This is a genomic window from Virgibacillus sp. NKC19-3, assembly GCF_019837165.1.
GTDB lineage: Bacteria > Bacillota > Bacilli > Bacillales > Amphibacillaceae > Virgibacillus_L > Virgibacillus_L saliphilus.
In genome coordinates, this window is sequence record NZ_JAGYHC010000001.1 from 57,672 (window position 1) to 288,357 (window position 230,686).

At 39.8% G+C, this 230,686-nt stretch carries 225 protein-coding genes, 10 tRNA genes, 6 rRNA genes, 3 pseudogenes and 2 other annotated features (2 of these 246 only partly in view); of the genes and pseudogenes, 182 read left to right on the forward strand and 62 right to left on the reverse strand.

Annotated elements, in window-relative coordinates; translation table 11 throughout:
* A protein-coding gene (locus KFZ56_RS00265) for a MucBP domain-containing protein (RefSeq protein ID WP_222639267.1) crosses the window boundary here: on the forward strand, nt 1-460 show its final stretch. Its footprint begins 4,346 nt before the window's first position; 460 of the gene's 4,806 nt are visible here — the last part of the coding sequence; its start codon lies off the left edge, out of view; the stop codon is at nt 458-460.
* A 156-nt stretch (nt 461-616) separates the two neighbouring features.
* On the opposite strand, the gene srtD is transcribed toward KFZ56_RS00265, so the two are convergent.
* The gene (gene srtD / locus KFZ56_RS00270; RefSeq protein WP_222639269.1) at nt 617-1,222 is read right to left on the reverse strand and encodes a class D sortase, LPxTATN-specific; all 606 of its coding nucleotides are present in this window, start codon (nt 1,220-1,222) and stop codon (nt 617-619) included.
* Nucleotides 1,223-1,745: 523 nt separating this feature from the next.
* On the opposite strand from srtD, the gene KFZ56_RS00275 reads away from it, so the two are divergent.
* The 8 genes from KFZ56_RS00275 (at nt 1,746) to KFZ56_RS00310 (ending at nt 7,620) form a co-directional block, all read left to right on the forward strand.
* On the forward strand, nt 1,746-2,114 hold the full coding sequence (locus KFZ56_RS00275) for a GntR family transcriptional regulator (RefSeq protein ID WP_222639271.1): 369 nt from the start codon (nt 1,746-1,748) through the stop codon (nt 2,112-2,114).
* Nucleotides 2,107-2,988 carry an ATP-binding cassette domain-containing protein gene (locus tag KFZ56_RS00280; RefSeq protein ID WP_222639273.1) on the forward strand — a complete coding sequence of 294 codons (882 nt, stop codon included), beginning with the start codon at nt 2,107-2,109 and terminating at the stop codon, nt 2,986-2,988. Before KFZ56_RS00275 ends, KFZ56_RS00280 begins: the two co-directional genes overlap by 8 nt.
* Nucleotides 2,975-3,679, forward strand: a complete 705-nt coding sequence (locus tag KFZ56_RS00285) for a hypothetical protein (RefSeq protein ID WP_222639275.1) — start codon at nt 2,975-2,977, stop codon at nt 3,677-3,679. The genes KFZ56_RS00280 and KFZ56_RS00285 overlap by 14 nt, the downstream gene beginning before the upstream one ends.
* A 224-nt stretch (nt 3,680-3,903) precedes the next feature.
* Nucleotides 3,904-4,146, forward strand: coding sequence for a YobA family protein (locus tag KFZ56_RS00290; protein ID WP_222639277.1), 243 nt, complete (start codon nt 3,904-3,906; stop codon nt 4,144-4,146).
* A gap of 589 nt (nt 4,147-4,735) precedes the next feature.
* Nucleotides 4,736-6,427 (forward strand): DNA polymerase III subunit gamma/tau, encoded by a 1,692-nt coding sequence (gene dnaX / locus KFZ56_RS00295; RefSeq protein WP_222639278.1) that lies wholly within the window; start codon nt 4,736-4,738, stop codon nt 6,425-6,427.
* A gap of 37 nt (nt 6,428-6,464) precedes the next feature.
* A complete protein-coding gene (locus KFZ56_RS00300; RefSeq protein ID WP_222639280.1) occupies nt 6,465-6,776 on the forward strand; it encodes a YbaB/EbfC family nucleoid-associated protein in 312 nt (103 codons plus the stop codon).
* 19 nt (nt 6,777-6,795) lie between these two features.
* A complete protein-coding gene (recR, locus tag KFZ56_RS00305) occupies nt 6,796-7,392 on the forward strand; it encodes a recombination mediator RecR (RefSeq protein WP_222639282.1) in 597 nt (198 codons plus the stop codon).
* Nucleotides 7,393-7,407: 15 nt separating this feature from the next.
* Nucleotides 7,408-7,620: a YaaL family protein gene (locus tag KFZ56_RS00310; protein ID WP_222639284.1), complete on the forward strand. Its 213-nt coding sequence runs from the start codon at nt 7,408-7,410 to the stop codon at nt 7,618-7,620.
* Nucleotides 7,621-7,736: 116 nt separating this feature from the next.
* Here the strand turns inward: KFZ56_RS00310 and KFZ56_RS00315 are convergent, their stop codons facing one another.
* On the reverse strand, nt 7,737-8,081 hold the full coding sequence (locus KFZ56_RS00315; protein ID WP_222639286.1) for a hypothetical protein: 345 nt from the start codon (nt 8,079-8,081) through the stop codon (nt 7,737-7,739).
* 68 nt (nt 8,082-8,149) lie between these two features.
* Nucleotides 8,150-8,383, reverse strand: a complete 234-nt coding sequence (locus tag KFZ56_RS00320) for a hypothetical protein (RefSeq protein ID WP_222639288.1) — start codon at nt 8,381-8,383, stop codon at nt 8,150-8,152.
* Between the two features lie 543 nt (nt 8,384-8,926).
* Here KFZ56_RS00320 and KFZ56_RS00325 point away from each other — a divergent pair.
* Nucleotides 8,927-9,394 carry a hypothetical protein gene (locus KFZ56_RS00325; protein ID WP_222639290.1) on the forward strand — a complete coding sequence of 156 codons (468 nt, stop codon included), beginning with the start codon at nt 8,927-8,929 and terminating at the stop codon, nt 9,392-9,394.
* A gap of 653 nt (nt 9,395-10,047) precedes the next feature.
* On the opposite strand, the gene KFZ56_RS00330 is transcribed toward KFZ56_RS00325, so the two are convergent.
* Nucleotides 10,048-10,278, reverse strand: coding sequence for a helix-turn-helix domain-containing protein (locus tag KFZ56_RS00330; protein ID WP_222639291.1), 231 nt, complete (start codon nt 10,276-10,278; stop codon nt 10,048-10,050).
* A 41-nt stretch (nt 10,279-10,319) separates the two neighbouring features.
* Nucleotides 10,320-10,964, reverse strand: coding sequence for a sigma-70 family RNA polymerase sigma factor (locus KFZ56_RS00335; RefSeq protein ID WP_222639293.1), 645 nt, complete (start codon nt 10,962-10,964; stop codon nt 10,320-10,322).
* Nucleotides 10,965-11,239: 275 nt separating this feature from the next.
* Between KFZ56_RS00335 and KFZ56_RS00340 the strand changes: the two genes are divergently transcribed.
* The 6 genes from KFZ56_RS00340 to KFZ56_RS00365 all read left to right on the forward strand — a co-directional run bounded on the left by KFZ56_RS00340 (nt 11,240) and on the right by KFZ56_RS00365 (nt 15,768).
* Nucleotides 11,240-11,449, forward strand: a complete 210-nt coding sequence (locus tag KFZ56_RS00340; protein WP_222639295.1) for a hypothetical protein — start codon at nt 11,240-11,242, stop codon at nt 11,447-11,449.
* A gap of 240 nt (nt 11,450-11,689) precedes the next feature.
* The gene (locus KFZ56_RS00345) at nt 11,690-12,379 is read left to right on the forward strand and encodes a phospholipase A2 family protein (protein WP_222639297.1); all 690 of its coding nucleotides are present in this window, start codon (nt 11,690-11,692) and stop codon (nt 12,377-12,379) included.
* Between the two features lie 853 nt (nt 12,380-13,232).
* The gene (locus KFZ56_RS00350) at nt 13,233-14,039 is read left to right on the forward strand and encodes an MFS transporter (RefSeq protein WP_309228333.1); all 807 of its coding nucleotides are present in this window, start codon (nt 13,233-13,235) and stop codon (nt 14,037-14,039) included.
* A gap of 318 nt (nt 14,040-14,357) precedes the next feature.
* Nucleotides 14,358-14,621: a pro-sigmaK processing inhibitor BofA family protein gene (locus KFZ56_RS00355; protein ID WP_222639299.1), complete on the forward strand. Its 264-nt coding sequence runs from the start codon at nt 14,358-14,360 to the stop codon at nt 14,619-14,621.
* A gap of 97 nt (nt 14,622-14,718) precedes the next feature.
* A complete protein-coding gene (locus KFZ56_RS00360; RefSeq protein WP_222639301.1) occupies nt 14,719-14,913 on the forward strand; it encodes a sigma factor G inhibitor Gin in 195 nt (64 codons plus the stop codon).
* A 156-nt stretch (nt 14,914-15,069) separates the two neighbouring features.
* Nucleotides 15,070-15,768 carry a copper homeostasis protein CutC gene (locus KFZ56_RS00365; RefSeq protein WP_255584739.1) on the forward strand — a complete coding sequence of 233 codons (699 nt, stop codon included), beginning with the start codon at nt 15,070-15,072 and terminating at the stop codon, nt 15,766-15,768.
* Nucleotides 15,769-16,020: 252 nt separating this feature from the next.
* Here the strand turns inward: KFZ56_RS00365 and KFZ56_RS00370 are convergent, their stop codons facing one another.
* Nucleotides 16,021-17,379, reverse strand: coding sequence for a sodium-dependent transporter (locus tag KFZ56_RS00370; protein ID WP_222639303.1), 1,359 nt, complete (start codon nt 17,377-17,379; stop codon nt 16,021-16,023).
* Between the two features lie 340 nt (nt 17,380-17,719).
* Here KFZ56_RS00370 and KFZ56_RS00375 point away from each other — a divergent pair, with 340 nt between their 5' ends.
* From KFZ56_RS00375 to rsmI, 9 genes and pseudogenes are all read left to right on the forward strand, one after another.
* Nucleotides 17,720-19,126, forward strand: a complete 1,407-nt coding sequence (locus KFZ56_RS00375; RefSeq protein WP_222639305.1) for an aminotransferase class I/II-fold pyridoxal phosphate-dependent enzyme — start codon at nt 17,720-17,722, stop codon at nt 19,124-19,126.
* 20 nt (nt 19,127-19,146) lie between these two features.
* Nucleotides 19,147-19,828, forward strand: a pseudogene (tmk, locus tag KFZ56_RS00380) (dTMP kinase).
* Nucleotides 19,797-20,126, forward strand: coding sequence for a cyclic di-AMP receptor DarA (gene darA, locus KFZ56_RS00385; protein ID WP_222639309.1), 330 nt, complete (start codon nt 19,797-19,799; stop codon nt 20,124-20,126). The pseudogene tmk and the gene darA overlap by 32 nt, the downstream one beginning before the upstream one ends.
* A gap of 156 nt (nt 20,127-20,282) precedes the next feature.
* Entirely contained in the window at nt 20,283-21,272 is a 990-nt protein-coding gene (gene holB, locus KFZ56_RS00390; RefSeq protein WP_222639311.1) for a DNA polymerase III subunit delta', read from the forward strand.
* 9 nt (nt 21,273-21,281) lie between these two features.
* On the forward strand, nt 21,282-22,094 hold the full coding sequence (locus KFZ56_RS00395) for a PSP1 domain-containing protein (RefSeq protein WP_222639313.1): 813 nt from the start codon (nt 21,282-21,284) through the stop codon (nt 22,092-22,094).
* Nucleotides 22,095-22,121: 27 nt separating this feature from the next.
* The gene (gene yabA, locus KFZ56_RS00400) at nt 22,122-22,472 is read left to right on the forward strand and encodes a DNA replication initiation control protein YabA (RefSeq protein ID WP_222639315.1); all 351 of its coding nucleotides are present in this window, start codon (nt 22,122-22,124) and stop codon (nt 22,470-22,472) included.
* Between the two features lie 63 nt (nt 22,473-22,535).
* On the forward strand, nt 22,536-23,279 hold the full coding sequence (locus tag KFZ56_RS00405) for a tRNA1(Val) (adenine(37)-N6)-methyltransferase (protein ID WP_222639317.1): 744 nt from the start codon (nt 22,536-22,538) through the stop codon (nt 23,277-23,279).
* A complete protein-coding gene (locus KFZ56_RS00410; protein ID WP_222639319.1) occupies nt 23,269-23,559 on the forward strand; it encodes a GIY-YIG nuclease family protein in 291 nt (96 codons plus the stop codon). The genes KFZ56_RS00405 and KFZ56_RS00410 overlap by 11 nt, the downstream gene beginning before the upstream one ends.
* Nucleotides 23,537-24,418 (forward strand): 16S rRNA (cytidine(1402)-2'-O)-methyltransferase, encoded by an 882-nt coding sequence (gene rsmI, locus KFZ56_RS00415; protein ID WP_222639321.1) that lies wholly within the window; start codon nt 23,537-23,539, stop codon nt 24,416-24,418. Before KFZ56_RS00410 ends, rsmI begins: the two co-directional genes overlap by 23 nt.
* Nucleotides 24,419-24,645: 227 nt before the next feature.
* Here rsmI and KFZ56_RS00420 read toward each other — a convergent pair whose 3' ends face one another.
* Complete coding sequence (locus KFZ56_RS00420) at nt 24,646-24,840, reverse strand: hypothetical protein (RefSeq protein ID WP_222639323.1); 195 nt, start codon at nt 24,838-24,840, stop codon at nt 24,646-24,648.
* Between the two features lie 63 nt (nt 24,841-24,903).
* Nucleotides 24,904-25,182, reverse strand: coding sequence for a transition state genes transcriptional regulator AbrB (abrB, locus tag KFZ56_RS00425; protein WP_222639325.1), 279 nt, complete (start codon nt 25,180-25,182; stop codon nt 24,904-24,906).
* A 248-nt stretch (nt 25,183-25,430) separates the two neighbouring features.
* Between abrB and metG the strand changes: the two genes are divergently transcribed.
* The 19 genes from metG (at nt 25,431) to cypC (ending at nt 46,717) form a co-directional block, all read left to right on the forward strand.
* Entirely contained in the window at nt 25,431-27,383 is a 1,953-nt protein-coding gene (metG, locus tag KFZ56_RS00430; RefSeq protein WP_222639327.1) for a methionine--tRNA ligase, read from the forward strand.
* A gap of 183 nt (nt 27,384-27,566) precedes the next feature.
* The gene (locus KFZ56_RS00435; RefSeq protein ID WP_222639329.1) at nt 27,567-28,340 is read left to right on the forward strand and encodes a TatD family hydrolase; all 774 of its coding nucleotides are present in this window, start codon (nt 27,567-27,569) and stop codon (nt 28,338-28,340) included.
* A gap of 231 nt (nt 28,341-28,571) precedes the next feature.
* Nucleotides 28,572-29,141 carry a ribonuclease M5 gene (rnmV, locus tag KFZ56_RS00440; RefSeq protein WP_222639330.1) on the forward strand — a complete coding sequence of 190 codons (570 nt, stop codon included), beginning with the start codon at nt 28,572-28,574 and terminating at the stop codon, nt 29,139-29,141.
* Nucleotides 29,134-30,018 (forward strand): 16S rRNA (adenine(1518)-N(6)/adenine(1519)-N(6))-dimethyltransferase RsmA, encoded by an 885-nt coding sequence (rsmA, locus tag KFZ56_RS00445; protein ID WP_222639332.1) that lies wholly within the window; start codon nt 29,134-29,136, stop codon nt 30,016-30,018. The genes rnmV and rsmA overlap by 8 nt, the downstream gene beginning before the upstream one ends.
* Before the next feature lie 332 nt (nt 30,019-30,350).
* Complete coding sequence (locus KFZ56_RS00450) at nt 30,351-31,847, forward strand: glycine betaine uptake BCCT transporter (RefSeq protein WP_222639334.1); 1,497 nt, start codon at nt 30,351-30,353, stop codon at nt 31,845-31,847.
* Between the two features lie 63 nt (nt 31,848-31,910).
* Entirely contained in the window at nt 31,911-32,789 is an 879-nt protein-coding gene (gene yabG / locus KFZ56_RS00455; protein ID WP_222639336.1) for a sporulation peptidase YabG, read from the forward strand.
* 213 nt (nt 32,790-33,002) lie between these two features.
* A complete protein-coding gene (gene veg, locus KFZ56_RS00460) occupies nt 33,003-33,257 on the forward strand; it encodes a biofilm formation stimulator Veg (protein WP_222639338.1) in 255 nt (84 codons plus the stop codon).
* A gap of 238 nt (nt 33,258-33,495) precedes the next feature.
* Complete coding sequence (locus KFZ56_RS00465; protein ID WP_222639340.1) at nt 33,496-33,678, forward strand: small, acid-soluble spore protein, alpha/beta type; 183 nt, start codon at nt 33,496-33,498, stop codon at nt 33,676-33,678.
* A gap of 179 nt (nt 33,679-33,857) precedes the next feature.
* A complete protein-coding gene (gene ispE / locus KFZ56_RS00470) occupies nt 33,858-34,709 on the forward strand; it encodes a 4-(cytidine 5'-diphospho)-2-C-methyl-D-erythritol kinase (RefSeq protein ID WP_222639342.1) in 852 nt (283 codons plus the stop codon).
* A 64-nt stretch (nt 34,710-34,773) separates the two neighbouring features.
* Nucleotides 34,774-35,589: a pur operon repressor gene (gene purR, locus KFZ56_RS00475; protein ID WP_222639344.1), complete on the forward strand. Its 816-nt coding sequence runs from the start codon at nt 34,774-34,776 to the stop codon at nt 35,587-35,589.
* Between the two features lie 129 nt (nt 35,590-35,718).
* The gene (gene spoVG / locus KFZ56_RS00480) at nt 35,719-36,009 is read left to right on the forward strand and encodes a septation regulator SpoVG (protein ID WP_222639346.1); all 291 of its coding nucleotides are present in this window, start codon (nt 35,719-35,721) and stop codon (nt 36,007-36,009) included.
* A 613-nt stretch (nt 36,010-36,622) separates the two neighbouring features.
* A complete protein-coding gene (glmU, locus tag KFZ56_RS00485; protein WP_222639348.1) occupies nt 36,623-38,002 on the forward strand; it encodes a bifunctional UDP-N-acetylglucosamine diphosphorylase/glucosamine-1-phosphate N-acetyltransferase GlmU in 1,380 nt (459 codons plus the stop codon).
* Between the two features lie 15 nt (nt 38,003-38,017).
* A complete protein-coding gene (locus KFZ56_RS00490; RefSeq protein ID WP_222639350.1) occupies nt 38,018-38,971 on the forward strand; it encodes a ribose-phosphate diphosphokinase in 954 nt (317 codons plus the stop codon).
* 95 nt (nt 38,972-39,066) lie between these two features.
* A complete protein-coding gene (locus KFZ56_RS00495) occupies nt 39,067-39,699 on the forward strand; it encodes a 50S ribosomal protein L25/general stress protein Ctc (RefSeq protein ID WP_222639352.1) in 633 nt (210 codons plus the stop codon).
* A gap of 165 nt (nt 39,700-39,864) precedes the next feature.
* Nucleotides 39,865-40,428, forward strand: a complete 564-nt coding sequence (pth, locus tag KFZ56_RS00500; protein ID WP_222639354.1) for an aminoacyl-tRNA hydrolase — start codon at nt 39,865-39,867, stop codon at nt 40,426-40,428.
* 154 nt (nt 40,429-40,582) lie between these two features.
* Nucleotides 40,583-40,813: an anti-sigma-F factor Fin gene (fin, locus tag KFZ56_RS00505; RefSeq protein WP_222639356.1), complete on the forward strand. Its 231-nt coding sequence runs from the start codon at nt 40,583-40,585 to the stop codon at nt 40,811-40,813.
* 75 nt (nt 40,814-40,888) lie between these two features.
* Nucleotides 40,889-44,410 (forward strand): transcription-repair coupling factor, encoded by a 3,522-nt coding sequence (mfd, locus tag KFZ56_RS00510; protein ID WP_222639358.1) that lies wholly within the window; start codon nt 40,889-40,891, stop codon nt 44,408-44,410.
* Nucleotides 44,411-44,696: 286 nt separating this feature from the next.
* On the forward strand, nt 44,697-45,230 hold the full coding sequence (spoVT, locus tag KFZ56_RS00515; RefSeq protein WP_222639359.1) for a stage V sporulation protein T: 534 nt from the start codon (nt 44,697-44,699) through the stop codon (nt 45,228-45,230).
* A 191-nt stretch (nt 45,231-45,421) separates the two neighbouring features.
* Nucleotides 45,422-46,717: a CYP152 family fatty-acid peroxygenase CypC gene (cypC, locus tag KFZ56_RS00520; RefSeq protein WP_222639361.1), complete on the forward strand. Its 1,296-nt coding sequence runs from the start codon at nt 45,422-45,424 to the stop codon at nt 46,715-46,717.
* 49 nt (nt 46,718-46,766) lie between these two features.
* Here the strand turns inward: cypC and KFZ56_RS00525 are convergent, their stop codons facing one another.
* Nucleotides 46,767-46,946: a DUF4368 domain-containing protein gene (locus KFZ56_RS00525; RefSeq protein WP_222639363.1), complete on the reverse strand. Its 180-nt coding sequence runs from the start codon at nt 46,944-46,946 to the stop codon at nt 46,767-46,769.
* 442 nt (nt 46,947-47,388) lie between these two features.
* Between KFZ56_RS00525 and KFZ56_RS00530 the strand changes: the two genes are divergently transcribed.
* Nucleotides 47,389-48,180 (forward strand): MerR family transcriptional regulator, encoded by a 792-nt coding sequence (locus KFZ56_RS00530; protein WP_222639364.1) that lies wholly within the window; start codon nt 47,389-47,391, stop codon nt 48,178-48,180.
* 599 nt (nt 48,181-48,779) lie between these two features.
* The gene (locus tag KFZ56_RS19395) at nt 48,780-49,208 is read left to right on the forward strand and encodes a hypothetical protein (RefSeq protein WP_255584742.1); all 429 of its coding nucleotides are present in this window, start codon (nt 48,780-48,782) and stop codon (nt 49,206-49,208) included.
* A 113-nt stretch (nt 49,209-49,321) separates the two neighbouring features.
* Here KFZ56_RS19395 and KFZ56_RS00540 read toward each other — a convergent pair whose 3' ends face one another.
* Nucleotides 49,322-49,405: a hypothetical protein gene (locus tag KFZ56_RS00540; RefSeq protein WP_222643845.1), complete on the reverse strand. Its 84-nt coding sequence runs from the start codon at nt 49,403-49,405 to the stop codon at nt 49,322-49,324.
* Between the two features lie 479 nt (nt 49,406-49,884).
* Nucleotides 49,885-51,531 carry a motility-associated ABC transporter substrate-binding family protein gene (locus KFZ56_RS00545; protein ID WP_222639365.1) on the reverse strand — a complete coding sequence of 549 codons (1,647 nt, stop codon included), beginning with the start codon at nt 51,529-51,531 and terminating at the stop codon, nt 49,885-49,887.
* Nucleotides 51,532-51,760: 229 nt separating this feature from the next.
* Between KFZ56_RS00545 and KFZ56_RS00550 the strand changes: the two genes are divergently transcribed.
* The 6 genes from KFZ56_RS00550 to glpT all read left to right on the forward strand — a co-directional run bounded on the left by KFZ56_RS00550 (nt 51,761) and on the right by glpT (nt 58,954).
* Nucleotides 51,761-52,699: a phosphate/phosphite/phosphonate ABC transporter substrate-binding protein gene (locus tag KFZ56_RS00550; RefSeq protein ID WP_222639368.1), complete on the forward strand. Its 939-nt coding sequence runs from the start codon at nt 51,761-51,763 to the stop codon at nt 52,697-52,699.
* A 350-nt stretch (nt 52,700-53,049) separates the two neighbouring features.
* Nucleotides 53,050-53,823, forward strand: a complete 774-nt coding sequence (gene phnC / locus KFZ56_RS00555) for a phosphonate ABC transporter ATP-binding protein (protein WP_222639370.1) — start codon at nt 53,050-53,052, stop codon at nt 53,821-53,823.
* The gene (gene phnE, locus KFZ56_RS00560; RefSeq protein WP_222643846.1) at nt 53,823-54,614 is read left to right on the forward strand and encodes a phosphonate ABC transporter, permease protein PhnE; all 792 of its coding nucleotides are present in this window, start codon (nt 53,823-53,825) and stop codon (nt 54,612-54,614) included. Before phnC ends, phnE (KFZ56_RS00560) begins: the two co-directional genes overlap by 1 nt.
* On the forward strand, nt 54,611-55,414 hold the full coding sequence (phnE, locus tag KFZ56_RS00565) for a phosphonate ABC transporter, permease protein PhnE (RefSeq protein WP_222639371.1): 804 nt from the start codon (nt 54,611-54,613) through the stop codon (nt 55,412-55,414). The genes phnE (KFZ56_RS00560) and phnE (KFZ56_RS00565) overlap by 4 nt, the downstream gene beginning before the upstream one ends.
* Before the next feature lie 66 nt (nt 55,415-55,480).
* Nucleotides 55,481-57,073, forward strand: coding sequence for a bifunctional metallophosphatase/5'-nucleotidase (locus tag KFZ56_RS00570; protein WP_222639372.1), 1,593 nt, complete (start codon nt 55,481-55,483; stop codon nt 57,071-57,073).
* Nucleotides 57,074-57,592: 519 nt separating this feature from the next.
* Nucleotides 57,593-58,954 carry a glycerol-3-phosphate transporter gene (glpT, locus tag KFZ56_RS00575; RefSeq protein ID WP_222639373.1) on the forward strand — a complete coding sequence of 454 codons (1,362 nt, stop codon included), beginning with the start codon at nt 57,593-57,595 and terminating at the stop codon, nt 58,952-58,954.
* Nucleotides 58,955-59,527: 573 nt separating this feature from the next.
* Here glpT and KFZ56_RS00580 read toward each other — a convergent pair.
* Nucleotides 59,528-59,833, reverse strand: coding sequence for a hypothetical protein (locus tag KFZ56_RS00580; protein ID WP_222639374.1), 306 nt, complete (start codon nt 59,831-59,833; stop codon nt 59,528-59,530).
* 57 nt (nt 59,834-59,890) lie between these two features.
* Nucleotides 59,891-60,136 carry a hypothetical protein gene (locus KFZ56_RS00585; RefSeq protein WP_222639375.1) on the reverse strand — a complete coding sequence of 82 codons (246 nt, stop codon included), beginning with the start codon at nt 60,134-60,136 and terminating at the stop codon, nt 59,891-59,893.
* Between the two features lie 485 nt (nt 60,137-60,621).
* Between KFZ56_RS00585 and KFZ56_RS00590 the strand changes: the two genes are divergently transcribed.
* From KFZ56_RS00590 to KFZ56_RS00600, 3 genes are all read left to right on the forward strand, one after another.
* Nucleotides 60,622-61,227, forward strand: coding sequence for an NDxxF motif lipoprotein (locus tag KFZ56_RS00590; protein ID WP_222639376.1), 606 nt, complete (start codon nt 60,622-60,624; stop codon nt 61,225-61,227).
* 423 nt (nt 61,228-61,650) lie between these two features.
* Entirely contained in the window at nt 61,651-64,116 is a 2,466-nt protein-coding gene (locus tag KFZ56_RS00595) for a transglycosylase domain-containing protein (protein ID WP_222639377.1), read from the forward strand.
* 83 nt (nt 64,117-64,199) lie between these two features.
* A complete protein-coding gene (locus tag KFZ56_RS00600; protein WP_222639379.1) occupies nt 64,200-64,598 on the forward strand; it encodes a type II toxin-antitoxin system HicB family antitoxin in 399 nt (132 codons plus the stop codon).
* Between the two features lie 56 nt (nt 64,599-64,654).
* On the opposite strand, the gene KFZ56_RS00605 is transcribed toward KFZ56_RS00600, so the two are convergent.
* The gene (locus KFZ56_RS00605) at nt 64,655-65,080 is read right to left on the reverse strand and encodes a hypothetical protein (RefSeq protein ID WP_222639380.1); all 426 of its coding nucleotides are present in this window, start codon (nt 65,078-65,080) and stop codon (nt 64,655-64,657) included.
* Between the two features lie 40 nt (nt 65,081-65,120).
* Nucleotides 65,121-66,437, reverse strand: coding sequence for a fibronectin type III domain-containing protein (locus KFZ56_RS00610; RefSeq protein ID WP_222639381.1), 1,317 nt, complete (start codon nt 66,435-66,437; stop codon nt 65,121-65,123).
* A 487-nt stretch (nt 66,438-66,924) separates the two neighbouring features.
* Between KFZ56_RS00610 and KFZ56_RS00615 the strand changes: the two genes are divergently transcribed.
* From KFZ56_RS00615 to KFZ56_RS00650, 8 genes are all read left to right on the forward strand, one after another.
* On the forward strand, nt 66,925-67,209 hold the full coding sequence (locus KFZ56_RS00615; RefSeq protein ID WP_222639382.1) for a hypothetical protein: 285 nt from the start codon (nt 66,925-66,927) through the stop codon (nt 67,207-67,209).
* Between the two features lie 578 nt (nt 67,210-67,787).
* The gene (locus tag KFZ56_RS00620; RefSeq protein WP_222639383.1) at nt 67,788-69,380 is read left to right on the forward strand and encodes a putative polysaccharide biosynthesis protein; all 1,593 of its coding nucleotides are present in this window, start codon (nt 67,788-67,790) and stop codon (nt 69,378-69,380) included.
* The gene (yabN, locus tag KFZ56_RS00625) at nt 69,373-70,818 is read left to right on the forward strand and encodes a bifunctional methyltransferase/pyrophosphohydrolase YabN (protein WP_222639384.1); all 1,446 of its coding nucleotides are present in this window, start codon (nt 69,373-69,375) and stop codon (nt 70,816-70,818) included. The genes KFZ56_RS00620 and yabN overlap by 8 nt, the downstream gene beginning before the upstream one ends.
* A gap of 4 nt (nt 70,819-70,822) precedes the next feature.
* Nucleotides 70,823-71,080 (forward strand): RNA-binding S4 domain-containing protein, encoded by a 258-nt coding sequence (locus KFZ56_RS00630; protein ID WP_222639385.1) that lies wholly within the window; start codon nt 70,823-70,825, stop codon nt 71,078-71,080.
* Between the two features lie 54 nt (nt 71,081-71,134).
* A complete protein-coding gene (gene yabP, locus KFZ56_RS00635; protein ID WP_222639386.1) occupies nt 71,135-71,440 on the forward strand; it encodes a sporulation protein YabP in 306 nt (101 codons plus the stop codon).
* Between the two features lie 8 nt (nt 71,441-71,448).
* Nucleotides 71,449-72,036: a spore cortex biosynthesis protein YabQ gene (gene yabQ / locus KFZ56_RS00640; protein WP_309228234.1), complete on the forward strand. Its 588-nt coding sequence runs from the start codon at nt 71,449-71,451 to the stop codon at nt 72,034-72,036.
* A 6-nt stretch (nt 72,037-72,042) separates the two neighbouring features.
* On the forward strand, nt 72,043-72,423 hold the full coding sequence (locus KFZ56_RS00645; RefSeq protein ID WP_222639388.1) for an FtsB family cell division protein: 381 nt from the start codon (nt 72,043-72,045) through the stop codon (nt 72,421-72,423).
* A gap of 72 nt (nt 72,424-72,495) precedes the next feature.
* Nucleotides 72,496-72,879 (forward strand): S1 domain-containing RNA-binding protein, encoded by a 384-nt coding sequence (locus tag KFZ56_RS00650; RefSeq protein ID WP_222639389.1) that lies wholly within the window; start codon nt 72,496-72,498, stop codon nt 72,877-72,879.
* A gap of 493 nt (nt 72,880-73,372) precedes the next feature.
* On the opposite strand, the gene KFZ56_RS00655 is transcribed toward KFZ56_RS00650, so the two are convergent.
* Both KFZ56_RS00655 and KFZ56_RS00660 read right to left on the reverse strand, forming a co-directional pair.
* Nucleotides 73,373-73,765 (reverse strand): cbb3-type cytochrome c oxidase subunit I, encoded by a 393-nt coding sequence (locus tag KFZ56_RS00655; RefSeq protein WP_222639390.1) that lies wholly within the window; start codon nt 73,763-73,765, stop codon nt 73,373-73,375.
* Between the two features lie 270 nt (nt 73,766-74,035).
* Nucleotides 74,036-74,109, reverse strand: a tRNA-Met gene (locus KFZ56_RS00660).
* 903 nt (nt 74,110-75,012) lie between these two features.
* Here KFZ56_RS00660 and spoIIE point away from each other — a divergent pair.
* The 94 genes and pseudogenes from spoIIE to rpsI all read left to right on the forward strand — a co-directional run bounded on the left by spoIIE (nt 75,013) and on the right by rpsI (nt 156,748).
* Nucleotides 75,013-77,472, forward strand: a complete 2,460-nt coding sequence (gene spoIIE, locus KFZ56_RS00665; protein ID WP_222639391.1) for a stage II sporulation protein E — start codon at nt 75,013-75,015, stop codon at nt 77,470-77,472.
* A gap of 364 nt (nt 77,473-77,836) precedes the next feature.
* Entirely contained in the window at nt 77,837-78,577 is a 741-nt protein-coding gene (locus KFZ56_RS00670) for a VWA domain-containing protein (protein WP_222639392.1), read from the forward strand.
* Nucleotides 78,540-79,463, forward strand: a complete 924-nt coding sequence (gene prkT / locus KFZ56_RS00675) for a serine/threonine protein kinase PrkT (RefSeq protein WP_222639393.1) — start codon at nt 78,540-78,542, stop codon at nt 79,461-79,463. Before KFZ56_RS00670 ends, prkT begins: the two co-directional genes overlap by 38 nt.
* Before the next feature lie 51 nt (nt 79,464-79,514).
* Nucleotides 79,515-80,912, forward strand: a complete 1,398-nt coding sequence (gene tilS / locus KFZ56_RS00680) for a tRNA lysidine(34) synthetase TilS (RefSeq protein WP_222639394.1) — start codon at nt 79,515-79,517, stop codon at nt 80,910-80,912.
* An 11-nt stretch (nt 80,913-80,923) separates the two neighbouring features.
* Nucleotides 80,924-81,481: a hypoxanthine phosphoribosyltransferase gene (hpt, locus tag KFZ56_RS00685; protein WP_222639396.1), complete on the forward strand. Its 558-nt coding sequence runs from the start codon at nt 80,924-80,926 to the stop codon at nt 81,479-81,481.
* Nucleotides 81,482-81,659: 178 nt separating this feature from the next.
* Nucleotides 81,660-83,690, forward strand: a complete 2,031-nt coding sequence (gene ftsH, locus KFZ56_RS00690) for an ATP-dependent zinc metalloprotease FtsH (RefSeq protein WP_222639398.1) — start codon at nt 81,660-81,662, stop codon at nt 83,688-83,690.
* Between the two features lie 216 nt (nt 83,691-83,906).
* Nucleotides 83,907-84,680: a type III pantothenate kinase gene (locus tag KFZ56_RS00695; RefSeq protein ID WP_222639400.1), complete on the forward strand. Its 774-nt coding sequence runs from the start codon at nt 83,907-83,909 to the stop codon at nt 84,678-84,680.
* 14 nt (nt 84,681-84,694) lie between these two features.
* Nucleotides 84,695-85,564 (forward strand): Hsp33 family molecular chaperone HslO, encoded by an 870-nt coding sequence (hslO, locus tag KFZ56_RS00700; RefSeq protein WP_309228235.1) that lies wholly within the window; start codon nt 84,695-84,697, stop codon nt 85,562-85,564.
* Between the two features lie 25 nt (nt 85,565-85,589).
* Nucleotides 85,590-86,468 carry a peptidylprolyl isomerase gene (locus KFZ56_RS00705; RefSeq protein ID WP_222639405.1) on the forward strand — a complete coding sequence of 293 codons (879 nt, stop codon included), beginning with the start codon at nt 85,590-85,592 and terminating at the stop codon, nt 86,466-86,468.
* 101 nt (nt 86,469-86,569) lie between these two features.
* The gene (gene cysK, locus KFZ56_RS00710; protein WP_222639407.1) at nt 86,570-87,496 is read left to right on the forward strand and encodes a cysteine synthase A; all 927 of its coding nucleotides are present in this window, start codon (nt 86,570-86,572) and stop codon (nt 87,494-87,496) included.
* 246 nt (nt 87,497-87,742) lie between these two features.
* Nucleotides 87,743-88,579, forward strand: a complete 837-nt coding sequence (gene folP, locus KFZ56_RS00715) for a dihydropteroate synthase (RefSeq protein ID WP_222639409.1) — start codon at nt 87,743-87,745, stop codon at nt 88,577-88,579.
* The gene (folB, locus tag KFZ56_RS00720; protein WP_222639411.1) at nt 88,572-88,937 is read left to right on the forward strand and encodes a dihydroneopterin aldolase; all 366 of its coding nucleotides are present in this window, start codon (nt 88,572-88,574) and stop codon (nt 88,935-88,937) included. The genes folP and folB overlap by 8 nt, the downstream gene beginning before the upstream one ends.
* The gene (gene folK / locus KFZ56_RS00725) at nt 88,934-89,431 is read left to right on the forward strand and encodes a 2-amino-4-hydroxy-6-hydroxymethyldihydropteridine diphosphokinase (protein ID WP_222639413.1); all 498 of its coding nucleotides are present in this window, start codon (nt 88,934-88,936) and stop codon (nt 89,429-89,431) included. The genes folB and folK overlap by 4 nt, the downstream gene beginning before the upstream one ends.
* 123 nt (nt 89,432-89,554) lie before the next feature.
* Nucleotides 89,555-91,012 carry a lysine--tRNA ligase gene (lysS, locus tag KFZ56_RS00730; RefSeq protein ID WP_222643847.1) on the forward strand — a complete coding sequence of 486 codons (1,458 nt, stop codon included), beginning with the start codon at nt 89,555-89,557 and terminating at the stop codon, nt 91,010-91,012.
* 907 nt (nt 91,013-91,919) lie between these two features.
* Nucleotides 91,920-93,491 (forward strand): 16S ribosomal RNA (locus KFZ56_RS00735).
* Between the two features lie 288 nt (nt 93,492-93,779).
* A 23S ribosomal RNA gene (locus KFZ56_RS00740) occupies nt 93,780-96,698 on the forward strand.
* A 158-nt stretch (nt 96,699-96,856) separates the two neighbouring features.
* A 5S ribosomal RNA gene (gene rrf, locus KFZ56_RS00745) occupies nt 96,857-96,972 on the forward strand.
* Between the two features lie 135 nt (nt 96,973-97,107).
* Nucleotides 97,108-97,183, forward strand: a tRNA-Val gene (locus tag KFZ56_RS00750).
* Nucleotides 97,184-97,186: 3 nt separating this feature from the next.
* Nucleotides 97,187-97,259, forward strand: a tRNA-Thr gene (locus tag KFZ56_RS00755).
* Between the two features lie 15 nt (nt 97,260-97,274).
* Nucleotides 97,275-97,347 (forward strand) — tRNA-Lys (locus KFZ56_RS00760).
* A 9-nt stretch (nt 97,348-97,356) separates the two neighbouring features.
* Nucleotides 97,357-97,441: transfer RNA gene (locus tag KFZ56_RS00765), tRNA-Leu, on the forward strand.
* 15 nt (nt 97,442-97,456) lie between these two features.
* Nucleotides 97,457-97,531: transfer RNA gene (locus KFZ56_RS00770), tRNA-Gly, on the forward strand.
* 6 nt (nt 97,532-97,537) lie between these two features.
* Nucleotides 97,538-97,626 (forward strand) — tRNA-Leu (locus tag KFZ56_RS00775).
* Between the two features lie 3 nt (nt 97,627-97,629).
* A tRNA-Arg gene (locus KFZ56_RS00780) sits at nt 97,630-97,706 on the forward strand.
* 5 nt (nt 97,707-97,711) lie between these two features.
* A tRNA-Pro gene (locus KFZ56_RS00785) sits at nt 97,712-97,788 on the forward strand.
* An 8-nt stretch (nt 97,789-97,796) separates the two neighbouring features.
* Nucleotides 97,797-97,872 (forward strand) — tRNA-Ala (locus KFZ56_RS00790).
* Nucleotides 97,873-98,223: 351 nt separating this feature from the next.
* A 16S ribosomal RNA gene (locus KFZ56_RS00795) occupies nt 98,224-99,795 on the forward strand.
* Nucleotides 99,796-100,083: 288 nt separating this feature from the next.
* Nucleotides 100,084-103,002: ribosomal RNA gene (locus KFZ56_RS00800) — 23S ribosomal RNA — on the forward strand.
* A 158-nt stretch (nt 103,003-103,160) separates the two neighbouring features.
* A 5S ribosomal RNA gene (gene rrf, locus KFZ56_RS00805) occupies nt 103,161-103,276 on the forward strand.
* Together the 16S, 23S and 5S rRNA genes with 9 tRNA genes alongside form the textbook arrangement of a ribosomal RNA operon.
* Nucleotides 103,277-103,507: 231 nt before the next feature.
* Nucleotides 103,508-104,206, forward strand: coding sequence for an MgtC/SapB family protein (locus KFZ56_RS00810; protein ID WP_375540660.1), 699 nt, complete (start codon nt 103,508-103,510; stop codon nt 104,204-104,206).
* 186 nt (nt 104,207-104,392) lie between these two features.
* Nucleotides 104,393-104,860 (forward strand): CtsR family transcriptional regulator, encoded by a 468-nt coding sequence (locus tag KFZ56_RS00815; protein WP_222639416.1) that lies wholly within the window; start codon nt 104,393-104,395, stop codon nt 104,858-104,860.
* 12 nt (nt 104,861-104,872) lie between these two features.
* Nucleotides 104,873-105,421, forward strand: coding sequence for a protein-arginine kinase activator protein McsA (gene mcsA, locus KFZ56_RS00820; protein ID WP_222639418.1), 549 nt, complete (start codon nt 104,873-104,875; stop codon nt 105,419-105,421).
* The gene (mcsB, locus tag KFZ56_RS00825; RefSeq protein ID WP_222639420.1) at nt 105,418-106,482 is read left to right on the forward strand and encodes a protein-arginine kinase McsB; all 1,065 of its coding nucleotides are present in this window, start codon (nt 105,418-105,420) and stop codon (nt 106,480-106,482) included. Before mcsA ends, mcsB begins: the two co-directional genes overlap by 4 nt.
* A gap of 17 nt (nt 106,483-106,499) precedes the next feature.
* A complete protein-coding gene (clpC, locus tag KFZ56_RS00830; RefSeq protein WP_222639422.1) occupies nt 106,500-108,932 on the forward strand; it encodes an ATP-dependent protease ATP-binding subunit ClpC in 2,433 nt (810 codons plus the stop codon).
* Nucleotides 108,933-109,619: 687 nt separating this feature from the next.
* Nucleotides 109,620-110,993 carry a DNA repair protein RadA gene (radA, locus tag KFZ56_RS00835; RefSeq protein WP_222639425.1) on the forward strand — a complete coding sequence of 458 codons (1,374 nt, stop codon included), beginning with the start codon at nt 109,620-109,622 and terminating at the stop codon, nt 110,991-110,993.
* A 173-nt stretch (nt 110,994-111,166) separates the two neighbouring features.
* Nucleotides 111,167-112,267 carry a PIN/TRAM domain-containing protein gene (locus KFZ56_RS00840; RefSeq protein ID WP_222643849.1) on the forward strand — a complete coding sequence of 367 codons (1,101 nt, stop codon included), beginning with the start codon at nt 111,167-111,169 and terminating at the stop codon, nt 112,265-112,267.
* Nucleotides 112,268-112,409: 142 nt separating this feature from the next.
* Nucleotides 112,410-113,879: a glutamate--tRNA ligase gene (gltX, locus tag KFZ56_RS00845; protein ID WP_222639427.1), complete on the forward strand. Its 1,470-nt coding sequence runs from the start codon at nt 112,410-112,412 to the stop codon at nt 113,877-113,879.
* Between the two features lie 47 nt (nt 113,880-113,926).
* Nucleotides 113,927-114,146: a binding site (T-box leader), on the forward strand.
* Nucleotides 114,147-114,202: 56 nt separating this feature from the next.
* Nucleotides 114,203-114,870 (forward strand): annotated as a pseudogene (epsC, locus tag KFZ56_RS00850) (serine O-acetyltransferase EpsC).
* Nucleotides 114,851-116,254 carry a cysteine--tRNA ligase gene (gene cysS, locus KFZ56_RS00855; RefSeq protein ID WP_222639429.1) on the forward strand — a complete coding sequence of 468 codons (1,404 nt, stop codon included), beginning with the start codon at nt 114,851-114,853 and terminating at the stop codon, nt 116,252-116,254. Before epsC ends, cysS begins: the two are co-directional and overlap by 20 nt.
* Nucleotides 116,254-116,655, forward strand: a complete 402-nt coding sequence (locus tag KFZ56_RS00860; protein WP_222643850.1) for a Mini-ribonuclease 3 — start codon at nt 116,254-116,256, stop codon at nt 116,653-116,655. The genes cysS and KFZ56_RS00860 overlap by 1 nt, the downstream gene beginning before the upstream one ends.
* Nucleotide 116,656: 1 nt before the next feature.
* Nucleotides 116,657-117,400 (forward strand): 23S rRNA (guanosine(2251)-2'-O)-methyltransferase RlmB, encoded by a 744-nt coding sequence (gene rlmB / locus KFZ56_RS00865; RefSeq protein ID WP_222639431.1) that lies wholly within the window; start codon nt 116,657-116,659, stop codon nt 117,398-117,400.
* A gap of 2 nt (nt 117,401-117,402) precedes the next feature.
* Nucleotides 117,403-117,912 (forward strand): NYN domain-containing protein, encoded by a 510-nt coding sequence (locus KFZ56_RS00870; protein ID WP_222639432.1) that lies wholly within the window; start codon nt 117,403-117,405, stop codon nt 117,910-117,912.
* Nucleotides 117,913-118,028: 116 nt separating this feature from the next.
* Nucleotides 118,029-118,697 (forward strand): RNA polymerase sporulation sigma factor SigH, encoded by a 669-nt coding sequence (sigH, locus tag KFZ56_RS00875; RefSeq protein WP_222639435.1) that lies wholly within the window; start codon nt 118,029-118,031, stop codon nt 118,695-118,697.
* 51 nt (nt 118,698-118,748) lie between these two features.
* Nucleotides 118,749-118,892 carry a 50S ribosomal protein L33 gene (gene rpmG / locus KFZ56_RS00880; RefSeq protein ID WP_255584743.1) on the forward strand — a complete coding sequence of 48 codons (144 nt, stop codon included), beginning with the start codon at nt 118,749-118,751 and terminating at the stop codon, nt 118,890-118,892.
* Between the two features lie 43 nt (nt 118,893-118,935).
* Nucleotides 118,936-119,109 (forward strand): preprotein translocase subunit SecE, encoded by a 174-nt coding sequence (gene secE, locus KFZ56_RS00885; RefSeq protein WP_222639437.1) that lies wholly within the window; start codon nt 118,936-118,938, stop codon nt 119,107-119,109.
* A gap of 151 nt (nt 119,110-119,260) precedes the next feature.
* Nucleotides 119,261-119,797: a transcription termination/antitermination protein NusG gene (gene nusG, locus KFZ56_RS00890; RefSeq protein ID WP_222639439.1), complete on the forward strand. Its 537-nt coding sequence runs from the start codon at nt 119,261-119,263 to the stop codon at nt 119,795-119,797.
* 622 nt (nt 119,798-120,419) lie between these two features.
* Nucleotides 120,420-120,845, forward strand: coding sequence for a 50S ribosomal protein L11 (rplK, locus tag KFZ56_RS00895; RefSeq protein ID WP_222639441.1), 426 nt, complete (start codon nt 120,420-120,422; stop codon nt 120,843-120,845).
* A gap of 174 nt (nt 120,846-121,019) precedes the next feature.
* A complete protein-coding gene (rplA, locus tag KFZ56_RS00900; protein WP_222639443.1) occupies nt 121,020-121,712 on the forward strand; it encodes a 50S ribosomal protein L1 in 693 nt (230 codons plus the stop codon).
* A gap of 48 nt (nt 121,713-121,760) precedes the next feature.
* Nucleotides 121,761-121,908 (forward strand) — a sequence feature (ribosomal protein L10 leader region).
* 40 nt (nt 121,909-121,948) lie between these two features.
* A complete protein-coding gene (rplJ, locus tag KFZ56_RS00905) occupies nt 121,949-122,449 on the forward strand; it encodes a 50S ribosomal protein L10 (protein ID WP_222639445.1) in 501 nt (166 codons plus the stop codon).
* A 50-nt stretch (nt 122,450-122,499) separates the two neighbouring features.
* On the forward strand, nt 122,500-122,865 hold the full coding sequence (gene rplL, locus KFZ56_RS00910) for a 50S ribosomal protein L7/L12 (protein ID WP_222639447.1): 366 nt from the start codon (nt 122,500-122,502) through the stop codon (nt 122,863-122,865).
* Nucleotides 122,866-123,439: 574 nt separating this feature from the next.
* The gene (locus tag KFZ56_RS00915; protein ID WP_222639449.1) at nt 123,440-124,042 is read left to right on the forward strand and encodes a class I SAM-dependent methyltransferase; all 603 of its coding nucleotides are present in this window, start codon (nt 123,440-123,442) and stop codon (nt 124,040-124,042) included.
* 330 nt (nt 124,043-124,372) lie between these two features.
* The gene (gene rpoB / locus KFZ56_RS00920) at nt 124,373-127,909 is read left to right on the forward strand and encodes a DNA-directed RNA polymerase subunit beta (protein WP_222639452.1); all 3,537 of its coding nucleotides are present in this window, start codon (nt 124,373-124,375) and stop codon (nt 127,907-127,909) included.
* Nucleotides 127,910-128,132: 223 nt separating this feature from the next.
* The gene (gene rpoC, locus KFZ56_RS00925) at nt 128,133-131,741 is read left to right on the forward strand and encodes a DNA-directed RNA polymerase subunit beta' (RefSeq protein ID WP_222639454.1); all 3,609 of its coding nucleotides are present in this window, start codon (nt 128,133-128,135) and stop codon (nt 131,739-131,741) included.
* Nucleotides 131,742-131,932: 191 nt separating this feature from the next.
* A complete protein-coding gene (locus tag KFZ56_RS00930) occupies nt 131,933-132,184 on the forward strand; it encodes a ribosomal L7Ae/L30e/S12e/Gadd45 family protein (RefSeq protein WP_222639456.1) in 252 nt (83 codons plus the stop codon).
* A 135-nt stretch (nt 132,185-132,319) separates the two neighbouring features.
* Nucleotides 132,320-132,739: a 30S ribosomal protein S12 gene (gene rpsL / locus KFZ56_RS00935; protein ID WP_222639458.1), complete on the forward strand. Its 420-nt coding sequence runs from the start codon at nt 132,320-132,322 to the stop codon at nt 132,737-132,739.
* 39 nt (nt 132,740-132,778) lie between these two features.
* Entirely contained in the window at nt 132,779-133,249 is a 471-nt protein-coding gene (gene rpsG, locus KFZ56_RS00940; protein WP_222639460.1) for a 30S ribosomal protein S7, read from the forward strand.
* 40 nt (nt 133,250-133,289) lie between these two features.
* The gene (gene fusA, locus KFZ56_RS00945; RefSeq protein ID WP_222639462.1) at nt 133,290-135,368 is read left to right on the forward strand and encodes an elongation factor G; all 2,079 of its coding nucleotides are present in this window, start codon (nt 133,290-133,292) and stop codon (nt 135,366-135,368) included.
* A gap of 123 nt (nt 135,369-135,491) precedes the next feature.
* Nucleotides 135,492-136,682, forward strand: coding sequence for an elongation factor Tu (gene tuf / locus KFZ56_RS00950; protein ID WP_222639465.1), 1,191 nt, complete (start codon nt 135,492-135,494; stop codon nt 136,680-136,682).
* Between the two features lie 804 nt (nt 136,683-137,486).
* Nucleotides 137,487-137,795, forward strand: coding sequence for a 30S ribosomal protein S10 (rpsJ, locus tag KFZ56_RS00955; protein ID WP_222639468.1), 309 nt, complete (start codon nt 137,487-137,489; stop codon nt 137,793-137,795).
* A gap of 30 nt (nt 137,796-137,825) precedes the next feature.
* A complete protein-coding gene (gene rplC, locus KFZ56_RS00960) occupies nt 137,826-138,455 on the forward strand; it encodes a 50S ribosomal protein L3 (RefSeq protein ID WP_222639471.1) in 630 nt (209 codons plus the stop codon).
* A gap of 26 nt (nt 138,456-138,481) precedes the next feature.
* Nucleotides 138,482-139,105: a 50S ribosomal protein L4 gene (gene rplD / locus KFZ56_RS00965; protein WP_222639473.1), complete on the forward strand. Its 624-nt coding sequence runs from the start codon at nt 138,482-138,484 to the stop codon at nt 139,103-139,105.
* Nucleotides 139,105-139,416: a 50S ribosomal protein L23 gene (rplW, locus tag KFZ56_RS00970; protein ID WP_222639475.1), complete on the forward strand. Its 312-nt coding sequence runs from the start codon at nt 139,105-139,107 to the stop codon at nt 139,414-139,416. Before rplD ends, rplW begins: the two co-directional genes overlap by 1 nt.
* Nucleotides 139,417-139,447: 31 nt before the next feature.
* Nucleotides 139,448-140,284, forward strand: coding sequence for a 50S ribosomal protein L2 (gene rplB / locus KFZ56_RS00975; protein ID WP_222639477.1), 837 nt, complete (start codon nt 139,448-139,450; stop codon nt 140,282-140,284).
* 58 nt (nt 140,285-140,342) lie between these two features.
* Nucleotides 140,343-140,621 carry a 30S ribosomal protein S19 gene (rpsS, locus tag KFZ56_RS00980; RefSeq protein ID WP_222639480.1) on the forward strand — a complete coding sequence of 93 codons (279 nt, stop codon included), beginning with the start codon at nt 140,343-140,345 and terminating at the stop codon, nt 140,619-140,621.
* An 18-nt stretch (nt 140,622-140,639) separates the two neighbouring features.
* Entirely contained in the window at nt 140,640-140,981 is a 342-nt protein-coding gene (gene rplV / locus KFZ56_RS00985) for a 50S ribosomal protein L22 (RefSeq protein WP_222639482.1), read from the forward strand.
* Nucleotides 140,982-140,984: 3 nt separating this feature from the next.
* On the forward strand, nt 140,985-141,629 hold the full coding sequence (gene rpsC, locus KFZ56_RS00990) for a 30S ribosomal protein S3 (RefSeq protein WP_222639485.1): 645 nt from the start codon (nt 140,985-140,987) through the stop codon (nt 141,627-141,629).
* 18 nt (nt 141,630-141,647) lie between these two features.
* Complete coding sequence (rplP, locus tag KFZ56_RS00995) at nt 141,648-142,082, forward strand: 50S ribosomal protein L16 (RefSeq protein ID WP_222639488.1); 435 nt, start codon at nt 141,648-141,650, stop codon at nt 142,080-142,082.
* Nucleotides 142,072-142,272, forward strand: a complete 201-nt coding sequence (gene rpmC, locus KFZ56_RS01000) for a 50S ribosomal protein L29 (RefSeq protein ID WP_222639491.1) — start codon at nt 142,072-142,074, stop codon at nt 142,270-142,272. Before rplP ends, rpmC begins: the two co-directional genes overlap by 11 nt.
* Nucleotides 142,273-142,298: 26 nt before the next feature.
* Complete coding sequence (gene rpsQ, locus KFZ56_RS01005; RefSeq protein ID WP_222639493.1) at nt 142,299-142,562, forward strand: 30S ribosomal protein S17; 264 nt, start codon at nt 142,299-142,301, stop codon at nt 142,560-142,562.
* A 41-nt stretch (nt 142,563-142,603) separates the two neighbouring features.
* Nucleotides 142,604-142,972 (forward strand): 50S ribosomal protein L14, encoded by a 369-nt coding sequence (gene rplN / locus KFZ56_RS01010; protein ID WP_222639496.1) that lies wholly within the window; start codon nt 142,604-142,606, stop codon nt 142,970-142,972.
* A gap of 33 nt (nt 142,973-143,005) precedes the next feature.
* Nucleotides 143,006-143,317, forward strand: a complete 312-nt coding sequence (rplX, locus tag KFZ56_RS01015) for a 50S ribosomal protein L24 (protein WP_222639499.1) — start codon at nt 143,006-143,008, stop codon at nt 143,315-143,317.
* Nucleotides 143,318-143,343: 26 nt separating this feature from the next.
* Complete coding sequence (gene rplE, locus KFZ56_RS01020) at nt 143,344-143,883, forward strand: 50S ribosomal protein L5 (protein WP_222643852.1); 540 nt, start codon at nt 143,344-143,346, stop codon at nt 143,881-143,883.
* Nucleotides 143,884-143,911: 28 nt separating this feature from the next.
* Complete coding sequence (locus KFZ56_RS01025; protein WP_019375521.1) at nt 143,912-144,097, forward strand: type Z 30S ribosomal protein S14; 186 nt, start codon at nt 143,912-143,914, stop codon at nt 144,095-144,097.
* A 29-nt stretch (nt 144,098-144,126) separates the two neighbouring features.
* A complete protein-coding gene (gene rpsH, locus KFZ56_RS01030) occupies nt 144,127-144,525 on the forward strand; it encodes a 30S ribosomal protein S8 (RefSeq protein ID WP_222639503.1) in 399 nt (132 codons plus the stop codon).
* Between the two features lie 33 nt (nt 144,526-144,558).
* Nucleotides 144,559-145,095: a 50S ribosomal protein L6 gene (gene rplF / locus KFZ56_RS01035; protein ID WP_222639505.1), complete on the forward strand. Its 537-nt coding sequence runs from the start codon at nt 144,559-144,561 to the stop codon at nt 145,093-145,095.
* A gap of 36 nt (nt 145,096-145,131) precedes the next feature.
* Nucleotides 145,132-145,494, forward strand: a complete 363-nt coding sequence (rplR, locus tag KFZ56_RS01040) for a 50S ribosomal protein L18 (RefSeq protein ID WP_222639508.1) — start codon at nt 145,132-145,134, stop codon at nt 145,492-145,494.
* A 23-nt stretch (nt 145,495-145,517) separates the two neighbouring features.
* Nucleotides 145,518-146,021, forward strand: coding sequence for a 30S ribosomal protein S5 (gene rpsE / locus KFZ56_RS01045; RefSeq protein ID WP_222639511.1), 504 nt, complete (start codon nt 145,518-145,520; stop codon nt 146,019-146,021).
* A 13-nt stretch (nt 146,022-146,034) separates the two neighbouring features.
* The gene (rpmD, locus tag KFZ56_RS01050; RefSeq protein WP_222639514.1) at nt 146,035-146,220 is read left to right on the forward strand and encodes a 50S ribosomal protein L30; all 186 of its coding nucleotides are present in this window, start codon (nt 146,035-146,037) and stop codon (nt 146,218-146,220) included.
* 24 nt (nt 146,221-146,244) lie between these two features.
* Nucleotides 146,245-146,685: a 50S ribosomal protein L15 gene (gene rplO / locus KFZ56_RS01055; RefSeq protein ID WP_222639517.1), complete on the forward strand. Its 441-nt coding sequence runs from the start codon at nt 146,245-146,247 to the stop codon at nt 146,683-146,685.
* Nucleotides 146,685-147,977 (forward strand): preprotein translocase subunit SecY, encoded by a 1,293-nt coding sequence (gene secY / locus KFZ56_RS01060; protein WP_222639520.1) that lies wholly within the window; start codon nt 146,685-146,687, stop codon nt 147,975-147,977. The genes rplO and secY overlap by 1 nt, the downstream gene beginning before the upstream one ends.
* A gap of 32 nt (nt 147,978-148,009) precedes the next feature.
* Nucleotides 148,010-148,654: an adenylate kinase gene (locus KFZ56_RS01065; RefSeq protein WP_222639523.1), complete on the forward strand. Its 645-nt coding sequence runs from the start codon at nt 148,010-148,012 to the stop codon at nt 148,652-148,654.
* Nucleotides 148,655-148,820: 166 nt separating this feature from the next.
* Nucleotides 148,821-149,156, forward strand: coding sequence for a KOW domain-containing RNA-binding protein (locus KFZ56_RS01070; protein WP_222639525.1), 336 nt, complete (start codon nt 148,821-148,823; stop codon nt 149,154-149,156).
* Nucleotides 149,134-149,352, forward strand: coding sequence for a translation initiation factor IF-1 (gene infA, locus KFZ56_RS01075; RefSeq protein ID WP_010095735.1), 219 nt, complete (start codon nt 149,134-149,136; stop codon nt 149,350-149,352). The genes KFZ56_RS01070 and infA overlap by 23 nt, the downstream gene beginning before the upstream one ends.
* Before the next feature lie 27 nt (nt 149,353-149,379).
* Nucleotides 149,380-149,493 carry a 50S ribosomal protein L36 gene (rpmJ, locus tag KFZ56_RS01080; RefSeq protein ID WP_222639528.1) on the forward strand — a complete coding sequence of 38 codons (114 nt, stop codon included), beginning with the start codon at nt 149,380-149,382 and terminating at the stop codon, nt 149,491-149,493.
* Nucleotides 149,494-149,541: 48 nt separating this feature from the next.
* On the forward strand, nt 149,542-149,907 hold the full coding sequence (rpsM, locus tag KFZ56_RS01085; RefSeq protein WP_222643853.1) for a 30S ribosomal protein S13: 366 nt from the start codon (nt 149,542-149,544) through the stop codon (nt 149,905-149,907).
* 17 nt (nt 149,908-149,924) lie between these two features.
* Nucleotides 149,925-150,314: a 30S ribosomal protein S11 gene (gene rpsK, locus KFZ56_RS01090; protein ID WP_222639531.1), complete on the forward strand. Its 390-nt coding sequence runs from the start codon at nt 149,925-149,927 to the stop codon at nt 150,312-150,314.
* A gap of 209 nt (nt 150,315-150,523) precedes the next feature.
* Nucleotides 150,524-151,468 (forward strand): DNA-directed RNA polymerase subunit alpha, encoded by a 945-nt coding sequence (locus tag KFZ56_RS01095; protein ID WP_222639534.1) that lies wholly within the window; start codon nt 150,524-150,526, stop codon nt 151,466-151,468.
* Between the two features lie 123 nt (nt 151,469-151,591).
* Entirely contained in the window at nt 151,592-151,945 is a 354-nt protein-coding gene (rplQ, locus tag KFZ56_RS01100) for a 50S ribosomal protein L17 (protein ID WP_222639537.1), read from the forward strand.
* 538 nt (nt 151,946-152,483) lie between these two features.
* Entirely contained in the window at nt 152,484-153,323 is an 840-nt protein-coding gene (locus KFZ56_RS01105; protein ID WP_222639540.1) for an energy-coupling factor ABC transporter ATP-binding protein, read from the forward strand.
* Nucleotides 153,299-154,168, forward strand: a complete 870-nt coding sequence (locus KFZ56_RS01110; RefSeq protein ID WP_222639543.1) for an energy-coupling factor ABC transporter ATP-binding protein — start codon at nt 153,299-153,301, stop codon at nt 154,166-154,168. The genes KFZ56_RS01105 and KFZ56_RS01110 overlap by 25 nt, the downstream gene beginning before the upstream one ends.
* Nucleotides 154,165-154,968, forward strand: coding sequence for an energy-coupling factor transporter transmembrane component T family protein (locus KFZ56_RS01115; RefSeq protein ID WP_222639545.1), 804 nt, complete (start codon nt 154,165-154,167; stop codon nt 154,966-154,968). The genes KFZ56_RS01110 and KFZ56_RS01115 overlap by 4 nt, the downstream gene beginning before the upstream one ends.
* A 15-nt stretch (nt 154,969-154,983) precedes the next feature.
* Nucleotides 154,984-155,730, forward strand: a complete 747-nt coding sequence (gene truA / locus KFZ56_RS01120; protein ID WP_222639548.1) for a tRNA pseudouridine(38-40) synthase TruA — start codon at nt 154,984-154,986, stop codon at nt 155,728-155,730.
* A 169-nt stretch (nt 155,731-155,899) separates the two neighbouring features.
* Complete coding sequence (rplM, locus tag KFZ56_RS01125; protein ID WP_222639551.1) at nt 155,900-156,337, forward strand: 50S ribosomal protein L13; 438 nt, start codon at nt 155,900-155,902, stop codon at nt 156,335-156,337.
* A gap of 18 nt (nt 156,338-156,355) precedes the next feature.
* On the forward strand, nt 156,356-156,748 hold the full coding sequence (rpsI, locus tag KFZ56_RS01130; protein ID WP_222639554.1) for a 30S ribosomal protein S9: 393 nt from the start codon (nt 156,356-156,358) through the stop codon (nt 156,746-156,748).
* Nucleotides 156,749-156,816: 68 nt separating this feature from the next.
* Here the strand turns inward: rpsI and KFZ56_RS01135 are convergent, their stop codons facing one another.
* From KFZ56_RS01135 to KFZ56_RS01150, 4 genes are all read right to left on the reverse strand, one after another.
* Entirely contained in the window at nt 156,817-157,857 is a 1,041-nt protein-coding gene (locus KFZ56_RS01135; RefSeq protein ID WP_222639557.1) for a tyrosine-type recombinase/integrase, read from the reverse strand.
* Between the two features lie 89 nt (nt 157,858-157,946).
* Nucleotides 157,947-158,138: a helix-turn-helix domain-containing protein gene (locus tag KFZ56_RS01140; RefSeq protein WP_222639560.1), complete on the reverse strand. Its 192-nt coding sequence runs from the start codon at nt 158,136-158,138 to the stop codon at nt 157,947-157,949.
* 463 nt (nt 158,139-158,601) lie between these two features.
* Nucleotides 158,602-158,832, reverse strand: coding sequence for a helix-turn-helix domain-containing protein (locus KFZ56_RS01145; protein ID WP_222639563.1), 231 nt, complete (start codon nt 158,830-158,832; stop codon nt 158,602-158,604).
* On the reverse strand, nt 158,829-159,251 hold the full coding sequence (locus tag KFZ56_RS01150) for an RNA polymerase sigma factor (protein WP_222639566.1): 423 nt from the start codon (nt 159,249-159,251) through the stop codon (nt 158,829-158,831). The genes KFZ56_RS01145 and KFZ56_RS01150 overlap by 4 nt, the downstream gene beginning before the upstream one ends.
* Before the next feature lie 592 nt (nt 159,252-159,843).
* Between KFZ56_RS01150 and KFZ56_RS01155 the strand changes: the two genes are divergently transcribed.
* The gene (locus tag KFZ56_RS01155) at nt 159,844-160,197 is read left to right on the forward strand and encodes a helix-turn-helix domain-containing protein (RefSeq protein ID WP_222639569.1); all 354 of its coding nucleotides are present in this window, start codon (nt 159,844-159,846) and stop codon (nt 160,195-160,197) included.
* Between the two features lie 65 nt (nt 160,198-160,262).
* Here the strand turns inward: KFZ56_RS01155 and sigJ are convergent, their stop codons facing one another.
* From sigJ to KFZ56_RS01175, 5 genes are all read right to left on the reverse strand, one after another.
* Nucleotides 160,263-161,126, reverse strand: a complete 864-nt coding sequence (sigJ, locus tag KFZ56_RS01160; protein WP_222639571.1) for an RNA polymerase sigma factor SigJ — start codon at nt 161,124-161,126, stop codon at nt 160,263-160,265.
* A gap of 30 nt (nt 161,127-161,156) precedes the next feature.
* Nucleotides 161,157-161,555 carry an NAD(P)/FAD-dependent oxidoreductase gene (locus KFZ56_RS19400; RefSeq protein WP_255584748.1) on the reverse strand — a complete coding sequence of 133 codons (399 nt, stop codon included), beginning with the start codon at nt 161,553-161,555 and terminating at the stop codon, nt 161,157-161,159.
* A 47-nt stretch (nt 161,556-161,602) separates the two neighbouring features.
* Nucleotides 161,603-162,334 carry an NAD(P)/FAD-dependent oxidoreductase gene (locus KFZ56_RS19405; protein WP_255584750.1) on the reverse strand — a complete coding sequence of 244 codons (732 nt, stop codon included), beginning with the start codon at nt 162,332-162,334 and terminating at the stop codon, nt 161,603-161,605.
* A 121-nt stretch (nt 162,335-162,455) separates the two neighbouring features.
* A complete protein-coding gene (locus KFZ56_RS01170; RefSeq protein ID WP_222639573.1) occupies nt 162,456-163,595 on the reverse strand; it encodes an MFS transporter in 1,140 nt (379 codons plus the stop codon).
* Between the two features lie 89 nt (nt 163,596-163,684).
* Nucleotides 163,685-164,113 (reverse strand): MarR family winged helix-turn-helix transcriptional regulator, encoded by a 429-nt coding sequence (locus KFZ56_RS01175; protein WP_222639576.1) that lies wholly within the window; start codon nt 164,111-164,113, stop codon nt 163,685-163,687.
* A gap of 302 nt (nt 164,114-164,415) precedes the next feature.
* Between KFZ56_RS01175 and KFZ56_RS01180 the strand changes: the two genes are divergently transcribed.
* Nucleotides 164,416-167,001, forward strand: a complete 2,586-nt coding sequence (locus KFZ56_RS01180; RefSeq protein WP_222639579.1) for a TrlF family AAA-like ATPase — start codon at nt 164,416-164,418, stop codon at nt 166,999-167,001.
* Between the two features lie 179 nt (nt 167,002-167,180).
* Here KFZ56_RS01180 and KFZ56_RS01185 read toward each other — a convergent pair whose 3' ends face one another.
* The 18 genes and pseudogenes from KFZ56_RS01185 to KFZ56_RS01265 all read right to left on the reverse strand — a co-directional run bounded on the left by KFZ56_RS01185 (nt 167,181) and on the right by KFZ56_RS01265 (nt 186,730).
* Nucleotides 167,181-168,092: a conjugal transfer protein gene (locus KFZ56_RS01185; protein ID WP_222639582.1), complete on the reverse strand. Its 912-nt coding sequence runs from the start codon at nt 168,090-168,092 to the stop codon at nt 167,181-167,183.
* A gap of 15 nt (nt 168,093-168,107) precedes the next feature.
* A complete protein-coding gene (locus tag KFZ56_RS01190; protein WP_222639585.1) occupies nt 168,108-169,148 on the reverse strand; it encodes a bifunctional lytic transglycosylase/C40 family peptidase in 1,041 nt (346 codons plus the stop codon).
* Nucleotides 169,148-171,319 carry a CD3337/EF1877 family mobilome membrane protein gene (locus KFZ56_RS01195; RefSeq protein WP_222639588.1) on the reverse strand — a complete coding sequence of 724 codons (2,172 nt, stop codon included), beginning with the start codon at nt 171,317-171,319 and terminating at the stop codon, nt 169,148-169,150. Before KFZ56_RS01195 ends, KFZ56_RS01190 begins: the two co-directional genes overlap by 1 nt.
* Before the next feature lie 4 nt (nt 171,320-171,323).
* Nucleotides 171,324-173,696, reverse strand: a pseudogene (gene tcpF / locus KFZ56_RS01200) (conjugal transfer ATPase TcpF); the annotation flags it as partial.
* A 102-nt stretch (nt 173,697-173,798) separates the two neighbouring features.
* The gene (gene ltrA / locus KFZ56_RS01205) at nt 173,799-175,583 is read right to left on the reverse strand and encodes a group II intron reverse transcriptase/maturase (RefSeq protein WP_255584751.1); all 1,785 of its coding nucleotides are present in this window, start codon (nt 175,581-175,583) and stop codon (nt 173,799-173,801) included.
* Nucleotides 175,584-176,417: 834 nt separating this feature from the next.
* Entirely contained in the window at nt 176,418-176,810 is a 393-nt protein-coding gene (locus tag KFZ56_RS01210; protein WP_222639593.1) for a conjugal transfer protein, read from the reverse strand.
* A 59-nt stretch (nt 176,811-176,869) separates the two neighbouring features.
* On the reverse strand, nt 176,870-177,370 hold the full coding sequence (locus tag KFZ56_RS01215) for an antirestriction protein ArdA (protein ID WP_222639596.1): 501 nt from the start codon (nt 177,368-177,370) through the stop codon (nt 176,870-176,872).
* Between the two features lie 68 nt (nt 177,371-177,438).
* Nucleotides 177,439-178,539: an AAA family ATPase gene (locus KFZ56_RS01220; protein WP_222639598.1), complete on the reverse strand. Its 1,101-nt coding sequence runs from the start codon at nt 178,537-178,539 to the stop codon at nt 177,439-177,441.
* The gene (locus KFZ56_RS01225; RefSeq protein WP_222639601.1) at nt 178,532-179,305 is read right to left on the reverse strand and encodes a DUF6414 family protein; all 774 of its coding nucleotides are present in this window, start codon (nt 179,303-179,305) and stop codon (nt 178,532-178,534) included. Before KFZ56_RS01225 ends, KFZ56_RS01220 begins: the two co-directional genes overlap by 8 nt.
* Nucleotides 179,306-179,386: 81 nt before the next feature.
* Nucleotides 179,387-179,590 carry a hypothetical protein gene (locus KFZ56_RS01230; protein WP_309228336.1) on the reverse strand — a complete coding sequence of 68 codons (204 nt, stop codon included), beginning with the start codon at nt 179,588-179,590 and terminating at the stop codon, nt 179,387-179,389.
* A 143-nt stretch (nt 179,591-179,733) separates the two neighbouring features.
* Nucleotides 179,734-180,954, reverse strand: coding sequence for a group II intron reverse transcriptase (locus KFZ56_RS20150; protein ID WP_255584753.1), 1,221 nt, complete (start codon nt 180,952-180,954; stop codon nt 179,734-179,736).
* A 16-nt stretch (nt 180,955-180,970) separates the two neighbouring features.
* The gene (locus tag KFZ56_RS20155) at nt 180,971-181,639 is read right to left on the reverse strand and encodes a reverse transcriptase domain-containing protein (protein WP_255584755.1); all 669 of its coding nucleotides are present in this window, start codon (nt 181,637-181,639) and stop codon (nt 180,971-180,973) included.
* Between the two features lie 747 nt (nt 181,640-182,386).
* Entirely contained in the window at nt 182,387-183,604 is a 1,218-nt protein-coding gene (gene mobT, locus KFZ56_RS01240; protein ID WP_375540661.1) for a MobT family relaxase, read from the reverse strand.
* A gap of 215 nt (nt 183,605-183,819) precedes the next feature.
* On the reverse strand, nt 183,820-185,157 hold the full coding sequence (locus tag KFZ56_RS01245) for an FtsK/SpoIIIE domain-containing protein (RefSeq protein ID WP_222639606.1): 1,338 nt from the start codon (nt 185,155-185,157) through the stop codon (nt 183,820-183,822).
* 2 nt (nt 185,158-185,159) lie between these two features.
* Entirely contained in the window at nt 185,160-185,540 is a 381-nt protein-coding gene (locus KFZ56_RS01250) for a YdcP family protein (RefSeq protein ID WP_222639608.1), read from the reverse strand.
* Between the two features lie 13 nt (nt 185,541-185,553).
* Nucleotides 185,554-185,868 (reverse strand): YdcP family protein, encoded by a 315-nt coding sequence (locus KFZ56_RS01255; protein WP_222639610.1) that lies wholly within the window; start codon nt 185,866-185,868, stop codon nt 185,554-185,556.
* Between the two features lie 96 nt (nt 185,869-185,964).
* Nucleotides 185,965-186,516: an MT-A70 family methyltransferase gene (locus KFZ56_RS01260; protein WP_222639612.1), complete on the reverse strand. Its 552-nt coding sequence runs from the start codon at nt 186,514-186,516 to the stop codon at nt 185,965-185,967.
* A 19-nt stretch (nt 186,517-186,535) separates the two neighbouring features.
* The gene (locus KFZ56_RS01265; RefSeq protein WP_222644066.1) at nt 186,536-186,730 is read right to left on the reverse strand and encodes a hypothetical protein; all 195 of its coding nucleotides are present in this window, start codon (nt 186,728-186,730) and stop codon (nt 186,536-186,538) included.
* 1,062 nt (nt 186,731-187,792) lie between these two features.
* On the opposite strand from KFZ56_RS01265, the gene KFZ56_RS01270 reads away from it, so the two are divergent.
* The 5 genes from KFZ56_RS01270 to KFZ56_RS01290 all read left to right on the forward strand — a co-directional run bounded on the left by KFZ56_RS01270 (nt 187,793) and on the right by KFZ56_RS01290 (nt 193,085).
* Complete coding sequence (locus tag KFZ56_RS01270; protein ID WP_222639614.1) at nt 187,793-189,709, forward strand: BglG family transcription antiterminator; 1,917 nt, start codon at nt 187,793-187,795, stop codon at nt 189,707-189,709.
* Nucleotides 189,710-189,711: 2 nt separating this feature from the next.
* Nucleotides 189,712-190,161: a PTS sugar transporter subunit IIA gene (locus KFZ56_RS01275; protein ID WP_222639618.1), complete on the forward strand. Its 450-nt coding sequence runs from the start codon at nt 189,712-189,714 to the stop codon at nt 190,159-190,161.
* A 31-nt stretch (nt 190,162-190,192) separates the two neighbouring features.
* Entirely contained in the window at nt 190,193-190,507 is a 315-nt protein-coding gene (locus KFZ56_RS01280) for a PTS fructose transporter subunit IIB (RefSeq protein WP_222639619.1), read from the forward strand.
* A 5-nt stretch (nt 190,508-190,512) separates the two neighbouring features.
* On the forward strand, nt 190,513-191,574 hold the full coding sequence (locus KFZ56_RS01285) for a PTS fructose transporter subunit IIC (protein WP_222639622.1): 1,062 nt from the start codon (nt 190,513-190,515) through the stop codon (nt 191,572-191,574).
* A gap of 77 nt (nt 191,575-191,651) precedes the next feature.
* On the forward strand, nt 191,652-193,085 hold the full coding sequence (locus tag KFZ56_RS01290; protein ID WP_255584757.1) for a glycoside hydrolase family 1 protein: 1,434 nt from the start codon (nt 191,652-191,654) through the stop codon (nt 193,083-193,085).
* Between the two features lie 245 nt (nt 193,086-193,330).
* On the opposite strand, the gene KFZ56_RS01295 is transcribed toward KFZ56_RS01290, so the two are convergent.
* From KFZ56_RS01295 to KFZ56_RS01310, 4 genes are all read right to left on the reverse strand, one after another.
* On the reverse strand, nt 193,331-194,083 hold the full coding sequence (locus tag KFZ56_RS01295) for a hypothetical protein (protein ID WP_222639625.1): 753 nt from the start codon (nt 194,081-194,083) through the stop codon (nt 193,331-193,333).
* Nucleotides 194,084-194,116: 33 nt separating this feature from the next.
* Nucleotides 194,117-194,704 (reverse strand): TetR/AcrR family transcriptional regulator, encoded by a 588-nt coding sequence (locus tag KFZ56_RS01300; RefSeq protein WP_222639627.1) that lies wholly within the window; start codon nt 194,702-194,704, stop codon nt 194,117-194,119.
* A gap of 927 nt (nt 194,705-195,631) precedes the next feature.
* Nucleotides 195,632-196,453: a methylenetetrahydrofolate reductase gene (locus KFZ56_RS01305; protein ID WP_222639629.1), complete on the reverse strand. Its 822-nt coding sequence runs from the start codon at nt 196,451-196,453 to the stop codon at nt 195,632-195,634.
* A 186-nt stretch (nt 196,454-196,639) separates the two neighbouring features.
* Nucleotides 196,640-197,941 (reverse strand): glycine cleavage T C-terminal barrel domain-containing protein, encoded by a 1,302-nt coding sequence (locus KFZ56_RS01310; RefSeq protein ID WP_222639632.1) that lies wholly within the window; start codon nt 197,939-197,941, stop codon nt 196,640-196,642.
* Between the two features lie 1,306 nt (nt 197,942-199,247).
* On the opposite strand from KFZ56_RS01310, the gene KFZ56_RS01315 reads away from it, so the two are divergent.
* Complete coding sequence (locus tag KFZ56_RS01315) at nt 199,248-201,785, forward strand: GcvT family protein (protein ID WP_255584758.1); 2,538 nt, start codon at nt 199,248-199,250, stop codon at nt 201,783-201,785.
* A gap of 114 nt (nt 201,786-201,899) precedes the next feature.
* On the forward strand, nt 201,900-202,988 hold the full coding sequence (locus KFZ56_RS01320; protein WP_222639634.1) for a YkvI family membrane protein: 1,089 nt from the start codon (nt 201,900-201,902) through the stop codon (nt 202,986-202,988).
* A gap of 152 nt (nt 202,989-203,140) precedes the next feature.
* On the opposite strand, the gene KFZ56_RS01325 is transcribed toward KFZ56_RS01320, so the two are convergent.
* Entirely contained in the window at nt 203,141-204,493 is a 1,353-nt protein-coding gene (locus tag KFZ56_RS01325) for an MFS transporter (protein WP_222639637.1), read from the reverse strand.
* A gap of 535 nt (nt 204,494-205,028) precedes the next feature.
* Between KFZ56_RS01325 and KFZ56_RS01330 the strand changes: the two genes are divergently transcribed.
* From KFZ56_RS01330 to KFZ56_RS01405, 16 genes are all read left to right on the forward strand, one after another.
* Nucleotides 205,029-206,501 (forward strand): MDR family MFS transporter, encoded by a 1,473-nt coding sequence (locus KFZ56_RS01330; RefSeq protein WP_222639638.1) that lies wholly within the window; start codon nt 205,029-205,031, stop codon nt 206,499-206,501.
* A 192-nt stretch (nt 206,502-206,693) separates the two neighbouring features.
* Nucleotides 206,694-207,065 (forward strand): GntR family transcriptional regulator, encoded by a 372-nt coding sequence (locus KFZ56_RS01335; RefSeq protein ID WP_222639641.1) that lies wholly within the window; start codon nt 206,694-206,696, stop codon nt 207,063-207,065.
* A 4-nt stretch (nt 207,066-207,069) separates the two neighbouring features.
* Nucleotides 207,070-207,954 carry an ABC transporter ATP-binding protein gene (locus KFZ56_RS01340; RefSeq protein ID WP_222639643.1) on the forward strand — a complete coding sequence of 295 codons (885 nt, stop codon included), beginning with the start codon at nt 207,070-207,072 and terminating at the stop codon, nt 207,952-207,954.
* Nucleotides 207,929-208,573, forward strand: a complete 645-nt coding sequence (locus tag KFZ56_RS01345) for an ABC-2 transporter permease (protein ID WP_222639646.1) — start codon at nt 207,929-207,931, stop codon at nt 208,571-208,573. The genes KFZ56_RS01340 and KFZ56_RS01345 overlap by 26 nt, the downstream gene beginning before the upstream one ends.
* A gap of 53 nt (nt 208,574-208,626) precedes the next feature.
* A complete protein-coding gene (locus tag KFZ56_RS01350; protein ID WP_222639648.1) occupies nt 208,627-208,797 on the forward strand; it encodes a hypothetical protein in 171 nt (56 codons plus the stop codon).
* 20 nt (nt 208,798-208,817) lie between these two features.
* On the forward strand, nt 208,818-208,979 hold the full coding sequence (locus tag KFZ56_RS01355) for an ATP-binding cassette domain-containing protein (protein WP_222639651.1): 162 nt from the start codon (nt 208,818-208,820) through the stop codon (nt 208,977-208,979).
* 1,227 nt (nt 208,980-210,206) lie between these two features.
* A complete protein-coding gene (locus KFZ56_RS01360) occupies nt 210,207-210,872 on the forward strand; it encodes a helix-turn-helix transcriptional regulator (RefSeq protein ID WP_222639654.1) in 666 nt (221 codons plus the stop codon).
* A 17-nt stretch (nt 210,873-210,889) separates the two neighbouring features.
* Entirely contained in the window at nt 210,890-211,351 is a 462-nt protein-coding gene (locus KFZ56_RS01365) for a RidA family protein (RefSeq protein ID WP_222639656.1), read from the forward strand.
* A 39-nt stretch (nt 211,352-211,390) separates the two neighbouring features.
* A complete protein-coding gene (locus KFZ56_RS01370) occupies nt 211,391-212,881 on the forward strand; it encodes a sodium:solute symporter family protein (RefSeq protein WP_222639659.1) in 1,491 nt (496 codons plus the stop codon).
* 161 nt (nt 212,882-213,042) lie between these two features.
* Nucleotides 213,043-213,996: a sugar kinase gene (locus KFZ56_RS01375; protein WP_222639661.1), complete on the forward strand. Its 954-nt coding sequence runs from the start codon at nt 213,043-213,045 to the stop codon at nt 213,994-213,996.
* A gap of 10 nt (nt 213,997-214,006) precedes the next feature.
* Nucleotides 214,007-214,633 (forward strand): bifunctional 4-hydroxy-2-oxoglutarate aldolase/2-dehydro-3-deoxy-phosphogluconate aldolase, encoded by a 627-nt coding sequence (locus KFZ56_RS01380; protein WP_222639664.1) that lies wholly within the window; start codon nt 214,007-214,009, stop codon nt 214,631-214,633.
* Nucleotides 214,633-214,806 (forward strand): hypothetical protein, encoded by a 174-nt coding sequence (locus KFZ56_RS01385; protein ID WP_222639666.1) that lies wholly within the window; start codon nt 214,633-214,635, stop codon nt 214,804-214,806. Before KFZ56_RS01380 ends, KFZ56_RS01385 begins: the two co-directional genes overlap by 1 nt.
* Before the next feature lie 17 nt (nt 214,807-214,823).
* Entirely contained in the window at nt 214,824-216,053 is a 1,230-nt protein-coding gene (locus KFZ56_RS01390; RefSeq protein ID WP_222639669.1) for an amidohydrolase/deacetylase family metallohydrolase, read from the forward strand.
* 527 nt (nt 216,054-216,580) lie between these two features.
* Nucleotides 216,581-217,702 carry an aminotransferase class V-fold PLP-dependent enzyme gene (locus tag KFZ56_RS01395; RefSeq protein ID WP_222639671.1) on the forward strand — a complete coding sequence of 374 codons (1,122 nt, stop codon included), beginning with the start codon at nt 216,581-216,583 and terminating at the stop codon, nt 217,700-217,702.
* 819 nt (nt 217,703-218,521) lie between these two features.
* Nucleotides 218,522-219,187, forward strand: coding sequence for a hypothetical protein (locus KFZ56_RS01400; RefSeq protein WP_222639674.1), 666 nt, complete (start codon nt 218,522-218,524; stop codon nt 219,185-219,187).
* 1,138 nt (nt 219,188-220,325) lie between these two features.
* Nucleotides 220,326-220,703 (forward strand): GntR family transcriptional regulator, encoded by a 378-nt coding sequence (locus tag KFZ56_RS01405; RefSeq protein WP_222639677.1) that lies wholly within the window; start codon nt 220,326-220,328, stop codon nt 220,701-220,703.
* 163 nt (nt 220,704-220,866) lie between these two features.
* On the opposite strand, the gene KFZ56_RS01410 is transcribed toward KFZ56_RS01405, so the two are convergent.
* The 13 genes from KFZ56_RS01410 to KFZ56_RS01470 form a co-directional block, all read right to left on the reverse strand.
* Nucleotides 220,867-222,576, reverse strand: a complete 1,710-nt coding sequence (locus KFZ56_RS01410) for a recombinase family protein (protein ID WP_222639680.1) — start codon at nt 222,574-222,576, stop codon at nt 220,867-220,869.
* A 56-nt stretch (nt 222,577-222,632) separates the two neighbouring features.
* Nucleotides 222,633-222,884 (reverse strand): DUF6870 family protein, encoded by a 252-nt coding sequence (locus KFZ56_RS01415; protein WP_222639683.1) that lies wholly within the window; start codon nt 222,882-222,884, stop codon nt 222,633-222,635.
* A gap of 377 nt (nt 222,885-223,261) precedes the next feature.
* Entirely contained in the window at nt 223,262-223,486 is a 225-nt protein-coding gene (locus tag KFZ56_RS01420) for a helix-turn-helix domain-containing protein (protein WP_309228237.1), read from the reverse strand.
* Nucleotides 223,479-223,910 carry an RNA polymerase sigma factor gene (locus KFZ56_RS01425; protein WP_222639688.1) on the reverse strand — a complete coding sequence of 144 codons (432 nt, stop codon included), beginning with the start codon at nt 223,908-223,910 and terminating at the stop codon, nt 223,479-223,481. Before KFZ56_RS01425 ends, KFZ56_RS01420 begins: the two co-directional genes overlap by 8 nt.
* Before the next feature lie 379 nt (nt 223,911-224,289).
* The gene (locus KFZ56_RS01430) at nt 224,290-224,439 is read right to left on the reverse strand and encodes a hypothetical protein (RefSeq protein WP_222639692.1); all 150 of its coding nucleotides are present in this window, start codon (nt 224,437-224,439) and stop codon (nt 224,290-224,292) included.
* A gap of 22 nt (nt 224,440-224,461) precedes the next feature.
* Nucleotides 224,462-225,520, reverse strand: a complete 1,059-nt coding sequence (locus tag KFZ56_RS01435) for a methyltransferase domain-containing protein (protein ID WP_222639695.1) — start codon at nt 225,518-225,520, stop codon at nt 224,462-224,464.
* 18 nt (nt 225,521-225,538) lie between these two features.
* On the reverse strand, nt 225,539-226,423 hold the full coding sequence (locus tag KFZ56_RS01440) for a permease (RefSeq protein WP_222639698.1): 885 nt from the start codon (nt 226,421-226,423) through the stop codon (nt 225,539-225,541).
* Nucleotides 226,424-226,514: 91 nt separating this feature from the next.
* Nucleotides 226,515-226,835 carry an ArsR/SmtB family transcription factor gene (locus tag KFZ56_RS01445; RefSeq protein ID WP_222639700.1) on the reverse strand — a complete coding sequence of 107 codons (321 nt, stop codon included), beginning with the start codon at nt 226,833-226,835 and terminating at the stop codon, nt 226,515-226,517.
* Nucleotides 226,836-227,090: 255 nt separating this feature from the next.
* Nucleotides 227,091-227,366, reverse strand: coding sequence for an adhesin (locus KFZ56_RS01450; protein WP_222639703.1), 276 nt, complete (start codon nt 227,364-227,366; stop codon nt 227,091-227,093).
* Between the two features lie 46 nt (nt 227,367-227,412).
* Entirely contained in the window at nt 227,413-229,197 is a 1,785-nt protein-coding gene (gene arsA / locus KFZ56_RS01455; protein WP_222639707.1) for an arsenical pump-driving ATPase, read from the reverse strand.
* A gap of 16 nt (nt 229,198-229,213) precedes the next feature.
* Nucleotides 229,214-229,570: an arsenite efflux transporter metallochaperone ArsD gene (gene arsD / locus KFZ56_RS01460; protein WP_222639709.1), complete on the reverse strand. Its 357-nt coding sequence runs from the start codon at nt 229,568-229,570 to the stop codon at nt 229,214-229,216.
* Between the two features lie 78 nt (nt 229,571-229,648).
* A complete protein-coding gene (arsC, locus tag KFZ56_RS01465) occupies nt 229,649-230,068 on the reverse strand; it encodes an arsenate reductase (thioredoxin) (RefSeq protein WP_222639712.1) in 420 nt (139 codons plus the stop codon).
* Between the two features lie 50 nt (nt 230,069-230,118).
* Nucleotides 230,119-230,686, reverse strand: the 3' end of a protein-coding gene (locus KFZ56_RS01470; protein WP_222639715.1) for an arsenic transporter. 731 nt of this gene lie beyond the right edge of the window; only the last 568 of its 1,299 coding nucleotides appear in the window; its start codon lies off the right edge, out of view; it ends in the stop codon at nt 230,119-230,121.

Sequence of the window (230,686 nt, forward strand, 5' to 3'; positions counted from 1 at the left end):
AGTTGAAACACCAGCAAACGCAACAGGCGAATTTACAGAGGAGCCACAAACGGTAACGTATGTATATGCGCCAGTAGATGAAGACGAGTCAGCACCAGTTACAGTGGAATATGTCGATGAGGAAGGAAATCCAATCGCAGATTCAGCAGAGTTGACTGGAGACGTTGGCGACCTCTATGGATCAATACCAAAAGATGTAGATGGTTATAAATTAGTTGAAACACCGGAAAATGCAGGCGGTGTGTTTGGAGAGGATGCACAGACGGTAACGTATGTGTATGAAAAAACGGAATCACTAGAAAGTCCTGTGACTAATCCAGATAGTGGTAATACTGATTCAGGGCAAACACTTCCGGACACTTCAACGAATATATATAATTTACTATTCATTGGTTTGTCATTATTGGCTCTTGGTACAATGTTAATGATGATTTATCAAAGAAAACAGAAACAATCTTAGTTTGATCCTCTTAAGAGAGGAGTGTTCCCTCCTTTTTATAAATATAAAAGAGTATTAACCAAATAAGGTTAATACTCTTCTTTCATCACAGTACAACTGGCTGTAAGACCTCCACTTCAAGAATAGAGGAAATGTTTACGCTCTCAGTTATATAATTTAGTTTGCACTCTCTTCGTTTATCGGATATGCATAGGTAACAAAGCGCTCAGGGGCGCTGCCAACATAATGAAAAGGATAACAAGTGGTCACTACAAGAACTTCCTCTCCCATTTCTCTAATGACCGAAGTATCATCTTCAGGTACAATTTCTGTTTCCCTAATCTCGTAAGTATAGGTGCCATAAGGCATATTGACAGTAAATTCATCCCCAATTTCAAGATTACCAAATTCACGAAAAACGGTGTCGCGATGTCCGGATAATACTATTTGTTCCCCTTGTCCAGGAAAAACGGAATTATTTAAATGACCAACGCCTTTATCGAGGGAATCAGGGTCTGTTCCAGAAACGACCGGTAACGTTTTGTCTAATTTAGGTATTTCAAGTGTTGCGAATGATTCACCTTTATTCGTTTTAAAATTATCGGAAGCCTCTTCTTCGCTACTATTTTCTATATGGTTTTCCTTTTCATCATCCATATTAATTCTTTGGTTTGCTTCCGTTAGCGCGTGTTTTTCATTATTTTCCATTTTATAAAATTGATAGCTAAATATACCAATGAGTATTATTCCTACAAGTATTAAAATCTTGCCAATTGATTTCATTTATTATCTCCTTTTCAAGTAGGATGAGTAAACAAGCATATATAAGTTACTACTAAATAATAGCAAAATTATGGAAAGTTTATATTAAGATTACCATATTTGAAATCATATTCATATATTATATCCCATTTTCGCAGATTTAAAATATTGTCTATATATAAACTGTAGCATTGCATCACCGTGTAGATCGTATATCAGATGAAATTGAACAAGCAATCAAATCGTATATATGGTATGCGTTGAGGATGAAAGTCTTCTTTAAAAATGAAGGAAATCTGTACCGGTAGTATACCAGTTACTGGTCTTTAGTACTACGCCTTTCTGCCATGAACCTTGAGTTTGTCATACCTGCTGGTGTATTCATTTCTATGGGTAAAGATGTATTACGATTAAACCAGCCTTTGTTCATGAATGTAATATCGAAGTAAAAGCTGAGAAAAAATAACTGTTTACATTAAAGCATTATTATAGTATAGTTGATTACACGACTAATCAACTAATCAACCTTAGGGAGGGTCATTATGTGAGGGCTGTTTTAGATGACTCAAGGCCCATCTTCCAACAAATATCTGAAATGATAGCCGATGATATTGTTGAAGGGGAGTTACAAGAAGGGGACCAAATTCCATCTACTACGGAAATTTCGAAATTTTACCAAGTCAATCGTGCGACAGTGCAAAAAGGATTATCGATGCTCATTGATGCAGGTTATGCTTATAAACAGCGCGGTGTTGGGGTTTTTGTAGCCAGAGGGGCAAAAAGCCAGTTGTTGGAGAAACGTAAAGAAGACTTCCAGATTCAATATATACAACCAATGCTGGAAGAAGCAAAACGACTTCAAATGACAAAGGATGAAGTTATTCAATTCATTAGGAGGGACAATGATGTTTAATATACAAGATATCTGGTTTTCCTACGAGAACAAAAACGTTCTAAAAAACGTTAGCTTGCGGGAAGACGAACCGATCATCACTGGATTATGGGGACGCAACGGATCCGGAAAAACAACAATCATGAAGTTGATTTCAGGGTTGGAAAAACCAAATCAAGGAAATATCAGCGTAAACGGAATTACACCGTATAACAATAGTCAAGCAATGAATCACGTCACTTTCATGCAGGAAGATCATCCCTTTTCCGATTTATGGGATGTCGAGGATGCACTCCGCTTTGGTGCTTATTTCAATGAAAATTGGGATCAAGCATTAGCTGAAAATTTGATAGACCTTTTTGAGCTGCCAAGGCAAAAGAAAATCAGGCATTTTTCAAAAGGAATGAAAACCATGATTAAGATTACGCTGGGGCTTGCTTGTAAGGCGCCTGTAACCATCATGGATGAACCTTCAAATGGTCTTGATGCCTATATGCGCAAACAATTTTATGATGTACTGTTGGATACGTACGAAGAAGATCCGCGATTAATTATGTTATCGACACATCATATCGAAGAACTGGAACCACTTTGTGAAAAAATCGCAGTAATCGATCAACAAACCGTCGTACGGTATGAAGAAACAGAGGACTTAAAAAAACAAGGAGTGCACTTAAGTGGCACCGTTGAAGCAGTAAAATCAGTGATTGGAACTAGCCGGGTCATTGACGAACGAAAACTGGGGAAACAATTAAATGTTATGATTGACGATTTTCTCGGTGCAGGCTTGGAAGCAAAGGCAAAAGAAGCAGGCGTTACTATTGAAAAAGCACCACTTCAAGATTACCTTGTGAATCTTACAAAAAAGGGGGCAAACAAACATGAACACGCTTAAAGGGCCATTTCGGCTTATCATGAAAGAAATGAATCTAACCTTTTATATTAATATTGGTGTAACGCTCGCTTTAATGGCATTGTTTACCTTTTTGAGTTACTTTAATGTTGCAAATGAAACGTTAGGTATAACTTTTGGACCTATTTATGCCATTTTCCTTGCCTATCCATTTATCCTTTTTAAAGGGTATAAATATATTCTTTCTTTAGGAGGGACGAGAAAACAATTTATGCTTGTGACTTTTCTATCTGCCGCTATTTATATTGTGCTAAGCGCGATTATTTTGAATGGATTGTATTTCTTAAGTCCACTTCTCTTCAATGAAGGAGAGCTCTTCCACATGGCTGACCTCGTTAACGGTTCTCAACCGCTCCTGTATTTCTGGGTAGATGTATTATGGATGTTCATTCTCTTCGGTTTTGCAATGATGATACAAGCCATTTATTTTAACCTTGGGGGAGCAAGGACTTTAATTGGCGCTGCGGCATTGTTAATGATGGTACTTGTTGCAGTCTTTTTTGCTGATCTGACGCCACTCATAGAGTTTATATTTACGGACCATCTTTTGTTTGTTCACATCCTTGCTGGTATATCGCTAATATTCATGTCTCTCTCCTACCTCATTATGCGAAATGCACCTTTGGAACGCGGAGATAGAAAGATTATCAGACTGCAGCCAGCAGCAGATTAAATGAACGGGGTAGAGTCCCCGTTTACATAGGTATAGTGTTCATATTCAGCTCTCTAAGAGGGGGGATTTTGATAAACACCCAAATTTCATATACAAGAGTTACGTTGGTTATTATAATTACTTTTATTATATCCTTTGCGTCGTACCAGTATACAATACAAAGAATACATCACAACGCTTCGGATAATATACCAGATAATTATACAATAATAGAAGGATATATAGTGGCCAAAGAGTTCGGACAATTAAGAGTAGGCAATGAACCAATTAGTATGTGGGCAAGACTAACTGGAATTATTACTTCTAACTATAATCCGGAAATTATTATAGTTAGCAGCCATAGTAATTCTAACAACTATATATTAAAAGGGTTTAATTACAACCAAAAAGTTCGCATATATGGTGATAATCTTAAAGAATCATTTCCTCCAAGAGTTTCAGCGTATTACATTGAAAAATTAGAGTGAAAAAATGAATCGGTGCCCGATGGTACATTTTCTTATACGATGGTGGGGGTTTAAATGGATGACCATATTTGCCTACTGGTCTAAGATGATTATATATGAACGCACCTAAGTCATAGGCTAAAACACCCTGTCATTGCATGTATAAATAGCCGGTTCATTACCACAGTGTTTTTAACTGTGGTATCTTTGTGCGATGGATAGTCGCACCTAGCTAGGGTAAACACGACTCAGAACATCCTGGAAGGTATGTCATCTCGGCGGTGAAAGACCTCCCGCTAGAGTGCTGATACAACTGGTGAAGGCTAATTTAGTTGCCAATAAAGTGACCATTTCTTCCATTGTCGCTCTGAAGGGTGTGGATTTCCATTTTCCACAATGGTCGGTTATTCCAATTTGGTAGTATTGGGCTGTGCCCTTTGTCAATCAGGTTCGATTCACCTTTTTATCACCCTCCACCTGATTGATCCACATAAATGACTCCAAAAAAGGCCACCACCAAACTTTCGTAAATGTTTTACCCTTAAGGTTCACATTTACACCCGATATCGGGTATAATTACGGGGAGAGATCCTAAAGGGGAAAATATATTATGAGCTATCAAGCATTATACCGCGTCTGGCGGCCGAGAAACTTTGCTGACGTTGTGGGGCAAACACATATAACACGAACATTGCAGAATGCGATATTGCAGGAGAAGTTTTCTCATGCTTACCTTTTTTCCGGTCCGCGGGGAACGGGGAAAACAAGTGCGGCGAAGATTTTTGCGAAAACCATTAATTGTGAGCGCGCGCCGGTGAAAGAGCCCTGTAATGAATGCGATGCGTGTCTCGGCATTCAGGATGGTTCGATTTCGGATATCATTGAAATTGATGCCGCATCCAATACAAGTGTTGAGGATGTTCGAGATATACGTGATAATGTAAAATATGCTACGAGCTCTGTTCCGTACAAAGTGTATATTATTGATGAAGTGCACATGATCTCGACGAATGCATTTAATGCGTTGTTAAAAACGCTTGAGGAACCACCGAAGCATGTTGTGTTTATTTTAGCAACAACGGAACCGCATAAAATTCCACTAACAATTCTTTCCAGATGCCAGCGTTTTGATTTTAAGCCGGTTTCCAATCAATCCATGGTTGAACGCATGCACACCATTTTGGACGCTGAGGGTATTTCTGTTTCCTCGGATGCTATGGAAACCGTTGCGTTAACGGCAGAGGGCGGGATGCGCGATGCGTTAAGCATCTTGGATCAAGCTATTTCATATAGTGAGGATAAGGTTGAATTAGATGATGTACTGGCGGTTACAGGTGGCGTTTCGCAAGGCATTTTAACAGATATTGTAAGAGCAATGCATGAGAAAGATGTTAAGCAAGCGTTAGAGCTTTTGGACAAATTAATTCAAAGCGGAAAAGACCCGGGACGTTTTGTATATGATCTGATATACTTTATGCGTGATTTATTACTATACAAAAACACGCGATCCCTGGAAGGATTGCTAGAGCGCGCAAGAGCAGACGAACGTTTTAATGCGCTCACGGAATCTGTATCGATTGACTGGATACAAGATGCGATTACGCAATTAAACCAGTGTCAGCAGGAAATTAAATCGACGAATAGTCCGAAAGTATTTATTGAAATTGCTATTATCACCATTACTAATCGTTATTATGAACAGGAACAACAGGCTAGTAGCGCTGACTTTGAAGCAGTTACCGATCTTTCGAAAAGACTGGCTCAATTAGAGAAAGAACTAAATAAATTGAAGGAAAACCCTGTTGAAAGTCCACAGCCTACGTTGCGTCCTGAACAACGAAGACCACAATCCAGGGGTACAAAAAATGGCTATAAAATACCGTATGAACGGATTCGTGATGTGCTCAGGCAAGCCGAAAAGCCTAAGTTAAAAAATGTGCAGTCCCAATGGGCAAATTTTTTAAGCAAGTTAAAAACGACAAATGCCCCCGCACATGCGACCATTCAGGATAGTAAGCCGGCAGCTGCGTCCGAGCAGGCGCTTGTTGTGGCATTTAAATATGAAATCCATTGTTCGCTGTTTTTAGATAACCGAGAAACAATTGAATCCGTATTAGCAAGTGTCATGGATAAAAATGTTACTATTATTCCAATTCCGGAGAAGGATTGGACAACATTGCGTACGGAATATATAAATAATCAAGAGAAGAACGAACCCCAGGAAGAGGAAGAACAGGCTGATCCAATCGTGGAAGAAGCAAGGAAGCTTGTTGGGGATGATTTATTGGAGATACATGATTAAATAAAAAAGTTCATTAATTTATAAGGAGGTATTTTCCATGAAGGGAAATATGAATAACATGATGAAGCAAATGCAAAAAATGCAAAAGCAAATGACAAAAGCGCAGGAAGAGCTGCATGAATTGAGCTTTGAGGCAACTGCAGGCGGTGGAATGGTTACTGTTACCGCAAATGGGAAAAAGGAAATCACCGATGTTCAAATTAAAGAGGAAGTTGTCGATCCTGATGATGTGGAAATGCTTCAAGACCTGATTCTTGCAGCAACGAATGATGTACTTAAACAAATTGAGGACAAAACAAATGATACAATGGGACAATTCACGAAAGGGCTAAACATACCTGGAATGTAATGTCCTGGGAGGCAATTTGATGTATTATCCAGAACCGATTTCTAAACTGATTGACAGTTTTACAAAATTGCCGGGGATCGGACCAAAGACGGCAGTCCGTCTGGCTTTTTTTGTTTTAAATATGAAAGATGATGACGTGATGGATTTTGCGAAAAACCTGGTAAATGCAAAACGGGAGCTAACGCATTGCTCCACCTGCGGACATATTACGGATCAGGATCCATGTGCCATTTGCCAGGATACGTCACGCGATTCATCCATTATTTGTGTCGTACAGGATCCCAAAGATGTCATCGCTATGGAGAAAATGAAAGAATTCCATGGAAAATATCATGTTCTTCATGGTGCCATCTCCCCAATGGATGGGATTGGCCCGGAAGACATCAATGTACCTGATTTGATTAATCGCTTAAAGGATGAAGAAGTGGAAGAACTGATCTTAGCTACAAACCCGAATATCGAAGGGGAAGCAACAGCGATGTATATTTCACGTCTTGTTAAACCATCCGGGATTAAGACGACACGAATTGCACATGGTCTCCCGGTTGGCGGCGATTTGGAATATGCAGATGAAGTGACATTATCGAAGGCGTTAGAGGGCAGAAGAGATGTATAGGAGTTAGGTGAGCACATGGCGAATATAAATAAAACAGATGTGGACGGGGAATTGTTAGATGCCATTTTCGCATTAGAACGTGAGTGGAAGCAAATTGAATCGATTGTAGATAAAAGCATTGAATCCCCATACACTAGCCATCGTTTAGAAGCATTGGCACAGGCGAAATATATGTTTTTACTGCGTGAAGCGAGACATCGGAAGATTAGTGCACTGCACCGGGTGTGATTGGTAGATTAATAGAATAAGTGACAGCTAAGGCAAGGGGGGGATATTTGGCCCCTTGTCCTTTCACTTTACCCCGTATGGTGGTGAGAAGGATAAGGACTTTAATTATCTCTTTTTTATTTAACCATTGGTTCACTGTATGGATGGTTTGATCGTTGAGCTACATCTTTTAGATAGTTCAGGTCTAAACGTTCAAAATGAAGTAAAGATAACCTTCTGCCCCATTTACAATCTGATGATGAATTCCAATGAACACAGGCGCGTAATCGATTTAACATAATATCTTCTAATCCTATTACATAGACATGAAGACCATTCTGTAATACTAAAACAACAACTCTTTCATTATCTGCATCTTCAAGCATGTCGTTTGGGATTTCAACGCTGATCATTAGCTTATCGTGATACCAATGGCGTCCTTCACGAACAAAGCCAAGCGACTTCAAATACTTATCTGCCATGTCTCGTGGCTAAATATGATATGAATTTTTGTTTCCCTTGTAATCGTTCAATTTTGATTTTAGCTTCTTCAATCGAAATCATAAAACCATTTCCGTTTTGAAAAATATTTTATTTCGCCTTCTTGTTTGGCTTTTTTCCAGCGCTCTATACAGAGTTTATCAAGAATCTCTTGTTCATCTTTGTTTCGTAAGCGAGTTCGAATTAGCCTTTCTGAATCGCGATTTCTAATAATTGATCGCTCCACTTCAGATTTTTGCTCACCTATCCATTGGTTGAGGTCGTTAATATTCACTTTTTTCATTGTATAATCACCTCAGATTAGCCTTTTTACAGTATAACTGTATACTGTTGAATTAATCATTAATGTAGGTTATCTTCTATTACTTTAGAAGCGATCATTTGTGTATTGTAATATATTTCATAATTGGAGAGTAGGAGATCTATATGCCAAAAAGTTTAGCTAGTGGTATTTTAACACGTTCCTTGTGCTCTATGGGGACTTACTGCGGCGCATGTCTATGAAAATATACTAAAAAATTCTCCTGTTTTTGTTTGCCTCTAAATCTTTTTCTATTTGTTGGATTATTTTTTCTAAGTAATTGGACCTTTTAAAAGATAGCATATATAAAAACTTAAATAACCAAAGCTCGAATCTTGAAGCACCTACATTATCTTGATTTGGTAAAATATTCATATTTTCTCTCCTTATTTTAATTGATTTAATCTTATTTTATCATATGTTATTCAAAGAATAAATTTTTTTAAATACGATTGTTTTTTCTCTGATTCCTTCCACTTTATATAGTGTAAAACGTTTTACAAAAATTATGAGGAGTGGTTGAACATGTCTGAAAAAATAATCGAACAAACAAAATCTCAGCACCCAGAAATTTTGGAAATTGTGGGTGTTGAAGAAAGCGAAAATTTGGTTTTTGGTTTAACAGAAAAAGATGAAGGAAAGAAATCTACTGTGGTTGCCTACAAGGTTAAAAATGGAAAAGCAGAGTTTTTAAATTCTGTCACTGCTTACTGGAAAGATGATTATGCTACCTTAAATATTACAGAATACGGTTCTACTAAAACTGTTAAAACGGATTTTCATAAATCATTATCTAATGAAGCTTCACCTCAGGCATCTGCTTGTGAAAATGCAATTAATATTCTTTGTGGTTTTGGTGGAGTTGCTGCTTGTCAAACTGCTTGTAGAGCTATACCAGTTATTGGTATTATTCTTGGCTTTACTATATGTCGTAATTTATGCGCTTCCATTGTTGGTGATGGATGTGATGCAGCTAAAAACCGTTTTTGCTAATAAATATAAACCAGAGTTGTACTGTTAGTACGACTCTGGTCCTTTCTCCTTATTGATGAAAAATAAATTACGGTAATAATTAAATATATTACTAATGAATATGTAAAATGTTCGAAACCATGAAAAACAAAGTAAAAGTCGCAAACATACACATATATTATTTCGCTATCTTTCGTGATGTATCGAACATCTTCAATCCAGTTGTGCTTGTCCACCTGGAGAAGTTTTAAAGTGAATCACCTCGTTGTTGGCGTTCCTTTGTTTACCTGAATCAAAATAATGTTGAAATTCCTTTTACTTTGTTATGTAGATCCTAAAAGTAGATGAAGTACAACTTAATGCGTGATTTCCCTTTAGGTACCGTCATAACACTCTTTTGTAGTAAAATACTTATTGGATTCCTTGGATTATAGTAATAATATGACTTCATAATAATCGTCTACTTTTCAATTTCTTTTCCTGGAGTTGTTTTTGTAACGTACAAGATATTTATCTATCTTCCTCCGATCCAGCCTATATCCCATGCTAATTTAATTTTGGCAGATTAAAAACAGTGTGAAGAACGGTTTATACCTCACACTGCTTTTATACATCATTTGTTTTTTGAATATAAATAGTCGTGGTTAGGAACTCTTTCATCTTCTCCTACTTTCTTATTGTTTGGACTGCACAAAGTCCCAAAATCCCGGGCTGTCCCTACATTCAAACATCTGAATTTTTTCAATGATTTTGATGGCTAATTCCTGTTCTAAATCCTCACGTTCCTGATATGCCGTGTTTGTGATACTGTTCTTTATTCTTGGGCTTAACTCCTTAATTATTTTCTCTACCTCCTCATTTTCCAATTGTTCCTTGCAACATTGAATTTTGCACTCGGAAGGCATTTCTTAACACCCCTTCTAATATTTTCTATCTAATCTAATTTTTATTTCCCTTCATTTCTGGAATTTAAACCCAAAATAGCTCGAAGTTTTTTCAGTGCTTGTCGGTGAATATTTGAGATGTTCTGCGGAGACTCTTCAAAAATCTCGGATATTTCTACATTAGATAGATTGTCTACGTAAAAAAGCTTCATCAGCGACTTTTGCTTTTCTGTTAATTCATCTATCGCTTGGTATAGAGGCATAGATGATATAAATTCTTTTAAATCTTGCCCATTACGTTTTACATATAGTTCTACAAAATCGGGATCTTCAGTCGCTAACAGACTCCCGATCGTCTCGTCCTCTCCCTCATCTCCTAGCGGTTTGTCAACTATTAAAGGGAAACGATCATTTAGTTTTCGTTGTTTCTTATCAAAATCAATGGAGTAGATGCGAATTAAATTAATTAAATACTTCATCATTCTTGCCTTTTGAAGGTGTTGCCCAAATACTTCATCGAGCTTATTGAAATTAAATTCTGTTGGATGTTCCATAGCATTTATAAGAAGCTCCACATTCTCGTCATCTTCTAAAAATGTCTTCATTATGGGCTGGTCTAAAGTTTTTTTGATTTGTTCAATAACTTCACTCAATATTTCATTATATGGGTCTTTTACTATTCTGCTAGAATCCTTATCAATTTTCATAAATTTCACCCCCTACTTATTAAAGTGAAATAAATCAGGTTTCTATCAATTATATCAACGTTTATCTGAAATTTTTGTCAAAATATCCTTGGAAAATGTAATTAACACAATTAGTTACATCTTTTCATTTAAGGCTACCAATTAAGTTGGATGGGCATAGATTAATGCCAATTGCTATTTAGAAAAATGGGGTCTCAAAAATTTAATAGGGTTAGTTGATAAGCAGCAGAATTAATTCACTTTACTATATAAGAAATCAAAGAAAGGAGGAAAAGATGAAAACACCTGAAACAATATATCGCTGCTTTACTGAAGCTCGTTGCTGTCAATTATTCTATGCAAGTTGTATTGAAGAAGCATATACAGAGGAAGAACGGGAATTTTTTCAGGATTTAGCTTTAGCATCAACGAAACAGGTTTATATGGTTCATGAGTTTGCGCATAGGTACTACGATATAAATTTGATGCCAAGTCATGTGCCCTAAGTGAAGGAATAAACTATAAAAATCCAAATAGGTGGTGAGCTGAAGTGGCCAAAGATAAAAAGAAGGTTAGTAATGAGGAAATTACTCCACAGTATGAGATCATATGCGATAACAGTGATAGGGAATGTTGTAATGCTAATCCAGATTGTAGTAAGGAAATCCAGGTTTTTCCTGACGGAACTATAATAGAAACTGGAGTTTGTTGTTACTACTAAAAAATTATAGAAAGTGGGAATGATGATGAGAGCAGAAATAGAAGAACTATCCATTTCAAGAACTGAAAAATTGCTTAATGAGGCCTTGGGCGAAAATGACACAAAACTTCTTGTAAAAGAACTAAATATAAATTTAGATCAAATCAAGGAAAAGGGATATACTTTACAGTTCATCTACGAAAATCAAGAAGATAAGATATTGGAGACTCTACTAATTTATCAAAATGATGAGAAAGTTATCGAAGCCACTAAAGATTATAATAACAATGCATTCAAAAAAATTGTGGCTCATTATGTTGACACTAATTTGGATAGTAAAAAGATTAAGCGTGCATCAGTTAAAAATAACCAAATCCATGTACTGAAAGAGCTACCATATGATCATAATTATTTTGATTTCTTTGCAGAGAATCAAAAAAGCAATATAGAAGCTCAACAAGATTGGTATGAAGGTTGTCTGACATTCAGTGACCCAGCAACTGGTCGACATTATTATCGCCATTGTGGTGCGGATTGTGGCGATGACGGGTCAACTGGAGGGGGGACGCCAATAAATAGTTTAGATAGCTGTTGTCGTTCTCATGATCGCTGTTATGGTAATTTTGGGTATAATGACTGTGAATGTGATCAAATTCTTGGGGATTGTGCAAATGGTACAACTGATCCCGGATGGTGGTATGTTGCTACTTGGGCTTATGAAAAAGATTGTGTATAATGATTAACAATTAGTGCCTTTATAAGTGGTAAATTTCTTTAAAGTTAAGAAATTTACCACTTTATTATACTAGATTTTTTCAATAAATCATGAAATAATTGCAACTACTAATATTATAGAAAACCCCAAAGGAGTGAAAAAATGGATAAGAAAATTGTATATATACTTATTTTCTTTCTTGTTTTGGGCTTAGTTGGTTATTTCGCATTTATGGAATTTATAAGAAATTTTCCATTTAATGGTTGACAAATACTTCTTTTAAGGTGTGTTTTAATATCTCTGATATCTCCTCATTAGTCAAAATAGTTGAACTGGTATTTACAGCCTTATTTTATATCGAGAAGGTAGACCTTTTGGAGGAGGTATAACATTATGTAAATAATTTTTGCCGTGCTCATGACCACTGTTAGGAGAATTATGGCAATTGGGAGTGTGAATACATAGTAATGACTGCTATCGCTTTAATCCTAGATATTATATTTTTCTTTTGATCAAATGATCAGGAATACAGTTATACCTCATTCTCAATTTTTATTGTAATGATTTTAGCATCCATGACAGGCATGATTTTTGGGATAATTGGTTTATTCAAAGATTCGGGAAAGCTATCTATATCGATTGGTATAGTAAGTATTGTTGTAGGTATAGGTTTTTTGTTACTTTTAGTACTTATCATACTGGTAGGTAGTAATTTTGAAACTTAAGAGTTATAAAATTAGTTGGCTGCCCTTTATAGAAAATGAAAACATCTATATGATTTCTTCCATTGTATACGCTTACTCCTTTCTGATGTGAGGTGTCCCTAACATGATGTCCAATTCACCAAATCTCATAAGCGCACTATTGAATTTGGATTGGCCTATATCTTCCTTATTCTCCCTCAGATTATTTTTCTGTTGATCGATGGTCGAAGCGAACTGTTCCTATTGTATGCGATATCATTCGTGGAGGAGCAGTACTTGTGGTTTCATTGCTCATCATCACGGATATGTTGGAACTATCACATATTTATATGTTAACGGTCTTAATGGGTTTTATTTCTACTTTTTATCGCCCGGCTGTTCGCGGAATTCTTCCTCAGATTGTTAGAAAAGATCAGCTCATCTCGGCTAATTCGCTGCGATCTATTTCACAACAATTAAGTGAGATGATTGGTCCTGTAGTTAGCGGCGCACTCGTTGCTGTTATTGGACTATACATTGCATATAATAATACGGTAACATTTTTATTATCTGCTTTATTTTTCGTATCTGTAAAATCAAAACATAAAATTAAGACGGATGAACCGAAATCAGCAAACGCCTGTTGGGCAGATTTCAAAGAAGGCTGGAATACGATTCGAGAGCAAGCATGGCTGGGAGCGAGTATTTTAATTGCATCCTTATCAAATATTGGAATTGCTTCTTTTGATGTTATTATTTTACCTGTTTATGCAGAGACCACGTATAGCGGGGTGGAAACATATGGCTGGTTTTTAGCTGCGATGGCGATAGGAGCACTATTATGTGCATCGATTATTGGACGTTTAGAACGGTTATCCCATCGTGGTATTCTTTATTATGCTTTTTTGGTATTATCTGATGTATGTGCCTTACTTTTATCATTACAACCTACTTTTCTTTTATCCTTTATTCTATTAGCGCAATTGGCATTAGTTTAACAGCTTTCATTATCATTCGGGATAGTGCTGTTCAGGGGTTAGTGGATTAACAGGTGGCTGGGACGCGTCACAAGCTTTCATATGTTTGGCGGCCTAATCCTCTTTCCGGTGCTTATAGTTTATTCAGCTATTTGATTGAAAATCTGAGAACTGTGACGTCATTGGCTTTAGCTGGGGGGAGTATTATCGCTGTTTCTCTGCTTGGGTTAGGTAATAAAAGGGTGCGGGAGTTGGATTAGAGAAACTATTTTCAGTTCTTTTTCCTGCCCTTCCATCATATATACTAATAAGGGGACAAGGAAAAGGGGTTGATTGGCTATGAGTTCTACAGTTGTTATTTCCATTATGATTGCATTAATTGTTTTACTATTGATTGTTGGTGCCCCAATTAAGCCGATGCGTCTCATCGGACAAGGCGCCGTGAAACTGGGTATTGGCATTTTGTTTTTATTTTTCTTAAATGTATTTGGTGGAGCTATTGGATTGCATATCCCTATTAATCTGTTTACCGTGATGGTCTCCGGATTCCTAGGGATATTTGGACTTGTCTCACTGACGGCGATTCATTTGTTTCTAATTTGAAGCAAGCTAAATCAAAATAAAAAAATAAAAGTTTCAAAGTTTCCTTGTATAAAATCCGTTAGATTGGGAGAGACTAATTTCTAACGGAGGTGGAAACATGATAAAACAAACGAATTTCTTGGAGCGCTGTGGTATTTGTGAGGAAGAAAAAGTGAAGGGGATTCATTTATACACCATGTTCATTTGCAGTGAATGTGAGTATAATATGATTCATACTGAACCTAGGGAAGAGAAGTATAACTACTATTTAAGAAAATTAAAAAATGTAAACAAACCGAAATTATATTCATAGATTGGAAAGTCTTTGCGCGTCAAAGGCTTTTTTTTATGGGAAGACTTCATCATTGACAGATCATGCTTTCGTAAAATTTGTTTGTTGATCTGCCGCAAAGAGAAATTAGTGCGAAACTTTGATATACTAAGATAAATGGAAGCTATAAGGAAGGGAATGATTCTGATCATCGTAGAGGTGATTGTACAAAATCAAACAGAAGCCATTCAAGCGGAAAAATTGGGCGCGGATCGGCTTGAATTGGTATCCGCTATTAGTGAGGGAGGTTTGACACCAAGTTATGGCACGATAAAACAAGTCCTTCCCAGTGTTTCTATACCTGTACAAGTTATGATTCGCCCACACAGCAAGCATTTTTCGTATGATAAAAATGATTTTGCTATGATGCAAGACGATATCAAGGCTGTCCTCGAGCTAGGTGGGACAGGGATTGTTTTTGGGGCGCTTAGTGAAGATGGCACAGTCGATGAATATAAGTTAAAAGAGGTGATTGCCCTTGCACCGGAAATGGATATGACGTTCCACCGGGCATTTGATGAAATTACGGATCAAAAAGCTGCCTACAGAACGCTGATGCGTTATTCTGATCATGTGAAACGCATATTGACTTCTGGCGGTGCACCAAATGCACAAGCTGGCATGAAGGCCCTTCATGAACTGGTAAAACTTGCGAGAAATACCGAGGGACCTGAGATATTACCGGGAGGGGGACTCTCATTGGATAACATAAAATCGGTTCATCAAATCGTCGGTGCCAAGCAATATCATTTTGGGAAGGCTGTACGAATGCATCATTCATTTGCCAATATGTTTGACCCGGAAAAAATGAATGCCATTAGCAAGATATTGATTTAGGTTAACCGAGCGCTTGTTAAAAAAGACGGGGCTGGGACAAAACAAACGTGTTTCATTAAAAAGACGAACATTATCAAACTTAGCGTAGGAAATATGTGGAGACTCCAGCGGGAGGGAAGGCATAGGTGAGACACCGAAGTGCGATAGCACAAGGGGGCTCACCAGCCGCCCGCGGAAAGCGAAGTATATTTCCGAAGCGATGTATGTTCGGAATTTATTTGTTAAAAACACTTTTGTCCCAGCCCCATGTCCCTATACGCCAATTCCTAAATAGTTGGCGAGTAAAATAATAATGATCATGATTGGTGCTACGAAGCGGAGTAGAATCAGCCATAGATTTCCAATCCACTGATTTTTAAAATCTGCGGTTTCAAACACTTCTCTACGGTTCCAGCCCCAACCGACAAAGAGAACAACAATTAAACCGCCAATCGGTAGGAGGTAGCTGTCCGTTAATATGTCGACAAAATCAAGAATCGTTTCACCAAAAATCAAAACATCACCGAGTGGGCCACCCTGGCTTAATGCCGATGGAACACCAACTAATGTAATAAGTGCTCCTACAATAAGCGCTGCTTTCTTCCGACTCATGTTAAATTGACGAATCGCAAAGGAAACACTGACTTCCGACAGGGATATTGCAGAAGATAGACCGGCGATAAAGACAAGGAAGAAAAATAGGATTGCGAAGAAGCTTCCTCCTCCAGCCATTTGATTAAATACTTCAGGTAACACCGCGAAGATCAAAGTTGGTCCTTGATCCGGTTCAATTCCACCGATTGTGAACATAGCAATAAAGATGATAACGCCTACAACAATTGCAAAGAGTGTATCAAGAAGAACAACACTCGCTGCGGTACCCGGCAGACGATTCCCTGTTTGATTCGACAAGTAACCGCCATAGGTGACCATAATGCCCATACCAAGAGATAAGGTAAAGAAGGCCTGCCCAATAGCTGCCAGGTATAAATTTGGGTCCGTCAGTGCACTCCAATCCGGAATAAACAAAAACGATAATCCTTCGGCAGCACCATCCAGAGATAAACTGTACCCCGCTAATATGATAAGAATCAGAGCGAGTAAAGGCATAAAGATTTTATTAGAAAGCTCGATCCCTTTCTTTACGCCAAAATATAGGATACTGACAATGATAGCCATGATGACGATTTGCCAAATGACCGGAAGGAAATCATGGCCGATAAACCCTTCGAAGAACTCCCCGATTCCCCCAGGTTCTACCTGTTGAACTGCGCCGGTTATGTAACCAAACATATAATATAAGACCCAACCGGTAATGACGGCATAAAAAGACACAATTAAAAATGAAGTAATAACACCAAGCCAGCCACCAATGACCCATGGTTTAGACTTTGCTGTTTTTTGAAACGATCCAACTGCATCAAGCTGTCCGCGTTTACCAATGGAGAATTCCGCAATCATTGTCGGTAAACCAATGATGAGCACGCAAATAAGATATACTAATAAAAACGATCCGCCGCCTAGTTCTCCTGTAATATAGGGAAAGCGCCAGATATTACCCAGTCCAACTGCTGAACCAACGGCTGCAAGCATAAATCCAAACCGTGTTGCCCATTGTTCTCTACCCTGCATAAAAAAAGACCTCCCTTTATAATATTTCTTAAAATTATAAATAATATTTTTAGTAATGTCAAAAGATAGATAAAATTTTATAAGGTATTTTTAACGCGGGTATAATGGACTAGCTTGCTTAAGTGTTCTAGGAAAATTGAAAGTATGGCATAAAACGATGTTGCGCCTTTTGCTTTGATAGATAGTGATGATATAATATGTATTTAAAGAAATACATACGTTTAAATAAAAGCATATATATTCTATAACGATGCTATTAATTTATCTTCTATAACTAGCATTAACCTCCATTCATTCACTGCTACATTCAAATAAAACTTAAAAATGGAGAGATACACAAATGAACCATCGCCACACCCCTCTATTTCAAACCTTAGCACATTTTCATAATTCTGGGCCTATCTCTTTCCATGTTCCCGGACATAAAAATGGCCTTTTATTTCCTGCCAATGCACGAGAATTTTTCGATTCCATTTTAAAGCTGGATATGACGGAACTTCCTGGCCTGGATGATCTACATGCCCCTACAGAGGCAATTGCCGAAGCGGAGAGCATGGCAGCGGATTTTTTCCAGGCTGATCATACATTCTTTCTTGTTGGTGGAAGTACTGCCGGCAATTTGGCGATGATTTTGGCGACATGTTCTGCTGGCGATAAGGTAATTGTGCAGCGAAACAGTCATAAATCGGTGATGAATGGGCTGGAGTTAAGTGGCGTGAGACCCGTATTTATAGCACCGGAATATGACCATGCAGTAGACCGTTATACCAATCCGAGTCTGAATACCTTAAGAAAAGCGCTTCACCAGCATCTGGATGCAAAAGCGGTGGTGCTCACTTATCCAGACTATTTCGGGAAAACATATGCCATAAAACAGATGATAGACGAAGTACATACATACGATATGCCTGTACTTATGGACGAGGCGCATGGGGTTCATTTTTCCCTCGGTAGCCCCTTCCCGCCTTCAGCGTTGAATCTAGGGGCAGATGTGGTCGTCCAATCCGCACACAAGATGGCACCTGCGATGACAATGGCTTCATTTTTACATATGAAATCCGAGCTCGTTTCAAAGGAGCGGATGGCGCGATTTCTGCAGATGATCCAGTCGAGTAGTCCTTCTTATCCATTACTGGCATCATTGGATATTGCACGCATGTTTCTGGCAACCATGGAAGCAGAGGATGTATATAACATTACGCATAGTGCTTCTACGGTAAGGGAGATCTTGCACGCACCTGACAACTGGGAAATACTCCCAACAGATGATCCACTAAAAATAACATTACACATGAAAAGCGGCATTGCTGCAAAAGATATAGCATATCTTTTTGAAAGACGAAACATCTATCCCGAGCTTGTTACCCATAATCAGATTTTATTTATCCATGGTCTTACCCCATTTGCAAACGTCTATCCATTAAAAAATGCGGTAAAAAGCGTGGGCGATCAATTAAAAAATCTGGATAATCATGCTACAATAGAGATAACAAAGCTTATCACGCAAGACATTCAGGAATTGGCTTTGTCTTATCAGGAAATGAATCAATCACCGTATAAACAGGTTTCTTTGCATGAGGGAATCGGACATATAGCAGCAGAGGCAGTAATCCCATATCCGCCGGGAATACCTGTTATTTTAAAAGGGGAACAAATTACGAGACCGCATATTAAAATAATTGAAAACCTGATTGAACGGGGGGTCAATATTCAACAAAAGGATTTAAGCATCAGGGTCTATACGTAAATGAGAAGGAGATAAGAGGCGTGAGTGGATATTTTATAACATTTGAAGGTGGTGAAGGTGCTGGTAAGACATCGGTCCTCCACTCTTTAAATCATAAATTACAGAACCTGGGATATGATGTGCTTGCAACACGTGAGCCAGGTGGTATCGAAATCGCAGAACAAATACGAAACATTGTGCTGGATACAACGGATACAAAGATAGAAGCACGAACGGAAGCCTTGCTATATGCGGCAGCTCGAAGGCAACATCTTGTTGAGAAGGTGTTGCCGGCACTAGGCCAGGGGAAAATTGTCTTATGTGATCGTTTTGTTGATAGTAGCCTCGCTTATCAGGGCTATGCGCGTGGTTTAGGAATGGATGAAGTCTTTGCCATCAATCAATTTGCCATCCAGGATGCGATGCCGGATGTAACATTATTTTTTGATATTGATCCAAAAAAGGGATTAGCACGCATCGAAGCGAATAAGAATAGAGAAAGAAATCGTTTGGACTTGGAAAACCTGCATTTTCATGAAAAGGTATATGAAGCCTATCATATCCTTCTGGAGCGATTTGCAGACCGTATGCAAATGATCAATGCTGAGAAAACAATGGAAGTTGTTGAAAAAGAGGCTACAGATCGTGTTCTTGCTTATCTACAACAATGAAAGTAAAGGAGGTGTTTCGCGTGAAGCTGATTATTGCAGTTATTCAAGATAAGGATTCCAACCGTCTGACCGATGCTTTAGGAGAAGAGAAATTCCAAATAACGAAGCTTGCAACAACGGGCGGATTTCTAAAGGAAGGTAACACAACGCTTATGATCGGGTGTAGTGATGACTATGTCGATGAAGCATTAGATGTTATTCGAGATAATTGCTCACACCGTGAACAAATGGTTGCACCAATTTCACCAATGGGCGGTAATGCGGATTCCTATATCCCAAGACCGGTTAAAGTAGAGGTTGGCGGAGCAACTGTATTCATTCTGCCAATTGAATCATTTTATCAATTTTAGAAATAAGTCAACGGTCGCTAAGGAAATAGACGCGAAACTTCTGGAGTTAACTAAGGAAATGATGAATGAGGAAAAAAGACGGTAGATGTCCTTGGTCTCATAGGCGAGACCAAGGGACTATTGATTAATATATACATGAGAAATGGAAGGTTACTTATGAAAACATGGTCTGAAGTTACTCAGGTACAGCCTCTGGCAGGCAAAATCATTACAAACAGTATAAGAAAAGGCCGTATTTCTCATGCGTATTTACTCCAAGGAGCACGTGGCACAGGGAAAGTAGATATTGCTTTACTGCTCGCAAAGGATTTATTTTGTGAGAATAAAACGGGAATTGAACCCTGCCACGAATGTCATGCATGTAAGCGTATTGCTTCCGGTAACCATCCCGATGTACATTGGTTGGAGCCGGACGGGCAGTCGATTAAAATAGAACAGATTAGAGACTTGCAGCATGAGTTTACGTATTCAGGCCTTGAATCCAATAAGAAGGTGTATGTGATCAAAGGTGCTGATACGTTAACAGATAATGCCGCAAACCGTATTCTGAAGTTTTTAGAAGAACCCAGTAGGCAGACCACGGCGATTATGTTGACGGAAAGTAGTCAATGGATTATCCCAACGATCAAATCCCGTTGTCAGGTAATCGACCTTAAGCCGCTGGATCCGGCCTCCTTCCAAGATCGTTTAATGGAAGAAGGAATGACGAGGGAAAATGCCGTTTTAATGAGTGCATTAACCAATAATTTGGATGATGCATTTGCCTGGGATGATAATGCATGGTTTGCCACAGCAAGAAAGTTAGTGGTACAATTAATAGGAGTCTATTTAAATAATCCTGAAGATGTATTTCTGTTTATTCATAAATCTTGGGTGAACCACTTCGTAGAAAGAAATGAACTAGAGCAAGGATTGGATTTATTACTTCTGGCATTTAAAGATATTCTTTATTATCATATTGGCAATGAAGATTCCATGGTTTTTTTTACGCCGCAAAACGAAACACTTGAAAACGCAGCAATGACTTTCCCACAGGAGAAATTGGTAACAGTTTTAAATGCGATTTTGCAGGCGAAACGAAACGTGAAGCAGAATGTTCATCCGACATTAGTGATTGAACAGCTTACACTTCATATACAGAGGTGATATATCGCAATGATTGATGTGATTGGCGTCCGTTTCAAAAAAGCGGGTAAAATATATTATTTTGATCCAGGTACAGAAGAGCTTTCCGCAGATGACTATGTTGTTGTGGAGACGGTTCGCGGTATCGAATTTGGAAAAGTTGTTATTAGCGACAGGCAAGTCGATGAGGAAGATGTTGTTCTTCCTTTAAAGAAAGTGATTCGCAAGGCGAATGAGAAAGATAAACATATGGTTGCGGAAAATCAGGAATACGCGGCTAAAGCCTTCCAAACCGGTTCAGAAAAAATTAAAGAACATAGTCTGGATATGAATCTAGTAGAAGCAGAATATACATTTGATCGTAATAAAATTATTTTCTATTTCACATCGGATGGAAGAGTGGACTTCCGTAACCTGGTAAAAGACCTAGCTGCCATGTTTAAAACACGCATCGAGCTTAGACAAATCGGAGTTCGTGATGAGGCGAAAATGCTTGGCGGGATTGGCCCATGTGGTAGGATGCTATGCTGTTCCACGTTCCTGGGAGATTTTGAGCCTGTATCTATTAAAATGGCAAAAGATCAAAACCTTTCCCTAAACCCGGCAAAAATCTCTGGGTTATGTGGTCGCTTGATGTGTTGCTTGAAATACGAAAATGATGAATATGAAACAGCGAAGCGCGAATTACCGGATATTGGGCAGGCTATTCAAACGCCGTTCGGTAATGGGAAAGTAGCGGGGTTAAACATTCTTGAACGGCTTGTACAAATCGATATCCCGGAAAAAGAACGCCAAGTTGAGTATACATTAGATGAGCTAATCGAGGAAGGCATTTTAGCTTAGGGTCACAGAATAACGGAGTGATGAGGCGTGAATAATAGACAAATATTTGACCAAGTATCGGATATGGAACAGCGAATTGGGGAATTATATGAGCAACTTGGTGATTTGAAGGGAAAATTAAGTAATTTATTGGAAGAAAATCATCGACTTGCTATGGAAAACCATAATTTGCGAAGACATTTGGATCATCCCGGGGAAGACGCCGAAGAGGGAGACTCTAGTGAACAGAGTTCGTCTAAGACAATTCCTGGCGAAGGTTATGATAATTTGGCCAGGTTGTATGAAGAAGGCTTTCATATCTGCAATCTGGAATTTGGTAGTCCAAGGCAAAATGCGGATTGCATATTCTGTCTTGATTTATTTAACAGAACCAAATAATATATATGACAGCTGTCCTCAAATTCAGGGCAGCTTTTCTACATAGATAGAAAGGATTAGACAATGGTACAGCTATATGATGATGAACGACTTGATTATGCATTGGCAGATGAAAGCATGAAGATCATTCAGAGTCCGACTGCCTTTTCCTTCTCGCTTGATGCCGTGTTGCTTGCCTATTTTGCTAAAGTTCCGATGAAACGTGGGAAGATTTTAGATCTGTGTACGGGCAACGGTATTATACCGCTGTTACTGACGAAACGGACCAACGCGCACATAACAGGTGTTGAAATTCAAGAACGAATATTTAGCATGGCGGAAAGAAATGTACGCATGAATGAGTTAACCGAGCAATTAACAATGATTCAAGGGAATTTAAAGGAGTTGCAGCCAGTCTTAGGACAAAGTAGTTTCGATGTGGTCACATGCAACCCACCCTATTTCCGTACCCCAAATGATACGGAGCTTAATCATAACTCGTATCTGACAGTTGCCAGACATGAAGTTTTTGCTACCTTGGAAGATGTCGTGAAAGCTTGTAAATTGCATGTTCGGCCTGGCGGAAAGGTTGCTATGGTGCACCGGCCGGGAAGGTTGGTTGATATTATTGCGCTTTTTCGGAAATATAAACTAGAGCCCAAACGCCTGCGATTTATTTACCCCAAGGAAGGTAAAGATGCTAATATGTTATTGGTAGAAGGCATTCGTGACGGAAAAGCAGATTTGAAAATATTATCTCCGCTAATCATTTACAAGGCGGATGGAACTTACACAGAAGAAGCGGAGGATATTATTTATGACAGATGAACATACGGTATATATACTTAAATGTAGCGATGGTTCGCTGTACACGGGGTATACGAATGATTTAGAAAGTCGATTGAACAAGCACACAGAAGGAAAAGGTGCCAAATATACGCGGGGGCGTGGTCCTTTTCAAGTTGTCTTTGTGGAGAAGTTTTCAAGCAAGGAAGAAGCGTTGCAAAGGGAATATCAGATCAAACAACTTTCTCGAAAAGAAAAATTCGAATTGATTCGGGACAAGCTGAAAGAAGTGATGCAGAGTGAACATACAGAAGAGCTTTGATCCAGAGGCCAAGGGAGTTGTTTATGTTGTTCCGACACCAATTGGGAATTTGGAGGATATTACATATCGTGCCCTAAAAATATTGGAAACTGTATCAATCATTGCTGCAGAGGATACAAGAAATACGAAAAACCTACTTCATCATTTTGACATCGCTACATCCTTGATTAGCTACCATGAGCATAATAAGCAAGCGCGTGAGGAGCAGTTATTGCAAGTAATCGAAAATGGGGAATCGATCGCTATTGTCAGTGATGCGGGCATGCCGGCTATCTCTGATCCGGGATATGAACTAGTGCAAGCTGCAATAAGCAGGGGGGAGGCTGTCGTTGTCTTGCCAGGGGCAAATGCGGCGCTATGTGCGTTAGTTGGATCCGGACTGCCACCTGAGGAGTTTTACTTTTACGGATTTTTGCCACGAAAAAAGAAAGATAAAGCAGACGTATTACAACGTTTGAAACCAATCTCGGCAACGCTGTTGTTTTATGAATCTCCTTATCGTCTGAAGGATACATTACATGTGATGTATGAGCAGCTGGGTAATCGTCAAGTTACGATCGCGCGTGAACTAACGAAACGGTTTGAAGAATATGTACGTGGATCCATGGAAGAACTTGTTTCCTGGATGGCAGAAAATGAATGGAAGGGAGAATGCTGTATCGTTGTTGAAGGCGAATCTTCAACGGAGCTACACGAGCATGATAATGCACTGTGGTGGAGCCATTTGTCGGTGATGGAGCACGTGAATTACTACATAGAAGAGCAACACTTGTCCAGTAAAGAAGCAATAAAGCAAACTTCGGTAGATAGGAAAATGCCCAAGCGAGACGTTTATCGGATCTTCCATGTTGGGACATAGGGACAGGTTCCTTGTCCCAGTTATCCATTTAAATTAAACATGAGATCTCCTGTTAAGATGCTTCTTTTCATATACAGTGACCATACCACTGCTATAATTATTAAGTCGCTATTGTTAGTATTTCTTCAGCAATATCGTCTATAGATTTTCCTTTCGGATAAATAATATGTTTTGCTAAAATACGTATACATCGCCTTATAGCCATCGGTTTGGTATATTTCATCTTGCTAAACTAATTTCCCTATAATAATCAATCCAAAAAACATCCGTCGGCCGCTGAGGCCCTCCCCTATCTTATCGGCAATTGCCTTTCCCACTGCACTTTTACCAACACAAATAGGTTCAATCAATATAATTGCATCGATCATTAACAGTCCCCGCATGACAGATTTATTATCCGGTAAGAGTACCTTATTATCCATTATGATGATGTTCCCACTGCGCGTCGACAAACAAGAGGGACAAGGTTCCTGTCCCCTTGTCCCTCATTTATCCAACCGTTCTCGAATCTCTTCAATTAATTCTTCTGCTCCTTCAGGGCTGAGTACAAGTTTTCCATTTGCAAATGATAGGTTTTCGTCAGATGTTTCCCCGGTAATTTGGCATGTCATACTTGGTTTGTATTTTTTTAACACAATATCATCATTATCGACATAAATCTCCATTGCGTCTTTCTCATGAATGTCAAGTGTGCGACGTAATTCAATTGGTATAACGACACGCCCAAGTTCATCGACCTTTCGTACAATTCCAGTAGATTTCATGCTTTTTCTCCCCTTTGAAGGTTGGAAAATGCTGCAGTAAGAATACTACACGCATTTGTTCCTATTAAATGGTAATTGTTAAAAAAATCCTCATATTTCGACATTGTCAATAGTTTACCAATAATTCCTTTTTGTGTCAATTCATTTTATAGGGAATTTTGCTCAGGATTTGGCAAATAGTGATTTAATCGCTACAATGGAAATAGTTTTAAATATAAATTGGTAGCTGAGTTTAGGAGGTAAGAAGAATGGCCGAAAATGAGAAAACGTTCTACATAACAACACCGATTTATTATCCGAGCGGAAATTTGCATATTGGACATGCTTATTCAACCGTCGCAGGTGATGTGATTGCGAGATATAAACGTATGCGTGGCTATGATGTCATGTATTTGACTGGAACCGATGAACATGGCCAGAAAATTCAACGAAAAGCTGAAGAAAACGACATGAAACCTCAAGCGTATGTAGACGGGATTGTTCGTGGTATTCAGGATCTGTGGAAAAAACTTAAAATATCCAATGATGATTTTATACGAACAACCGAGGAACGCCATAAAAAGGTGGTTCAAAAGATCTTTGATCAGCTCGTGAAACAAGGCGACATTTATCTTGATGAATACGAAGGTTGGTATTGTACATCAGATGAAGCCTTTTTCACAGAGCGTCAGTTAGATAATGGGCATTGTCCTGATTGTGGCAAACCTGTTGAAAAGGTTAAGGAGGAATCCTATTTCTTTCGAATGAGTAAATATGTGGACAGGCTTGTTCAGTTTTATGATGAGAATCCTGAATTTATTCAACCGGAAAGCCGTAAGAATGAAATGCTGAATAACTTTATTAAGCCAGGTCTGGAGGACTTGGCGGTGTCACGGACTACCTTTGACTGGGGGATTAAGGTACCCGGCGATCCGAAGCATGTTATTTACGTGTGGATTGATGCGCTCAGTAATTATATTACAGCCCTTGGATATGGCACTGATAATCCGGAGAAATTTGAAAAATACTGGCCGGCAGATGTGCATTTAATGAGTAAGGAAATTGTTCGTTTCCATACCATTTATTGGCCAATCATGCTCATGGCACTTGATCTGCCATTACCGAAAAAGGTATTCGCCCATGGCTGGATTCTAATGAAAGACGGAAAAATGTCCAAATCAAAAGGGAATGTTGTTGACCCGGTTAAACTCATAGATCGGTACGGGCTGGATGCACTGCGGTATTACTTACTCCGAGAAGTCCCATTTGGATCTGATGGTGTGTTTACCCCGGAAGGATTCGTCGAGCGTACCAATTATGACTTGGCAAATGACCTTGGGAATTTGTTAAATCGGACGGTGGCCATGATTGAAAAATATTTCGACGGTCAAATCCCTGCATATCATCCGTCTGAAACAGTAGTGGATAAGGAACTGGAACAATTCTCCAAAGAAACAATTGCAAAAGTGGAAGATGCACTGGAAAACATGCAGTTCTCTGTGGCGCTATCATCACTCTGGCAGTTCATCAGTCGTACAAATAAATACATTGATGAAACAGAGCCGTGGGTTCTAGCAAAGGATGAACGTCAACAGGAGCGTCTTGGAAATGTGATGGCCCATCTTGCGGAATCGCTTCGAAAAGTGTCCATTATGCTTCAGCCATTTTTAACAGAATCGCCAGCGGAGATATTCAGGCAATTGAATGTCACCGATGAATCACTCAAAGAATGGGATAGTGTATATGCAGATGGGCAAATGAAAGCAGGAACCCGTGTCCAAAAAGGAGATCCCATCTTCCCGCGACTGGATGTGGAAAAGGAAGTTGAAACCATTAAAGCAATGATGCAAAACACGTCAGAGGAATCGGCTCAGAAAGAAGTCCCTGAGCAAAAAGAGCAAATTGCTATTGATGATTTCATGAAATTGGATTTGCGTGTAGCGGAAGTCCTGCAAGCTGAAAAAATGAAAAAAGCCGACAAGTTACTACAATTACAGCTTGATATCGGAACCGAGAAGCGTCAAGTCATCTCTGGCATCGCAGAATATTACACACCTGAAGCGTTAGTTGGAAAGAAAGTAATTTGTGTAACCAATTTAAAACCGGTGAAATTACGGGGCAAACTGTCTGAAGGAATGGTTCTCAGTGGTGAAGATGCATCCGGCAATCTCGCACTAGCCTCTGTGGAACAATCGCTTGCCAACGGCTCTATTGTGAAATAGTATTTTAGTAAACCTGTTTTCGAAAAGATTGGGATTATACCAAAGGTTCGTCCCGCCGAAGTCATTTGTTGCTTTTGATAAAAGCTATACGTGGCGACGTGAAAGTAACAAATTTACGCAAGGAATCTCAAAGAAAAGGCCACCTTAAAGGACGGCCTTTTCCACTTATAAGGAAGTGATGAAATGCTTTTTGATACACATGTCCATTTAAATGCGAGGCAGTTTTTTGAAGATCGTGATGCAGTGATTCAGCGAGCATTTGACGCAGGTGTCAGCTATATGGTTGTCGTTGGTTTTGACAGGGAAACGATTCCCTTAGCCATTGAAATCGCAGAGCAAAATGAGACGATTTATGCAGCTGTCGGCTGGCATCCGGTTGATGCGGTGGATATGACGGCTGAAGATCTAGATTGGGTCGAGGAATTAGCCGCACATCCGAAAGTAGTGGCGATCGGTGAAATGGGATTGGATTATCATTGGGATAAATCGCCGAAAGCTATACAAAAGGAAGTGTTCCGTAAGCAAATCCGCCTTGCTAAAAAAGTGAACATGCCGATTACGATTCATAACCGCGAAGCAACCTCGGATATCATCGAAATCCTGCAACAAGAGGATGCGAAGGAAGTAGGTGGAATCATGCATTGCTACAACGATGCTGTCGATTACGTGCAGGCATGTCTGGATATGAATTTCTATATTTCACTTGGAGGTCCGGTAACGTTTAAAAACGCGACGATGCCTAAGGAAGTCGCTGCCAGTGTCCCATTGGATCGATTACTCGTGGAAACGGACGCACCATTCCTTGCACCACATCCAAATCGAGGTAAGCGAAACGAACCTGCGTATGTGAAACTGGTAGCAGAAAAAATTGCAGAATTAAGAGAAATGGCGTTCGAGGAGATCAGTGAAATCACGACAGAAAATGCATTTACCCTGTTTGGAATTAAACGATCTTGAACGTTGATCTTTATGTAAAAAAGTGAAATAAACTGGAGATGGATCTCCAATAGTCCATCTCCAGTTTATTTTTAAAAAAGAGACAACCACCATAGCCAAAAAACCTGTATCAATGGCAAGCTGAATCGTGGTATTGGGACGGGGACCTGTCCCCGAACTAAATGTAGGATAAATGCTCTTGCCATGCTATGATGGTAGGAGCATTATTTTGATGAGGAAAGAGGAAAAACATTGAAAATCAAAGAAGTGATTGTTGTTGAAGGAAAAGATGATACAGTAAAAATTCAGCAATCCGTTGATGCAGACACCATTGAAACGAATGGATCCGCGGTTAATCAAGAGATTCTGAGACAAATAAGACATGCAAAACAGAAAAGAGGTATTATCATTTTCACCGATCCGGATTACCCCGGCGAGCGAATCCGTCATATTATTGATCAGGCAGTGCCTGGATGTAAGCATGCTTTTTTAACACCGGACACTGCGAGGGCGAAGCGTTCGGGTAATAAAAGTCTCGGCATTGAACATGCATCGAAGGAATCTATTCAGCAAGCATTAGAAGATGTATACGAACTGGGTGATGTGGGTGTGAGTGACATTAAAAAGGAAGACCTGGTGAAACACGGGCTGATCGGTGGGCCTAAAGCAAGCAGGTATCGAAATAGACTTGGTGAACACTTACAAATCGGACATACTAACGGTAAACAGTTGTTAAAACGGTTAACCGTATTTCAAATCTCAAAGGCGCAATTTGAGCATGCAGTAAGACAGCTGCAACAGGAGGAAAATGACGATGCATAAAAAGCATATAGCCACGCCAACCCGAACGAAAGAGATTTTAAACCAGTATACATTTGCATTCAAAAAAAGCTTGGGACAAAACTTTTTGGTGGATGCGAATATTCTTGAAAATATGATTAAACATGCGGGGATTGACAAAGCAACTGGCGTCATTGAGGTAGGTCCTGGAATTGGAGCGTTAACCGAGCAACTGGCAATTTACGCGGATAAAGTTGTGGCATTTGAAATCGATCAGCGCTTGTTGGCTATTTTACAAAAGACACTTCAAGACTATGACAATGTTCAAATCATGCATCAGGATATCTTGGAAGCGAATGTAGGGGAAGTGATTCGTAGTTATTTTGAGCCGGACCAGCCTGTTCATATTGTCGCTAATCTCCCTTATTATATCACAACCCCCATTCTGATGAAATTACTGAGGGCTCAATTACCGATATTGACGCTTACGGTGATGATTCAAAAGGAAGTTGCTGAACGAATGGCTGCAAAACCGAATACGAAAAGCTATGGGTCCTTAACCGTTGCTATGCAGTATTATACCTATGCTGAAGTGATGATGACTGTGCCTAAAAGCGTATTCATGCCACAACCAAATGTGGACTCCAGTGTTCTTAGATTGACTATTCGGGATGAGCCACCTGTTCATGTTCAGAATGAAACATATTTTTTTAATCTCGTCCAAGCTTGTTTCGGTCAACGACGGAAAACATTGCGCAATAATTTAATACGTTCTTTTAAAGAAACCTATGATAAAGAAACGATTAATGAGCTGCTTGAGATAGCCAATATAGATGGTTCCAGACGCGGAGAATCTTTGGATATAGAAGAATTCGCCGCTTTGGCGAATGTGTTTTATGATGCTGGGGGTGTTAGGTGAATGCATATGGAAGTTCATGGTGAGCTTTTAACTCGTTTACCCTCCCTCTACATTCCCGCTTCAGCTACTTTTAGAGTTTTACGGTCATGTAGCCACCTTCCATATGACCGTATGATCTTCCGTAGATAGCGGTAACCATGAGCTTATGATGACCGTATAGCCATTTTTTCGCAGATGGCGGTCATCAAATCCTTCATCGTACGTTTTCCATCCCTGCAGCCCAGACGACCTCCATTCTGAATAGAATACCTAATTCTACAAATACTAACACTGGGTTTCCACGTATCCTACATATACATTATAGCCAAAGGAAATTCAGAAAGGGTATAAACATGAAAAAGGTAACTGTGGTTTTTTGGGTAACAATGGCAATGATAGTAGCCCTATCTATTGTGGGCTCCCTGATCCCTGATGCTTTTGAAGACATTTCAAGTACTATTATGGATTTTGTATCTGTTCACTTTGGTTGGTATTATTTATTAATTGTGTCGTTATTCCTCGTGTTTTGTTTATATTTGGTTTTCAGTCAATACGGGAAGATTAAGCTTGGAAAACAGGATGACAAACCGGAATTCAGTTATCCCTCATGGTTTGCGATGCTATTTAGTGCAGGTATGGGTATTGGTCTTGTCTTTTTCGGTGTAGCCTCGCCTGTCTCCCATTATATAAAAACACCACCTACCGCAGATCCAGGTACAAGCAAGGCCTTAGAGGATGCGTTGCGCGTTACATTTTTTCACTATGGCATACATGCATGGGCAATCTATGCGGTTATTGGTTTAGTGCTCGCCTATTTTATATTCCGTCAGGGGAAACGCGGTTTAATAAGCGCTACACTGGAACCTATTTTTGGAGATAAAATGGAAGGCATCTGGGGTAAGGTGATTGATGTCATTGCTGTGTTTGCGACTGTTGTTGGTGTAGCTACTACCCTTGGTTTTGGGGCTACACAGATCAATGGAGGCCTGACGTACCTGCTAGATATTGATAATGCGTTCTGGGTGCAGTTAGTTATTATTTTAATCGTAACTGTTTTATTCATGATTTCCTCTTATGTTGGTCTTAGTAAAGGAATGAAATACTTAAGTAATGCCAATATGGGTCTAGCCGGGATCTTATTCCTGGGAACGCTAATTCTGGGGCCAACACTGTACATCCTGAATTCACTTACAGATGCAGTCGGGTCGTATATTCAACAATTACCTGCTGAAAGTCTTCGTCTATCACCGAATGATCCGGATGAGCAGCAATGGGTTTTGGACTGGACGGTCTTTTTCTGGGCATGGTGGATTGCCTGGGCACCATTTGTCGGTATCTTCATTGCGCGTGTATCCAAAGGGCGTACAATTCGGGAATTTGTATTAGGCGTCCTTATTGTGCCTTCTGTCATCAGTTTCCTATGGTTTGCAATATTCGGGATATCCGGCATTCAAGCACAAAAAGATGGCTCAGATATTGCAGCACTTCCGGATGAGCAGGCATTATTTGGCACGTTTGATCAATTGCCGCTGGGCATGGTTCTATCCATTGTTGCCCTTTTGCTAATCGCAACCTTTTTTATAACATCAGCGGACTCCGCCACTTTTGTTCTGGGCATGCAAACGACAAATGGTTCCCTTTCTCCACCGCAAATAGTTAAGTTCACGTGGGGCATTGCTCAATCGGCGATTGCAGCTGTACTTCTTTATACTGGTGGACTGCAAGCACTTGAAAACGCATTAATATCAGCAGCACTTCCATTCTCACTTATCATGTTGCTTATGATTTTTTCGTTTTATAAAGCATTGGTGAAAGATAAGAAGCAAGAAAAACAAAGAAAACATTTCTAATGAAATAAAAGCACGGATAGGTATTTACCCTCATAGTCTATAAGAGAAGTGTGAGGTGAATATATGAGCGTTACAACCGGGGAATTAGTAACACGCAAATCATATAATAATGACCTGCTTTTTCGAGTTGCTTCAGTAAAAAAAGATAGTGTTAATTTATATGGGGAGGACATTCGCTTGCAGGCTGATGCCCCAATTAGCGACCTCCTGCAGGTGCAAGCCAGAGAACTGGAAAAACGGCGGCAAAAAGGAAAGGAACAAGAGGAATTTTCCTACCGTTTATTTCGACAAGATTACCAGTTAATGCGGGAAAAACGGGAATATCAATCAACGGATGGTTATCTCTACAATGCGAATTATTTCCAACTACCAGCGAAAGTGCTTCATTTGGATGGTGATCAACATTACTTACGAAAATGTATCGAATTATATCAACGGATGGGGTTGCAGGTACATGGTGTGCATTTGCATGAAAAAGACATGCCAGTTGAGATAGGTGCTTTGGTTGAGCGAATTCAACCGAACATCATTGTGATAACCGGACACGATTCCTTTTCCAAAAACAAAGGCATTAAAGGTGACCTTCGAGCGTACCGGAATTCCAAATATTTTGCTGAAACCGTAAGAGAGGCAAGACGCGCGAATCCGCATTTGGATCAGCTTGTGATATTCGCGGGGGCATGCCAATCTCATTTTGAATCCATGATACGTGCAGGTGCTAACTATGCAAGCTCTCCACTACGTATCAATATCCACGCACTTGATCCTGTTTTTATTGCCGCCAAAATTGCATACACACCATTTATGGAAAAAGTTAGTGTCTGGGATGCCCTAAGAAATACATTAACAGGTGATAAAGGGATGGGCGGTGTAGAAACAAGAGGCTTATTGAGAACGGGTTTACCATATGTAGAAGATAAATCGGAAGAATCAACGGAATAATATGTACATCTTGTCCTTGGTTTCCCGAGGGCAAGAGTGGATTTTCCAACAGAATGTACAAGTTGATACATAAATTGTTAACATTTACAAATAATAATACGAAATAGCGCATTTTAATGTTGACAGTAAAATTGCTATGCTGTTATAATATATAGTTTTATTTGACTGTTAAACAAGCCTATGGTATAATTATTTCCAGTGAGGTGGAGTGTAGTGGCTAAAACATTAATCGAAATTAAGCAAGGTCTTGAGTGTCAAGTCGGAAAACGTTTGAAATTAAAAGCTAACGGCGGAAGAAGGAAAACGATTGAACGGTCTGGCATATTAGCTGAAATGTATCCTTCTGTTTTTGTTGTCGAGCTAGACCAAGACGAAAATGCATTCGAACGTGTTTCATATAGCTATGCAGACGTACTAACAGAAACGGTAGAAATAAGCTTTCCTGATGATAGAACGGCGATATCATAATGGAGCAGTAGACAAGTAATTGTTTACTGTTCTTTTTTTCAAAGTTGGGAAAATATATAATTGTAACTATACCATAGATTGGATAATATCTGCTACGTACATAAAAATTTTCCTATTTTGTATACATATAACGGGTGTTTAAATGGGTCTGTTGCATAAACTATAGATGTCGTAATAAACTCATGCAGATAAGTTTTATGCTTTCTTATTTGCCAACAATGAAAGGGGTTGTTCTTTCATGGCTAGACGTCGAGGAATCATGTCAGACCAGATGAAAGAAGAAATTGCCAAAGAGTTAGGATTTTACGACACGGTAAAGCAAGAGGGCTGGGGAGGCATCAAGGCAAAAGATGCTGGCAACATGGTGAAACGAGCAATTGAAATGGCCGAGCAAAACATGCAGGAAAAGGACAGACCCTAAATGGGTTTGTCTTTTTCTGGTTATTGATCACGTAAAAGTACGCTACATTCTCCTAAGAATCATGCTTTTTTTGTTTGAAAGACTTATTATATCTCGTCAAATTCAGTCTTCATTCAAAAGTCGCCTCCATTTTTTTAATGTGTTACAATTTGATTATATTTTCAAAGTAGGTGACGGTGATGGTTCTTTTTGAAAAGGCGCCGGCAAAAATCAACTTATCGCTCGATGTGCTAAGTAAACGGGATGACGGTTATCATAATGTGGAAATGATCATGACCACCATCGACTTAGCAGATCGTATTACATTGCGCTCCATCAACCGGGATCGAATTGAGGTTTCGCTTGAGAGTAGATTTGTGCCAAGTGATGAGCGGAATTTGGCGTATAAAGCTGCAAATGCTTTTAAACAGAAGTACGGAATAAAAACAGGGGTGCATATTCATATCGAAAAAAGCATTCCCGTGTCAGCTGGACTTGGTGGTGGTAGTACGGATGCTGCGGCTGTGCTACGAGGAATGAATCGTTTGTGGAAGTTGGACATCCCTACAAGTGAGTTGGCAACGATTGGAGCAACGATTGGCTCTGACGTTCCTTTTTGTGTATACGGTAATACGGCAATCGCGAAAGGACGGGGAGAAATAATCGAGCCACTATCCTCTCCGCCTTCCTGTTGGGTTGTATTAGCCAAACCGGATATCGGCGTTTCAACCCGAACCATTTTTCAGCGGATTCAAGTAGAAGGACTCTCACACCCCAATACCAGTGCAATTATGGATGCACTTAGGCAAAAGCATTTTCATAAGATGTGCGCCCATATTGGGAATGTACTGGAGGATATTACATTAGCCGTCTATCCGGAAGTGCAGCGGATTAAATGTAGAATGGAGCAGGCAGGAGCCTCAGGCGTTCTTATGAGTGGCAGCGGGCCGACGGTATACAGTTTGGTTGAGCATCAAAGTAAAGCACAGCGTATTTATAATGGCATGCGGGGATTCTGTGAAGAGGTATACTTAGTGCGTCTGTTAGGATAAGCATTGCCTAAATACGTATAAAGGTGATATATTTAATGTAAATATTCGGTTTTGAGGTGTGGAAATGAAAAGAAGCAATCGGTTAGTTTCATTGACGAACTTTTTTCTGGAAAATCCGAGAGAACATAGGCAGCTTCCTTATTTTGCTGATGTATATGAATCATCCAAGTCATCACTAAGTGAAGATTTGGATATTATTAATGAGGTTTTCCAGCGTGAAGAGCTTGGATTTCTGGAAAGAACCTCCGGCGCATCCGGAGGGGTTCGGTATATTCCTGAGTTTTCACGTGAAAAAAGTATTCAATTTATTCAAGAACTTCGCCGCAAGTTGGAGGATCCATCACGAATACTCCCGGGCGGTTATCTATACATGAGTGATATCCTGGGGGACCCGGGGCAAACGAGAGAGATCGGTCGTGTATTTGCATCCGCATTTGCGCGCCAACCTATTGATGTCATAGTTACAGTTGCTACCAAAGGAATAGCCTTAGCATATGCTGTTGCATCTTTTCTCGATGTTCCTGTTGTGATTGTTCGCCGAGATCCCAAAGTTACAGAAGGATCGTCTGTAAGCATTAATTATGTTTCCGGGTCATCACGTAAAATACAAACAATGGTACTCCCGAAGAGAAGTCTGAAGGAAGGAGCGAATGTTTGTATTATTGATGATTTCATGAAAGCTGGTGGAACCATTACAGGAATGATCAATTTACTGGAAGAGTTCGATGCAAATGTAAAGGCAATTGGCGTACTGGCTGAAGCGGATGATGATGAAGAGGATCGTGTCGTTGAAGAGTATACTTCCCTAGTTAAAATAACCAATGTTGATATGAGAAGGAAATATATTGAAGTCCATCCAGGAAATTTCACTGATCGTTAGCAGTTTAGATATTGTCTCCATCTTTCCTATTTTAAAAAATATTTAATTTTTTTCTTGTTTAGGCAGGATTTTCTTTTCTTTTGTTGAACTAGTTAAATAAGTTTAAATGGGAAAAGGTGGTGAAGCATCATGGAAGTAACTGACGTAAGATTACGCCGCGTTAATACGGAAGGAAGGATGCGAGCAATTGCATCCATTACGTTGGATGGGGAATTTGTTGTACATGATATCCGCGTTATTGATGGAAATAATGGACTATTTGTTGCAATGCCTTCCAAGCGCACCCCTGATGGTGAATTCAGGGATATTGCACATCCGATCAATTCAGGGACTCGCGCAAAAATTCAAGATGCTGTATTAGAAGAATATCGCCATTCAGGAAAGGTTAAAGAGGAATATGAAGAAGCCGGCGCCTCCTGATAGGTATGAATAATAAGAGGTCTAATCTTTCTTCAGGTTAGGCTTCTTTTTTCCCGTGTACGTTTCTTCATTCGTGATTTTGGCAGTTGATAGAAACTGCGACGTAAGTGTGCTTGTTAATCCACCGCTACGGAAACACATTTCGCTTTCCGCGGGCGGCTGATGAGCCCCCTTCGTGCTGACGCACTCCGGGGTCTCACCGAGGCCTCTGCTCCCGCAGGAGTCTCAATGTGTTTCCTCCGCTGGTGTTCCAATTCCTACTGTTAAACGGTATTCGTAAACTATGTTCAAACTACAGGTGTCCTCTTACCAGTTCGGGAACGCGCCGGGCGGTGACTCCTGTGGGAATAGCACGTGTCCGAAGACCCCACAGCGGTGGTCTTCCGCGAGGAGGCTGAGGCCGTGCTCACGGAAAGCATCCGTCCGGCGCGTTCCCGAACGGCGACGAGAAATCACACACTACGTCGCAGTTTTTCTATCTTGCGCGTCGTAAGTTTCCATTTATTTAAAATAACCTCCTTCATAAAAAATCCCACCAAGCTATTATTTATTGAAATTAAGAGCTTTTTACGATATATTCATAAGGGAGAAAAAGAAATATGGAGGTTTCTTTATGACGAAACGATATGCTGTTATTCTTGCAGCAGGACAAGGGACCAGAATGAAATCCAAGCTCTATAAAGTACTTCACCCAGTACTGGGGCGTCCGATGGTTCAGCATGTCATTGATCAGATAAAAGCGGTTCAACTTGATCAAATGGTTACGGTTGTCTCGCGTGGTGCGGATAGAGTAGTCGAACATATAGGAAGTGACAGTGCGTTCGTGATCCAGGAGGAGCAACTCGGAACAGGACATGCTGTCATACAGGCAGAAGATGTATTAAAAGATAAAGAAGGCACAACGATGGTGGTTTGTGGAGATACACCGCTGATAAGCACCGAAACCTATCAAGCCCTTTTTGAACACCATGAGAAAGAAGGAGCCAGTGCTACCATTTTAACGACAAAGACGAAAGAGCCCTCTGGATATGGAAGAGTCATTCGCAGTGAAACGAATGAAGTTGAGCGTATAGTGGAACACAAAGATGCGAATGCGAATGAACGACTTGTAGAGGAGATTAATACAGGTACATATTGCTTTGATAACCAAGCTCTTTTTTCAGCGTTAAAGGAAATATCCAATGATAATGTGCAAGGTGAATATTATTTACCTGATGTGATCGAAGTGTTGCGTGGTAGGCAGGAGAAAGTATCGGCCTTTATAACACCGGACTTTGAAGAAACATTAGGAATTAATGACCGCTTGAGCTTGGCTCAGGCAGAAAAAATAATGAAGCATCGGATTAATGCGAAGCATATGCGTAATGGCGTTGCGATTATAGACCCGGATCATACATATATTCATCCGGATGTTGTCATCAAGCCGGATGCAGTAATCCACCCAGGGACAATCCTAACAGGTGCAACTACCATTGAGTCAGATGCTGAGATTGGACCGCATAGTGAGGTCAATAATTGTTATGTTGGCTCAGATTCAGTCATCAAACAGAGCGTCACTGCGAATAGCAAAATCGGAGAACGTGTGAAAATTGGCCCTTATGCGCATATTCGACCGGAATCTGCCATTGAAAATGATGCGAAGGTCGGTAACTTCGTTGAAATTAAAAAGGCGACAATCGGGACAGGTAGTAAGGTCTCCCATTTAAGTTATATGGGTGATGCACAAATTGGAAACAATGTAAATGTCGGTTGTGGTACAATAACAGTGAACTATGATGGAAAGCATAAATATTTAACAACCATTGAAGATGATTCATTTATCGGTTGTAATTCCAATTTAATTGCACCTGTAACCATTGGAGCCGACTCCTATGTTGCTGCAGGATCAACGATTACAAAGGATGTTCCTGCGGCGTCTCTGTCCGTTGCCAGAGCAAGACAGACCAATAAAGAAGGATATGCTACAAAACTGAAAAACAGACAAAATGATTAACGGAGGGTTTAGCTCATGGTGTCCAGCTATAAGGATCCATCTTTAAAAGTATTCACATTGAATTCAAACCGCCAGTTAGCAGAAGAAATAGCCGAACATATTGGAACAACACTTGGAGAATGCACAGTGAAGCATTTCAGTGATGGCGAAATTCAGATTAATATTGAAGAAAGTGTTCGTGGGCATGATGTTTATGTTGTACAATCGACAAGCGCTCCGGTTAATCAGCACATGATGGAACTGCTGATTATGATCGATGCATTAAAGCGAGCATCAGCAAGTTCTATTAATATTGTTATGCCATATTATGGGTATGCAAGGCAGGATAGAAAGGCCAGAGCACGTGAGCCCATCACCGCTAAGTTAGTAGCTGATTTATTTGAAACAGCCGGTGCGGATCGTGTGATTACACTTGATTTGCATGCACCACAGATACAAGGTTTTTTCGATATACCAATCGACCATCTGCAAGGCGTTCCAATTCTCGCGGAATACTTTAAAGAGAAAAATTTTGAGGATGTTATTGTTGTCTCCCCGGATCATGGCGGGGTTACGCGAGCAAGGAAGATGGCCGATCGTTTGAAGGCACCAATAGGCATTATCGATAAACGCCGTCCGCGTCCGAATGTTGCTGAAGTTATGAATATTGTGGGTAATATTGAAGGCAAGACAGCAATCTTAATTGATGATATTATAGATACTGCTGGAACCATGACTTTAGCAGCAAATGCTTTAGTAGAAAACGGGGCCAAAGAAGTATATGCATGCTCTACCCACCCGGTACTATCTTCTCCGGCAATTGATCGAATTGATAATTCACAATTGAAAGAGTTGATTGTTACGAATTCGATCCCACTACCGGAAGAGAAACGCAGTGCGAAAATCAAAGAATTGTCTGTTGCACCACTTATCTCAGAGGCAATCGTACGTGTCCATGAATTGCAATCTGTGAGTATCCTGTTTGATTAAAGTTTAGATAACCTGTATAACGGGAACTATAAATATAATGTTTTATCATATAAGCAATAAATATAACGTTTAAAAATAGTTGGAGGATGATCAAAATGGCAAGATTACAAGCAAAGAAAAGAGACGACCTTACAAAGTCTGCAACGAAAGAAATCAGGAATAATGACAGAGTGCCTGCAGTCGTTTATGGAAAAGGGAAAGACCCTAAGTCCATTTCGGTAAATAGTATTGAACTCGTTAAAACCGTTCGTGATGAAGGCAGAAATACTATTATTTCTTTAGATATTGAGAATGACAATGATAAAGCGGTAGATGTCATGTTGCATGACTATCAAATGGATCCACTTAAAGATGATCTATTGCATGCCGATTTTTATATTGTAAATATGGAGCAGGAAATGGATGTTGAAGTAGCACTTCGTCTGGAAGGTGAAGCACAAGGTTCAAAAGACGGTGGTGTATTGCAGCAGCCGTTATATGAACTGCAGGTTCGTGCAAAACCAAGAGATATTCCTGAAGAAATCACAGTAAACATTGAATCAATGGGAGTTGGTGACAGTATAACTATTGCTGATCTACCAAAAGCAGCAAAATATGAGTTTCTTGAAGACGAAGATACAACAATAGCCACCATACTAACACCGGACACATTGGATGATATAGAAGAATCATCAGATGAAAATGCTGAACCGGAATTAGTTGATGGCGAAGACGACGAAGAGAAATAAATCATAACAATTGCAAGCCCCTCCTTTGATCATTTAGGAGGGATTGTTATATGCTTACACATTAGGAAAGCATAAACATTTAAAGTTCCAAGTATAAGAAAAACATACCCCATTCGCTAAAGGATAAGCGAATGAGCGTTTTTCTAATAAAAAGGAAGAAATAAAATGAAGTGTATTGTTGGGTTAGGAAATCCAGGAAAAAAATTTAAAGATACCCGTCATAATGTTGGATTTATGGTCATAGAAGAGTTATTAAAGCGGCATCAATGGAAGTTAAATAAGAAGAAATTTAATGGTAAATATGCTATAGAGTCTTCCACTCAAGGTGAAAAGGTTATTCTTCTTGAACCACAGACATATATGAATCTGTCAGGGCAATCAATCAAGCCTTTAATGGATTATTATAATATGGATGTGGAAGATGTTCTGATCATCTATGATGATCTGGACTTACCACCGGGCAAAATCCGGCTAAGGCAAAAAGGCGGTCATGGTGGCCACAATGGGATCAGATCAACCATTGACCATTTAGGAACGAAGGATTTCAAACGGCTTCGCCTTGGAATTGGCAGACCAACAACGCAAGTGCCGGTCATTGACTATGTCCTGGGGTCTTTTTCAAAAGGACAGCAGGAAGAAATAGACAAAAGCATTAATCTTGCAGCAGATGCCTGTGAAGCCTGGATGGAAAAACCGTTTCTTGAGGTAATGAATGAGTATAATGCTTGAATGACACATCGTTTAGAATACAATGGATGGTAGGATGTATAAAATATTACTTTTCGGATAAACTTTTAAGGTATGTTTTCAAAAATTTGTCGCCAATCATGTGGTGATGTTTTGAATAATTAACATGTGTTGTTTATTCGAGGAGGTTGTTTCCATGGCGATTGTCTATAAATGCAGGCATTGTGGCAATGTGATCGGAAAATTGGAAGAAAAAGTAGTTGACACATCCCTGTTGGGGTTTGATCAATTAACAACAAAGGAAAAAAGAGAAATGATACATTATGCGGATAATGGAGATGTCCATATTCAAGCCATTTGCGAAAATTGTGAAGAAACACTGGGGCATCATCCACACTATCATGAACTTGATTTTTTCATACAATAAAAGATGCAACAAAAGCTTTGGCTCAAATGCCAGGGCATTTTTGCGCTTACGTAAGTACTGCGTGGGGGTTTAACAATGAAAGGTATTCATCATTATTTACAATCAAAAGAAGATATAGAGTCTATTTTACAAGGTGTTACCAGGGGAATGAAAGAACAGCTTGTTGCGGGCTTATCCGGCTCTGCAAGAAGTTTGCTTGTGTCGCTGATTAACGAATCTGCCAAGAAGCCCATTTTGCTGGTGACACACCAATTAGTACAGGCACAACAACTATATGACGATTTGGCGGAATTTGCCGGAGAAGATGACGTTTATTTATATCCTGTGAATGAATTGATCGCTTCTGAAATTGCCATTGCCAGCCCGGAACTCAGGAGTCAGCGAATCGATGCGTTGACAGCTTGGTCGAAAAAGCAATCTGGGATTTTAATTGCACCAGTAGCTGCATTAAAGCGGATTTTACCACCAACAGACTACTTTAGCACATACCAACTACGATTTACGCTTGGAGAGACCATCGATATTGAGTCATATCTGTCATCATTCGTAGATATGGGGTACGTGCGGCAGGAGATGGTAGCGGCGCCCGGGGAATTTAGTGTGCGTGGTGGAATCATAGATATTTATCCAATAACCGAAGAATACCCGATACGTATAGAATTATTCGATGATGAGATTGATTCTATACGCTATTTTGATGCGGGGACACAGCGGTCTTTGGACAAACAAAAGGAAGTCATTGTCGGACCGGCGACAGAATTACTACTAACCGAAGAAGATATTCTTTCAGCTGCAGGAAGACTTGAGAACGCACTGGCGGAAAGCTTAAGCAAGATGACGGATGCAGAAGGGAAAGAAGTATTAACAGAAACCATCGAACAGGATATTGCGCGCTTGAGGAATGCGGAGCATTTTCAGGAAATGTATAAATATATTGGATTCCTCTATGAAAATCCCGCTAGTTTGTTAGACTACCTCCCTTCTAATGGATTGATTATATTCGATGAAATGAATAGAATTCAGGAAACTGCTACAAACCTGGATACGGAGGAAGCGGAGTGGTATGGAAGTCTACTTGAATCAAATCAAATGGTAAGAAATAGTACATTCTCCTTTGATTGGCATTCCGTATGGCATCATATTCACCATCAGCGGTTGTATATGTCTGTATTTTTAAGGCATATTCCAAATACACAACCGCAAAATATTATTAATCTTTCTTCCCGGGCGATGCAAGAATTCCATGGCCAAATGAATTTGTTCAAAAATGAGTTAAAGCGCTGGGAAAAAGGGGATTACTCTGTTGTTATTTTAGCCCCAAATAAAAAACGTGCAGACAAAATTCATTCTATTTTCATGGATTATGATATTGAAGCAGCAGTCGCAGAAAATCCGGAACTACCGGTAGGAATCCCTACGATAGCTATTGGGAATATAAGTAGCGGCATTGAATTCCCGATGCATAAACTGGCGTTAATAACGGAAAATGAACTGTTTAAAAAGCGAACCAAAAAGCCGAGAAAGCAGCAGAAAGTATCTAATGCCGAGCGGATTCAGAATTATCAGGAATTAAAAGTGGGAGACTATGTTGTTCATGCAAACCATGGTGTTGGTAAATATTTGGGGATTGAGACGCTGGAAGTCAAAGATTCACATAAGGATTACATGCTCCTCAAGTACTCCGGCGATGATAAGCTTTTCGTGCCAATCGATCAAATTGATCTCGTACAGAAATTCGTTGCTTCCGAGGGTAAAGAGCCGAAGCTGTACAAATTAGGTGGATCGGAATGGGCGAAGGTGAAGCGAAAAGTACAGTCATCGGTAGAAGATATTGCTGATGATTTAATCAAGCTATACGCGGAAAGACAAGAAAAGCAAGGGTATGCCTTTTCCGAAGATAGTGAGATGCAGCGTGAATTTGAAGCATCATTCCCGTATCAAGAAACCGATGACCAGATTCGCTGTATCGAAGAAATTAAGCAGGATATGGAAAGAGAACGTCCGATGGATCGCTTGCTTTGTGGGGATGTTGGTTATGGAAAAACAGAGGTAGCTATACGTGCCGCATTTAAAGCAGTGGCAGATGGAAAGCAGGTTGCGATTTTAGTACCGACCACCATCTTAGGTCAACAACATTTTGAAACCATCCAGGAGCGTTTCCAGGATCACGCGGTCAATATTGCTCTATTAACACGATTTCGAACGAAGAAACAACAAACAGAAACACTGAAAGGGTTAAAGACAGGAAATGTTGATATCGTTATCGGCACCCATCGCTTATTATCAAAAGATGTGGCATACCGAGATTTGGGGCTGCTGATCGTTGATGAGGAACAGCGCTTTGGTGTTAAACACAAGGAAAAAATTAAACAATTAAAAACAAATGTGGATGTACTCACGCTAACAGCAACGCCAATACCAAGAACCTTGCATATGTCCATGCTCGGAGTACGCGACCTGTCTGTCATTGAGACACCACCTGAAAATCGTTTTCCCATTCAGACCTATGTGATGGAATACAACCCTGTTTTCTTACGTGAATCGATTGAGCGGGAACTGGCACGTGGCGGTCAGGTATTTTTCTTATACAATCGGGTGGAGAATATTGATAAGGTTGCCAGAGATGTGAATATGCTTGTGCCGGATGCTAGAGTAGCGGTAGCACATGGTCAGATGAATGTAGCTGAACTCGAAAATGCCATGTTTGGCTTTTTAGAAGGAGAATCGGACGTATTGGTCAGCACAACCATTATTGAAACAGGTGTCGATATCCCAAATGTGAATACGCTAATTGTGAATAATGCCGATCACATGGGACTAAGTCAGCTCTATCAGTTGCGTGGTCGTGTAGGACGTTCCAACCGTATCGCATATGCGTACTTTACCTATCAAAAAGATAAAGTACTCACAGAGGTGTCGGAAAAGCGTCTGCAGGCTATTAAGGAATTTACCGAATTAGGTTCCGGTTTTAAAATAGCAATGCGTGATTTGTCGATTCGTGGAACCGGAAATTTACTAGGTGCCCAGCAACATGGTTTCATCGATTCTGTCGGGTTTGATATGTATTCACAAATGCTCAAAGATGCAATCGAGGCTCGTAAAGCAGGCAAAGAGGTAGAAGACATTCAGCCCTTTGAACCTGAACTCAACTTGGATGTGGATGCATATATCCCGGAATCCTATATTAAAGATGAGAAGCAGAAAATTGAAATTTATAAACAATTCCAAGCGATTGAATCATCGACAGATATGGATGATTTAAAGGATGAATTAATGGATCGGTTCGGTGATTATCCACCGGAAGTGGGGCATTTATTTGCTGTAGCTTCCTTGAAAATGTATGCCAAACGAGAACGCGTTGAATCCATCAATGAAAAGAATAAAAAAATCGAACTATTGGTGGATGAGAGCCGAAGCCAGCAAATTGACGGCTCAAAATTATTTGAACTTGCAAATGATTTTGGGAGAGGTGTGCAATTAGGGACAGAGCACAGTAAATTGAAAATAGTCGTTAAAGACACGGGTAATTCCCGCTTCGATCGTTACAAAACTGTAGAAAACCTTGTTGATAAGTTGCAAACAGTGGACAGAGAATAAAAATTTGGTATCTCATGTATAGTCTTCCTATGATGATTCATACTAAAACCACAACTGGTGATTTTTGTAATTGAAAAGGGCTTTAAATGCGTGTTCAAAAAGGAGGACAAAAAGGACCGAGAAGTTCGAGGCGACGTAGCTTGAGTACCGGAACGTATGCAATTAATACGTGAGGAATGGAAAAGCAAGTATTCGTGAGAAATTCGATATGTCATTTTTACCGGACTTTTTGAACATCTTCTTTGTACAAAAATTAATCATCATAAGAAAGAGAGGCTACTTAGATATGAAGGCAACAGGTATTGTACGACGTATTGATGATTTAGGCAGGGTAGTTATTCCAAAGGAAATTAGAAGAACACTACGCATCCGTGAAGGAGATCCACTGGAAATATTTGTGGATAGAGAAGGCGAAGTTATTCTGAAAAAGTATTCACCGATAAATGAATTAAGTCACTTCGCAAAGGAATACGCAGAAGCATTATTTGATTCCCTCCAATCCCCAGTACTGATCTGTGACCGGGACGAAGTAATTGCCATAGCCGGTGAATCAAAAAAGGACTATTTAAATAAAAATATTGGGTCTGAAATGACAAAAACAATTGAAAACCGCTCTCAGGTTTTTGAAACGGAAACAAGCAATATCGAAGTCATTGATGGTAATGAACAGGAACTGCAGTCCTATTGTATCAGTCCAATCATCGCAAACGGAGATCCAATCGGCTGTGTCATGATTTTTTCCAACGATGAGGAATTAAGTAACATTGAGAAAAAGGCAGTCGAAACTGCTGCAAGCTTTTTAGCTAGGCAAATGGAGTAAATAGGTAAATAGGGACTGCCTCTAGAAAGTGTAGACTTTTTGGAGGCAGTTTTTTTGTACCCGTTGATATCCAAGACTTCCTCCGTAGATTGGATCTTCTCTGAATAGATTAGGTGAGATGATGAATACGATGATACGTTTCAACAAGAGATGGTTCGGATATATATAATTAAAGAAAGAAGGTGGTTTTTATGAGTAAGGATACAAATCGGCACATGCCAAAGGACGTTGGACTCGACAATACTGTAAAAGCCCTGAGAGAAGGGTATCAATTTATCGCAAACAGGCGGCATACCATGCAGTCAAACGTATTCGAAACAACACTTCTTGGTGAAAAGACGATTTGTATGTCCGGAAGTGAAGCAGCGAAAGTGTTCTATGATAATGATAAATTCCGGCGTGCGGATGCCGCTCCCAGCCGCATAAACAAAACCCTTTTTGGTCAAGGTGGGGTCCAGGGACTTGACGGTGAGGCGCACCATCATCGAAAGGCGATGTTTATGAATGTGATGAACACTTTCAATCTTGCCCAAACGCGAGCGCTCACGTATAAGTATTGGATGAAGGAAGTAGCGAAATGGGAAGATAAGGAGGAAGTCGTACTGTACGAAGAATGCAAAAAAATACTTACCCAGGTGGCATGTGAATGGGTTGGTATTCCTTTAGAAGAAGAAGCAGTTGCAGACACTTCCTATCAACTTGGAGATTTGTTTGAGTCACCAGCTGCGATTGGTCCTACCCATTGGAAAGGTCGTCATTCCCGTTCGAAATTAGAAGAATGGGTGGAAGCTTTCGTGAATGATGTTCGTGAAGGGAAAAAAGACGTACCTAAAGAACGTCCCCTTTATTTGTTTTCCTGGCATAGAGACCATGAAGGGGAATTATTGGACGAAGGAACAGTAGCGGTGGAGTTGCTGAATCTGCTTCGCCCTATGGTTGCTATATCAATCTATATTGCTTTCACGGCCCAAGCGTTGGAAGAATATCCGGGGGAAGCAGATAAACTGAATGATGGCTCTGAAGATAAGCTCCATCGGTTTATTCAAGAAGTTCGACGCTTTTATCCGTTTTTCCCTTTCGTACCAGCACGTGTAGATAAAACGTTTACGTGGGACGGCTATGAATTTGAAGAAGGAACCTTGACACTTATGGACCTTTATGGAACCAATCATCATCCAAAAGAATGGACGGACCCATCTCTTTTTAAGCCTGATCGTTTCCAATCATGGGATAAGAGTCCGTTTGACTTTATCCCACAGGGTGGTGGCGATTTTAATATCGGGCATCGCTGTGCTGGGGAATGGCTTACAATCGAGATTCTGAAAGAAAGCTTAAACGTTCTGGTTAATAAGCTTGATTATGAAGTGCCTGAACAAGATTTGTCGTTCAGCATGAATGATATGCCAAGCCTTCCGAAAAGCAAAATGATAATAACAAATGTACAGCGGGTTGAGGAGCACGAAGGTAGAAAAAACAACCAGGAATAGTGGCCTCTGAGGATTAAGAAAACATTTATACGAAAGTTGGCGAGAGGTATTAAATAACGCCAACTTTCCTGTTTTTATCTTCTTTTTTCACTTGATGGATAGCTTGATTAAAATCAAACGCACCAATAAAATTATAAACGATAGTGATTTCTTGTGTTTTTGTTTTCTTATCTTTCGCTGACACGAAAATCTTATCAGGAAAGGATGTCTCTGTTCGTTTTGTAGTCATGAAAAATCAATTCCTTTTTAGAATTATGCATTTCAAAAAATCAGACGGCTGTTGGTGACAGCTCCAATAATAATTGCCATTTTAAATTAGATATTAAAATGAAAGGCTACTTTTTTGAACCTATGGTATATTTCTATATTAACTAAATTCAATATGGAAACCGTTGTTTTAAGTGCGAAAACTATATAGAAAGTAAATATACAAACGGCGGTTTTGAAAATAAGACATTTCAAAACCGCCGTGTTTATTTACTTTTAGATACTAATCGAAAAATTTAAAGTGAGCTGAAATATTGTAGCTGTTATTGATCATAAAAACAATTAATATCGGTTCTTTTTCAGTAAAATTATTCATCTTTTTTCTACATTTAGTATGTAAAGATGAGGTTGACCATGACCTAACGTCATGATGTATACTTTTAAATGAATTGGGGTGAATAGATTTGAATGAAAAAATGTACACGGTTAAAGAATTTGCTGATCTAACTGGCGTCACGGAACGTACCCTCCGTTACTATGATCGAAAAGGAGTATTGGTTCCGACGAATTATAATAAAAAGGGTCATCGCTTATACAATCATGAAGACATCATTAAAATGCAAAATATTTTAACACTTAAGTATTTAGATTTTTCTTTGAAGGAGATAATTGAAAATCTCTCTAAGCATTCAATAAATAGTGTTCATGATACATTGGATAAACAAAAAGAGATGCTCAAGAAAAAAAGAGCTGAAATAGATAATGTCATTCGGACAATTACAAGAGTAGAACAAATTATTAAGCAGGAAGAGGTTGAAAGCGATCTATTGCTAGGAATAATTCACTCGATTCAAATTGAGAAAAGACAGGAAGATTGGCTATCTAATCACCTTACTAAGCCAATTGTCGATCAAGTATTCATGCAACATATGTCTGAGGAGGAAAAGCTGAATACCGAACGTGAGCAGGTAATTGCTATAAACAAGCTACAAGCCTTTTATGAGAATGGAATTTCCCCAAATGCTACAGAAGTTCAAAATTTAATGAAACAATTAGAAGAGATTCTAAACAAAGTTATAGAACCAGAATATCAAGAAGAACTAGAGAAACTGAAGTCGGAAGAAAGCTCGACATGTTATTTTTCCCTTATTTCAAAAGGGCTCCAAGAATATGCTGCAGAAGCCTCAAGAATATTAAATGAGGAAAATAATATAGCAAAAGATAATATCGGGGGAGGGGATCAATATAAAAGTTAATCGACTTCAAATATCCATTTTAATTATGATACTTTCTATGGTAATGATAAGCAGCTATATTATTTTGCGTTCAAGTAATGTTCGTTTTCTAGTCGTTATATTGTTAACGTTGGCTTTAATAATCTTATGTCCATTAAGTATTTATTTCCTTTTGATACGTCCTAGATCTATGCCGAAATTACTAATATATTTATCATTTATTTTAGGCTTAGTGATCGCCTATGTTATTATACCAACTTCCCAAAAAGGCTTTTTAAAGCAAATGTTAGTATGGATTATTCCTATATTGGGAATTAGTATCTCCGCTTTTTTATATATAGTATAGTGAAAATCATTATTCGATATAAGAAAATGAATATGAATAAGCGTTATAGTTTTCTGGAAGTTATTAGAATAGAGCTGGAGCCTATATTGGGTAATGGCTTTGTGTTAGAAGCCATTTTAACAGAAATTAGCATTTTCTATTATGCAGTATTTGGTTTCATAAGACAAAGAAACAAGAGAGTGGAGCATACGCATATCATAAGACTTCACAAATAAAAACTATGGTCATCGTATTTTCAATTCTCATCGCTATAGAAGGAGCGGCCCTTCATTTTGTGGTTCAGTTATGGAGTAATATCGCTGCATGGATTATTACCTTATTAAATATTTATGCGCTATTTTATATGGTAGGACTTTATAATTCTGCAAGGTTTTTGCCTCATATTATTTACCAAGATAAGCTTATCTTACGTTTGGGATATCAGAGCAGTGTTGAATTGAATATTAATAATATAGAAACAATTAAATTGGCTCAATACCAAGGAGGAATTGGAGAGAAAATACCTAAAACAACATATTATTCGTCGTTGAACATCGATACTCCACAATATGAAATACTTTTAAAAGAGCCAGTTTTAATGAAAGAGGCTTATGGCAGAAAAAGGCATGTTAAAACTGTTGTTTTTAGGGCAGATGAACCTAATGAAATGATGGATCAAATAAACTTGATGAGGAATCAAATTTTGAGTGAAAAGCTAAATTAGTTTGTTATGTTTATTCTTTGTGGAAGAGTAGATTAATGGAAAAGAGACACCTAAGTTCAGGTGTTATCATTTAGATAAGAGAAGTAAATTAATTTATTGAAATGGAGAAACAATCAATCGTTCATTTCAATTGATTTATTAATACCGCTTATCAAAGATTCAATCAATATTAGCTCTTTTTCAGTAAAATTATCCATCTGTTTTTCTATCCCTGTTAGAGAGGAAGGTTAATACTGGGCGGGGCAAGCCCTGCCCAGTAGAAACAGCACTTTGCGGTCTGGCTGACCACAAAGCATCGTTTCTGCTGTTTTACTTGTTCTAACCAATATAAAGTATGACAGTATCACACTTTTAATATCGTGACATGATTTCAACTTTTCTTCTTGTATTTCATTTCCTCGAACATATCCTTTATGAAAGTCTTTTCCCATAATCTAAAGTAAAAATAGACGCTCATTTTGAACGTCTATTTTTAGAAACTTTGATTTTTGTATAAATTCCACTTGAACACTGCCTAAAAACGTTGATTTTATAAGGCTTCTTCTTGTTTTCTTAAGTCAGCAGGCTCGTCCTCCTGGTTGTTTTTAAAATTTCTTATGCCTAACTATTTATCTAGGTTACCCTCTAAATATAGATGTTTTATGGAGTCAATTCCGTAATTTTTAGTACTCCGATGTTACGTTTCTTCTTGCCATATAGTAGGTATAGTCGTAGGATAAACTGTAGATTTCTTCTGATTAGCCAGTAGATAGATTATTTCATTGTATTCGAAAGAAATAGGCTGGGCGCCAAGTATAACCGCTCTGGTATAAACATTATTTCCAGATCCCAGACGGAGACGGATATTGGCATTACCTTCTGATGCATCATTGCCGATTCGCATAGTCACCGTAACTTCAGCTTCTCCTGATTCGTCCGCCTCTAAAACACCAATGCTTTGATAGCCATAGTTATCCGGCCAGGTACCATCTTCATTTTGTATTTGTGAAACAGCTTTACCGCCATCAAGATAGATTTGCACTTCTGCATTGTTGATCACATGACCGGGTTCCATATCCGTCAACGTTATTGTAGCCTCAAATGGTGTACTATCAACAGGAATTACTTCCGGTATATCAAAATTATATGTGATATCCTTCGGTGGACTTACCTCAGATCCAAAAGCACCGTCTGCAAATGTCGACGGATCATACCATAAATAGTCCTCCGCTGGCTCTCTCCATGGTTCACTTTCGGGCTCCGAAGAATTTTCAGGTATCTCCATATCCAATGTTGGGGAAGCGTCGTCTAAAGGAATGTCAACTTCGGAGAAGGTCTGATAATTCTCTTGATCGGCTAACCAATTCACTGTATTAACCAATAACAAACCATTATCTGCTTCCGTAAAACCGTCGTAGGTACGCTTCGTCTCCCCATGCTCCTCGTTACGATATTTCGGTGTGCTGTCCTCTATCGGAGAAGAGTCTCCAATAAATGCAGACTTTCCATCTCCTTTTTTTCCTATAGCAGCAAACGGACCTTCATCCATTCCACCACCAAAATAAACACCCTGATCGACAGCATTATTCCATTTATTTCTATCCCGCGATAATTCCTCAGGCAAATATACAATACCTTTGGCGATCTCGGGATTCATTACGGCAAGAGTCGATCCTGCATGAATAGTTATTTCGTTGACACCTTCTGTTATGTCAAAAGCTTCTCCTGAAGGAATGATATCATCTCCGATGGTATTATCAATTGCATTATACCGGAACCGGACTCCAAATTCTTCATTCAGCCAGTCGGTACTTTCCACGTCCTTCATTGCTTCCTGTTCTCCGGAACTCATACCTTTTGTCGGATTTTCATATGCCCCACGCCGCCAACCATTCATTATTTCATTCGAGTCCCAACGGTTGAAATTTCGATCAGCATTGTAATGATCGGCTATAAAAAAGACGCCACCTCCATTATCGGCATATGTAGCAATAGCTTTTTGTTCTGACGTCTTAAAGGGAATTTGAGCTTCCGGGATGACAAGTACATTGAAATTTTCTAAATCCTCGAGTGATAAAGGTTCTGTGCTTCGGTGCTCTTGCACAACGTATCCTTCATCTGCCAAAGCTTGAGCAAAATCGGAGAAAGCTCCATCAATTACCCAGTCGGATTGTCCTGCAGTCTGTCCATGACTGTTATCAAACAGAACTTTCATTCCGTTTGACTGTTCAGGGTTGAATACAGGGGCAGGGTCATTGGGACCTTCTGCCTCAATGATACTCCCAAATGCAAAAAAAGATACAAGACACAAGGCTGACATTGTCCATCTAAAAACATCTTTCATTTTACACGCGCCTCTCTATTGAATGTAATAATTACAGATAATTCTATTATAACAAAAAATTAAAAAATCACATTAACTATTTAAAGGATTTTCCTTTAAATCAAGTAATACATATAATTTACCTTTTTTTAATAAAATTATATGTATTATTTAATATACTTCATGTTATAATTATGTAGAATTTCGAAATAATAGGTAATCAACTTTATTAAATTGGGAGGTTTTATCAGTGACGTGGAAGAAAGCGGGCATTTTTCTATTTACCTTATCTTTATTGTTTTTAGCTGCGTGTGGGAGTTCAGATGATACATCCGCTGAAGATAACTCATCAGATGGTGATACATATGTACCTGATTCACTGACAGTACAGTTTGTTCCTTCTCAAAATGCGGAAACGCTAGAGGCGAAAGCAAAGCCTTTAGAAGATTTACTAGAGGATGAACTTGATATTGATGTTACTGTAAGTGTTTCAACAAACTATAACTCCGTTGTCGAAGCATTGGCTTCCGAGCAAATTGATATAGGTTTCCTGCCGCCGAATGCATATGTGGAGGCACATGACGAATATGGTGCAGCAGATGTGCTGCTGCAGTCTCAGCGTTATGGTGTAAATGAAGATGGTACAAATACAGATGAACTTGTGGACTCCTATTACGCTATGTTTATTGCAAAATCTGATTCTGATATTGATAGTATAGCTGATTTAGAAGGCAAGACTATTGCGTTTCAGGACATCACATCATCGGCGGGATATGTTTGGCCTGCTGCTACCTTGTTGGACGAAGGAATTGATCCATTATCGGATGTAAATCCGCTGGTTCTTCAAGGACACGATGCATCTGTTACTGCAGTACTTAATGGGGAGGCGGATGCAGCAGCAATCTTTCAGGATGCGCGCAATGTTGTTTTATCTGATTTCCCCGACGTATTTGAAGATACGAAAGTTGTTGCCCATACAGAACTTATTCCAAATGACACTATTGCTGTACAGACAAATATGGATGAAGAATGGAAAGAAAAAATCCAGCAAGCGTTTATCAGTGTCGGTGAATCAGAAGAAGGCCGGGAAATTGTTCGTGACATATACACACACGAAGGTTATGTTGAATCTCAGGATTCCAATTTTGATATTGTCCGTGAATATTCAGAACGCATTCAGGAACAGTGAAAATGACGACTGTTGTAACGATAGAAAACCTTTAAATGTATAAAACGAAACTTCATTCAGTGAGGTTTTCCCTTCATTCCTACTGAAAGAATAATTGAGTGATTCAGGAATTTATTTCTTTTCTCTATTTTAAAGATGGAAGTAGATGGTTGGTTATTCTTTGATAGTTTATCAAGTAAATCAAGCTTTACAGCATCATTCCAGAAAGGATGTCTAAAAGGATTCACCCTTTTAGGCATCCCTTTTAGGATTTGTCTACGTTTTTAAAACCTCCCCACATTTTTTGTGTATGGGAATCTGTATACAGTCAGCTTATAGCCGGCTATTTCTGATAAGAAAGTTGGGTAAATATGATTGAATTAAATGACGTTTCAAAAGTCTATTCAAACGGTGTAAAAGGGTTAGAAGATATTAATTTAAAAATTAAGAAAGGTGAATTTGTATCGATTGTCGGTTTATCAGGCGCTGGTAAATCTACATTGCTTCGTTCGATAAACCGTCTCATTAATATTACTACCGGTGAAATAAAAATAGATGGGAAGTCTATCACTGCTGCATCTGAAAAGCAGTTGCGACTAATCCGCAGAGATATCGGGATGATTTTTCAGAGTTTCAATCTTGTAAAGCGTTCCAGTGTGTTGCGCAATGTGCTCTCTGGGCGTGTTGCTTATAATAATACGTTGCGTACACTTTTAAACCTATTTCCACAAAAAGATGTGGATCTTGCTTTAGAAGCTTTGGATAGAGTGAATATATTGGATAAAGCCTATACAAGATCCAGTGAACTGTCTGGCGGACAACAACAACGTGTTTCTATCGCACGCACATTGGCTCAGGAAGCCAAAATAATTCTGGCTGATGAGCCAACAGCATCACTTGATCCAGTAACTACCAAACAGGTCATGGACGATCTCAAAAACATCAACACAGAAGATGATGCCACGGTTATTATCAACCTGCACTTTGTCGATCTCGCAAAAGAATACTCGACAAGAATCATTGGCCTCCAGGAAGGGAAAGTCGTATTTGATGGTACACCAGAAGAGGCAACAGAAGAGGTTTTTGAAGAAATTTATGGTCGCTCCCTACAGGAAGATGAATTGCTCGGGGAGGAAATTCTATGATGGACACAAAACTGAATAGCCCCTTACCGGTAAGGCCTTCAAGGTGGTCATTTTACTTATTTCTCGTTGGTCTGTTTGTAATTGTGTTGCTTAGTGCCATTTATATTGGAGCGAACCCGCTTATTTTATTCCAGAACATTGACAATATGGTTGATTTAATTGTCAGTATGTTTCCTCCTGCTTGGTCGTATATAGCTACGACAACGCCGGCTATGCTGGAGACAATCCGTATGGCACTACTCGGAACAACCATAGGGATGATATTTTCCATTCCTATTATGTTTCTATGCGCACGTAATATTTTCCGGACCCGCTGGCTAGTGGAATTATCGCGGATCGGTTTGAACGTTTTACGTACGATTCCTGATCTGCTTTTAGCTGCTATTTTTGCTGCAATTCTTGGTTTCTCACCGCTAGCCGGAATTGTTGCCTTATCTATCTTTTCGATTGGCATTATTGCAAAACTATCCTTTGAGGCGATTGAAAATATTGATAACGGTCCACTGGAATCAATGACTGCGGTAGGGGCAAATAAATTACAATGGATTGCTTTCGGAGTTGTCCCTCAAATACTCCCACATTTTGTTTCCTATGTGCTTTATACGTTTGAAATCAATATCCGTGCTGCAGCCATTCTTGGTTTAGTCGGAGCAGGCGGTATTGGTATCTATTATGATCGTGCACTCGGTTTTTTCGCCTACGACCAGGTGCTGGCGTTAATTCTATATACCTTAGTCGTTGTCATTATTATTGATTTAATTAGTTTGAATATAAGGGAGAAACTGCTATGAGTCAACGTGATCAACTAAAAAAGGCACGAGTCAAAAGAAGAGGAAAACTTGCCCTTCTTCTCATTGCTCTGGTTGTCCTATATGTCTGGGCATTTTCCGGGATTGAGTTCAAGGGTATCCAAGAAACAGCTGGCCCTGTTACAAAAAACATATTAAAAGGCTTTATTTCGCCAGATTGGAGTTATGTATACAGTCCTGATGGTGAAGATTTAATCAGAGGGCTAGTGGAAACTCTGGCTATAGCCATTGTTGGTATTGTTCTGTCTGTTATTTTTGCAATTCCCATAGGGCTCTGGGCATCCAAAAACCTAAGCTCGAACTTTCTTGCTTTCCAAAGCGGTAAGGGTTTACTGAGCTTTATCCGTACGCTTCCTGATATTATTCTTGCCCTTCTTTTTATCAAAGTAGTTGGCCCTGGTGCATATGCGGGGATGCTGGCCCTTGGTATTGGAGCGATCGGGATGCTGGGTAAATTATATGCGGAAGAAGTCGAAGCAATGGATCCGGGGCCAGTTGAATCCATTACAGCTGTCGGAGGGAATAAATTGCAGCAGCTTGCCTTTGGAGTCATTCCTCAAGTATTGCCTGGTTTTATTTCTGCAACACTTTATCGTTTTGAGATCAATATGCGTTCTGCAGCCACCTTGGGTCTTATTGGTGCCGGAGGAATCGGAACATCGTTAATTTTTGCTATTCAAGGACGAACCTGGGATCGCGTTGGTATGATTCTTATTGGAATTGTCGTCGTTGTATTAATCGTCGACCTGATTTCCAGTGCTTTGAGAAAAAGAATTGTTTAACAGATGGTATAATGATTTTATATTTTGTCCCGGTATCATTTGCCAAAGAAAGGGATGTGTATACTTTTGGAAAAGAAAAAAATTGTCATATTATTTACAAGTGATGTACATGGAAAAATCTCACCTTATAACAGTCAGGACAAAAGCCATGATGGGAAAGGTTATGCCAATATTTCTTCCGTTATAGACACAGTGAGAAAAGATGAAGAAAATGTGATTGTCATTGATAACGGAGATATGTTACAAGGCACCCCACTTTCTCATTACATACTTGCGGAAAAAGAAGATAACAGTCATATTCACCCAGTCATTTCGGCTTGTAACACTATTCAATATGATGCAGCCGTTGTTGGAAATCATGAATTTAATTACGGTAGGGAAAAACTGGAAAAGGCCGTAAGTGATTCGAATTTCCCTTGGTTATCTGCCAATATTGTTAAAAAAGGAACGACGGATCCATACTTTGGTACACCGTATATGATCAAAGATTTTGATGGACTTACTGTTGGCATCCTAGGATTGACAACCAAAAACATTCCCGTATGGGAGCCGGATCGTCACATTGATCGCTTTGATTTTCTGGATCCGGTGGAAACCGCAAAAAAGTGGATCACCCGTTTAAAGGATGAGGAACAAGTAGATGTTGTCACCATTGCCTATCACGGTGGCTTTGAACATGATCCTATAACAGGGGAGTACTTTGCCGTCAGCAATGGAGAAAATCAAGGGAATGATCTGCTGGCAAGTCTACCTGAATTAGATGTATTAATTACTGGTCATCAGCATCTGGTTTACCAAGCTGTTACAGAAGCAGATATAGCGGTAATTCAATCTGGAACAAAGGGAGAGTTCGTCGGACGCATTGACCTGAACTTCAAAAAAGAACAAGAAGATGACCATTATACATTAGTACATCGGAAAACATCGCTCATTTCAGTAAAAGATGTCACGGCAGATGAAGCGATTTTATCAGATATCAAAGAGATAGAAAAGGAAGTAGATGACTGGCTTGATGAAACATTAACAACCGTATCTGATCCGTCTTCGATGCAGATTGAAGACCCACTGGGTGATGTATGGACAAAGGAACATCCTATGATTGAATGGGTGAATAAAACCTTTTTAAAAATCACTGGAGCAGATATGGCATCAACAGCCTTTTTTCTCACGCAAGGCATGACATTTGGCCATACGCTTACCAGAAGAGATATTCACACCTTCTATCCGTTTGCCAATACATTAGTCGTGATGGAGGCAACAGGAGAAGAAATAAGGTCGTCACTTGAGTTTAGCGCATCCTTTTTAACATTAGATGCAGATGGCCATCCTGCGATAAGTGAGGATTGGAAATCTCCACGACTTCTTAGCTATAATTACGATATGTGGGAAGGCATTCAATATACTATTAATCTGCAAAAACCAAAAGGCGAACGGATTACTTCACTGACATTTCATGGAGAGGCACTGGATTCAAATAAGAAATACCGTGTAGCAACGAGCAGCTACCGAGCAAGCGGTACGGGTGGCTATGACATGTTTGGTGAAAATAAAATAATCAAAGAATTCCCGTTTGGCGTCACTGAAATGCTGATTGAGGAATTAGAAAACACAGAAGCGTTTATTCCACAAACCAACCAAAATTGGCAGGTATTGACGTAACTTTCTTCTACCTTATAAGAAAAATACTGTCTGATTCTATCAATAGAACCGGATGGTATTTTTACGTAAACAGCCCAACTTTCGCAGCTGAACAAGAACCTATTAGGAGGCTTTTGGCCCATTGGTAAAATAGCAATTGACGGATGATAAAAAAGCGGTTACAATCAGTGTGACAAGTTAAGGGTGATGGAGATGTGGAGATCCAACTTTAGGGACGCTTATTTCTGAAAAGGAAATAGGTAATTTTAAAGTTGGATTTTTTTGTTCGCCACTACTGGCGATAAGTCAAGTTTATCTCATTTTATTGCGGAAAGGGGCTCAACTAAAACCGCCACTTTTCCGCCATACGCGCCCGCAGTTTGTACGTTAACCGCGGATTTGCACCTTTACTCTAACTTGAAAATCTTTACAAGGAGAGATGTCATTTTAGAAATAGCAACTTAGAACAACATCTTGATGGATATTTGCAAGATGTTAATCCGTAAGACATACTAAATTCAACAACCTAGGAGGATTAATATGCTAAAAATGTTTAAACCTGCTAAAGCGGTGGAGAGGCTACCGGATGATAAGATTGATTCAACGTATAAAAAATTGCGTATGCAAGTCTTTATGGGTATTTTTATTGGTTATGCAGCTTATTATTTAATTCGTAAAAACTTCTCCATTGCAATGCCTTACTTGCAGGAAGAAGGGTTCTCAAAAGGAGAATTGGGGCTTGCATTATCTGCAGTATCCATTGCTTATGGTATTAGTAAATTCGTTATGGGTACCGTTTCGGATAGGAGTAATGCTCGTGTATTCTTAGTTGCAGGTTTAATTTTATCTGCGATTATTAATTTACTGATGGGCTTTGTTCCTGTGTTTACATCAACAACTACGATTATGTTCATCATGCTATTTGTAAATGGTTGGTTCCAAGGCATGGGTTGGCCACCGTCTGGCCGTGTGCTCGTTCATTGGTTCAGCGTTAGTGAACGTGGAGGTAAGACGGCTATTTGGAATGTTGCACATAATGTAGGTGGAGGATTAATGGCACCATTAGCAACGGCTGGTGTCGCTATTGGGACATCTTATTTTGGTGCTCGTTTCATTGGATATGAAGGGGTGTTTATTTTTCCAGCAATTATTGCTATTTTAGTGGCCATCGTTGCCTATATGCTTACTCGTGATACACCCCAATCTGTTGGTTTACCTCCAATTGAAGAGCATCGAAATGATTATCCAAGTAAGTCAAAAGAGACATTTGAAACGGAATTAACGACGAAAGAAATTTTATTCAAGTATGTATTAAATAATAAATGGGTATGGGCAATCGCCTTTGCGAATATTTTTGTTTACTTTGTCCGCTATGGTGTACTTGATTGGGCACCAACGTATTTAAGTGATGAGAAGGGTTTTAGTATGAATGAATCCAGTTTTGCTTATTTTTTGTATGAATGGGCAGGTATTCCTGGAACGCTATTATGTGGTTGGATTTCTGACAAAGTATTTAAAGGACGCCGCGGGCCAGCAGGAGTTGTGTTTATGGTCGGAGTGCTAATTGCCGTTCTTGTTTACTGGTTCAATCCTGCAGGTAACCCGATGATTGACAATATTGCTCTAATTGCCATTGGTTTCTTAATTTATGGACCAGTCATGTTAATTGGTCTGCAAGCATTAGATTATGTTCCTAAAAAAGCAGCAGGCACCGCTGCTGGATTAACTGGACTATTCGGTTATCTTTTCGGTTCTCTCTCAGCAAATGCGATTATGGGATTCGTCGTAGATGCGAATGGTTGGGATGCCGGATTTATGCTGTTAACCGGATCTTGCGTTCTTGCGATTGTGTTGTTCGCATTAACATGGAATGTCCGTGGTCAAGAAGTAGTCAAACATTAATACTTTCTAAAGGGCTAACGAAGGATTTTCTCGTTAGCCCTTTATGTTATGTTGATGTGGACAGTACGCGCGCTTTTATTGATACTAGCAATTCAGACATCCATTATACATCAATTTCATGTACCATAGAATGGCTCTAACGTACACGGATTTTCTTATACATCGATTTCATGTATCATAGAATGGCTCTCACGTACATGGATTTTCTTATACATCGATTTCATGTACCATAGAATGGCTCTCACGTACACGGATTTTCTTATACATCGATTTCATGTACCATAGAATGGCTCTCACGTACACGGATTTTCTTATACATCGATTTCATGTACCATAGAATGGCTCTCACGTACACGGATTTTCTTATACATCGATTTCATGTACCATAGAATGGCTCTCACGTACACGGATTTTCTTATACATCAATTTCATGTACCATAGAATGGCTCTCACGTACACGGATTTTCTTATACATCGATTTCATGTATCATAGAATGGCTCTATCGGTATTTTGCTTGATTATGCAGCTTATTATGTCGCTTTTCAATTACCATGCCCATTTCGGGAAGGTAGCTATTGAACGATTGTTTCCTTTTTACTATAAATTTCATAAGTAAAATATCCAAATAAGTAGCTTATTCCAGCTCCTAAACTAATTGTAGATAGTAGAGAGATAGGGAAAAGTAAACTTGAAATAACACCGATAGCGCAACCAAAAAGCATTCCGATTGGTATTAGACTATCTAATACATGCTGAGCTCCTTTTGATTCTTTCTTACCGAAGTTGCCTTGGTTATATTTACGTTTAAGCCTATAAATTACAAATACTGCTATTCCTCCTACTAGTATAACAGGCGCAATCGCCGTGAGCGTTCCCATGTTGGAACCTCCTTCATTTATTATATGGTTCGCCCTATTTTTATTTCCATGTAACTATCATGTTGAGAATCGTTTTATCGTTTTTGGAACTAGATAAACCACTAATGCAGCTCCAATCGCAATTAAAATGGTAGAAAGATACGAATCTCTATGCAAAACAACCTCTTGGGGTAAATGTCCACTTGTCTTCCAAGCCTCTGCTATGCCAGGAGTATAGAAAGCGGTGACGATCATACCTAAGGACCACTGAATGAAGAAAAAGATAAATACGAAGCTTACGATGGATAGAATGACTCTCTTCACTTTACTCCCCTCCAATTAATATGAATTCGAAATATTTGTATACATTATAACATGTATGATTAAACGATTAATACTCAAAAAAGGCATTCGAGAATTGTATGTAATCCATTGGTGGTTAATAAACAAATGAAAAAAAGTTGAAGTCCGGCATTTCCCAATAGGAATTAATATGCCTGTTCAAATTAAATCTATTTTTGTCGGAATTTGTCTATAACTCATTGAACTTTTTTCAATATTAATACTGTTTTTTATGTTAACATGAAATTAATTACTGCAATGTGAAAAATTAAGGGGGTTCATATTGTAAACTGTATTATTATAGTGCGTTTATTAGTGTTATTAATACTTTCATCATTTACATTAGCCTATACCATTGGAATTGGAGGAATTTTAGAGTCCGTTTAGCATTCCTAGGCTATTGTGTAGGGAAATATTTTTTAAATACTTGAGGAGGAGTACGTCAATTGTAAAGGGGAAAAAATATTATGAGAAGGATTGTTATTAGTTTCTTAATTGTTTTTATATTAAGCGCATGTTCGCAGGGGGAGAATACTGACACGACAGAAGAGGAAATTCTTCATACGGAGGACGTGGAAGTTCCTAGTGAAATTTTCACTTCTGAAAAACAAAATAATGAACTTGACGAAGAAGAAATAAAATCAAGCATAAGACTATATCTTGACAGTCATGAAGACTTAGATAGCGCTAGTTATCCTTTGCAAAATAAGATATATGAAGAAGAAGAATTAAATAAAGATGAATTAGAGAAGCTATCCGACATCATCGAGCTAACAAAAGAAAATGATGAGAATTTTTTTAACTATATCTCAAATAACACTTTACCTGAAGGTTATCAAGGAGAGTCTAAAAGAATCAGCCAGTACATTACAACTTACAATGAGATACTTTATGAACTAGAAGCAATGTTCAATGACCTTATGGCGGAAGCAAAAAAAGGAAAATTTCCAGAAGTAAACATCACATCAATAATGAATAAGACTGATGTGGTGAATGGAAGAGAACAGAATAAAATAGAGGCGTTTCTTGATAAGAAAAATATTAAAACAAAAGCATTTGGAAGGGAACATTAAGGAAAAAATTAATCCCAATTGACACTTAAAAGGGTGTCCCGAATTTACGTCGGGATGCCCTTTTAACACTTTTAGCTATTATTGATTACTTCTACTAGATTTTACGTCAATGACATATCATTTATTATTACTTATCCAGTGATTTACCACATAATGCTAATAAGTTGAATTCGCTATTGAATTGACCCGAATCTGCCATCTTCAGCCCCATCAGTGACAAAGAATAGCCCCAGTTATGACAAAGAGTGTTCCACTATGGAGTAAAAAGTGGTGAGATATGCTTTAAATCTTGTAATTGTGTCTTTTTAAAATAAAGCAGGAAAAACGCATATAATAGTTTCTATTAAAAAAATGAACATAAAATTGATATAATAGAAATATAATATCACTCAGAGACTTGTACTGAAACGAGGAGGCCTACGGATGCCTGAATATAAATCACGGACGGAAAAACGCCAAGCAAAGGAATCCGCCCGCAAAACACATAAAAAACGCCCCCTATTAAAAAAAGTGATAATTAGTGCGATGGTTGCCTTGTTGGTTGTAATCATTGCAGGAATTATAACAGCAGTAACATATATTCGTGATGCCCCTCCGTTGGATGCTGATGAGCTTGTATTTTCTGAGGGTGCGACTATTTATGATATGAACGATCAGGAAGTCGGTCGCCTGCAAGGTACTGAAAATCGTACGTATCGCGATATTTCCGAAATGCCCGAACATTTGAAAGACGCTTTCATTGCGATTGAGGATTCTCGTTTTTATGATCATGGTGGGATTGATTTTTACCGAGTCGGTGGAGCCATCGTTGCGAATATTAGGGAAGGGTTTGGTGCTGAAGGCGCGAGTACCATTACACAACAACTTGTTAAACAAGCCTTCTTGTCCACCGATCAAACAATGAAACGAAAAGTGCAGGAACAATGGCTGGCTTTGCAAATGGAGCGCCAATACTCCAAGGATGAGATACTGGAAATGTATTTGAATATTGGTTACTTTGATAGTGGTGTCTGGGGGGTTGGAGAGGCTTCGATTCGCTATTTTGATAAAGAGGATTTAAACGAACTGAGTATTGCCGATGCTGCTGTGCTGGCTGCGATTCCTCGGCGTCCTTCTTACTATAATCCAGAAAGTAATCCGGAAGCTGCTGAGGACCGAAGAGACTTAGTTCTTTCTCAAATGGAAGATCAAGAATTAATTAGTAGTGAAGAAGCCCAGGAGGCGATGGAAGTCAATATTGAAGATCAGTTGAATTTCACCCCTGCCAATAATGATTTTGCCTATCAATCGTTTATTGATCATGTTATGGAGGAAGTGGAAGATATCGATGGCATTGAACTCGCTGATCTATATTCCTCCGGTTTTGACATTTATACGACGATTGATATGGATGCTCAAGATTATGCGCAAGCTGTAGTGCAGAGCGATGACTATATTTCCCAATATCCGGATGAAGAAGCCTTTCAAGTGGGCTTTACCCTTCTTGACACGCAAAGCGGAGCCATTCGTGCGTTGGTTGGTAACCGGCAAGAAAGTGAGGCTGAAAGAGGATGGAATCATGCCACTGCAGCTAGTGGGCAACCCGGTTCTACCATCAAGCCTCTGCTTGATTACGGACCGGCCATTGAAAATTTGCAGTGGTCGACCGGGCATCAAATTGTAGATGCTCCGCATTCCTACTCTGATGGCACTGAAATCCGGAACTATACGAGAAGTTATAGTGGAAGTGTTTCGATGCGGGAGGCCTTAGTACAGTCCTTGAATATTCCAGCTGTCAAAACACTGCAGGAAGTGGGGCTCGACGATGCCCAGGCTTTTGCAGAAGGACTCGGACTCACCTTTGAAGATGACATTGAAGAAAGTTATGCACTTGGTGGCTTTAGAGAAGGAGTCTCCAGTTTGGATATGGCAGCTGCATACGCAGCCTTTGGCAATGATGGTGTATATAACGAACCCCACAGCGTTCGAAAAATTGTTTTCCGGGACGGGCAGGAGATTGAGCTTAGCCCTGAATCCGAGCGGGCGATGCAGGATTCTACCGCCTATATGATAACAGACATGCTCAAAGGCGTGCTAACGGGTGCAGCAGGAACCGGCACACGTGCGAATGTTGAGGGCTTGCCGATGGCTGGAAAGACAGGAACATCGAACTTTTCCGCTGAGGAACAACAGGATTATGGCTTTCCGGAAGGTGCCGTGCCTGATATTTGGTTTAACGGGTATACGACTCGTTATACGGCGGCTGTCTGGACAGGATATGAAGGTCCACGTAGCAGCGGTTATTTAGCCAGTGGTGAGGAACAACAGATCGCTAAGGATATCTTCCGCCAAGTCATGGCTCACGTTCATGAAGGGGAGGAAACAGCAGACTTTACACGTCCTGATACAGTATGTGGAACCGGAGTGCTATCGATTTGCGGTGCCAATCCATCACCGACGGAGGATGATCTCATTGAGGATGACACTCCGCAAGAAGAGCCGGAAGAACCGATAGAAGAAGAACCTGAGGAAGACGAATCCGAGGAAGAAGAGCAACCGGATGAATCCACTGAAGAGGAAGATCCCGAAGAGGAGCAACCGGATGAATCTACTGAAGAGGAAGATTCCGAAGAAGAGCAGCCGGATGAATCCACTGAAGAAGAAGATTCTGAAGAAGAGCAGCCGGATGAATCCACTGAAGAGGAAGACCCCGAAGAAGAGCAACCGGAAGAAGACCAAGATGAATCCAATGATACAGAGGCACCTGAGGATGAAGAATCGGATGAATCTACCGATGATCCGCCGGATAACGATAATAGTGATAGCGGGAACGATGATGATGGCGGAGCAGATGACGACGAAGGTAATAGCGATAACGGCGATAGCGAGAGTGATGATACAGAGGACTAACAGTGGTTCAGGAGGGCTCCAGAAAGGGGGCCCTCCTTTTAAAGCAGGCTTGACTTAAGATGTCACGAAGGGAGGATTCATCCATGTTCAAAGATCGCTATATTTATCCGGCTGTTTTTTCCTATGCGGACAACGGGATTTCCGTTTCTTTCCCGGATCTTCCTGGCTGTTTGACAGCTGGAAACAATGATGAAGAAGCATTATTAATGGGAAAGGAAGCAATGGCCCTCCATCTTTTCGGAATGGAAGAGGATCAGGAAACGATTCCGGATCCCACCCCCACTCAGGCTTTGAAGGTTGAGGATCATCAAGCTGTGATTTTATTGGAGGTTTGGATGCCGCCATTTCGCCATGAAATGCGCAACAAGTCGATTAAAAAGGCGTTAACGGTCCTAAGGTGGATGGATGATATTGCCCGCGAACACAATATTAATTATTCTCACCTCTTGCAGGATGCATTATCGGAACATCTCAAAATGTAGAATGAAACAACACGACGAAAAAGAAAGTCCCCACCCACAAAGTGAGGGCTTTCTTTTCATTTTTGTAGAAGTCTATCTATTAACCAAAAAAACATACTTGGATATACACTTGCTAATACGAGAGGTCCCATGTCATTCGTATATGACAAGTTTGGCCAAGAACCTTTAACAATGCTGATTAATAAAATTATAGTCAGTCCAACTATAGGATATAACAGAAAACGAATGACACTTTTAACTTTTGAACTTCGTATATGAAATATTATTTTGTCTATACCTATTGATATTGGAATTCCAATTAAGAATATAACTGGTGCAAAATACATAAATGAAAAAAGTGCTGTAAAAATGAATAAGTCATAAAGGAATTGAACTATACTTGTTTCAAGCATTTCATTGGAATATGTGTGTAATACAAATATAAATCCCACATTTACAGTAGTAATTAATGCTGTTAACATCTTTTTCATTAGTATAGACATTCTTAAATCTCCCTAAGATATCGCTTTATTCTACACAGGCTTAAAATGTATAATTAAAGGTTTCCTGTGGTGTACCAGGAACCAAGTTAAAAAAGGATTCTCCTGTGAAACTATATGCTTCAGCCCATCCATAAGAATCTGTGTAAGCGACTCCTATATTAATCTCATGGTTAGGCGCTTTATCATGCCCACCATTTAGCTCACCGCTATAATTATTATCCATTCTTCCTGTATATTGGTAATTAATATTTGGGTATTCTATACCGAAAGGAACTCCAACGTCATGATTAACTACCCAGTACATAAGTGTATTACTTGTAGTCGGCGTAAGCGTTATACCACTATCACTAGCCGTGTCTCTCTGAATAACTTCAGTACCGGCTTCATCTTCATATAGTACACTTTCTCCAACGTCCTTTTCCTGTCGCAGTTCTCCACCACTTCCAGCAGCAGGAGACCAACCGGCATATACATCAGAACGTGTTCTATAATCGTTTGATGTTGCGCTAAAAGTACGATTATCTCCTTCCAACCAACCTCCATCTATAGGATGTGGATTTTCTACAACTGGATCCGGGATAAAAGTAGTGTATCTAAAAAGAAACGTATAGTCTATTGAATTGAGATCTATATCAGTTGAGAATGGAGTTGATATTCCTTTTAATTCATCCAAACTAATGTCATCTGGTGTCCTTACAGTTCTAATTAAACTCTCTCTTTCTGTTGTAAGTTCTTTCATTTCTTCTTTACTTACTGAAAGGTTACGCTCCTCGATTTCTTTCTCTATTTTCTCTTTTTTCTCATTGCTTGTTTCCCTCTCTGCTGCAATTTTATAATTATATGATTTACCTGCAGCGACAGTATCATCCTTATAGTACGTATTTGATACTTCGGCTATTTTCTCACCATCTCTATAAACTTTATAAAGTCCATTATTAGTTTCAAGTTCAGTCCAATCTAACTCAATATAGTCTTTACCTACGTTACTAGTCATTATTGCATTATAAACTTCTGAATTATAATCTCCATTGCTTGTAGATTTTAACGCTTTTGGCTTTATAGTTGAAGTTGTCACAGTAACAAGATCAAGTAGATCTCCTGATTCACTAAAACTTCCGATCTTATAATCATAGTATGTAGAAGATTCAAGGTTTTCGTCAAGATAAGAATTACCATTTCCTTCCCAAATGATTTCACCATCTCTATAAATCTTGTAAGTTTCACCCTCCAAATTCCAAGTTAAGTTAATAGCATTCACCTTTTGTTCTGCTTCTACTGCAGGATCTGCCGAAACATTTTGACTTCCAAAGAAAATAAAAAATAAAACAGTAAATAAAAATAATAGATTTTTCCTCATAATATCCTCCCTTTAATTTTACTTATTATAATAATTCATTTTTTAAAAAATAATAAATTATCCCCGCTTTTACTTTTATTTGAAATGTGATACAAATTTAACAAAATAAATTTAAAATTTCAACCAGTTTTTGTCATTTTTATCATTATAGTTTACTAATGATGGTTTACTATTTATAATAACCATAAAACTAAGAGAATAATTCATAAACTTATGCAAGATATATTCTAAGGTTAGTCCCCCAAAAGGCCAATTCCGCCAAAAGTAGATTTAGTAACACAATATATAGTATTACATAAACAATTATAATCACTATATACTGTATGCTATTGTCTGGTCTGATCTTTTTGAGTGAGAACCATTCTAATACAACCTAAATAATCAAAGATCACTTAAAGCAATATAAGTAGTTCTTTATATCATTTTGTGTATGATATCATTTGCGTATTATGGACATTAATATATCTCTGGAGAGTAGGAGGACCGTATGTCAAAAGAACATACATGGCAGAGTTGGATGTACGTAACCACAGCAATTTTAGTCACTGTACTTATGTTTGGGTTAGATGTAGCGGCTGTAAATCTAGGTGAATGGGTTGTTCCGTTATTTTTCATACTGATATTAGTAGGTTATATCCTGAGTATCATTTTTTCAGTCATTACATTGACATGTTCGTATGAAAGAAAATGGGTACCAATAATTGCATTGATAATAACGGTTTTTAATCTTGTGGTCGGAGGTTTTTTCGCTTTATTTGGCGCAATGTATTAAATAACCATCCTTATGTTAGCCAGTGAAAGATCCATACTTACATCCATTGGAATGGATTGCCCCTCCATTACATAACTTGTCGCTTTCGTTGCAATTTCTTGTTTCTCTTTTAAAAATTTCGATTCCCGTACTGTAAAAGATAACTCCTACCGTTTATTTCTTTAAGTAATGCTCCCCCATGGACATGTGTTAAAAACCTTTGCTTTTCTGGAAATTCCAAATCTCCTCATATGGTTTCAAATGATACATGAAAACACTTCATTAACGGAGATACCCTAACTGGGTTATCTTTTTGAACTATCTTTATTATTTCTTTATGTCTCTCCTTGGCAAACAACGACGACGCCCCTTTGGAAAAGTAATAGTTTTGTATGTAACAACGATCAAGTACAATCAATGCAACGTACACACCTTGTATACCATCCATTTATATTTTTCACCTCTAATAGAAGACTTTTGGCTAAAATGTAGCCTGCGTTAAAAAGGTTGATATAGGCATATGTAACTCCAACTACGAACTGTAACCCCATCTATGCTATAATGAAGTTTACATTTACACGATAAAAAGGGCGTTTATCATGGACAGGAATGAAACAAATACGTTAGTGAAAGGCGCTTTATTACTGACCATCGCCGGATTGATCAGTAAGATATTAAGTGCTGGCTACCGAATTCCCCTTCAAAATATGACGGGGGACATCGGTTTTTATATTTACCAGCAGGTGTACCCTATTCTTGGGATCGCACTGGTTTTGGCATTATATGGCTTTCCGTCGGCGATATCTAAAATGACGGTAGACCTAAAAGCAGAGGGGAGAATTCCTTCCTTTACCCGTTTTTATATCCCTATTTTTATCATTCTATGTGGCATCAATGGAGTAGTCTTTCTGTCCCTATTTGTTTATGCGCCTTTGCTTGCGAAATGGGTAGGGGACGTGAATTTGGCGGATACTTACCGGTTTGCGGCGTTTGTCTTTTTGTTCATTCCTTTCGCTGCCTTATTAAGAGGGGTTTTCCAAGGGAATTATCAAATGAAGCCGACAGCTTATTCTCAAATCGGAGAACAATTTATTCGTGTTATTATGATTATAACAGCTGCGGTAGTTGTTGCCATTCAGGGGCGAAATTTTTACGAAATTGGACATGCTGCTGTGCTTGCGTCGATATTGGGTTTTGCGACGGCTACGTTGATTCTTGTTTGGTTTTTTATAAAAGAAGAGCATGCTGTACGTGATACCTATCAAGTTCCGTGGAGTTATTATATACGGATGATTTTAACACTAGGAATGGTTGCTGCGTTAAATCATATGGTGTTGCTTGTGATCCAATTTGCCGATACTTTCACGCTGATACCCAGTCTAATGGATTACGGTTTGTCGCAGGTGGAAGCGATGGAAGCAAAAGGCGTGTTCGATCGCGGGCAGCCATTAATCCAGCTTGGGACGGTCTTAGGCTCGTCTTTTGCGCTTGCACTCGTGCCAACTATTTCAAGGCAAAAGTTGGAAAAGGATCCGGATACGTTTCATCATTACATACGTGGTGCCATGTTGTTCAGTTTTTACTTAGCCATTGGCGCAACAGTAGGATTAATGGTTATCTTCCCGGAAGCAAATGTGTTATTATTCCAAAACGATCAAGGAACGGCTGATTTACAAATACTTGTCTCGTCCATCCTGCTTTGCTCGCTAGCGATAACAGCCGCAGCAATTCTCCAAGGGCTAGGCTTTATGAAACGGACAGCTGGCTTTATAGCAATCGCATTCTTTATCAAATGGATCAGCAATCAGCTACTGGTTCCGTGGCTTGGGATAACAGGCAGTGCTGTTGCAACGGTATTCAGCTTACTTATATTATGTGGGCTTGTTCTTGTTGCGTTAAAAAGAAAATTGCCGCACCTCCATTTTTTTGAACATATTAATCGAGGTGCGCTGGTAAAAGCAGTACTAGCAATGGTTGTTTATATTATTGTCGTGGAGTTTATTTTTTCCTATATTGGAACATCAACACGTATCGGGTTACTGGTTTATATCGTGTTTGTCTCCGTAACGGGTGGGATTATTTTTATCTATAGCTTGTTAAAAGGACGGGCCTTTACAGCAAGAGAACTAGCTATGTTACCCTTCGCACAGACTTTCATTCGTATCCACAAAGGGAGGAAGATAAATGAGTAAAATAGAAATTATTGGGTTAGGTGCTAGTGATATCGATCAGCTGCCTCTAGGCATTTATAAAAAATTGACACATACGCAAGAGGTTGTCTATACAAGGACCATCGATCACCCGGTTATTCGCGCATTAAAGCAAGAGGGAGTTCGCTTTGAGGCATTTGATGATGTTTATGAGAAAGAAGATCGGTTTGAAGCTGTGTATCAAAGTATCGTGGATACGTTAATCGAAAAGGCGAGGGACACGTCTATTATGTACACGCTTCCCGGCCATCCGATGCTTGCGGAGAAAACGGTGCAGCTGTTATTCGAGCAAACTGAAGTAGAAGTAGCGATCGTTGGTGGACAGAGTTATTTGGATGATTTATTCACAGCTTTGAAAATGGATCCAATTGATGGATTCCAATTTATAGATGGTACGGCTTTTGAACGGAGTCAGCTTGATTATCAGCATCACATCATATTTTGCCAGGTATATGATCGATTTATTGCTTCAGAGGTCAAGCTTACGCTGTTGGAAGATTTACCGGCAGATTATTTGATTACGATAGTGGAAGCGGCTGGAAGCGCGCACGAGATGATCCGTACAGTTCCCTTAGAAGAACTGGATCGCGCGATGGAAGTTAGTAATTTGACAACTGTTTATGTTCCGCCAGCTCCTGATGCGCTGCTGAATCATACATTCACAAGGTTAAGAGAGACCATCGCAACATTACGAAGTCCAAGTGGCTGTCCGTGGGATAAAGCACAGACACATGAATCCCTAAGACAGTACGCGATCGAAGAAGTATATGAATTAATAGATGCGATTGATAATCAGGATGAGGAGAACATCATCGAAGAGCTCGGGGATATCCTCTTACAGGTCATGCTTCACAGCCAGATTGGGGAAGACGATGGTTACTTCAATGTGGATGATGTGATTGGCTCGGTAACGAACAAGATGGTTTACCGTCATCCACATGTTTTTGATGATATAGCGATCGATTCCGTTGATGATGTGTATAGAAACTGGGACCAATTAAAACAAGCGGAAAAGGGAAAGCAGCGCAAGTCCGTCCTCGATGGCATTCCGAAGCATCTTCCATCACTATCAAAAGCGTTTAAACTGCAGAAAAAAGCAGCTAAAGTCGGATTCCAATGGGATAACGTGCGTGATATATGGGATAAGCTGGATGAGGAGCTAACAGAAGTCCGGGAGGCTATCCAAGCAGAGGATAGTGCAGAGATAGAGAAAGAATTCGGAGATGTCCTATTTGTACTTGCGAATCTAACAAGGTATTATAAAATAAATCCGGAAATAGCATTAAATCAAACCAATCAGAAGTTTCTTTCTCGTTTTTCCTATATGGAAGAGCAATTAAGTACACAAGGAAAAGATATGGAGAGCACTACTTTGGGAGAAATGGACGTATTGTGGGACCAGGCAAAAGAAAGGGAGTGAAATCATGAGGTTAGATAAATTTTTGAAAATATCCCGATTAATTAAGCGTCGGACCCTAGCGAAGGAAGTTGCCGATCAAGGGCGGATTACGATAAACGGCAACAAGGCTAAATCTTCCTCCACGGTTGCAGCTGGCGATGAACTGGTGATCAAATTCGGGCAAAAGCTTGTTACACTTCAGGTTAATGATTTACGAGAAAATGTGAAAAAAGACGAAGCAGAAACTCTATATAAAGTCATCAAAGAAGAGAAAAATGAATAGTTCTATACTTGTCCCTCCTGTCATAAAGTAATAATGATAAGGAGGGCAATTGAAATGAACAATTATTATGATAAAAGTGAAAACACAACACGTGTGCAAAATGATCATTATGTCAAATTGAATAATCGCAAGGAACTGGAGATTACTGGTGTTAAGGAAGTGGATAGCTTCGATAATGAGGAATTTTTGCTAGAAACGGTGATGGGCTATTTAATTATCCGTGGGCAAAACTTGCAATTGCAAAATCTGGATGTCGGGGATGGCGTTGTTTCCATTAAAGGTAAAATCTATGAGCTATCTTATGTGGATGAGCAGCAACAGGAGAAAGCTAAAGGGTTCTTTAGCAAACTATTCAGATGACGCTTACCGTGCAATTTGCAACAATGATCGCCATGGTTTTAGGCGGATTCTATTTAGGTATCATACAGGAAACGTTTCGACGCTTTACCCCATATTGGAAAGAGAAAGTCATTTTTTCTTATGTTATGGAAGTTAGTTTTTGGCTTACCCAGACCGTAATTTTATTTTATGTTCTTTTTCGTGTAAATGGCGGTGAAATAAGAGTCTATATATTTGCGGCCTGTCTACTCGGTTTTGCCATGTACCAGGTATTTGCTGCTGGAATATATAAACGAATACTAGAGAGAATTATCCGTATTGTAGCAGCGATATACCGATTCTTCGCTAATGTGGTACAAGCACTTATCCTTACTCCTATTACCTGGATGGTGAAGCTGATCATAGGGATTGTTTTATGGATAGCAGGGCTGTTTGCATCTATTCTTCTTTTCCTTCTGAAGCTTGTCTATGTTCCAATAAAATGGATACTGCAGAAGATATATAGGTTGCTTCCGGAAAAAATACAAAAATTTTTATACAAACTAGCAGGAATTTATAGTATAATAAAGAATATATATAATAAATGCCGGAAATATATGACGTTTAAGAGGAGGTAGCAGGAGTTGTCTAAAAGGGAAAAAACAGTAACAAGGTTAAATTCACAATACATGCAGCAATACGATGCACATATGGAAAGACAGAAACGAAAGAAGCAACGTTTAATTCGCCGTCTTGTGCTATTTTCCATTATAGCAGCGATTGTTATTGGGAGTATGACCGTCTATCATATTCAGCAGCGTGCCATTCATGCAGAAAAGGTTGAAGAGTATGAGCAACTGGAAGAGGAATATGCTTCCTTAAAGGACAAGGAAAAGAGCTATAAGGAAGAGATCGAATTATTGCAAGATGAGGAATATGTATTGGATGTAGCTCGAACGAACTATTTCTTTTCCAAAGAAGGAGAATTAATCTTTAATCTGCCTGAGGATGAGCCCTCTTATTGACACACTTTCACATAGATGACTATAATATAGAAGAACTATATATTTAATCTTTTAAGGAGGAGCATTTTTTTTATGTCAATCGAAGTAGGCAGCAAGCTGCAGGGAAAGGTAACGGGTATCACTAACTTTGGGGCGTTTGTTGAGCTTGAGGAAGGTAAAACCGGCCTTGTCCATATTAGTGAGGTTGCCGACAGCTATGTTAAAGACATTAATGAACACCTTAGCGTCGGTGATGAAGTAACAGTAAAAGTAATTAATGTCGAGAAGGACGGGAAGATTGGTCTATCGATTAAAAAAGCCAAAGATAAGCCAAAACGCCCACAAAATAACCGAGCGCAAACGGAAAATTTTGAGTCTAAAATGAACCGTTTCCTCAAAGATTCTGAAGACCGTTTAGCCTCTTTGAAGAAGCACACGGAATCCAAACGCGGGGGTCGAGGTGCTAAAAGAGGATAGCAGTTGCTGTCTATATATATGATGCTCTATTGAATAAAAAAGCAGGTACTGGCGTTGTGCTGGTGTCTGCTTTTTGTGTGTGCGTTAGTTGAAGGAAGAAAATAGTATGGAACTACTCCACCTTAAATTTCTTGCTAAAATTTGAAGATGGTGCTTGGACATTTCACGTGACAACGCATTTCTTGTCACAACCCCAGATATCCAGTTTTTCAAAGAACGATCTGTACAAGAAATTTTATACCATAGAAACAAAAGTTTTGCTATGCAAAATACGATTCATTTCCCACTTATTTTTGGGCTATGCCCTGTACAACATTGAAGTGGGAGTTTTCTCGCCTAAGTGCGATAAAAAAAGAAGTGAGATTGTAATATATAGGACTACTTCATTGTCTTTATACTGTGGCTAAAAGTAATAAGGAGAAAGTTCTTCTCCATCTGAAAAGAGCCTTCTCCTTATAGAAAGCGTTTACAATTATAAGGAACCTTTTATTGGTTACCGATAATTGTAACTATTGGATTCATGCACATGCGTAAAGACATTAATGATAAAGAGAATGATACCAAGCGCCAAAGCAAATCCGCCAATGAAAGTAAGGATATGAGCGAACTCCAAAAGCCCTTGAATTTGTACTAGAATCATACTGATAAGTAAAATAGGCAAACCGAGATTATATAGCCAAAATTGCCATTTCCCTAAAGTGCTGCTTCCTGCTCTTGGATAAGCTGTATACACAAGCCCAATAATGGCTGTCGATGCCCATCCGATAAGATTGACATGTGCATGTGCCGCTGCCCAATTCAACTGTAGGGTTGCGGACATAAATAATCCCATCGCAATACCTAAAATAAAATAAATAACAGAAATTTTAATCCACTTTGCTCCCATCTTTTTACCCCCTTTATTAACATTGTATATAGTATTATATACCTATATGATTCATTTTTGAATAAATTTGCTCAGATCAGAATTGACGAAATTCATGTTAAGGACACAGGTGTACTTCATATATATGCTTTACGAAATAGGAAAATGAACATATTTCATAGGATGTGAGTGACAATAGAATAATAGGAGAAAATGTGCACATAAAAAAAGTAGAAACCTAATGGAAAGGTTTCTACGAAAGTGAATCGAAATTTAGATTATCTTTTAAAATAGCGGCGGAGGGGATCGAACCCACGACCTTACGGGTATGAACCGTACGCTCTCGCCAGCTGAGCTACGCCGCCAAAAAGCCAACAGAAATTATGATACAACAGAGTAGGGGTTGTGTCAAATAGAAATTCATCCATCCTCGAAAAATAGGGGTGTGACAGAGGATACATGTATGTAAAAGCGTTAGCAGTCATAAAACAGGAAACTTACCCATGCAATGAAGCCCCGTTTTAAGCAAACATCATCGATTATGGTCACTCATTAAAGCAATGAGGCCCCGTTTTAAGCAAAAACCATCGATTATGGTCACTCATTAAAGCAATGAAGTCCCGTTTTAAGCAAACATCATCGATATGGTCACTCATTAAAGCAATGAGGCCCCGTTTTAAGCAAACATCATCGATTATGGTCACTCATTAAAGTAATGAAGCCCCGTTTTAAGCAAACATCATCGATTATGGTCGCTCATTAAAGCAATGAAGCCCCGTTTTAAACAAACACCATCGATTATGGTCACTCATTAAAGCAATGAGGCCCCGTTTTAAGCAAACATCATCGATTATGGTCACTCATTAAAGCAATGAAGCCCCGTTTTAAACAAACACCATCGATTATGGTCACTCATTAAAGTAATGAAGTCCCGTTTTAAGCAAACACCATCGAGGAATGTCACTCATTCGAAAGATGGAGCATTTGTGCTTTGTTCGCTGTGGTTCTCATCGGCACCTTTGTCCCAAGCTCACGTTTTCCACACAACATTCCCCGTTTCGGCAAATTGTCAGATAAAACTCAATCTCTTTTTTTCCATATAATTCTATATTGCCAAGCAAAAGGGAAAATTTACATACGTTCGTTCGTGTTGAAACCTGTTTCTTATTTAGAAAGTCGTCGAACGATTTATGGAATACGCTCTGTTGTTTTGACAAAAAAAGAAAACGCGCTGTGTTTTAATAACACAAAGACGGGAGTGGTTTCATATGATGGATTCAATTCCAAGGTTAAAACCTAAAACACTTGGGAACGAGAGGGATAACCAAAAAATGGACAGGTTTTCCAAGAAATTATATGCAAAAGCTAGCACCATACTACTTGATAAAGGGTGGCTCTACTTTATTGTAGGTTTTTTACTGGGACGGGCTGTCATTCTATCTGTTGTTTCTCCTTTTGCGGTAGCATTTTTGGCAACGATGTGGTTTGTACATAAGGAGAAAGCTGCAAAATCAATGCTTGCTGTCTTTGCTGGCGCATTCAGCTACTCCATGACACATAGCATTTTTATAGCTTTAGCCATGATTTTATTTATTTTTCTGGCGGGCTTGTTTAAAAATGTGAAAAATCAGCAGTTAGCTGTTCCGCTATTTGTTTTTATATCAACGGCGGTACCACGAGTATTTCTCTATTCGATAAATGGACAGTTGTCCTCCTATGAATGGATGCTACTTGCTGTTGAGGGCGTGTTGGGAACTGTCCTCGTATTAATCTTTATGCAAAGTATTCCATTATTATCACCAAAAAGATTTAAACCCACATTAAAAAACGAAGAAATCGTCTGTATGATTATTTTAATTGCTTCGATTTTGACTGGTACCATCGGTTGGGAGATCTATGGTGCTTCTGTTGAGCAGGTTTTCTCGCGTTATTTTGTATTATTGCTTGCCTTTGTTGGCGGTGCTGCTATTGGTTCAACGGTCGGGGTTGTGGCGGGGTTGATTTTATCCCTGGCTAATGTTGCGAATCTATATCAGATGAGCCTGCTTGCCTTTTCCGGATTATTGGGGGGATTGTTGAAAGAAGGGAAAAAACCAGGGGTCGCTGTCGGTTTATTAGTAGGAACCTTTCTGATTGGTATTTATGGAAGCGCTACGACATTAGCTCCTTCCATTATGGAATCATTGATTGCGATTATTCTCTTTATCCTGACGCCCGCAAGCTGGATTAGAAGCCTTTCGCGCTACATTCCCGGCACGGAAGCATATACAACGGAACAAGAACAATACTTGCAAAAAGTGCGTAATGTTACGGCTAAACGTGTGGAACAATTTTCAGATGTGTTTGGCGCCTTGTCTAAAAGCTTTGCACCGTCTGACGCGCAGGTCTCAGATGATCATGAAATAGAAAAATGGGAAACAGATTATTTTCTAAGTCAGGTTACGGAGAAAACATGTCAGAACTGTTTCCTGAAAGATCGTTGCTGGCAGCGACAATTTGATAAAACCTATCATTTAATGGAGGAAATGAAGGATGATATTTCAGATGGGAATGAACCGAATCGTAAATTGGCGCGTGAATTTGAGAATTACTGTGTCAAACCGAAAAAAGTAGCGGAAGCCATGAAAGAGGAACTCTCTTTCTTTGAAGCAAATCGAAAGTTAAAGGAACAAGTAACAGAAAGTAAACAATTAGTAGCAGATCAGCTGCAAGGTGTTTCCGATGTCATGGAGGATTTTGCAAAAGAAATCTTAAAGGAACGGCAACATCACGAGGAACAGGAAATGCAAATCATTCATGGATTGAAGCATATGGGCATTGATCTTGAAAAGCTAGATATTTATAACTTGGAAAAAGGGAATATCGATATTGAAATGACGGTATCATTTTATAATTACCACGGGGAAGGGCCTAAATTAATTGCCCCCGTGCTCTCTGATATTCTGCAGGAAATGATTGTTGTGAAACAGGAGGACATTTCTCCATTTCCAAATGGCTATTGTTACCTTGCCTTTGGTTCTGCCAAAGAGTTTGTTATAGAAACCGGTGCGGCAAATGCAGCAAAAGGTGGTGGATTGATTTCAGGTGATAGTTATACAACGATTGAGCTGGGTGCCGGAAAATATGCCATGGCGATCAGTGATGGGATGGGAAATGGGAAAAGAGCAAAGGAAGAAAGTGTAGAAACACTTCGGCTCTTGCAGCAAATACTGCAAACAGGAATTCCGGAGAAAGTAGCCATTAAATCGATCAATTCCATACTGGCACTGCGAACAACAGATGAAATGTTCGCTACCTTGGATCTTGCGGTTATTGATTTGCATAATGCTTACGTCAGGTTCCTTAAAATTGGTTCGACACCAAGCTTTGTGAAACGAGGGGAGAAAATGCTGAAAGTCGAGGCGAGTAATCTTCCCATGGGAATTATCCAGGAATTTGATGTCGATATCGTAAGCGAGCAATTACGTTCCGATGATTTGCTCATCATGATGAGTGATGGTATTTTTGAGGGTCCAAAACATGTGGAAAATACGGATCTATGGGTGAAACGGAAAATACGTGAGATGAAGACCGACGATCCCCAGGAAATCGCCGATTTATTATTAGAAGAGGTGATTCGGACGAGATCCGGTGAGATCGGAGATGATATGACCGTGCTTGTTGCAAAAGTGATGAAAAACACACCGGAATGGGCAGCGGTTCCGGTCTATCAGGGCAAGGCCCAATAATCCTTTGCAAAATCAGTCGCCTGCGCTTTTCTCATCCAGCTCCGGCTCCTAGAAGCTGTCGCCATAAGCAATGAACACGCCGAACGCTTAACCCCTTGCGTTCTTCGGTTCCTTGCTTATGCGTCCGCTTCTGATCAGTCGCCTGCACTTTTCTCTAATCCAGCTCCGGCTCCTAGCGACTAGTGGACTTCCTTCCCCATGTCTTCGATAAGTCAAGCACAAAAGAAGGCCGCTTTTGGCTTTCCTTTATCTTGCATGGGTCAGTCCAGTCCATACGTCACTGATCAGTCGCCTGCGCTTTTCTGACGTATACTTCTTCGCTTTTCTGTCTATGATGTTACTGGAATAGTTGGGAGGTATAACGATGAAGAAAGGTACGCTAAAGCAAATCTTGCTGATAACGGATGGCTGCTCCAATCGCGGTGAGGATCCTTCAGCAACGGCTGCGCTTGCCAATCAGCAAGGTGTGACAGTAAATGTAATCGGAATTTTGGATGATGATCAGACGGAGCAACCAGAGGGACTGCAAGAGATAGAGGATATTGCACTTTCTGGCGGTGGTGTAAGTCAGTTGGTTTATAAACAGGCATTATCACAAACGGTTCAAATGGTGACAAAGCAGGCAATGACACAAACCTTGCAGGGGTTCGTGAATAAAGAATTAAAGCAAATTTTAGGTTCGGAGCAAACGCTTGAAGATATGGAACCCGAAAAACGTGGAGAAATCATGGAAGTAGTCGAAGATATGGGAGAAACCAGTGATTTAGAAGTACTTGTGCTAATCGATACAAGTGCAAGTATGCATGACAAGCTCCCAACAGTGAAAGAGGCCTTGATTGACCTTTCGATAAGCTTGAATGCTCGTATTGGGCGAAATCGCTTTTGTATTTTTAGTTTTCCAGGAAGAAGAAAAAGTATACAGAAAGTGTTTGACTGGTCCCCAGAACTCGATGCTGTGTCAACCGTGTTTCCAAAATTGACGAGTGGCGGGATTACGCCAACAGGACCAGCAATACGTGAAGCAATGTATCAGTTTGGTAAGAAGAGTCTGTTAAGGAGCTTTAAAGATGAAGACGAACCAGGAGTGGAAGAGGCAGGGTACTGAATTAAGACCGGGAATGAGATTAATTGGAAAATGGCATAAGAAAAGCTACACGGTTAAGCGTAAGCTTGGGTCCGGTGCGATTGGATCGGTATACTTATGCGATTTTAGCGGACAACCTGCTGCGTTAAAAATCAGCGATAAAGGAACATCCCTGACAGTGGAAGTCAATGTATTAAAGGCATTAGCGAAGGCCCAAGCCCACCTTGGGCCTTCGCTGTTGGATGTCGATGATTGGGAAGCGCCAAACGGCGTTACTTATTCCTTCTATGTCATGGAGTATTTACAAGGGAAAACAATACCTTCCTTTCTTAACAATCATGGAAGTGAATGGATTGGCGTATTTATGCTTCAGCTTCTCGACAATTTGGAGCATCTGCATCAGTCGGGGTGGGTTTTCGGTGATCTAAAATTAGAAAATCTTCTTGTTGTGCACACGCCGCCCAAAATAAGATGGGTCGATGTTGGAGGTACCACCCAAATGGGACGGGCAATTAAAGAATATACCGAGTTTTATGACCGAGGATATTGGGGAATGGGTACAAGAAGAGCGGAACCAGGCTATGATTTATTTGCGTTTGTTATGGTGTTTTTAAACGTGTATTATCCGAATCGATTCGAAAAGGGTTCGCAACCAGAAAAGACATTATTTAAAAAGTTAAACGATGCAAAGGCACTGGCTCCATACCACGTATCACTTAAAAAGGCTTTGCTTGGTAAGTACCAATCCAGTGCCGAGATGAAACGTGAGATAGCCCATGTTTTGTACAGTGAGCAAAAACGGAGTCGCTCAACTAGAAAGGCTGATCACACACCCTTTTTCATAGAAGCGGGAGGTATTTCAGTTATTGCGTTGACGTATTATCTTTTCTCTCTACTTTTGCCATAAAAAAGGATATGATAGGATAAACTTACTTTAGTCATGGAGATGGAAAAGGAAATGAAATCAAACGTTACAGCATTTATAAGCAAACATCAATTACTGACTACTGGCGCAACGGTATTGGTTGGTGTCTCTGGTGGACCGGATTCGATGGCTTTACTTCATTTTCTTCGTTCGATACAGAAGGAATGGGAACTACGGCTGATCGCAATTTCCATTGATCATAAGCTTAGAGATATGGAATCTAAGAGCGATTTGGACTATGTACGTGATAGTTGCGATAAGTGGGATATACCATTTGTTGGAATGTCCTTAGACGTACCAGCATATAAGCAGGATAAACGGATGGGAACCCAAATTGCAGCACGTGAGATGCGCTATCGTTTTTTTGCAGCGCAAATGGAGAAATATGGCGCAGATTATTTAGCGCTTGGTCACCATGGTGATGATCAAGTTGAAACGATGGTTATGGGACTCGTTCGTTCCGCTAATTCCAGTGACTTTTCAGGGATTCCGGTGAAACGGGATTTTGCGACAGGGAGCATTATTCGGCCGTTGTTAGGAGTTACCAAGGAGGAAATCAATGCTTACCTAGAAGCGTATGAGATCATTCCAAGAGTGGATCCGACAAATAATGAAACTGTCTATACGCGAAATTTTTTCCGAAAAAAGGCCATTCCACTACTAAAAGAGAAAAATAGTAATATACATACAACAGTACAGCATTTGAGTGAAACATTGGGGGAGGATGAACAGTTTTTACGAAGGGAGGCAAAGAAGGCCTTCAAAGAGATCGTAGAATTAGATGTAGGAGGTAGGCAAGCTTCGTTTGAAATCGATGTATTTCAAGCACAACACTCTGCTTTACAAAGACGAATATTTCATCTAATATTGAACTATCTGTATGATAGATTACCGAAGGATTTATCCTACGTTCATGAGGAGCAATTTTTCGCGTTATTACAAAGTGATAAAGGCAATGTCCCAATCGATTTTCCTGCCCACTTAAAATTGGAGAAAGTTTACGGGAAGTTAATGTTTTACTTCTTAACGCAAGAGAAACTCCATCACCCTTCTTATCATAAAATACTGGAAGTACCAGGTCGTATTGATTTTCCCGATGGCTCAACGGTTTCTGCTCTTTATAATAATACGTATGAGGAAGATCATCAGTATTCCTATTTTTGTAATATAGAGGAAATTGCCTTGCCATTACATATTCGAACACGCTCGGCTGGTGATAGGATGCGCTGGAGCGGGCTTGAGGGCAGTAAGAAGGTAAAAGATATTTTTATTGACGCTAAAATACCCAAAAAAGATCGTGCAGCTTGGCCAATTTTAACCGATAATAATGGAGAAATCCTATGGTTAATAGGGTTAAAAAAAGGACAACCTGAACAGAAGAAAAGTAACACCTCATATATTCAGATAATCTATGAAAAAGGTGACATGTAGGAGGAACAAGGATGCATAATGATATTAAACAAGTATTAATATCAGAGGAAGAAATAGCGGATAAATGCAGAGAGCTTGGTCAAGCGCTCACAGAAGAATATGATGGAAGATTTCCATTGGCCGTTGGTGTATTAAAAGGCGCCTTGCCATTTATGTCTGATGTACTTCGCCAAATGGAAACATATTTGGAAATGGACTTTATGGATGTGTCAAGCTATGGAGGTGGCACGCGTTCTTCAGGTGAAGTAAAAATAGTGAAGGATCTGGATGCAAAGGTAGAGGGACGTGATTTATTAATCATCGAGGATATTATTGACAGTGGCCTGACCTTAAAATACCTCGTCGATTTATTTAAGTACCGTAAAGCGCAATCGATTAAAATCGTTACATTGCTTGATAAACCTGCCGGAAGGTCAGCAGCTATTAAAGCAGATCTTGTCGGGTTTGAAGTTCCGAATGAATTCGTTGTAGGCTATGGTTTGGACTATGATGAAAGATATCGTAATCTGCCGTATATCGGTATACTAAAACCTGAAATTTATTCGTGGCATAATGATGAAGACAATTAGGTTGATTAAGATGATTTTATTAGTATAGAATATACATATTGAACGATTGTTTTATGCAATTTTAACGTAGCATGGAGCGATGTAAACACCCATCATTTGTAAGTGAAATTAGTTGTATTCAAACTTTTTCATATGATAGGATGAAATATAGTTTTTCCCGTTTGGGAGGAGGTAGGAAATGAAACGGATTTTTGGGAACGCGTTTTTTTGGATACTTATGTTTCTTGTCGTTGTAGCAGTTATATCCGTATTTCAAGGCGACAATGAAGAAGAAGTACAATTTAATGTACAGGAATTTCAGGAGGCTTTGGGTAATGGCGAAATCGAAGAAATGACGATGCAGCCAGCCAATGGAATTGTACGTTTTACCGGAACTTTAGCAGATGATGATCAATCATTTATTGCGCAAGTTCCTGATAATACAGTGTTGATTAACTCAATTACAGAAAATGCAAATGAGCAAAGCGCGCTTAATGTCATAGAAGAAGAACAGCCAAGTGCATTTGTCAGTTTTCTAACGATGATGCTTCCGTTTCTGATTATCGGATTAATATTCTTCTTTATTCTTAGCCGAGCCCAAGGTGGCGGCGGTGGCGGCGGTGGCCGCATGATGAACTTTGGTAAAAGTAAAGCCAAAATGTATACAGAAGAAAAGAAAAAAGTTCGCTTTAGCGATGTTGCCGGAGCAGATGAAGAAAAACAAGAACTAGTTGAAATTGTTGACTTTTTGAAGGATCCTCGTAAATTCGCACAAGTGGGTGCACGTATTCCAAAAGGGGTACTTCTGGTTGGACCTCCGGGAACAGGTAAGACATTAATTGCCCGTGCGGTTGCAGGTGAAGCCGGTACCCCATTCTTCTCGATCAGTGGTTCAGACTTTGTCGAGATGTTCGTTGGGGTTGGTGCTTCCCGTGTACGTGACTTGTTTGAAAATGCTAAAAAGAATTCGCCATGTATCATATTCATCGATGAAATTGATGCTGTTGGCCGTCAACGTGGTGCAGGTCTTGGTGGTGGACACGATGAACGTGAACAAACATTAAACCAGCTCCTTGTTGAAATGGACGGATTTGGTGCTAATGAAGGCATTATCTTGATTGCTGCAACAAACCGTGCAGATATTCTCGACCCGGCATTGCTGCGTCCAGGACGTTTTGATCGGCAAATAACGGTTGACCGCCCAGATGTTAGAGGACGTCAGGATGTGTTAAAAGTTCATGCAAGAGATAAACCTTTAGAAGAGTCTGTTGACTTAGAAACGGTTGCAAAGCGGACGCCAGGTTTTACAGGTGCAGATTTAGAGAATTTACTAAATGAAGCAGCACTGGTGGCTGCCAGAAGTGATCGGATGAAGATTAATATGTATGATGTTGATGAAGCCATTGATCGTGTTCTTGTAGGACCTGCTAAGAAAGGCAGAGTCATTTCGAAAAAAGAACAAGACATTGTGGCACACCATGAAAGTGGGCATACGGTTATCGGCATGGTGCTTGACGATGCAGATGCGGTGCATAAGGTTACGATTGTACCACGTGGTCAAGCTGGTGGTTACGCGGTTCAATTGCCGAAAGAAGATCGTTACTTTATGACGAAACCAGAGCTATTTGATAAAGTTACTGGACTGCTCGGCGGTCGTGTTGCTGAAGAAATCATGTTCGGTGAGGTCAGCACTGGTGCGTCCAATGATTTCCAACGAGCAACAGGTATTGTTCGTAAAATGATTACCGAATTCGGTATGAGTGACAAGATTGGCCCGCTTCAATTTACAAGTGGCGGCGGTGGCGATGTTTTCTTAGGTCGTGATATTGGAAACGAACAAAACTATAGTGATTCCATTGCCCACGATATTGATACAGAAATGCAAAGCTTTATCGACTACTGTTACGAACGTGCCAAATCGATCTTGACCGAACATAAAGATAAGCTTGAGCTTTTAGCACAAACGCTGCTTGAAGTAGAAACATTGGATGCGAAACAAATTCATTCACTCTTTTATGAAGGTGTACTTCCAGAGCCTGAAGAAGATGATGAATCAGAAGAAGACGTTAAAGTGAACATCCAATCCAAAGAAGATGAGGCTAAGTCTACGGAAGATAAAGAAAATGTGGAGCCAAGCGAATCGAAAAAAGGTCCGCTAACAGAGAAGGAAAAAGAAGAGATCTTTAAAGATAACAAGCCTTCTTCAGATGATACGGACAAAAAAGAATAACTTGAAGCGAAGCAGTCACTTATTATTGCAGTGGCTGCTTTTTTCATCATGATAAAAATGTGGTATATTAATGAATAGAAAGCGGCAGCTTTTATGGCAGGTAAGTTTTTGGTCATAATTGCAAAATGTATAACCGCTCACAAGAAAGCAAAGAATGCTTTTACATAACCGCTGTTCGTAAAGGTGAGTTTTCTAAAATAGGAAGGTATGGGTGTAATGTTATTTGTACTTGATGTAGGAAATACGAATACAGTACTTGGTGTATTTGAACAGGGTGAATTAAAACATGAATGGCGGATAAAAACCGATCGCCATAAAACCGGAGATGAATATGGTGTACTAATAAAATCTCTATTTGACTATAAGGAATTAACATTCTCCGATATAGACGGTGTTATTATATCATCCGTAGTTCCTCCGATTATGCTTGCACTGGAAGAAATGTGTCATCTTTATTTTCGATTAGAACCTTTCATTGTGGGTAGAGAAACCGCTAGATCCACGTTGAAAATGAGTTATCCGAACCCTAATGAAATTGGGGCAGATCGAATCGTTAATGCGGTGGGAGGCATTAAAATATATGGAGCGCCGCTTATTATTATAGATTTTGGTACTGCTACAACGTTTTGTTACATAAATGATCAAGAAGAATACGTTGGAGGCATCATCTCACCGGGAATTAATGTTTCGATGGAGGCATTATATAGTAAAGCGTCCAAGCTTCCTAAAATTGAAATTCAGGCTCCGGATAATGTTATAGGGACGTCAACAGTAGAAGCGATGCAATCCGGTGTTTTTAACGGGTATGTTGCACAAGTGGAAGGGATTATTGCACGTATGAAGCAACAGATGAACACGAATCCGAAAGTAATCGCTACAGGTGGATTGGCGGCTTTGATAGGAGATACATCTGAGAGCATTGATCATGTTGATACTTACTTGACACTAAAAGGATTGAATCTTATATATCAAATGTATACACAGACATAAAGGAGTGAAGCATGGTGGGAGACTATTTAATAAAAGCAACGACTAATAAAGGTATGGTACGTGCCTATGGCGTGATCTCCACACAAACTGTGAAAGAAGTGTGCGAGAGACAGGATACCTGGGCGACCGCTTCTGCTGCTTTAGGTCGTACGGTTACGATAACAGCGATGATGGGTGCGATGCTTAAAGGGGAAGATACCATTACTGTAAAAGTGCAAGGTGATGGACCGATTGGTGGTATCATTGCGGATGGTAATGCGAAAGCAGAGGTTCGTGGATATGTAACAAATCCGCATGTTGATTTTGACTTAAATGCGTTTGGGAAATTAGATGTGGCACGTGCAGTCGGTACAAACGGAACGATCAGTGTCGTAAAAGACCTTGGATTGAAGGATTATTTTACCGGTGAAGTTCCGATTATTTCCGGGGAAATTGGAGAAGACTTTACGTATTATTTTGCCCATTCGGAGCAGACGCCTTCTGCTGTAGGTGCAGGTGTATTGGTCAATCCGAATCACTCCGTACTTGCAGCTGGTGGGTTTATTATCCAAGTGATGCCTGGGGCTACCGAGGAAGTAATCCAACAATTAGAAGAGCAAATTCAGGCTTTTCCGGCGATATCAACGCTCATTCAAGACGAAAATACACCAGAAGACCTCCTACAGCTCCTGTTTCCTGAAGAAGAGGTAAAGATACTGGAGCGTCTACCGCTTCAATTTCATTGTGGATGTTCGAAAGAGCGAATCGAGCAAGCTATGATGGGATTAGGAAATGAGGAAATTAGGAGCATGATGGAGGAGGATCACGGTGCAGAAGTAAGTTGTCATTTCTGTAATGAAGTCTATCATTTTACAGAAGAGGAACTTCAAGCATTGATAAAATAGTGAACAAACAACTTGGAGGATAACTATGTCCAGAAAATTACTCCTAGCCGTTATTGTCGTTCTTTTGATTACAAATATTGCTACACTACTGGTTTGGAATAATCAAGAATCGATTGTAAGAAATAATGACGAAGCAGTAGCATCCATTGATGGAGAAGCGATTACCTACGGGGAGTGGATGCGTTCTCTCAGGAACTCTTACGGGGAAAGCCAGCTGAAAACGATGATTGATCAAACGATTGTAAATCAATTAGCTGATCAAAAAAACATAGATGTTGAAGAGAAGATTATGGAACGGGAAGTTGCTTTATTAACGTCTATGCAAGGAGTAATGTCCGAAGAAGAATTTGAGGAAAAGGAAGAAGACTGGCGGGAAGATATACGTTATCGATACCAATTAGAACAACTGTTGACGGAGGATATTTCCATTCCTGAGGACGAAATCGAAAGTTATTATGATCAATATGACAATGGTTATGATTTTGCGGCATCCATGCAACTTTCCCATATTGTTGTGCAGAATTTGGATACGGCTGAAAAGGTTGTGAAGGAGTTAGAAGAAGGGGCCGCGTTTCATTTACTTGCTCAGGAATATTCGATAGATGAAGAATCGGCAAATGATGGTGGATACCTTGGATTTATTCCTACAAATAGCCAATTTTTCCCGGAGGGGTACGAAGAAGTAGCTGCAGATATGGAAGAATACTCCTACAGCGATCCGTTTGAGGTAGATTCGGGAGTGGCTATTATTTATCTTCATCGAAAACTTCCATCTATTGAATTTACCTATGAGGAAATAAAACCATATATCGAAAATGAGTTGGCGTTGCATGAGATGGAGCAATCACTCGAGGCAGACCCATTATGGGAAATGTTAGACATCGAATGGATATATCAGGAGTAAGATTACCATAGGAATTTTCAGTGTTTGAGTTGACAATTTGCTGCGAAAAGCGTACGTTGGGATTAATCATACAAAATAACTAGGAATTAGGAGGCATTTCCATGAGAGTTGCTAATAATATTGCTGGTTTAATTGGGGAGACACCGATTGTTAAATTAAATCGCATGACAGATGAAGATAGTGCAGATATTTACTTAAAACTGGAATTTATGAATCCGGGTAGTTCGGTGAAAGATCGTATTGCTTTGTCGATGATTGAAGCAGCAGAAAAAAATGGGTCTTTAAAAGATGGGGACACGATTATTGAACCTACCAGCGGTAATACGGGTATTGGTCTGGCAATGGTAGGAGCCGCAAAAGGATATAAGACGATTTTAGTGATGCCTGATACGATGAGTAAAGAACGCCGCAACTTGCTTCGTGCTTATGGGGCAGAGTTGGTATTGACGCCTGGAGCGGAAGCGATGAAAGGTGCTATTAAGAAAGCAGAAGAATTAAAAGAGCAACATGGCTACTTCATGCCACAGCAATTTAATAATGAGGCAAATACCGAAGTTCATGCACGAACAACAGGGAAAGAAATCGTTGAGCAAATGAGTGACGGTCTGGATGCATTTATCGCTGGAATTGGAACAGGCGGAACGATTACAGGAGCGGGGAGCGTGTTGAAGGATAACTTTGACGGGATTAAGCTCTATGCGGTAGAGCCTGAAGATTCTCCAGTCTTATCCGGCGGTTCTCCAGGTCCACATAAGCTCCAGGGACTTGGCGCTGGATTTGTTCCAAAGATACTGGATACAGATATCTATGAAGAAGTGATCCAAATATCAAATGAAAAGGCATTTGAAACGTCACGCCAAGTTGCAACAACCAATGGAATTTTAGGAGGTATCTCAGCCGGAGCCGCAGTTGCTGCAGCTAAAAAAGTTGCCAAGCAATTAGGCAAAGGCAAGAAAGTACTTGCAGTTATACCTGATAATGGGGAAAGATATTTATCAACGCCCCTGTATCAATTTGATGAAGAATAATGTAGTTACGAAAAAGAAGGGTTAGCATCTAAAATGATTGGGTGCTAGTCCTTTTTTTCTGTGATAAGATGAATAGTAGAAAACTTGGCATCCGCAAAAGGATTTCTTAATGCTCTCTTAGAGAATTTTACCTTTTGAAGGGTAGGCCTTTCATGCAGATACCAAGCCCCGCATTTACGCAGTAAGAAAGTAGTGATACTTTCCTAATTGCCAAATAAATTAGTGGAAGAAGGGAAAAATACGCTTATGATCTTAAAAACAGTAACAAAAACATTCGACTTATCCGATCGCACCCATATAATGGGGATTCTAAATGTTACCCCGGACTCTTTTTCAGATGGTGGTAATTATACGTTGATTGAAAATGCGGTTAAACAGGCTGTGGAGATGGAAAAGCTCGGTGCGGATATCATTGATATTGGCGGGGAATCAACACGCCCGGATCATGAGCCTGTATCACAGGAAGAAGAGATCCGGCGGGTGGTACCGATGATTAAAGCTGTCAAGGACAATATCCATATACCGATTTCTATTGACACATACAAAGCAGAAACGGCCCGCCAGGCAATTGAAGCTGGTGCTGAAATCATTAATGATGTGTGGGGGGCAAAAAGGGACCCCGAAATTGCTAGCATAGCTGCGAATTATCAAGCACCAATTATTTTAATGCATAACCGTACAAATAAGGACTACACTTTCCTGATTGATGATATGAAGAAAGACTTAGCGGAAAGTATTACCATTGCTTTAAAAGCCGGTGTTGCAAGGGAAAATATTGTGCTGGATCCGGGTGTAGGATTTGCTAAAACAGCGAAGGATAATTTAGTTGTCATGAATAATCTGGAACAATTCACTCATTTAGGTTATCCGCTGTTACTAGGGACCTCACGCAAAAGCTTTATCGGTGGTATGTTGGACCTTCCAGCAGAAGAACGGGATCATGGAACCGGAGCAACAACTTGTCTAGGTATTACAAAAGGTGCACAAATCATTCGTGTACATAACGTAAAGGTAAATATGGAGATGGCAAAAATGATGGATGGTATGCTTTCTGAAGCTGAAGGAGGGAAAACAGTTGGATAAAATTATGTTAAATACCATGCAATTTTATGGATTTCATGGTTTGCTACCGGAAGAAAACAAGCTTGGACAACGATTTTATGTGGATGTGGAACTTTTTACAGATTTAAAAAAACCCGGAGAGACTGATGATATGGACGATTCTATTCACTATGGACAGGCCTATGAGCTTATCAAAGAAATTGTGGAAGGCGAGGCAAAGAATTTGGTCGAAGCCGTAGCTGAGACAATTGCGAATCAGTTACTTGCTTCCTTTGCCTTATTAACGGCCTGTACCGTAAAAGTTACAAAGCCGGATCCACCCGTCCCAGGACATTATCAATCTATAGCTGTAGAAATCTTCCGGGAGAAAACCGTATGAATAGCGCATTTATCGCCCTGGGATCTAATATTGAACCAAGAGGGGAATACCTGAGGAAAGCTTTACATTTACTCTCCGAAGAGGGCTCCATCATCATCCGGGAAAAGTCATCAATCTATGAGACTGCACCAGTAGGCTATACTGATCAGTCGGATTTTCTGAATATGGTTATTGAGGTAGATACATCTCTTTCCTCTTATGATTTGTTGGAGTTTTGTCAGAAAGTGGAGCAGAAATTAGGGCGGGATCGCAAAATTCGATTTGGCCCACGAACAATAGATCTTGACATTTTGATCTATAATCAAGAGAATAGTGAAATAGAAAGCTTAATCATTCCACATCCAAGAATGCATGAGCGAGCGTTTGTACTGATACCGTTAGATGAAATTGCGCCAGATTTGATCATACCGACATTGGGGATGCGCGCACGGGATTTTCTAAATAAGCTTCCGGAATCAGACCTCAGCGATGTAACAAAAATCGCCGCAAAATGAGTCAACGGAAGGATGGTGGAGGATTTATAGATGTTTCCTCTATGAAAGAAATAGACTTTTCCTAGATACTTACATATATAATGACTGGAGTGATGAATCGTGTCAGAGGAAGAAAATGAGCAGATGCAAGTTCGCCGTGAAAAATTAAACGCTTATCTCGAACAGGGACTGAATCCCTTTGGCGGAAAATTTTCCAGAACGCATATGGCAGAAGAATTAAAAGAGTTGTATGATCCATTTTCCAAAGAGGAATTGCAGGAAAAGGAAGATCAAGTTACCATCGCCGGTAGAATGATGACAAAGCGGGGAAAAGGGAAGGCTGGTTTTGCGCATTTGCAGGATATAAGCGGCCAAATCCAAATCTACGTACGTCAGGATTCCATTGGTGAGGATGCTTATGAAATTTTTAAAACAACGGATATAGGAGATATCATCGGTGTTACAGGAGTGATGTTTAAGACAAAAGTCGGGGAGTTATCTGTCAAGGCAACCCAGTTCCAATTGTTAACCAAATCACTTCGTCCATTACCGGAGAAATACCATGGCTTAAAAGATGTGGAGCAACGCTATCGTCAGCGTTATCTGGACTTAATTACAAATATGGACAGCAAGGAAACCTTCATATTACGAAGCAAAATTATCCAATCGATGCGTCAATATTTGAACGGGGAAGGATACCTAGAGGTGGAAACACCCATGATGCATGCGATACCGGGTGGGGCATCTGCACGTCCTTTTCAAACCCATCATAACGCATTAGACATGCCATTATATATGCGGATCGCTATTGAGCTGCACTTGAAGCGTTTGATTATCGGTGGATTGGAGAAGGTGTATGAAATTGGGCGGGTCTTTCGTAACGAAGGCGTTTCAACGAGACACAATCCAGAATTTACGATGATTGAGTTATATGAAGCCTTTGCGGATTACCGTGATATTATGACATTAACGGAAAATCTCATCGCACATATTGCTAAGGAAGTGTTAGGTTCAACGACAATTATGTATGGGAATCAGGAAATAGAACTGGAACCAGAATGGACGAAACTGCATATTGTAGATGCGATAAAAGAGGAAACAGGTGTAGATTTCTGGGAGGATATGAGCGACGAGAAGGCAAGAGACCTTGCGAAAGAGCATCGTGTTGAAATTACAGAATCCATGACTTTTGGACATATCGTCAATGAATTCTTTGAACAAAAAGTGGAGGATACGTTAATTCAGCCTACATTTATTTATGGCCATCCACTGGAAATTTCACCATTAGCAAAGAAAAATGATGAAGATGAGCGATTTACGGATCGATTCGAATTATTTATTGTCGGACGTGAACACGCAAACGCATTTAGTGAATTAAATGATCCTATTGATCAAAGAGAGCGTTTTGAAGCTCAAGTAAAAGAAAGAGAAGCAGGAAATGATGAAGCGCAACTAATGGATGATGACTTTCTGGAAGCTCTAGAATATGGCATGCCTCCAACCGGCGGGCTTGGAATTGGTATTGATCGACTTGTTATGCTGCTAACAAACGCCCAATCCATTCGCGATGTATTGTTATTTCCATTAATGCGTGAAAAATAAGCTGATTTGATGGAGGCAGGGACAAAACAAAAGTATTTAACTAAAATACGTATATTGTCAAACGTAGCGAAGGGCATGAGGACATCAGGTCGGCTGAGCATCGGCAGTCCTATGACTCACACCGACAATTGATCATCTTGCTTGGACGGGAGACAAGGTATAGGGGAGACACCGAAGTGCAGTGGGAGCAACATGGCGAGCACAAGAGCCCATCAGTCGCCCTGAGGTGTGCGACGTATACTTTTCAGCGACATATATTTGGGATTTTATTTGTTAAAAACACTTTTGTTCTAGTTCCCTCCCTTTACCATGGAAGTTGGTTGCTAATAAGGTTTTTATTATCGAGAATGTAGGCCAATAAAACTAGTTACTCATTACACTTGCTTAATGAGGGAAATTGCCGACAGACTATGTTCAGCGCACATTGATTGCGAATGAAAAAATGCCCGAATAATAGAAATACAAATTACCACTTATTTCTTTTAAAAATCTCTTGATTTCCGTAAATAATCATGGTAAATTTATTATCGTTGTTGAAACAAAAAGCGACATGAATAAGAAGCAAACTAGGTTAAAAAACCTATTGACTTAAACAAGACAGCGTGTTATATTAATGGAGTCGCCATTTTGCAGGCGGACAAAACATTTATTTCTTAAGAGAAAACGGAAGAAAGTTGTTGATTTTAGGAAATTGATGATGATATAATTAGAAAGTTGCAAATTTAACGCAACATATGCATTTGCTCTTTGAAAACTGAACAAAACAACCAGTATGTCAAACAGATGGTAGAGGAAAGAAATCACGAAGTCCGATGGTTCATCTGGACGGTCGATTTCACCCCTTGAAACCATGTGAAAAGCGAAGATATATCATTGATCGGTGTCAATGATAGACAAACTTCATTATTTTATGGAGAGTTTGATCTTGGCTCAGGACGAACGCTGGCGGCGTGCCTAATACATGCAAGTCGAGCGCGGGAAGCAGGCAATAACCCTTCGGGGTTTGCGCTTGTGGAACGAGCGGCGGACGGGTGAGTAACACGTGGGCAACCTACCTGAGAGACGGGGATAACTCGCGGAAACGCGAGCTAATACCGGATAACACTTTTGATTACCTAATGAGAAGTTGAAAGGCGGCTTTTATGCTGCCACTTTCAGATGGGCCCGCGGCGCATTAGCTAGTTGGTGAGATAAGAGCTCACCAAGGCGACGATGCGTAGCCGACCTGAGAGGGTGATCGGCCACACTGGGACTGAGACACGGCCCAGACTCCTACGGGAGGCAGCAGTAGGGAATCATCCGCAATGGACGAAAGTCTGACGGTGCAACGCCGCGTGAGTGATGAAGGTTTTCGAATCGTAAAACTCTGTTGTTAGGGAAGAACAAGTATCGTTTGAATAAGGCGGTACCTTGACGGTACCTAACCAGAAAGCCCCGGCTAACTACGTGCCAGCAGCCGCGGTAATACGTAGGGGGCAAGCGTTGTCCGGAATTATTGGGCGTAAAGCGCTCGCAGGCGGTCTTTTAAGTCTGATGTGAAATCTTGCGGCTCAACCGTGAGCGGTCATTGGAAACTGGAGGACTTGAGTACAGAAGAGGAGAGTGGAATTCCACGTGTAGCGGTGAAATGCGTAGAGATGTGGAGGAACACCAGTGGCGAAGGCGACTCTCTGGTCTGTAACTGACGCTGAGGAGCGAAAGCGTGGGGAGCGAACAGGATTAGATACCCTGGTAGTCCACGCCGTAAACGATGAGTGCTAGGTGTTAGGGGGTTTCCGCCCCTTCGTGCTGAAGTTAACGCATTAAGCACTCCGCCTGGGGAGTACGGCCGCAAGGCTGAAACTCAAAAGAATTGACGGGGGCCCGCACAAGCGGTGGAGCATGTGGTTTAATTCGAAGCAACGCGAAGAACCTTACCAGGTCTTGACATCCTCTGCGATCGGTAGAGATATCGAGTTCCCTTCGGGGACAGAGTGACAGGTGGTGCATGGTTGTCGTCAGCTCGTGTCGTGAGATGTTGGGTTAAGTCCCGTAACGAGCGCAACCCTTGAGATTAGTTGCCAGCATTGAGTTGGGCACTCTAATTTGACTGCCGGTGACAAACCGGAGGAAGGTGGGGATGACGTCAAATCATCATGCCCCTTATGACCTGGGCTACACACGTGCTACAATGGATGGAACAAAGGGCAGCGAAGCGGCAACGCTAAGCAAATCCCATAAAACCATTCTCAGTTCGGATTGCAGGCTGCAACTCGCCTGCATGAAGCCGGAATCGCTAGTAATCGCGGATCAGCATGCCGCGGTGAATACGTTCCCGGGCCTTGTACACACCGCCCGTCACACCACGAGAGTTAGCAACACCCGAAGTCGGTGAGGTAACACGCTTTGCGTGAGCCAGCCGCCGAAGGTGGGGCCAATGATTGGGGTGAAGTCGTAACAAGGTAGCCGTATCGGAAGGTGCGGCTGGATCACCTCCTTTCTAAGGATAGATAGAAGGCGGAAGCGCCCGTTTAGCGACGTACGAACTGGACTGAGCCGAAGGAGATAAAGAAAACACGATGAACGACAGTGAGTCGATGTTGACTTATTGTACGGAGGTAAAGGAAGTTCGCTAGTCGCTGGGCGCCGGAGCTAGATTGTAAGGAGACATACGTGGTTGTTTGGTTCAGTTTTGAGAGAGCAAATCTCTCTATTTGTACCTTGAAAACTAAATAAGAGTACGAACGACATCAAAACATGAATGTGCTTTTGAAACAAAGCAAGATTTAGTTAAGTGAACAAGAGCGCACGGTGGATGCCTAGGTACGAGGAGCCGAAGAAGGACGGGACTAACGCCGATATGTCCCGGGGAGTTGTAAGTAAACGTTGATCCGGGAATTTCCGAATGGGGAAACCCCCTGTTCGTAATGGAACAGGACGTCTATCTGAATACATAGGATAGATGAGGCACACCCGGGGAACTGAAACATCTCAGTACCCGGAGGAACAGAAAGCAAAAGCGATTTCCCAAGTAGCGGCGAGCGAAACGGAATCAGCCCAAACCGAAAAGCTTGCTTTTCGGGGTTGTAGGACACTCCTACGGAGTTACCAAAAAGTGCTTTAGATGAATCGATCTGGAACGATCAGCCATAGGAGGTAAGAGCCCTGTAATCGAAAGAGCATTTTCTCCGGAGTGTATCCTGAGTACGGCGGAACACGAGAAATTCCGTCGGAATCCGGGAGGACCATCTCCCAAGGCTAAATACTCCCTCGTGACCGATAGTGAACCAGTACCGTGAGGGAAAGGTGAAAAGTACCCCGGAAGGGGAGTGAAAGAGAACCTGAAACCGTGCGCTTACAAGTAGTCGAAGCCCGTTAATGGGTGACGGCGTACCTTTTGTAGAATGGACCGGCGAGTTACGATCCCATGCGAGGTTAAGTGGAAGACACGGAGCCGCAGCGAAAGCGAGTCTGAACAGGGCGTATGCGAGTATGTGGTCGTAGACCCGAAACCGTGTGATCTACCCATGTCCAGGGTGAAGGTCAGGTAACACTGACTGGAGGCCCGAACCCACGTATGTTGAAAAATGCGGGGATGAGGTGTGGGTAGGGGTGAAATGCCAATCGAACACGGAGATAGCTGGTTCTCTCCGAAATAGCTTTAGGGCTAGCCTCAAGGGATGAGTACTGGAGGTAGAGCACTGATTGGACGAGGGGCCCTCACCGGGTTACCGAATTCAGTCAAACTCCGAATGCCAGTTACTTGACCTTGGGAGTCAGACTATGGGTGATAAGGTTCATAGTCGAAAGGGAAACAGCCCAGACCGCCAGCTAAGGTCCCTAAGTATACGTTAAGTGGAAAAGGATGTGGCGTTGCTCAGACAACCAGGATGTTGGCTTAGAAGCAGCCATCATTGAAAGAGTGCGTAATAGCTCACTGGTCGAGTGACGCTGCGCCGAAAATGTACCGGGGCTAAACGTATCACCGAAGCTGCGGATTGTTCTTCGAACAATGGTAGGAGAGCGTTCCAAGTGCTGGGAAGTCAGACCGTGAGGACTGGTGGAGCGCTTGGAAGTGAGAATGCCGGTATGAGTAGCGAAAAAAGAGTGAGAATCTCTTTCACCGAAAGCCTAAGGTTTCCTGAGGAAGGCTCGTCCTCTCAGGGTTAGTCGGGACCTAAGCCGAGGCCGAAAGGCGTAGGCGATGGCCAACAGGTAGATATTCCTGTACCACCTCATGACTGTTAGAATGATGGGGGGACGCAGGAGGATAAGGAAAGCGCACCGATGGAATGGTGCGCCCAAGCAGGGAGCGAGTTGGATAGGCAAATCCGTCCAACGCTAACGTGACTTGTGATGGGGAGGGAAATAAAGTACCGAAGTTCCTGATTTCACACTGCCAAGAAAAGCCTCTAGTGAGGTCATAGGTGCCCGTACCGCAAACCGACACAGGTAGGCGAGGAGAGAATCCTAAGGTGAGCGGGAGAACTCTCGTTAAGGAACTCGGCAAAATGACCCCGTAACTTCGGGAGAAGGGGTGCTCACGAGTAGTGAGCCGCAGTGAATAGGCCCAAGCGACTGTTTATCAAAAACACAGGTCTCTGCGAAGCCGCAAGGCGAAGTATAGGGGCTGACACCTGCCCGGTGCTGGAAGGTTAAGGGGAAACGTTAGCTTTTGGGCGAAGCGTAGAACCGAAGCCCCAGTAAACGGCGGCCGTAACTATAACGGTCCTAAGGTAGCGAAATTCCTTGTCGGGTAAGTTCCGACCCGCACGAAAGGTGCAACGACTTGGGCACTGTCTCAACGAGAGACCCGGTGAAATTATACTATGCGTGAAGATGCGCATTACCCGCGACAGGACGGAAAGACCCCGTGGAGCTTTACTGTAGCCTGATATTGAATGTTCGTGCAGCTTGTACAGGATAGGTGGGAGCCTTAGAATCGTGAGCGCTAGCTTACGAGGAGGCACCCGTGGGATACCACCCTGGCTGCACGCACCTTCTAACCCAGAACCGTGATCCGGTTCGGAGACAGTGTCAGGTAGGCAGTTTGACTGGGGCGGTCGCCTCCTAAAGTGTAACGGAGGCGCCCAAAGGTTCCCTCAGAATGGTTGGAAATCATTCGTAGCGTGTAAAGGCAGAAGGGAGCTTGACTGCGAGACCTACAAGTCGAGCAGGGACGAAAGTCGGGCTTAGTGATCCGGTGGTTCCGTATGGAAGGGCCATCGCTCAACGGATAAAAGCTACCCCGGGGATAACAGGCTTATCTCCCCCAAGAGTTCACATCGACGGGGAGGTTTGGCACCTCGATGTCGGCTCATCGCATCCTGGGGCTGTAGTCGGTCCCAAGGGTTGGGCTGTTCGCCCATTAAAGCGGTACGCGAGCTGGGTTCAGAACGTCGTGAGACAGTTCGGTCCCTATCCGTCGTGGGCGTTGGAAGTTTGAGAGGAGCTGTCCTTAGTACGAGAGGACCGGGATGGACACACCGCTGGTGTACCAGTTGTTCCGCCAGGAGCATGGCTGGGTAGCTACGTGTGGCACGGATAAGTGCTGAAAGCATCTAAGCATGAAGCCACCCTCTAGATGAGACTTCCCATCACATCAAGTGAGTAAGATCCCTCAGAGACGATGAGGTAGATAGGTTCGAGGTGGAAGCGTGGTGACACGTGCAGCTGACGAATACTAATCGATCGAGGACTTAACTAAATGGCTTTTAGATGTACGTTACGAACACTCTTATTTAGTTTTTAGGGTATAAATACATAAAACCCTTGCATTTTCGTTTGGAAATGCCTATAATATATCTTGTCTTTCCTTTTCCATAAGGAAGTGCTGATAAGAAAGAGATCGCGTAAGCCGTTAGGTCTGGTAGTCATAGCGGAGAGGTCACACCTGTTCCCATGCCGAACACAGAAGTTAAGCTCTCCAGCGCCGATGGTAGTTGGGGCTTTGCCCCTGCAAGAGTAGGACGCCGCCAGGCTTTACATATGGTAAAAAACATGCTTAGGATAATGATGTACTATAGTTAGGTTGGTTGTCTGTATAAAATCGAAGTACAAGTGGTGTTGTGAATAATAATTTAACGAAGCATGTGCATTTTCACATCCTATTTCATGGAGGATTAGCTCAGCTGGGAGAGCACCTGCCTTACAAGCAGGGGGTCGCAGGTTCGAGCCCTGCATCCTCCACCATTTGCCGGCCTAGCTCAACTGGTAGAGCAACTGACTTGTAATCAGTAGGTTGGGGGTTCAAGTCCTCTGGCCGGCATCATTAAGTAAACAGGAGCCATTAGCTCAGTTGGCAGAGCATCTGACTTTTAATCAGAGGGTCGGAGGTTCGAACCCTCCATGGCTCATCATCATTTGCGGGTGTGGCGGAATTGGCAGACGCGCTAGATTTAGGATCTAGTGTCTTCGGACGTGGGGGTTCAAGTCCCTTCACCCGCACCATTAATAACTTATCGGGCGGAAGTAGTTCAGTGGTAGAACACCACCTTGCCAAGGTGGGGGTCGCGGGTTCGAATCCCGTCTTCCGCTCCATGTCCTGCCGGGGTGGCGGAATTGGCAGACGCACAGGACTTAAAATCCTGCGGTAGGTTACTACCGTGCCGGTTCGAGTCCGGCCCTCGGCACCATATGCGCCCGTAGCTCAATTGGATAGAGCGCTTGACTACGGATCAAGAGGTTAGGGGTTCGACTCCTCTCGGGCGCACCATCATACGGGAAGTAGCTCAGCTTGGTAGAGCACTTGGTTTGGGACCAAGGGGTCGCAGGTTCGAATCCTGTCTTCCCGACCATTGGATAAGGGGCCTTAGCTCAGCTGGGAGAGCGCCTGCCTTGCACGCAGGAGGTCAGCGGTTCGATCCCGCTAGGCTCCACCAAATAACAAACTAGGTTAAAAAAACCTATTGACTTAAACAAGATAGCGTGTTATATTAATGGAGTCGCCATTTTGCAGGCGGACAAAACATTTATTTCTTAAGAGAAAACGGAAGAAAGTTGTTGATTTTAGGAAATTGATGATGATATAATTAGAAAGTTGCAAATTTAACGCAACATATGCATTTGCTCTTTGAAAACTGAACAAAACAACCAGTATGTCAAACAGATGGTAGAGGAAAGAAATCACGAAGTCCGATGGTTCATCTGGACGGTCGATTTCACCCCTTGAAACCATGTGAAAAGCGAAGATATATCATTGATCGGTGTCAATGATAGACAAACTTCATTATTTTATGGAGAGTTTGATCTTGGCTCAGGACGAACGCTGGCGGCGTGCCTAATACATGCAAGTCGAGCGCGGGAAGCAGGCAATAACCCTTCGGGGTTTGCGCTTGTGGAACGAGCGGCGGACGGGTGAGTAACACGTGGGCAACCTACCTGAGAGACGGGGATAACTCGCGGAAACGCGAGCTAATACCGGATAACACTTTTGATTACCTAATGAGAAGTTGAAAGGCGGCTTTTATGCTGCCACTTTCAGATGGGCCCGCGGCGCATTAGCTAGTTGGTGAGATAAGAGCTCACCAAGGCGACGATGCGTAGCCGACCTGAGAGGGTGATCGGCCACACTGGGACTGAGACACGGCCCAGACTCCTACGGGAGGCAGCAGTAGGGAATCATCCGCAATGGACGAAAGTCTGACGGTGCAACGCCGCGTGAGTGATGAAGGTTTTCGAATCGTAAAACTCTGTTGTTAGGGAAGAACAAGTATCGTTTGAATAAGGCGGTACCTTGACGGTACCTAACCAGAAAGCCCCGGCTAACTACGTGCCAGCAGCCGCGGTAATACGTAGGGGGCAAGCGTTGTCCGGAATTATTGGGCGTAAAGCGCTCGCAGGCGGTCTTTTAAGTCTGATGTGAAATCTTGCGGCTCAACCGTGAGCGGTCATTGGAAACTGGAGGACTTGAGTACAGAAGAGGAGAGTGGAATTCCACGTGTAGCGGTGAAATGCGTAGAGATGTGGAGGAACACCAGTGGCGAAGGCGACTCTCTGGTCTGTAACTGACGCTGAGGAGCGAAAGCGTGGGGAGCGAACAGGATTAGATACCCTGGTAGTCCACGCCGTAAACGATGAGTGCTAGGTGTTAGGGGGTTTCCGCCCCTTCGTGCTGAAGTTAACGCATTAAGCACTCCGCCTGGGGAGTACGGCCGCAAGGCTGAAACTCAAAAGAATTGACGGGGGCCCGCACAAGCGGTGGAGCATGTGGTTTAATTCGAAGCAACGCGAAGAACCTTACCAGGTCTTGACATCCTCTGCGATCGGTAGAGATACCGAGTTCCCTTCGGGGACAGAGTGACAGGTGGTGCATGGTTGTCGTCAGCTCGTGTCGTGAGATGTTGGGTTAAGTCCCGTAACGAGCGCAACCCTTGAGATTAGTTGCCAGCATTGAGTTGGGCACTCTAATTTGACTGCCGGTGACAAACCGGAGGAAGGTGGGGATGACGTCAAATCATCATGCCCCTTATGACCTGGGCTACACACGTGCTACAATGGATGGAACAAAGGGCAGCGAAGCGGCAACGCTAAGCAAATCCCATAAAACCATTCTCAGTTCGGATTGCAGGCTGCAACTCGCCTGCATGAAGCCGGAATCGCTAGTAATCGCGGATCAGCATGCCGCGGTGAATACGTTCCCGGGCCTTGTACACACCGCCCGTCACACCACGAGAGTTAGCAACACCCGAAGTCGGTGAGGTAACACGCTTTGCGTGAGCCAGCCGCCGAAGGTGGGGCCAATGATTGGGGTGAAGTCGTAACAAGGTAGCCGTATCGGAAGGTGCGGCTGGATCACCTCCTTTCTAAGGATAGATAGAAGGCGGAAGCGCCCGTTTAGCGACGTACGAACTGGACTGAGCCGAAGGAGATAAAGAAAACACGATGAACGACAGTGAGTCGATGTTGACTTATTGTACGGAGGTAAAGGAAGTTCGCTAGTCGCTGGGCGCCGGAGCTAGATTGTAAGGAGACATACGTGGTTGTTTGGTTCAGTTTTGAGAGAGCAAATCTCTCTATTTGTACCTTGAAAACTAAATAAGAGTACGAACGACATCAAAACATGAATGTGCTTTTGAAACAAAGCAAGATTTAGTTAAGTGAACAAGAGCGCACGGTGGATGCCTAGGTACGAGGAGCCGAAGAAGGACGGGACTAACGCCGATATGTCCCGGGGAGTTGTAAGTAAACGTTGATCCGGGAATTTCCGAATGGGGAAACCCCCTGTTCGTAATGGAACAGGACGTCTATCTGAATACATAGGATAGATGAGGCACACCCGGGGAACTGAAACATCTCAGTACCCGGAGGAACAGAAAGCAAAAGCGATTTCCCAAGTAGCGGCGAGCGAAACGGAATCAGCCCAAACCGAAAAGCTTGCTTTTCGGGGTTGTAGGACACTCCTACGGAGTTACCAAAAAGTGCTTTAGATGAATCGATCTGGAACGATCAGCCATAGGAGGTAAGAGCCCTGTAATCGAAAGAGCATTTTCTCCGGAGTGTATCCTGAGTACGGCGGAACACGAGAAATTCCGTCGGAATCCGGGAGGACCATCTCCCAAGGCTAAATACTCCCTCGTGACCGATAGTGAACCAGTACCGTGAGGGAAAGGTGAAAAGTACCCCGGAAGGGGAGTGAAAGAGAACCTGAAACCGTGCGCTTACAAGTAGTCGAAGCCCGTTAATGGGTGACGGCGTACCTTTTGTAGAATGGACCGGCGAGTTACGATCCCATGCGAGGTTAAGTGGAAGACACGGAGCCGCAGCGAAAGCGAGTCTGAACAGGGCGTATGCGAGTATGTGGTCGTAGACCCGAAACCGTGTGATCTACCCATGTCCAGGGTGAAGGTCAGGTAACACTGACTGGAGGCCCGAACCCACGTATGTTGAAAAATGCGGGGATGAGGTGTGGGTAGGGGTGAAATGCCAATCGAACACGGAGATAGCTGGTTCTCTCCGAAATAGCTTTAGGGCTAGCCTCAAGGGATGAGTACTGGAGGTAGAGCACTGATTGGACGAGGGGCCCTCACCGGGTTACCGAATTCAGTCAAACTCCGAATGCCAGTTACTTGACCTTGGGAGTCAGACTATGGGTGATAAGGTTCATAGTCGAAAGGGAAACAGCCCAGACCGCCAGCTAAGGTCCCTAAGTATACGTTAAGTGGAAAAGGATGTGGCGTTGCTCAGACAACCAGGATGTTGGCTTAGAAGCAGCCATCATTGAAAGAGTGCGTAATAGCTCACTGGTCGAGTGACGCTGCGCCGAAAATGTACCGGGGCTAAACGTATCACCGAAGCTGCGGATTGTTCTTCGAACAATGGTAGGAGAGCGTTCCAAGTGCTGGGAAGTCAGACCGTGAGGACTGGTGGAGCGCTTGGAAGTGAGAATGCCGGTATGAGTAGCGAAAAAAGAGTGAGAATCTCTTTCACCGAAAGCCTAAGGTTTCCTGAGGAAGGCTCGTCCTCTCAGGGTTAGTCGGGACCTAAGCCGAGGCCGAAAGGCGTAGGCGATGGCCAACAGGTAGATATTCCTGTACCACCTCATGACTGTTAGAATGATGGGGGGACGCAGGAGGATAAGGAAAGCGCACCGATGGAATGGTGCGCCCAAGCAGGGAGCGAGTTGGATAGGCAAATCCGTCCAACGCTAACGTGACTTGTGATGGGGAGGGAAATAAAGTACCGAAGTTCCTGATTTCACACTGCCAAGAAAAGCCTCTAGTGAGGTCATAGGTGCCCGTACCGCAAACCGACACAGGTAGGCGAGGAGAGAATCCTAAGGTGAGCGGGAGAACTCTCGTTAAGGAACTCGGCAAAATGACCCCGTAACTTCGGGAGAAGGGGTGCTCACGAGTAGTGAGCCGCAGTGAATAGGCCCAAGCGACTGTTTATCAAAAACACAGGTCTCTGCGAAGCCGCAAGGCGAAGTATAGGGGCTGACACCTGCCCGGTGCTGGAAGGTTAAGGGGAAACGTTAGCTTTTGGGCGAAGCGTAGAACCGAAGCCCCAGTAAACGGCGGCCGTAACTATAACGGTCCTAAGGTAGCGAAATTCCTTGTCGGGTAAGTTCCGACCCGCACGAAAGGTGCAACGACTTGGGCACTGTCTCAACGAGAGACCCGGTGAAATTATACTATGCGTGAAGATGCGCATTACCCGCGACAGGACGGAAAGACCCCGTGGAGCTTTACTGTAGCCTGATATTGAATGTTCGTGCAGCTTGTACAGGATAGGTGGGAGCCTTAGAATCGTGAGCGCTAGCTTACGAGGAGGCACCCGTGGGATACCACCCTGGCTGCACGCACCTTCTAACCCAGAACCGTGATCCGGTTCGGAGACAGTGTCAGGTAGGCAGTTTGACTGGGGCGGTCGCCTCCTAAAGTGTAACGGAGGCGCCCAAAGGTTCCCTCAGAATGGTTGGAAATCATTCGTAGCGTGTAAAGGCAGAAGGGAGCTTGACTGCGAGACCTACAAGTCGAGCAGGGACGAAAGTCGGGCTTAGTGATCCGGTGGTTCCGTATGGAAGGGCCATCGCTCAACGGATAAAAGCTACCCCGGGGATAACAGGCTTATCTCCCCCAAGAGTTCACATCGACGGGGAGGTTTGGCACCTCGATGTCGGCTCATCGCATCCTGGGGCTGTAGTCGGTCCCAAGGGTTGGGCTGTTCGCCCATTAAAGCGGTACGCGAGCTGGGTTCAGAACGTCGTGAGACAGTTCGGTCCCTATCCGTCGTGGGCGTTGGAAGTTTGAGAGGAGCTGTCCTTAGTACGAGAGGACCGGGATGGACACACCGCTGGTGTACCAGTTGTTCCGCCAGGAGCATGGCTGGGTAGCTACGTGTGGCACGGATAAGTGCTGAAAGCATCTAAGCATGAAGCCACCCTCTAGATGAGACTTCCCATCACATCAAGTGAGTAAGATCCCTCAGAGACGATGAGGTAGATAGGTTCGAGGTGGAAGCGTGGTGACACGTGCAGCTGACGAATACTAATCGATCGAGGACTTAACTAAATGGCTTTTAGATGTACGTTACGAACACTCTTATTTAGTTTTTAGGGTATAAATACATAAAACCCTTGCATTTTCGTTTGGAAATGCCTATAATATATCTTGTCTTTCCTTTTCCATAAGGAAGTGCTGATAAGAAAGAGATCGCGTAAGCCGTTAGGTCTGGTAGTCATAGCGGAGAGGTCACACCTGTTCCCATGCCGAACACAGAAGTTAAGCTCTCCAGCGCCGATGGTAGTTGGGGCTTTGCCCCTGCAAGAGTAGGACGCCGCCAGGCAAAATTAAAAAAGCTGGAATGCACTAGTGCATTCCAGCTTTTTTCTATATTTAAAGATTGTTACATGCTGTCATTATTGTTATTTTTATATATAAGCAAATAGACTTTTTTCGATGGTTAAAACGTTAAAACGTATATGGCATCATATATATAATTGGAGAATCTCTAAACGATGTATCTTTACTAATTCACTGTGATATTAATATGGAAATAGAGATTGGAGGGTGGGAATTGGGAGATTTTATGGAATTTGTGTTTGATGATAACTTTACAATCATGATGTCTCGATTGTTAATTTCACTTGTTTTATCCGGGGTTATTGGTTTTGAGCGTGAATTAAATAATCATTCCGCTGGTTTTCGCACCCATATTCTCGTTGGGGTCGGAGCTTGTTTAATGATGCTATTATCTTTATTTGGCTTTGAGACATTTATGGCGGAGCACGATAATATCCGTTTTGATCCGGCGCGCATACCATCTTATGTTATTAGTGGAATTGGGTTTCTTGGCGCAGGGACAATTATCGTCTATGGTGGGACGATTCGTGGTCTAACTACCGCGGCTTCCATTTGGACGGTTGCAGGATTAGGCCTAGTTGTTGGTGCAGGGATGTACGTACCTGCATTGTTTACAACCCTTATTATTCTGCTTAGCCTGGTTTTCCTGAATAACTTTGAAAAGTTATTTGCTAAGGGACGTTCCTCTAATTTGATTGAAATTGTAGCATTGCCTGAACTTCAAATAAATGAAATTATCTCTGTCTTTGATAAATTTGATTCAACGATTAAAAATGTAGAAATTACAAAGGCAGAAAATGATATTAGAAATATCTTCGTAAAGATTGAGCGAAAACCTGATGTAGAACGAATTGCTTTGATAGAGGAAATCTCTAAAATTAATTATGTAAAAAATATTTCAGAGCTTAAATAGGAAATGGCTCGAACTTCTTCCACATAATTAATAGTTATCGCGTTTTTTCCTGTTTTGTTTCTCAAATTTTTGTCTACTCTATATATAGAACAATGTGTTTGCATCTCACGTGTTTTAGGGTATAATAAATGTATAGTCAAAGATAGTCAAAGTCAAAAGATTATGCGATGCAGAGGAGGTGGGCTCATGAGTAATATTTCAGATGTGATTGAGCAATATTTAAAAAAGATCTTACAAACAAGAGGGCAAAATGCAATCGAGATTAAACGTAGTGAAATTGCTGATCAGTTCCAGTGTGTCCCCTCTCAGATCAATTATGTAATTAAAACGCGTTTCACATTGGAAAAAGGGTACATCGTAGAGAGTAAACGTGGCGGCGGCGGTTATATTCGGATTATGCGAGTGATACATCAGGATAAGTCTGAACTCATTGATGAAATTATAAAGATGATCAATCCAACAGTAACGCAACAAGCTTCCATTGATGTGCTTGAGCGACTATTGGAAGAAGAATTAATTACCGAACGCGAGGCCAAAATTATCCTCAGTGGGATTGACCGAAATACATTAGCATTCCAGCTCCCACTTCGGGATGAGGTTCGAGCTCGTGTGTTAACTGCCATGCTTTCAGAATTAAAGTACCTAAACAAGTAAGGGGGAAAAATAATGCAATGTCAGGAATGCCAGCAGCGGCCGGCTACACTCCACTTTACGCAAGTGATCAATGGTACTAAAACCGAAATTCATGTTTGCGAAGTGTGTGCGAAGGAAAAGGGTTATATGACGTATCCGGAGGAAGGGTATTCCCTTCATAATTTGCTTACAGGTCTGTTCAATTTTGACTCGGCAATGATGGAAAGTCAGCAAAGTAATTCGTATAATCAAGTAAAGGAATTGAAATGCCCGCAATGTGGTATGTCACTTTCCACATTTAAAAAAGTAGGAAAGTTCGGCTGTGCAACGTGTTATGATACTTTTTCTGAACGTCTTGATCCGATATTGCGCAGGGTACATTCAGGTAATACCAAGCATTACGGGAAAATTCCCAAACGCATGGGTGGCGACTTGCATACAAAGAAACAATTGGAAAGCTATAAAGCTGAATTGCAACAATTGATAGAAGATGAAAATTTTGAAGAAGCTGCTCAAATAAGAGATAAGATTAAAGCATTGCAAAATCAGAGTGATGGTTCGAAAGCAGGTGATGATACATGACCTTAAAGCAATTCATGAACGAAGCTATTAGTCCTTGGATGCGCGAGGAAGGGCCGGATAGTGATATTGTCCTTAGTAGTCGAATTCGTCTGGCTAGGAATTTCTCAGATGTTTCGTACCCTATTCTTGCAGACCATGAAAAACTGGAAGGCATTCGGGATTTTATTAAAGAGGAGTATGAACATCAGTCATTTCAGGATTATGAGGACTTTTCGTTCATTTCAATTCCGGATTTAACAGCCATTGAAAAACGAGTTTTGGTCGAGAAGCATTTAATCAGCCCGCATTTATCAAAAAGTGAACATGCACCAGCAACGATTATTTCTAAGAATGAACAGGTATCTGTCATGATTAATGAGGAAGATCATATCAGGATCCAATTATATTTCCCGGGACTTCAACTGTCAAAGGCATTGGAGGGGGCATTTGAGCTGGATGATTGGTTAGAAGAGAAAATTAACTATGCGTTTGATGAGACGCGAGGGTATTTAACAAGTTGTCCAACAAATGTAGGTACGGGAATGCGCGCTTCTGTTATGATGCATCTCCCTGCACTTGCGATGACGAAACAAATTAACCGAATGATACCGGCGATTAATCAGCTTGGGCTTGTTGTTAGAGGTATTTATGGTGAAGGTAGCGATGCCCAGGGAAATATTTTTCAAATCTCGAATCAAATTACGTTAGGCAAGACAGAAGCGGATATTATAGGGGATTTACAAAGTGTCGTTCAACAATTGATTGAGCACGAAAGAAATGCACGTAACCGTATTATGGAGCAATCCGGTAAAAAGTTAGAGGATCGCATTTTCCGATCCTTCGGTGTTCTGGATTACAGTAGAATTATTGAATCAAAGGAAGCAGCGGCATGTTTATCAAATGTTCGATTGGGAATTGATTTAGGACTCATCAAAAATGTATCCAGAAATATACTTAATGAATTAATGATTTTGACACAACCGGGATTTCTGCAACAATATGCACAAGCAACTTTAACAGCCGATGAACGAGATGAATTAAGGGCATCACTGATCCGTGAACGCCTGCAATTGGAGAAATAGACAGGAGGAAAATGTATATGATGTTTGGACGTTTTACAGAAAGAGCGCAAAAGGTATTAGCGTTGTCACAAGAGGAAGCGGTACGACTTGGACATAACAATATTGGCACAGAACATATTCTCTTGGGGCTTGTTCGTGAAGGGGAAGGGATTGCAGCGAAAGCTCTGGAGTCATTAGGTCTTGAGGTTCCTAAGATTCAGGAAGAGGTAGAGAAGTTAATTGGCGTTGGAAAGAAGCCCATGCAATCGATCCACTATACGCCAAGGGCTAAGAAGGTAGTAGAGCTATCTCAAGATGAGGCAAGAAAGCTCGGCCACTCCTATGTAGGTACCGAACATATTCTTCTGGGGCTGATTCGTGAAGGAGAAGGAGTCGCTGCCCGGGTGTTGAATAATCTTGGTGTTAGTCTGAATAAAGCACGTCAGCAAGTGCTTCAATTACTGGGAAGCAATGAATCACAGGGTGGAAGACAAGGCCATCGTAACAATCAACAATCAAATGCAAATACGCCAACACTGGATTCGCTGGCAAGAGATTTAACGGTAATTGCAAAAGAAGGCAATGTGGATCCTGTCATCGGACGAAGTAAGGAAATTGAGCGTGTTATTCAAATATTAAGCCGTCGTACAAAAAATAACCCAGTGTTGATAGGAGAGCCAGGTGTTGGTAAAACAGCTGTAGCAGAAGGCTTGGCACAACAGATTATCGATAACGAAGTCCCTGAGACATTAAGCGACAAACGTGTCATGACTTTGGATATGGGTACGGTTGTAGCCGGCACGAAATATCGCGGGGAATTTGAGGATCGCTTGAAGAAAGTCATGGAGGAAATACGCCAAGCCGGAAACATCCTCCTGTTTATCGATGAATTGCACACGTTGATTGGTGCGGGTGGTGCTGAAGGTGCGATCGATGCATCGAATATTCTTAAACCATCCCTCGCCCGGGGTGATCTCCAGTGTATTGGTGCGACAACACTTGATGAATATCGTAAATATATTGAGAAAGATGCCGCACTGGAGCGCAGATTTCAACCAATTCAAGTAGATGAACCGACGCTAGAGGAAACGGTAAAAATTTTAAAAGGGCTGCGTGACAGATATGAGGCACATCATCGTGTGACAATTACAGATGAGGCCATTGAGTCCGCTGCAAGTCTGTCTGACCGCTACATCACAGAACGCTTTTTGCCTGACAAAGCAATTGACCTCATTGATGAAGCAGGGTCAAAAGTTCGATTGCATTCCTACACAGTTCCACCTGATTTGAAAGAATTGGAGCAAAAGCTGGAAGATGTACGTAAAGAAAAGGATGCATCCGTCCAAAGTCAGGAATTTGAAAAAGCTGCATCCCTAAGGGACTCCGAACAACGTCTGCGTGAGGAATTGGAAAAAACGAAAAAAGCATGGAAAGAAAAGCAGGGGCAAACAGATACTGAAGTGACGGTAGAAGACATTGCCAGTGTTGTATCTATATGGACAGGAGTACCGGTAGCCAGGCTGACGAAGGATGAAAGTGAACGTCTGCTAAATATGGAAGAGACCTTGCATAGTCGTGTGATTGGTCAGGAAGAGGCTGTTGATGCAGTTTCTCAAGCAATTCGCAGGGCGCGAGCTGGCTTGAAAGATCCGAAACGTCCAATTGGTTCATTTATTTTCCTTGGGCCAACCGGTGTTGGTAAAACAGAGCTTGCTCGTGCATTGGCAGAGGCGATGTTTGAAGACGAGGAAGCCATGATTCGAATTGACATGTCGGAATACATGGAGAAACACTCCACTTCCCGTCTGGTCGGTTCTCCTCCTGGTTATGTCGGCTATGATGAAGGTGGTCAGTTAACGGAGAAAGTTCGAACAAAACCTTATTCGGTTGTGTTACTTGATGAAATAGAAAAGGCACATCCGGAAGTATTTAATATTCTATTACAAGTACTGGAAGATGGACGGTTAACAGATTCAAAAGGGCGAGTTGTTGATTTTCGCAATACAGTGCTTATTATGACCTCCAACGTTGGCGCAAATGAATTAAGACGTAATAAATATGTTGGATTTAACCTTGGTGAAGAAGGGCAAGAGTACAAAGATATGAAATCCAAAGTGACCGAAGAAATGAAAAAGGCATTTCGTCCGGAGTTTTTAAACCGTATTGATGAAATGATTGTTTTCCACGCCTTGGAGAAAAAGCATATGAAACGTATTGTTACTTTAATGGTCGAACATTTAAAAGAACGCTTGTTTGATCAGGAGATTGACTTCTCCTTGACTGATAAATCACTGGAAAAAATAGCAAACGAGGCTTTTGATCCTGAATACGGGGCAAGGCCTCTACGAAGATCCATTCAGCAAAACATTGAGAACCTCCTATCAGAGGAACTTCTCAAAGAAAATATTACAAAAGGACAAAAAGTAAAAATTGGCTTGAATAATAAAGGGGAATTTATTGTTCTAAAATAGGTTGTTACTTCCCTATTGCCAACCGTAAAAAAGCTGGAAGAATAGTTTCTTCCAGCTTTTTTACAAAGCACTTTTCGTATATATTGTTAGATTTTAAATGTTCGCCGTTAATGTAAACTGCGACAAAGTGATATTTCATTTTGCAAACTTTGGTTGAGAGTGGGCATACCGCTACGGAAATACATTTCGCTTTCCGCGGGCGGCTGGCGAGCCCACTCGCGCTTCCGCACTTCGTGGTCTCACCTAGGCCTTTCCTCCCGCCGGAGTCTCCATGTATTTTCTCCGCTGGTGTTTCAGTTATTATCTCTGAAACGAATGAGTAATCAATCGAATTATCTCACTAGTTCGGGTGCGTGGAGGGAAGTTGACTCCTGCGGGAACAAATGTCTTCGCTGGGACGAGCATTTACGCGCAGTCCCAGCACGTGTCTGAAGACCCCGCAGCGGTGGTCTTCCGCGAGGAGGCTGAAGCCGTGCCCGCGGAAAGCAACTTCCCGGAACGATCCCGAACGGCAGCGAGTATGGCATACTATGTCGCAGTTTATAGTTTTTATGTAAAAGCAACGAATCGTTGCGATACAACTCCCCCATTGTGGCATGATTATGGAAATAATTAATCAAATTGATATTCGTCTGTAACCTACCGAATCCAATAATATTATATAATAAAGAGAGGGGATGAAATACATTGGTGAAACGAAAAACGAAATATGTATGTCAGGAATGCGGTTATGAATCAGCAAAGTGGATGGGTAAATGTCCAGGATGTAACAGTTGGAATACATTAGTTGAGGAAATAGAAGCATCGAGTACGACTAGTAAGCATACAGTAAATGGTGGGATGAAAAATTTGAGTAAGCCTGAAAAGATTACCGCCATTCAGTCACAGAAAGAACCACGGATAACCACGTCGATGATGGAACTAAATCGTGTACTTGGTGGGGGAATTGTTCCAGGTTCTCTGGTCCTCGTCGGTGGTGACCCGGGAATCGGTAAATCAACATTGCTACTGCAAATATCCTCCCAACTCGCAGATAAGCAGCTCCCGGTGTTGTATATATCAGGAGAGGAATCAACCCGCCAAACAAAGCTTCGCGCTGATCGATTAGGTGTTACTTCGAATTTGCTATATGTTTTATCTGAAACCAACTTATTTGATATCGCCAAACATATTAACGAAATTCAGCCATCCTTTGTGGTTGTTGATTCCATTCAAACCATTTTTCGCGAGGAAGTCAGCAGTGCCCCGGGCAGTGTATCTCAAGTTCGTGAATCTACAAGCGAGTTAATGAAAATAGCAAAGACCAGTGGGATTCCGATATTTATTGTTGGACATGTAACGAAAGAGGGGGCTATCGCCGGGCCCAGAATGCTTGAACATATGGTAGATGCCGTGCTCTATTTTGAAGGTGAAAGACACCATATGTATCGCATTTTACGTGGCGTTAAGAATCGCTTTGGCAGCACAAATGAAATGGGTATATTTGAGATGAAAGAAGAAGGATTAAAGGAAGTTATGAATCCTTCCGAGATATTTTTAGAGGAACGTTCGCAAGGGGCTGCAGGTTCTACGGTTGTTGCTTCCATGGAAGGAACTAGACCAGTACTTGTGGAAATACAGGCACTTATTTCGCCTACTAGTTTTGGAAATCCGCGTCGGATGGCGACAGGGGTTGATAGTAGCAGAGTTCCGCTATTAATGGCGGTATTGGAAAAACGTGTAGGCCTAATGTTGCAAAATCAGGATGCATATATCAAAGTAGCTGGGGGTGTGAAACTTGATGAACCGGCTATTGATCTGGCAATCGCTGTAAGTATCGCTTCAAGCTTCCGTGATCAAGCCACACTTCCGGAGGATATTTTTATTGGAGAAGTGGGGTTAACAGGTGAGATAAGGCGCGTATCGCGTATCGAACAACGTGTGCAGGAAGCAGCGAAGCTTGGGTTTAAGCGTGTAATCTGTCCGATGAAGAATTTGGATGGCTGGACGGTACCACAAAACATTCAAGTTGTTGGAGTGAATACTGTTCAGGAGGCGCTGGATACAGGTCTGGCAAGATAGAGGTATTTGAATTTATTGCAATTAATATTTTATTATGATAAAATATAACGTTTATCAAATTGATTGTATAGGATAGTTATGCTATTATTTAGTTGATATCATAGGGTTTTCTTTATTGTTTAAGGTTATTTTAATTCAAAGAAGGTAATAATAAGGTTAGGAGGTGAACAGTGGTGCTAAAAAATATTGTTTATTTATTCTTTATTGTTTTAGGTGGTACCATTGGGTATTTATATATACCATATTTGATTAACTTATTGGATTTTACAGAAGCAAGCTGGGTCGCATCACCATATCTGGGCATGATAATAGGTGCAATTATATTCTTTTTTATTTCACATGTGCTGGCAGACTATGTCGTCAAATCGCTCAAATGGGTTGAGGAGGCACTTATCAAATTGCCGGCGGTAGATTTGTTTTTTGGTAGTTTAGGATTGATTTTGGGATTAGTTATTGCTTACTTTATTAATATGCCATTGCAGGATATAAATATTGATGTTGTCTCACAAATATTGCCCTTATTCATTACCATTTTGTTGGGTTACTTTGGATTTCAGGTTGGATTCAGACGTAGAGAGGAATTCGTCAACTTATTAAATAAAAATAAAAAAGAGCGTGATAAAAGTGATAAGCGGCGACCTATTGATACATCGGATGCTAATCAGCCTAGAGCCAAAATTCTAGACACAAGTGTGATTATTGATGGTCGAATTGCTGATATTTGCCAAACGAACTTTTTGGAAGGAACAATTGTCATTCCACAGTTTGTGCTAGGGGAATTACAGCATATTGCTGATTCTTCTGATGCATTAAAGCGTAACAGAGGTCGACGTGGGTTAGATGTGCTTAATCGTATTCAAAAGGATTTACCAGTGAAGGTGGAAATTTACGAAGGCGATTTTGATGAGATTCAGGAAGTTGACAGCAAATTGATCAAGCTAGCCAAGGTTAATGGCGGGATTGTTGTGACGAATGATTTCAATTTAAATAAAGTATGTGACCTGCAAAGTGTCCCTGTATTAAATATTAATGATCTGGCAAATGCAGTCAAACCGGTCGTGTTGCCTGGGGAGGAATTGGAAGTCCATGTGATTAAGGATGGAAAAGAGCATAATCAAGGCATTGCTTATTTGGATGACGGAACAATGATTGTTGTAGAAGAAGGTAGAAATTATATCGGTAAAAAAATTGAGGTCTTGATTACGAGTGTTCTGCAGACTTCTGCGGGTCGTATGATTTTTGCAAAACCGAAATTACTTGAAAAAGCACAGTAAAAAAGGTATAACTTATAGAGGATACAGTAAAAAGTGATAACATCGATGTTATCACTTTTTGTTACAGTTCATTTATCGTAAAATTTGATATAGATTACGTAATAATTGATAAAAATGTTTACTCATGAAAGGGGCAGTATCTATGACCGATAAAGTACGTGTACGTTATGCGCCAAGCCCAACAGGTAATTTGCATATTGGTAATGCGCGGACGGCATTATTTAATTATTTATTTGCCAAACACTACGATGGAAAATTTATTATTCGTGTGGAGGATACGGATGACAAAAGGAATGTCATTGGTGGAGAAGAAAGCCAGCTAAACTATTTAAATTGGCTTGGAATCGAGTGGGATGAAGGAGCTGATGTTGGCGGAGATTATGGTCCGTATCGCCAAACAGAGAGACTTGATTTATACAATAAATATGTAGATGAATTGCTTCAAAGAGGCCTTGCTTTCAAATGTTATATGACAGAAGAAGAGCTTGAAGCAGAACGGGAAGAACAGCGTAGGAAAGGACAAGTTCCGAAATATTCCGGAGCGCATCGTGACTTGACACAGGACCAAATTGCCGCGTTTGAAGCAGAAGGACGCGAACCTAGTATCCGTATGCGCGTTCCTGCAAATCATACCTACACATTTAATGATATTGTCCGTGGTAATATTACCTTTGAATCCAGTGATTTTGGCGATTGGGTTATTGTAAAGAAAAATGGTATTCCAACCTATAATTTTGCAGTAGCAATTGATGATCATCTGATGAAGATTTCGCATGTGCTGCGTGGAGAGGAACATATTTCGAATACCCCGAAACAAATGATGGTTTATGAGGCTTTTGGCTGGGAGCCTCCGCAATTTGGTCATATGACGTTAATTTTAAACGAAGAGCGAAAGAAATTAAGTAAGCGTGATGAGCACATTCTTCAATTTATTGAACAGTACCGTAACTTGGGCTATTTGCCGGAAACCTTGTTCAACTTTATTACATTACTCGGCTGGTCCCCGGTTGGTGAGGAAGAAATTTTTGATAAAGAAACGCTGATTAAGATATTTGATCCAGAGCGTTTATCCACATCAGCAGCCATTTTCGATCGTCATAAATTGAAGTGGATGAACAATGAATATATTAAAGCCTCTGATTTAGAAACGGTGATCGATTTAGCAATGCCGCACCTGATTGATGCGGGAAGACTTCCGAAAGATATGGATGACGAAACACGCGCCTGGGCAGAAAAAGTGATCGCTCTATATCGGGAGCAATTGCGATATGGCGCAGAGATTGTAGAGTTAACCGAAATGTTTTTCAACGAGGATATTACGTATGATGAGGGTTCGATGGATGTCTTGCAGCAGGAACAGGTGCCTGAAGTATTGCAGGTTTTCACCGATAAACTTATTCATTTGGACGATTTTACCAAAGATTCCATTAAGGCAAACATTAAAGCAACGCAAAAAGAGACAGGGCACCGAGGTAAAAAGTTGTTTATGCCAATCCGTGTTGCGACAACTGGGCAAACTCACGGACCGGAGCTGCCGATGGCTATTGAGCTTTTAGGGAAAGACGTGGTTCTTTCAAGATTGGATAAGGTATTAAAGCAAATTGGAGCTTAATTTATTCACATAAGAGCGAATTTGTAATATAGTAGTAAGTAACCAAATAGGGAACGTTAACAAGGAAAAGTAGAAGATGACAGTCTTACCCAGAGAGAATCACCATCGGCTGCGAGTGATTTTAGGACATCATTTTTGAAGTGCCCCTTCGAGTCCGTTATGGAATCTGAGTACATAATGGCGGAACTCTACCGTTATAAGAGCCAAGTTGGGAGATTTCTAATCTTCTCAAACAGAGTGGAACCACGCCTAAGAAGCGTCTCTGTGTATTCAATGACACAGAGGCGCTTTTTTTATTCTCTAATTAAGGGAGGCTTGTTGTAATGGGATTTTTAAAACGGCTGAAAGAGGATATGGACGTTGTATTTGAACAGGATCCGGCAGCGCGCACATCTATGGAGGTAATTTTGACTTATTCCGGTTTACATGCAGTATGGTCACATCGGGTTGCCCATGCTTTTTATAATAAACGTTTATTTTTTATAGCACGTGTTATTTCACAAGTGAGCCGCTTTATGACAGGAATTGAAATACATCCAGGAGCAAAAATAGGGAGACGTCTGTTTATTGATCATGGAATGGGAGTCGTCATTGGAGAAACATGTGAAATCGGGGATAATGTGACTCTATTTCAAGGGGTGACCTTGGGGGCACGGGCAAGGAAAAGGGGAAACGTCACCCGACTGTGAAAGACAATGCGCTCATCTCCACTGGCGCCAAAGTATTGGGCTCATTAACGATTGGTGAAAGTTCTAAAATTGGTGGAGGAGCTGTTGTGATAAAGGATGTCCCTGATCACTCTACTGTGGTGGGTGTTCCGGGCAAAGTTGTTGTCCAAAACGGGGAAAAGGTACGAACAGATCTGGATCATCATAAAATGCCGGATCCGGTTGCGGACAGATGTGCCCAGTTACAAGCGGAAGTGGATGAATTGAAAAAGGAATTAGCTATGTTGAAAGAAGGAGATCGCTATGCCGATAAAAGTTTATAATACATTAACACGCCAAAAGGAAGAGTTTCAAACCTTGGAAGAAGGTAAAGTGAGCATGTATGTTTGCGGGCCAACCGTATATAACTATATTCATATTGGAAATGCACGTCCTGCTATCGTTTTTGATGCTATACGCCGTTACTTGGAATATAAAGGTTACACTGTTAATTATGTGTTAAATTTCACCGATGTGGATGATAAGATTATTAAAAAGGCAAATGAGTTGGGAGAAGAGGTAACGGATGTCGCCAATAAATTCATTGATGCATACCTGGAAGATGTTGGTGCATTAGGTGTGAAAAAGGCAACCTACAACCCACGGGTTATGGAAACAATGGATGATATTATCCACTTTATTGCCGGTTTGATTGAAAAAGGCTATGCATACGAAGTGGATGGGGACGTTTATTTTAAACCGCGGACAATGGATGATTACGGGAAACTCTCCCATCAATCGATTGATGAATTGCGTTCAGGAGCAAGGATTCAAGTTGGCGAAAAGAAAGAGGATCCGCTTGATTTTGCTCTATGGAAGAAAGCGAAAGAAGGCGAAATTGCTTGGCAGTCCCCGTGGGGTGGCGGCAGACCAGGCTGGCATATTGAATGCTCGGCAATGGCCAAAAAGTATTTAGGAGAGACGATCGACATTCATGCAGGCGGGCAGGATTTAACCTTTCCTCATCATGAAAATGAGATTGCTCAATCCGAAGCAATGAATAATGAAACATTTGCAAATTACTGGATGCATAATGGGTATATTAATATTGAAAATGAAAAAATGTCTAAATCACTAGGTAATTTTGTTTTAACTAGAGATATTATTAAAGAACATGACCCACGTGTTGTTCGCTTCTTTATGTTGACGGTTCATTATCGTAACCCGATCAATTTTACGAATGAATTATTGAATGCGGCTAAAAACAGCCTTGGTCGTATTGAAACATCCTACTTTAATTTAAAGCATCGCAAGCAAGCAAGTATGAATTTAGTCGATCATACAGAAGCATGGCTGGATAAAGTGGAACATTTTAAGAGACAATTTGAAGTGGCAATGGATGATGATTTTAACACCGCAAATGCCATTTCAGTTTTATTTGATTTAACGAAGGAAGCGAATGTCTACTTACAATCGGAGCAAACCGCAACAAAGGTTATTGAAGCATTTCAACATACTATTCTTACTATCCTTGATGTACTAGGAATTACCATTCAGGAAGAAAGTGAACTGCTTGATGAGCAAATAGATGCATTAATAGAAGAACGAACCCAAGCAAGGAAAAATCGGGACTTTGCCCGTGCGGATGAAATAAGAGATATGCTAAAAGAAAAGAATATTATTCTGGAGGATACGAATCAGGGTGTTCGTTGGAAGCGGAGCGAATGATGAAGCCCTCTGATGTAAAACAGATGAAAAGTTTAGCCCTGGCATATATGGGTGATGCCGTTTATGAAGTATATGTAAGAGAACATTTGCTACAGGCGGGTCAGGTGAAACTAAATCGGCTTCACCAAGAAGCGGTTACGTTTGTCTCAGGCAAATCTCAAGCAGATGTTATTTTACATTGGTTAGCGGATGGCATACTCACGGAAGAAGAAGAGCGAGTAGTTGCCCGTGGAAGAAATGCAAAATCCGGTTCTATCCCTAAGAACACGAGTGTGCAGACCTATCGCTATAGTACAGCATTCGAAGCGTTAATCGGGTATCATTATTTAACTGGCAACCAAGATCGTTTAACTGCATTATTACAAACAGCAGTTCACTTTATCGAAAGGAGGAAGGCGTAACATGGATCAGGAAATGATCACAGGAAAAAATCCGGTTATGGAAGCTTTGACATCCGGAAGATCGGTCAATAAAGTCTTTATTTCCGAACAATTAAATGCAGGTGTACAAGGTAAAATGATAAGCCTTGGAAAAGCAGCCGGGACCATTGTACAAAAAGTACCTAAGAAAAAATTGGATCAGCTCAGCGAAGGGAACCACCAAGGGATTGTAGCGTACGTGGCTTCCTATCAATACGGGTCACTTGATGATTTGTTCCATCGGGCGGCGGAGCGAAAGGAAGATCCTTTTTTTATTATTTTGGACGAGCTTGAGGATCCGCATAATTTAGGTTCGATTTTACGTACAGCTGATGCGACGGGTCTGCACGGTGTGATTATCCCGAAACGGCGCTCGGTAGGTTTAACAGCAACCGTTGCCAAAACGGCTGCAGGTGCGATTGAACATGTACCTGTCGTAAGGGTGACCAATATCGCAAGTACCATTGAGGAATTAAAGGCAAAAAATGTGTGGATTGTTGGTACAGAAGCAAATGCAACAGAGGATTATCGTACATTGGATGGTACAATTCCTATTGCACTTGTCATTGGAAATGAAGGGAAAGGGATGAATCGATTAACAAGGGATAAGTGTGATTGGACCGTAAGTCTCCCGTTAAAGGGAAAAGTTACCTCATTGAACGCCTCTGTTGCATGCAGTCTTTTGTTATATGAGGTATATCGCAAGCGGCATCCCATTGGTGATTGATGATGATAGTACTTGTTGTTGATGGGTATAATATTATCGGGGCATGGGATGATCTGCAACGGCTAAAAGAGATAGATATGGCACAGGCCCGCGACCGTTTAATAGAATGGATGGCTGAATATCAGGCATATTCGGGAAATCGTGTTATTATTGTATTTGATGCCTATTATGTCAAGGGAATGGCCAGCAAACTCGAGGCATACAAAGTAGAGATTATTTATACGAAGGAAAAGGAAACGGCAGATGAGTGTATCGAAAGGCTTGTGAAGCAGTTAAAAAATGTCCAAAACCAAGTATATGTAGCAACGTCTGACTATGCGGAACAGAGTACTATTTTTAGCAGAGGTGCATTACGAAAATCGGCACGGGAACTCTATATTGAATTAAAAAATATGGAGAGGGAGATTAAAGAAAACATCCGGAACCACCAAAAAATTCAACCACAATCAAAGATAGCACTTGATGATGATGTGTTAGAAAAATTCGAAAGGTGGCGCCGCGGGGATATATAAGCAGGAAAAATACCTCTAAATTGCTTATTCTCCCCATTTTGCCTATTGACTCTATTAAAGCGCTTACTGTATAATAACGTTTAAAGTGACTGCATATAGTCAGGGGGTCATTCCGAGTGAATGCCAAGCAACTAGAAGTAGATCATAAGAGTCTAAATCTGCTTGATGATGAGAGGGTATTACAATTGATTCATCAAGGAAACCGTCATGCGCTGGATTTTCTAATACATAAGTACAGAAACTTTGTCTGGGCAAAAGCGCATACCTATTTTATCATTGGTGCTGATAGAGAGGACATTACGCAAGAAGGCATGATTGGCCTCTATAAAGCAATAAGGGACTATGATGGGGACAAGCTGTCTTCATTTAAAGCATTTGCCGAGCTATGTGTAACACGGCAAATTATTACGGCGATTAAAACAGCAACTAGGCAGAAACATATCCCGCTTAATTCCTATGTATCATTGGATAAGCCGATTTATGATGAAGAATCGGATCGAACGCTGATGGATGTAATTGCGGAGTCAGGTGCAATCGATCCACAGGAGTTACTTATAAATAGGGAAAGATTAGGCGATATGGAATTCAAATTATCCGAATTGTTAAGCGAGTTTGAAAGGGATGTACTGCATTTATATTTAGATGGGCAGTCCTATCAGGAAATTTCCATCACATTAAAACGTCATGTGAAGTCTATTGATAATGCACTGCAACGTGTCAAGCGCAAGTTGGAACAATTAATTGAAACCGGTGGAATCAAACACGGCGTTGACACGTCGACATAACCATGCTACATTAATATGAGGATAAAACCCTGTCAATGGGATGAGATAATTATGAAAATAACATTAGCGTGTGCAATTTGTTCAAGCAGAAATTATAAAACGAATAAGAATGTATCCATACAACCTGCACGCTTGGAAGTTAATAAATACTGCAAAATATGCAGGGAGCACACATTGCACCGCGAGACAAAATAAACGTGCGTATTTTTCTCAGGGAGTTTAGGGGGTACAAGCTAGCATGATTAAGTTTTTAAAAAATGTTACCAGAGAGATGAAAAAAGTCTCCTGGCCTAAAAGTCGTGAATTGACAAGCTATACCATAACAGTAATTTTAACAGTAGGTTTTATTGCCATCTTTTTTGCCGTCATCGATTTTGGAATTTCTCAGGTTTTAAATAGTTTTTTTGAATAATAAGAAGAAATGTATGCTATAATGAGAATAATTAATATTTTAATTAAAAACCCGGATTGTCGGGTTTTTTAAGTTGTCTAAAAACGTAACATGGTCGTATATATGACTCATAAACGTAAGGGAGGGAAGGGCAAAACAATGCCCTGTTCAAATGGAGAAAAATTGGTATGTTATTCATACGTATTCCGGGTATGAAAACAAAGTAAAGATGAACTTAGAAAGAAGAGTTGAATCGATGGGGATGGAGGATAAAATATTCCGAGTTATTGTTCCCGAAGATGAAGAAACTGAAATCAAAGATGGAAAAAAGAAGACGGTAAAAAAGAAATTCTTCCCTGGTTACGTCCTAACGGAAATGATCATGACGGATGACTCTTGGTATGTTGTACGCAATACGCCAGGTGTAACCGGATTTATCGGTTCTAGTGGAGGTGGGGCAAAACCAACCCCAATACTGCCTGAGGAAGTAGAATCCGTATTAAAACGCATGGGCGTGTCTGAATCCCCTGTGCAGGTCGATTTTGAATTAAAGGAAAATGTACGGGTAACAGATGGACCGTTCACGGACTTCGCCGGCACGATCGAGCAAATTGATACGGACAAACAAAAAGTAAAGGTCCACGTGAATATGTTTGGCAGAGAAACTCCCGTTGAACTAGACTTCTCTCAAATTGATAAAATGAATTAGAAATTGTTTGTAAAGGCTGTCTTCTAAACGTTTTTTGGTTTATTGACACAACAGATAGAAACTGCGACGTAGTGTGCAATATTTGCCACCGTCCGGGATCGTTACGGGCAATCGCGGACCTTAGGGCACGGCCTCAGCCTCCTCGGAAGAAAACCGCTTCCTGCGGGGTCTTCGGACACGTGCTATTCCCGCAGGAGTCGATTGCCCTCCACTCACCCGGACTACTGACAGCATGAAACTGCTTCGTTAATAATACAGTAAACTCACTACCAGCGGAGGAAACACATGTAGACTCCTGCGGGAGCAAAGGCCTAGATGAGACACTGAAGTGCGCTAGCACGAGGTGGCTCATCAGCCCCCTAAGGTGCGCGGAATGTGTTTCCGTAGCGGCATCCAAGCACTCAACCATCGTTCGCAAAGAGAATTCCACACTTACGTCGCAGTTTATATCAACTCCGTATTAGTGAAACCAAAAATGCTAATAAAGTACTTGCATTATTTAAAGAAGCATGCTAAAATTCTTTTGTTATTCATGTATGATCTGAGTAGCAAGGTAAATAGGAGTGGGAGGATCCGAATGGATACCTAATACCACATCACGGACTTTAAGGAGGTGTGTCTCGTGGCTAAAAAAGTAATCAAGCTAGTGAAATTGCAGATCCCTGCAGGAAAGGCAAATCCAGCACCGCCAGTAGGACCGGCATTAGGTCAAGCAGGTGTTAATATCATGGGATTCTGTAAAGAATTTAATGCACGTACACAAGATCAGGCAGGTACGGTTATCCCTGTTGAAATAACGGTATTTGAAGATCGTTCGTTTACATTTGTTACAAAAACTCCACCTGCTGCTGTATTGTTGAAGCAGGAAGCTGGTATTGATACCGCATCCGGAGAGCCTAACCGTAACAAAGTAGGATCTGTCAAACGTGATAAAGTAAGAGAAATCGCAGAAACCAAGATGGAAGACTTGAATGCTGCTGATATAGAAGCGGCAACCCGTATGGTTGAAGGAACTGCCCGTAGTATGGGCATCACCGTTGAAGACTAATTTGATTGAATTGTAATACTAGTGAGGGCTGTGGATATTCAAGCGACTACTCGCAGCCTTTACACATGCGGTGGTGACTGAAAAAGGTGATCTGCTGCATGCGTTATAGAAGCTTTTGTGCTTTTATGAAGTGGGAGGTATTACCGCTATAACCACAATAGAGGAGGAAACAAATTGGCTAAAAAAAGTAAAAAGCATCAAGAAGCATCCAAGCTTGTTGATCGCTATAAATCATATGAAATAAGTGAAGCTATTGCACTAGCAAAAGAAGTAGCTAGAGCGAACTTTGATGAAACCGTTGAAGCTGCTTTCCGTTTAGGTGTGGATCCTAAAAAAGCAGACCAACAAATTCGTGGTGCGACTGTGCTGCCACACGGTACTGGTAAAACACAACGTGTCCTGGTTTTCGCAAAAGGTGATAAAGCGAAAGAAGCAGAAGACGCAGGAGCAGATTACGTTGGAGAATCCGACTATATCGACCAGATTAATCAAGGCTGGTTCGAATTTGATGTGGTTGTTGCCACACCGGACATGATGGCTGAAGTTGGTAAACTTGGGCGTGTGCTTGGGCCAAAAGGGCTCATGCCAAATCCGAAAACCGGGACTGTTACATTTGAAGTAGAAAAAGCTGTGAAAGAAATTAAAGCTGGTAAAGTAGAATATCGTGTCGATAAATCTGCTAACATTCACGTTCCGATTGGAAAACTATCATTCGATAATGAAAAATTAAGCGAAAACTTTGCAGCTATTGCGGATACTCTTGTTAAAGTGAAACCGCAAAGTTCAAAAGGGACTTATCTACGTAATGGTTCTATAGCTACTACCATGGGACCTGGAATCAGAGTCGACGTTTCCAATTATCGCTAAGTCGCTGTTGACTTTTCCAGAAATGTTAGTTATACTAAATTTCGGTATATAAATGAATACGTTGTGCCGTAGACAGCAGGGGCAAAATTGCTTAATATTCCTGCCGAGGTGTTTAGAACCAAGTGAGATAAATCGATGATTGATTGTCATTTGTTATAAGCCTTCATGTCTACATGGAGGTTTTTATTATGTCATAAACGCGTGCGGTATAATGAGTGTTATTAGGAGGTGGAACAATGTCCAGTGTTATCGAAAAGAAGAAACAGGTGGTTGATGAAATCACTGAAAAATTTCAAGCAAGTAAAACAGCGGTAATCGTTGACTATCGTGGTCTTGATGTTGCTGAAGTAACTGATTTACGTAAACAATTGCGTGATGAGGGTATCGACTTTAAGGTTTACAAAAATACGATGACCCGTCGCGCAGTGGAGGCTGCAGATTTAACGGAGCTAAATGAAACATTGGTTGGACCAACTGCTCTTGCATTTAGTAATGATGATGTCGTAGCACCTGCAAGAATTATTAACGATTTTGCAAAGAAACATCAGGACCTTGAAATTAAAGGCGGCGTAATCGAAGGGAAAGTTGCTTCTCTTGATCAAATGAAGGAGCTTGCTACTCTACCAAATTACGAAGGTATGGTTTCTATGTTGCTTAGTGTACTACAAGCACCTGTACGTAACTTTGCATATGTTACAAAATCTGTTGCAGAGCAAAAAGAAGAACAGGGCGCATAAACGAGCCCTTGTATGAATGATAAACGAAAATAAAATTAGGAGGAAATATCATGTCTAAGGAACAAATCATTGAAGAGATTAAAGAAATGTCCGTACTAGATTTAAATGATCTGGTAAAAGCGATTGAAGAAGAATTTGGAGTAACAGCTGCAGCACCAGTTGCAGTAGGAGGCGGAGCTGCTGAAGGCGAAGCTGCTGAAGAACAAACAGAATTTGACGTTGTACTTGAAAGTGCCGGAGATTCTAAGATCAAAGTTGTTAAAGCAGTTCGTGAAATCACAGGACTTGGCCTTAAAGATGCTAAAGACGTGGTTGATAATGCACCAAAACCAGTCAAAGAAGGCGTAACAAAAGAAGAAGCAGAAGAACTTAAAGGTCAACTTGAAGAAGTGGGCGCATCTGTAGAAGTTAAGTAATTTTTACAGACAATAGTAGAAGAAGCTCGTCGTTTAACGACGGGCTTTCTGTATCTGATCAATGAACAAGACTGTTGTTTTTACTGCTGAAGGTATGAACTGCGATGTAGTGACAATTCCTTTGGTTGAGATAAGGGATACCGCTACGGAAATACATTCCGCGCCTTAGGCGGCTGATGAGCCTCCTCGCGCTGGCGCGCTGCGGGGTCTCACCTAGGCCTTTAGCTCCCGCAGGAGTCTCCATGTATTTCCTCCGCTGGTTGTCTGGTCACTAACGCTTATTGTCCATAATCACTATTAAAAATTGAAGCCTCTTACTAGTTCGGGATCGCGCCGGGCGGAGACTCCTGTGGGAATAGCACGTGTCTGAAGACTCCGCACCGGTGGTCTTCCGCGAGGAGGCTGAGGCCGTGCCCACGGAAAGCATCCGTCCGGCGCGATTCCCGAACGGCGATTGGGCGATTATAGCAAACAGCAATTACGTCGCAGTTTCTATCAGCTGTAAAGATTTAAAAACAACATTAGTTTACGGAAAGAAAAATCTCCCTTCATTCTATAAAAGGATGTGGCCCCAATGGCGGAACATTATTATTCCCAAAAACCTCAATCCCAAAGTTCACCCAAGTCGTGGAATTACCAATTACGAACAAGATTATATACATTCACTAGTGATGTTGGCGTTTTTTCTAAAAATGAAGTGGATTTTGGTTCCGAACTGTTAATAGAGCAATTTCGTGAACCTGTTATTTCGGGAGATTTTTTAGACCTTGGCTGTGGTTATGGGCCTATTGGAATTGTTCTTGCAGATCACTATCCTGAGCGGAATGTAGTACTGGCTGATATTAACGAAAGGGCCATGACATTAGCCGAAAAAAATGCAGCACGTAACCATGTCGAAAATGTCGAATGCCTGCAAAGTGATCAATTTTCCAATTTAGTCGATCGTTCTTTTGCGGCGATTGTCATGAATCCACCTATTCGGGTCGGGAAAAAGGTTGTCCATCAACTATTTGAGGGGGCTAAAGATGCGTTATATGATCAGGGAGAGTTATGGATCGTTATTCAAAAGAAACAAGGAGCTCCTTCAGCAAAGGCTAAATTAGAAGAGTTATTCAAGAGCGTGGAAATAATTGCCAGAAATAAAGGCTATTTTATCATAAAAGCTATTAATATTTGACCAAGTTATGGTACTATGATATTATGGGTAAATGTTAATATTGGATTTCTTTGTCAAGAGGAACTTTAAAAAAGTGAAACGTATATTTCCCCGATGATCGGAGACACTGGTAAAATCGGGAAATATAACGGATGAGGTTTTACGATAAATCTTTTTTCACTAAATTAAGCGTATAATAAATAACGCTGCATTGCAAGTTTGTTCAGCTCATTTTTAACAGTTGAACGTAGGATAGATTGGAAAAACAAAGCTGAATAATTGCGTTTTCAGTATGTTTTTCTTTCATATATAACATTTTTAAGAAAATGCTTGATTTAAGGGGTGAAGCTGTTGACAGGTCAACTAGTTCAGTATGGACGGCACCGCCAGCGCAGGAGTTATGCGCGTATCAGTGAGGTATTAGAGCTGCCAAATCTAATCGAAATCCAAACCGCTTCTTATCAATGGTTTCTAGAAGAGGGTTTGAGAGAAATGTTTAAAGACATTTCTCCTATTGAAGATTTTACAGGGAACCTATCACTGGAATTTGTAGATTATACGCTGGAAGAACCGAAATATCCTGTAGATGAATCCAAAGAAAGGGATGTCACGTATAATGCTCCACTTCGTGTGAAGGTTCGTTTAATCAATAACGAGACCGGTGAAGTAAAAGAGCAGGAAGTTTTCATGGGAGATTTCCCGCTTATGACAGATACAGGAACATTCATTATCAATGGGGCAGAACGAGTTATTGTTTCACAGCTTGTGCGTTCACCTAGTGTCTACTATAATGAAAAATTTGATAAAAACGGTAAAAGAGGCATAACAGCAACTGTTATTCCGAATCGTGGTGCATGGTTGGAATTTGAAACAGATGCTAAGGATGTCGCTTATGTCCGGATTGATCGTACACGCAAATTGCCAATCACGGTGCTTTTGCGTGCGCTAGGCTTTGGTACAGATCAGGAAATTATTGATCTTATAGGGGAGAACGAATACCTGAAAAACACACTCGAAAAAGATAACACAGAAACGACGGATAAAGCGTTGCTGGAAATTTATGAACGCCTGCGTCCGGGAGAGCCACCTACAGTAGATAATGCGAAAAGTTTATTAGTTTCCCGCTTTTTTGATCCAAAACGTTACGATCTTGCACATGTTGGACGTTACAAAATGAATAAAAAATTAGATATAAAGAATCGCTTGTTTAACCAGGTTTTAGCTGAAACGATTGTTGATCAAGAGACCGGTGAAGTGTTAGCTACAAAAGGCGATGTGCTTGAACGTAAATTGTTAGATAAAATTATACCATATTTGGAAAGTGAAGAGGAGAAACTGGGAGAGAAAATTTTTGAGCCAAGTGAAGGTGTCATTGAAGACCAGATTTCGCTTCAATCCATTAAAATTTTGGATCCAACAGACCCTAGTGGAGAGCGTGAAATTAGTGTTATTGGAAATGCAAATGTGGATGATTCCATTAAAAATATAACACCGGCGGACATTGTATCAGCAGTAAGTTATTTCTTTAATCTTTTGCACCGGGTTGGAGGTACAGACGATATTGACCATTTGGGTAATCGTCGTCTGCGCTCTGTTGGTGAATTGCTGCAAAATCAATTCCGTATTGGGTTGTCACGTATGGAACGTGTGGTTCGTGAGCGAATGTCAATTCAAGACACCTCTAGCATCACGCCACAACAGTTGATTAATATTCGACCTGTGATTGCTTCGATTAAAGAGTTCTTCGGCAGCTCGCAGTTGTCACAATTTATGGATCAAACCAATCCTTTGGCAGAACTTACGCATAAGCGCCGTCTGTCTGCGCTTGGACCCGGTGGCTTGACCCGTGAACGTGCTGGCTTCGAAGTTCGAGATGTTCACTATTCCCACTATGGGCGTATGTGTCCAATTGAAACACCTGAAGGCCCGAATATTGGTTTAATAAACTCTCTATCAAGCTATGCAAAAGTAAATCAATTTGGCTTTATCGAAACTCCGTATCGCCGTGTTGACCCGGAAACAGGAAAAGTAACAGCAAAAATTGATTACTTAACGGCAGATGAAGAAGACAATTACATCGTGGCACAGGCAAATGCGGTGTTAAACGATGATGGCAGCTTTGCGGACGATGAGGTTATTGCACGTTTTCGTGGGGAGAACACTATTGTTCCACAAAGCAAGCTAGATTACATGGATGTTTCACCAAAACAGGTTGTATCAGCAGCAACAGCATGTATTCCATTCTTGGAAAACGATGACTCTAACCGTGCATTAATGGGTGCGAACATGCAACGTCAGGCAGTACCATTGATGAATCCGAAGGCTCCAATCGTCGGCACAGGCATGGAATATGTGGATGGGAAAGATTCCGGCGCTGCAATAATCTGTCGAAATGATGGGATTGTAGAACGTGTTGAGGCGAAGGAAATTCACGTCCGCCGTATTGCCGAAGTTGATGGCAAAGAAGTGGAAGGGGATTTAGAGCGATATAATTTGCAAAAATTTATTCGTTCAAACCAAGGAACAAGTTATAACCAGCGCCCTATTGTCAGTCAAGGTGATCGTGTGACAAAAGGGGAAATCCTTGCCGATGGTCCTTCCATGGAAGTTGGAGAGCTAGCATTAGGTCGTAATGTACTTGTAGGTTTTATGACTTGGGAAGGTTACAACTATGAGGATGCGATCATTATGAGTGAAAGACTCGTGAAAGATGATGATTTCACATCCATTCATATTGAAGAATACGAGTCAGAGGCCCGCGATACTAAGCTGGGACCTGAAGAAATAACCAGAGATATTCCAAACGTCGGGGAAGATGCATTGAAGAACCTTAACGAAGAAGGGATTATCCGGGTTGGCGCTGAAGTAACAGATGGCGATATTTTAGTTGGTAAGGTAACACCAAAGGGAGTTACAGAATTATCCTCTGAAGAACGTCTACTTCATGCTATCTTTGGAGAAAAAGCCCGTGAGGTTCGTGACACGTCCCTTAAAGTGCCAAATGGCTCTGGCGGAATTGTGCTCGACGTTCGAATATTCAACCGTGAAGATGGTGATGAGTTATCCCCTGGTGTTAATAAGTTAGTTCGTGTGTATATTGTACAGAAACGTAAGATATCCGAAGGGGATAAAATGGCTGGACGTCACGGAAATAAAGGGGTAATTTCAAAGATATTACCGGAAGAAGATATGCCGTTCATGCCCGATGGCACGCCAGTCGATGTTATGCTTAATCCATTAGGTGTTCCATCACGTATGAATATCGGACAGGTATTTGAATTACATCTTGGCATGGCTGCTAGAAACCTTGGCATTCATGTTGCTACACCGGTATTTGATGGTGCAAATGAGCAGGATGTATATGAAACGATGCAAGAAGCCGGTATGGCAGAAGATGCAAAAACGATACTTTATGATGGCAGAACCGGAGAACCATTTGATAACCGTGTATCTGTCGGAGTAATGTATATGATTAAGCTGTCACACATGGTTGATGATAAATTACACGCACGTTCCACAGGCCCTTATTCACTGGTTACGCAACAGCCACTCGGTGGTAAAGCACAATTCGGTGGACAGCGTTTTGGTGAGATGGAAGTTTGGGCACTTGAAGCATATGGTGCTGCATACACCCTTCAAGAAATACTAACGGTTAAATCAGACGACGTTGTTGGTCGTGTGAAAACATACGAATCAATTGTTAAAGGTGACAATGTAGCTGACCCGGGAATACCGGAATCATTCAAAGTGCTAATCAAAGAACTTCAAAGCCTTGGAATGGATGTCAAAATGCTCTCATCTGACGAAGAAGAGATTGATATGCGTGAATTAGAAGAAGAAGACACACAAGCAGCAAGCAAGCTTAATTTGGAAGTCGGAGAAAATTAAAATAATGGGAATTGGCTCGTGTATAAGTCAGTTCCCGGCTTAACGCAGTTGAAAGAAGGTACAGAATGGCAGGCTTGGTGTTAATAATGAAATCGGCTTTTTCACCGGTTTCATTTCATCCAACCTCTGGTTTCTGCCCTCTTGAAAGACTTGGGCCGGCGTTTTTCAAATAGCAACGCAGGCTGATGGAAATAATCGGATACTAAAAAGGGAGGTAGGCCCCTTGCTAGATGTAAATAACTTTGAGTATATGAAAATCGGTTTAGCTTCATCAGAGAAGATTCGCTCGTGGTCATATGGTGAGGTAAAGAAACCGGAGACGATCAATTATCGGACGCTGAAACCGGAAAAAGACGGCTTGTTTTGTGAACGAATTTTCGGCCCGCAAAAGGACTGGGAATGTCACTGCGGGAAGTATAAACGAGTACGATACAAAGGTGTTGTCTGTGATCGTTGCGGTGTTGAAGTGACGAAATCAAAAGTTCGTCGTGAACGCATGGGACATCTCGAATTAGCTGCTCCAGTATCCCATATTTGGTATTTTAAAGGTATTCCAAGCCGCATGGGACTTGTGTTAGATATGTCACCAAGAGCTTTGGAAGAGGTTATTTATTTTGCTGCATATATAGTTACAGACGCAGGAGATACACCTTTAGAGAAAAAGCAACTGTTATCTGAGAAAGAATATCGTTCCTATTACGATAAATACGGTAAATCATTTAAGGCCCAGATGGGTGCCGAAGCAATCCGTAAACTTCTGCAAGATATCGATCTTGAAAAAGAAGTTGAAGGGTTAAGAGAAGAGCTGAAAACAGCGCACGGACAACGTAGAACGCGTGCTATCAAACGGTTGGAAGTAATCGAATCATTCCGGCATTCCGGAAACGATACGTCTTGGATGGTATTAGACGTCTTACCGGTTATCCCACCGGAAATACGCCCAATGGTGCAGCTTGATGGAGGACGTTTTGCTACATCTGATCTAAACGATTTGTATCGTCGTGTTATCAACCGTAATAATCGTTTGAAGCGCCTGTTGGATCTTGGAGCACCAAGTATTATCGTTCAAAACGAAAAACGGATGCTTCAGGAAGCGGTAGATGCTTTGATTGACAATGGTCGTCGCGGTCGTCCGGTTACAGGTCCCGGCAACAGACCGTTAAAATCTCTATCACATATGCTAAAAGGGAAACAGGGTCGTTTCCGTCAAAACTTACTAGGAAAACGTGTTGACTACTCCGGCCGTTCAGTAATCGTAGTTGGTCCGCATTTGAAGATGTATCAATGTGGTCTACCTAGAGAGATGGCATTGGAGTTGTTTAAGCCTTTCGTTATGAAAGAGCTGGTATCAAAAGGGATCGCCCATAATATTAAATCAGCGAAACGTAAAGTAGAACGTGTACACCCTGACGTATGGGACGTTCTGGAAGATGTAATCAAAGAACATCCTGTACTACTTAATCGTGCACCGACATTGCACCGGTTAGGTATTCAAGCATTCGAACCGATATTGGTTGAAGGACGTGCAATTCGCTTGCACCCACTTGTGTGTACAGCTTACAATGCCGACTTTGATGGAGACCAAATGGCGGTCCATGTTCCTCTGTCAGCAGAGGCACAGGCAGAAGCACGTGTTTTAATGCTTGCAGCGCAAAATATACTGAATCCAAAAGATGGGAAGCCTGTTGTTACACCATCACAGGATATGGTTTTAGGAAACTATTATCTGACGATGGAACGGGAAAATGCCGTTGGAGAAGGAAGCATTTTTAAAGACCTTAACGAAGCATTACTTTCTTATCAAAATGGATATGTACACTTGCATACTAGAATTGCCGTGGAAGCTTCCAGTGTCAATAATAAATTCACGGAAAGACAGCATGATCAATTGCTGTTGACAACGGTAGGTAAACTTATTTTTAATGAGATTTTACCTGAATCGTTCCCGTATATTAATGAGCCAACACAAAGCAACCTGGAAATAGAAACACCCGGGAAGTATTTTGTTGATAGCGGCACGGACGTTCAAGAAGAAATTAAAAGTCGTGATATTATCGACCCATTTAAAAAAGGCATATTGGGTGATATTATTGCAGAAGTGTTTAAACGGTTCAAAATCAGTGAGACATCTAAAATGCTTGACCGTATGAAGGACCTCGGCTTCTACTATTCCACAAAAGCTGGTATGACCGTTGGTATATCAGACATCGTTGTATTATCGGAAAAAGGGGAAATCCTTGATAACGCACAATCTCAAGTGGATAATGTTTCGAAACAATTCCGTCGTGGTCTAATAACGGATGAGGAACGCTACGATCGAGTGATTTCAGTATGGTCACAAGCAAAAGATACGATTCAGGATAAGTTGATGCATTCCTTAAGCAATCGAAATCCTATCTTTATGATGAGTGATTCCGGAGCAAGGGGTAACGCATCTAACTTTACACAGCTCGCAGGTATGCGTGGCTTAATGGCTAACCCTGCTGGAGAAATCATTGAACTGCCAATTAGATCTAGTTTCAGGGAAGGGTTGACCGTTCTTGAATACTTTATTTCGACGCACGGTGCACGTAAAGGTCTTGCGGACACGGCACTGAAAACAGCCGACTCAGGCTATTTAACAAGACGCCTTGTAGATGTGGCGCAAGATGTTATTGTTCGTGAAGTAGAATGTGGAACAGATCGTGGTTTAACAGTATCAACATTGTCAGATGGCGCAGAGCTTATCGAACCATTATTCGATCGCTTAGTAGGCCGTACGCTTTTCCAAACAGTGAAGCATCCTGAAACAGGAGAGGTCATTGTAGAAAAAGGAGAAATAATGAACGAAGACCAGGCCAAACAAATTGTGGATGCCGGTGTTGAAGAGGTTACGATACGGTCTGCATTCACCTGTAATACAAAACATGGTGTTTGTCAAAAATGTTATGGACGAAACCTTGCAACTGGTGACGAAGTAGAAGTTGGCGAAGCAGTTGGCATTATCGCTGCACAATCTATCGGTGAGCCAGGTACACAGTTAACGATGCGTACATTCCACACTGGTGGAGTTGCCGGGGATGACATCACACAAGGTCTTCCACGTATCCAAGAATTGTTTGAAGCACGCAACCCTAAAGGGCAGGCTGTTATTAGTGAGGTTCATGGTACGATAGAAGAAATTCAAGAGGTAAAAGATAGACAGGAAGTTATTGTGCAGGGTGAAGTGGAACAACGCACATATCCAGTTCCATATAATGCACGTATGAAAGTTACTGTCGGTGATGAGATCGAAGCAGGCGCAGCCCTTACGGAAGGTTCTATTGATCCAAAAGATCTTCTGCGCATACAAGGTGTAGAAGGCGTTCAGGATTATTTATTACGTGAAGTACAGCGTGTGTACCGTATGCAGGGTGTTGAAATTGGCGATAAACACGTTGAAGTAATGGTTCGTCAAATGTTGCGTAAAATCCGTATTATCGAATCAGGTGACACGACAGAACTTCCGGGGGCATTACTGGAATTACACCAGTTCAGAGATGCGAACCATACCGTTCTAAATGAAGGGCAGCAACCGGCAACCGGTAAACCTGTCTTGCTTGGAATTACGAAAGCTTCTCTGGAAACAGATTCGTTCTTATCTGCAGCTTCATTCCAGGAAACAACCAGAGTGCTTACAGACGCGGCGATTAAAGGAAAACGAGATGAACTGTTAGGCCTTAAAGAGAATGTCATTATCGGTAAACTTGTTCCAGCAGGTACAGGGATTAACCGATACCGTAATGTAAGACCGTCTACGGACGAAGTGGAAGAAGATGTAGAAGAAGTAGAGGAATCGGAGACAGTGCAATAGGGGATCGGTTAACTTACCTGTCCCCCCTGAATTAAAATAAAGTTTGGAAGCACCAAAAAAATTGGTATTTTATATTGACTTTAAAATCCGTGAATGGTAGAATACTCAAGGTGCTTCCGATTTTACTTTGATAAAAAGAAGATATAAGCTTGATAGGTGTTAAGCTTTCTAATTACTTTGGAGGATAGGCAATGTCTTATGAAAAAGTGATGCAATTCAGGTCATGGGTAATTATCGGAACAAAGCAAACACTGAAGGCTATGAGAAATGGCGAAGTAAGTGAAGTATTTATTGCTGATGATGCTAATCCACAACTAACTGGGCAGGTAGAAAGTCTAGCTAGTGAGCTGGACATTCCATGCAAACGGGTAGATTCCATGAAAAAACTGGGAGCCGCTTGTGGCATCGAAGTTGGAGCATCCGCATTAGCAATAAAACGATGATGTTTTGACAGGGGTTCTGTGAAAGCTTTGTTTTTGCTTTAAGATGAACCACCTGGATATGTGGGCTTACAAAACCATTTACATCAAAGGTGATTTTAAGTTTTCATTTATATAAAATAGAAGGGAGGATACAACATGCCAACAATAAACCAACTAGTACGCAAAGGCCGCGTGAATAAACCTAAAAAGTATGACTCTCCAGCACTTAATAGAGGGTATAATAGCTTTAAAAAGAGACCTACAAACCAGAATTCACCGCAAAAACGTGGTGTATGTACACGTGTCGGTACGTTGACACCGAAGAAACCGAACTCTGCACTTCGTAAATACGCACGTGTTCGTTTGTCAAATACGATGGAAGTAACTGCTTATATTCCTGGAATTGGACATAATCTGCAAGAACACAGTGTTGTACTGTTAAGAGGCGGTCGTGTTAAAGACTTACCAGGTGTTCGTTACCATATTGTTCGTGGAGCACTTGACACTGCAGGTGTAGATGGACGCCGGAAAGGGCGCTCTAAATACGGTACCAAAAAACCGAAGAAAAAAGCTTAAGTCGTTGATATAGATAACGTTAAGAAAGGAGGATGTCATATGCCACGTAAAGGACCAGTACCTAAACGGGATGTTTTGCCGGATCCGCTTTACAATTCAAAATTGGTGACACGTTTGATCAATCAAATTATGATTGACGGTAAACGTGGGATAGCACAGAAGATTCTTTATAATGCATTCACGATTATCGGCGAACGCAGTGGCCAAAATGCGATGGATGTATTTGAACAGGCAATGAAAAATGTCATGCCGGTTCTTGAGGTCCGTGCACGTCGCGTCGGTGGTTCAAACTATCAAGTACCAATGGAGGTTCGCCCGGAAAGACGTCAGGCATTAGGTCTACGCTATATTGTAAATTATTCTCGCCTACGCGGGGAAAAAACAATGGAAGAACGCCTAGCTAATGAAATCTTAGATGCTTCCAATAATACAGGCTCTTCTGTTAAGAGACGTGAAGAAATGCATAAGATGGCTGAAGCAAACAAAGCCTTTGCACATTACCGCTGGTAAGAAACCTAATAAAAGTTATTTAAAGGAAGGAGAAGAATACATGGCTAGAGATTTCTCCTTGGAAAAGACACGCAATATTGGAATTATGGCTCATATTGATGCAGGTAAAACCACTACCACAGAGCGTATTCTTTTCTATACAGGACGTATTCATAAAATTGGTGAAACACATGAAGGTGCATCTCAGATGGACTGGATGAGCCAGGAGCAGGAGCGGGGTATTACGATAACATCCGCAGCAACAACTGCTCAGTGGAAGAATCACCGTATAAATATTATTGACACACCTGGACACGTGGATTTCACCGTGGAGGTTGAGCGTTCCCTACGTGTGCTTGACGGAGCAGTGACTGTTCTTGATGCACAATCAGGTGTAGAACCACAAACGGAAACAGTTTGGCGCCAAGCAACAAATTATGGTGTACCAAGGATTGTATTCATTAACAAAATGGATAAAGTAGGTGCGGATTTCCTAAACGCAACCAATACGTTAAAAGAACGCTTGGGCGCTAATGCTCATCCTGTTCAGTTAACAATAGGTGCTGAAGATAATTTTGAGGGGATTATCGATCTTATTAGCATGAAAGCCTATTACTATGAAGATGATTTAGGCACACGTGCTGATTCTCGTGAGATCCCGGAAGAATACAAGGAAAAAGCAGAAGAACTCAGAGCAAGTCTGGTTGAATCCGTTGCTGAACTTGACGAAGACCTAATGATGAAGTATTTGGAAGGAGAGGAAATCTCCGAAGAAGAACTAAAGAATGCCATTCGTCAAGCAACACTAAATGTTGAATTTTATCCAGTATTTGGTGGGTCGGCATTTAAGAACAAAGGTGTACAATTAGTGCTTGATGGTGTCATTGACTATCTTCCTGCACCAACAGATGTACCTCCAATCGAAGGTATTGTTCCGGGAACGGAAGAGGAAGTTACACGACCTGCAGATGATGATGCACCATTCTCTGGCTTAGCATTTAAAGTAATGTCAGATCCGTATGTCGGGAAATTAACATTTTTCCGGGTTTACTCCGGTACAGTAGTTTCCGGTTCGTATGTTCGAAACTCGGTAAAGGAAAAGCGTGAACGTGTGGGACGTCTCCTGCAGATGCATGCGAATTCTCGTGAAGAAGTTAAAACGGTGTACAGTGGGGAAATTGCAGCAGCGGTCGGATTTAAAGATACATCAACAGGAGATACAATATGTGATGAGAAAGATCTTGTTATCCTGGAATCGATGGACTTTCCAGAACCGGTTATCTCCGTTGCAATCGAACCAAAAACAAAAGCAGACATGGATAAAATGGGTATCGCGTTAGGTAAGCTAGCTGAAGAGGATCCAACTTTTACAACAGAATCAGACACCGAGACAGGTCAAACGATTATCTCCGGTATGGGTGAGTTACATCTTGACGTTATCGTTGACCGTCTAAAACGTGAATTCAAAGTTGAAGCAAATGTTGGTAACCCACAGGTTGCATATCGTGAAACATTCCGTGGTTCCGCTGAGGTTGAAGGTAAATACGTACGTCAATCCGGTGGACGTGGACAATATGGTCATGTTTGGGTTAAATTTGAACCGAACGAAGAAGGCGCCGGATTCGAATTTACGGATAAAATCGTTGGTGGAACAGTTCCACGTGAGTATATTGGCTCTGTTGAACAAGGAATTATTGAAGCAACGGAAAGTGGTGTTTTAGCCGGTTATCCACTAATTGATATTAAAGCAACCCTATATGATGGAAGTTATCATGATGTTGACTCCAACGAGATGGCATTTAAGATAGCAGGATCCATGGCATTGAAGGCTGCGAAGAGTAAATGTAAGCCAGTTTTACTTGAACCAATGATGCGAGTAGAAATCGAAATCCCAGAGGAATATATGGGTGACATCATGGGTGATGTAACCGCACGTCGTGGTCGTGTGGAAGGTATGGAACCACGCGGTACAGCACAACTTGTAAGAGGGTTTGTACCATTATCTGAGATGTTTGGTTATGCGACTGCACTTCGTTCAAACACCCAGGGACGCGGAACATATACCATGACATTTGATCACTATGAAGAAACACCAAAGAGCATCACCGAAGAAATTATTAAGAAAAACACTGGCGAATAATTGATTTTTGCTTAAGATTATCGTATAACAATTAGTAAAGCCCGAGAAATAATTTTTCCTTAGATTGTTTTCCGGGTGACTATATTAATAAAAAATTTTTACTTATTTAAAGGAGGAACTATAATGGCTAAAGAAAAATTCGATCGCTCGAAAGATCACGTTAATATTGGGACAATTGGACACGTAGACCACGGGAAAACAACATTGACTGCTGCTATTTCAGCAGTAATGCACAAGAAATCCGGTAAAGGTGAAGCAATGGACTTTGACGAAATTGACAGAGCTCCGGAAGAAAAAGAACGTGGTATTACGATTAATACATCACACGTTGAGTATGAAACAGATACTCGTCACTATGCGCATATTGACGCTCCAGGGCACGCTGACTATGTTAAAAACATGATCACTGGTGCTGCACAAATGGACGGTGCTATTCTGGTAGTATCTGCTGCTGATGGCCCAATGCCGCAAACACGTGAACACATCCTACTGTCTCGTAACGTTGGGGTACCTGCTATTGCTGTATTCCTTAACAAAACAGACATGGTTGATGATGAAGAATTATTGGAACTAGTAGAAATGGAAGTTCGTGATCTATTGACAGAATACGACTTCCCTGGCGACGATACGCCAGTTGTAAAAGGATCTGCACTTAAAGCACTGGAAGGCGACGAAGCGTACACTGAAAAAATTGTTGAGCTAATGGACGCGGTAGATGAGTACATTCCTACACCAGAGCGTGATAATGATAAACCATTCATGATGCCGGTTGAGGACGTATTCTCTATTACAGGTCGCGGAACAGTTGCAACAGGTCGTGTGGAACGCGGAGAAATCAAAGTTGGACAGGAAGTTGAGATTATTGGTCTAAACGAAGCGCCAAGAAAAACAACCGTAACTGGTGTTGAAATGTTCCGTAAGCTTCTCGACTATGCTGAAGCTGGTGACAATATTGGTGCACTCCTTCGTGGTGTCGCACGTGACGATATTAATCGTGGTCAGGTATTAGCTAAGCCTGGTTCTATTACACCACATACGAAGTTTAAAGCAGAAGTGTATGTTCTATCTAAAGAAGAGGGTGGACGTCATACAGCATTCTTCGCTAATTATCGCCCGCAGTTCTATTTCCGTACAACAGACGTAACAGGAGTTATCCAACTTCCTGAAGGAGTAGAAATGGTTATGCCTGGGGATAACGTGGAGATGGAAGTAGAATTGATCTCCCAAATCGCGATCGAAGACGGAACTCGTTTCTCTATTCGTGAAGGTGGACGCACCGTAGGATCCGGTGTTGTAACATCGATCATTGAATAATATAGCAAAACAAAACAGGCAGCGCAGATAGCGTTGCCTGTTTTGTTATTGATTGTAAAGGCTGTTTTCTAAAAGTTGATGTCTTTGATGCAAAAGATATAAAATGTGACGTAACTTGAAATGTGATGCTTTTTCCCACCGCTACGGAAATACATTCCGCTTTCCGCGGGTGGCTGGTGAGCCCCCGCAGGAGTCTCCATGTATTTCCTCCGCTGGCAGTGAGTTTACTGTATTATTAACGAAGCAGTTTCATGCTGTCAGTAGTCCGGGTGAGTGGAGGGCAATCGACTCCTGCGGGAATAGCACGTGTCCGAAGACCCCGCAGGAAGCGGTTTTCTTCCGAGGAGGCTGAGGCCGTGCCCTAAGGTCCGCGATTGCCCGTAACGATCCCGGACGGTGGCGAATATTGCACACTACGTCGCAGTTTATATCAACCGTGAAGTTTTAAAGCTAACAACACGTACAAAAAGAGCCTTTACAAATGAAAATATTATTGTCTGCATCCATTGGCCACGCAGTTTTTACTCCAAAAGACATATTCCTTCATTTTTTATAAAAAAATCCACGCTATCCCTTGCATTCAGTGGGTTAAGTGCGTATAATACATAGTTGTGCAATTACAAATGATTTTTATAAACATGGATTGCATTGGCCGGCATTTTTGTTTATAATAGCAATGTTGGCCTTTCAAAGGCGATGAAGTGGAAGGTTGTTGGCACGCCCGGCCCCATTGCCATGGCGGAGTGCGCAAGAAATTTCCACAGAGTATGTCTATGATGAAATGGGCGAAAAGGAGGGAAAATAATGGCAAAAGAGAAAATTCGAATTCGACTAAAAGCGTATGATCACCGTATCCTAGATCAATCTGGTGAGAAAATTGTAGATACTGCAAAGCGTTCCGGAGCCAAGGTTTCTGGACCAATTCCATTACCTACAGAGAGATCGGTTTATACGGTGTTACGTAGTGTGCATAAGCACAAAGATGCACGTGAACAATTCGAAATGCGTACACATAAACGCTTGGTCGACATTGTTGATCCAACACCACAGACGGTTGACTCGCTAATGCGTCTTGATTTACCATCTGGTGTGGATATTGAAATCAAATTATAAATAAATGTATTATATAGGAGGTGCAGACGGATGACGAAAGGAATCTTAGGTCGTAAAATCGGCATGACTCAGCTATTCTCTGAGAACGGAGAGTTAACCCCTGTAACGGTTATTCAGGCTGAGCCTAATGTAGTTCTACAAAAAAGAACACAGGAAAATGATGGCTATGAGGCATTGCAACTCGGTTTTGCTGATGAAAAGGAATCACGTACGAATAAAGCGGAAAAAGGTCATGCTGAAAAAGCGGGCACAATCCCTAAGCGCTACGTTCGTGAAATCCGTGGCGCAGAAGTTGATGGCTATGAAGTTGGCCAGGAAATCGGCGTCGATATTTTTGGTGCCGGGGACAAAATTGATGTGACAGGGACCTCTAAAGGGAAAGGTTTCCAAGGATCTATCAAGCGTCTCAATCAACAACGCGGACCTAAAACACACGGTTCTCATTTTCATCGTTCCACTGGTTCAATGGGAGAAATGAACTCCGGTCGTGTTTTCAAAGGTCGTCAATTACCAGGACAAATGGGCGGCGATCAAGTCACAATTCAAAACCTTGATGTTGTTCGAGTAGATGCTGAGAACAATCTACTATTAATTAAAGGAAATATTCCTGGTGCGAAAAAATCATTCGTAAAAATTACAAGTTCAACAAAGGCTAACTAATCACATATACGAAAGGAGGATAAGTCATGCCTAAAGTAACATTATTAAAACAAGACGGCACGCAAGCAGGAGATATGGAATTAAATGATTCTGTATTTGGTATTGAGCCGAACACGCATGTACTACATGAAGCAGTAGTCATGCAGCGCGCATCATTAAGGCAGGGCACACATGCTGTTAAAAATCGTTCCGACGTTCGCGGTGGCGGTGCTAAACCTTGGCGCCAGAAGGGAACCGGACGTGCACGTCAAGGTTCTACTCGTGCACCACAGTGGGTAGGCGGTGGCGTTGTTTTTGGCCCTACACCACGCAGCTATAGCTATAAGTTGCCGAAGAAAGTTCGTCGCCTAGCGCTTAAATCCGCACTATCTTCAAAAGTAAAAGAAGGAAATCTAGTTGCCTTGGAAGGTATTGCAATGGATGTTCCAAAGACTAAGGAAGTCGTGAAAATGCTTGAAGCGCTTCAGGTAGATACAAAAGCATTAATCGTAACGGCTGACAAAGACGAGACAGTAAATCGTTCAGCAAATAATCTACAAAACGTTAATGTACTAACCGTAGATGAAATAAATGTACTGGACTTGCTTACGCATGACAAGCTGATCGTTACGAAAGATGCAGCTGAAAAAGCAGGGGAGGTGCTTGTATAATGAAAGAATCAAGAGATATTCTTAAGAGCCCTGTGATTACAGAGAATACTGCAGATTTAATGGAAGAAAAGAAATATACGTTCGAAGTAGATCCAAAGGCAAATAAAACAGAGATTAAAGCTGCTGTTGAACTCGTTTTTGGTGTTAAAGTGGTCAAAGTAAACACCATGAACCTTAAAGGTAAATTCAAGCGATTTGGTATTTACCCAATGAGAAGAATGCCGAGCGACGGTGGTTACCGTTCAGATCGTAAAAAAGCTATCGTTCAGCTTTCAGAAGACAGTAAAGACCTGGACTTTTATGAAGGCTAAGTAAAAAAGTCAGTGAAGGAGGGAAAACAAGATGGCAATTAAAAAATTCAGACCAACATCAAATGGAAGACGTAACATGTCTACATCTGATTTTGCTGAGGTTACAACAGATACTCCGGAGAAATCCCTGCTTAGCCCCGTATACAAACGTGGCGGACGTAATAATCAAGGGAAATTAACCGTACGCCATCAAGGTGGCGGTCATAAACGTCAATATCGCATGATCGACTTCAAACGTGATAAAGATGGTATACCAGGACGTGTTGCTACCGTTGAGTATGATCCAAACCGTACTGCGAATATCGCATTAATTAATTACGTTGATGGAGAAAAGCGTTATATTTTAGCTCCAAAAGGAATGAAGGTAGGACAAAAAATTGAAGCTGGAGAGAATGCGGACATCAAAACAGGTAACGCACTTCCACTTGCAAATATTCCAGTAGGGACAATCATTCACAATATCGAATTAAAACCTGGTCGTGGTGGACAACTTGCACGTTCAGCCGGAGCAGAAGCACAAATCCTTGGACGTGAAGATAAATACACATTGGTTCGTCTGGGTTCAGGAGAAGTTCGCCTGGTATTGTCAACTTGCCGCGCAACAATTGGTCAAGTTGGTAATATTGAGCATGAATTAATTCGTGTTGGTAAGGCAGGTCGCAGGCGCTGGAAAGGTGTCCGTCCAACTGTACGTGGTTCTGTAATGAATCCGAATGATCACCCGCACGGTGGTGGTGAAGGACGTGCTCCAATTGGACTGGATTCGCCAGTATCACCTTGGGGTAAACCTACGATTGGTTACAAGACTCGTAAGCGTAATAAACCGTCAGATAAATATATCGTTCGTAAGCGTAAGACTAAGAAATAAAGCCGAATAATGGAGATGGCGAGCATCGTCTCTCAATTTGAAAAAAGGAGGTTTATCCATGGGTCGTAGTCTTAAAAAAGGACCTTTTGCAGATGACCATCTAATGGCAAAAGTGGAGAAGGCCAATGAATCAGACAAAAAACAAGTAATAAAAACTTGGTCTCGTCGTTCAACTATTTTCCCTAACTTTGTCGGTCACACTTTTGGAGTATATGACGGACGTAAACATGTACCTATTTATGTGACAGAGGATATGGTCGGACATAAATTAGGAGAATTCGCGCCAACCCGGACATTCAAAGGACATTCCGGTGATGATAAGAAAACAAGACGATAATGAGAGGAGGCACTCAAGATGCAAGCTAAAGCTAGTGCGAAACAAGTTCGTATTGCTCCTCGTAAAGTCCGTTTAGTCGTTGATCTGATTCGAGGAAAAGATGTAGGTGAAGCAGTTGCAATATTGCGCCATACAGAGCGTGGTGCTTCTCCAGTCGTAGAGAAAGTATTAAATTCTGCCATCGCAAATGCAGAACATAACTACGAAATGGAACCAGATAACTTAGTGATTTCTGAAGCATATGTAGATGAAGGTGTCACATTGAAACGTTTCCGCCCACGTGCACAAGGACGTGCAAGTAAAATCAATAAACGCACAAGCCACGTAACAGTGGTTGTATCAGAAAAGAAGGAGGGATAGTTAGTGGGTCAAAAAGTAAATCCAACCGGTCTTCGCATAGGCGTCATTAAAGACTGGGAGTCAAAATGGTATGCCGGCAGAGACTATGCAGACTTGCTGCATGAAGATATTAAAATCAGAGAATATCTTGAAAACCGTCTGAGTACAGCTGCTGTTTCTTCTATTGAGATCGAACGTGCAGCAAACCGTGTCAATATCACCATTCACACTGGAAAACCAGGTATGGTAATTGGTAAAGGCGGTTCAGAAGTAGAAGCATTACGTAAATCATTAAATAGCTTGACTGGTAAACGTGTCCATATTAATATTGTTGAAATCAAGAAAGTTGACCTTGATGCAAAATTAGTTGCTGACAACATTGCCCGTCAGTTGGAAAACCGTGTTTCATTCCGTCGTGCGCAGAAGCAAACCATTCAACGAGCCATGCGCGGTGGAGCTAAGGGAATTAGAACACAGGTGTCCGGACGTCTAGCCGGAGCAGATATTGCCCGTGCGGAAGATTATAGTGAAGGGACCGTACCACTACACACATTACGTGCCGATATTGACTTTGGTACAGCAGAAGCTGATACTACTTATGGTAAATTAGGTGTTAAAGTGTGGATCTATCGTGGGGAAGTCCTTCCAACGAAAACAGACGATAAATAGGAAGGGGGCTCATAACTTATGTTAATGCCTAAACGTGTGAAATATCGTAAACAACATCGTGGTAAAATGGGAGGCCGGGCAAAAGGCGGAACAACTGTGTCTTTTGGCGAGTATGGCCTGCAAGCTACAGAGGCCTCATGGATCTCAAGTCGACAAATTGAAGCTGCCCGTATTGCAATGACTCGTTACATGAAACGTGGCGGTAAAGTATGGATTAAGGTTTTTCCTGATAAGCCATACACTGCTAAGCCCCTTGAGGTACGCATGGGTTCCGGTAAAGGTGCTCCAGAAGGTTGGGTAGCAGTAGTAAAACCAGGAAAAATAATGTTTGAAATCGCAGGTGTAGAAGAAGAGGTTGCACGCGAAGCCCTACGTCTTGCTGCACACAAATTGCCGATTAAAACAAAATTTGTAAGTAGAGCAGAAATTGGTGGTGAAAGCAATGAAGGCTAATGAAATTAGAGAACTGACCACTGCCGAAATTGAACAAAAGGTTACTTCATTGAAAGAAGAACTATTTAATTTACGCTTCCAACTTGCAACAGGACAATTGGAAAACACGGCACGTCTCCGTGAAGTGAGAAAATCAATTGCCCGCATGAAAACCGTTGCTCGTCAACGTGAATTAAACGTAAATAACTGATAACCCGAGAGGAGGTCAACCTCAAAATGTCTGAACGTAATAATCGTAAGGTATATACAGGTCGTGTTGTGTCAGATAAAATGGATAAAACGATTAATGTAGTTGTTGAAACATATAAATTTCATCCGCTATATGGGAAACGCGTTCGTTATTCTACAAAATTCAAAACACATGATGAAAATAATCAAGCAAAAACCGGCGACATTGTTCGTATTATGGAAACTCGTCCACTATCAGCAACAAAACGCTTTCGTCTAGTTGAAGTTGTTGAAGAAGCGATCATTATATAATAAGGTTCGCCCGGTAGGTAGCCGAAGGGAGGTCAAACGATATGATTCAACAGGAAACTCGTTTAAAAGTTGCAGATAACTCTGGCGCCCGTGAAGTATTAACCGTCAAAGTATTAGGCGGATCAGGACGGAAAACAGCTAATATTGGTGATGTTGTTGTTTGCACGGTGAAACAAGCAACACCAGGCGGCGTTGTCAAAAAAGGTGAAGTTGTCAGAGCTGTCATTGTACGTTCTAAATCTGGTGCACGCCGTAAAGATGGATCATATATCAGTTTTGATGAAAACGCAGCGGTAATTGTCCGCGATGATAAAAGTCCAAGAGGAACTCGTATTTTCGGACCAGTCGCACGTGAATTACGCGATGCGAAATTCATGAAAATCGTATCACTAGCTCCAGAAGTTTTATAGTAGAAAGAAACCTTGTCAAGGAGGTGCTAAGCCATGCATGTAAAAAAAGGTGATAAAGTAAAAGTACTTTCCGGTAAAGACGCGGGTAAAGAAGGTACGATTTTAGAGGCATATCCATCGAAGGATCGTGTTCTTGTCGAAGGCGTCAATATGGTCAAAAAACACGCAAAACCTTCACAGGATAACCCACAAGGTGGAATTCTAGATCTTGAAGCAGCAATTCATGCTTCTAATGTGATGCCAATTGATCCGAAATCCGGTGAGCCAACTCGAGTTGGATATGAAGTACGTGATGGAAAGAAAGTCCGCATCGCCAAAAAATCCGGTGAAGCAATAGATAAATAATTTCAGGCGAAAGGAGGGCGCTCGTGATGAATGGACTAAAACAACAATATAAAGATGATGTATTACCATCTTTGATGAATAAATTTAATTATGACTCGGTTATGGAAGTGCCTACAATTGAAAAAATAGTAATCAACATGGGTGTTGGTGACGCAGTTCAAAATTCAAAAGCACTCGATAGCGTTGTTGAGGAGCTTGCATTAATTTCCGGTCAGAAGCCTGTAGTGACTCGTGCAAAAAAATCAATCGCTGGTTTTCGCCTTCGTGAAGGAATGCCAATCGGGGCAAAAGTAACACTTCGCGGTGAGCGTATGTACGAATTCCTTCAAAAGCTTATTGGTGTATCACTTCCACGTGTACGTGATTTTCGTGGTATTTCAAAAAAAGCCTTCGATGGTCGCGGTAACTACACATTAGGTGTGAAAGAACAGCTGATTTTCCCGGAAATTAACTATGATAAAATAAACAAAGTGCGTGGTATGGATATTGTCATTGTAACAACATCCAATACTGACGAAGAAGCGCGTGAGCTTTTAGGTCAGCTAGGCATGCCTTTCCAAAAATAAGCGAGAGATAAATGAAGGAGGGAAAACGTTGGCTAAAAAATCAATGATTGCGAAACAAAAACGTCCGCAAAAATATCAAGTACGTGAATATACACGTTGTGAACGTTGTGGCCGTCCGCATTCTGTAATTCGTAAATTTAAACTTTGCCGTATTTGCTTCCGTGAACTTGCCTATAAAGGTCAAATTCCTGGTGTCAAAAAAGCAAGCTGGTAAAACCCGATTTGGGAAGGAGGTAATTAGTAATGGTCATGACAGATCCAATCGCAGATATGCTAACTCGAATTCGTAATGCTAACATGGTAAAACATGAAAAATTAGAGCTTCCATCTTCTACAATCAAGAAAGATATCGCTGATATCCTTAAACGTGAAGGTTTTGTCTCGGATTATGAATTCATTGAGGACAATAAACAAGGAATTCTGCGCATTTTCCTTAAATATGGCGTAGAGGAGCAACAAGTAATTACAGGTATCAAGCGTATTAGTAAACCAGGTCTGCGTGTTTATGCAAAAGCTGCCGAAGTACCTCGCGTACTTAACGGTTTAGGTATAGCTATCGTTTCAACATCAAAAGGAGTGCTATCTGATAAAGAAGCACGTTCACAAGCTGTTGGTGGCGAAGTATTGGCATATGTTTGGTAATTAACAATTTTAAACTCGGAGGAGGTGCATGGAATGTCTCGTATAGGACTTAAGCCAATTGAAATCCCAGAGGGTGTAGAGGTTACGTTTAATGGCCATACGGTTACTGTTAAAGGACCTAAAGGTGAATTAACCCGGGACTTACACCAGGATATGAAAATTAATACAGAAGATAATATGATTACAATTGAGCGCCCAAGCGATCATAAAGATCATCGCGCGTTACATGGAACGACTCGTAGTTTGATCAGCAACATGATTGAAGGTGTTCATAAAGGCTTTGAAAAATCCCTTGAAATTAACGGTGTTGGATATCGTGCCCTAAAACAGGGAGATAAAATTGTGATTAACGCAGGTTATTCGCACCCGGTGGAAATCCAGCAGCGTGACGGCATCGAAATCGATGTACCCCAGAACGCACAAATCGTTGTTAAAGGTATTGATAAGGAACTTGTAGGGGCGGTTGCTGCGAATATTAGAGCGATTAGACCTCCGGAACCTTATAAAGGGAAAGGTATTCGTTACGCAAACGAATATCTGCGCCGTAAAGAAGGTAAAACTGCGAAGTAAATACGATTCGTTAGGGAGCAGAAAGGAGTGACCTAGATGATCACAAAACCTGACAAGAATGTTACACGTAAGAGAAGACATGCTCGTGTCCGTGATAAAGTTGTTGGAACCGAAGCTCGTCCTCGCTTAAATGTGTATCGTTCAAACAAACACATCTATGTACAATTAATCGATGATAAACGTGGAAATACAGTAGCAAGTGCTTCTACAAAGGATAACGAACTGGCGTCAGAAGCGCATGTTAATATAGAATCAGCGAAACAAGTCGGAGAAATGATCGCTAAACGTGCCCAGGATAAAGGTTACAAATCAGTCGTATTTGACCGTGGCGGCTATCTTTATCATGGACGTGTGAAGGCATTGGCAGATGCTGCCCGCGAGGCAGGTCTTGAATTTTAATCGATAAAGGAGGGAACCCTTACATGAGAACTACCATCGATCCGAACAATCTAGATCTTGAAGAAAGAGTTGTTGCGATCAACCGCGTTGCAAAAGTAGTAAAGGGGGGACGTAATTTCCGCTTTGCTGCGTTAGTAGTTGTTGGAGACAAAAATGGCCATGTAGGTTTTGGTACAGGTAAAGCACTGGAAGTACCGGAAGCAATTAAAAAAGCTGTGGACGATGCAAAGAAAAAATTAATCACCGTACCTATCGTTGGAACTACCATCCCACACCAGATTCATGGACGTTTTGGCTCCGGTAATGTACTCATGAAGCCGGCAACAGAAGGTACAGGAGTTATCTCCGGTGGCCCAGTTCGTGCGATTTTGGAACTGGCTGGTGTTGGCGATATTGTAACGAAATCACTAGGCTCCAATACACCAATTAATATGATTCGTGCAACATTAAATGGCTTAACAAACCTAAAACGCGCAGAAGACGTAGCCAAACTACGTGGAAAGTCTGTGGAAGAACTGTTAGGATAAGGAGGGAAACACGATGTCCAACAAATTAGAAATCACCCTCACACGCAGTGTCATTGGTGGAAAAGAAAGACAGCGTAAAACTGTTCAAGCATTAGGACTTAAGAAAATTCATCAATCCGTTGTACATGAAGATACCCCGGCCATCCGTGGAATGGTTGATCAGGTAGCTCATCTTCTAACGGTAAAAGAAGTTCAATAAATAAGCGTAAAAGGAGGTGCTCGCATGAAACTTCATGAATTGAAGGCATCAGAAGGAACTCGCAAAGAACGTAACCGTGTAGGTCGTGGAATGTCATCCGGAAATGGTAAAACATCTGCAAGAGGACATAAAGGCCAAAAGGCACGTTCTGGTGGTGGCACTCGTCCAGGGTTCGAAGGTGGCCAAATGCCATTATTCCAACGCCTGCCAAAACGCGGATTTACAAATATTCACCGCAAGGAATTTGCCATTGTAAACCTTGATGCGCTAAATCGTTTTGAAGACGGCACAGAAATCACACCTGAGCTATTACTTGAAGAAGGTGTCGTAAGCAAACCTAAAGCCGGCATTAAAGTGCTTGGTAAGGGAGCGATCGAAAAGAATCTAACAGTAAAAGCTAATAAGTTCTCTGCTTCAGCAAAAGAAGCAATCGAGGCAGCGGGCGGTAAAACAGAGGTGGTTTAATGTTCCGTACAATCTCCAATTTTATGCGCGTTAAAGACATTAGGCAGAAAATAATTTTCACATTATTAATGCTGATTGTTTTTCGTATTGGTACATTTATTCCTGTACCTTATACAGATAGTGCAGCAATTGATTTTATGAACCAGCAAAATGCGTTTGGCTTTCTTGACACGTTTGGTGGAGGAGCTCTGCAGAATTTCTCTGTTTTTGCTATGGGGATTATGCCTTACATTACAGCATCCATCATCATGCAATTATTGCAAATGGATGTTGTACCTAAGTTTTCCGAGTGGAAAAAACAAGGCGAAATGGGGCGTAAGAAGTTAGCCCAAGTAACCCGTTATGCAGCGATTGCTCTAGCATTTATCCAGGCGATTGCCATGTCTATCGGTTTTAATGCAATGGCTGGAGGCATGCTGATTCAAGATCCAAACTTTGTGAAATTCCTGTTTATAGCTATCGTATTAACAAGTGGAACAGCTTTTTTAATGTGGCTTGGTGAACAAATCACGGCAAACGGAGTTGGAAATGGGATCTCGATTTTGATTTTCGCAGGTATTGTGGCTGCAGTGCCAAATGGTGTTGGTCAATTGTACAGCCAGTATTTTGTTAACCCTGGGGATGAATTGTTTATCAACATTGTCATTGTTGCCTTAATTGTATTGGTTATTATTGCAGTAATTGTTGGCGTGATTTTTATTCAGCAAGCACTACGTAAAATACCAGTTCAATATGCGAAGAAAATTGTCAATCGCTCGCAGACAGGTGGGCAATCCACACATCTGCCACTCAAAGTAAATGCTGCAGGAGTTATCCCGGTAATCTTTGCAATTGCATTCATTATGGCGCCAACAACGATTGCCAGTTTCTTTGAAGGCAGTCAAGTTGCTTCAACCATTCAAATGATATTTGATTATACGCAGCCAATTGGTATGGTAATCTATGTTGCACTGATCATAGCCTTCACCTATTTCTATACGTTTGTTCAGGTTAATCCGGAACAAATGGCCGAAAACTTACAGAAACAAGGTGGGTATATCCCGGGGATTCGTCCAGGAAAAAATACAGAAACGTATTTGACACGCGTCATGTATAGATTAACATTTGTAGGTTCACTCTTCTTAGCAGCGGTATCTGTGATGCCTATTATTCTGGGTGGTCTTGCAAATCTGCCTCAATCAATACAAATAGGCGGCACAAGCTTACTAATCGTTGTAGGTGTTGCACTGCAAACCATGAAACAACTGGAAAGTCAGCTTGTTAAACGACACTACAAAGGATTTATTAAGTAAATCTGTTGCCAAAGAGAGCGAGGGGAAAGGTTTTGAACCTGATTTTGATGGGTTTGCCCGGTGCTGGTAAGGGTACACAGGCCGAGCAAATAAACGACAAATATAATATCCCTCATATTTCAACAGGGGATATGTTTCGCTTGAGCATTAAAGAAGGTACGGATCTTGGAAAGCAGGCGAAAGAATATATGGATCAGGGTGAGCTTGTTCCAGATAAAGTAACGATTGGGATTGTTAGAGAACGTTTGAATAAAGATGATTGCAGGAATGGATTTTTGTTGGATGGATTTCCACGAACCATTGCTCAAGCTGAAGGTTTAGAGGAAATTCTCACAGAAATGAATGAAACAATTGACTATTGTATTCATGTAAATGTACCGGAGGAAAAATTAGTGGAGCGTCTGACTGGTCGTAGGATTTGTCCGACATGTGGAACGACTTATCATGTCATGTACCATCCTCCTCAAGTAGAGGGGATATGTGATAAGGATGGCTCCCGGTTAATACAACGAGACGACGATAAACCTGAAACGGTTAAAAATCGATTAGCGGTTAACTTGGAACAAACTAAACCGTTACTTGATTTCTATAAGGATAAAGGATGTCTTGTAACCGTAGACGGAGATCAGGAAATTGATCACGTGTTCGAAGATATTCAGTCCAAAATTGACAAATAGGCGCCTTAGCTGTATGTTTGATCGCAGAATGGATGCAATTTCAGCTGTAAAAAGTTATAATAGATGCGTGAGTTACTGTGCTTTATAAATAGTAACCAGGATTAGTAAAGTAAACTTTTTAAAAAGGTTAGCACATAAACTATAGCCTAAGTGAAGGTGATCGTTGTTGAGCGAAGATGATTCGATTCCGCTAATAGGTCAAGTTGTTCGTATTATGCAAGGACGTGAGGCAGGTCAATACGCGGTAGTCATAAAAATTATGGAAGACCGGTATGTTCTGCTTGCAGATGGGGAAAAACGTAAATATGACCGACCAAAAAAGAAGAATGTAAGTCATATTGAATTAATGGATTACATTTCCCCTGAAGTCCAAAACAGCCTTCTGGAAACTGGTCGTGTCACAAATGGTAAACTTAGATTTGCCATAGCTAAATTTGCAGGTGAGGTTGTGACTGATTTGAAGAAGGGAGTAGCACGCGATGGCGAAAGACGATGTAATTGAAGTGGAAGGTACCGTGACCGAAACATTGCCGAATGCGATGTTTAATGTAGAGCTTGAAAATGGCCATACCGTACTAGCGCATGTATCCGGCAAAATCCGTATGCATTTCATTCGCATTCTACCAGGCGATAAAGTAACGGTCGAACTTTCTCCGTATGATTTAACAAGAGGACGAATTACGTACCGTTATAAATAAGCTCCGATATAAAAGGAGGTAAAGACGATGAAAGTAAGAGCATCTGTAAAACCCATTTGTGAAAAATGTAAGATCATAAAACGTAAAGGCACTGTAATGGTGATTTGCGACAATCCGAAACACAAACAAAAACAAGGCTAATAACCAGCCTGTATTTTTAGAAGCAAACATGAGGAGGTGCAAGTGTACATGGCACGTATTGCAGGTATTGACGTTCCACGTGATAAACGCGTCGTTATTTCTCTAACTTATATTTATGGAGTTGGAAAAACTACTGCGCAACAAGTCCTTAAGCAGGCCGGCGTTTCAGAAGACACCAGAGTTCGTGATCTGACAGAAGACGAACTGGCTAATATCCGTAAGGCAATTGAGGAATATACAATCGAAGGTGACCTTCGTCGTGAAACATCACTAAACATTAAACGTTTAATAGAAATTGGTTCATATAGAGGTATTCGCCACCGTCGCGGGCTACCATTACGTGGTCAAAAAACGAAAAACAATTCACGTACTCGTAAAGGACCACGCCGTACAATGGCTAACAAGAGAAAATAAAGTAAGGAGGGAAGCTAATGGCACGTAAAACAACTACACGTAAGCGTCGTGTGAAAAAGAATATTGATACAGGTGTAGCGCATATTCGTTCAACGTTCAATAATACAATTGTGACGATTACGGATAAACAAGGTAATTCAATTGGCTGGAGTTCAGCAGGCGCACTCGGCTTTAAAGGCTCTCGTAAATCAACCCCTTTTGCTGCACAAATGGCTGCTGAAACTGCTGCAAGAACAGCTGTAGATAACGGCATGAAAACATTGGAAGTAACGGTTAAAGGCCCTGGCGCTGGTCGTGAAGCAGCAATTCGTTCACTTCAGGCAGCAGGCTTGGAAGTTACAGCAATTGTGGATGTAACACCAGTTCCTCACAATGGTTGCCGCCCACCCAAACGTCGTCGTGTTTAAATGTATAGGTATGAGAAGTTGTCACACTGTCCATAATGGATGATGATGGCTAAACGTATAAGTTTTAAACCTTATACCGATAGCTTCCGATGACAACGATGTACGAAAAGTAAACGAATAGCGCAGACTAGGGCTGTCTATTTGGGGAATTTCGGTTAGGCAAGTCAAGTCTAGCCGGAGTTTCGACGTTTTAAAGGAGGGTTTTATTGATGATCGAAATTGAAAAACCAAAAATTGAAACCGTAGAAGTCAGCGAAGATGCTACATTTGGGAAATTTGTAGTCGAGCCGCTCGAACGTGGATATGGTGCCACTCTTGGAAACTCCTTGCGTCGTATTCTATTATCCTCACTTCCAGGTGCTGCTGTGACATCAGTTCAAATTGACGGAGCGCTACACGAATTTTCGACAATTGATGGTGTTGTTGAAGATGTGACAACAATAATTTTGAATCTGAAAAAACTAGCTCTAAAGATTTACTCTGACGCTGAGAAAACATTAGAGATCGATGTACAGGGAGAAGGAAAGGTTACAGCTGCAGACATCACCTATGATAGTGATGTGGAAATTCTAAATCCTGAATTACCTATTGCTACACTTAATAGCAAAGGCAACTTGCATATGAAGATAACTGCAGCACGCGGACGTGGCTACAGGCAATCGGAGCAAAATAAACATGATGAACAACCAATTGGGGTCGTTGCTATTGATTCTATTTTCACTCCAGTGTCACGTGTGTCGTATACCGTAGAAAATACGCGTATTGGGCAAGTTGCAGACTACGATAAATTAACGTTGAATGTATCGACGGATGGCAGTATCCGACCTGAAGAAGCAGTTTCGTTAGCGGCAAAAGTCTTTACAGAGCATCTTAATATTTTCGTAGGTTTAACAGACGAGGCGAAAAGCGCGGAAATCATGATTGAAAAAGAAGAAGATCAAAAAGAAAAAGTAATGGAAATGACAATTGAAGAACTTGATCTTTCTGTCAGATCTTATAATTGCCTGAAACGAGCTGGAATTAACACGGTTCAGGAACTTGCAAATAAATCAGAAGAAGACATGATGAAGGTCCGTAATTTAGGTCGTAAATCACTGGAAGAAGTAAAAGTAAAACTGGACGATCTTGGCCTGGGTTTACGTGATGACGACTAATTCATTTGACACCTTTAGAGATTTGAAAAAGGCTGGAGCTGGACATGGTTCTACGCAATTGTTCACTTAAACCTCGGATTTTAGCGATATAATCCGAAGCAACAGGAAAGGGAGGGATAGTCCATGGTAAGAAAGTTCGGTCGTACAACAGACACTCGTATGGCACTACTTCGCAACCTTGCATCTGATTTAATTATTCATGAGCGGCTTGAAATAACAGAAGCAAAAGCGAAAGAACTCAAATCGGTAGTAGAGAAAATGATTACACTTGGCAAACGTGGAGATCTTCATGCACGTCGTCAGGCTGCATCATTCTTATATAACCAGGAAGCAAACGAAAACGAAAATGTTATCCAAAAACTTTTCGATGATGTTGCCGCGCGTTACGAAGATCGACAAGGTGGATATACGCGTGTACTTAAACTAGGTGCTCGTCAAGGTGATGGAGCAAAAATGGCAATCATTGAACTAGTTTAATGTGCGTATGCGACAAGGGCGGGGCTAATCTCTTCAATGAGGTGAAACCAAGCCCTTTTTTTGTAGGATGCTCTTTTCATAGGTATTGTAGCTTTTCGGAGTTGATATAAACTGCGACGTAGTGTGCAATATTTGCCACCGTCCGGGATCGTTACGGGCAATCGCGGACCTTAGGGCACGGCCTCAGCCTCCTCGGAAGAAAACCGCTTCCTGCGGGGTCTTCGGACACGTGCTATTCCCGCAGGAGTCGATTGCCCTCCACTCACCCGGACTACTGACAGCATGAAACTGCTTCGTTAATAATACAGTAAACTCACTACCAGCGGAGGAAACACATGTAGACTCCTGCGGGAGCAAAGGCCTAGGTGAGACCTCGAAGTGCGTTAGCATGAGAGGGCTCACCAGCCGCCCGCGGAAAGCGAAATGTATTACCGGAGCGGGGGCATCATACTTCAAGTTACGTCGCAGTTTATATCGTGTGTGTCAAAAGCAACAAGGGTAGGAAAGGTTAAGCGGGAGTGCTGGAGGAGGAGCGCCGATGAGGGGAAGGTTAATAGAGTTCAGAAATGTGTCGTTTCGTTATGGAGACGACCAACCCTGGGTATTGAAGAATTGTTCATTTGATATATATGATAAAGAATGGGTTGCGATTATTGGCCATAACGGTTCTGGCAAATCGACGATTGCGAAACTGCTGAATGGGTTATTATTTCCCCAGGAGGGTGAAATCGTAATCAATGGTCAGACAGTAAACCAAGCATCTATTTGGGATATTCGCAGGGATGTGGGGATGGTTTTCCAGAATCCGGATAATCAATTTGTTGGAACTACCGTACAGGATGATGTGGCCTTTGGAATGGAAAATCGAGGTGTTATGCGAGAGGAAATGGTGCGGCGTATTGATGAAACATTAAGGGCAGTTGGAATGAATGACTACGTGCTAACTGAGCCGCATCGTCTTTCAGGTGGACAAAAGCAACGGGTGGCGATTGCAAGTGTATTAGCTATTTCCCCAAAAGTGCTAATTTTAGATGAGGCTACTGCTATGCTTGATCCACAAGGACGCAAGGAAATAATGGAGGCCGTTTCTGCTGTTCAGAAGCGAAACGATCTATCATTAATTACAATCACCCATGACTTGCGGGAGGTTGTCCAAGCTGAGCGAGTTATTGTGATGAACGATGGTGAAGTTTGGGACGAGGCTACACCACGTCAAATCTTCTCAAAACGAGAAGCCCTTCAAAAAATTGGGCTAGACGTTCCATTGGTGGCCATGTTAGCAGATGAACTTCAAACAGCAGGTGTCAAGCTAAGTAAAGAACCGTTAGATCATGAGGAATTGGTGGAGGATTTATGGACATTACATTCACAAACGTGAGCTACATCTATCAGCGTCAATCTCCGTTTGCCCATAAGGCGATTGATGATTTATCATTTCACATTCCCTCCGGTTCCTATGTTGCGATTATTGGCCACACGGGTTCCGGCAAGTCGACGATCATTCAGCATTTAAATGGCTTGATCCGCCCAAGTGAAGGGGAAGTCTCCGTTGGCGATTTTCATCTAACAAGTGAGCACAAACCCCGTAATATGAAAGAATTGCGAAGTCGCGTTGGCGTTGTTTTTCAATACCCCGAGCATCAGTTATTTGAAGAAACGGTGGAAAAAGATATAGCATTTGGTCCGGAAAACTTCGGTGTCTCCAAAGATGAAATTGCGAGGCGTATCAAAGAAATAACGCCCGCCGTTGGCCTTTCAGAGAAATTGCTTCAGCGATCTCCATTTGACTTGAGTGGTGGGCAAATGCGCAGAGTTGCTATTGCAGGTGTACTGGCGGTCAAACCGGATATTCTTGTACTTGATGAGCCCACGGCAGGACTGGATCCACGAGGGCAAAAGGAAATGATGGATATGTTTTATCAACTCCATCAGGAACAGGAATTAACAACGGTTCTTGTCACACACAGCATGGAAGATGCCTTACATTACGCAGACCATGTCATCATTTTAAATGAAGGTACGAAATATATGGAAGGAAGACCGGAGGACGTATTTACGCAAAAGGAAGTACTCCATCAGGTTCAACTTGATGTACCGGAGATCATCCAATTCTTACATTTATTTGAAGCAACATTTGGGGAAGAGATTGCCTTTAAAAAGCAATCGATAACCGAAATAGCACAATCGATTCAGCATGTTCTAAACGGGGAGGGCCCCTCATGAACAACGCCTTGATTATCGGTCAGTATGTTCCAGGTAACTCACTTATTCACCGGTTGGATCCGAGAACGAAAATGACAATTATCTTCTTTTTTGTCATTATTGTATTCTTTGCAAACAATATTTTAAGCTATGGGATCTTACTTGCCTTTGCCGCAAGCAGCGTGTTTACCTCCCGCGTCCCGATTCGCTTTATCATGAAAGGATTAACACCAGTTTGGTTCCTGATTATATTTACCTTTATACTGCACTTATTTGTTACGAATGAAGGAAAACTCCTTGTTGATCTTTTTATTGTTAAAATATATGCCGGTGGTGTTATCCAAGGGCTCGCTATTTCGCTCCGGTTTTTCCTGCTTATCGTAGTGACCTCTTTATTAACATTAACGACAACACCGATAGAGATTACGGACGCGATTGAGGATATGCTTCACCCCTTGAAAAAATTCAAATTTCCGGTGCATGAGCTTGCTTTGATGATGTCGATTTCCTTAAGGTTTATCCCCACACTTATGCAGGAGACGGATAAAATATCAAAAGCACAGGCCTCGCGTGGGGTAGATTTTCGAACAGGTCCTATTAAAGAGCGGGTGAAGGCTGTTGTGCCATTGCTAATTCCGCTGTTCGTCAGTGCATTTAAACGGGCGGAGGAATTGGCTATGGCCATGGAAGCGCGCGGTTATCAAGGTGGAGAAGGAAGAACGAAACTAAGGCAGTTGAAAGTGAAGAAACGGGATATAGGCGTCTACCTGTTATTTGCCTTTGTACTTATCATTTTATTTACTACAAGAAGTTACACGTAAGAAAGGCTGATCGGTATGCAAAAAGTAAAATGCATAATTACCTATGATGGATCCGGGTTTGCCGGCTTCCAGATTCAGCCTAAACAACGTACTGTGCAAGGGGAATTGGAAAAGGCATTAACCAAGATTCACAAGGGTTCCCATATACGTGTGCACCCCTCTGGAAGGACAGATACAGGTGTGCATGCGAAGCGTCAGACCATTCACTTTGAGACTTCCTATGACATTCCCGAGGTCAATTGGAAGCGTGCTATCAATACACTATTGCCTTCGGATCTCCATGTGCAGGAAGTAACGTTAGTACCTACTTCATTTCACGCACGCTATGATGTGGTGGAGAAAGAATATCGCTATTATATATGGAATGCAAAGGAACCGGATGTTTTTAAACGAAACTATTACTATCAGTTTCCCTATCATTTGGATATAGAAGCCATACAGAGGGCTTGCAGGCAGTTGGAGGGGGCGCATGATTTCACCGCGTTTTCCTCTGCCAAAGCCACGACAAAAGGAAGCAAGGAAAGAACGCTCTATCAGGTAACCTGTGAGAAGCATGGTAGTGAATTGGAATTTATTTTTCGCGGAAGCGGCTTTTTATATAATATGGTGCGGATTATCGTTGGCGTGTTACTCGACATCGGGCAAGGACGTCGTGAAACTGCGGATATTGCAGCGTTACTGGCTAGTAAAGATCGCCGACTTGTTGGTGAAACTATACCACCACAAGGCTTGTATTTATGGGATGTCAAATATGAAGAATAAAAAGATGGGTAATCGCGAATTTTTCTTGACAAACCCCAGTGTTATAGGGTAAGATGATCTATGGCAATTTATTTCTAAACCACGATTAGCCCCGGAATCTAATTGTGTTGAAATATACGAATAAAAAATTTGAAACGAACGAATGAATGAATTATGGAGGGAAATAATCATGGGCACAACTTTCATGGCGAATGAAGCGAATATCGAACGCAAATGGTTGGTTGTGGATGCTGAGGGCCAGCGTCTAGGACGCTTATCAAGTGAAGTGGCTAAGATTCTTCGCGGCAAGCATAAGGCAACCTACACACCACATGCGGATACTGGTGATCATGTTATCATCATTAACGCTGATAAAATTGAACTAACCGGAAATAAAATGACGGACAAAAAATATTACCGCCATACAGGTTATGCAGGTGGTATCAAAGAACGTAATGCAGAAGAGATGCGTACCAAATATCCTGAGCAGATGTTGGAGCGTGCTGTTAAAGGGATGCTTCCTAATGGTCCGCTAGGCCGTAAAATGGGCAAGAAACTGCATGTATTTAGAGGCGCTGAGCATAATCATCAAGCACAACAACCGCAGGACTATGAGCTTCGCGGATAACAAAAGGAGGTAACATAATTGGCACAAGTACAATATTACGGTACAGGCCGTCGTAAGAGATCAACTGCACGTGTACGCTTAGTACCAGGCACTGGAAATGTGAAAATCAATGGTCGTGATGCAAAAGACTATTTTCCATATGAAACGCAACTGCTTATTTTGAATCAGCCACTTGCGCTTACAGAAACGCAAGGAACTTATGACGTCTTAGTAAACGTTCATGGTGGAGGATTTACTGGACAGGCTGGAGCTATCCGTCACGGTGTTGCCCGTGCGCTTCTAGAGGCAGATCCGGATTATCGTACGCCTCTTAAAGCAGAAGGCTACCTGACTCGTGACCCACGTATGACTGAGCGTAAGAAATATGGACTTAAAGGTGCAAGACGTGCACCACAGTTCTCAAAGCGTTAATAGAAACATTGATATATCAACGTTGGCAACCAATTTGTGGTGCAAATTGGTGCAAATCAACGTTAATATTATAAAGTGTTTAAAAGGTTTAAGGCATCAGCATCTTGCTGGTGCTTTTTTTCTGGCATTAATTCCAAATAATAATTTTGTGTCGTATGAATATCAACATGTCCTAAACGCTTAGAAACATAAACAATGTCAATATCTTGTGAAAATAAAAATGACGCATGAGTATCCCGCAATCCATGAAAAGTTGTTTTTTCAATATCAAGTTCATTTAGTAATTCAGCCAATTGTTGAGATTGTTTGAATCCCCAAAAATTAAAGATATATCCATTATCTTTTACTTTTATTTTTTTCAAAACGTCGTATACGTCTTTATTTATGGATATATCACGTTTTGAATTTTTGGTTTTTAAAGAAGTATCATCAGAGGTAGGACTAATTGAGCCTCTCACTTTAATACCATATTCAAACAAATTTTCTGGTCGAATTGCAAGAAGTTCTCCTCTTCTCATCCCCGTTTCTAAAGCTACTAATACCAATGCATTAAATTCAACATTTGAATGTTCAATAACGTATTTACGCAACTTCTTTAAATCTGTAATAGATAGGGGTTTGTTTCTTTTTGGTGGTACTTCCCCGCGATCTTTTAAAAGATGTGCAAAATCATTAGTTATATACCCTCGAGCATAGGCATCACGTAAAGATGTTCTAATTTTGAGTATGACTTCATGTGTTGTTTTTCGGGAATGTGTCTCAGCATATTCATCAATTTTTTCTTGAACCAGAATATCATTTAAATCTTGTAATTCAATCTCTTTAAATAAATTTCTGATTATCGCAAGCGTTTTTTCGTAATTTTGAAATGTTGTCTCTCTAATGTCTTTTCTTTTAACGACATATAGCCAATTTTCAAAGAAATCTGCAAAGGTTGTTGTTCTTTGTGCAAGTTGTTTTCCATTTCCTTTAGCTAACTCGGTTTGTAAAGTCCATAATTTAGCATCTTTTCTTGTGTCGAAAGTTTTTGTGATTCTATCATATTTCCCATTTTTATAAAGGGAGACAACAGCTCGCCAAGACTTGCCTCTTTTTTGAATGCTAGCCATTTATCAATTTCCTTTCAGAAAGTTGATAGACAGCAAAATGAATACATGTTTATCTTATGATGGTTTTGCTAATCTATCAACAAATTAGTTTAGGTAATTGAATACTTTTTAACGAAAGATACTAATTCATCAATAATAAAACGTTCTTGCCTTCCGATCATGAACCGTTTTAAATCACTGTGTGATCGGATGTGTTTATCAAAGGACTTAGGATCGATTCCTAAAAAGTCAGCAGCTTGTTCTCGTGTTAATAAAAATGGATAATATAAGTTTTTCTGCATCAAATCACCTTCATTATGGTTTTTGTTAGCGATTTAGCGAACCTTCTAATTAATGATTTAATATAAAGCTAAAAATCAGATGGCTGCTGGTTACAGCTCCACGAGAATTTCACTCCTGCAAGTATTTCTTCCAGCCCTATTCATTGCTTGCGACGCTTTGCACGCTCGAACCATGACGATAGGGGAGTATCATTATCCAAACTGATGGGTCATCGCCAGTAATCCACCACGATTACATGAGACAAAGTATGTATCGCTCATTCCATTTTGGAAGTCTTGGCGTACTTGTCAAATAGCTAGCCATCAGTAAAATGTATCTGATTTTAGTATTATTCATTTGTCAAAGAACATTGGCTTATCAGCCTATCTAAATATACTGGAAACAGTATGCTTGGATAGAATGACAAACTTATAGTCAGGAAGCGTGTAACGCTCCAACACGCTTCCAAAGCTGGTAACGTGATTATTTGATTTCAAAGGATAAAATTTTAGTAATCAATCGGGTTTGTATTTTACCTCGCAGCACTTCATCCACGACCATGTATTGATTCCCATATTCATCCTTCATGGGACGGAGAGAGCGTTTTGTAATATATCCTCGATAGTGTTTGACAATGTAGTTAATTGCTTCTGTATCACCGTCCGTTGCCTGTACGATAAGAGAAAAGGGAACCGTAAGATAAGTTGTTTTCATTCGGCATGCTCCTTCATACATTTTTTAATAAAGGCTAGTCCACTGGTTCGGTGACGGTAAACTGTCGAACGATTGACTTTTAATAGTTCTGCAATTTCTGTGTCGCTCATATCCATAAAGTAATACAACAAAATGATGTTTCTTTTTTTATTTGTCAGATTCCTCAAGGCTTCACTTAACAAGTCATTTTCCACACCAATGATTAACCCATATAATGTGAACATTTGTAAATCAGTGGCATAGTGATCGACAGTAGAGAACTGATTGATAAGATAATCTCCTGTATCAGAGAAGGAAACTTCATGTTTTGAAATTCTTGATAGGTGTCTGAAATAATCTATACGTTCATCTTCCATCCCACGTTTACAAAGGTAATCAAATTGATTTTCTATCGTTGCTTGATAAGAAGATGGTTTCATTATTTTCACCCCCTTTCGTGTTATGAAAGGAAGTGAGCTATGCTCTTTTTTCTCCCTTTGTAGTAAGTCCCGATACGAAAGGGCGATTTGTTGCATTACTAGTAATAAAAATTTAAAAAAAGTTTTCAGGAAATAAAAAAACACATAAACAGATGATGATTCATTCTGTTTATGTGTTTTATTAATTCTCTCTATATGTCCTAAAAAACCACATTTAAGGTTATTTTTATCCAATGTAGGTGAATCATCTTTTTTGACAAGATTTCAAAAAGCAAATATTGCAGCTTAACAATATATTGCATGACGACTACCTCCTAACAGCCGTCATCTCATTGGAAAATGGAGATTCATACACCAGCTATCAATTCAGAACAAAAAGAGAGACGACAGCTATGTAAACCGTCGTCTGGGAAAAGGAGTATATTTTTAGGCATGAAGAAGGTACAGCCAGATAACAGTTTTTTTTATTGCTATCTGCCAGTAGCTTTTCTATGCAAATATTCACAATTTGAACTGATTAACCATATAATACGTTTTTCTATACCTGTTTGCCATTTAACAGGAACAGTAAAATGTATAGAGGTGGTTTATCATGCGTAAAAAAGAAGATAAATATGATTTTAAAAAATTTGGACTTGCCATAAAAGAAGCCCGCATAAAACAAAATTTAACTAGGGAACAGGTGGGATCATTGATAGAGATTGACCCACGTTATTTAACAAATATCGAGAACAAGGGACAGCACCCTAGCATACAGGTACTTTATGATCTTGTAACGTTACTTAATGTATCTGTAGATGAATTTTTTTTACCTGATATGAATACAGGTAAAAGCTCAAGACGTAGATTGGTAGAAAAACAGATGGACAATTTTACAGAAAAAGAGTTAATATTAATGGAATCTTTAGCAAATGGTATTAAGGAATCTAATGAGATGAAGGAATAATTGTTTCTTCATTTCATCAGATTTGTTTGAGATACTGTATTTTAGAAAAAGGAATGTATATCTTTTTATTTCGACAATAGCCTTAATTTATCTGGATTCCAAACAAAGTATAAGTTATGTGCTACATTGCTCTTAATGTACATTAGCATTACACCGATAATTCCTTTTTTTGAACGCATAACTAGTCCTATTTGTCCGTTTATGTTTGAGAGTTCGATATTTACTCCTCCTGCATAATTAGGAGCCTTACGAATTAACCCAAGAAGAAGCCGAGCCACTTGATGTGATGATTCAATAGGATAAAGAGCTGCAGGAGCTTTGCCACCACCGTCAGAAACTAAAGTGACATCTTCAGAAAGCATAGAGACGACATTATCAATATGACCTTGTTCCAAAGCTACTAGGAACTGCCGCACCCATTCTTCATTATCATTTTGAGCATTAATTGGCTCTTTAATGTCAATTCCCAACTTTCCTCTTGAGCGGCTAATTATCTTACGACAATTCTCTTCACTTTTATCAATTAACTCTGAAATGACAGCATATTCTAAGGAAAGAGCTTCACGAAGAACAAATACTGTACGTTCAATAGGAGATAACCTTTCAAGCAGTACAATTATGGCATATGATAACAATTCATCCTGAGCAACCGATTCAAACGCTTCATCTATTGAGGTAGGTATTGGTTCGGGAAGCCATTGTCCAAAATAATGTTCCCGCTTTTTACGTGCTGATTTAAGTAAATCCAAACAGCGATTTGTTACCATTTTGCACAAGTACGCTTTCGGTTCAACCAAACGTTCTTGCTTTATGTCATGCAATTTTAGAAATACATCCTGCACAACGTCCTCTGCATCAGCAGTAGACCCTGTTAGTTGATAAGCGAGCGTAAACAGTAGCCCTTTATACTGTCTGTATAATTCGTGCATCCTATCCCTCCTCTATTTCCATTTTATGGTTTATTTTAACATACTTGCTAAATTCCAGATTTTTTTTCGAATCCACCAACCTAACTTTCCTGTTAGAATAATATCTAACGCCCAATGACGTGTCCATACCAAGCCCTGTTTTGGACCCAAACCAAAACAGAAAAAGTCTATTACTCTTTTATGAGATGGTGCAGGTTTTCCTTCGATATCTGCTAACACAATCTTTCCCAATCTTCGTGCCTGAGCAGTCGCTTCCTTACACGTTTTACCGTCTATCCGTCCATTGGGTTCTATAATACGTGCACAGTCACCTATGCTATATATACCTGTAGTACCATAGACACGATAGCCTTCATCTACAACGACATCCCCCTCTGAAGTGAGTAGCATCCCAAAGTTTTGTAGTATAGGGTTAGGCAACAGTCCCAATGTCCAGATACATAGCCCGACATTTATTATTTCACCATTGGATAGGTTTAATTTCCCTGCTGTTTCTTGTAATACTTTTTTCCATGAACTAATGTTATACCGTTATTCGTAAGTAATTGCTCTAGTTTAAGACCGACCTTATCTGGTCCTTCTTGAAAAAGTCGTTGATGTGCATTTAGCAAGTATATTCTTACATCATTTGGGTCAAGACCCAATGCTTCTGCATCCGTACGAACGAAATGAGCCAATTCGGCAGATGTCTCGATACCGCTTATACCAGCTCCCGCAACAGCAATAGTCATTAATCGCCTACGCTCTGCTGGCACAGTTTCCTTAATAGCTTTCTTTAAATTTTCACTCCATATTTTTCGGATATTTTGTGCAGCGTCTACATCCGACAAAGGTATACCACCTTGTACGGGATCAGGTTCACATACAATACTGCCTGTAGCTAAGATGAGAATATCATAATGCATCAGATGTTCATCACCTGCCATATCTTGATACAGCACCCTTTGTTCGTTTGATTCGATTTGTGTCACGTTTGCTTGGATAAATTCAACATCAACAGGCAATAATTTTGTTAACGGAACTGTAATATCTTCATCACTAGCTGCAGGCTTAAAAAGAAGGACTTTGCGAAGATGATAAGGATTCTTATCAATTAGAATAAGTCTGATTCTTTTACCCATTCTCTTTTTAAAAGCTTTGCGAATTGATTTTACTGCATGAAGCCCCGCATATCCTCCACCAACAATAACACAAGTTAATGCTTTCATCTCAATCACTCCTTGTCTCTTATAAAAATAAAACGAAATAAGGTAGTGTTTTGTGACAAATGAATTGGAATCTCAAATGTTGCGTGAACAATCGTCTATATCTTTCAAAAAAGTGCCTTTACTATCTAGCTTGTAATTTAAAAGTTAATAACGCTGATACAAGATAGGCAATAGCACATAAAATACCAACAGCTATAAAGGAAAAAGCATTTAGAACTGTAATGCTAATGATACTTAAAACAGTTGCTCCAAAATACATAGCTGATGTATTTAAAGACATCACAGTGGTACGAATTTGATCATCTTGATTAGACATATAGGTATTGATAATATTTTGACCGAAAGCGTAAGAAAAAGACCAAAGAATATTTAGCACGATAGAAATATAAAGTAATTTGTCATTCATCGTTAGTAACAAGATGGAGAATAAAGAAATAACGGATACCATTAGTAACAAACGTTTCTTATTATGTGGTTTATCCATCACTTTGCCACTCACTATACTACCAAAAACACTTGCGATTCCTGCTATTAACAAGATTCCTCCAATATAGGAAGCCGACAAACCGTAATATTGATTATAATAAATACCTATGATAGAAAAAATAGCTTCTAGTCCGCCATAATACATAAATGAAATTAACAAAGTAAGTGTCACTGTACGATTAGAGAGTGCTTTCCCTATCATTTTTGCAATAGAACTGGAGCTGGTAGACTTAAATTGTGGAATGACAGTCCATGTGACAATAAACATAAGAATGCCAATCACACCAATTGCGAAAAATGGAACTCTCCAATTAAATATATCTGTGATAAAACCTGCGATGGGTATCCCGATAACTGTTGGTAGAATTAGAGCAGCTGTAACAGAACCCATTACTTTACCTCTTTTTTCGTATTCAATCACTTCTCCCACAATGGAATAAACAGTTGGCTGTATTAATGCCGCCCCTAAACCTGCTAAAATACGAAATCCAATCAACATAAATAAAGAATTGGAAAGTCCAGTCACAAAGGTAGCAATGGAAAAAATAACAATTCCAATTAAAAGTATTTTCTTTTTTCCAATTCGATCTGACATACTTCCAGTAATCAAACCAAAAACAGCATAAGATAAAGCATAGGATGTAAATAAAACCCCACTAATTTCCATATTAATATTTAAGCTCTCACTAATGGCTGGCAACATTGGTACTGTAACAATTAAATCAAAACCAACTAAGAAGGATAATACACATAAAGCAGTAATTATTTTTTTCATTTTTAAACTCCTTTTTAAATAATTAAATACCTAATAGTTAACCTATTAACTATTAGTGAAAATGAAACCCTATTCTTTAAAATAGGGGATTATAAACTATTCATCACAGATAATAACTGTACCTTTTCATCATTTTTTAATTTACCGAATACATCTTTCATTACTTCCTCGTAAATTGGCCAAGCTTTCGCTAAAACCTTTTTTCCTTTCTCTGTCATCGTTACCTTAATTCTTCTGCGATCATTTTCGTCAAAAGCTCTCTTGATATATTGCAGTTTTTCCAAAGCTCGTAACAAACCGCTAATATTAGATCGTGTAACTGTAAGTTCGTCGCTTAGTTCAGAAGGTAATGCTTCATAGTTTCTTTCTTCTAACATGTATAATAGACAGAGCCGACCTAAATTCAGATCAAATACTTTAATTCTTGAGTCTAATATTTTTGTCAGCTTATTTGTTTTTTGATGTAATGTAAGAAAGAGTTCAACCTCGATATCTGGATTATCGAGAGGATTTGTCATATGTTTTTTCATCTCCTTTCTGTTGGTGAATAAGTTTATTATAACAGCAAATAATTAACTGTCAAATAGTTAGGTGGTGAATCAAATTGAAGAATTATTGAAATTTAATTCTACAATCATTCATAAACAATAAAATGGAAGGAATTAAAATAAACTACAACTATTGAATTAAAACCAATATTACATATTGATAAAATTTTTAAGAGAACTATTTTAAAATAAATGGAAATAACTTATAACTTTGATTTCAAAATGGTATGATTAGAGTGTTAAAAAGATAATCAAAAAAGGGGTGTTAAATTATGTTTGAAAGGGGTACGGAATGGATTAGAGCTGACTTCCATCTTCATACTAGAGCAGATAAAGAGTTTTCATATTCTGGAGAAGGGGATAGATTTATTAGTGATTATATTGAAAAACTAAAAGAAGAAAAGATCAATTTGGGAGTTATAACAAATCACAATAAATTTGATTTATCTGAGTATAAAGCAATGAGAAAAAAAGCGAATAAAGAAGGAATAACAATTCTACCAGGAGTAGAATTATCAGTTAAAGAAGGTTCAAATGGTATTCATTGCTTAATTATTTTTAAACCTGAGGATTGGATTAACGGGAAAGGTGAAAATATAAATCAGTTTCTTGATGAAGTTTTTAAAAATATTGAGAATAGAGAACACGAAAATACGCGATGTAATGAAGATTTAGTTGGGACAGTTAAGTGTTTAGATTCTTATAATAAAGATTACTTCATTCTAATGGCTCATATTGAACAAAAAAGTGGTTTTTACGAAGAATGTAAGGGCGGGCTAATTGAAACCCTATCCAGAAATGAATGGTTTAAAGAAAAGGTTTTAGGTTTTCAAAAAGGAAGAACTAGGGATAAAATGAAGCAATTAGAGCAATGGATGGGTTATAAACTTCCGTACATAGAAGGATCTGATTGCAAAACAATAGATCAAATAGGAAAAGGGAAAAATTCCTTTATAAAAATTGGTGATGGCAGTTTTGATTCTGTTGTTCTCGCATTTAAAGACTCTAACAATCGAGTTTCCTTACAACCTAAAGAAGTTAGTCATGGATATATTAAGTCTATTGAATTTAAAGGTGGAAAAATGGATAACCAAAAAATAGACTTATCTCCTGAATTGAATAGCTTAATTGGAATTAGAGGGAGTGGAAAATCTAGTATTATTGAAGCAATAAGATATGCGTTAGATATCTTACCTTCCAAGTCTGATGAAGCGTATAAAAAAGAAGTAGTTAAAAATCTTTTGGAATCAGGGGGAGAAATATTACTTACACTTCAAGATAATTTTCAGAAACAGTATAAGATAAGAAGAATATGGGGAGAGTCTCACCATGTATTGGATGAAGATGAGCAAGAGGTTGGGGCTAAAGTTAATTCAGTTCTTCAGGCTCCGCTATATTTTGGACAAAAAGATTTGTCATCAATGGATAATGGGTTTGAACTAAACTTATTAAACAAGCTTGTTGGAGACAGGACGAGAGATTCTAAAGAAAAAATATATCAAATTGATGAAAAGTTGAGTAATAAGATTAGAGAATTATTTGATGCCAATGAAAAAATTAGTAATATAATTGAACTTAGGGAAAATTTACAAGATGTTCAACATAAAATTAAAATTTTTGAAGAAAAAGGCTTATCTAAAAAACTATCTAAGCAAGTTAGATTCCAAAAAGATAAAGTAGCAATTAATAATGTATATGAGACAGTTAAAGAGTTTATAAAAAACATAGGGAAATTGGTTAATTCAAAAGAACTTATAGAGCTAGACAAATTTAAAGAATTAAAGTCGGAAGAATCTGTTGAATTATTCAATAAGTTATCTAAAGAAACATCAAAAGTATTTAGTACAAAAAAAGAACTCGTAAAGATTAAAGAAACGCTTGATAAAAGTTCTAAAGAAATTGAAAGGTATCAAGAAGAAATTCAAAAAACTATAGAATCTCATGAGGAAGAGTTTGCTGAAATCAAAAGAGAAATCAATATACCCAATTTAGATCCTGATGACTTTGCTAAGTTAAAAGTCAAAGAGGAAAAGATAGATAAGAGCATTAAACAAGCATTAGATGAACAGGAAGGGAAAAGTAAAATAGAGACTGAGATTCGTTCTCTATCTGATCAAAGAAATCAAGCTTTGCTTGAAGAGTTTAATGCTTACAAAGAAGAAATTGATAAAATAAATTCAAGTCAAGCTTCGTTGGAACTCAGCATTGATTTTAAGGGTAATAAAGAATATTTCTTTGAAAAACTTAAGGAAATATTCAAAGGGACTAAAATTAATCAAGAAATATATAGAAAAATCAGTGAGAGCTTTTCAGATTTCACATCCCTCTTAATTGATGTTTTATTAGATAACTCTAAAGAAATATCCGAAATTATAACTGAAAATCAACTAACTAAAGTTAAAGAGAAAATCCGGGATAATTATGTTGAGTATTTAAAAATTGCGGTGCCTAATCAAATAGAAATAAAGTATCATGGTAAACCAATTGCAAAGCATTCTATTGGTCAAAGAGCTTCAGCTTTAGTGTTGTTTATTTTGTCTCAAAAAGAAAATAATTTAATAATGATTGATCAACCCGAGGATGATTTAGATAATCAGGTTATTTATAATGAAATAATTAAAGAAATAAAAGCAAGAAAATCAGATGTTCAGTTCATTTTTGCAACACACAATGCTAACATTCCTGTTTTAGGAGATTCTGAACAAGTGATAGCTGTTTCATATGACGAAAAAAAAATAAATATTGAAAAGGGTAGTATAGATAAAAAAGAAATTCAAAACAAAATTGTAGATATCATGGAGGGAGGACAAGAAGCTTTTAATAAAAGGACACAAATATATAATTTGTGGAAGAAGTAAATATTTTAATTATTCAATACAGAGTTATGATTAGGATCTCAATTATGATAATTCATAGTTATATAAGAAAAACAGCAGCTTTTTAAATAGTTGCTGTTTTTCTGATTCTATATACACAGCTAGTTGACAAACTCAATATAATTTATGCAACTTATAGTCTTAAATATTTATTATCATGTTTACTTTACAATCATCCAGTTTATCTCTTTTTCTAATATGATTTCATACTGTGAAAGTTGTGTAGCTTTTGTCGATTCATCTAAATACTTTACTGTAACCCATACTTTAATCTGATTATCCTGTTCTTGAAAAACTGGATTAATCAATTCTGAAAACGTATAGTTCTTCTCAATAACTGGTAAAGCATTGTTCTTCACATAATAGGTCAATTCTTGCTCTGTAGCGGTAGGGTATGAAGTAAAGAAGGTTTCTAAAAACGCTGTGACTTCTTCCGCTGTTTCAGCTTCCACCGTATCATCACTTTGCACCTGTTCTGGTGTGAAATCAGCTTTATTCGGGCTGTTCCACAAGGTAGGATTTTTCGTAATAACTAAGTTCCCTTGTTCATCTTGATGTAGTGTAATATGGTAAGTTGCGTTTGTTAAAGAGTTGTCTTTACCTTCTGTGATTTTTTGTTGTACAGAGTAAACCACTGAAAAAGTATTTTCCGTTTCTTTCGATACAGACCAGATATCTATATTTTGCACACTGGAACTTGTCGGAATATCCTCTCGAACCATTTCCGTATTTAAGGATTGCAATTCTTCTGTGAGATAGTCTGTCAGTTTTTCTGTTCGTTCTTCTAATTCTTCAGATTCATTTACCCATGTGTAATAGGCTTTTATAAAATTCTCTGTAAAACTTTCAATCGCTGTTGTGTCTACAATATGGCTTTCTACAATTTCTCTTTCATGAACTGTATGCTGATCAATGGCAGTAAAGTTTTTATAGATCCCAAAGGCAAGGCTGCTGATTAACAGAATCCACAAAAAAAGCACCGACTTTTTCCGTTTCCCAACCGTTTTTACTTTTCTCTTTTTTTCTTTCTTTGGCTTGATTTGTTTCTCTTTTTTACTAAAAGGTAATTTCATGTTTCTATCCCTCCACTAGTTTTTGATACGCCCTGCACCAATTAAATGTTCTTGCCAGTACGACGATGTCAAATTCGCATAACCAATCGGATCACCAGCCTGATACATCTGATTATCGCCAACGAATATACCAACGTGCGTCACATAATTTGCGGTATTATAAGTCGAATGAAAGAACACTAAATCACCAGGCTCTGCTTCGGATAATGGTATAGATTCTGTAGCGTCATATTGCTCTTGGGCGGTTCGGGGCAGTTCAATTCCCGCTTTTTGATAGACCCATCGGGTTAAACCGCTACAATCAAATGAGGTATTCGGATTATCACCGCCAAAAACGTAGGGGAATCCCTCGTACTTCAATGCTTCTTCCATCACCGCTTGAAATGTTTCGTCTCCGAAAGAAGGAGCTTCGCTGGAATCCGTCAGGTAAGGCTGCAATAAATCCACATAAAACATATTGCCAAACTGATAACGATAGCCCCCGTTTTTCTCGATGGCAATTGGATTAGAGTACGTCACTCTTTTTCCGTTCGCTTGCTCTCTCGCAAAACTTTCCGCTAATTCAAAGCTATAGGCATTTCCTTTATCGGCGACATAATCAATAAAACCGCCTCCATAGTTATAGGCTTGGAGAACGGTTTCGGTATCTACTCCTTTTTCCTCGGCTGCTTGGAATAACTCCGCAAGATATTTTGTGCCTTGTTCAATAGATTTTTCTGTACCTATCGAATTGGGAGATAAACCTAATGATTCGCTGCTCTGCATAACGTCCGTAGCATTTCCGCCACTTTCCACCTCCATAATCGCAAGTAAGATAGGAACATGTTCGCTAATATCATATTCCTGTGCATATTTCTCTACGGTTGGCTGATGAGCTAATACAGCTTCTGATAGTCCCGTATTGTTTAGGTTACTAGAAGAACTCATATCCATAGATGTATCAAAGTCGCCATCTTCATCCGATATAAAAATGGCGACAAAAGTGAGTAAACCTAGAAATAGTAAAAAGCCAACCCCTCCGACAATCAACGTAATTTTCGCTTTTAAAAACATCATCAGCGTTTCCTCCTAACTGCTTGGCGTTGACGGGCAGGCTTTTGTCGTTTCTTTGTCTGTTTTCGTGGAAGGGAAGGACGTTGGATAATCCGTTTTTCTTTGGACTGTAAGGTTTGTTTAGGCAGCTGATTAGAACTTGTTTTAGGGTGTAGTTTTTTCCTAGTGTTGGAAGCTGTATCAGGTTGTTTTGATTTTCTCTTTTGCTGGCTGTTGAATGCTTGAGGTCTTTCTTTTTGTACAGGTACTTGCTGTTTTGGCTGGTTGTTAGGAAGCATGTTGTCTTTCGGCTTGATTTGCTGTTTCTCTTTCGTCATCGGGGAGACAGACTTCTTTTGTACGATCTGTTTCTTGGAGTTATCCTGTTTCTTTGGCTGCTCTAATGCCTGTCGCCTTTCTGCAATAGTTTTTCGGTGTTTGCTTGTACGTTCCACATTTTCACGTTGCCGATTTTCTTTGGTTTGGGATATTCCTTGCTTAAAATTCTTTCCTGATTGTTTGATATTTTTCTTTCCTTGTGCGACAGCGTACTTTGCGGTTGTTGGTAAATCTTTGACTTGTTGTTTTCGGTGTTGAATGTTGGATCGTACACGATTTTTGGTGTCTAATACCTTTCCAGTCGATTGTCCGAGTTTCTGGCTAAACGATTTTTTCTCTCCATTGTTTGATTCCTTTGAATTCCGCCTGTTAGATGTTAACCTCTGTAACGGTCGTAGGGGAGAGAAGGATTGTTTTGCTTTTCCTGATGAACTCATCATTTTTCCGACTGCGGCCCCAGCGGTTGCTCCTGTTAAAGAACGTCCAATGGTACGCTGTAATCGGCGAGTGCTGCGGTGAGCAATTTGTCTAGGGCGACGCATAACACTCCGTCCCACTTGTTGACTGTCATTACTCTGTAAGTTGAACATACTCATAATGTCTCCGAGCTTTAGATAAATGCCTGCAAAGGTGACGATTTGCAGAAAGGCTATTAAGAAAAATGGATAGGTGCTGGTTAAGTTGTACAGCATGGAGGAAATACTGAAAGCAACGGTCATGACAAGCGTAATGCCAGCTCGTAACATGATGACGTTAAATAACTTCATAATGGCTTGTTTTGCCATATTTTCAAAGCTCGGAATCATGGACAATAAGAAGCTGATAGGCAGGAAAATCGCAAATACGATAAATAGTAATTGCGAGAAAATCATCATCCCAGATAACAGAAACACAAATATGGAAATCCCAATGTTAAAGAGGAATAAGAAAAAGACCATCCCTAGTCTGGTGGTGGTCTTGGTAATCGTTAAATTCTTATTATCTTGATCTTCAATTTCTGCTTTCACCACGTTTTCACGTGTTTTCCCATTTCGAGCGTCTGGACTGGTGGAAACCAATGTGTCTACCCGTTCTTCGCCAATGGCTTCTTTATCCGAGTTATCAAATTGCAATAACAGCCATGGCTGCTCAATCTGTATCGAAAAAAGATTGTTGCGTATCATATCGACACTATCTCCGCCTTGATTATCAGAGCTGGGCATAAGGATCTTACTTCCCAAATCAAGAGCTGCTTCGCTCACATCCGCCGAAAAATCATTAATCTTCGTGATGTAGGTTGGAGCGTAAGCAATAAAAGACGCTGATAAAATAAAGACGACTAAAAAGTTCATCACAGCCCGCATAGCTTTGGTGGTTTCTTGCTTTAATAAACCTGTATAGGCGACATAGATTCCAATGATTAAAATAAAGAGAAGCAAGAATCCGACATAAAAACCATCTTGACCAAATCCCTGTGACGTAATGCCAGCTAGGGTTTGCATGTTTTTTCCGATAGCGTCCGCTGTTTCTGAAATGAAGTCGAGAGAATAAGCCTGCTGCACCAAATAACCAGTAGCATTGGATAAATAGAGATTGATAATCCAAATAAAATTAGTAATCGTGTATAGCCCATACATGACCTGTTTTCCGATTCCATCATCCCAATTCCAAGGCAGCCAATCCCATCCCGAATCCACATAAAAATCTAACTGGTAATGATCGAGTGGATAAAGCGAATAAAGATTATCTTCGGAAACCGTATCATCGACCAAGCCAGCAGCTTGTGTAACTGTAAGCAGGGAAATAAACAATAAAAAAATGACCGCACTTAGAAGTACCGCCACCATAACGATCTTTTTCAATTTTCGTTTATCCATGTCATCACTGCCTTTCTGCGACAGGTGGGCGAGTGTCGAAAGCTTCAAATAAATCTTCAAAGACAGGGTGAACCTGAATAATTCCCACACGCCCGTATAAATCCTGCATGAGACATTGTCCGTTTTCTAGTTCTCGTAACCGTCTTTGATTCTCTTCATCTTCTGAATCGACACCAAAGAATTGCAGCGTTTTCTTAATTTCTGTCATATCTCTGGAACGGAAGGCAAACTTCACTCCAATATTATTTTTGAGCTTTTCATCGGTTAAATCGCTCGAATTTTGGGTAACAAAGTACACCCCAGCATTCATAGCACGCCCAGCCCGTACTAACTTATTAGAGAGTGTTTTTCCTTGTGCTATTTGCAGAAAAGCCCATGCCTCATCCAAGTCTACAATCTTAAAAATACTTCGATCTGAATGAATAAAATCTAAGGCAAACGTGGAAATAATAATCATCATGGCAACACTTAAAAGCTCTATTGTCGTGTATTCTTCAAAACTGGTTTCTGCGTCAGGTAAGACTAAATCTGCCACTTGTATAATATTGAGCTGTTTCTCTAAACTAATCGAGTTTTGAACTGTTCCATCTGAAAAGAGCAAATGAGCGAAATCATAATCGGTAAAACTTTCGATATGGTCAGCAATCGTGGCAGCAATTGGATTCGGATCACTTCTCAACTCCTGTATGACTAGAAGTAAGCCCCGTTCTTTCTGTTGTCCAACCGCACGAATTGCTTTGCGTAAAACAGGAAACTTGTCACCATCCCGACTAGATATACCTGTTAAAAAGGTGAGAATATCAATGGCTAGGCTCTCTGAATCCTTTTTGTTTTTCATAATAACGTAAGGGTCAAGTAATCCCTTGTTATCTTCCTCGCTTGTAAGATTAACAATATTAATTTCTTCGGCAATATCAGGCAAGGTTTCTTTCCAATTTCCTCGTTCTGATTTGGGGTCAACGATAAGTGTTTGACCACCATATAGCACCGCATAATAAACCAACAGATTATTAGAAAAGGATTTACCACCACCAAGCGAACCTAAGAAGGCAGAAGCTAACGCATTCGTGACAGAACCTTGTACCCCTTGACTGGCAAGGCTAGGATTGAGATAGACATTACGTCCTGTATCTAAATTGTAGCCAAAATAAATACCTTCCGTTTCGCCTAACATTTGTGTGGCACCAAACCCAAGTCCTGCAAGAAAATCAGAAGTTACATACTGGATATAATCGTTCATGTACCTTTTACTGGAAGGAATAAATTCACCATGAAGTCCTAACATATCGCCAAATGGGCGAACGAGTTTGACGTTTAAATCATCGTAAAAATCTTTGACCTCATTACATCGCTGTTTTAATTCATCTAAGTTGGAAGCAGAAACTCGAATGACATAGCTTAATTTATACATAGATTCCTTGCTTTGGTCGAGTACATCCTCTAATTCACTGACTTGTTCTAAGGCTTCTAATACATTGCTGCCTGTCTCATTATCGGATTCTGCCGCATGATTGTCTAAGTCTTGCAGCTCTTTCTTTTTATTTCTGACTGTTGATAGAGCCTTTTTATTGGTGACGATTTCTACTTGCATAGAGGTATCAATCGGAAAATCAAATTGTTGTTGCTGGTAATAGAAGATTTCATCACTAGGAAATTCCAAATCACCGACAATCGAATTAATCGTAAAGTAGGCAGCATATGTCGTTTGTTCTTCTTGATCCAATTTAATATAACGTTGACTTTCGGTAATTAAACAGCGAGTAGGTTTAATCAAATCAAATTGTTTCACATAGCTTTCTTTTTCGCCTTTTTCATAAGCAAGTTCATAGTTATAATCCTCAAAGGCAATACCTGTTTGTCCATGTAGATGTTCGATTAAATACCCCATGTCGTCTTTGGTGAGTGGGCGTACCTTAAAACGTTTAGCAATTTTATTTTGTAACAACGATTCCATTTTTAAAAAGCGTTCGATTTCAGCATGGGGCATGGAAACAAAATCACCCATGACATGATGATTCACGTCACGTATAAAACTGGATAGAGAGGATGTCACCGATTTTCCCATCGACTTGATACTGACTTCTTCTTCATTCAATAGTAGTTTAAAACCGATGAAGAAACGATAATCCACTTGATGTTCGCCCAGCATAGAGGTAAGTGCTTCTGTCTGATCGTCAATCCGTTCATAAGCGACTTCTTGCAGCCTGCCTGTCACTTGTTTTTTACTTCGTTCTTGTACAGTGCGAATACTGCTTTCCGTACTGATTTGTAAGGCATGTATTTTCCCGTCTTGATTTTGTGCAATCAGTTGCCGAAAGTGGTCATGCACCTGTATTTTTTCATCCTCTGAAAGAAAAGAATAGTTATAGGGCAACAGCTATACTGATAGGTAATCCTTTGAGGTTATCTCCAGATTTTCCCCCAGTTCACACCGTACGTGAGACTTTCACCTCATACGGCGTTCCAACAACAGTTATCTTTATAGGGTTATCTCTAAATTTTCTGCGAGTAGTCTTAAAGAATTAACTTTTCTCATACCGTTTTTATCAAGGGTAAGCTCGTTTAAATATTTATTGATTGTCTTTGATTGAGTAGCGTGAACCAATTTATGAACATTGGTTTGAAGCCAAACCAGATTGGAATATTCATCTGTCCCTCCTAAATGTATGGGTTGCTTGTGATGACATTCCATATTTCCTATCATCAAAGGGTTATTTGTGACAAAACATTTGCCTCTTTGACCAGCGATAAGGGAGATAGAGTTGTCTTTATACTCAACTGATTTATTATAGGATTTTTGTTTTAATAGATAATAGATTAAATGCCTATAACCGTTCAATTTGTCGTGAATGAGTAATCTTCCACGTTTGGTATAATTATTTATCTCCTGAGAAAATCTAGGCGGGGATAAATACTTACAGCCAAAAATAGGAAACAGGGCAATTCCTTTTATCCCTTTTGCTAGTGTATTGTAACTTCCATAGAGCTTCATATAGGTTTTTGATTTCTTTGGTATGATTGTTAATTGTGATTTAAGTCTGCATTCAAGGCTCTTATTGACAGAGTAATAAATTTCTTTGAAATCCTTATTGCACAGCGTGGCAGTTCTATAATAATTGTGCATGCCTAGTATCATGGCATTAAGCCGATTGGCTTCTTTTTCACTTGGATTTCGTTGAATAGATTTAACCTGCTCTTTGAGCGTTTTCTTCATTGTTTGTTTTGCTTTATCTGAGATATTACTTCTTGTGACGTATTTATTGCGTTTCTTTTTAACGTATAATTTGAAACCGAGAAACTCAGTCTTTCCTTTTCTCACATTGGTTATTTTAGATTTTTCAGGACTAATTTCTAGTCCTAATCTTTCTTGTAACCATTGCTTAGTGGCAATAAATATCTTTTGAGCTGTTTGATAATCTCTACAAAATAATTTAAAATCGTCCGCATATCGGACAAAGAAAAATTCTTTTAGATTTGTCGTTTTTAAAGCTCTTGATTTATTTTCCACGTTGCTATATTGGTGTCTTGGTTTAAAAGTTTCCCACTGATTGCTTAACCACCAATCTAATTCATTCAATACTACATTAGAAAGTAAGGGACTGATAATTCCCCCTTGCGGAGTTCCTTTTTCGGGAATACCTAATCCTTGTATTTCAGATTTTAGAATTTTCCTGATGATACTCAACAAGTTTTTATCTCTAATTCCAATCTGCCATAATTGCTTTGATAATTTCCCATGGTGGACATTGTCAAAGAATCCTTTAATGTCAATATCTACAACATAATGCAGTTGATTTTTCCACATAAGATAATTTACTCTAGCTATGGCATGACTAGTTGCTCTGTTAGGGCGAAAACCATAACTATGATTATGGAATTTGGCTTCACATATCGGTTCTAAAACTTGTTTGATACATTGCTGAATAATTCTATCGTCCATACAAGGGATACCAAGGGGTCTTGTTTTTCCATTTGGCTTTGGAATTTCGACTCTTCTTACGCTTTTTGGGAAATAGTTGGAAAGTTTATTTTGAAAATAGTATATAAACTTTTCTTGTCCCCAATTTTTGTAATAGGTAATATCTCGTCCGTCTGTTCCTTGCGTAGTTGATCCCTTATTAGTTTTGATGGTTCGGTAAGCTAGTAATATGTTTTTCTCAGAAGTAATTATTCGCATTAAATCACGAAAATAGTACTCATTACTGGCTTTTTCATGTAATTCATCAAATACGTCTTGTAAGTGGTAATACTCATTATTTCGCAAAATTTGTTTCTTCTTTAAGTTCCTACTGACAGTCAAGTCAACTAATCGCTTTCCACAGAAGCAACGCCTCTAATCATTAAAAGTTTTCGTTTCTTTTAGTCATACAAGAACCTTGAGTTATTTAGAGATAATTCTATTTAATAACTGTTGTCTAGTGGCTGTTACTCCATTCTCATTACAAGAACTTCATCGCTCGTGCCACCACTTTCACTAGAGTAAATGTAAGTTATAGTACAACTTTTCCTTACAAACACAACATCGGTCTGCTACCACTTTAATATTTGTGTCTCTAGCTTCCGACGTTCCAATAAATCTATCTGTACATATATCCGTAGGTGCTTGCTATGAGCCTGTATACTGGATAGTGCCTTTAACACTATAAGGTGTTTCATAATTACGAGTTTTACTCCACCTCACATACTTCACGAATGTGACCTACGCATTTCTACGTAATTGCCTTATAGACCCGTACATTCACAAGTTCGTCAGTTCCGTAAGAACATTCTCACCATAGATATTTTATAGACCCCCGGCATATAGGATACACAGACTACCTCTAGTCCGTTTTCGATTGTTACATAGCTTTCGGTACCTCTCTGCCGACTTCACCTAGCTTTACACAATAATTTAGTAGCAGTAATTATTGCATATAGGAGTATCAGGGGGAGCATTTCAAGACGTTACTCTATCATTCCACTCCTCGATTTATCAGTTCCCACAATAGTAATTGTGAGTTTCATTTCCTGCTTTTAGGCAGTTATAGAAAAACATCTCACACCATAGTACGCAAAACATTCACCGTCATGGTTAAATACTAAGTTATTTTCGATATATTTAATCGGATAACCCATATACTTCACTCCTTACAACAGTAATCGGTTCATTTACCATTTGTTTTTGAAGTTTTACTGCTTTGTCTGCATACGTCATTTTCGGTCTGAAATAATACGTTACTACCGATTTAAGAAAGCCATACGGTTTTTTTCCATCAAAGCTCTTTTTACTCATAAACCATGTTAGGAGTACAGGAACACCCACATATTTTAATAACGCACCGTCAATCAAAGAGAGTGGAGGGAGGTTTCCGAGTAACATAACCACCAAAAGTGATAACACAAACCAAGTCATTTGATTAAAGGTAATGGGAAAAGGCAGCCGAAAATCGTTAATCGCATAAATGACTTTCTCGACTGACCAAATGCGGGTATAGCTTTTTAATTTCTTCAATTCGATTCACCCTTTCCAAAGAAAGAAGCAGCCTGTTAGGAAACAAGCTGCCATCTTATTTATCTGACATATTCAAATACCCCATGATTGGTGACAAGAAAATTTGCTCCAATCTCAAGGTCACGACCATAGGCTTGATAATCAATATAATATTGTAGAAGAGCAGGGACTTCTCCAAGCGTTCCTGATTCTTCTATTAAATATCTTGCGACATCTTCCATACTGTCGCAATCTGGATAACAGATAATCTCATCTTGATTTTCTAGGACTTCTTCGACGCTGTTAAACCAATATCCCTGAATTTCGGAAAGAGCGTCATACAAGGGAGTTCCTTCGATTCCTTGTACCATCTCGCATAAGCGATTGATTTCAGATATTGGCGTGTACTCATGAATTTCAAATGGCAGCTCATAATCATGAATAGCTATTTCCTCATATTCTTCATTTAAGCCAATTCGTTCTTTTACTTCCTCCATATCAATAGGTGGCGTAAACCAAGCACCAACCAATTCGCCTTCATTGTATTTTCCTAGATTCGCTATATAGACTTGCATTTCCATTGATTATCACGTCCTTTTCTTAAAAAATGACATAAAAAAAGCAGGGAATCCTGCTTTTCAAATTGATATTATTTCTTTTCTACATTTTCTAATACAGCACTTAACGCAAATGTATCTTCAATAAGATGATGAATTTGCCTAACATTATCACATTCAATAAATTTTCCAAATAAACGATGTTCTACATCATCGCTTATTTTATTTTTATAAAGACTGGAGAGATTAGTATACAATTCTTTTCCGATTTTTTGTTTAGCTTCATTGCTTAAATCATCAAAATGAATTATTTTATCAAACCTGTTATATATAGGGCTTCCAAGATGTTCCTCAATTTCATTTAAATTATTGTAGTTTGAGGTACAGATAATTATTGCCTTATCTAAGTTTAAATAATAATTTTGATCTTCGTAAATTCCTTCATCAAATAATTGATAAAATGCACTGTGGAATGAAGGATGAGCTTTGTCAAACTCGTCTAGTAAAAGTACATTTGATTCTCTATCTAATAAATCTTTAGCAAAACTCTTTTCATAATGTGCTCCTCCAAATAAATAAGTAGCAAATTGGTTATTTTGATACATTGAGAATTGCTTCCGAAATAGAGGTTCACCTATTACTTTTGAAATAAATTTTGCAGTTTCTGTCTTACCAATTCCAGATTTACCGTACATTAGTATCACTACAGGTTTTTTTCTGCCTTCTAATGTTATTGGAAAAAGAGATTGTAGTAAATTTAACTTTACATTTTCCTGACCAATGATTTTAGTATCATATTCAGAATTAATTTCTATCAAGTTATCCAAAGTAATAGCAGAATAATCTTGATATTCAATTTTTGTCTCTGGATATAATCGTATAATTTGATCACTAATTTGTAAGGGAGGATTATGCAAATAGATATTTTGAGTATCGAATTTCCCTAAAAAGTTGTTAAAGTTAATTATTACGTGCTCTCTTACCCCTGCATATTCATCTGAAGTGACCACAAAATTTTCAACAAACAAACGATCTTCTTCACTACTTTCTTCGCTCACTCCTGGAATAAAAATAACATGTTTGTTTCTATCCTTATCAGTTTCATATACCACATCTGTCAATGTTCTATAACTTTCTGGAATTACTTTATCAAATTCATTTTTTGATCCATAATAAATTATAATACTATTCACTCGTAACACCTGCCAGCACTATATCATATACATTTAGTAAATCTTCTCTCGATTCTTGTTTATTTCCTGTAACTATCTCTGTAGCGTTGGGAGGTTTATTCTCAACATTATCAATTTCAAATTCTTTTTCCATAGATAACTGCTCTTTTGTACATGTCCCAACTTTTACACCATAATAAGATAAATTCATTTTTGATAAATCTGCTAAACTATAATTATTTTTAAATGCTTTAATATTGAATCTTAAAACACATTTTGAATTTGCTTCTCCATTCAAAAGCATTTGATAATAGCCTCTCTCTCCTAATAGAGCATTGTTTAATTGTTCTAAATCAATAGGAATGTCTTCTTTAGGAACAATGTTTAAATAGGAACTATACATCCTGTACATTGTTATGGAGTCAGGTGGAGCATGAACGCCACTTTCATGAAATTGATGTACATTATAATCTTTGCTAGCTAATTCTATATAGTCAGTAAGCAAGGTGTTAGTTAATGTACTTTCAATTAAGTTTGTTGTTCTAGAGTCATAACTTACGTTTGCTTGACCAGATAAAGAAGCCTTAATTGCAGAAAACCAATTAATTCCCCCTTTAGCTTGAGCATCTATTTCAGCCATTAGTTTAGCAAGCTTTTCTTTATTTTCTGTAGTGCTCCAATCAATTTCACCACCATTTTGAATAGTAATATAATCTGTGGCAGATATTTCATCAAAGTAAATAATTTTAATCATTTTTCTTTGTTTATTTGGTTTCTTTCTAGACATACTTTCCCCCCTAAATTATAACCATATAATTAAATATTATATCATTAATCAAAGGGCTATCTTCTTAAAAAAATAGATATTCTAAGCTCCTATAATTCGATTGAAAAGATTTAATAGCACATCTTTTACTCCTGCTGCATTAAAGACTAATCCGACAGCTACCAATGCAATAATGAGGAATCCAATTAATTTGGAAAACTCTCGTTTGAATCCTAAATAAATCCCAATCACCACAATTGCCATTAACACTAAGGATTGTGCATTGTCCAAAAACCAGTTATATATGAATAGGTAAACCTCTGATAGTGAACTCTATCTCGGGTTTTTCCCCTCATCCACACGAAGCGTGCGACTTTCACCGCACTTCGCGTTCCATCGAATATTGTTAATTTGTATTTATGCAGTGAACCTATTAAAGAAAGTTTTTATCATTCTATTTGGAAATTATCCGCAAGGATTCTAAATTTATTTAAGCGACTTATCTGTTGGCTATTTAGCTTTAATATTTTAAGATATTTACTGATAGTTTCATTATCTTTGGCATGTATCAGACGATGAATGATGTCAGATACAAGGATAAGATTATTGTATTTATCTGTGCCACCAAGAGATTTTGGTTTAACATGATGACAGTGTATTTCAGATAAAACAGTAAATTCTCTATGCGTGATAGCACACTTTCCATACTGGGCTGAGAAGAGTGAAATCCGATTATCAGCGTATTCCACTGACCTTCCAAATAGAGGCTGTTCCATTAATTGAATCATTAGCTTCGTACTAATCTTCAAATTATCGTGCAAGCCTATTCTGCCCTCTGGAGTGTAGGAGTTTATGGTAAATTTTCTAGCCGTAGGCTTTTTATGTTGTATATAACCTACTGGATAGATTGGTTCACCAACCCCAGCCAAATAGCGTATCATTCTTGATTTCCCATATCGTGTTTTTTCTTTTGAAGTAAGAGGACGACCAGTTTTTCGTAGTCGACCCTTTTTATCTGCACGCAATCGACTTGTTAAAGTCGTCATGACTGCTCGATTAAGAATGGCACAATCAAGATTGACATTCGTGGCAATACGGTAATAGTTATGCATACCGAGCACCATCGAATTGTATAACCTTGTTTCTTCAAGTTCTGTTCTCCCTGATGGAGGTTTCGCTATTCGTTTGGCTTGTTTTACCAATTTCTTTTTCTGCTTAGCCAATTGTTTGTCGCTAATACTGGCTTTAGAAACCCACTTTTTCCGTTTTGGATACATTTTAAATTTGAAACCCAAAAATTCCATGTATCGACGTTTAACATTCACAATTCTAGTTTTCTCTTGGGATATTTCCAGTTTAAGTCGCTCTTTTAACCATTTTGTTATGGCTATTTTTGTTCTTTCAGCACTAGATTTTGTACGACAGAAGACTCTAAAATCATCTGCATAGCGAATCATGTACCTTTCTTTTAGATTCGTCTTTTTCATTTCCTTATAAGCGTTACTTTTACAGAGGCTTCCACTTTTGTTGTAGTGCTTAACGTAGTTTTCGGTTACAGGATGTTCTTGCCATTGGCTGGCTACCCAGTGGTCTAATTCGTTAAGAACAACATTTGCTAAAAGTGGAGATATAATTCCGCCCTGTTGCACGCCTTCCTTAGGGAACTCCATGTTCCCATTGGGAAATTTAATCGGTGTACAGCACTATCTGCTTAATCAAATAGAGAAGTTGCTTATCTCTAATACCTAATGACCATAATTGTTTGATTAGTTTTGAGTGGTTAACCTTGTCAAAGAAACTTTTTATATCAAATTCAATGACATAGTGTAAGTTACTCAATTGTAATCGGCTATAAGTGACTTTGATGGCATGTTCCACTGAACGATTCGGTCTAAAACCATAGCTGTTTTCACTAAATTTCGCTTCACAAATCGGCTCAAGAACTTGCTTCATACATTGCTGGATTAATCTATCCCATATACAGGGAATCCCTAAAGGTCTAGTTTCCCCATTTGGCTTAGGAATGTTTTTACGTCTTACAGGTTTCGGTCGATATCCATGTTGACTACCTTCAACGATGAATCTTAACTTAGATATCATTTCATCAGGAGCAAGGTTCCCGATATCCAAGATAGTCGCTTTATCTGTGCCAGGTGTTTTACTTCCTGCATTAGCTTTGATGTTTCTATATGCAAGCAGAATATTTTCTCTTTTTAAGATTAAATCCATTAGATGATTAAATTCTTGGCTTTCCTTACTCTTTGCATAAAGTTCATCAAAGTGTTTTTGCATTTCGTAATACTCGGCATGTCGAAGGTCGTCTACACATAGTATCTTTTCTTTCTTTTTCGGCATAAGGTATCACTCCTTTCCATGAGGGATGAGTGACGCTTTTTGTCATACTCGAAATCCTTATAGTGACTGCATAATACTCATAAACGTTATCCGACTTGAGACCATTCCTCCACTTCCATTACAGAAGTTTCATAGGTTCAATCTCTACTTTTCAGCACCAGTTCAACTGCTTATTATTCTTCGTCAGTTTATTTCCGTTTGGAAACCTGATACCTTTCCTCGTTCCGATAATTCTATCTATTCATCTATATCCTTAGGTTTCTGCTATGAGCCTGTTAGCGAGATATCGCCTGTAACGATATATGGCATTTCATAACCTATATTCTTACTTTGCCACACTAACCACGATTACTCGTGCCAATACATTTCTGTAAGGGAGCAAATTTAGACCCGTACATTCGCAGATTCGTCAGTTTTTTATTAAACATTCTAACCATAGATATTTTATAGACCCCCGGCCTGTAGGATATACCGCCCACCTCTGAACAGATTTCGTCAGCATGCATAGGCTTTCTGTTACGATATCTCTCAGCCGCCTTTACCGAACTTCAAACATTCTAAGTTTCCTTATACAATGCTTGTCGGAGGCTCAGGGCAGGCATTTCAGAGCGTTACCTCTTCATTCTACCTGTCGAATTATCAGTTCTCCTGATAAAAGATTTTCGTTCTTTTATTAGTGCCTTAGCTTTTCACTAAGGAACGAGTCGTACACAAATTTTGTCCAAAATTCATGTGCGTAACTCCTTTCTATACTTCATCTTTAAAAATTTGAATCACATCTTCGGTTGTTATCGCCTGCTGCATAAGCAATTTCTGATGACGTTCTGTTAAGGTTGCCTGATTTAACATATCCTTCATGATAGTTGTTTGATTGACTTCATCCAGCTTCGTTGCGAGTTTCCAAGTGGGGGCTACCTGTTTTGCCAGCCACCGTAATGTTTTATCAAAGGTATAGGGTTCTGGCTTTGTGGTTAACGATATTTTTCGATTTTCTCCTAAATCTAAGAAACGCTGCCATGCTGCATTTACTTTCCAACTGCTGCGACGTTTTTTCACATCCTTGTCAACAAAACGAATATAACGATTGATAATCGAAAAAGCGGTGCGTCCAGCGTCCTCAAAGCTCATTAAATCAACAATCGCATGATAGGCACGATCATTTTTCAATCGGATTTCTAAGCGATTTTTCACGTCTGTATCTTCCAATGAAATACCATATTTAACGAATTGCTCATAATTCTTTTCGTAGATACAAAAATAAACGTCACTTTTCAGAGAACCGATATACAGGGAGTTTCCCATGTCTGGCTTATCTTCACCATGTACCAAGTCACCAGAACGATAGCTTTTAAAACTGCGGAAAACAGAAATACATTCCTCGTTATGACATTTCTTTGTGAGAAAGGGAATATCTAATATGCCTGTCTTATCATTAATTGCAAGGTCAATACGTTTAAAGACACCACCAACTCGAAAGACATCAACAAAGAAATCAAACCATGTTCGCTGTTGGGCGAGTAGAAAATTTTCAAATTGACGACATCCTTTTCCTTTCAGTTCGAGTAAGCAGCCTTTATCCTCGTCAGGTGAAACCATAACTACAATATCGCCAAAAACGTATTGTTCCATATAGGAGTAAAAAGCATAATGCTCGTGTAACATGTATTCCATTTTGAGCTGTAAAATATCTTCAATGACTGGCACAGGGTCAGTGGTGATAAATCGGATTCGCACATAATCAAATAAAATTTCTAAAGGAGCTTCTGGATTAAATTGTTCCAGCACTTCAAACAAAGCATTTTGTAGTGAATCAGAAGGCGTTACTTTTCCTGTCTCGATTTCACTTACATATTGTCTTGCAATGCCAACGTGTATCGCCAGCTTATTTTGTGATACACCATATTCTAATCGTTTTTCTTTTAATTCTTGATACCAAGGCGTATGATTCATTTGCATTCCTCCCAACGCAAAAAAGATGTCAACTAGGAACTAAAAGCTGACATCTTTCGAATGTGTTCCAAACCCTTGTGCTATCAGGCGTTCATGGGTTTTTGAAACAGTTTCTTATTGTTTTTCTACCCCCCTGTTAGAAACGGGGGGTTAAGGCGTGGCTAAAGCCACGCAAGGCTTAGCCCAGCACAGCGACTTTCGCTTCGCACGTCGCTGCACTGGGCAGCCTTTTAGCTAGATAATTTACCAATTTCTTTTAAAAAGTCATGTCCTTTTGGTACTAGGGGAGTATAAAATTCAGAGATCACACTATCCCCTTTATCGACATATCCACGTCCTTTGATGGGCTTTAGGAAAAACTGTTTTTGTACGTCTGACCCAAAAACCATCCCGTAACCTAGCTCTGACATGCGTCCTAAAGCAACTCTGAAATTAAAGTTATCCCGAATCCCGTCTCCGAGATATTTTGCGTCTGGTCGTTGACATGCAAGTATCAAAAAGAAACCCGCTTGTCGTCCCAACATAACGATTTGTTTCAGCTTACTCATGACTTTAACACTATCCTTCCCAATCATTTCCATGAACGAGGTGTACTCGTCAAAGATTAAAAAACGAGCAGGCAAGCCTAGATAGGCATAGTTTTCACCTGTCTTGTAGTTCGGCATGTTTTTCATTTCTTCATTGCGTGTCATCATGTCCTCATAAAATTGGTCAATACAAGCTGTCATATCTTCCTGTTTGTAATAGACATCGGGCATGACAGCAGATAAGTCCGCTAAATCAGCATTTTTCGGATCTAATATATAGAGTTTTGCGTCTGTTTTGAGTAGAGCTTCAATCAGTGTAAGAATAAAATAACTTTTTCCTCCGCCTGTGCCGCCAGCGATGAGCATATGCGGCAGCTTATCATATTCCCAATAGAAGGATTCCATGAGTTTTAAGCTGCCATCCTGTGCGATAACCTCGTCAATGGAAATGCGGTTGGCAATCATATCATAGAAAAGCGTATACTCCACGTAGGAATCACGTAATTCTTTCGATATTAATTCACAATACAAACCGCTTTCTAACTTGGTTTCCAAGTTTAGTAATGGTTCTTGAAATTTACCGAGCGTAATTTCCGCCTGAATATACAACAATCCTTTTTCAAAACGATAATAGATTTTAGGAAAGTGGCTGATTTTCTCCTTTGCTTTATCAGAAGGGATGTCTTTAAAGAAACTTTCTTTGGTGACTTGTTTTGTTTCATACCAGCCATTTTCTAAAACCATTTTTGCGAGTTTTTGACGGTGAATGACCTGTTTCAAGTGATCATAACGATAACGGTAATAAACAAAGGCACAAGCTACTGTTAAAACGAGACTGATAAGCAGCGTCACTAATCCATAGGTGCTAATAAAATGTGCTTGAAATGTATCAAGCTGCCATGATGTAGAAACAAAAAAGGATAGATGAAAAGGCGTAAAAAAGAGAAGCCATATTCCAAATAACCGAGTAAATACAAATTGAAAAACGAGGGAAGCGTCTTTTTCTTTAATCCGTTTCCCTCGTCTTTTAAGAAGTTCCATCTTTATTTATCCTTATCAGCTGGTTTATTTACGGACTTATCACCAACTGGTGCGGTTTTTCCTTTTAACATCAAATCATCTGCCTTGATAAACCAATCGACATCCGCACCACGAAAAGTGGCGTTCGCAACGGTATCTGCCACAGGATTAACCATTTCGACCTCTGCATTATAATCAAATTCCTTTAAAGGAATAGAAGCTGGAATACTAACTTGAATCATCCGACCTTGTTCTTTTGATTTTAAATCATAAGTTCGTTCTTTGACTTCAGTTGATACCGTACCATCCTCATTTTGAAGAAAAACTTCCCTTCTTAATGCCGAAAACTTCAATAATCCAAAAGTTTTTTCCTTATCAATAATAATACCTTGTGCTAATCTCATGTGTGATTCCTCCTTATGCTTTGACAATATCGTCAGCATGTAATTTATAGTTTGTAAATCCACGATCTCCGATTTTATAGCCTTCTGCGGTAATACGTGCATTGACTAATTTTACGCTATCCTCATGTTCAAAGAATTTTTCCCCAGCTTCGTTAGGGAGAACGACCTCAATATCATCTGCCCGCTGTATGTCTGAGTAGAGATTGTAGCTGCGAGATAGGGTTGTCATCCTTCCATTAATCCGTCGTTGTTCGACTTTGCCTTCTCCTGCATATTCTAAGTTTCCAAATGTTTTTTCCATATTGGGAATCACATATTTTAATTCCATGATACAGACCTCTTTTCTTGTTTTTATTTTACGTATTATTTATATAGAAGAAACACAACCAAAAAGGGAGGGGAACGGGAGCGAAAACTAAATATATTATTCATCCCGACTCAAATGTTCTAAAGAAATTGAGTTTTCTACTTCATTTCCCCAAGTATCCCATCCATCGGTGCATTGCCTAGCAAATAATTCAATACGTGGTAAATCGCCCATTAACTCTACAATTTTATCTCTAGCTATATCTGGCTTTTTACTGTGTCCTTCCAGTGGACTAACAATTAGTTGGTGAACCTTTTTTGACACTCTTTTCGGACGTCCCTTTACAGCAAGTAAACAAATTTCAGCATTTGAACGTGTCCAGTGTCCTAAACCAAAGAAAAAGCCATTACCAGACTTATTTTGTTTCACCCAAACAAAAGCAACAGTTTTAAATGTAAATCCCCATGCTGCCATGACTTTTAAGGCTTCTCCTAACATTGGAAAAGTCGCCCATAAAAATAAAACACTATCATTATGAGAGATAGTGTCGATAGGTAAATTACATATATCATTAATATTCATTGTTCGATAATGATTTTCTGCGACGCCTTGTCCTTTACTCTGGCGATACTGCCAAGGTGGATCGGCATAAATAATAGGATAGTTCATGTTTTCACTCCCAACTGGTTTATGCGTCTTGAAAACGATAATCTACACGTCCATAAATCACACACCAAAACACGATCATAGTTTCCTCATTTTTATCACGTATCAATTTCCCATAAGGAAAAAAAGGGTAATCTTTTACTTCAATCTCATTTAAAACAAAATTGTCATCAATCCAATCCATAACTTTTTGTTCATAAATTTTATCTTCTGCCAATGGAAATCACGCTCACTTTCATAAATAGGTATACAAAAACGCCATCCGTCGGAAAAATACCGTTCAAATGGCGTTATAAAAAGTGTATTCATTCACTGCCTTATCAACTGTTTTTTTGGTGTTAATTGGTGACAAACTTCTCCATTTCAGCCCTTTTTCATCCATATTCTTCCTAATAGATGGAAGATAGAATATTGATACAATAGGATTTTCATGGTTTGAGAAGTATAAAATATACTGGGATTTGTTCTCAAAGCGTTAAGAAACCTTATATACCAAGAATTTACCCTCTTTGCTATACGGAGCAGAGAGGGTTTTTTCATGTCCGAATTTGGAATTGAATACGCGACCTAAAAATTCATGTACTTCTCGAACATCTCCGCTGTTTTCTCCTTCATTTCATCGTCCACGCTAACCACGCGTCGGGAGGCCTTTGTTTTCGATATCTGAAGCTGCTTTTTGCCGTTCGAGTGAATCAATGTCTTTTTTAAGCTGATCGACTTATTGTAGAAGTCCACATCCGACCAATGCAGGACATACAGTTCACCTTTGCGCGCTCCTGTGAAGGCGAGTAGCCGAAACATGGTATAAGCCATGTCATCGTGGACTTTGTATTAATCGGTCTACCATTTTGCTTCAGTTTTCATAAAATCGCGTACCACGGTTGATGTGCGAACAATTAGGTCATCTACCACTAATGTTTGTCCGATGATTCATCAGAAGCTAAGAAAAGTACTGCATTCGTAATATCTATTGGTGCTCTATTTCTACCTTTCCCCCTAATACTCAAGCCGTTTATGCCCCGATTTCAGAACTTGCTTCTGCTACTTTTGCTGATAATCTAGCTATATTTAAATAATCTCTCTCTTAATTGGATATGAAATCTTTGGACAAATTGTTACAAGCACTGAATTTTTAAACTACAAATGTCTCCCCACCAACAATCATAATTGTTTCGATTTACCCACCTAAAAATTGCATTATTATAATTGAACAAAATTCTATATGACGAAAAGAATTACCAATATATAATAAGATTGTATTCAAAGGGAGGGAGTGAAGATGGTAAAGGCTTTGAATGCGAAACACAAAAAAATTATTCAATTTGTTTTAGATAAGAAACTTACAACCTATGATGAATTGGCGCATCTGTTGAACCAATCTAAAAGGACAATTGCAAAAGATATTGATGAAGTTAATAGGGTGACTCAAGGGATTGGTGTTAAAGTTGTTGCAAAGCAGAATAAGGGTGTTTACCTAGAAGGAAATACACAGGAACTTGGTAACTTTCTTGGCGATATAAAAACGTATAACTTGAACTTAAAAGAAGATAGGGTAATATACGTATATTCTAGATTCTTGTCAGCATCCCATCATTTAAAAGTTCAAGAACTTGCAGATGAATTATATGTTAGCAGGTCAACTTTGGAAATCACACTAAAAGAAGTGAGGAGAAAGTTCTCGGAACTTGGCTATCATATTGAAAATAGTAAGGATGGAATGAAACTGCAGGCAAGTGAAAAGGAACGAAGGTATTTGATGTCTAGTTTGATTAATTACTATTGGGGAGGATTATCACGTCTGGACGATAAAGAGGAAGAATTAATGAATCAATTAAAGGCATCACCCGATCTGGGAAACGTACTAAACACTAGTATCCTGCACAAAGTTATATCGATATTAAATGTTTTTTTATCAAATAGCAATCTTACTTGTACAGATTATGAATACAAATCATTAGTGATACATTTAACAATTGCTTTAGACCGGATAAGGAAAAACAAATTCCTGGATTCTCACAGAAGTAAAATTCATCTGTTTGAAAACACTGTGATTCTGGTTGAACTAATTGAAAAGGATTTTGCAATAACTATTCCGCAGTATGAAAGGGAATACATTAATAATCATATTATGGCAATCGAAATAAATGTGCCAAATAACAAAAATAGGAATGACGTAAGTATTGGTACGAATCTTAATTTAAATGAGATTCTATTGAATGGGCTAGGGTATCTTGACTTAGATAAAGAGCTGCTAAGAAGTTTAACATTGCATTTAGATGCTGCGATTAAAAGACTTCAATTGGGTTTAAGTATTCATAATCCATACACTGAGAAAATAAAGTTGTCCTTTCCGAGGGCATTTGATGATGCTGCGTCACTAGCACCCATTATTGAGAAAACTTATGATATTCACCTGAATGATGATGAAATAGCCTTTATCGCCTTACACATTGAGGCTTTTTTTGAAAGATGTCCTGACATAAAACGGAAAAAGGATGTAGTACTAGTTTGCAGTAGTGGATTGGGAACATCTAAATTATTGGAGCAAAGGATTAAGGATAATTTTTTAAATGATCTAAATGTAACACGTGTCCTATCTGTAAAAGATTTAGAACAGGCTAATATCACGGAAGACTCGATTATCAGTACAATCCCTCTACGTAATACAGATGTACCAGTAGTTGTTGTAAGTCCAATGCTAGATACCAATGATTTAAATTTCATTAAAAAAGAATTGCACTTAAAACCATTGGGAAATCAAAAAGAGGCATTCCTAAGTTGCCTAGAGGATGATTTGCTATTTGTTGAAAGTGGTAAGGATTGCAAAAATAAAGTTCTTAATTATATTTGTGACACTTTGCTACAGAAAGGATATGCAAAAGAAGGTATTTTTGAAAGCGCCCTAAACAGAGAAGAAATATCATCTACGGCAATGGGGAACTTTGCGATGCCACATGTGAAGATTGATTATATATCAGAGCCAAGAATTTCAATTTATGTGAACAAAGATGGGATTAATTGGGACAGTGAATTGGTTAACGTTGTATTCTTTTTTGCTCTGAATAAGGACGTCAAGCCAATCATCAACGGGATTTATGAGTTCTTCAATCATGTTATATCGGATGAAAATATGTTAAGGGGATTAGCTTTAGTAAATGACGGGCAAGAAATAGTTCGATTGTTAGAGAAGGTGTGATGATGAAGTTAGATAATAGGGTCCATAAAAAAAATATTATATTAAACTTACAAGCTTCTACTAGGGATGAGGTCATTAAACTACTATCCGAACGGTTATTGGAAAATGGATTTATCCGAGATTCGGATCAATTTATAGGTGACGTTAACGAAAGGGAATCGCAAATGTCTACAGGAATTGGTAGAGGGCTGGCAATTCCGCATGGAAAAAGTGAATCTGTGCTTGAATCCACTGTAGTATTTGCTAAAACGAATAATCACATTGAATGGGGATCACTAGATAAAGAGCCAGTAAATATCATATTTCTATTGGCAATTGCAAAGCAGGATGAAAACGATGAGCATCTTAGGTTACTAGCGGATATATCCGGAAAATTAATGGAAGATGACTTTGTTAATGCAATTAGAAATGCAGATTCAGTGGAGGAAATTAAAAAGTTATTAACAGTTTAATTGGAATAATAACATGAAAGGGATGATTACAATGACAAAAATTGTTGCTGTTACAGCATGCATAACCGGTGTCGCACATACTTTTATGGCGAAATCCAATTTGGAAAAGTATGCAAAAAAAGAAGGATATGATATCAAGGTTGAGACGCAAGGTGGAATGGGAGTAGAAAACCGTTTATCGCAAAGTGAAGTCGATGATGCTGATGTTGTTATCTTAGCGGCAGATACAAAAGTAGTAGATAAAGAACGCTTTGATAGTAAAAAAATTGTACAAGTTGGTACATCTGAAGTGGTGAAAAATGGTAAAAAAGTTATTGAGGATGCAATAAACAAGGTAGAGGTGTGAAAATAATGGGGACTCTTAAAACCTTTGGTAAAAACCTTGCACAACACTTTATGACAGGCGTCTCTTATATGTTGCCTGTGATTGTTTCTGGTGGGCTGATGCTTTCTGTGGCAGTAATCTTTGGTGGACAAGAGGCCATGGATGAACCAGATACTATTTGGGGTGATTTAGCTTCTTTTGGAAAAATAGCGCTAGACTTAGTGGTGCCAATAATAGCAGCTTATATAAGTTATTCAATTGCTGATAAGCCTGGTCTTGGACCAGCTTTTATTGGAGGAATGGTAGCAAATGAAATTGGCACAGGATTTTTAGGTGGAATGGCCGTTGGGATAATATCAGGATATTTTGTCTTGTTATTAAAACAAATAAAACTACCTCCAAGAATTGCTTCTGTTAACACAATGATTATTACACCACTTATAGGATCCATAATAATCAGCTTTTTAACACTATATGCATTTGGAAAGCCAATTGCAGCGCTGAACACAGGGTTAACAGATTGGCTGTTAACTATGAGCACAGGAAATGCTGTTGTTTTATCAGTAATATTGGGTGCGATGATGGCAATTGACATGGGAGGTCCTATTAATAAAGTCGCCAACACTTTTGGAATAGCAGCTTTTGCTGAAGGGATTTTTACAGTTAGTACACCTATGTGGATAGCAGTTGCTATCCCACCTACAGGGATGTTTTTAGCTACACTAATTGGTAAAAAGTATTATTCTGAGCAAGAAATTGATACGGGTCGTACCGCGATGGTAATGGGGGTTGCTGGTGTCACTGAAGGAACTATTCCTTTCGCTGTTGCTGATCCGCTGAGAGTAATCCCAAGTATTGTAGTTGGAACTTCAGTTACTAGTGGATTAGTTACTGCTCTCGGGGTAACTCACAATGTAAATATAGCAACATATTTGTCTATCCCATTTGCAAGCAATATCTTTTTATATATATTGTGTATTGCTATAGGATCGTTGGTCGTAGCGTTTATGGTAAACTTCTTAAAGTCATTGAAGTATCGTAACAAAGATGTAGCAAGCTCTTCTGAGACTGCAGCTTCTGAAGATTAATTGTAACTTTCTCATTGAAGTGATGAACTACAATGCTGAAAAATATAAACTATTTACTAGAGAAAAGGGGAATCATAATGATTAAACGAAATAGTAAAGAATTTCCAGAGGGTTTTCTATGGGGAGGAGCTGTCACAGCTACTCAAACAGAAGGGAATTGGGATGTTGACGGCAAAGGTGTTTGTCCACCAGACCTTTATGCATATCAGGAAGGGAAAACACAAAATGACTTAATGTCTACAGAGGAAATTAAGGCAGCCATTGAAGATAAAGTCAATTATTATCCTAGACGCCACGCTATTGATTTCTATAATACTTATCCTCAAGATATAGCATTATTAAGGGAACTAGGTATTAAATGTTTTAGAACTTCCATAAATTGGGCTCGTATATTTCCAAATGGTGATGAGGAACTGCCTAATGAAGAGGGGTTAACGTTTTACGACAATTTAATTGATGAACTAATAAAGAACGATATTGAACCACTTATAACTATTTCTCACTTTGAAATGCCTATAAACTTATCCATGAAGTATAAAGGGTGGTATTCAAGGGAAGTCATCGATTTTTATCTCAGATATTGCGAAGTATTATTCAAGCGTTATAAAGGAAAGGTGAAGTACTGGGTTCCTTTTGATGAAATGAATCTTATCCACAGGGAATCATTTAGTCAGTTTGGAATGCCAAGCGATCTTGTTGAAAATAGTTTGGAAAATAAACTTAGGGGATTGCATCATAAAATGATAGCATCTTGTGCAGCTACAAAACTAGCGCACGATATTGATGAAAACAATAAAATCGCAGCCATGATCCTTACACAGTATGCTTATCCAAAAACATCTAGTCCTGATGATGTTTTGGCAGCACTACACAACGATCAATTTGAAAATTACTACCTAGATGTTCTAGTACGGGGAAAATACCCAAAAACCATGTTTAGATTTATGGAAGAACAAGGTTTTGATATTGGTTATCGTCTTGAGGATGAGATTATATTTGAAAATGGGAAAGCTGATTTTATTGGCATATCTTATTATGGAAATAGAACTGTTTCGACAGAAAGCATTCATTTAGAAAATCCCGCAGTTGATAATCCAAATATTGCTAAAAACGATTGGAATTGGTTAACTGACCCTGTGGGGCTCCGATACACGTTAAATAAAATATATGATCAATATCAGATACCAATATTTCTGATGGAATTGGGAACCGGCGTACACGATAAAGTTGAAAATGGAAAAATACATGATCGGGAAAGAATAGAATTCTTTGAGGAGAATCTAAAACAACTAAAATTGGCCATTTCTGATGGTGTTCCAATCATGGGATGTTTAACCTGGGGACCTATTGATATTGTCAGTAACTCTTCAGCTGAGATGAGTAAAAGATATGGATTTATTTATGTCGACATTGACGATTACGGCAAGGGGACCGGTAAGAGATTAAAGAAAGATAGTTTTGATTGGTTCCAAAATATTATCAAAACAAACGGCAAGCGTATAGAGAATTAAAAGGGATATAAAAGCGGGCACCGTGCCCGCTTTTAAGTTGGACAAATAGCGTTAGCGGTAAATTATCTAGGGATAGGTTCGTATGTATCAAGAACTGATATTTTTACAACCAGCTTATCAGGAGCGGATTTAGGAAGGACAGAAACTCTCAACATTATATGGATATGATATACCAAGTAACCATACTAGGGAAGATTTTTTCTGGCATTAATTCCAGATAATAATTTTGTGTGGTTTGAAAATCTTTAATCTAGGGATGCTCTGCCATTATTGTTTTTTTGACCTTTTATCCATTGCAGCCAATAAGAAAATTCACATGCTAAATGCATTTGATGTGATTTAATAAGAATTGTGGGACTCATTGCAGGAAATTCAACGGAAAGCTTAACTTTTATACCTGTTTTTGTGTCTTTCATTTGGTGGCGAACTCCTCCGATAACTGTGCCATCTTTCAGACGAGCAACACCTGCTGATTGATATGCATAAGCGTCATCTCTAGGTGTTTGTAACCCTGTTTCATCATTAAAAACGATAAAAAACTGAACAGGTAATGGAGAGTTTCCGGTCGTCTCAATGACTTCAAGTTCGTTTTCTCCTAAAGGCCTTAATGCATAGTGGTCCGGACAAGCAGATAAATTTACACGATTGTTTTTATCTGATGAATTTAACATAAGAGTATCTATACCTTTTATTGCTTCTTCAGCTGTTATTCCATCTAAATGGATTTCTGTTTGAGAAAATTTTCGTCTACTTCCAGATAGAAAAGCACCCATCCGCATAACCGTTTTACTTAATTTCAATTTAGATTCCAATTTGTTGTACATTTCTTGATAAGAGGACTCCATTTTTAGATTGGTTAGCTTATCAATCATGCTGTCTGGATCATTTATTTCAGCACTTTTATAACCTAATATGTTAAAAACTTTTTTAACACGTTTTCTTTTCCATTGTGTCAATTGGTCATTTGTAATGCTTTTTCCATCAATATAAATGTTCATATGAATTCTCCTTTGCCTTATGTCAGCTATATTTTAGATATCAGCTTTCTGATTGTATTTTAGTATGGTTAATACCAAATGAATCGTTTCTTTCTTCACAGCATCATTCAGATCTAACTTATTTGAGTGAGCAATACTGCTGAGTCCATATAAAATAAATTCAGAGGCTAAAATGGGATTATCCGTGTTGAAAATTCCTGTTTTTATCCCATCCTCAATCACCTTTTGTATTAGCGGCTGTATTTGTAGGAATAGTTTCTGTTCGAGCTGAAAATGCTGTTCTGTTTGAAAAGCATCCGTATTTTTATAGGGTGCTAATTTTTCAACAAATGCCCAAAAGGTCTGTAAGGATTCTGTTATCTTTTGGATAACGGTCAGTTTATCAGAATCAAGTATTTGTTGGATTTTCTCGATATTATTAACAATAAAATCATTTAAAATTTCATCAACGAATGCTTCTTTAGATGTGAAGTAATAATAAAATAATCCTGTTGCTACACCTGCGCGATTAACGACATCTTTTATGCTAAATCCCTTTATTCCACCTTTCATATAAAACTCAAGGCCAATGTCCATTAACTCTTGGCGTCTTACGTCTGGTTCTTTTGATATTCTCTTCATTGTCCATCTCCTACTGTATCCTTTATGACTGAATCTAATTCAATAGTACGTCACTGAATATGGTTCAGTCAAGTGTCGTAAAAACCACTCATTTTAGAAAATAGATGAGTGGAAATAATTAAGAGTATTGATTTTATCACAAAGAGGCTGGGACAAAACAAAAGTGTTTAATTAAAAAACGAACATTGCCAAACTTAGCGTAGGAAATATGCGGAGACTCCAGCGGGAGAAAAGGCATAGGTGAGACACCGAAGTGTGATAGCAATCTTTTTTGCGAGGAGTGCTGCCCCTCGAAGTCACTTGCAACACGACGAGCACAAGGGGGCTCACCAGCCGCCCTAAGGTGCGCGAAGTATATTTCCGAAGCGATGTATATTCGGAATTTATTCGTTAAAAACACTTTTGTCCCAGCCTCCAACATTTTGAAGAAATGATTGATGATTATAAGCTGGCAGTAGCTGCTGTCACATTCAAAAATATAAGTGATGAAGCTTATGCACTTCATCAGATGTATTCTGCAAACTTATCGGCAATAGATGAGGAGGGCGGGGAACTTCTTATAATGCGTTCTTTCCTGAAGCTGATGAAGAGTTAGCTCCAGGAGAAGCAGTTACGGGACCGTTGGTGTACATTGAGAGGATAGATTACACAGAAACATTTCTTTTGAAATTTGAAGTTATGTCTGACGAGGAAACGCATTTGGAATTACCTAACCCTGAACAATAGGATAAAAAATAGTTTTTATTAAATCGTCAAGCGACGGGAACGGGTTTGTCAAGACGCACGTTGCTCTTGAAACATTATCAACATCCAATTTATGAGGCTTCGCATCCATGTGTCTGAACATACCAATAATCCCATACCCTATAAATATCCGGTATGAGTTTATTGGTTTTATAAAAACTGGCTCGTACATAGGCGTGGTGGTTATATGTTCCCTACTTTTTGAAGGGTGTCCAGTTCGTTAAACGTATAAATATGAAATCCCGCAATTCCATAATCAGATTCATTTAAGTACGGGGTGTAGGCATTTACCAAAGCACCAGGATCATAGCCGCGTATCAGCTTCGTCGACAACTTCAAATTTTTTCTGAGGAAGCGAAGTGAATCAGTGACGCCGATACGGGGTGCGATACGAAGTAATTTGTCCAATTTCACGGGCCCCGGGATGCCCAGATAGTACGGCAACTGCAACCCGGATGCACGCTGCTGCTGCAGCCAGGCAAAAACCTGCTCGGTATCAAAGCACATTTGTGTCACGGCATAATGAGCAAGGGAGGCTTTTGCTGCAAAATCCTGATTTAGGGTTTCTGCCCGGATGTGTGGGTGACCTTCCGGATATGCAGGAATACCGATGCGACGTGGCCCGTTTTCGCGGGTAGCTAAGGCCTTCAATAATTCAAGGCCATGATGATACGGACCCAGTGGTTTTTCCTGATCGCCTCCAATGATAAATACTTCGTGTATAGCCTGGTCAGCAAGGCGGTCAAGCACGTTGTTAAGATGTTCTTCACTTCGGACCATCCGTGCTGCAATATGGGGAACAACCTTAGCAAAATGGGCTGCTAATGCAATGGACTTGTCAATTGTAGCGTCGATACCATTTGTTGGTGAGCAGGTGATCGTCAACGTGGCATGGGGAGGAAGTGCCGCAGTGGCCCGTTCAACGATGTGATTAGCGGGTATGAGTTCAAAGCGGGGGCCTCCCACTTGGTTGAACAGAGCCGCCGAAGTTTGCTGATCCATCATGTCATCCCTACTTTCTTGTTAATATGATCATTATAAGGCAAAGCATAAGATACCTGTAATAAGGCGTCATGATTTGGTGAATTCCTCTAACGATTATAGCTTAAAAAGCTTGAAAAGTGATTCTAATTCTCAGGCAGTTTATACAGTGGGTCTATTAGCTAATAGACCCACTGCACCCGCGTATGATCACGTCTCAAGTTTTCGACCGGTTTGGGTAAATCCAGTCCCAGGGTTTTCAGATGCTTTGAACGGCGTCTGTGCAACTTCTGCCGGAACGCGTCCGATGGCATATGGTTCAGGCAGATGCACTTCAAGATTGGTTCCAATCATACTGAATAAGTTGGGCAGCATGGCATAACCAATGTTGCACCCCTGATTTGGCGAATAGAAGGCAGAGGTGACATAGCCGATCGGCTCCGATCCGCCTTCCGCGTAAACCATATAGAAATCGGCCGGGTACCAGTCGATCTTATTGCCGCCAAATTTCAGCCCGACAAGCTTTTTCGTGACCCCTTCGTTCTTGATGCGGGTTAGGGCTTCTTTGCCGATAAAATGGTCCTTGGTCAGGTCCACTTGCCACCCTAAGCCCACTTGATACGGATTAGTTTCCTGATCCATATCCTGTCCATAGGAGAGGATTCCCGCTTCGAGCCGCCGTATATGGCCCGGTGCAATCACTTTTAGATTGTATGGGTGACCTGCCTCGAGGATAGGATACCAGAACTTTTCAGCGTTAACAGTGGCATTATAGAGATAAATCTCAAAGCCCTTCTCACCCGAGAAACCTGTTTGTGAAATGATGACGGGACATCCATTCACTTCTCCCTCCATCAGCCCGTAGTAAGGGATGTCATGAATGCCCTCACCAAACAAATCGACCATAAGTGATGTTGATTTTGGCCCTTGAATTTGTACAGGAGACACATCGATTTCACGTACAGTGCAATCAAAGTTGTTCATGAGCTTAAGTGCCTGAAGCCACAGCGAGACGTCACTGTCGGATAAAGAGAACCAAAACTCATCTTCATGCGGACGAAGGAGGACCGGATCATTGATGATACCGCCTTCCTCATTGCATAAAATAACGTAGCGCGCTTTTCCTGTCTTGTGTTTCTCTACTGACCGCGTGATCACCATGTCCACCAGCTTCGAAGCATCAGGGCCTTTCACCTGGATTTGTCGCTCTACCGCGACATTCCAAAGCGTGACATGTTCGGTGAGATATTCGTATTCTTTGAGGAGACCGCCCTCCTCCATTGGAATATAGGCACGCGGATGATACATGTTGTTATAAACCGTATAGCACCAAGCCCCGGCTTCTTCGGATAGGTGCCAGTATGGAGATTTGCGCACTCTTTGTGATATAAGCATGCGTGAGCCGTTATCTCCGCTTTGACGCAGATTCGTCGGAACGTGTCTTAGCACGCCACCTTCTTCGAGATCATTTGACGTTTTAAATTTTGATACAGGTTTTTCTTCATTAGCCATACCGATTTCCTCCTTATTCGTTATAAAGGAATATCATTCCCAATTTCGTAAACGGTACTTACTGAATGATCGGCATTTGAATTCGGCACTTGCCACCGGAATCCCAAACGTTCAATCTATCAGAAACTTGCTAACACCCCTGACCACCCATAAGCGACTAGCGAAATTTTTAAATCGGCCCCGTATCATTGATTGTTCTTATCAAACCCCCTTTACGTATTGAAAATTGCTGTCTTCCTTCTAAATAAAAAGTCAAGCATTAAATAAAGCGCTTACAATATAGATTATGATCCTACACGTGAGTTGTACCTATTGCATCACACAATACATCGTGAAATATCGTTGCCAAAGAATTAAACTAATTTTGAAAATCCCAACGGCGTTGGCTGAGTAACCTTTATTCATCGATGTTATCTAAGATTAAATTACAAATTATCATAATGTTATTAAAACTAAATATTTTATGTAACGTAACTTTATTAGAAACCCATATTGATGTCAAGATATTATTTAAAATTTTTTTGATAGCCTAGCAAATATAAAATTATTTGCTTGTGGGTAACTTATTATTGATTAATGGCTACGTCCAGCTACAAGCGCCAAAAACGAGGAGATAACACGAGAGCTCCTACGATAAAGAAGACTTGGCGACTGACAAGCCGACAGGCGCAGGCAGAGCCATAGTCGCACTTATGCCTGTAGCGAAAGTCATCATCGGTTCACTTGACAAAGGAAGGCCGACTAAGAACGGCCTTGCCGGCCAACTCACGGCTCCCCTGATGCAGGGGCATGATTCCTTTTCGCTTTCCAAGCATAAGATTCACGTAGACTTTCGCCATTCATTGGCGACAAGTCAAGTTCATCTAATCTCAGTTGCAACGCGGGGGTCTCTACGTTTTTAACCAGGCGCTTTTCGCTTTTGTTCTAGTTGTTTTAAGCATCATCTACATCAATAAACGAGCGATGCGTTCGTTGTCGTAGGGGGTGTAGGCTCCATGGTGATTGACACCGGCTGTTGGTAAGCTTTTCACACGGTCCAAACAGGCAGCTACTGAATGGTAAATTCATCATTAGAAAGTACATTATACTTGGTATCAAATTTAAAGATAACAGTCATCAATATTAATTATTTTACCTGGTTATGGATACCGCCTATGATGTAAGTAACAAGCGTAAGAACGAACCCAACGACTATTTTTAAAGGAGGTACTAAAAAGGCTTGGAGTATTATAAGTTTAAAATTACGAATTTTAATTATTATTTAATTTTTATAAGATGCAGCGCATACGATGAGTAAACCTATAATTTGAAAGCGATTACAGTATATGTGACTGGATATGTAAAGTATAAGAATCATAAACTATTTTGGGTAGCAATCACATTTGTCATTGTTATTCAAAAGAAATGGGGATGGGTGATGATGGAACAAAAAAGAATTGTGATTATTGGTGCTGGTATTGTTGGATGTAGTACTGCTTATTATTTAAACAAAATGGGCCAACAAGATATCACAGTCATCGATCAAGGTCCGCTGTTTGAAACAGGAGGATCGACTTCTCACGCTCCGGGGCTTGTAGCACAGCTTAGTTTTTCGAAATTGCTTACAGCGTTTGCCTCACAAACGGTTGTCGACTTTACAGAATTGAGTGACGGGGAACGGCCCTCCTTTTATCCAGTGGGCAGTTTAGAGTTAGCTAGAACGCCGGAACGCCTCAATGATTTAAAGCGGAAGGCAGGGGCAGGGAAATCTTGGGGGAAAGAGGCTTATATGCTGTCGCCAGAAGCATGTAAGGAAAAAAATCCCTTTATTAATCCAGATACTATTTTAGGAGGGTTGTATGTACCAACAGATGGCATTGCTAAGCCCCTTCGTGCAATAAACAGAATGGCAGAATTCTCTAAGTCTTGTGGTACGAGGTTTTGCGGTAATACAGAAGTAACCGGGATTCATATGACAGATGGTCAAGTTAAAGGGGTAGAAACGAGTATTGGAGATTTTGAAGCAGACCTTGTCATTTCCTGTGCGGGTTTCTGGGGACCACGAATAGGAGAAATGGCCGGAGTCACCATCCCTCTTCAGCCCATTGCACATCAATATATATTTTCAAATGATCTACCTGAATTAGCTGGAGAGTCCGAAGAAGTAACAGCTCCAATTATTAGGGATTTAGACAGTTCCATGTACTATCGCCAAGTGTTTAATGGCATTGGAATTGGTTCTTATCAACATGAAGCGTTGCCCATTGAGGTAAGTGATGTTTGTAAATATGGTGAAAGTGAGAATATACCATCAATCAAGCCGTTTACACCTGAACATTTTCATAAGCCTTGGAAAGATGCGCAAGATCTAATACCTGGACTAAAAGAAGCAGGAATCAAAAGAGGGATAAACGGCATCTTTTCGTTCACACCGGATGGAATGCCATTACTAGGGGAGTCAGAAAAAGTGCGGGGATTTTGGGTTGCGGAAGCGGTTTGGATAACGCACGCAGCAGGTGTTGGTAAACAAATGGCCGAATGGATTATAAACGGTGCTCCAACGCTTGACCTGGAGGTATGTGATATTAATCGTTTTGATGCTTATGCGCAGAATCCGACGTACTATAAACCACGTTCAAAAGAAGACTATGAAAAGGTATATGATATTCATCATCCGTTCGAGACACCGGCCACATCACGCCATATGCGGGTCAGCCCATATTATATACGCCAACAGACATTGGGGGCTTTTTTTAATGAAAGTCTAGGATGGGAACAGCCGCAGTGGTATGAAGCTAATGAATCACTTACAAAAAGGTATGAAAACAGGACGATAAAACGCGAAGGCTGGCAAGCACTCTATTGGTCACCGATTATTGAAGCGGAACATCTGCATGTACAAGAACATGCCGGTCTATATGATGCTACAGCAATGAATAAACGACTGGAACTCCGTGGTGCAGACGTACTTCCATTTCTACAAACACTTACAACAAGCGATATCGATATTGCTATCGGCAGTATGACAAATGCTTTAATGCTGCATGAATTAGGAGGAATAAAAGATAACATCACAATCATTCGCAAAGATAATCATACATTTACTATTCTTTGTACAGGTGCAGTAGAAGCAAACTGGATACAAAAACATGCCTGGAAGTCAGGTGAAATAGTCATCCAAGATAAAACAGCGAGCACGTGCGGTATAGGTATCATGGGGCCAAGGGGCAGAGATATCATGCAGTCCATGGATCCTCATGTATTTGCCAAAGACGCATGGGAAGCGAAACAAGTAAAGGAAATCTCTATCAATAATATACCGGTTTTAGCAATATTCGATGCTAAAGAGACTTCGGCGTATTGGGAGTTTTTTACTACGCATGATCATGGCTTACAACTGTGGGATGTGCTCTATCAAGCAGGGCAGGCTTACGAACTAATTGCGGTTGGAGACCGTGCCCTTGAAGGCTTGCGCATTGAATCACAGACATTAAGATACGGAAAAGACTATTGGAGTGAGCATACCCCATACGAAATCAATCTGCATGCATGGATTGATCTGACGAAAGACTTCATTGGAAAACACGCTTTAATCGAACGTGGTAAAAAAGGACCCAACCGTGTATCGTCAACACTGGTACTCGATCAACCGGATAAGATAGTTATGGGCCATGAACCTGTTATGAACAATGGAAAAACAGTTGGTTTTGTTACAAGTGCAGGTTTTAACTACAGGCTTGGAAGGGGAATTGCCACTGCTTTGTTAGATCCTACGGCTTTGGAAAACGATACGGAATGGAGTATTGAATATTTTGGTCAACATATCAGTGCCACCGTTCTCCAGAAACACAATGCAATCCCATAGTAGTTTGCGATGGGGGGATACTCCGAGGCGCCCGGAGGTTTCTTATCTACAAGAAATAACATTATAAACGAATGATACAACAATCCAGCGGAGGAAAATAAAAGGAGATTATTTATGTTTCGCATACTAAAGATTGCTGGTGCGGTTATAGGGGTTGTTATAGGGGCTGGTTATGCCTCGGGGCAAGAGGTATTACAATATTTTACAAGTTTCGGCCATAGTGGCACTTATGCAGCCATTTTAGCAACCGCTTTATTAGCATATATGGGAATGATTATGGCGAATGTTGGGAGCCGTCTGAGGGCGACATCACATCGTACAGTCATCTATCAAATTAGCGGTCGTTATTTAGGAACAATCATAGATGGTATCATTATCTTTACGTTATTTGGTACTGGCGTGCTTATGATGGCTGGTGCAGGATCCACGCTTCATCAACAATTTGGGTTACCGGTTTTCATTGGTAGTTTAATTGTGGCTGTTATCACAGCTATTTCTATGATGCTACAGGTCGAAAAGGTCATTTCTGTAATTGCAAGCATTACACCATTTCTACTCTTATTTGCTATATTTATTTCTATTTACAGTTTAAGCACAATGGACATGTCTTTTACAACGTTAACGCCAATAGCAGAAAGTCAGGACAAACCATTTTCGAATTGGATCGTTGCCGCAGTAAATTATGCTTCTTTATGCGTCGCTTTAGGCGTTTCCATGACATTCGTTATAGGCGGAGCAGAAAAAGACGCACGTATTGCAGGAGTTAGTGGGTTACTTGGCGGACTTGGTATAGGTATAATGGTTACCCTAGCTCACTTAGCTATTTTCTCCCAAGTTAATGTCGTTGCATCATTCGACTTGCCATTATTAAAAATTGTTGCAGACATTTCACCCGCACTTGCATTTTTGTATTCTATTGTTTTGTTTGGCATGATCTTTAATTCCGTTCTTGGTATGTTCTATAGCTTTATCGCCAGGTTTTTCAAAATGGGTACAAAGAGGGCAAATATTGCAACAGTCATTGCGCTAGCGATTGGATTTGTTTTAAGTTTTGTTGGATTTACTACTTTGGTATCGAGGTTCTATACGCTTGTAGGTTATCTGGGTTTATTGCTAATGGTCATTCTTATCTATGCGCCTTTCAAACTAAAACGTTCTGAGCAACAAGATGAATTCAAGGAAGAGGAATTAAAGTCTGTATGAAACGGCTTTTCTTGTAAAATTACAAAATGGAAGGTTTTTTACAAAAAGAGAAGCTGGGGGCACCCAACTTCTCTTTATATCTTTTTTTAATCCACAGTTCATTATTTGTCTACAGCGTGATGCCTTTATTGGTTGAATTAAATAAAGGACCTTCAATGTGTCTTCTCCCTCATTCTCCCCGGAAGCTTAAGCGCGAGAACAACAACAAATATACAGAAGACAAAACAGATCAGCGCAACAAGATGCAAATGTTCGGTATCTAAATGACGATTAAATGTTAAACCAAGCAAACTGGAAGATAAAATAGAACCCAGATACCGGCTTGTTTGAAATAACCCAGATGCGGAACCAGTGTCCTCCGGCTTCACGTGTTCATAAAGGGCTGTTTGCGTGGAAATATTATTAAATCCATTACTCATGCCGAGAATAGCCATGATGACAATCAACCAGATTAAAGGAGATCCATCATGATACGTCAACAGCAATCCGGTACCGGCTAACAGCAAGCATGCACCGATGACCATGGGGAGCTTCGAACCGTATTTATCAATCAAACGTCCGGCAAGTGGCGCAACAATCACACCGAAGCCTGCCAATGCCAGCATAATAACGCCGGTATGCTGTTCGCTGTAACCACGAACCTGCTGCAAATAGGTCGGGAATCCAAAAAAGAAGCAATAATGGATCAAATTAATACTCATGAATTGTAAATAGATAAACGAAACGTATCGGTTTTTCGTTAGTCCCTTTACATCGATGAAAGGTTCCTCCATTTTGCGCTCGAGAAAGTAAAAACCGATAGCAGTTGCTAAAAAGAGCAGTAACGCCCACCACCGAATGTCCTGATCAAGCGAGAGCAGGAACAGTATTAAACCTACAATGGCAATAATAAAAAGGGCTATCCCGCTGAAATCAATCCGCTTCGCCTCAAATTTTCCTTGTCCCGTATTTGGTAAAATGAAAATAGCCAGCAAAAAGGATACAATAATAAATGGAAAATTAACAAGAAATATCGACTGCCAATCCCAGGACGCAACCAAAAAACCTCCAATAGAAGGACCAAATGCAGCTGAGGTGGAAGCAAAGATAGATAAAACAGCTAACGCTTTCCCCTGTCCCTCTGTAATATGTGTCCGAACCATACTCATACCGCTGGGAAATAAAGTCGAGCTTCCAATCGCCTGTAATGCTCGACAACCTAGCAGAAATGGGTAGTTTGGTGAAAAGGGAGCCAATATCGATGCACCTGCAACGATGGTAAGCCCTGCTATAAACAATTTTTTCGGACCAAACATATCACTTAATTTCCCCATGACAGGCTGCCCTGCAGCGCTTGCAAGATAAAATATTGAAATCAGCCAAGAGGCATCCGCGAAGGTTAATGCAAATTCATTTTGCAGCCTTGTTAATGCCACAGAAATCATGGATGAGTTTAATGGGTTGAGCAATGTCCCAAGCCCTATAGTTAAAACGAGTAGCCATGGCTTGCGAATGTTTACTTTCATTGTGTACAACACCTTGTATATGTAAATGAAAACATATTTTTTATCACCGAGGACAGCTAATATAAAATGCTGGGGCAATTTATATCATATTTCACTGCTCCCGTGTTTATCTATTTATTTTATTCCTTTTGTTCATTCACTGTAAACTGAAATGCAATAGCTATATACATAGAAAGTAGTTTTAAAGAAAACATATACAGGGAAAATGGTTTCCGGTTTAGGAAGAGGACTTGTTTTTGTTTTTTCATTTTTGATGATCGCCCGTCCTCTTTGATTACCTTTTTTAATCATTTTCAATCAGTTGTTTCTCCAAATTTCATATGGTATTATGTTCTGGTGACTATAAATTCATGAATAGGAATCACGTAGTCAGAGGAGCGCCTTGGTGAGACAGCAAAAATAGGAGTTATACGGCTGTTTCACAAAACGGATCCCTCTAGACTGCTATGAGATATAGCAACGCAGATGCGTTTTTTCAGGGCAGCATGTATAAGTAGTTATTTTAACAATGGGAAATATGGAAGGATGATGGAATATGAACGATGCAGCAAATTCCTGGGATTTGCCCACAAAGCAAAAAGCATTGATGATAGCTGCCCTGCTAACAGGGGCTTTTATGGGAATTATCAACGAAACATTACTCGCAACCGCCCTCCCGTCCATTCAAGAGGCCTTTTCCATTTCGCAAGGGCAAGTGCAGTGGATGACGACGGCTTTCTTGATGACGAACGGGGTGATGATCCCGATATCTGCATTTTTGATCGATCGATTTACCACAAGAGGGTTGTTTTTAACAGCAATTGGATTATTCGGCGCAGGTACGCTCATCGCAGCTATAGCGAATGTCTATCCGGTACTCCTGTTGGGACGGGTTGTCCAAGCTGCGGGGTCCGGTATTATGCTACCACTCCTGATGACAGTGCTCTTGGCAGTTATCCCGGTTGAGCGCCGTGGTACCGCAATGGGTATGATCGGAATTGTTATTGCGTTTGGCCCGGCAATCGGTCCGACGCTATCCGGTGTACTTTTGGAGCATTTCTCTTGGCGCTCCCTATTTCTTGTCGTACTACCGATTGTTGCTATTGCCATGACGATAGCGGCCCTATTTTTAAAGAATGTGACAGAGCTCAAGAAGCCAAAAATAGATATCTTATCGATTATTCTTTCCTCCGTTGGTTTTGGTTCATTTTTATACGGATTTAGTATTGCTTCTGAAAGCGGATGGAGTAGTGCAGAAGTGATCATCATGATCGCAGTTGGTGTTGTCGTGATTGGATTATTTATTTGGCGACAGCTCGTTTTGGAAACCCCAATGCTGGAATTCCGCATTTTTCAATACCGGACGTTCACCTTGGCCATTATCATTACGATGACGGTGATGGTATCGTTGATAGGCGCTGAAACCCTCCTGCCGCTATTCATGCAAAATGTATTGCAGTTTTCACCGCTAGAGTCCGGCTTGATGTTGCTCCCCGGGGCCGTTGTCATTGGGATTATGTCCCCGCTTACTGGACGCCTGTTTGATCGGTTTGGAGCGAAGTGGTTGGCATTGATAGGACTGAGCATTGTGACCATTACAACGTTTATGTTTACGAGACTATCGCTGGACACATCATTTGCGTACTTGACAACGATTTATGCGATCCGTATGTTTGGTCTGTCGTTTGCGTTGATGCCGGTTATGACATCCGCATTAAACCAACTTCCGCCTAAGGAGTATTCCCATGGATCGGCGATGGCCAATACACTACAGCAAATTTCAGCTTCCCTTGGTACGGCGATTCTTGTGACGCTTGTTGCGATGGGGGCAAGTAGCTTTACACCGGATGCCAATACATCTTCTGAAATGGCTGGACAACTTTCGCAACTTATTGGATTTGAGTGGGCGTTTATGGGTAGTACAGTGCTCGCGTTATTTGCATTTATTCTAGCCCTGTTTTTGCACCCTCCGAAGAAAGAAAAAGAAATCGTTCGGCGTATTCATGGTCAGGATGCAGGTTTGAGGTGAGGTAATAGTATTGCGCGCGCGGAAGTCTGTGAGTAAGTGAATACAAAAAAAGAATAAAAAGCGTATAAACTGTCTTTTTCCAAGGTGATATAGGGAAAAGGCAGTTTATTTTTTTATGAAACATATTGACATTACCGTTCATACTGTATATACTACACATATACGATATAAACAGAATAAGCAGGTGATGCATTGAATATCATTATTTCCAATGCCGTGGATCAGCCGATCTACGTGCAAATAAAAAATCAGATGAAGGAGCAGATTCTTCATGGCCAGTTGCAAGAAAAGGAAAGTCTGCCATCGATACGCAAGTTGGCGAAAGATCTGCAGGTCAGTGTGATTACCACCAAGAAGGCGTATGAGGAACTGGAGAAAGAAGGATTTATTGAAACATTTCCGGGCAAGGGGTCGTTTGTCACCTCGCAAAATCCGGAGTTGATGCGGGAAAAACAGCTCAAGCTGATTGAGGATCAAATGGCAAAAATGCTGGAAGACAGCAAAGCATTCAACATCCCGCTCGATGAACTGATTGAGATGATGACATTGCTATATGAGGAGTGAGTAGATGGAAAATGTGGTGGAAGTAAAAGATCTAGAGAAACGCTTTAACCATTTTGCCTTGGAAGGGATTAACTTAACGGTGAAAAAAGGATTTATTACCGGATTCATCGGCCCCAATGGAGCTGGCAAGAGTACGGCTATCCGTTGCATGATGAACCTGAGCCGTCCTGATCAGGGGGAGGTGAAGCTTTTCGGAAAGACACATGATGCTGACACAGAGAATATCAAGCAGCGTATCGGATTTGTCCAGGATGAAAGCTTTTTTTACGGTCATTTGTCCCTGGAGCGGAACAAGAAGCTGATAGCCCCCTTTTATGAAACGTGGAATGAAAAGCTATTCGCCCGGTATATCGAACAGTTTGAGCTGCCCCTTGGGAAAAAGGTAGCCCATCTTTCCAAGGGAATGAAGATGAAGTTTTCCCTGGCAATGGCACTCGCCCGCGATCCGGAGTTGATTATCATGGATGAACCTACCTCCGGGTTGGATCCCGTGTTTCGCAGAGAATTGTTGGAGCTCTTGCAAGACATTATACAGGACGAAGAAAAGGCGGTATTTTTCTCAACGCATATCACACAAGATTTGGAGAAGGTAGCCGATTATATCACCTTTATCGATAACGGCAAAATGGTGGTGAGCGGGGAAAAGGATGCAGTGCTGGATCAGTATGCCGTCGTTAAAGGTCCGAATGAGTGGCTGACAGCACAGCGGCGCCGTAGTCTACTTGGTATCAGGGAAACAGATATGGGTTTTGACGGATTGCTTGCGGATAAACAACAGCTCGCCGGAGAAGCAGCCGGGCGAGTGCTGCTGGAGCGTCCGTCGCTTGAAGACATTATGTTTTATACAGTAAAGGAGCGTCAACATGGTCATTCAACTAGTGCGTCATGAAATGTTTAGTCAACAAAGACATATTTATCTTTTAGCCTTTTTCTGGTTCATCCCCATGACAGGCTTTTTTACAAATGGTGCGCCAATCCAGCATATTTCACTACTGATCCTTCTTGCTGGCTGGCTTGCAAGTTCTGCCGTGTATTATGAGCAACCGGCGCTGATCAACACCTTGCCTGTTACCCGGAAGAAAATCATTGTAGCCAAATATCTAACGCCGCTGGCATGGTTCATCCCGGCTGCGGTACTGGTGTCTTTTTATGTTTTTCTGTTTGTCACCTTTGCGCCATTTACGTCCCGGCTGATGACTGGATGGGATATACTGCTGGCACTTGCCGGACTTTATTTGCTGATGTCGTTGTTCTATCCGCTTCATATTGCGTTCGGTTATATTCCGGCAATACTCATAACGACTGTGACAGTATTGGCGTTATCGATAGGGGTACAGATGGTTATGAATATTTATCATAATCCGAGGATAGACTCGGTTGACGGTTTGGTGGAGACAATTATGGCAAATCCGAATGCCTTCATCCTGCTGTTTGCCGGTATTAGTTTGCTGGTGGCATTTTTATCTTTCGCTTTAGCTATCAAGCTTTATGAACGAAAGGATCTTTGAGGAGAATCGCGTACTGATTATTTAAAACGAGTTGTTAAAGGGGGCGATTGGTCATGTCAACAACAAGATGGCTTCTATTACTTTTGGTCGCTGTAGGGATTGGTTCATTTGTAAACATGATCATGGAGAATATAGATATTAACATTTGGATAGCAAGAGCCGCTGGTTGTCTTGTTTCAGCAGTTGTTGGACTTATTTTCTATAAGTATTTCAATAGACATTAAGCAACAGGGGGGATGGGAGAATGGTTATCGATTCCGTTACGAAGAAATATAAAGGAGCTGCAGTCTTACAAGATCTATCTTTTGATTTTAATCGAGGAGAAATTATCGGTTTAATAGGAAATAATGGGGCTGGAAAAAGTACCCTGATGAAGATCATTGCTAACGAATATATTAGTGTCTAGAATTAATATGCAGCAACGCCTTTTCGCAACTTTATAAAGGAAGATAAATCGGTTATGCGGTCTTAAAAATCGGGTTATTACAATTTGAACGATTTATTGTGACTGTTATGGCAAGTATAACTTTTAATGATTCTGGTATTAGACAGCTGATATCTAATAAGCTGGATAAAATGAGGGAATGTTAAGCAAGTAATTCACGCATACGAAAGCTGTGCTTCATCGTTCATTGACAGATAAAGAACTGGTATCGAGAGGATATAAGGATATCGCTCTTCAATACCAGTTTGTACACACTATTGAACCGCTGTATACGGAACCGTATGTCAGACTGTCAACAATTGATTGGTGATACCATAAAAAGAGCAGATTATGTAATTTTGCCCGCTGTCTTAATTTAAAAACAAGACAAATAAGATTACTCTCAGTGCCTACTGATGTCTTCCCTCGTGCTAAAAGGCATGTATATCATATATCTTAAGTGGCATCTCATTGTCCAAAAGGGTAGCTCAACGATTGTTGCTCTCAGCTTATAAATATTACCTTGACTATGCGTATTTTCGACAATCCTCCATTCGATTACTTCTTCGTCTCTAAGTCTGTTTATCGCTTTTTTCCGTTGGCAGTTGAGCATTAATCTTTTTCCGCAAATATCGAGTACCTCGCAAATGTACGTCTATACTCCATTCTATTTAAAAGGCAAATCAATAACCCAATGGTCAAATATATCTATCGTTTATGTCATTATATTTGAAGTTTTCTTTACCAACTCCGTTTGCCATTTTGCTTTCTTCTGCGCCATATTAGACAATTGTCCTTGATGGGTTCCTCTTTTACGGTCAGTAAAATATTACTTTGGTATTTATCAATGTTATTAAAATCTAATTTTGATTTTCACTCATCTTGAAACCTACCTTTCCTATATGTGAGGCCTGGTGATTTGGAGTAGTGTCTGTTTTGGTTATGTGATTGATTTTGTGAGCTTACATGTTATATAGAACAATAGCATTTTTATATACACGAAAGTGAAGTTGCCATGAAAACATATTTTACTGGCTTTGTGGTCGTTTTGTGATTATCTGGGTGTCAAACTTCCGAGTAATGCAACATAAAAATTAAAATGATACAATATCAAACAAAAAGTTTTTTAGGATAACAAAAAGTTTGACAACAAAATGATTTATCTCTATAATTTAAATTAAATATAAAAAAGGTAAGGTGTTGTAGTAATTGGAACATATTGATGAGGAATGGGAATTTCTTACTTCTTTTATTAAAGGTCTAGCCCTTCATTTTGGGAATAATTGCGAATGCGTTCTTTTAGATGTATCTAATTATGAAGAATATGGAAGCGGTTTAATTGTTGCGATTGAAAATGGACATGTTACAGGAAGAAAAGTAGGAGACACAGGTACGAATTTGGGTTTAGAGATTTTAAAGGGAAAAATAAACGAGGGTGATAAATATAACTATATGACGCAAACAGCGGATGGTAAAATGCTACGGTCGACAACTATGTACATACGTAATTCAAAGGGCATCCCAATAGGATGTATATGTATTAATTTAGATATTACAGATTTGATTATGGCAGATAAAACCATCCAAGATATGCTTCTGCTGGAAGAGTCCAGTAAAGACGTAAATGAGGTATTCGCGAATAATATTAACGATTTATTGAATATGCTTATTCAACAAGCACAAGATTATGTCCAAAAGCCTGTCGCTAAGATGACAAGGGAAGATAAGAAGAAAGGCATTGAATATTTGGATGAAAAAGGAGCTTTTCTCGTCAAAAAATCTGGCGAACGTATTTGCAACTATTTCAATATATCGAAATACACACTTTATAAATATTTAGATGAACTTAAACAGGAGTCAAATAATAAAAAGTAGCAAAAAGGAGAGGTAATATGGGACAAATAGAAAGCAAAATGAAAGAACTAGGTATTGATTTATCGGAGGTTCCTAAACCGGCAGCAAATTATATACCTGCTCAGCAAACGGGTAATTTAGTTTATACTTCTGGACAAGACTGTAGACGAGAAGGGACTTTAATGCACGAAGGGAAACTTGGTCAAGACTTAACGATTGAGCAGGGACAGGAAGCAGCTCGCCAATCAGCTATTAATTGTCTGGCTGTTCTTAAGTTCCATCTCGGGGATTTGGATAGAGTAACTAAAATAGTTAAAGTATTATCTTTTGTGAACAGCAGTGATGGATTTGTAGAGCAACCTTACGTGGTTAACGGAGCATCAGATTTACTTGAGGAGGTTTTTGGGGAAAAAGGGGAACATGCACGTTCAGCTATATCTGCTAATGAATTGCCATTTAATACACCCGTAGAAACTGAATTGATTGTAGAAGTCGATTAATTCGAACTTAAAATTAATTTTTGGTAGGAGGAATCATAAATGACCAGTGAACAAATTGTTTATTTAATAGTGTTTTTGGTTTTTATCGCTTTGTTATTAACTACCAGTATAATTATTTCAAAAAAGAATAAAAGCGGTGAGGATTTTCTGATGGGAGGACGAGGTATTTCGTCTTTCCTTATCATCGGTACAACTCTTGCGACTTTAGTGGGAACTGGTTCGAGTATGGGAGCAGTACAATACGCCTATGAAAATGGTTGGGCTGGTGCTTTATATGGCATTGGTGGAGCTGTGGGTATATTTGCATTAGCGTTTTTGTTTACCGATGTAAGAAAGCTAAGGTTTATGACATTTTCGGAAGAGCTTAGTTACTATTTTGGGGCCAGTAAAATTATTAAAGGAGCAACTTCTGTACTACTGTATTTTGCATCTATTGGGTGGCTGGGTGCGCATATATTAGGTGGTAGTCTTTATTTGTCTTATATAACAGGGTTAAACCCAACTACATCAAAGTTATTGGTAGCTTTAGGTTTTGCCTTGCTCACTATTATTGGAGGATACTTATCTGTTGTTGTTACTGATACTATTCAAGCCTTTATTTTGTTTTTTGGCTTTATCATCCTAACTATCCTCTCAATTGTGAAAATTGGTGGTTTATCAGAAATTCATGCCAGTATGCCAACTGATACAACTTCTTTTTTAGGCATTGATCACGTTGGAGTGTTTCCTGCTGTGTCTTTAGCAGTTTCCATCGCCATTGGTGTTTTAGCTACCCCCTCTTACAGACAGCGTATATATTCTGCAAAAAGTGCATCTTCAGTCAAAAAAAGCTTTTTAATTACAGGCGTTTTGTTTGCAATATTTTCTTTTTTTCCAGCTATTGCGGGAATGTCTGCTCATGTGCTGAATGCAGATATTGAAGCAGGATTTTCCTTTCCTTACCTGGCTACAGAGGTCTTCCCGCTATGGATTGGAGCAATTATTTTAATATCTGGTTTAAGCGCTACCATTTCTTCTGGGAGTTCCGACTATATTGTTGCTATAACAATCTTATTAAGAGATGTCTATCAACTTGTCACTGGGAAAACTCCTAGTAAAGAAAATGTGATTCGTTATTCGAGAATTTCGTTGGTAGTAACAATAGTGATTGCGTTCGGATTAGTATTACTTACCAGTAATATAATCGAATTTATAGAAAGCTTTATTTCTACAGTGCTTGCTGGTTTATTTGTTGCTTCACTTCTTGGGAAATATTGGCCGCGGGCTAATTGGCAAGGTGGTTTGGCAAGTATGATAAGCGGATCCATTATTTCTATTATTATATTGAGCATTGAACCTTTAATAGATTACTTTGGCAATCCAGTTATTCCCTCCATGATTGGAGCATTAGTTTTTGGAGTGATTGTTACCTTAATTACACCAGAAAAAGTTCGTTCAAAAGAAGAATCTTTAAGAATATTAGATGAAGAAAGAGCGATGATGGATGTGGGTACAGAAGCGCAATTTACAAAAAAGGAGAATATTAGATGAAGAAAGAACGATGATGGATGTGGGTATAGAAGTGCAAATTACAAAAAAGGAGCTTTAACATGGTATAAAAGCTTTTTGTTAATATAGAGGTAACGACTTCAACTAACTGAGGATAATGAGTTATTTTTTCAACAATAAAATAATGTTTAGGAGAATATAAAATGGATGTAGTAACATTGGGAGAATCAATGGTCTTGTTCACTCCCGAAACGACCGGTTATATGAGGCATGCTGATAAATATTCATCTTCTATCGCAGGAGCTGAGTCCAATTTAGCTATTGGTTTATCGAGGTTGGGTTACAATGTGTCTTGGATAAGTCGACTGGGAGATGATGAATTTGGAAGGAAAGTAATATCACTCATTCGAGGAGAAGGTGTAGAAACTAGTCAAGTTCAATACGATTCTACCTCACCTACCGGTCTCTATTTTAAAGAAATATTAACAGATGAAGAAACACAAGTATATTATTATAGACAAAATTCAGCGGCAAGCAATATGATACCTGCAGATTTGAACGAAGAACATATTTCTAAAGCAAAATTTTTATATTTGACTGGTATTACACCGGCGCTTAGTGAAACTTGCTATCAAACTGTGAAACAGGCAATTAAAATTGCAAGAAAGCATAGTTTGACAATCATTTTTGATCCTAATCTCAGGCGCAAGCTATGGACAGAAGAGAGAGCCCGAAAAGTATTGTTGGAGTTGATTTCCATGGTAGATATTGTTTTACCGGGAATTGAAGAAGGAAAATTTCTTTTTGGTGAGGAAGTACCGGAAAAGATAGCAAAATGTTTTTATGAACAAGGAGCTAAATTGTCTGTTTTAAAATTAGGTCCTGAAGGGGCTTATTATTATTCAAAAAAAGAGGACGGATATGTTTTAGGACCTAAAGTAGATAATGTTGTAGACCCAGTGGGGGCTGGAGATGGATTCGCAGCAGGTTTGGTATCAGGATTGCTAGAGAACTTACCTATTAAAGAGGCGGTTAAAAAAGGAACGTTCACTGGAGCGTTAGTTATAAAAGTAAAAGGTGATATTGAAGGTTTACCAGAAAAAAAACGTCTAGAAAGCTTCATGAATGAAGCAAACAAAGATGACGTGTATCGATAGGAGATATTTTATGAATACATTACAATCTATTTATGACAACAAAATAATAGCTGTGATCCGAAATGCTAAAGAAGATGATATTTTAAATATTGCAGAAGCTCTTTTTGATGGAGGAGTAAATATTTTAGAAATTACTGCGGAAACACCCAACTTTTTGGATCTGATTTCGCAGGTTTCTAACACATTTGGTGAAAAAGTAATTGTAGGTGGAGGAACTATACTTGATCCTGAGACCGCACGCGTAGCAATTTTACATGGAGCGAAGTTTGTTTTTTCTCCAACTGTTAATACTGAGACGATTCAAATGGCTAATCGCTATGGGGCGATCAGTATTCCTGGAGCCATGACCCCCACAGAAATTTTAACGGCTTATGAAAATGGAGCAGATATTATCAAAGTTTTCCCAGCAAGTATTTTGGGGCCAAAATATCTAAAAGATGTGCATGCCCCCTTACCACATATTCCACTAATGCCAACAGGAGGAATAAGTATTGAAAATGTCAAAGATTATTTCAAATATGGGGCGTCAGCCGTAGGTATTGGCTCCGCACTAGTAGACACAAACAAGCCAATGAATAAAGAAGAGCTGGGAAATATTAAAGAAAGAGCTTCACTTTTTAAAGAAGCTATCACTTAATGAAGTGTCCTTTTTATTCCGGCTTTGATTCTTATTTCAATGGTTATTACTTTCGACGGTATTTATTTACCACAAATCGTGAACCAAATCAATTTTGTGATACATTGTCGATTGATACAAACCTCTTTATTTCAAATACAGAAACAGAAGAACGTACCGATTTCGTTATTTAACTAGGAGGATAACATTTATGGAGAGCTTTTACTTAGTATTAAAAAATGGTCATGTAATCGATCCTCAGAATGGAATAAATGATGTTATGGATATAGCAATTTTGGGCAATAAAATAGTTCAAATAGAGAAAAATATAGACGTAAAAGGAGTAAATAAAATTTACGACTTAAACGGGTTATATGTAACTCCGGGATTAATCGATACCCATACTCATTGTTATTTTTCTGCAGGTATGCCAAATGCATGGGCTGGAGATAATGGTCTTCAACCAGACGCTTTTAGTTTTCGTTCTGGCGTAACAACAGTGGTTGATACAGGTTCTGCAGGCAGTTATAATTTTCCCCACTTTCGGTCAACTGTTATTGATAGAGCTAAGACAAGGATTTTTGCTTTATTAAATATTGCAGACTATGGTATGAGTTCATTATTTGCAGAACAATTTCCAAAGGAAAACGATTACAAATCATTTATTGATTGTGCAGAGAAAAACAAAGATGTAATTAAAGGAATTAAAATTGCACATTATTGGGGAAAGGATTGGGCTGATGTTGAGTATGCAAAAAAGGTACAAAAAGCAATTAACAAACCTATAATGGTAGACTTTGGAGTTTTTAAGAAAGAGCGCCCTTATGATCAACTTCTTATCGAAAAACTTGATAAAGGCGACATAACCACACATTGTTTCCGTAGTCCCGTTCCAGTATTAAATAAAAACGGGGAAGTATATGATTATTTATATCGTGCAAAAGAAAAAGGAATAGTGTTTGATCTTGGCCACGGCGAAGGAAGCTTTTTGATGAGAAATGCCGTGCCTGCAATGAAACAAGGATTATTGCCTGATACAATCTCCACGGATATACATGCTTTAAATGTAAACGGACCTGTAATGGATATGGCAAATGTGCTTTCAAAAATGCTTGCGTGCACTGACTTATCTTTAACTGAGTTGTTTCATAGGGTGACTTCTAACCCAGCGAAACTTTTTGACCTTGGAAATATTGGGAATCTATCTGTGGGTACTGAAGCTGATATTGCAGTTTGGTCAGTGAGATCGGGAAGTTTTGGATTTCAGGATACATCAGGCGGGGTAATTAATGGAAGCAAAAAATTTGAATGTGAGATGACGTTCCGCGCTGGTGATCTTATGTGGGATTTGAATGGACGTGATGGAATTCCATTTAAAGAAATGCCAGAACTCTATGGGCTTGATTCTGAGGCTGAAGATTTAGTGGTTCCTAAATACTAAACATTACATCGAGAAAAGTGGTAGAATTACATTTTAAAATATAAAGTTCTTCAAAAGCCTATATTTATTAATTTTTAATATAAAATATAAGGTAAATTAGGGACTGCTGAATATTAAAAAAACCTTCATAACAAGGAATTAGTCCCCCCTAAGCAATGTTAGTCTGGTGAAAGGTTTCGTCTTGATGAAAAACCTGCTCTAGGACGGCCATCGAAGGAAAAGCAAACATACAATGATACCTAGAAATGCTCGATGTTTCAGAACGTAACGCAATCGAGGTAGGTTTGGAGAAGGCAAGCTTCACTAAGGTATGGGGATTATTTCAGCAGGTCTTCAACAAACAAGTGAAGCAGTGGTTTTCATTCAACTACTGGTGGAACTTGGAGCGCAGGCTTCGCCTTCTTTGTTATTTTTTCCAGTGAACTTTTGCGTTTTAGAAGAACAAAAATCGGCTTAAGAATCGTTTAGCAGTCCCTAATAAAATACCAATTTCTTAAATTACTTGATTAAAAGGAGAGCATCATTCAATGAATATTTATGAAGAATTAAATGTACAACCTATAATTAATGCAGCAGGAACTTATACAGTACTTGGAGGCTCAAAAATGAGCGAGAAAACTTTACAAGACATGGCAAGTGCTGCAGCAAATTTTGTTCAGATAGAAGACCTTCAAAGCAAAGTTTATGACGAAATAGCAAAGCTGACAAAAAATGAAGCGGCTTGTGTATCAAATGGTGCAGCTGCAGGGTTGTACTTAGCTATTGCTGCTGCAGTTCAAAAGAAATATGGTGATAGTCGATTTTATTATTTAGATAAAGAGCAGATTTCAAAATGTAATATTGTAATGTTTAAAGCGCACAGAAATCCTTATGACTTGGTTATATCTCAGTTGGGAGTGAAGTATGAAGAAATAGCTTTTCCTAATTTAATTTTACCACCCACAAAAGAAGATCTATTTGAAACTATAGATGAGAATACAGCGGCATTTTACTATGCTACATCTGGATGGACATCAGATGGGGACATGCCTCTTGATGAAGTTATAGAGGTTGCAAAGCAAAAGGGAATACCTATAATAGTAGATGCCGCTGCCCAACTTCCCCCTGTAGATAATTTATGGAAGTTTTCTGAGATGGGCGCAGATATTACTTTGTTTAGCGGTGGTAAGGATTTGAGAGGACCGCAATCCAGTGGTTTGATTGTAGGGAGTAATGAATTTATTTCTATAATAAAATCATTAAATTTTCCATCATATGGAATAGGCAGAATGTTAAAGGTTGGTCGTGAAGAATTAGTAGGGTTGTATTCAGCCATAAAACAGTATATAAATATGGATCACGAAGCGAGATACGATTGGAGCGAGGATGAAATTGAAAAGCTGAAAACAGCTTTTGATAATCATCATTTATTTTCAGTAGACAGAAGCTATCCTAATGAAGCTGGTCAACCAATCGCGCGAGCTTATGTAAAAATTAAAGATAATAAAGTTTCATTCACCGATGTTCAAAAATGGATGATGGAGGGTGACGTGAGTATATATATAATGTCTGAGGAACCTGGAAGTTTTTACGTAAACCCAATGTGCTTATACGCTGGAGAAATGGAGTTAATCATAGAAAAGCTAAAAGACTTTTCTTTGCGAAGTTAATGAGATTTTGAGTTTCTGTAATAAAACACGATAGGATTTAAGAAAGAAGATCGATGGGGGCAATTTGCCATAAAAATTCTCCTGTTGTTTAGTATATTGAGATAGGAAAAAACTATATTAAAATAAGCGTTATAAATCCTACTTACGAATGCAGGTGGGATTTATTTGGCGCTTACCATCGTTTTCATTCCATCATTGCTTAGCAATGATGGAATATGCCCTTTTCAGGAATCCTTCTTACACCTTTCCCCAGTGGTTCTTAATCGGCCAAGGTATTTATTGTATCTACCAACACCTATTAGCACGTCCAAAAATCTGGATATATGTTTCCATCATCGCCCAAAACTTTAAAAGACAGCTGCAGTCACCGCTTAGGTGACAAAACAGTCCAAACTTATATAAAATAATCTGTGAATAATGGTGAAAACTTGATTTAAATGAATAATGGAATGAAATACCATAAAGTAAAGCCCTAGTTTTTGGGCACGAACCATGTCATACTTTTTAGCACCAGCAAGTATTCTTAAATTATTTTGATAATAAGATTTAATATGAAACCAATTCTAACGAATATATTAGTGTCATCAACATCGGACCACTGCGGAAATTAAAGGTGTTTTTAGTCATGGCATTTGGCTTTTTCCATAAGGGGAAGGTTAGTATTTAGAAGAGGAAGTATTGGTATGTTTTCTTTCTCTTTGGGAAGCGAAAGGGGCATCCCTACGCTTCTTAGCCGTTCCTTAGGTCTCAGAAAAATGAGGGGGCTTGGATGGGAAGTTATTTAGCGAATCTTTTAGAAGCTCAAGTGTTTCCAAGTAAATGTTTGAATACTATCTATTATTCTCCCTCTATGAGCTTTTCCATGGTACCATAAATACATATAATATTAAGAAATCCAATTTGGAGGTGGAATGCATACGTAAATATGCCTTACAGCCCCTCACTATTCTACTTATTTTCCTGGCAGGATGTGGTTCCTCAGATCCGTTTGATGTAAATGAATCCGTTGACAGTAGTGAATTAGCTGACCAAGAGATCACACAAACAAACGATGAAACCACCCAAGATGATTTCATTTTTCGACTTAGCAGTGAAAAGGAGCAATATGAAAGTGGTGAAGAAGTAGAGCTTTACGGGGAGATAGAATATATAGGCGAAGAAGATGAAGTTACAATCAGTCATGCAGAAACGCCGTTTCGGTTCTCTATAAAAGAAGAGATGCGGGGATATGAAATCGGCTATGCAGTCTCAGAAATCGGAATGTCACGATCGCTTACAAGGGAGGAACCATATCAGGAAAAATATGAAAAAAATGCCGTTTCCGGTCTTGCTGATTCCCCAGAGGGCCATGAAGCTTTCGTTGAGGCATTTTTAGATCATGATGGTTTTCCGGTTGGTTATTATGTCGTAAATGGAGCTGCGTCTTTTGCGGTTGATGGAGAGAGATATGAAATAGAAGGAGAAGTTGATTTTAAAGTTGAGTAGGGTTGTGGTATTGGATTGCAATCAGCATACGTAAGGGAGAGGTACGACATGCCTCTTCTTTTTTTATTATATAGGAAACTAGATAATTACTTGCTTGGGCATAACTGTCTATGGATAAACGGCTACGTCCAGCTCAAGCACCAAAAACCATGTGACTTCACGTTGCATCCTACGATAAAGAAGACTTGGTGTTTGCGATTCCATAAGTGGAAACAGCATCATAGTCGGAATTTGCCCGTGGTGAGCGTATGTTAGCTCGGAGGAAAAGGAAAGCTTAACAAACTACATCCCGCAAAGCTTTTCTATCGTACATGCTTTTGTTCATTTAGTGATTCCATGTACCATTGAAGCACTCTCGCGTGCACGGATTTGCGCATTTTGCGTTTTCGTGTACCATTGAAGCACTCTCGCGTGCATGGATTTGCGCATTTTGCGTTTCCATGTATCATTGAAGCACTCTCGCGTGCATGGATTTGCTTATTTTGCGTTTTCATGTACCATTGAAGCGCTCTTGCGTGCATGGATTTGCTTATTTTGCGTTTTCGTGTACCATTGAAGCACTCTCGCGTGCATGGATTTGCGCATTTTGCGTTTTCGTGTACCATTGAGGCACTCTCGCGTGCATGGGTTTGCGCATTTTGCGTTTTCGTGTACCATTGAGGCACTCTCGCGTGCATGGATTTGCGCATTTTGCGTTTTCATGTATCATTGAAGCACTCTCGCGTGCATGGATTTGCTTATTTTGCGTTTTCATGTACCATTGAAGCGCTCTTGCGTGCATGAAATGGCCATTTTCTACTTCCATCTACTCCGCTACTCCAAGCCTTTATGGAGCATGCCCTGCATGATTCCGTTGCACTTTCCATGCATACGATTCACGTTGGCTGTCTCCACGAAAAAAGTCACTTCATCTAATCGACAATGCCGTTACGCAGCGAAAGTTCAACGAAAAGAACCACACTACGTATAAACGCCTGACCATCCACAGCGTTAAGCGCGGTCACCACTTATTTTAAGTAGGCGCTCCGCCCTTTTGTGCTTAAAAAAACTTGACGAAGTTCAATCACGCTGTTATGGTTATATACATAACTATATAACCATAATTCGTAACATATACGAAAAGAATAGTAGGGATATTATGAAAGGACCTTTTGATCAGGAGAAACCGATATATGTGCAAGTCCGAGAAAAAATTGAGGATCAAATACTTAATCACCAGCTCCAAGAAGGAGATCAGGCTCCCTCGACAAACCAACTCGTTCAATTCTATAAAATTAATCATGTGACGGTTTCCAATGGTGTAAATCCATTAGTTGATGAAGGGATTCTTTATAAGAAGAGAGGGATTGGGATGTTTGTAGCAGAAGGTGCGAGAGAGAAACTTATACGAAAACGAAAAGATTTGTTTATAGAAGATTATGTCGTCAAATTAGTGCACGAAGCCGAAAAATTAGGAATCACTGAAAACGAAATGATCAGCTCAATTAAGAAAGTAAAAAGGGGTGGTGCAGAATGAATGTGAAGGCAGAAAATCTAAGTTTACGTTATGGGGACCATAAGGTATTAAACAATATCACATTTGCGTTAAGCGAGCCGAAGATATACGGGCTGTTGGGAAGAAACGGGGCATATCAATATAGACAACTTTTTGATAAAAGGTAGGAAACCAAGTCAACGAATTACATGACTTGGTTTTTATTGTCATGAGTAGCTTTTTTGTTCTGTTGAATGAATTCCAACATACGTTTATGCTGATCTTCAAAGTTAAATTTTATGGTTATTTTTTTATTTTCATGAATATAAATTATATCAACTAATTCAAGCAATAACCCACGTTCAAGTGTTTGTATATTTTTGTGCTTCAAAAAGGTAGTCAAGTAAGAATCAGTGATACTAACACCTTTTTGAGAAACAGCTATTTCACTTTCAACATTGCGAATGTTTTCTTTTAATTCATTTGCTTGCTGTTCAAATTTAGATTTCATTCTTATATATTCCTGTTTTGTAATATCACCGCTTTTCCAATCTACATATAGATTGTCAGTAACATTCGTGACTTTTTCCAATTCTTGTTTTTTGGTTTCGAGTAATTGTTTCAATTGCTTGGACTGTATCTGTATAACAGGTTGTTTATTAATCTCCTTAATGACAGCAGCCATATCATCTACAAGAGCAATTTGTACTTGTATAGCTCTTAAAACAGCTTCATTCAATTCCTCTAGTTTAATTGTATGGTTTGTACATTTATCTTTGCTTTTTTGCGAGAAGGTAGAACATATATATCTAACAAGTTCCCTTACACCAAATTTTTTTGTATTTCTACGGGTCGTTTTCCTAGCCATACTCATACCACAGTCCGCACATTTAAGAAAACCTGAAAAAGTATGAACATGTCTTTTTGATGGGGCAGTACGAGTATTACGTTTCATTAGATTCTGTGCCAAATCAAATATAGATTTATCAATAATCGGTTCATGCGTATTCTCTACAACGTACCATTCATCTTCTGATGGTTGAACTTTATCATGTACTTTATAGCTAATAGTACGTTGTTTCCCCTGAACCATTGTACCGATATACATTGGATTTTTTAATATTCGGGATACAGTATTTACACCCCATAAGCCATCATTTTTATGGTGGTTTGGTGTCTTTAAGTTAAGACCTTTGCTGTGTTTGTAGTTTGTTGGAGTTAGAATCCCAAGTGAATTTAAGTGTTTTACAATACCAGATTTACTCATACCATCATAAACAAACCAATGAAAAATATTGCGAACAACTTGTGCAGCTTCTTCATCAATGATGAGATGAGTTTTATTCTCTGGGTTTTTCTTGTATCCATATGGGGCAAATGCTCCAATAAATTCACCTTTACGTCTTTTAGTGTCAAATGTACGTCGAACATCATTTGATATTTTGGCAGAATAGCGATCATTCATGATACCACTCATTGGAATTTCCATACCTTGCACAACTTCAGGATTAAGAAAGGTATCAACAGTTGGGTCGCCTAAGCTAATAAAGCGAACACCATGTAATGGGAATACTCTCTCTAAAAAATAACCTTGATCCGAATAATTACGAAAAGCCCTAGAAAGTGTTTTACACATGATACAATCAATCTTGCCAGCTTCCATGTCTGAAATCATTTGCTGAAATGCTATTCTTTCATAATCCGTTGTTCCCGATAAGCCATCATCTATATAATGGTTAACAACAGTATATTCACTGTCAAAGGAATTTTCGAGATAATCATGAATAATCATTCGTTGATTGGTTACGCTTAAACTTTCGTCGTTGCCATCATCTCTGGATAAGCGGATGTAAATGGCTACCTTCCAAACTTTATTTTGATTAGGAGCTTTTGTATAATTATTAGCTCGTATCATGTTCCTCCAATCCTCTATAATCACATCTCTATTATAACATTATATAATGATTGATTTCAGTGATTACAGCTTGAGAAGTAGTGTTTTAATTGGCTGGATAAATCTTTTCCATTGTCAGAAAAACAAACATGAACTGAAACGTCACCACATAAAAAATAGTATGGATTTTGAATATCTTTAAGATAGTTTTCCAAACGTTCTAAAGCAGGTAAATTAGTATCAATTGAAATATGACGAACATCTACAAGACCTTTCATTGTTTGTCGATCTTTAAGATTCATTTGTTCTAATTCATTCAAACTAATCATATAGAACCTCCTCGTAAAACAGTTTAAAATCAGACGGCTGCTGGTTACAGCTCCACGAGAATTTCACTCCTGCAAGTATTGCTTCCAGCCCTACTCATAGCCTGCGACGCTCCAAACGCTCGAACCATGACGGTAGGGGAGTATCATTATACTTACTGATGTGTCATCGCTAGTAATCCACCACGATTACCTTAGACAAGTATATTTCGCTCGTTCCTTTCTATGAAAAGAAGTTATGGCGTACTTATCAGATAGCTTATCATCAGCAAAATGTATCTGATTTTTTGGCTTATACTGCATGGCGTTATCTTCCATGTTTTCTTTGTCAAAGAACAACCAAATTCCTAAAAGAAACATTCGCATGAATAATGAGATTCCTAAAACTTAAAGTTGTTAACAGCAGTTATTAGTTTAAGTTCTAACCTTTGTGCCCATTCCTCGTCTATAATGTGAAAAGTATCTCCATTTTCCTCAGTTATTTCTCTTTGAGACAAACGGGCAATGTAACCTTTATAATGTTCAAGAACCTGGTCCATTGCTTCTGTATCACCCTGTGTTGCCATGAAGATTACTGAATAAGGAAGTAAGTTAGAATCACTCATTTGCATGCTCCTTTAAATAGTTTTTGATCATCTCTAATGCCTTCTGTTTTTGGTAATAAACGGTTCCCCTGGCTAGTCCTAATTCGTTCGCAATTTCGGTATCACTCATATCCAAGAAATAGAAGAATAGAATAATGAGTTGATTACACTCTTGTAAAGATTGAATAGCATTTGCAATCAAAAAATCTTTTACTCTGATGGTACGACCATGAAGATAAAAATAAGAAACATCCGTAACATAGCTGTCATACATACTTAGATGGTTGAGTTTATCCTGAGTTAAAGCAGAGAGTATAATTAAATGTTTATTCTGCCTGCTTATTTCTCGATAAATATCTCTAGCAGCATTCCTTAAAACGGTTTTACAAAATGAATCAAATTGACGCTGGATTCTCTTTTGGTGCACAGGTTCGTTTGTTACCATTTTTATCACCTCCTTTCTGTATGACAAGGTTTCTTATCTTTTTGCGTAACTAACACGATGAGAAAGGCATTTTTGCCGAAAAAAAGACCAAAAATTTTAAAATTTTTGGTCTGGATTTTAAATTTGCCTGGATATTTAAAGGGATAGAAGTACATTATATTTCGTGAAAATCTTATTTCGCGGTGATCACTTCTAAAAACTATGATAAAAAAAGCATATTCCAATATGAAAGGTGTTTTGAACAGCTAATGATGAGACGAAAATAATCATGTTAAATATTAAATACAAAAGTATTAATACCTCCTGGTTATTCTCCCTATAATTGAAAAAGGAAGCATAAAAATTATGCTTCCTAATGAAACTCTTAATCCATATGGAATTAACAGCAATTATTATTATTTTTTTCTTTTTTTGAATCAGATTCTTGCTTGTTTTCCTCAACCTTGTTCTCCTCAATTTGAACCGAGCAACATTCTTGTTGCTTAGGTTTTAATTTAGAAATTGCTTTTTTAAAGCTGTTTTTTTCCATCTTAACACCTCCTTTAAATAATTTAGCAATTACAACTTGGTGTACAACACTCATCATTGCTATCAACTTGACGTTCATTCTCATTTAAAAACTCAAAGAGTTGAGCATAAGGTTCTTGTTGTAAAATGTTAAATGTTTTTTCACATACAAAAGTCCTTTCACCCCTTTGATAAATATGATCATCGTCATCTTCAATGTGTTTAAAAGGTCCTTTATATATAACGGATTGCCCTTTATCGAAGCAAGGGCCTTCTTTTCCCTTACGTGCTATAACAGTCATACTTCTAAAATTGATGTCATTAATGGTAGTCCATGTATCTTCCCGTTTATCAATTTCAATGCCGTAAAAACCAGCATTTTCAAATGCTCTTATAAATTCATTTTCTTCCATTGCTCCTGAATAGCAGCCACTCCAAAGGTTTTCATCGTTTCTCATTTCTTCTGGAACAACGATGTTAGATACAATATCAGATATAACAGCTTTGCCGCCATCTTTTAAAACCCGATATATTTCATTAAACAATTGTTCTTTTTCTTTCGTTGAAACAAGATTCAACACACAATTCGAAATGACTACATCGACACTGTTATCTTCAATCATTGGAAGTTTTTCTTCTAAGTGTTTGATATGATTATTAATAACATTAAAATCGTATATATTGGTTGCTGGATTGGCTTCTATATATTTGTTCAATTCATCTAAATTTAGTTTCAAATTTTGGATTTTACCTTTATGGAACGTAACGTTATCATAACCTAAAGTATCAATTATTTCTTGTTGATACTTTTTAGCAAGAGCAAGCATATCGTCATTCATATCAACACCAATGACTTTTCCAGTTTCTCCAACGATTTGAGCGACGATATAAGGAACTTTTCCTCCACCACTACCTAAATCTAAAACGATGTCACCTTCTTTTATTTTCCCCAAAGGATCACCACAACCATAGTCTTTTTCTATAATTTCTTCGGGAATAATTTTAAGATATTTGGTATCATATTCAACAGGACAACAAAGGTTTTGTTCATGACTAATTGCAGCATTACCATAACGATTAATAACGGAAGAATCTATACTCATATGGATATCACCTTTCCTTTAAAAGATTATATTAATAATAAGTCCAGTTGCTACAGCAACAAGCAATACGGCTGAAATAAACGCAATTAAAAATTTCTTTTTAAATAACTTAGATAATAGAGCAACTTCTGGAATACTAGCTCCTGCACCTCCAATCACTAAAGCAATAACTGTTCCCAATGCCATCCCTTTTGAAACGAGAGCTTCCGCTATAGGTAACATTGTTTCTGGTCTAATATACATTGGTATACCAATAACAGAGGCGATAAGAACAGAGAAAATACCATCCCCGCTTGCATATGTTGTAATAAATTCAGTAGGTATAAACCCATAAATAAAGGCGCCTATGAAAACACCTATGAATAAATAAGGAAGCATTGGGTAAAGAAATGCCCAAGCGTCATTTAATGCCTGCTTTATTTTTGAACCTTGTTTGTTGCTAAAGAATCCATCGCCTTTAACTGTTACCCCTTTATATGTTTCTGATAAATTTAGCTTGGAAAATATTACTCCTACTAAAATACTAAATATAGTTAGAATAAAAAGATAAGCTACTGTAATTTCCCATCCTAGAAGTACCCATAACATAAATACAATAACTGGATTCATTAAAGGAGAAGCAATGAGGAAGCTCATCGCAGGTCCGAATGGAACCTTTGCATTTAACAGTCCAGCAAGAATAGGGATTGTAGAACAGGAGCAAAATGGTGTCATTGCACCAAAAAGCGTTCCTAAAACATAATTTACAGCTTTATTTGGGCGACTTAGAAATTTTTTAATTCTTTCTTCTGATATGACTTGTTGAATTAAGCTCACAATAAAACTGACAACGATAAATAACGCAAGCAATTCAAAAAACAGCATAAAAAAAGTTTTGATAAATTCAATAAATGTATCTGACATTAGTATAACTCCTAACTTTACTTTAATCAATTTTTTTTGATGTATTAATCAAAAAAAATTGATTAATACATCAAAATAAGTAAGATACCTGTTAGAAAATCTTACAACAAGTATCTTCAGATAGGACAAACTGTACTTGTTTCTCATTAATCCTATAATAGTTCCAAGTTCCATGCTTCTCTGGAATCAATAAATTAGCATTCACTAACTTTTTTAAGTGATAAGAAAGTTTGGACTGCTTTAAACCTAATATTTCTTCTAAATCACAGACACATAAGTTTTTATCTGGGCTTTTATTAATTTCATGCATTATTTTTAATCTTATTTTATCAGCTAATGCGTTAAACATATTTTCATAAAAATCGAGTGCCTCATCGCTACTTAAGTTTTGAACTTCTTTGATTAGTTGCATATTTTCACCTCACTCAATAAATCAATTTTTTTTGATGCATTAAATATAAATCAAAATAACAAATTTGTCAATACTTTATGCTTACTCATTTTTTACGAACATAAAGTGTACACATCTTATACTGAACATGTATGATATAGAAGCGTTTGTATCAACATGTTTATATAGCATGTAAATGAAAGACCCATACCATTAAATAATGTAGCATGAGTCTTTATTTTCTTTGTGTCTTTTATAAGAGCAAGAACAAATACTTTAACAACATTGATCCATCCCTAATAATACAAATCTTGCATCGTTTTCATCACTGTCTAATGTTAAATTCTCTACTGAATCCTTAATATCCTGATCCAGTGCAACCCGAACACCATTAATTTCTTGTACCATATCCGTATCCTTTGGTGCTTCTAATGATAGTCCAATTTGTGGTCCACAGCAGCCAGATCCATTTGAGTAAAAACGTATGCCATTTCCACCTTTTTCTTTAAAAATAGATACTAATTTTTGTTTTGCCCCGTTTGTAATATTCATTTTCTTTTCCTCCCTTGATATTCTTTTACCTAACTTAAAAAAATATTTATATATTCATCATTTCCTTTAAATTATTATAGCCGATTTTTTCCTCATGCAGCCAAGGAATTAAAGCACATTGTTTTGACAGTTCATCTTTAACGTTATTAATCCATTTTTTTTCAGAAACTGCACGCCCTTTTAAGACCGGATCACTTGTACCAGTAGCATATAAACTTTGATTGATAATCCACCATGATGGAGTAATTTGTGCACGATTTAAATCTTCTTGTAGTCGTGCTGCTTCCAAAACAGGTGTTGTCTCAGCTAATGTTACAATAACTACTCCTGTTTCTTTCGGATTACGAAGGCGAGGGAGTAGTTTTTTTACATTTGTTGGGATCTCTCCTGTAGAACGGCTCATTTCTTTATGATATGCTTCCGTTGAATCCAGTAATAATAAGGTATGCCCCGTTGGAGCAGTATCAATAATTACAATTTCATCATCTAATTTATCAACTACTGCCGCAAAGGCTCGAAACATTGCAATTTCTTCTGTACATGGAGATTCTAAATCTTCTTTTAAATAAGCGAGACCTTCTTCATCTTGTTCTTTACCTACTGTCGAGAGTACCTCTTGTTTGTATTTTTCAACTTCTTCTGTCGGATTAATCCTACTTACAGATAAATTTTCTTTCATTGTGTTGCCATCATCAAACATATAGGTCAAGTGTGCAGCAGGGTCAGTTGTAGTTAAATGAACTTTATGTCCTTTTTCTGAAAGCCCAACTGCGATGGCAGCTGCAATGGATGTTTTCCCAACACCGCCTTTACCCATTGTGAATATAACTCGTGTATTATTTAATGAAAAATCATCCACTACATTTTTTAAGTTCGGCAATGAATCTATATTAATATCTGAAACATTATTTTCTGATATAGATTCACTAACTGGATTTTCGCTGATCCATTGTTGAAGTTGTTCCATATCTGTTAATGAATAAGACACATAGGGTAATGAAAATGTATCAACTTCTTTTAATGTTTTCGGAATATCCTTTAATGCGTTTTGTTGGCGCATATAAAATGCTGTAGAAACCTTATCATCAGGTTGATACGTTTGAAAAAGTCCATTCATTATTAGCATTTGATTTTCAACGCCAATATCTTTTAGTTCCATAGAGGCACGATTAGCTTCTAGTAATGAAGAATTGTCAGGACGAGATACCAAAACTAATGTCGTTCTCGTATGCTCAGAAAGAGAATGAACGGCTTGTGCATACATCTTTTTTTTATCTTCCAAACCTGACAAAGGACCTAAACAGGACGCACCATGTGTACTTTCTTCTAAAAACCCATTCCATGCAGTGGGTAATTCCAAAAGGCGAAGAGTATGCCCAGTTGGTGCAGTGTCAAATATAACATGGTCATAAATATTTAATATATTTTCATCAGAAAGCAAATGAGAAAATTCATCAAACGCTGCTATTTCAACGGTACAAGCACCTGACAACTGTTCTTCCATTGTAGTGATAACAGAATCTGGCAACTTTCCCTTATATGGTTCAACTGTTTTTTCACGATATCTTCTTGCAGATTCTTCAGGATCAATGTTTAATACAAATAAATTGTTCATCTTTGGAATGGCAACAGGCTCATTTGTTAGTTCCATTTGAAAGACATCTTGTAAGTTTGAAGCTGGGTCTGTGCTTACTAAAAGAACTTTCTTTCCTTCTTCTGCTAGTGATACTGCGGTTGCACATGCAGTCGATGTTTTTCCAACACCACCTTTACCAGTAAAAAATAAAAATGGTGTTTGAATATGAGAATTGGGATTGAATAATAGGTACACTTTAAAACCTCCTTTTTTAATCAAAATCTAAAGAAATGGAAACCTTTGGCTTCTGTTGAAGCTCACTTTCTTTGACATCTAACCATTTTGCAAATTCTTCATTAGTAGGATAGTCGCCACTCTTTATAATTTCATTATTCAATAGTATAATTGGAAGTACATCAGCGCCCTTTTCATGAAGCATTCGATTAACTTTTTTGTTTTCTGTAAAAGCTCCTGGATCGTTAGCCAAGTTATAGCGTGTTACATCAAAATTTTTCTGTTCTAAAGAATAAACAACAGAAGCAATTCGAGTTAAGTCTGGGTCAACACTTGGTCCACAAACCCCTGTAGAACAACACATGGCTGGATCAAAGATTTCTATTTTTTTCATATAAAACAACTCCTTTTATATCATCATATAAATATATACTTATATATTGATTATAAAAACAAACTTTAAAGCTTGTTTTTATTCTCCTGTTTCTGCAAAGCGCCTTATTCTTTCACCAATTTCATCACGCACACGCTGGAAAAATGCCCATTTTTCTTTTTCCGTTCCTTCTGCTTTTGCTGGGTCATCAAAGCCCCAATGAACTCTTTTTACATGGGGCGGTGTCATTGGACAACGGTCATTTGCGTCTCCACAAAGAGTAACAGCTATATACGAATGATTTAAAATTTCCGTATCAATTATTTCTGATTTTTGATTAGAAATATCAATACCTACTTCTTTCATTGCTTTAACAGCATTGGGATTAAGTCCATGTGCTTCAATTCCAGCACTTTTAACCTCCCAGCTATCATCAAGATAATATTTTGCCCATCCTTCAGCCATTTGGCTACGGCAAGAGTTTCCTGTACATAGAAAATAGATTACTTTTTTTGACATATTAATGCTCCTTAAATTTTTATTAATTATTTTACCTTACTAATAAGTTTTTACAAAACTAATAGCGTTAAGAACAATCCAAGTAAAGTTATAATCAAAATTGGGATAGTTAAAATAATTCCAGTCTTGAAATAGGTCCCCCACGAAATCTTTACCCCTTTTTGAGATAACACATGAAGCCATACCAAAGTAGCTAGTGAACCAATTGGTGTGATTTTTGGTCCTAAATCAGAACCTACCACATTGGCATAAATCAGCGCTTCTCTTAGTACACCAGACGTATTTGTTTCCGCAATGGCTAATGCGTCAATCATTACAGTAGGCATATTATTCATAATAGAGGATAGGAATGCTGCAATAAAGCCCATAACAAATGTAGCTACAAATAAACCCTCATCAGCGACTACTTGAATTACTCCAGCTAGTGTAGAGGTCAGCCCTGCATTTCCTAATCCATAAACCACGACATACATACCAATGGAGAAAACAACAATATTCCAAGGTGCACTCTTAATGACTTCTTTGGTATGAACAGTAGGACTGCGTCGTGCTAATAAGATAAAACATATCGCAATGATTCCAGCAATAATGGATACTGGTACGTGGATAAATTCACTT

Excerpts from the sequence above, each read along its gene's own strand:
- KFZ56_RS00405 (WP_222639317.1), top strand. The coding sequence starts at position 22,536 with ATGGTACAGCTATATGATGATGAACGACTTGATTATGCATTGGCAGAT.
- clpC (WP_222639422.1), top strand. The coding sequence starts at position 106,500 with ATGATGTTTGGACGTTTTACAGAAAGAGCGCAAAAGGTATTAGCGTTG.
- gltX (WP_222639427.1), top strand. The coding sequence starts at position 112,410 with ATGACCGATAAAGTACGTGTACGTTATGCGCCAAGCCCAACAGGTAAT.
- KFZ56_RS01215 (WP_222639596.1), bottom strand. The coding sequence starts at position 177,370 with ATGGAAATGCAAGTCTATATAGCGAATCTAGGAAAATACAATGAAGGC.
- rplQ (WP_222639537.1), top strand. The coding sequence starts at position 151,592 with ATGGTAAGAAAGTTCGGTCGTACAACAGACACTCGTATGGCACTACTT.
- rplP (WP_222639488.1), top strand. The coding sequence starts at position 141,648 with ATGTTAATGCCTAAACGTGTGAAATATCGTAAACAACATCGTGGTAAA.
- KFZ56_RS00370 (WP_222639303.1), bottom strand. The coding sequence starts at position 17,379 with ATGCAGGGTAGAGAACAATGGGCAACACGGTTTGGATTTATGCTTGCA.
- KFZ56_RS01320 (WP_222639634.1), top strand. The coding sequence starts at position 201,900 with ATGTTTCGCATACTAAAGATTGCTGGTGCGGTTATAGGGGTTGTTATA.
- KFZ56_RS01260 (WP_222639612.1), bottom strand. The coding sequence starts at position 186,516 with ATGAACTATCCTATTATTTATGCCGATCCACCTTGGCAGTATCGCCAG.
- recR (WP_222639282.1), top strand. The coding sequence starts at position 6,796 with ATGTATTATCCAGAACCGATTTCTAAACTGATTGACAGTTTTACAAAA.
- tuf (WP_222639465.1), top strand. The coding sequence starts at position 135,492 with ATGGCTAAAGAAAAATTCGATCGCTCGAAAGATCACGTTAATATTGGG.
- KFZ56_RS00450 (WP_222639334.1), top strand. The coding sequence starts at position 30,351 with ATGAAAAAGGTAACTGTGGTTTTTTGGGTAACAATGGCAATGATAGTA.
- KFZ56_RS01385 (WP_222639666.1), top strand. The coding sequence starts at position 214,633 with ATGAAGTGTCCTTTTTATTCCGGCTTTGATTCTTATTTCAATGGTTAT.
- rplN (WP_222639496.1), top strand. The coding sequence starts at position 142,604 with ATGATTCAACAGGAAACTCGTTTAAAAGTTGCAGATAACTCTGGCGCC.
- rplX (WP_222639499.1), top strand. The coding sequence starts at position 143,006 with ATGCATGTAAAAAAAGGTGATAAAGTAAAAGTACTTTCCGGTAAAGAC.
- KFZ56_RS01420 (WP_309228237.1), bottom strand. The coding sequence starts at position 223,486 with ATGAGTGATTCTAACTTACTTCCTTATTCAGTAATCTTCATGGCAACA.
- phnE (WP_222643846.1), top strand. The coding sequence starts at position 53,823 with ATGGACACAAAACTGAATAGCCCCTTACCGGTAAGGCCTTCAAGGTGG.
- spoVG (WP_222639346.1), top strand. The coding sequence starts at position 35,719 with ATGGAAGTAACTGACGTAAGATTACGCCGCGTTAATACGGAAGGAAGG.
- KFZ56_RS00395 (WP_222639313.1), top strand. The coding sequence starts at position 21,282 with ATGATTGATGTGATTGGCGTCCGTTTCAAAAAAGCGGGTAAAATATAT.
- KFZ56_RS01250 (WP_222639608.1), bottom strand. The coding sequence starts at position 185,540 with ATGAGATTAGCACAAGGTATTATTATTGATAAGGAAAAAACTTTTGGA.
- mcsA (WP_222639418.1), top strand. The coding sequence starts at position 104,873 with ATGCAATGTCAGGAATGCCAGCAGCGGCCGGCTACACTCCACTTTACG.
- KFZ56_RS01185 (WP_222639582.1), bottom strand. The coding sequence starts at position 168,092 with ATGAAATTACCTTTTAGTAAAAAAGAGAAACAAATCAAGCCAAAGAAA.
- rpmC (WP_222639491.1), top strand. The coding sequence starts at position 142,072 with ATGAAGGCTAATGAAATTAGAGAACTGACCACTGCCGAAATTGAACAA.
- rpsG (WP_222639460.1), top strand. The coding sequence starts at position 132,779 with ATGCCACGTAAAGGACCAGTACCTAAACGGGATGTTTTGCCGGATCCG.
- KFZ56_RS00435 (WP_222639329.1), top strand. The coding sequence starts at position 27,567 with ATGCTTTTTGATACACATGTCCATTTAAATGCGAGGCAGTTTTTTGAA.
- sigJ (WP_222639571.1), bottom strand. The coding sequence starts at position 161,126 with ATGCACGAATTATACAGACAGTATAAAGGGCTACTGTTTACGCTCGCT.
- KFZ56_RS00655 (WP_222639390.1), bottom strand. The coding sequence starts at position 73,765 with ATGGGAGCAAAGTGGATTAAAATTTCTGTTATTTATTTTATTTTAGGT.
- KFZ56_RS01440 (WP_222639698.1), bottom strand. The coding sequence starts at position 226,423 with ATGTCAGATACATTTATTGAATTTATCAAAACTTTTTTTATGCTGTTT.
- KFZ56_RS01325 (WP_222639637.1), bottom strand. The coding sequence starts at position 204,493 with ATGAAAGTAAACATTCGCAAGCCATGGCTACTCGTTTTAACTATAGGG.
- KFZ56_RS01175 (WP_222639576.1), bottom strand. The coding sequence starts at position 164,113 with ATGACAAATCCTCTCGATAATCCAGATATCGAGGTTGAACTCTTTCTT.
- KFZ56_RS01190 (WP_222639585.1), bottom strand. The coding sequence starts at position 169,148 with ATGATGTTTTTAAAAGCGAAAATTACGTTGATTGTCGGAGGGGTTGGC.
- KFZ56_RS01285 (WP_222639622.1), top strand. The coding sequence starts at position 190,513 with ATGGGGACTCTTAAAACCTTTGGTAAAAACCTTGCACAACACTTTATG.
- rplR (WP_222639508.1), top strand. The coding sequence starts at position 145,132 with ATGATCACAAAACCTGACAAGAATGTTACACGTAAGAGAAGACATGCT.
- rplM (WP_222639551.1), top strand. The coding sequence starts at position 155,900 with ATGGGCACAACTTTCATGGCGAATGAAGCGAATATCGAACGCAAATGG.
- KFZ56_RS01105 (WP_222639540.1), top strand. The coding sequence starts at position 152,484 with ATGAGGGGAAGGTTAATAGAGTTCAGAAATGTGTCGTTTCGTTATGGA.
- KFZ56_RS00310 (WP_222639284.1), top strand. The coding sequence starts at position 7,408 with ATGGCGAATATAAATAAAACAGATGTGGACGGGGAATTGTTAGATGCC.
- KFZ56_RS01445 (WP_222639700.1), bottom strand. The coding sequence starts at position 226,835 with ATGCAACTAATCAAAGAAGTTCAAAACTTAAGTAGCGATGAGGCACTC.
- KFZ56_RS00545 (WP_222639365.1), bottom strand. The coding sequence starts at position 51,531 with ATGAAAGATGTTTTTAGATGGACAATGTCAGCCTTGTGTCTTGTATCT.
- rplE (WP_222643852.1), top strand. The coding sequence starts at position 143,344 with ATGAATGGACTAAAACAACAATATAAAGATGATGTATTACCATCTTTG.
- prkT (WP_222639393.1), top strand. The coding sequence starts at position 78,540 with ATGAAGACGAACCAGGAGTGGAAGAGGCAGGGTACTGAATTAAGACCG.
- KFZ56_RS00345 (WP_222639297.1), top strand. The coding sequence starts at position 11,690 with ATGAGAGCAGAAATAGAAGAACTATCCATTTCAAGAACTGAAAAATTG.
- KFZ56_RS01145 (WP_222639563.1), bottom strand. The coding sequence starts at position 158,832 with ATGAAAACAACTTATCTTACGGTTCCCTTTTCTCTTATCGTACAGGCA.
- KFZ56_RS00610 (WP_222639381.1), bottom strand. The coding sequence starts at position 66,437 with ATGAGGAAAAATCTATTATTTTTATTTACTGTTTTATTTTTTATTTTC.
- KFZ56_RS01355 (WP_222639651.1), top strand. The coding sequence starts at position 208,818 with ATGGTTATCGATTCCGTTACGAAGAAATATAAAGGAGCTGCAGTCTTA.
- KFZ56_RS00340 (WP_222639295.1), top strand. The coding sequence starts at position 11,240 with ATGAAAACACCTGAAACAATATATCGCTGCTTTACTGAAGCTCGTTGC.
- KFZ56_RS19405 (WP_255584750.1), bottom strand. The coding sequence starts at position 162,334 with ATGAAAGCATTAACTTGTGTTATTGTTGGTGGAGGATATGCGGGGCTT.
- KFZ56_RS01390 (WP_222639669.1), top strand. The coding sequence starts at position 214,824 with ATGGAGAGCTTTTACTTAGTATTAAAAAATGGTCATGTAATCGATCCT.
- yabN (WP_222639384.1), top strand. The coding sequence starts at position 69,373 with ATGAGTAAAATAGAAATTATTGGGTTAGGTGCTAGTGATATCGATCAG.
- KFZ56_RS00705 (WP_222639405.1), top strand. The coding sequence starts at position 85,590 with ATGTCCAGAAAATTACTCCTAGCCGTTATTGTCGTTCTTTTGATTACA.
- KFZ56_RS00355 (WP_222639299.1), top strand. The coding sequence starts at position 14,358 with ATGAGTTCTACAGTTGTTATTTCCATTATGATTGCATTAATTGTTTTA.
- rplD (WP_222639473.1), top strand. The coding sequence starts at position 138,482 with ATGCCTAAAGTAACATTATTAAAACAAGACGGCACGCAAGCAGGAGAT.
- KFZ56_RS01110 (WP_222639543.1), top strand. The coding sequence starts at position 153,299 with ATGGACATTACATTCACAAACGTGAGCTACATCTATCAGCGTCAATCT.
- fusA (WP_222639462.1), top strand. The coding sequence starts at position 133,290 with ATGGCTAGAGATTTCTCCTTGGAAAAGACACGCAATATTGGAATTATG.
- KFZ56_RS01245 (WP_222639606.1), bottom strand. The coding sequence starts at position 185,157 with ATGGAACTTCTTAAAAGACGAGGGAAACGGATTAAAGAAAAAGACGCT.
- KFZ56_RS01095 (WP_222639534.1), top strand. The coding sequence starts at position 150,524 with ATGATCGAAATTGAAAAACCAAAAATTGAAACCGTAGAAGTCAGCGAA.
- KFZ56_RS00695 (WP_222639400.1), top strand. The coding sequence starts at position 83,907 with ATGTTATTTGTACTTGATGTAGGAAATACGAATACAGTACTTGGTGTA.
- KFZ56_RS01180 (WP_222639579.1), top strand. The coding sequence starts at position 164,416 with ATGTTTGAAAGGGGTACGGAATGGATTAGAGCTGACTTCCATCTTCAT.
- rlmB (WP_222639431.1), top strand. The coding sequence starts at position 116,657 with ATGGATCAGGAAATGATCACAGGAAAAAATCCGGTTATGGAAGCTTTG.
- KFZ56_RS01405 (WP_222639677.1), top strand. The coding sequence starts at position 220,326 with ATGAAAGGACCTTTTGATCAGGAGAAACCGATATATGTGCAAGTCCGA.
- secY (WP_222639520.1), top strand. The coding sequence starts at position 146,685 with ATGTTCCGTACAATCTCCAATTTTATGCGCGTTAAAGACATTAGGCAG.
- KFZ56_RS00860 (WP_222643850.1), top strand. The coding sequence starts at position 116,254 with ATGAAGCCCTCTGATGTAAAACAGATGAAAAGTTTAGCCCTGGCATAT.
- KFZ56_RS01340 (WP_222639643.1), top strand. The coding sequence starts at position 207,070 with ATGGAAAATGTGGTGGAAGTAAAAGATCTAGAGAAACGCTTTAACCAT.
- glpT (WP_222639373.1), top strand. The coding sequence starts at position 57,593 with ATGCTAAAAATGTTTAAACCTGCTAAAGCGGTGGAGAGGCTACCGGAT.
- nusG (WP_222639439.1), top strand. The coding sequence starts at position 119,261 with ATGGAGAAAAATTGGTATGTTATTCATACGTATTCCGGGTATGAAAAC.
- KFZ56_RS01410 (WP_222639680.1), bottom strand. The coding sequence starts at position 222,576 with ATGATACGAGCTAATAATTATACAAAAGCTCCTAATCAAAATAAAGTT.
- rpmG (WP_255584743.1), top strand. The coding sequence starts at position 118,749 with ATGAAAATAACATTAGCGTGTGCAATTTGTTCAAGCAGAAATTATAAA.
- KFZ56_RS01255 (WP_222639610.1), bottom strand. The coding sequence starts at position 185,868 with ATGGAATTAAAATATGTGATTCCCAATATGGAAAAAACATTTGGAAAC.
- arsC (WP_222639712.1), bottom strand. The coding sequence starts at position 230,068 with ATGTCAAAAAAAGTAATCTATTTTCTATGTACAGGAAACTCTTGCCGT.
- KFZ56_RS00650 (WP_222639389.1), top strand. The coding sequence starts at position 72,496 with ATGTCAATCGAAGTAGGCAGCAAGCTGCAGGGAAAGGTAACGGGTATC.
- rpmJ (WP_222639528.1), top strand. The coding sequence starts at position 149,380 with ATGAAAGTAAGAGCATCTGTAAAACCCATTTGTGAAAAATGTAAGATC.
- dnaX (WP_222639278.1), top strand. The coding sequence starts at position 4,736 with ATGAGCTATCAAGCATTATACCGCGTCTGGCGGCCGAGAAACTTTGCT.
- KFZ56_RS20155 (WP_255584755.1), bottom strand. The coding sequence starts at position 181,639 with ATGCCGAAAAAGAAAGAAAAGATACTATGTGTAGACGACCTTCGACAT.
- KFZ56_RS00525 (WP_222639363.1), bottom strand. The coding sequence starts at position 46,946 with ATGACTACAAAACGAACAGAGACATCCTTTCCTGATAAGATTTTCGTG.
- phnE (WP_222639371.1), top strand. The coding sequence starts at position 54,611 with ATGAGTCAACGTGATCAACTAAAAAAGGCACGAGTCAAAAGAAGAGGA.
- spoIIE (WP_222639391.1), top strand. The coding sequence starts at position 75,013 with ATGATGGATTCAATTCCAAGGTTAAAACCTAAAACACTTGGGAACGAG.
- arsD (WP_222639709.1), bottom strand. The coding sequence starts at position 229,570 with ATGAAAAAAATAGAAATCTTTGATCCAGCCATGTGTTGTTCTACAGGG.
- KFZ56_RS00870 (WP_222639432.1), top strand. The coding sequence starts at position 117,403 with ATGATAGTACTTGTTGTTGATGGGTATAATATTATCGGGGCATGGGAT.
- KFZ56_RS00315 (WP_222639286.1), bottom strand. The coding sequence starts at position 8,081 with ATGGCAGATAAGTATTTGAAGTCGCTTGGCTTTGTTCGTGAAGGACGC.
- KFZ56_RS00280 (WP_222639273.1), top strand. The coding sequence starts at position 2,107 with ATGTTTAATATACAAGATATCTGGTTTTCCTACGAGAACAAAAACGTT.
- folP (WP_222639409.1), top strand. The coding sequence starts at position 87,743 with ATGATCTTAAAAACAGTAACAAAAACATTCGACTTATCCGATCGCACC.
- KFZ56_RS01415 (WP_222639683.1), bottom strand. The coding sequence starts at position 222,884 with ATGATTAGTTTGAATGAATTAGAACAAATGAATCTTAAAGATCGACAA.
- KFZ56_RS01400 (WP_222639674.1), top strand. The coding sequence starts at position 218,522 with ATGTTTGAATACTATCTATTATTCTCCCTCTATGAGCTTTTCCATGGT.
- yabP (WP_222639386.1), top strand. The coding sequence starts at position 71,135 with ATGAACAATTATTATGATAAAAGTGAAAACACAACACGTGTGCAAAAT.
- KFZ56_RS00580 (WP_222639374.1), bottom strand. The coding sequence starts at position 59,833 with ATGGGAACGCTCACGGCGATTGCGCCTGTTATACTAGTAGGAGGAATA.
- KFZ56_RS01150 (WP_222639566.1), bottom strand. The coding sequence starts at position 159,251 with ATGAAACCATCTTCTTATCAAGCAACGATAGAAAATCAATTTGATTAC.
- KFZ56_RS01370 (WP_222639659.1), top strand. The coding sequence starts at position 211,391 with ATGACCAGTGAACAAATTGTTTATTTAATAGTGTTTTTGGTTTTTATC.
- KFZ56_RS01115 (WP_222639545.1), top strand. The coding sequence starts at position 154,165 with ATGAACAACGCCTTGATTATCGGTCAGTATGTTCCAGGTAACTCACTT.
- holB (WP_222639311.1), top strand. The coding sequence starts at position 20,283 with ATGAAAACATGGTCTGAAGTTACTCAGGTACAGCCTCTGGCAGGCAAA.
- rpsH (WP_222639503.1), top strand. The coding sequence starts at position 144,127 with ATGGTCATGACAGATCCAATCGCAGATATGCTAACTCGAATTCGTAAT.
- KFZ56_RS00620 (WP_222639383.1), top strand. The coding sequence starts at position 67,788 with ATGGACAGGAATGAAACAAATACGTTAGTGAAAGGCGCTTTATTACTG.
- KFZ56_RS00365 (WP_255584739.1), top strand. The coding sequence starts at position 15,070 with ATGATTCTGATCATCGTAGAGGTGATTGTACAAAATCAAACAGAAGCC.
- srtD (WP_222639269.1), bottom strand. The coding sequence starts at position 1,222 with ATGAAATCAATTGGCAAGATTTTAATACTTGTAGGAATAATACTCATT.
- KFZ56_RS00285 (WP_222639275.1), top strand. The coding sequence starts at position 2,975 with ATGAACACGCTTAAAGGGCCATTTCGGCTTATCATGAAAGAAATGAAT.
- KFZ56_RS01295 (WP_222639625.1), bottom strand. The coding sequence starts at position 194,083 with ATGAACATTTATATTGATGGAAAAAGCATTACAAATGACCAATTGACA.
- rpsM (WP_222643853.1), top strand. The coding sequence starts at position 149,542 with ATGGCACGTATTGCAGGTATTGACGTTCCACGTGATAAACGCGTCGTT.
- mfd (WP_222639358.1), top strand. The coding sequence starts at position 40,889 with ATGAAAGGTATTCATCATTATTTACAATCAAAAGAAGATATAGAGTCT.
- KFZ56_RS00605 (WP_222639380.1), bottom strand. The coding sequence starts at position 65,080 with ATGTCTATACTAATGAAAAAGATGTTAACAGCATTAATTACTACTGTA.
- KFZ56_RS01350 (WP_222639648.1), top strand. The coding sequence starts at position 208,627 with ATGTCAACAACAAGATGGCTTCTATTACTTTTGGTCGCTGTAGGGATT.
- KFZ56_RS00465 (WP_222639340.1), top strand. The coding sequence starts at position 33,496 with ATGGCTAGACGTCGAGGAATCATGTCAGACCAGATGAAAGAAGAAATT.
- KFZ56_RS00335 (WP_222639293.1), bottom strand. The coding sequence starts at position 10,964 with ATGAAAATTGATAAGGATTCTAGCAGAATAGTAAAAGACCCATATAAT.
- KFZ56_RS00495 (WP_222639352.1), top strand. The coding sequence starts at position 39,067 with ATGGCAAGATTACAAGCAAAGAAAAGAGACGACCTTACAAAGTCTGCA.
- KFZ56_RS20150 (WP_255584753.1), bottom strand. The coding sequence starts at position 180,954 with ATGGAGTTCCCTAAGGAAGGCGTGCAACAGGGCGGAATTATATCTCCA.
- KFZ56_RS00615 (WP_222639382.1), top strand. The coding sequence starts at position 66,925 with ATGTCAAAAGAACATACATGGCAGAGTTGGATGTACGTAACCACAGCA.
- infA (WP_010095735.1), top strand. The coding sequence starts at position 149,134 with ATGGCGAAAGACGATGTAATTGAAGTGGAAGGTACCGTGACCGAAACA.
- ftsH (WP_222639398.1), top strand. The coding sequence starts at position 81,660 with ATGAAACGGATTTTTGGGAACGCGTTTTTTTGGATACTTATGTTTCTT.
- KFZ56_RS01365 (WP_222639656.1), top strand. The coding sequence starts at position 210,890 with ATGGGACAAATAGAAAGCAAAATGAAAGAACTAGGTATTGATTTATCG.
- yabG (WP_222639336.1), top strand. The coding sequence starts at position 31,911 with ATGAGCGTTACAACCGGGGAATTAGTAACACGCAAATCATATAATAAT.
- glmU (WP_222639348.1), top strand. The coding sequence starts at position 36,623 with ATGACGAAACGATATGCTGTTATTCTTGCAGCAGGACAAGGGACCAGA.
- KFZ56_RS00300 (WP_222639280.1), top strand. The coding sequence starts at position 6,465 with ATGAAGGGAAATATGAATAACATGATGAAGCAAATGCAAAAAATGCAA.
- KFZ56_RS01395 (WP_222639671.1), top strand. The coding sequence starts at position 216,581 with ATGAATATTTATGAAGAATTAAATGTACAACCTATAATTAATGCAGCA.
- rpmD (WP_222639514.1), top strand. The coding sequence starts at position 146,035 with ATGTCCAACAAATTAGAAATCACCCTCACACGCAGTGTCATTGGTGGA.
- secE (WP_222639437.1), top strand. The coding sequence starts at position 118,936 with ATGATTAAGTTTTTAAAAAATGTTACCAGAGAGATGAAAAAAGTCTCC.
- rplF (WP_222639505.1), top strand. The coding sequence starts at position 144,559 with ATGTCTCGTATAGGACTTAAGCCAATTGAAATCCCAGAGGGTGTAGAG.
- KFZ56_RS01305 (WP_222639629.1), bottom strand. The coding sequence starts at position 196,453 with ATGATGGATCAGCAAACTTCGGCGGCTCTGTTCAACCAAGTGGGAGGC.
- KFZ56_RS01280 (WP_222639619.1), top strand. The coding sequence starts at position 190,193 with ATGACAAAAATTGTTGCTGTTACAGCATGCATAACCGGTGTCGCACAT.
- ispE (WP_222639342.1), top strand. The coding sequence starts at position 33,858 with ATGGTTCTTTTTGAAAAGGCGCCGGCAAAAATCAACTTATCGCTCGAT.
- KFZ56_RS01225 (WP_222639601.1), bottom strand. The coding sequence starts at position 179,305 with ATGTCTAGAAAGAAACCAAATAAACAAAGAAAAATGATTAAAATTATT.
- KFZ56_RS00930 (WP_222639456.1), top strand. The coding sequence starts at position 131,933 with ATGTCTTATGAAAAAGTGATGCAATTCAGGTCATGGGTAATTATCGGA.
- phnC (WP_222639370.1), top strand. The coding sequence starts at position 53,050 with ATGATTGAATTAAATGACGTTTCAAAAGTCTATTCAAACGGTGTAAAA.
- spoVT (WP_222639359.1), top strand. The coding sequence starts at position 44,697 with ATGAAGGCAACAGGTATTGTACGACGTATTGATGATTTAGGCAGGGTA.
- KFZ56_RS01450 (WP_222639703.1), bottom strand. The coding sequence starts at position 227,366 with ATGAATATTACAAACGGGGCAAAACAAAAATTAGTATCTATTTTTAAA.
- abrB (WP_222639325.1), bottom strand. The coding sequence starts at position 25,182 with ATGAAATCTACTGGAATTGTACGAAAGGTCGATGAACTTGGGCGTGTC.
- tilS (WP_222639394.1), top strand. The coding sequence starts at position 79,515 with ATGAAATCAAACGTTACAGCATTTATAAGCAAACATCAATTACTGACT.
- KFZ56_RS01290 (WP_255584757.1), top strand. The coding sequence starts at position 191,652 with ATGATTAAACGAAATAGTAAAGAATTTCCAGAGGGTTTTCTATGGGGA.
- rplJ (WP_222639445.1), top strand. The coding sequence starts at position 121,949 with ATGTCCAGTGTTATCGAAAAGAAGAAACAGGTGGTTGATGAAATCACT.
- mcsB (WP_222639420.1), top strand. The coding sequence starts at position 105,418 with ATGACCTTAAAGCAATTCATGAACGAAGCTATTAGTCCTTGGATGCGC.
- KFZ56_RS00670 (WP_222639392.1), top strand. The coding sequence starts at position 77,837 with ATGAAGAAAGGTACGCTAAAGCAAATCTTGCTGATAACGGATGGCTGC.
- rsmA (WP_222639332.1), top strand. The coding sequence starts at position 29,134 with ATGCATAAAAAGCATATAGCCACGCCAACCCGAACGAAAGAGATTTTA.
- rpsK (WP_222639531.1), top strand. The coding sequence starts at position 149,925 with ATGGCACGTAAAACAACTACACGTAAGCGTCGTGTGAAAAAGAATATT.
- KFZ56_RS00540 (WP_222643845.1), bottom strand. The coding sequence starts at position 49,405 with ATGGATAATTTTACTGAAAAAGAGCTAATATTGATTGAATCTTTGATA.
- KFZ56_RS00410 (WP_222639319.1), top strand. The coding sequence starts at position 23,269 with ATGACAGATGAACATACGGTATATATACTTAAATGTAGCGATGGTTCG.
- KFZ56_RS00915 (WP_222639449.1), top strand. The coding sequence starts at position 123,440 with ATGGCGGAACATTATTATTCCCAAAAACCTCAATCCCAAAGTTCACCC.
- KFZ56_RS01170 (WP_222639573.1), bottom strand. The coding sequence starts at position 163,595 with ATGAAAAAAATAATTACTGCTTTATGTGTATTATCCTTCTTAGTTGGT.
- KFZ56_RS01195 (WP_222639588.1), bottom strand. The coding sequence starts at position 171,319 with ATGGATAAACGAAAATTGAAAAAGATCGTTATGGTGGCGGTACTTCTA.
- rplC (WP_222639471.1), top strand. The coding sequence starts at position 137,826 with ATGACGAAAGGAATCTTAGGTCGTAAAATCGGCATGACTCAGCTATTC.
- KFZ56_RS00490 (WP_222639350.1), top strand. The coding sequence starts at position 38,018 with ATGGTGTCCAGCTATAAGGATCCATCTTTAAAAGTATTCACATTGAAT.
- KFZ56_RS01155 (WP_222639569.1), top strand. The coding sequence starts at position 159,844 with ATGCGTAAAAAAGAAGATAAATATGATTTTAAAAAATTTGGACTTGCC.
- rplV (WP_222639482.1), top strand. The coding sequence starts at position 140,640 with ATGCAAGCTAAAGCTAGTGCGAAACAAGTTCGTATTGCTCCTCGTAAA.
- truA (WP_222639548.1), top strand. The coding sequence starts at position 154,984 with ATGCAAAAAGTAAAATGCATAATTACCTATGATGGATCCGGGTTTGCC.
- rpsS (WP_222639480.1), top strand. The coding sequence starts at position 140,343 with ATGGGTCGTAGTCTTAAAAAAGGACCTTTTGCAGATGACCATCTAATG.
- KFZ56_RS00815 (WP_222639416.1), top strand. The coding sequence starts at position 104,393 with ATGAGTAATATTTCAGATGTGATTGAGCAATATTTAAAAAAGATCTTA.
- rpsJ (WP_222639468.1), top strand. The coding sequence starts at position 137,487 with ATGGCAAAAGAGAAAATTCGAATTCGACTAAAAGCGTATGATCACCGT.
- KFZ56_RS01430 (WP_222639692.1), bottom strand. The coding sequence starts at position 224,439 with ATGGAAAAAAACAGCTTTAAAAAAGCAATTTCTAAATTAAAACCTAAG.
- lysS (WP_222643847.1), top strand. The coding sequence starts at position 89,555 with ATGCAAGTTCGCCGTGAAAAATTAAACGCTTATCTCGAACAGGGACTG.
- pth (WP_222639354.1), top strand. The coding sequence starts at position 39,865 with ATGAAGTGTATTGTTGGGTTAGGAAATCCAGGAAAAAAATTTAAAGAT.
- KFZ56_RS01330 (WP_222639638.1), top strand. The coding sequence starts at position 205,029 with ATGAACGATGCAGCAAATTCCTGGGATTTGCCCACAAAGCAAAAAGCA.
- KFZ56_RS01435 (WP_222639695.1), bottom strand. The coding sequence starts at position 225,520 with ATGAGTATAGATTCTTCCGTTATTAATCGTTATGGTAATGCTGCAATT.
- KFZ56_RS00630 (WP_222639385.1), top strand. The coding sequence starts at position 70,823 with ATGAGGTTAGATAAATTTTTGAAAATATCCCGATTAATTAAGCGTCGG.
- cypC (WP_222639361.1), top strand. The coding sequence starts at position 45,422 with ATGAGTAAGGATACAAATCGGCACATGCCAAAGGACGTTGGACTCGAC.
- rpsL (WP_222639458.1), top strand. The coding sequence starts at position 132,320 with ATGCCAACAATAAACCAACTAGTACGCAAAGGCCGCGTGAATAAACCT.
- KFZ56_RS00375 (WP_222639305.1), top strand. The coding sequence starts at position 17,720 with ATGAACCATCGCCACACCCCTCTATTTCAAACCTTAGCACATTTTCAT.
- KFZ56_RS00590 (WP_222639376.1), top strand. The coding sequence starts at position 60,622 with ATGAGAAGGATTGTTATTAGTTTCTTAATTGTTTTTATATTAAGCGCA.
- KFZ56_RS01300 (WP_222639627.1), bottom strand. The coding sequence starts at position 194,704 with ATGAAGAGAATATCAAAAGAACCAGACGTAAGACGCCAAGAGTTAATG.
- hpt (WP_222639396.1), top strand. The coding sequence starts at position 80,924 with ATGCATAATGATATTAAACAAGTATTAATATCAGAGGAAGAAATAGCG.
- fin (WP_222639356.1), top strand. The coding sequence starts at position 40,583 with ATGGCGATTGTCTATAAATGCAGGCATTGTGGCAATGTGATCGGAAAA.
- KFZ56_RS00600 (WP_222639379.1), top strand. The coding sequence starts at position 64,200 with ATGTTCAAAGATCGCTATATTTATCCGGCTGTTTTTTCCTATGCGGAC.
- KFZ56_RS01345 (WP_222639646.1), top strand. The coding sequence starts at position 207,929 with ATGGTCATTCAACTAGTGCGTCATGAAATGTTTAGTCAACAAAGACAT.
- KFZ56_RS01270 (WP_222639614.1), top strand. The coding sequence starts at position 187,793 with ATGGTAAAGGCTTTGAATGCGAAACACAAAAAAATTATTCAATTTGTT.
- KFZ56_RS01135 (WP_222639557.1), bottom strand. The coding sequence starts at position 157,857 with ATGGCTAGCATTCAAAAAAGAGGCAAGTCTTGGCGAGCTGTTGTCTCC.
- KFZ56_RS00330 (WP_222639291.1), bottom strand. The coding sequence starts at position 10,278 with ATGCCTTCCGAGTGCAAAATTCAATGTTGCAAGGAACAATTGGAAAAT.
- folK (WP_222639413.1), top strand. The coding sequence starts at position 88,934 with ATGAATAGCGCATTTATCGCCCTGGGATCTAATATTGAACCAAGAGGG.
- KFZ56_RS01380 (WP_222639664.1), top strand. The coding sequence starts at position 214,007 with ATGAATACATTACAATCTATTTATGACAACAAAATAATAGCTGTGATC.
- KFZ56_RS00420 (WP_222639323.1), bottom strand. The coding sequence starts at position 24,840 with ATGGATAATAAGGTACTCTTACCGGATAATAAATCTGTCATGCGGGGA.
- metG (WP_222639327.1), top strand. The coding sequence starts at position 25,431 with ATGGCCGAAAATGAGAAAACGTTCTACATAACAACACCGATTTATTAT.
- KFZ56_RS01310 (WP_222639632.1), bottom strand. The coding sequence starts at position 197,941 with ATGGCTAATGAAGAAAAACCTGTATCAAAATTTAAAACGTCAAATGAT.
- KFZ56_RS00360 (WP_222639301.1), top strand. The coding sequence starts at position 14,719 with ATGATAAAACAAACGAATTTCTTGGAGCGCTGTGGTATTTGTGAGGAA.
- rpsQ (WP_222639493.1), top strand. The coding sequence starts at position 142,299 with ATGTCTGAACGTAATAATCGTAAGGTATATACAGGTCGTGTTGTGTCA.
- KFZ56_RS00320 (WP_222639288.1), bottom strand. The coding sequence starts at position 8,383 with ATGAAAAAAGTGAATATTAACGACCTCAACCAATGGATAGGTGAGCAA.
- purR (WP_222639344.1), top strand. The coding sequence starts at position 34,774 with ATGAAAAGAAGCAATCGGTTAGTTTCATTGACGAACTTTTTTCTGGAA.
- cysK (WP_222639407.1), top strand. The coding sequence starts at position 86,570 with ATGAGAGTTGCTAATAATATTGCTGGTTTAATTGGGGAGACACCGATT.
- KFZ56_RS01375 (WP_222639661.1), top strand. The coding sequence starts at position 213,043 with ATGGATGTAGTAACATTGGGAGAATCAATGGTCTTGTTCACTCCCGAA.
- KFZ56_RS00325 (WP_222639290.1), top strand. The coding sequence starts at position 8,927 with ATGTCTGAAAAAATAATCGAACAAACAAAATCTCAGCACCCAGAAATT.
- rplB (WP_222639477.1), top strand. The coding sequence starts at position 139,448 with ATGGCAATTAAAAAATTCAGACCAACATCAAATGGAAGACGTAACATG.
- KFZ56_RS01275 (WP_222639618.1), top strand. The coding sequence starts at position 189,712 with ATGAAGTTAGATAATAGGGTCCATAAAAAAAATATTATATTAAACTTA.
- KFZ56_RS00595 (WP_222639377.1), top strand. The coding sequence starts at position 61,651 with ATGCCTGAATATAAATCACGGACGGAAAAACGCCAAGCAAAGGAATCC.
- rpsE (WP_222639511.1), top strand. The coding sequence starts at position 145,518 with ATGAGAACTACCATCGATCCGAACAATCTAGATCTTGAAGAAAGAGTT.
- KFZ56_RS01425 (WP_222639688.1), bottom strand. The coding sequence starts at position 223,910 with ATGGTAACAAACGAACCTGTGCACCAAAAGAGAATCCAGCGTCAATTT.
- rplO (WP_222639517.1), top strand. The coding sequence starts at position 146,245 with ATGAAACTTCATGAATTGAAGGCATCAGAAGGAACTCGCAAAGAACGT.
- rplL (WP_222639447.1), top strand. The coding sequence starts at position 122,500 with ATGTCTAAGGAACAAATCATTGAAGAGATTAAAGAAATGTCCGTACTA.
- cysS (WP_222639429.1), top strand. The coding sequence starts at position 114,851 with ATGCCGATAAAAGTTTATAATACATTAACACGCCAAAAGGAAGAGTTT.
- KFZ56_RS01140 (WP_222639560.1), bottom strand. The coding sequence starts at position 158,138 with ATGCAGAAAAACTTATATTATCCATTTTTATTAACACGAGAACAAGCT.
- rplW (WP_222639475.1), top strand. The coding sequence starts at position 139,105 with ATGAAAGAATCAAGAGATATTCTTAAGAGCCCTGTGATTACAGAGAAT.